Source organism: Micromonospora costi (assembly GCF_003626655.1).
Lineage (GTDB): Bacteria > Actinomycetota > Actinomycetes > Mycobacteriales > Micromonosporaceae > Micromonospora > Micromonospora costi.
Map to the genome: position 1 here is coordinate 1,030,696 of NZ_RBAN01000001.1, position 230,686 is coordinate 1,261,381.

203 protein-coding genes, 5 tRNA genes and 2 pseudogenes (1 of these 210 cut by a window edge) are annotated in these 230,686 nt (G+C 73.9%); 68 read left to right on the forward strand and 142 right to left on the reverse strand.

The window, feature by feature from the left end; translation table 11 throughout:
* Together D7193_RS04640 and map are read right to left on the reverse strand one after the other, a co-directional pair.
* On the reverse strand, nt 1-322 hold the 5' portion of the coding sequence (locus D7193_RS04640) for a VIT1/CCC1 transporter family protein (protein ID WP_120778080.1). Its footprint begins 395 nt before the window's first position; 322 of the gene's 717 nt are visible here — the first part of the coding sequence; it begins with the start codon at nt 320-322; its stop codon lies beyond the left edge, outside the window.
* Nucleotides 319-1,176 (reverse strand): type I methionyl aminopeptidase, encoded by an 858-nt coding sequence (gene map / locus D7193_RS04645; protein ID WP_120778081.1) that lies wholly within the window; start codon nt 1,174-1,176, stop codon nt 319-321. Before map ends, D7193_RS04640 begins: the two co-directional genes overlap by 4 nt.
* 92 nt (nt 1,177-1,268) lie before the next feature.
* Between map and D7193_RS04650 the strand changes: the two genes are divergently transcribed.
* Nucleotides 1,269-1,583, forward strand: a complete 315-nt coding sequence (locus D7193_RS04650; protein ID WP_174242546.1) for an STAS domain-containing protein — start codon at nt 1,269-1,271, stop codon at nt 1,581-1,583.
* A gap of 21 nt (nt 1,584-1,604) precedes the next feature.
* Here D7193_RS04650 and D7193_RS04655 read toward each other — a convergent pair whose 3' ends face one another.
* From D7193_RS04655 to pcaF, 11 genes are all read right to left on the reverse strand, one after another.
* A complete protein-coding gene (locus D7193_RS04655; protein WP_120778083.1) occupies nt 1,605-2,657 on the reverse strand; it encodes an FUSC family protein in 1,053 nt (350 codons plus the stop codon).
* Nucleotides 2,658-2,718: 61 nt separating this feature from the next.
* A complete protein-coding gene (locus tag D7193_RS04660; protein ID WP_120778084.1) occupies nt 2,719-6,363 on the reverse strand; it encodes a SpoIIE family protein phosphatase in 3,645 nt (1,214 codons plus the stop codon).
* Between the two features lie 180 nt (nt 6,364-6,543).
* The gene (locus tag D7193_RS04665) at nt 6,544-7,311 is read right to left on the reverse strand and encodes a 3-oxoacyl-ACP reductase (protein ID WP_120778085.1); all 768 of its coding nucleotides are present in this window, start codon (nt 7,309-7,311) and stop codon (nt 6,544-6,546) included.
* 4 nt (nt 7,312-7,315) lie between these two features.
* The gene (locus D7193_RS04670) at nt 7,316-8,662 is read right to left on the reverse strand and encodes an aldehyde dehydrogenase family protein (RefSeq protein ID WP_241562900.1); all 1,347 of its coding nucleotides are present in this window, start codon (nt 8,660-8,662) and stop codon (nt 7,316-7,318) included.
* Nucleotides 8,663-8,785: 123 nt separating this feature from the next.
* Complete coding sequence (locus tag D7193_RS04675; protein ID WP_120778087.1) at nt 8,786-10,150, reverse strand: glutamine synthetase family protein; 1,365 nt, start codon at nt 10,148-10,150, stop codon at nt 8,786-8,788.
* Nucleotides 10,151-10,238: 88 nt separating this feature from the next.
* Nucleotides 10,239-11,831 (reverse strand): amino acid permease, encoded by a 1,593-nt coding sequence (locus D7193_RS04680; protein ID WP_120778088.1) that lies wholly within the window; start codon nt 11,829-11,831, stop codon nt 10,239-10,241.
* Between the two features lie 324 nt (nt 11,832-12,155).
* Entirely contained in the window at nt 12,156-12,896 is a 741-nt protein-coding gene (locus D7193_RS04685) for an MBL fold metallo-hydrolase (RefSeq protein WP_120778089.1), read from the reverse strand.
* Nucleotides 12,897-12,938: 42 nt separating this feature from the next.
* Nucleotides 12,939-13,439 carry a DUF456 domain-containing protein gene (locus D7193_RS04690; protein WP_120778090.1) on the reverse strand — a complete coding sequence of 167 codons (501 nt, stop codon included), beginning with the start codon at nt 13,437-13,439 and terminating at the stop codon, nt 12,939-12,941.
* Complete coding sequence (locus tag D7193_RS04695) at nt 13,436-15,601, reverse strand: putative bifunctional diguanylate cyclase/phosphodiesterase (protein ID WP_120778091.1); 2,166 nt, start codon at nt 15,599-15,601, stop codon at nt 13,436-13,438. The genes D7193_RS04690 and D7193_RS04695 overlap by 4 nt, the downstream gene beginning before the upstream one ends.
* A gap of 5 nt (nt 15,602-15,606) precedes the next feature.
* Complete coding sequence (locus tag D7193_RS04700; protein WP_120778092.1) at nt 15,607-16,422, reverse strand: SAM-dependent methyltransferase; 816 nt, start codon at nt 16,420-16,422, stop codon at nt 15,607-15,609.
* Nucleotides 16,423-16,527: 105 nt separating this feature from the next.
* On the reverse strand, nt 16,528-17,733 hold the full coding sequence (gene pcaF, locus D7193_RS04705) for a 3-oxoadipyl-CoA thiolase (RefSeq protein ID WP_120778093.1): 1,206 nt from the start codon (nt 17,731-17,733) through the stop codon (nt 16,528-16,530).
* A gap of 106 nt (nt 17,734-17,839) precedes the next feature.
* On the opposite strand from pcaF, the pseudogene D7193_RS04710 reads away from it, so the two are divergent.
* From D7193_RS04710 to D7193_RS04725, 4 genes and pseudogenes are all read left to right on the forward strand, one after another.
* Nucleotides 17,840-18,894: pseudogene (locus D7193_RS04710) on the forward strand (glutathione S-transferase family protein).
* A complete protein-coding gene (locus tag D7193_RS04715; RefSeq protein WP_377456398.1) occupies nt 18,855-19,433 on the forward strand; it encodes a DUF998 domain-containing protein in 579 nt (192 codons plus the stop codon). Before D7193_RS04710 ends, D7193_RS04715 begins: the two are co-directional and overlap by 40 nt.
* A 235-nt stretch (nt 19,434-19,668) precedes the next feature.
* Complete coding sequence (locus D7193_RS04720) at nt 19,669-20,967, forward strand: dicarboxylate/amino acid:cation symporter (RefSeq protein WP_174242588.1); 1,299 nt, start codon at nt 19,669-19,671, stop codon at nt 20,965-20,967.
* An 86-nt stretch (nt 20,968-21,053) separates the two neighbouring features.
* Nucleotides 21,054-22,121: an NADH:flavin oxidoreductase/NADH oxidase gene (locus tag D7193_RS04725; RefSeq protein ID WP_120778097.1), complete on the forward strand. Its 1,068-nt coding sequence runs from the start codon at nt 21,054-21,056 to the stop codon at nt 22,119-22,121.
* Nucleotides 22,122-22,238: 117 nt separating this feature from the next.
* On the opposite strand, the gene D7193_RS04730 is transcribed toward D7193_RS04725, so the two are convergent.
* The 3 genes from D7193_RS04730 to D7193_RS04740 form a co-directional block, all read right to left on the reverse strand.
* Complete coding sequence (locus D7193_RS04730) at nt 22,239-25,733, reverse strand: ABC transporter ATP-binding protein (protein WP_120778098.1); 3,495 nt, start codon at nt 25,731-25,733, stop codon at nt 22,239-22,241.
* A 488-nt stretch (nt 25,734-26,221) separates the two neighbouring features.
* On the reverse strand, nt 26,222-27,061 hold the full coding sequence (locus D7193_RS04735) for a GNAT family N-acetyltransferase (protein ID WP_120778099.1): 840 nt from the start codon (nt 27,059-27,061) through the stop codon (nt 26,222-26,224).
* Nucleotides 27,062-27,118: 57 nt separating this feature from the next.
* Nucleotides 27,119-28,339: an MFS transporter gene (locus tag D7193_RS04740; protein ID WP_120778100.1), complete on the reverse strand. Its 1,221-nt coding sequence runs from the start codon at nt 28,337-28,339 to the stop codon at nt 27,119-27,121.
* Between the two features lie 122 nt (nt 28,340-28,461).
* Here D7193_RS04740 and D7193_RS04745 point away from each other — a divergent pair, with 122 nt between their 5' ends.
* Nucleotides 28,462-29,043 carry a PadR family transcriptional regulator gene (locus D7193_RS04745; RefSeq protein ID WP_120778101.1) on the forward strand — a complete coding sequence of 194 codons (582 nt, stop codon included), beginning with the start codon at nt 28,462-28,464 and terminating at the stop codon, nt 29,041-29,043.
* A gap of 100 nt (nt 29,044-29,143) precedes the next feature.
* Here the strand turns inward: D7193_RS04745 and ispG are convergent, their stop codons facing one another.
* From ispG to D7193_RS04775, 7 genes are all read right to left on the reverse strand, one after another.
* Entirely contained in the window at nt 29,144-30,316 is a 1,173-nt protein-coding gene (gene ispG, locus D7193_RS04750) for a flavodoxin-dependent (E)-4-hydroxy-3-methylbut-2-enyl-diphosphate synthase (RefSeq protein ID WP_120778102.1), read from the reverse strand.
* Nucleotides 30,317-30,321: 5 nt separating this feature from the next.
* The gene (locus D7193_RS04755; protein WP_120778103.1) at nt 30,322-31,572 is read right to left on the reverse strand and encodes a M50 family metallopeptidase; all 1,251 of its coding nucleotides are present in this window, start codon (nt 31,570-31,572) and stop codon (nt 30,322-30,324) included.
* Nucleotides 31,572-32,783: a 1-deoxy-D-xylulose-5-phosphate reductoisomerase gene (dxr, locus tag D7193_RS04760; protein ID WP_120778104.1), complete on the reverse strand. Its 1,212-nt coding sequence runs from the start codon at nt 32,781-32,783 to the stop codon at nt 31,572-31,574. Before dxr ends, D7193_RS04755 begins: the two co-directional genes overlap by 1 nt.
* Nucleotides 32,784-32,826: 43 nt before the next feature.
* Nucleotides 32,827-33,003, reverse strand: a complete 177-nt coding sequence (locus D7193_RS33360) for a hypothetical protein (protein WP_158674770.1) — start codon at nt 33,001-33,003, stop codon at nt 32,827-32,829.
* Between the two features lie 58 nt (nt 33,004-33,061).
* Nucleotides 33,062-33,565, reverse strand: a complete 504-nt coding sequence (locus tag D7193_RS04765; RefSeq protein ID WP_120778105.1) for a YcxB family protein — start codon at nt 33,563-33,565, stop codon at nt 33,062-33,064.
* A gap of 90 nt (nt 33,566-33,655) precedes the next feature.
* Nucleotides 33,656-34,201 (reverse strand): GNAT family N-acetyltransferase, encoded by a 546-nt coding sequence (locus tag D7193_RS04770; RefSeq protein ID WP_120778106.1) that lies wholly within the window; start codon nt 34,199-34,201, stop codon nt 33,656-33,658.
* A gap of 91 nt (nt 34,202-34,292) precedes the next feature.
* Nucleotides 34,293-36,503: an MMPL family transporter gene (locus tag D7193_RS04775; protein ID WP_120778107.1), complete on the reverse strand. Its 2,211-nt coding sequence runs from the start codon at nt 36,501-36,503 to the stop codon at nt 34,293-34,295.
* Nucleotides 36,504-36,701: 198 nt separating this feature from the next.
* Here D7193_RS04775 and D7193_RS04780 point away from each other — a divergent pair, with 198 nt between their 5' ends.
* The gene (locus D7193_RS04780) at nt 36,702-38,297 is read left to right on the forward strand and encodes a phytoene desaturase family protein (protein WP_120778108.1); all 1,596 of its coding nucleotides are present in this window, start codon (nt 36,702-36,704) and stop codon (nt 38,295-38,297) included.
* 118 nt (nt 38,298-38,415) lie between these two features.
* Here D7193_RS04780 and D7193_RS04785 read toward each other — a convergent pair whose 3' ends face one another.
* On the reverse strand, nt 38,416-39,996 hold the full coding sequence (locus tag D7193_RS04785) for a Rieske 2Fe-2S domain-containing protein (RefSeq protein ID WP_120778109.1): 1,581 nt from the start codon (nt 39,994-39,996) through the stop codon (nt 38,416-38,418).
* A gap of 251 nt (nt 39,997-40,247) precedes the next feature.
* Here D7193_RS04785 and D7193_RS04790 point away from each other — a divergent pair, with 251 nt between their 5' ends.
* Nucleotides 40,248-40,469 (forward strand): DUF2631 domain-containing protein, encoded by a 222-nt coding sequence (locus D7193_RS04790; RefSeq protein ID WP_120778110.1) that lies wholly within the window; start codon nt 40,248-40,250, stop codon nt 40,467-40,469.
* A 94-nt stretch (nt 40,470-40,563) separates the two neighbouring features.
* Here D7193_RS04790 and D7193_RS04795 read toward each other — a convergent pair whose 3' ends face one another.
* The 8 genes from D7193_RS04795 to D7193_RS04830 all read right to left on the reverse strand — a co-directional run bounded on the left by D7193_RS04795 (nt 40,564) and on the right by D7193_RS04830 (nt 49,646).
* Entirely contained in the window at nt 40,564-41,697 is a 1,134-nt protein-coding gene (locus D7193_RS04795) for a DivIVA domain-containing protein (RefSeq protein WP_120778111.1), read from the reverse strand.
* Between the two features lie 31 nt (nt 41,698-41,728).
* A complete protein-coding gene (rlmN, locus tag D7193_RS04800; RefSeq protein WP_120778112.1) occupies nt 41,729-42,880 on the reverse strand; it encodes a dual-specificity RNA methyltransferase RlmN in 1,152 nt (383 codons plus the stop codon).
* 100 nt (nt 42,881-42,980) lie between these two features.
* The gene (locus tag D7193_RS34045) at nt 42,981-44,513 is read right to left on the reverse strand and encodes a phosphatidate cytidylyltransferase (protein ID WP_241562814.1); all 1,533 of its coding nucleotides are present in this window, start codon (nt 44,511-44,513) and stop codon (nt 42,981-42,983) included.
* Between the two features lie 289 nt (nt 44,514-44,802).
* Nucleotides 44,803-45,360 (reverse strand): ribosome recycling factor, encoded by a 558-nt coding sequence (gene frr, locus D7193_RS04810; RefSeq protein ID WP_120778113.1) that lies wholly within the window; start codon nt 45,358-45,360, stop codon nt 44,803-44,805.
* Between the two features lie 79 nt (nt 45,361-45,439).
* Nucleotides 45,440-46,207, reverse strand: coding sequence for a UMP kinase (pyrH, locus tag D7193_RS04815; RefSeq protein WP_120778114.1), 768 nt, complete (start codon nt 46,205-46,207; stop codon nt 45,440-45,442).
* Nucleotides 46,208-46,368: 161 nt separating this feature from the next.
* Nucleotides 46,369-47,196 (reverse strand): translation elongation factor Ts, encoded by an 828-nt coding sequence (tsf, locus tag D7193_RS04820; RefSeq protein ID WP_120778115.1) that lies wholly within the window; start codon nt 47,194-47,196, stop codon nt 46,369-46,371.
* 135 nt (nt 47,197-47,331) lie between these two features.
* Nucleotides 47,332-48,162 (reverse strand): 30S ribosomal protein S2, encoded by an 831-nt coding sequence (gene rpsB / locus D7193_RS04825; RefSeq protein ID WP_120778116.1) that lies wholly within the window; start codon nt 48,160-48,162, stop codon nt 47,332-47,334.
* Nucleotides 48,163-48,494: 332 nt separating this feature from the next.
* Nucleotides 48,495-49,646, reverse strand: a complete 1,152-nt coding sequence (locus D7193_RS04830) for a hypothetical protein (RefSeq protein WP_241562815.1) — start codon at nt 49,644-49,646, stop codon at nt 48,495-48,497.
* A 233-nt stretch (nt 49,647-49,879) separates the two neighbouring features.
* Between D7193_RS04830 and D7193_RS04835 the strand changes: the two genes are divergently transcribed.
* The 5 genes from D7193_RS04835 to D7193_RS04855 all read left to right on the forward strand — a co-directional run bounded on the left by D7193_RS04835 (nt 49,880) and on the right by D7193_RS04855 (nt 55,418).
* The gene (locus D7193_RS04835) at nt 49,880-50,239 is read left to right on the forward strand and encodes a YraN family protein (protein WP_120778117.1); all 360 of its coding nucleotides are present in this window, start codon (nt 49,880-49,882) and stop codon (nt 50,237-50,239) included.
* 30 nt (nt 50,240-50,269) lie between these two features.
* The gene (locus D7193_RS04840; protein WP_120778118.1) at nt 50,270-51,790 is read left to right on the forward strand and encodes a YifB family Mg chelatase-like AAA ATPase; all 1,521 of its coding nucleotides are present in this window, start codon (nt 50,270-50,272) and stop codon (nt 51,788-51,790) included.
* Entirely contained in the window at nt 51,787-52,995 is a 1,209-nt protein-coding gene (locus D7193_RS04845) for a DNA-processing protein DprA (RefSeq protein ID WP_120778119.1), read from the forward strand. The genes D7193_RS04840 and D7193_RS04845 overlap by 4 nt, the downstream gene beginning before the upstream one ends.
* A gap of 171 nt (nt 52,996-53,166) precedes the next feature.
* Nucleotides 53,167-54,192 carry a tyrosine recombinase XerC gene (locus D7193_RS04850; RefSeq protein ID WP_120778120.1) on the forward strand — a complete coding sequence of 342 codons (1,026 nt, stop codon included), beginning with the start codon at nt 53,167-53,169 and terminating at the stop codon, nt 54,190-54,192.
* A 44-nt stretch (nt 54,193-54,236) separates the two neighbouring features.
* The gene (locus D7193_RS04855; RefSeq protein ID WP_120778121.1) at nt 54,237-55,418 is read left to right on the forward strand and encodes an aminotransferase class V-fold PLP-dependent enzyme; all 1,182 of its coding nucleotides are present in this window, start codon (nt 54,237-54,239) and stop codon (nt 55,416-55,418) included.
* Between the two features lie 33 nt (nt 55,419-55,451).
* Here the strand turns inward: D7193_RS04855 and D7193_RS04860 are convergent, their stop codons facing one another.
* A complete protein-coding gene (locus tag D7193_RS04860) occupies nt 55,452-56,120 on the reverse strand; it encodes a murein hydrolase activator EnvC family protein (protein WP_241562816.1) in 669 nt (222 codons plus the stop codon).
* 207 nt (nt 56,121-56,327) lie between these two features.
* Between D7193_RS04860 and D7193_RS04865 the strand changes: the two genes are divergently transcribed.
* Both D7193_RS04865 and D7193_RS04870 read left to right on the forward strand, forming a co-directional pair.
* A complete protein-coding gene (locus D7193_RS04865) occupies nt 56,328-56,990 on the forward strand; it encodes a class I SAM-dependent methyltransferase (protein ID WP_120778123.1) in 663 nt (220 codons plus the stop codon).
* A 186-nt stretch (nt 56,991-57,176) separates the two neighbouring features.
* Nucleotides 57,177-58,307 carry a sulfite oxidase gene (locus D7193_RS04870; protein ID WP_120778124.1) on the forward strand — a complete coding sequence of 377 codons (1,131 nt, stop codon included), beginning with the start codon at nt 57,177-57,179 and terminating at the stop codon, nt 58,305-58,307.
* Between the two features lie 190 nt (nt 58,308-58,497).
* On the opposite strand, the gene D7193_RS04875 is transcribed toward D7193_RS04870, so the two are convergent.
* The 24 genes from D7193_RS04875 to ftsY form a co-directional block, all read right to left on the reverse strand.
* Nucleotides 58,498-58,821 carry a DUF2469 domain-containing protein gene (locus D7193_RS04875; protein WP_007075222.1) on the reverse strand — a complete coding sequence of 108 codons (324 nt, stop codon included), beginning with the start codon at nt 58,819-58,821 and terminating at the stop codon, nt 58,498-58,500.
* Entirely contained in the window at nt 58,818-59,729 is a 912-nt protein-coding gene (locus D7193_RS04880; protein ID WP_120778125.1) for a ribonuclease HII, read from the reverse strand. The genes D7193_RS04875 and D7193_RS04880 overlap by 4 nt, the downstream gene beginning before the upstream one ends.
* Entirely contained in the window at nt 59,723-60,217 is a 495-nt protein-coding gene (locus D7193_RS04885; protein WP_120778126.1) for an NUDIX hydrolase, read from the reverse strand. The genes D7193_RS04880 and D7193_RS04885 overlap by 7 nt, the downstream gene beginning before the upstream one ends.
* Before the next feature lie 50 nt (nt 60,218-60,267).
* Nucleotides 60,268-60,903: a signal peptidase I gene (lepB, locus tag D7193_RS04890; protein WP_120778127.1), complete on the reverse strand. Its 636-nt coding sequence runs from the start codon at nt 60,901-60,903 to the stop codon at nt 60,268-60,270.
* Nucleotides 60,904-60,913: 10 nt separating this feature from the next.
* Nucleotides 60,914-61,786, reverse strand: coding sequence for a signal peptidase I (gene lepB / locus D7193_RS04895; protein WP_120778128.1), 873 nt, complete (start codon nt 61,784-61,786; stop codon nt 60,914-60,916).
* 184 nt (nt 61,787-61,970) lie between these two features.
* Nucleotides 61,971-62,330: a 50S ribosomal protein L19 gene (gene rplS / locus D7193_RS04900; protein WP_120778129.1), complete on the reverse strand. Its 360-nt coding sequence runs from the start codon at nt 62,328-62,330 to the stop codon at nt 61,971-61,973.
* Nucleotides 62,331-62,473: 143 nt separating this feature from the next.
* Nucleotides 62,474-63,247, reverse strand: coding sequence for a tRNA (guanosine(37)-N1)-methyltransferase TrmD (gene trmD / locus D7193_RS04905; RefSeq protein ID WP_120778130.1), 774 nt, complete (start codon nt 63,245-63,247; stop codon nt 62,474-62,476).
* 20 nt (nt 63,248-63,267) lie between these two features.
* On the reverse strand, nt 63,268-63,822 hold the full coding sequence (gene rimM, locus D7193_RS04910) for a ribosome maturation factor RimM (protein WP_174242590.1): 555 nt from the start codon (nt 63,820-63,822) through the stop codon (nt 63,268-63,270).
* Nucleotides 63,823-63,824: 2 nt separating this feature from the next.
* A complete protein-coding gene (locus tag D7193_RS04915; RefSeq protein WP_174242547.1) occupies nt 63,825-64,085 on the reverse strand; it encodes an RNA-binding protein in 261 nt (86 codons plus the stop codon).
* On the reverse strand, nt 64,060-64,509 hold the full coding sequence (rpsP, locus tag D7193_RS04920; RefSeq protein WP_120778132.1) for a 30S ribosomal protein S16: 450 nt from the start codon (nt 64,507-64,509) through the stop codon (nt 64,060-64,062). Before rpsP ends, D7193_RS04915 begins: the two co-directional genes overlap by 26 nt.
* A gap of 244 nt (nt 64,510-64,753) precedes the next feature.
* Complete coding sequence (locus tag D7193_RS04925; RefSeq protein ID WP_120778133.1) at nt 64,754-65,422, reverse strand: ribonuclease FAU-1 family protein; 669 nt, start codon at nt 65,420-65,422, stop codon at nt 64,754-64,756.
* Nucleotide 65,423: 1 nt separating this feature from the next.
* Nucleotides 65,424-66,830, reverse strand: coding sequence for a proline--tRNA ligase (gene proS, locus D7193_RS04930; protein ID WP_120778134.1), 1,407 nt, complete (start codon nt 66,828-66,830; stop codon nt 65,424-65,426).
* A gap of 157 nt (nt 66,831-66,987) precedes the next feature.
* Complete coding sequence (locus tag D7193_RS04935; RefSeq protein ID WP_120778135.1) at nt 66,988-68,067, reverse strand: amidohydrolase family protein; 1,080 nt, start codon at nt 68,065-68,067, stop codon at nt 66,988-66,990.
* 18 nt (nt 68,068-68,085) lie between these two features.
* Nucleotides 68,086-68,664 (reverse strand): Uma2 family endonuclease, encoded by a 579-nt coding sequence (locus D7193_RS04940; protein ID WP_120778136.1) that lies wholly within the window; start codon nt 68,662-68,664, stop codon nt 68,086-68,088.
* 68 nt (nt 68,665-68,732) lie between these two features.
* A complete protein-coding gene (gene ffh / locus D7193_RS04945) occupies nt 68,733-70,271 on the reverse strand; it encodes a signal recognition particle protein (RefSeq protein WP_120778137.1) in 1,539 nt (512 codons plus the stop codon).
* Between the two features lie 274 nt (nt 70,272-70,545).
* Nucleotides 70,546-71,202 (reverse strand): response regulator transcription factor, encoded by a 657-nt coding sequence (locus D7193_RS04950; protein ID WP_120778138.1) that lies wholly within the window; start codon nt 71,200-71,202, stop codon nt 70,546-70,548.
* A complete protein-coding gene (locus D7193_RS04955; protein ID WP_241562817.1) occupies nt 71,199-72,359 on the reverse strand; it encodes a sensor histidine kinase in 1,161 nt (386 codons plus the stop codon). Before D7193_RS04955 ends, D7193_RS04950 begins: the two co-directional genes overlap by 4 nt.
* Nucleotides 72,360-72,394: 35 nt before the next feature.
* Complete coding sequence (locus D7193_RS04960) at nt 72,395-73,216, reverse strand: ABC transporter permease (protein WP_120778139.1); 822 nt, start codon at nt 73,214-73,216, stop codon at nt 72,395-72,397.
* Entirely contained in the window at nt 73,206-74,108 is a 903-nt protein-coding gene (locus D7193_RS04965; protein ID WP_120779270.1) for an ABC transporter ATP-binding protein, read from the reverse strand. The genes D7193_RS04960 and D7193_RS04965 overlap by 11 nt, the downstream gene beginning before the upstream one ends.
* 132 nt (nt 74,109-74,240) lie before the next feature.
* Nucleotides 74,241-76,631, reverse strand: a complete 2,391-nt coding sequence (locus D7193_RS04970) for a [protein-PII] uridylyltransferase (protein ID WP_120778140.1) — start codon at nt 76,629-76,631, stop codon at nt 74,241-74,243.
* Between the two features lie 9 nt (nt 76,632-76,640).
* Nucleotides 76,641-76,979: a P-II family nitrogen regulator gene (locus tag D7193_RS04975; protein ID WP_174242592.1), complete on the reverse strand. Its 339-nt coding sequence runs from the start codon at nt 76,977-76,979 to the stop codon at nt 76,641-76,643.
* A 25-nt stretch (nt 76,980-77,004) separates the two neighbouring features.
* Nucleotides 77,005-78,414 carry an ammonium transporter gene (locus tag D7193_RS04980; protein ID WP_120778141.1) on the reverse strand — a complete coding sequence of 470 codons (1,410 nt, stop codon included), beginning with the start codon at nt 78,412-78,414 and terminating at the stop codon, nt 77,005-77,007.
* 241 nt (nt 78,415-78,655) lie between these two features.
* Nucleotides 78,656-79,519 (reverse strand): phosphotransferase, encoded by an 864-nt coding sequence (locus D7193_RS04985; protein WP_174242548.1) that lies wholly within the window; start codon nt 79,517-79,519, stop codon nt 78,656-78,658.
* Nucleotides 79,520-79,525: 6 nt separating this feature from the next.
* Nucleotides 79,526-80,716, reverse strand: a complete 1,191-nt coding sequence (ftsY, locus tag D7193_RS04990; protein ID WP_120778143.1) for a signal recognition particle-docking protein FtsY — start codon at nt 80,714-80,716, stop codon at nt 79,526-79,528.
* Between the two features lie 150 nt (nt 80,717-80,866).
* Between ftsY and D7193_RS04995 the strand changes: the two genes are divergently transcribed.
* From D7193_RS04995 to D7193_RS05015, 5 genes are all read left to right on the forward strand, one after another.
* Nucleotides 80,867-82,579, forward strand: coding sequence for an alkaline phosphatase D family protein (locus tag D7193_RS04995; protein WP_120778144.1), 1,713 nt, complete (start codon nt 80,867-80,869; stop codon nt 82,577-82,579).
* A 22-nt stretch (nt 82,580-82,601) separates the two neighbouring features.
* Nucleotides 82,602-83,039, forward strand: coding sequence for a MarR family winged helix-turn-helix transcriptional regulator (locus tag D7193_RS05000; RefSeq protein ID WP_120778145.1), 438 nt, complete (start codon nt 82,602-82,604; stop codon nt 83,037-83,039).
* A gap of 197 nt (nt 83,040-83,236) precedes the next feature.
* Nucleotides 83,237-84,838: an MDR family MFS transporter gene (locus D7193_RS05005; RefSeq protein ID WP_120778146.1), complete on the forward strand. Its 1,602-nt coding sequence runs from the start codon at nt 83,237-83,239 to the stop codon at nt 84,836-84,838.
* 11 nt (nt 84,839-84,849) lie between these two features.
* Nucleotides 84,850-85,344, forward strand: a complete 495-nt coding sequence (locus D7193_RS05010) for a universal stress protein (RefSeq protein WP_120778147.1) — start codon at nt 84,850-84,852, stop codon at nt 85,342-85,344.
* A 46-nt stretch (nt 85,345-85,390) separates the two neighbouring features.
* Nucleotides 85,391-85,912, forward strand: coding sequence for a DinB family protein (locus tag D7193_RS05015; RefSeq protein ID WP_120779271.1), 522 nt, complete (start codon nt 85,391-85,393; stop codon nt 85,910-85,912).
* Nucleotides 85,913-85,931: 19 nt separating this feature from the next.
* Here the strand turns inward: D7193_RS05015 and D7193_RS05020 are convergent, their stop codons facing one another.
* The 3 genes from D7193_RS05020 to D7193_RS05030 form a co-directional block, all read right to left on the reverse strand.
* Complete coding sequence (locus D7193_RS05020) at nt 85,932-86,552, reverse strand: HAD family hydrolase (protein WP_120778148.1); 621 nt, start codon at nt 86,550-86,552, stop codon at nt 85,932-85,934.
* Nucleotides 86,549-90,148 (reverse strand): chromosome segregation protein SMC, encoded by a 3,600-nt coding sequence (smc, locus tag D7193_RS05025; RefSeq protein ID WP_120779272.1) that lies wholly within the window; start codon nt 90,146-90,148, stop codon nt 86,549-86,551. The genes D7193_RS05020 and smc overlap by 4 nt, the downstream gene beginning before the upstream one ends.
* Before the next feature lie 357 nt (nt 90,149-90,505).
* Nucleotides 90,506-90,700, reverse strand: a complete 195-nt coding sequence (locus tag D7193_RS05030; protein WP_120778149.1) for a hypothetical protein — start codon at nt 90,698-90,700, stop codon at nt 90,506-90,508.
* Between the two features lie 371 nt (nt 90,701-91,071).
* Here D7193_RS05030 and D7193_RS05035 point away from each other — a divergent pair, with 371 nt between their 5' ends.
* Together D7193_RS05035 and D7193_RS05045 are read left to right on the forward strand one after the other, a co-directional pair.
* Nucleotides 91,072-92,607, forward strand: coding sequence for a CAP domain-containing protein (locus D7193_RS05035; RefSeq protein WP_120778150.1), 1,536 nt, complete (start codon nt 91,072-91,074; stop codon nt 92,605-92,607).
* A gap of 111 nt (nt 92,608-92,718) precedes the next feature.
* A complete protein-coding gene (locus D7193_RS05045) occupies nt 92,719-93,555 on the forward strand; it encodes an endo alpha-1,4 polygalactosaminidase (RefSeq protein ID WP_120778152.1) in 837 nt (278 codons plus the stop codon).
* A 449-nt stretch (nt 93,556-94,004) separates the two neighbouring features.
* Here D7193_RS05045 and D7193_RS05050 read toward each other — a convergent pair whose 3' ends face one another.
* The 9 genes from D7193_RS05050 to rsmD form a co-directional block, all read right to left on the reverse strand.
* The gene (locus D7193_RS05050) at nt 94,005-96,224 is read right to left on the reverse strand and encodes an MMPL family transporter (RefSeq protein WP_120778153.1); all 2,220 of its coding nucleotides are present in this window, start codon (nt 96,222-96,224) and stop codon (nt 94,005-94,007) included.
* Between the two features lie 223 nt (nt 96,225-96,447).
* A complete protein-coding gene (gene mutM, locus D7193_RS05055) occupies nt 96,448-97,305 on the reverse strand; it encodes a bifunctional DNA-formamidopyrimidine glycosylase/DNA-(apurinic or apyrimidinic site) lyase (protein WP_120778154.1) in 858 nt (285 codons plus the stop codon).
* On the reverse strand, nt 97,298-98,215 hold the full coding sequence (rnc, locus tag D7193_RS05060) for a ribonuclease III (RefSeq protein WP_120778155.1): 918 nt from the start codon (nt 98,213-98,215) through the stop codon (nt 97,298-97,300). Before rnc ends, mutM begins: the two co-directional genes overlap by 8 nt.
* The gene (locus tag D7193_RS05065) at nt 98,212-99,195 is read right to left on the reverse strand and encodes a phosphate acyltransferase (protein ID WP_120778156.1); all 984 of its coding nucleotides are present in this window, start codon (nt 99,193-99,195) and stop codon (nt 98,212-98,214) included. Before D7193_RS05065 ends, rnc begins: the two co-directional genes overlap by 4 nt.
* A 114-nt stretch (nt 99,196-99,309) precedes the next feature.
* On the reverse strand, nt 99,310-99,483 hold the full coding sequence (gene rpmF / locus D7193_RS05070; protein WP_076470490.1) for a 50S ribosomal protein L32: 174 nt from the start codon (nt 99,481-99,483) through the stop codon (nt 99,310-99,312).
* A gap of 5 nt (nt 99,484-99,488) precedes the next feature.
* The gene (locus tag D7193_RS05075) at nt 99,489-100,052 is read right to left on the reverse strand and encodes a YceD family protein (RefSeq protein WP_120778157.1); all 564 of its coding nucleotides are present in this window, start codon (nt 100,050-100,052) and stop codon (nt 99,489-99,491) included.
* 110 nt (nt 100,053-100,162) lie between these two features.
* A complete protein-coding gene (locus tag D7193_RS05080; RefSeq protein ID WP_120778158.1) occupies nt 100,163-100,660 on the reverse strand; it encodes an SPFH domain-containing protein in 498 nt (165 codons plus the stop codon).
* 266 nt (nt 100,661-100,926) lie between these two features.
* On the reverse strand, nt 100,927-101,415 hold the full coding sequence (coaD, locus tag D7193_RS05085) for a pantetheine-phosphate adenylyltransferase (protein WP_120778159.1): 489 nt from the start codon (nt 101,413-101,415) through the stop codon (nt 100,927-100,929).
* Nucleotides 101,412-101,975 carry a 16S rRNA (guanine(966)-N(2))-methyltransferase RsmD gene (rsmD, locus tag D7193_RS05090; RefSeq protein ID WP_120778160.1) on the reverse strand — a complete coding sequence of 188 codons (564 nt, stop codon included), beginning with the start codon at nt 101,973-101,975 and terminating at the stop codon, nt 101,412-101,414. Before rsmD ends, coaD begins: the two co-directional genes overlap by 4 nt.
* Nucleotides 101,976-102,288: 313 nt before the next feature.
* Here rsmD and D7193_RS05095 point away from each other — a divergent pair, with 313 nt between their 5' ends.
* Nucleotides 102,289-103,791 carry a cell wall anchor protein gene (locus D7193_RS05095; protein WP_120778161.1) on the forward strand — a complete coding sequence of 501 codons (1,503 nt, stop codon included), beginning with the start codon at nt 102,289-102,291 and terminating at the stop codon, nt 103,789-103,791.
* 119 nt (nt 103,792-103,910) lie between these two features.
* Here D7193_RS05095 and recG read toward each other — a convergent pair whose 3' ends face one another.
* Complete coding sequence (gene recG, locus D7193_RS05100) at nt 103,911-106,130, reverse strand: ATP-dependent DNA helicase RecG (RefSeq protein WP_120778162.1); 2,220 nt, start codon at nt 106,128-106,130, stop codon at nt 103,911-103,913.
* The gene (locus D7193_RS05105; RefSeq protein ID WP_120778163.1) at nt 106,127-107,728 is read right to left on the reverse strand and encodes a DAK2 domain-containing protein; all 1,602 of its coding nucleotides are present in this window, start codon (nt 107,726-107,728) and stop codon (nt 106,127-106,129) included. Before D7193_RS05105 ends, recG begins: the two co-directional genes overlap by 4 nt.
* A gap of 232 nt (nt 107,729-107,960) precedes the next feature.
* On the opposite strand from D7193_RS05105, the gene rpmB reads away from it, so the two are divergent.
* Nucleotides 107,961-108,152, forward strand: coding sequence for a 50S ribosomal protein L28 (gene rpmB, locus D7193_RS05110; RefSeq protein WP_013284551.1), 192 nt, complete (start codon nt 107,961-107,963; stop codon nt 108,150-108,152).
* A 184-nt stretch (nt 108,153-108,336) separates the two neighbouring features.
* Nucleotides 108,337-109,593: an ATP-grasp domain-containing protein gene (locus tag D7193_RS05115; RefSeq protein ID WP_120778164.1), complete on the forward strand. Its 1,257-nt coding sequence runs from the start codon at nt 108,337-108,339 to the stop codon at nt 109,591-109,593.
* Nucleotides 109,594-109,662: 69 nt separating this feature from the next.
* Here D7193_RS05115 and D7193_RS05120 read toward each other — a convergent pair whose 3' ends face one another.
* The gene (locus D7193_RS05120; protein WP_120778165.1) at nt 109,663-110,130 is read right to left on the reverse strand and encodes a GNAT family N-acetyltransferase; all 468 of its coding nucleotides are present in this window, start codon (nt 110,128-110,130) and stop codon (nt 109,663-109,665) included.
* Nucleotides 110,131-110,158: 28 nt separating this feature from the next.
* Complete coding sequence (locus D7193_RS05125) at nt 110,159-111,097, reverse strand: thiamine-phosphate kinase (protein ID WP_120779273.1); 939 nt, start codon at nt 111,095-111,097, stop codon at nt 110,159-110,161.
* A 145-nt stretch (nt 111,098-111,242) separates the two neighbouring features.
* On the opposite strand from D7193_RS05125, the gene D7193_RS05130 reads away from it, so the two are divergent.
* Nucleotides 111,243-111,476, forward strand: coding sequence for an Lrp/AsnC ligand binding domain-containing protein (locus tag D7193_RS05130; RefSeq protein WP_013284547.1), 234 nt, complete (start codon nt 111,243-111,245; stop codon nt 111,474-111,476).
* Nucleotides 111,477-112,109 carry a DUF3515 family protein gene (locus D7193_RS05135; RefSeq protein WP_120778166.1) on the forward strand — a complete coding sequence of 211 codons (633 nt, stop codon included), beginning with the start codon at nt 111,477-111,479 and terminating at the stop codon, nt 112,107-112,109.
* A gap of 130 nt (nt 112,110-112,239) precedes the next feature.
* On the opposite strand, the gene D7193_RS05140 is transcribed toward D7193_RS05135, so the two are convergent.
* Nucleotides 112,240-113,340, reverse strand: coding sequence for a D-alanine--D-alanine ligase family protein (locus D7193_RS05140; protein ID WP_120778167.1), 1,101 nt, complete (start codon nt 113,338-113,340; stop codon nt 112,240-112,242).
* 213 nt (nt 113,341-113,553) lie between these two features.
* On the opposite strand from D7193_RS05140, the gene D7193_RS05145 reads away from it, so the two are divergent.
* Nucleotides 113,554-114,816 carry an ATP-binding protein gene (locus D7193_RS05145; RefSeq protein WP_120778168.1) on the forward strand — a complete coding sequence of 421 codons (1,263 nt, stop codon included), beginning with the start codon at nt 113,554-113,556 and terminating at the stop codon, nt 114,814-114,816.
* Nucleotides 114,817-114,822: 6 nt separating this feature from the next.
* On the opposite strand, the gene D7193_RS05150 is transcribed toward D7193_RS05145, so the two are convergent.
* Nucleotides 114,823-115,041, reverse strand: coding sequence for a hypothetical protein (locus D7193_RS05150; RefSeq protein ID WP_120778169.1), 219 nt, complete (start codon nt 115,039-115,041; stop codon nt 114,823-114,825).
* 276 nt (nt 115,042-115,317) lie between these two features.
* Between D7193_RS05150 and D7193_RS05155 the strand changes: the two genes are divergently transcribed.
* Together D7193_RS05155 and D7193_RS05160 are read left to right on the forward strand one after the other, a co-directional pair.
* Nucleotides 115,318-116,163 (forward strand): helix-turn-helix domain-containing protein, encoded by an 846-nt coding sequence (locus D7193_RS05155; protein ID WP_120778170.1) that lies wholly within the window; start codon nt 115,318-115,320, stop codon nt 116,161-116,163.
* A 5-nt stretch (nt 116,164-116,168) separates the two neighbouring features.
* On the forward strand, nt 116,169-116,369 hold the full coding sequence (locus D7193_RS05160) for a DUF397 domain-containing protein (protein WP_120778171.1): 201 nt from the start codon (nt 116,169-116,171) through the stop codon (nt 116,367-116,369).
* Nucleotides 116,370-116,462: 93 nt separating this feature from the next.
* Here D7193_RS05160 and D7193_RS05165 read toward each other — a convergent pair whose 3' ends face one another.
* The 5 genes from D7193_RS05165 to D7193_RS05185 all read right to left on the reverse strand — a co-directional run bounded on the left by D7193_RS05165 (nt 116,463) and on the right by D7193_RS05185 (nt 121,506).
* Nucleotides 116,463-117,512, reverse strand: coding sequence for an ROK family protein (locus D7193_RS05165; protein WP_120778172.1), 1,050 nt, complete (start codon nt 117,510-117,512; stop codon nt 116,463-116,465).
* Between the two features lie 30 nt (nt 117,513-117,542).
* On the reverse strand, nt 117,543-118,376 hold the full coding sequence (locus D7193_RS05170; protein ID WP_120778173.1) for a putative protein N(5)-glutamine methyltransferase: 834 nt from the start codon (nt 118,374-118,376) through the stop codon (nt 117,543-117,545).
* Nucleotides 118,377-118,555: 179 nt separating this feature from the next.
* On the reverse strand, nt 118,556-119,677 hold the full coding sequence (locus tag D7193_RS05175) for a cystathionine gamma-lyase (RefSeq protein WP_120778174.1): 1,122 nt from the start codon (nt 119,675-119,677) through the stop codon (nt 118,556-118,558).
* 7 nt (nt 119,678-119,684) lie between these two features.
* Complete coding sequence (locus D7193_RS05180; RefSeq protein ID WP_120778175.1) at nt 119,685-120,701, reverse strand: NAD(P)H-dependent glycerol-3-phosphate dehydrogenase; 1,017 nt, start codon at nt 120,699-120,701, stop codon at nt 119,685-119,687.
* Between the two features lie 76 nt (nt 120,702-120,777).
* Nucleotides 120,778-121,506 (reverse strand): lysophospholipid acyltransferase family protein, encoded by a 729-nt coding sequence (locus D7193_RS05185; protein WP_120779274.1) that lies wholly within the window; start codon nt 121,504-121,506, stop codon nt 120,778-120,780.
* Between the two features lie 126 nt (nt 121,507-121,632).
* On the opposite strand from D7193_RS05185, the gene cofC reads away from it, so the two are divergent.
* From cofC to D7193_RS05210, 5 genes are read left to right on the forward strand one after another with little or no spacing between them, the layout of a single operon-like run.
* A complete protein-coding gene (cofC, locus tag D7193_RS05190) occupies nt 121,633-122,274 on the forward strand; it encodes a 2-phospho-L-lactate guanylyltransferase (RefSeq protein ID WP_120778176.1) in 642 nt (213 codons plus the stop codon).
* A 28-nt stretch (nt 122,275-122,302) separates the two neighbouring features.
* Entirely contained in the window at nt 122,303-122,500 is a 198-nt protein-coding gene (locus D7193_RS05195; protein WP_120778177.1) for a cold-shock protein, read from the forward strand.
* A 54-nt stretch (nt 122,501-122,554) separates the two neighbouring features.
* Entirely contained in the window at nt 122,555-124,885 is a 2,331-nt protein-coding gene (locus D7193_RS05200) for an RNA degradosome polyphosphate kinase (protein ID WP_120778178.1), read from the forward strand.
* Between the two features lie 24 nt (nt 124,886-124,909).
* The gene (locus tag D7193_RS05205; RefSeq protein WP_120778179.1) at nt 124,910-126,436 is read left to right on the forward strand and encodes a CYTH and CHAD domain-containing protein; all 1,527 of its coding nucleotides are present in this window, start codon (nt 124,910-124,912) and stop codon (nt 126,434-126,436) included.
* On the forward strand, nt 126,424-127,302 hold the full coding sequence (locus D7193_RS05210; protein ID WP_120778180.1) for an NUDIX hydrolase: 879 nt from the start codon (nt 126,424-126,426) through the stop codon (nt 127,300-127,302). Before D7193_RS05205 ends, D7193_RS05210 begins: the two co-directional genes overlap by 13 nt.
* A gap of 90 nt (nt 127,303-127,392) precedes the next feature.
* Here the strand turns inward: D7193_RS05210 and D7193_RS05215 are convergent, their stop codons facing one another.
* The 4 genes from D7193_RS05215 to leuC all read right to left on the reverse strand — a co-directional run bounded on the left by D7193_RS05215 (nt 127,393) and on the right by leuC (nt 132,416).
* Nucleotides 127,393-129,372 (reverse strand): endonuclease/exonuclease/phosphatase family protein, encoded by a 1,980-nt coding sequence (locus tag D7193_RS05215; RefSeq protein ID WP_120779275.1) that lies wholly within the window; start codon nt 129,370-129,372, stop codon nt 127,393-127,395.
* 193 nt (nt 129,373-129,565) lie between these two features.
* Entirely contained in the window at nt 129,566-130,195 is a 630-nt protein-coding gene (locus D7193_RS05220; protein ID WP_174242549.1) for an HU family DNA-binding protein, read from the reverse strand.
* Nucleotides 130,196-130,367: 172 nt separating this feature from the next.
* Nucleotides 130,368-130,955, reverse strand: coding sequence for a 3-isopropylmalate dehydratase small subunit (leuD, locus tag D7193_RS05225; RefSeq protein ID WP_120778182.1), 588 nt, complete (start codon nt 130,953-130,955; stop codon nt 130,368-130,370).
* 15 nt (nt 130,956-130,970) lie between these two features.
* Nucleotides 130,971-132,416: a 3-isopropylmalate dehydratase large subunit gene (gene leuC / locus D7193_RS05230; protein ID WP_120778183.1), complete on the reverse strand. Its 1,446-nt coding sequence runs from the start codon at nt 132,414-132,416 to the stop codon at nt 130,971-130,973.
* 49 nt (nt 132,417-132,465) lie between these two features.
* On the opposite strand from leuC, the gene D7193_RS05235 reads away from it, so the two are divergent.
* Nucleotides 132,466-133,152: an IclR family transcriptional regulator gene (locus D7193_RS05235; RefSeq protein ID WP_076470465.1), complete on the forward strand. Its 687-nt coding sequence runs from the start codon at nt 132,466-132,468 to the stop codon at nt 133,150-133,152.
* Nucleotides 133,153-133,336: 184 nt separating this feature from the next.
* Here D7193_RS05235 and D7193_RS05240 read toward each other — a convergent pair.
* The 4 genes from D7193_RS05240 to D7193_RS05255 all read right to left on the reverse strand — a co-directional run bounded on the left by D7193_RS05240 (nt 133,337) and on the right by D7193_RS05255 (nt 134,759).
* Nucleotides 133,337-133,412, reverse strand: a tRNA-Glu gene (locus D7193_RS05240).
* 155 nt (nt 133,413-133,567) lie between these two features.
* A tRNA-Glu gene (locus D7193_RS05245) sits at nt 133,568-133,640 on the reverse strand.
* Nucleotides 133,641-133,771: 131 nt separating this feature from the next.
* A tRNA-Gln gene (locus tag D7193_RS05250) sits at nt 133,772-133,843 on the reverse strand.
* Between the two features lie 112 nt (nt 133,844-133,955).
* Nucleotides 133,956-134,759, reverse strand: a complete 804-nt coding sequence (locus D7193_RS05255; protein ID WP_120778184.1) for a fumarylacetoacetate hydrolase family protein — start codon at nt 134,757-134,759, stop codon at nt 133,956-133,958.
* Nucleotides 134,760-134,982: 223 nt separating this feature from the next.
* On the opposite strand from D7193_RS05255, the gene D7193_RS05260 reads away from it, so the two are divergent.
* A complete protein-coding gene (locus D7193_RS05260) occupies nt 134,983-136,341 on the forward strand; it encodes a hypothetical protein (RefSeq protein WP_120778185.1) in 1,359 nt (452 codons plus the stop codon).
* Nucleotides 136,342-136,375: 34 nt separating this feature from the next.
* On the forward strand, nt 136,376-137,245 hold the full coding sequence (locus D7193_RS05265) for a 3-methyladenine DNA glycosylase (RefSeq protein ID WP_120778186.1): 870 nt from the start codon (nt 136,376-136,378) through the stop codon (nt 137,243-137,245).
* Nucleotides 137,246-137,259: 14 nt separating this feature from the next.
* Here the strand turns inward: D7193_RS05265 and arfB are convergent, their stop codons facing one another.
* From arfB to D7193_RS05300, 7 genes are all read right to left on the reverse strand, one after another.
* Nucleotides 137,260-137,685 carry an alternative ribosome rescue aminoacyl-tRNA hydrolase ArfB gene (arfB, locus tag D7193_RS05270; RefSeq protein WP_120778187.1) on the reverse strand — a complete coding sequence of 142 codons (426 nt, stop codon included), beginning with the start codon at nt 137,683-137,685 and terminating at the stop codon, nt 137,260-137,262.
* 9 nt (nt 137,686-137,694) lie between these two features.
* The gene (locus D7193_RS05275) at nt 137,695-137,997 is read right to left on the reverse strand and encodes a hypothetical protein (protein ID WP_120778188.1); all 303 of its coding nucleotides are present in this window, start codon (nt 137,995-137,997) and stop codon (nt 137,695-137,697) included.
* A 109-nt stretch (nt 137,998-138,106) separates the two neighbouring features.
* Nucleotides 138,107-138,976: a S1C family serine protease gene (locus tag D7193_RS05280; protein WP_120778189.1), complete on the reverse strand. Its 870-nt coding sequence runs from the start codon at nt 138,974-138,976 to the stop codon at nt 138,107-138,109.
* Between the two features lie 61 nt (nt 138,977-139,037).
* Entirely contained in the window at nt 139,038-139,997 is a 960-nt protein-coding gene (locus D7193_RS05285; protein WP_120778190.1) for a VWA domain-containing protein, read from the reverse strand.
* Complete coding sequence (locus tag D7193_RS05290; protein ID WP_174242593.1) at nt 139,994-140,980, reverse strand: DUF58 domain-containing protein; 987 nt, start codon at nt 140,978-140,980, stop codon at nt 139,994-139,996. Before D7193_RS05290 ends, D7193_RS05285 begins: the two co-directional genes overlap by 4 nt.
* A gap of 23 nt (nt 140,981-141,003) precedes the next feature.
* The gene (locus D7193_RS05295; protein WP_120778192.1) at nt 141,004-142,050 is read right to left on the reverse strand and encodes an AAA family ATPase; all 1,047 of its coding nucleotides are present in this window, start codon (nt 142,048-142,050) and stop codon (nt 141,004-141,006) included.
* A 298-nt stretch (nt 142,051-142,348) separates the two neighbouring features.
* Nucleotides 142,349-142,852, reverse strand: coding sequence for a hypothetical protein (locus D7193_RS05300; RefSeq protein WP_120778193.1), 504 nt, complete (start codon nt 142,850-142,852; stop codon nt 142,349-142,351).
* A 445-nt stretch (nt 142,853-143,297) separates the two neighbouring features.
* Here D7193_RS05300 and D7193_RS05305 point away from each other — a divergent pair, with 445 nt between their 5' ends.
* A complete protein-coding gene (locus tag D7193_RS05305) occupies nt 143,298-144,236 on the forward strand; it encodes an endonuclease/exonuclease/phosphatase family protein (RefSeq protein WP_120779276.1) in 939 nt (312 codons plus the stop codon).
* A gap of 109 nt (nt 144,237-144,345) precedes the next feature.
* Here the strand turns inward: D7193_RS05305 and cimA are convergent, their stop codons facing one another.
* The gene (cimA, locus tag D7193_RS05310; RefSeq protein ID WP_120778194.1) at nt 144,346-145,929 is read right to left on the reverse strand and encodes a citramalate synthase; all 1,584 of its coding nucleotides are present in this window, start codon (nt 145,927-145,929) and stop codon (nt 144,346-144,348) included.
* Between the two features lie 353 nt (nt 145,930-146,282).
* Here cimA and ahpD point away from each other — a divergent pair, with 353 nt between their 5' ends.
* The 3 genes from ahpD to D7193_RS05325 all read left to right on the forward strand — a co-directional run bounded on the left by ahpD (nt 146,283) and on the right by D7193_RS05325 (nt 148,163).
* Nucleotides 146,283-146,813 (forward strand): alkylhydroperoxidase, AhpD family, encoded by a 531-nt coding sequence (ahpD, locus tag D7193_RS05315; protein ID WP_120778195.1) that lies wholly within the window; start codon nt 146,283-146,285, stop codon nt 146,811-146,813.
* Nucleotides 146,814-146,908: 95 nt separating this feature from the next.
* A complete protein-coding gene (locus D7193_RS05320; RefSeq protein WP_120778196.1) occupies nt 146,909-147,367 on the forward strand; it encodes a PRC-barrel domain-containing protein in 459 nt (152 codons plus the stop codon).
* A 58-nt stretch (nt 147,368-147,425) separates the two neighbouring features.
* Nucleotides 147,426-148,163, forward strand: coding sequence for a tyrosine-protein phosphatase (locus tag D7193_RS05325; protein ID WP_377456397.1), 738 nt, complete (start codon nt 147,426-147,428; stop codon nt 148,161-148,163).
* 97 nt (nt 148,164-148,260) lie between these two features.
* Here D7193_RS05325 and D7193_RS05330 read toward each other — a convergent pair whose 3' ends face one another.
* Nucleotides 148,261-149,358 (reverse strand): branched-chain amino acid aminotransferase, encoded by a 1,098-nt coding sequence (locus D7193_RS05330; protein WP_120778197.1) that lies wholly within the window; start codon nt 149,356-149,358, stop codon nt 148,261-148,263.
* A gap of 294 nt (nt 149,359-149,652) precedes the next feature.
* Nucleotides 149,653-150,684: a 3-isopropylmalate dehydrogenase gene (locus D7193_RS05335; RefSeq protein WP_120778198.1), complete on the reverse strand. Its 1,032-nt coding sequence runs from the start codon at nt 150,682-150,684 to the stop codon at nt 149,653-149,655.
* 218 nt (nt 150,685-150,902) lie between these two features.
* On the opposite strand from D7193_RS05335, the gene D7193_RS05340 reads away from it, so the two are divergent.
* A complete protein-coding gene (locus D7193_RS05340) occupies nt 150,903-151,748 on the forward strand; it encodes an FAD:protein FMN transferase (RefSeq protein WP_120778199.1) in 846 nt (281 codons plus the stop codon).
* A 319-nt stretch (nt 151,749-152,067) separates the two neighbouring features.
* Nucleotides 152,068-152,424, forward strand: a complete 357-nt coding sequence (locus tag D7193_RS05345; protein ID WP_174242550.1) for a hypothetical protein — start codon at nt 152,068-152,070, stop codon at nt 152,422-152,424.
* Between the two features lie 108 nt (nt 152,425-152,532).
* On the opposite strand, the gene serA is transcribed toward D7193_RS05345, so the two are convergent.
* The 5 genes from serA to D7193_RS05370 form a co-directional block, all read right to left on the reverse strand.
* Complete coding sequence (serA, locus tag D7193_RS05350; protein WP_120778200.1) at nt 152,533-154,131, reverse strand: phosphoglycerate dehydrogenase; 1,599 nt, start codon at nt 154,129-154,131, stop codon at nt 152,533-152,535.
* Nucleotides 154,132-154,512: 381 nt separating this feature from the next.
* Nucleotides 154,513-155,526, reverse strand: coding sequence for a ketol-acid reductoisomerase (gene ilvC / locus D7193_RS05355; RefSeq protein ID WP_120778201.1), 1,014 nt, complete (start codon nt 155,524-155,526; stop codon nt 154,513-154,515).
* Between the two features lie 100 nt (nt 155,527-155,626).
* Nucleotides 155,627-156,142, reverse strand: a complete 516-nt coding sequence (gene ilvN, locus D7193_RS05360) for an acetolactate synthase small subunit (protein WP_120328573.1) — start codon at nt 156,140-156,142, stop codon at nt 155,627-155,629.
* On the reverse strand, nt 156,142-158,019 hold the full coding sequence (locus D7193_RS05365; protein ID WP_120778202.1) for an acetolactate synthase large subunit: 1,878 nt from the start codon (nt 158,017-158,019) through the stop codon (nt 156,142-156,144). Before D7193_RS05365 ends, ilvN begins: the two co-directional genes overlap by 1 nt.
* Nucleotides 158,020-158,207: 188 nt before the next feature.
* Nucleotides 158,208-160,649 (reverse strand): putative bifunctional diguanylate cyclase/phosphodiesterase, encoded by a 2,442-nt coding sequence (locus D7193_RS05370; RefSeq protein WP_120778203.1) that lies wholly within the window; start codon nt 160,647-160,649, stop codon nt 158,208-158,210.
* Between the two features lie 111 nt (nt 160,650-160,760).
* Between D7193_RS05370 and ilvD the strand changes: the two genes are divergently transcribed.
* Both ilvD and D7193_RS05380 read left to right on the forward strand, forming a co-directional pair.
* Complete coding sequence (gene ilvD / locus D7193_RS05375) at nt 160,761-162,608, forward strand: dihydroxy-acid dehydratase (protein WP_120778204.1); 1,848 nt, start codon at nt 160,761-160,763, stop codon at nt 162,606-162,608.
* Nucleotides 162,609-162,651: 43 nt separating this feature from the next.
* Nucleotides 162,652-163,374: a hypothetical protein gene (locus D7193_RS05380; RefSeq protein ID WP_241562818.1), complete on the forward strand. Its 723-nt coding sequence runs from the start codon at nt 162,652-162,654 to the stop codon at nt 163,372-163,374.
* Nucleotides 163,375-163,414: 40 nt separating this feature from the next.
* Here D7193_RS05380 and D7193_RS05385 read toward each other — a convergent pair whose 3' ends face one another.
* Together D7193_RS05385 and D7193_RS05390 are read right to left on the reverse strand one after the other, a co-directional pair.
* On the reverse strand, nt 163,415-165,871 hold the full coding sequence (locus D7193_RS05385; RefSeq protein ID WP_120779280.1) for a glycoside hydrolase family 2 protein: 2,457 nt from the start codon (nt 165,869-165,871) through the stop codon (nt 163,415-163,417).
* Between the two features lie 73 nt (nt 165,872-165,944).
* The gene (locus D7193_RS05390; protein ID WP_120778205.1) at nt 165,945-168,245 is read right to left on the reverse strand and encodes a bifunctional diguanylate cyclase/phosphodiesterase; all 2,301 of its coding nucleotides are present in this window, start codon (nt 168,243-168,245) and stop codon (nt 165,945-165,947) included.
* A 216-nt stretch (nt 168,246-168,461) separates the two neighbouring features.
* On the opposite strand from D7193_RS05390, the gene D7193_RS05395 reads away from it, so the two are divergent.
* Nucleotides 168,462-168,839: a PH domain-containing protein gene (locus D7193_RS05395; protein ID WP_120778206.1), complete on the forward strand. Its 378-nt coding sequence runs from the start codon at nt 168,462-168,464 to the stop codon at nt 168,837-168,839.
* On the opposite strand, the gene D7193_RS05400 is transcribed toward D7193_RS05395, so the two are convergent.
* The gene (locus tag D7193_RS05400; RefSeq protein ID WP_120778207.1) at nt 168,833-169,759 is read right to left on the reverse strand and encodes a 2-hydroxyacid dehydrogenase; all 927 of its coding nucleotides are present in this window, start codon (nt 169,757-169,759) and stop codon (nt 168,833-168,835) included. The two genes, D7193_RS05395 and D7193_RS05400, sit on opposite strands and share 7 nt — an antisense overlap.
* A gap of 84 nt (nt 169,760-169,843) precedes the next feature.
* Between D7193_RS05400 and D7193_RS05405 the strand changes: the two genes are divergently transcribed.
* Together D7193_RS05405 and D7193_RS05410 are read left to right on the forward strand one after the other, a co-directional pair.
* Nucleotides 169,844-171,022, forward strand: a complete 1,179-nt coding sequence (locus D7193_RS05405; protein ID WP_120778208.1) for a PQQ-dependent sugar dehydrogenase — start codon at nt 169,844-169,846, stop codon at nt 171,020-171,022.
* Nucleotides 171,023-171,047: 25 nt separating this feature from the next.
* Nucleotides 171,048-172,619: a metallophosphoesterase gene (locus D7193_RS05410; RefSeq protein WP_120778209.1), complete on the forward strand. Its 1,572-nt coding sequence runs from the start codon at nt 171,048-171,050 to the stop codon at nt 172,617-172,619.
* A gap of 195 nt (nt 172,620-172,814) precedes the next feature.
* Here the strand turns inward: D7193_RS05410 and D7193_RS05415 are convergent, their stop codons facing one another.
* The 15 genes from D7193_RS05415 to D7193_RS05485 form a co-directional block, all read right to left on the reverse strand.
* Entirely contained in the window at nt 172,815-175,175 is a 2,361-nt protein-coding gene (locus D7193_RS05415) for a transketolase-like TK C-terminal-containing protein (RefSeq protein ID WP_120779281.1), read from the reverse strand.
* Between the two features lie 127 nt (nt 175,176-175,302).
* Nucleotides 175,303-176,802, reverse strand: a complete 1,500-nt coding sequence (gatB, locus tag D7193_RS05420; RefSeq protein ID WP_120778210.1) for an Asp-tRNA(Asn)/Glu-tRNA(Gln) amidotransferase subunit GatB — start codon at nt 176,800-176,802, stop codon at nt 175,303-175,305.
* A gap of 13 nt (nt 176,803-176,815) precedes the next feature.
* Nucleotides 176,816-178,291 carry an Asp-tRNA(Asn)/Glu-tRNA(Gln) amidotransferase subunit GatA gene (gatA, locus tag D7193_RS05425; RefSeq protein ID WP_120778211.1) on the reverse strand — a complete coding sequence of 492 codons (1,476 nt, stop codon included), beginning with the start codon at nt 178,289-178,291 and terminating at the stop codon, nt 176,816-176,818.
* Nucleotides 178,292-178,358: 67 nt separating this feature from the next.
* The gene (gene gatC, locus D7193_RS05430) at nt 178,359-178,664 is read right to left on the reverse strand and encodes an Asp-tRNA(Asn)/Glu-tRNA(Gln) amidotransferase subunit GatC (RefSeq protein ID WP_120778212.1); all 306 of its coding nucleotides are present in this window, start codon (nt 178,662-178,664) and stop codon (nt 178,359-178,361) included.
* Nucleotides 178,665-178,907: 243 nt separating this feature from the next.
* Nucleotides 178,908-181,916, reverse strand: coding sequence for a bifunctional diguanylate cyclase/phosphodiesterase (locus D7193_RS05435; RefSeq protein ID WP_120778213.1), 3,009 nt, complete (start codon nt 181,914-181,916; stop codon nt 178,908-178,910).
* A gap of 202 nt (nt 181,917-182,118) precedes the next feature.
* Complete coding sequence (ligA, locus tag D7193_RS05440) at nt 182,119-184,254, reverse strand: NAD-dependent DNA ligase LigA (protein WP_120778214.1); 2,136 nt, start codon at nt 184,252-184,254, stop codon at nt 182,119-182,121.
* A gap of 262 nt (nt 184,255-184,516) precedes the next feature.
* On the reverse strand, nt 184,517-185,509 hold the full coding sequence (locus tag D7193_RS05445) for an ADP-ribosylglycohydrolase family protein (RefSeq protein ID WP_241562819.1): 993 nt from the start codon (nt 185,507-185,509) through the stop codon (nt 184,517-184,519).
* Nucleotides 185,510-185,551: 42 nt separating this feature from the next.
* Nucleotides 185,552-185,920, reverse strand: a complete 369-nt coding sequence (locus D7193_RS05450) for a VOC family protein (protein WP_174242551.1) — start codon at nt 185,918-185,920, stop codon at nt 185,552-185,554.
* 36 nt (nt 185,921-185,956) lie between these two features.
* The gene (locus D7193_RS05455; RefSeq protein WP_120778217.1) at nt 185,957-186,961 is read right to left on the reverse strand and encodes a uroporphyrinogen decarboxylase/cobalamine-independent methonine synthase family protein; all 1,005 of its coding nucleotides are present in this window, start codon (nt 186,959-186,961) and stop codon (nt 185,957-185,959) included.
* Between the two features lie 51 nt (nt 186,962-187,012).
* Complete coding sequence (gene mnmA, locus D7193_RS05460; protein WP_120778218.1) at nt 187,013-188,086, reverse strand: tRNA 2-thiouridine(34) synthase MnmA; 1,074 nt, start codon at nt 188,084-188,086, stop codon at nt 187,013-187,015.
* Nucleotides 188,087-188,274: 188 nt separating this feature from the next.
* A complete protein-coding gene (locus D7193_RS05465) occupies nt 188,275-189,450 on the reverse strand; it encodes a cysteine desulfurase family protein (RefSeq protein ID WP_120778219.1) in 1,176 nt (391 codons plus the stop codon).
* Between the two features lie 541 nt (nt 189,451-189,991).
* Complete coding sequence (locus D7193_RS05470) at nt 189,992-190,951, reverse strand: electron transfer flavoprotein subunit alpha/FixB family protein (protein WP_120778220.1); 960 nt, start codon at nt 190,949-190,951, stop codon at nt 189,992-189,994.
* An 11-nt stretch (nt 190,952-190,962) separates the two neighbouring features.
* Nucleotides 190,963-191,742 (reverse strand): electron transfer flavoprotein subunit beta/FixA family protein, encoded by a 780-nt coding sequence (locus tag D7193_RS05475; RefSeq protein WP_120778221.1) that lies wholly within the window; start codon nt 191,740-191,742, stop codon nt 190,963-190,965.
* Nucleotides 191,743-192,125: 383 nt separating this feature from the next.
* Nucleotides 192,126-192,539 carry a hypothetical protein gene (locus tag D7193_RS05480; protein ID WP_120778222.1) on the reverse strand — a complete coding sequence of 138 codons (414 nt, stop codon included), beginning with the start codon at nt 192,537-192,539 and terminating at the stop codon, nt 192,126-192,128.
* Entirely contained in the window at nt 192,536-193,333 is a 798-nt protein-coding gene (locus D7193_RS05485; RefSeq protein ID WP_120778223.1) for a GNAT family N-acetyltransferase, read from the reverse strand. Before D7193_RS05485 ends, D7193_RS05480 begins: the two co-directional genes overlap by 4 nt.
* A 41-nt stretch (nt 193,334-193,374) precedes the next feature.
* Between D7193_RS05485 and D7193_RS05490 the strand changes: the two genes are divergently transcribed.
* From D7193_RS05490 to D7193_RS05500, 3 genes are read left to right on the forward strand one after another with little or no spacing between them, the layout of a single operon-like run.
* A complete protein-coding gene (locus D7193_RS05490) occupies nt 193,375-193,767 on the forward strand; it encodes a YidH family protein (protein ID WP_120778224.1) in 393 nt (130 codons plus the stop codon).
* Nucleotides 193,764-194,102: a DUF202 domain-containing protein gene (locus tag D7193_RS05495; protein ID WP_120778225.1), complete on the forward strand. Its 339-nt coding sequence runs from the start codon at nt 193,764-193,766 to the stop codon at nt 194,100-194,102. The genes D7193_RS05490 and D7193_RS05495 overlap by 4 nt, the downstream gene beginning before the upstream one ends.
* Before the next feature lie 27 nt (nt 194,103-194,129).
* Entirely contained in the window at nt 194,130-194,585 is a 456-nt protein-coding gene (locus D7193_RS05500; RefSeq protein ID WP_120778226.1) for a PLD nuclease N-terminal domain-containing protein, read from the forward strand.
* A gap of 11 nt (nt 194,586-194,596) precedes the next feature.
* Here D7193_RS05500 and D7193_RS05505 read toward each other — a convergent pair whose 3' ends face one another.
* Both D7193_RS05505 and D7193_RS05510 read right to left on the reverse strand, forming a co-directional pair.
* Nucleotides 194,597-196,219 (reverse strand): acetolactate synthase, encoded by a 1,623-nt coding sequence (locus D7193_RS05505; protein ID WP_120778227.1) that lies wholly within the window; start codon nt 196,217-196,219, stop codon nt 194,597-194,599.
* 166 nt (nt 196,220-196,385) lie between these two features.
* Entirely contained in the window at nt 196,386-200,315 is a 3,930-nt protein-coding gene (locus tag D7193_RS05510) for a Kelch repeat-containing protein (RefSeq protein WP_120778228.1), read from the reverse strand.
* A 210-nt stretch (nt 200,316-200,525) separates the two neighbouring features.
* On the opposite strand from D7193_RS05510, the gene D7193_RS05515 reads away from it, so the two are divergent.
* Nucleotides 200,526-201,512, forward strand: coding sequence for a helix-turn-helix domain-containing protein (locus D7193_RS05515; protein WP_158674771.1), 987 nt, complete (start codon nt 200,526-200,528; stop codon nt 201,510-201,512).
* 39 nt (nt 201,513-201,551) lie between these two features.
* Here D7193_RS05515 and D7193_RS05520 read toward each other — a convergent pair whose 3' ends face one another.
* Complete coding sequence (locus D7193_RS05520; protein ID WP_120778230.1) at nt 201,552-202,325, reverse strand: enoyl-CoA hydratase/isomerase family protein; 774 nt, start codon at nt 202,323-202,325, stop codon at nt 201,552-201,554.
* Between the two features lie 97 nt (nt 202,326-202,422).
* Here D7193_RS05520 and D7193_RS05525 point away from each other — a divergent pair, with 97 nt between their 5' ends.
* The gene (locus tag D7193_RS05525; protein ID WP_120778231.1) at nt 202,423-202,896 is read left to right on the forward strand and encodes a DUF6232 family protein; all 474 of its coding nucleotides are present in this window, start codon (nt 202,423-202,425) and stop codon (nt 202,894-202,896) included.
* Here D7193_RS05525 and D7193_RS05530 read toward each other — a convergent pair.
* Entirely contained in the window at nt 202,893-203,294 is a 402-nt protein-coding gene (locus tag D7193_RS05530; protein WP_120778232.1) for a nuclear transport factor 2 family protein, read from the reverse strand. The two genes, D7193_RS05525 and D7193_RS05530, sit on opposite strands and share 4 nt — an antisense overlap.
* Nucleotides 203,295-203,361: 67 nt before the next feature.
* Between D7193_RS05530 and D7193_RS05535 the strand changes: the two genes are divergently transcribed.
* Entirely contained in the window at nt 203,362-203,844 is a 483-nt protein-coding gene (locus tag D7193_RS05535) for a DUF6232 family protein (RefSeq protein ID WP_120778233.1), read from the forward strand.
* A gap of 61 nt (nt 203,845-203,905) precedes the next feature.
* Nucleotides 203,906-204,535, forward strand: a complete 630-nt coding sequence (locus D7193_RS05540) for a hypothetical protein (protein WP_120778234.1) — start codon at nt 203,906-203,908, stop codon at nt 204,533-204,535.
* Here the strand turns inward: D7193_RS05540 and D7193_RS05545 are convergent.
* Complete coding sequence (locus tag D7193_RS05545) at nt 204,532-204,990, reverse strand: rhodanese-like domain-containing protein (RefSeq protein ID WP_120778235.1); 459 nt, start codon at nt 204,988-204,990, stop codon at nt 204,532-204,534. The two genes, D7193_RS05540 and D7193_RS05545, sit on opposite strands and share 4 nt — an antisense overlap.
* A 71-nt stretch (nt 204,991-205,061) precedes the next feature.
* On the opposite strand from D7193_RS05545, the gene ftrA reads away from it, so the two are divergent.
* Entirely contained in the window at nt 205,062-206,156 is a 1,095-nt protein-coding gene (ftrA, locus tag D7193_RS05550; RefSeq protein WP_174242552.1) for a transcriptional regulator FtrA, read from the forward strand.
* On the opposite strand, the gene D7193_RS05555 is transcribed toward ftrA, so the two are convergent.
* Complete coding sequence (locus D7193_RS05555) at nt 206,141-207,037, reverse strand: ribokinase (protein ID WP_120778236.1); 897 nt, start codon at nt 207,035-207,037, stop codon at nt 206,141-206,143. The two genes, ftrA and D7193_RS05555, sit on opposite strands and share 16 nt — an antisense overlap.
* Before the next feature lie 40 nt (nt 207,038-207,077).
* The gene (locus tag D7193_RS05560; protein ID WP_120778237.1) at nt 207,078-207,920 is read right to left on the reverse strand and encodes an ABC transporter ATP-binding protein; all 843 of its coding nucleotides are present in this window, start codon (nt 207,918-207,920) and stop codon (nt 207,078-207,080) included.
* A gap of 131 nt (nt 207,921-208,051) precedes the next feature.
* On the opposite strand from D7193_RS05560, the gene D7193_RS05565 reads away from it, so the two are divergent.
* Nucleotides 208,052-209,077 carry an ABC transporter ATP-binding protein gene (locus tag D7193_RS05565; RefSeq protein ID WP_120778238.1) on the forward strand — a complete coding sequence of 342 codons (1,026 nt, stop codon included), beginning with the start codon at nt 208,052-208,054 and terminating at the stop codon, nt 209,075-209,077.
* Nucleotides 209,074-210,087, forward strand: a complete 1,014-nt coding sequence (locus D7193_RS05570) for an ABC transporter permease subunit (RefSeq protein WP_120778239.1) — start codon at nt 209,074-209,076, stop codon at nt 210,085-210,087. The genes D7193_RS05565 and D7193_RS05570 overlap by 4 nt, the downstream gene beginning before the upstream one ends.
* Nucleotides 210,088-210,207: 120 nt before the next feature.
* Here the strand turns inward: D7193_RS05570 and D7193_RS05575 are convergent, their stop codons facing one another.
* A complete protein-coding gene (locus D7193_RS05575; protein ID WP_120778240.1) occupies nt 210,208-211,383 on the reverse strand; it encodes an ROK family transcriptional regulator in 1,176 nt (391 codons plus the stop codon).
* A 178-nt stretch (nt 211,384-211,561) separates the two neighbouring features.
* On the opposite strand from D7193_RS05575, the gene D7193_RS05580 reads away from it, so the two are divergent.
* Nucleotides 211,562-213,016 (forward strand): glycoside hydrolase family 3 N-terminal domain-containing protein, encoded by a 1,455-nt coding sequence (locus tag D7193_RS05580; protein WP_120778241.1) that lies wholly within the window; start codon nt 211,562-211,564, stop codon nt 213,014-213,016.
* A 105-nt stretch (nt 213,017-213,121) separates the two neighbouring features.
* On the forward strand, nt 213,122-214,324 hold the full coding sequence (locus tag D7193_RS05585) for a PP2C family protein-serine/threonine phosphatase (protein ID WP_120778242.1): 1,203 nt from the start codon (nt 213,122-213,124) through the stop codon (nt 214,322-214,324).
* A 13-nt stretch (nt 214,325-214,337) separates the two neighbouring features.
* Here D7193_RS05585 and D7193_RS05590 read toward each other — a convergent pair whose 3' ends face one another.
* Nucleotides 214,338-214,691 carry an STAS domain-containing protein gene (locus tag D7193_RS05590; protein ID WP_158674772.1) on the reverse strand — a complete coding sequence of 118 codons (354 nt, stop codon included), beginning with the start codon at nt 214,689-214,691 and terminating at the stop codon, nt 214,338-214,340.
* A 362-nt stretch (nt 214,692-215,053) separates the two neighbouring features.
* Complete coding sequence (locus D7193_RS05595; protein ID WP_120778244.1) at nt 215,054-215,716, reverse strand: GNAT family N-acetyltransferase; 663 nt, start codon at nt 215,714-215,716, stop codon at nt 215,054-215,056.
* Nucleotides 215,717-216,024: 308 nt separating this feature from the next.
* On the opposite strand from D7193_RS05595, the gene D7193_RS05600 reads away from it, so the two are divergent.
* Nucleotides 216,025-216,225 carry a DNA repair protein gene (locus D7193_RS05600; protein ID WP_120778245.1) on the forward strand — a complete coding sequence of 67 codons (201 nt, stop codon included), beginning with the start codon at nt 216,025-216,027 and terminating at the stop codon, nt 216,223-216,225.
* A gap of 112 nt (nt 216,226-216,337) precedes the next feature.
* Nucleotides 216,338-216,856: a hypothetical protein gene (locus D7193_RS05605; RefSeq protein ID WP_120778246.1), complete on the forward strand. Its 519-nt coding sequence runs from the start codon at nt 216,338-216,340 to the stop codon at nt 216,854-216,856.
* Between the two features lie 30 nt (nt 216,857-216,886).
* Here the strand turns inward: D7193_RS05605 and D7193_RS05610 are convergent, their stop codons facing one another.
* Nucleotides 216,887-217,612 (reverse strand): Clp protease N-terminal domain-containing protein, encoded by a 726-nt coding sequence (locus D7193_RS05610; RefSeq protein ID WP_120778247.1) that lies wholly within the window; start codon nt 217,610-217,612, stop codon nt 216,887-216,889.
* A gap of 201 nt (nt 217,613-217,813) precedes the next feature.
* Between D7193_RS05610 and D7193_RS05615 the strand changes: the two genes are divergently transcribed.
* Nucleotides 217,814-218,326 carry a hypothetical protein gene (locus D7193_RS05615; protein WP_120778248.1) on the forward strand — a complete coding sequence of 171 codons (513 nt, stop codon included), beginning with the start codon at nt 217,814-217,816 and terminating at the stop codon, nt 218,324-218,326.
* Between the two features lie 12 nt (nt 218,327-218,338).
* Here D7193_RS05615 and D7193_RS05620 read toward each other — a convergent pair whose 3' ends face one another.
* Nucleotides 218,339-218,728: a DUF2267 domain-containing protein gene (locus tag D7193_RS05620; protein WP_120778249.1), complete on the reverse strand. Its 390-nt coding sequence runs from the start codon at nt 218,726-218,728 to the stop codon at nt 218,339-218,341.
* A gap of 240 nt (nt 218,729-218,968) precedes the next feature.
* Here D7193_RS05620 and D7193_RS05625 point away from each other — a divergent pair, with 240 nt between their 5' ends.
* Nucleotides 218,969-219,796, forward strand: coding sequence for a DUF72 domain-containing protein (locus tag D7193_RS05625; RefSeq protein WP_206611872.1), 828 nt, complete (start codon nt 218,969-218,971; stop codon nt 219,794-219,796).
* Between the two features lie 23 nt (nt 219,797-219,819).
* On the opposite strand, the gene D7193_RS05630 is transcribed toward D7193_RS05625, so the two are convergent.
* From D7193_RS05630 to D7193_RS05655, 6 genes are all read right to left on the reverse strand, one after another.
* Nucleotides 219,820-220,224: a RidA family protein gene (locus D7193_RS05630; RefSeq protein ID WP_174242554.1), complete on the reverse strand. Its 405-nt coding sequence runs from the start codon at nt 220,222-220,224 to the stop codon at nt 219,820-219,822.
* Between the two features lie 94 nt (nt 220,225-220,318).
* Nucleotides 220,319-221,581, reverse strand: coding sequence for an MFS transporter (locus tag D7193_RS05635; RefSeq protein ID WP_120778251.1), 1,263 nt, complete (start codon nt 221,579-221,581; stop codon nt 220,319-220,321).
* Entirely contained in the window at nt 221,578-222,246 is a 669-nt protein-coding gene (locus D7193_RS05640) for a winged helix-turn-helix domain-containing protein (RefSeq protein ID WP_120778252.1), read from the reverse strand. The genes D7193_RS05635 and D7193_RS05640 overlap by 4 nt, the downstream gene beginning before the upstream one ends.
* A gap of 378 nt (nt 222,247-222,624) precedes the next feature.
* Nucleotides 222,625-223,287 carry a pentapeptide repeat-containing protein gene (locus D7193_RS05645; RefSeq protein ID WP_120778253.1) on the reverse strand — a complete coding sequence of 221 codons (663 nt, stop codon included), beginning with the start codon at nt 223,285-223,287 and terminating at the stop codon, nt 222,625-222,627.
* A 6-nt stretch (nt 223,288-223,293) separates the two neighbouring features.
* A complete protein-coding gene (locus D7193_RS05650; protein ID WP_241562820.1) occupies nt 223,294-223,932 on the reverse strand; it encodes a hypothetical protein in 639 nt (212 codons plus the stop codon).
* Nucleotides 223,933-224,218: 286 nt separating this feature from the next.
* Nucleotides 224,219-224,294 (reverse strand) — tRNA-Lys (locus tag D7193_RS05655).
* 186 nt (nt 224,295-224,480) lie between these two features.
* Here D7193_RS05655 and D7193_RS05660 point away from each other — a divergent pair.
* Nucleotides 224,481-225,743: a L,D-transpeptidase gene (locus D7193_RS05660; RefSeq protein ID WP_120778254.1), complete on the forward strand. Its 1,263-nt coding sequence runs from the start codon at nt 224,481-224,483 to the stop codon at nt 225,741-225,743.
* A gap of 218 nt (nt 225,744-225,961) precedes the next feature.
* Nucleotides 225,962-227,272, forward strand: coding sequence for a L,D-transpeptidase (locus D7193_RS05665; RefSeq protein WP_120778255.1), 1,311 nt, complete (start codon nt 225,962-225,964; stop codon nt 227,270-227,272).
* 57 nt (nt 227,273-227,329) lie between these two features.
* Here D7193_RS05665 and D7193_RS05670 read toward each other — a convergent pair.
* Nucleotides 227,330-227,402: transfer RNA gene (locus tag D7193_RS05670), tRNA-His, on the reverse strand.
* Between the two features lie 137 nt (nt 227,403-227,539).
* Nucleotides 227,540-228,136 carry an oligoribonuclease gene (gene orn, locus D7193_RS05675; protein ID WP_120778256.1) on the reverse strand — a complete coding sequence of 199 codons (597 nt, stop codon included), beginning with the start codon at nt 228,134-228,136 and terminating at the stop codon, nt 227,540-227,542.
* 67 nt (nt 228,137-228,203) lie between these two features.
* On the opposite strand from orn, the gene D7193_RS05680 reads away from it, so the two are divergent.
* Nucleotides 228,204-229,541: a glycosyltransferase 87 family protein gene (locus D7193_RS05680; RefSeq protein ID WP_120778257.1), complete on the forward strand. Its 1,338-nt coding sequence runs from the start codon at nt 228,204-228,206 to the stop codon at nt 229,539-229,541.
* Between the two features lie 123 nt (nt 229,542-229,664).
* On the opposite strand, the pseudogene D7193_RS34805 reads toward D7193_RS05680, so the two are convergent.
* A pseudogene (locus tag D7193_RS34805) lies at nt 229,665-230,198 on the reverse strand (hypothetical protein); the annotation flags it as partial.
* Nucleotides 230,199-230,686: the final 488 nt, after the last annotated feature.

Below are 230,686 nucleotides of genomic sequence, written 5' to 3' on the forward strand. Positions count from 1 at the left end.
AGGCGTCGGCCAGCTCACGGGCCTCCGCCTCGGGATGCCGCTCCAGCTCGCGGCGTTCCTTGGCCACCTCCGCAGCGACCTGCTCGTTGGCGGACCGGACGCTCGTGTACTCGCCCAGGCCCATCGAGATGGCGCCGGCCACCAGGCCCGCCGCGCCGGTGAGGACGATGCTGCGCGGCGACACCCCACCGCCGCCCACCCCGGCGATCAGGGCGATGTTGGTGACCAGACCGTCCATCGCCCCGAACACGGCCGGGCGGAGCCAGCCGCCGGAAACGTCCGCGTGGTGCGCCTCGCGCAGCGCGGCCGGGGTCTCCGTCACGGCAGGGTCAGGATCTCGTAGCCGTCGTCCGTCACCACGATGGTGTGCTCGAACTGCGCCGTCCACTTCCGGTCCTTCGTGACCACGGTCCAGCCGTCGTCCCACATGTCGTACTGGTAGGTGCCGAGGGTGATCATCGGCTCGATCGTGAACGTCATGCCCGGCTCCATGATGTCGGTGGGCCGGGGGCTGTCGTAGTGCGGCACGTAGAGGCCGCTGTGGAAGGACTCGCCGATGCCGTGGCCGGTGAAATCGCGGACCACCCCGTAGCCGAAGCGCTTGGCGTACGACTCGATGACCCGCCCGATCACGTTGATCTGCCGCCCCGGAGCGACGGCGCGGATGCCCCGCATCATCGCCTCGTGGGTCCGCTCGACCAGCAGCCGGGCCTCCTCGCTCACCTCGCCCACGCAGAACGTCGCGTCCGTGTCGCCGTGCACCCCGTCGAGGTACGCGGTCACGTCGACGTTGATGATGTCGCCGTCCTGGAGGACCGTGGAGTCCGGGATGCCGTGGCAGATCACCTCGTTGAGGCTGGTGCAGCAGGACTTCGGGAAGCCCCGGTAGCCCAGCGTCGACGGGTAGGCGCCGTGGTCGCAGAGGAACTCGTGGACCACCCGGTCGATCTCGTCGGTGGTCACGCCCGGCTTGCAGTGCTCCCCGGCGAGCTGGGTGGCCTGCGCGGCGAGCCGGCCGGCGACCCGCATCTTCTCGATGGTCTCCGGCGTCTGCACGTGCGACCCGCGCCACTCCTTGGGGCCCGCCTTACCCACGTACTCGGGACGGGGAATGTGGGCGGGCACGGCGCGCCACGGGGAGAGCGTGCCCGGGGTCAGGGGTGCACGGACGGTCATGGGTTCAGCCTATCGCCGCGACACGGACGCGCTCACCCACGGCCCGGCCCGGCGATGTTGCCCCACCTGTCCCGTTGTGCCATGGTGTCTCCGTGGATCAAGGGGCTGCCCCGCCCGTCTTCTCCGCCACCGCGGAGCTCGACGGTCACCACCTCCGCGTGGTGGTGGCCGGCGAGGTCGACATGGCCACGGCCGACACGATGTTCCAGACCGCTCTCCGGGAACCGGCGGAGCGGGTGACGCTCGACCTGCGCGCGGTCACGTTCTTCGACTCCGCGGCGATCCACGCGCTGGTCCAGCTGGCCCGGCGTCTCCCGGGCACCCTCACGGTGCTGCCGTCCCGGCAGGTCCGCCGCGTGCTGGACGTCTCCGGCCTGGGCGAGCAGCCCTGGTTGCGCCCCGCCTGACCCACCCCGGCGGCGCCCGGCCTAGGCCAAACCCCCCATAGAGGGCGGCAGGGGTGGGCCGGCTTCCGGCCGTCCATGATCCGGGGCGCGGTGCTGGTCCGCTGGTTCCCCCGCGGTGTCCGGGGCGAGGCTACAACGCAGCGCCTCGGCGTCGCGCTTGCTCACCCCGCCAGCCCGGATCGTGTTCACCGCGATGATGGTGACGTCGTTCGCCACGTTGATGCCGCTGACGCGCAGGCCGCGGCTCTGCAACAGGGACCGCATCATCAGCCTGACCCCACGCCGCCAACCCTGCAAGGAACTGCGGTTGTGCCACCTCAGCGGCGAGATACGCACGACCTCGACGGCGGCCGACAGCGCGGTCTCCACGTCCGACGTGTCGATATGGCGCAGCGCGTCGAGGACCTGCTTGGCCAGCTCTGCATCCCGCGTCCGGGCAGCGTGGGCGAGCCGTTCCAGCTCGGTGGCTGTCTGGTTGAGCAGGGGCCGGGCGGCCCGCCGGATGCGGTAGATCGGGTGCAGGGGCAGCACCACGACCGAGACCAGGATGCCCACCACCCCACCGACGACGCCGTCGAGGAAGCGGGGCAGCGCGACGCCGGTGCTGGCGGGGAAGAGCACGGCGATCACCATCGCACTGCCGCCCACCTGGGTGATGAACGAACCCTCGCCGCTGAGGAAGACGGCGAAGAGGATGGAGACGGCCACGATGGCGCCGATCTGCACGTATCCGCGTCCGAGCCAGGAGACCAGCAGGTCGCCCAGGGTGATGCCCACCGCCACGCCGGCGATCAGCAGCAGTGTGCGGCGGAAGCGCTGGCTCACCGAACTGGCGATGGTGCCGACCGCGACGGCAGGCGCGAACAGCGGCTGCGGGTTGTTGACCAGGTCCTTCGCGACCCACCAGGCGACGGCGGCGGCCACCCCGCACTGCACCGCCACGAGCACGCTCAGCCGCAGTCGCAGCAGCCGCTCTCGGACAGTGGCCCGGCCGGTGCGACGCATCGCCGCCCATGCCGCACCGACCGGGTCGTGGTCGCTGCGCCGAGAGCCGCGGAACGACTCACGGCCCATGAGACGATCCTAGTGGTTTCGCCCCATTCGGGCCGCTTTACCGCCGTCCTCCCAGGACCGGTCAGTCCCGGTTGGCCAGCCGGCGGCGCAGCGTCAGCTCGGTGCCGTTCGCGGTACGTGACACGTTCATCTCCCCGAGCGCCTGGATCAGTGCCAGCCCGCGCCCCCGGAAGCTCGACCCGCTGGACTCCCGCCAGCGCCCGCTGTCCCGGATAGTCGCGGTGACCGTACGGTCGGCGATGGTGACCTCGACCTCGATCGTCGGCTCGCTCGGGGCGATCGGGTGTTCGATGGCGTTGGCGGCGGCCTCGGAGATCGCGACCGTGAGGTCGAACAGGTCCGTCTCGCCGACCCCGTGCGCCACGAGGAAGTCCTCCAGACGCTTGCGCAGCACGCTGAGGCGGGTGGGGTCGGCCGGCAGCCGCAGGCTGAACCGGTGCGGCTCGGCAGCCTCCAGCGCGAGCACCGCCACGTCGTCGCGGCGGGGTCTGCCCGCCACCCGTCCCACCACCGTGTCGATGAGGTCGGCCACGTGCTCGCCGGGGGTCGCCGCGTCCGTACGCAGCCGCGCCAGCGCCTCGTCGATGCCGAGCTGCCGGTCCTCGATGAGCCCGTCGGTGTAGAGCAGCAGCCGGCTGCCTGTGGGCAGCGTCGCCTCGACCGTGCGGTACGAGGTGCCCGGCACGGCGCCGACCGGCGGCCCCTGGGCGCGGTCGTGCAGGAACGCCACGTCGCCGCCGCGGACCAGCAGCGGGGACGGGTGGCCGGCGCTGGCGTAGCGCAGCCGCCCGGTGCCGGGGTGGAAGATCAGGCAGACGACCGTCGCGAAGGAGCGGCGCTCGGTCAGGCCGACCAGCCGGTTCAGCCGGGTCAGCGACTCACCCGGGTCGAAACCCTCCAGCAGGTACGCCCGCAGCGCGTTGCGCAGCTGGCCCATGGCGGCGGCCGCCTGCACTCCCTTGCCGACCACGTCGCCGATGACCAGCACCAGCTCCCGCTCGTCGAGCACGATGGCGTCGTACCAGTCCCCGCCCACCTCGACGTCGGCGCTGCCCGGCAGGTAGCGGCTCGCGACGACGGCGCCGGGCAGCTGCGGCAGGGACCGGGGTAGCAGGCTGTGCTGCAACGTGGTGGCGATCCGGTGCTCGGCCTCGTAGAGCTGGGCGTTCTCCAGCCGCACCCCGACGAGCCGGGCCAGCTCGGTGAGCGCGGCGGCGTCGGTCTCCGCGCCGTCCCCTTCCGCCCGCCACACGCGCAGCTCGCCCAACTGCTCGCCGCCCGTGCCGGTGAGCGCGAGGACGTACGACGGGTCCGCCTTGCTGCTGCCCCCGGCGTCCGCCTCGGCACGCGCGCCGCTCGCGGTGACCACCACCCGGGCGGCCTCCACGAGGCTGAGCGCGTGCCGGGCGGCGACGCGGAGCACGTCTGAGGTCGCCCGGGCGGTGTTCACGGCCACCGCCGCGTCGGCGAGCGCGCGGAGCCGGCGGATGATCTGCCCGCGCAGCTGGCCCAGCTCGACGTTGGCCCGCACGCGGGCGATCAGCTCCTGGCCCGAGAAGGGCTTGGTGAGGTAGTCGTCGGCGCCGACCGACAGGCCGGCGACCGCCTCGGCCGAGCCGGCGCGGGCCGAGAGCAGCACGATCGGCACGTACCGGGTACGGGGATCGGCGCGCAGTGCGGCGACCAGCCCGAACCCGTCCAGCCGGGGCATCATCACGTCGGTGAGCACGAGGTCGAACGAGCCGGCCACCGCCAGCCGCAGCGCCTCCAGCCCGTCGGCGGCGGTGACCACCTCCCAAGTCGGGGAGAGCAGCCGGACGACGTGTTCACGCAGGTCGGCGTTGTCGTCCACGACCAGGATCCGGCCGGCCGGCGCGGCGGGTCGGACCGGGCCGCGGACGGCCTCCGCGCCGTCGGTCCAGAGCGCCGTCTCCGCCACGAAGAGCGGCGCCTGTGCCAGCTCGGCGACGGCCGGCCCGGCCTCGACCACCCGGTCCGCCGGCAGGTGGGCCGAGCCGAACGGCACGGTCACGGTGAAGGTGCTGCCCTCGTCGACCCGGCTGGTCACCCCGGCCTCGCCACCGTGCATCCCGGCCAGCTCGCGGACCAGCGCCAGGCCGATCCCGGTGCCCTCGTGGGTACGGGCGCGCGTGCCCGGCACCCGGTGGAACCGCTCGAAGACGTGCGGCAGCTCGTCCGCGGCGATGCCCACACCGGTGTCGGCGACCTCGAGCCGGGCCGTCCCGCCCGCTGTCCGGATCCGCACCCGGATCTCGCCGTCGAAGGTGAACTTCACCGCGTTCGACAGCAGGTTGAGGACGATCTTCTCCCACATGTCGCGGTCGACGAAGACCGGCGCGGGCAGTGGCGGGCAGTCGACCACCAGCCGCAGCCCGGCCCGCTCGATCGCCGAGCGGAACGTGCTCGCCAGCCGGGACGTGTAGTCGGCCAGGTCGGTGGGCTGGTAGCGGGCGGAAAGCCGGCCGGACTCGATGCGTGAGAAGTCGAGCACCGTGTTGACCAGCTTGAGCAGGCGCAGCGCGTTGCGGTGCATCACCGTGAGCCGGTCGGTGTACGGGGGCGGCAGCGCGGGGTCGGCGAGCAGCTCCTCCAGCGGACCGAGCACGAGGGTGAGCGGCGTACGGAACTCGTGGCTCACGTTGGCGAAGAAGGTCGTCTTGGCGCGGTCGAGCGCGGCCAGCGCGGCGGCCCGGTCGCGCTCCTGCTCGTACGCCCGCTGCTTGTCCACCGCCCGGGAGATCTGGGCCGCGACCAGGTCCAGGAAGTTCCGGTACTCGTCGGTGAACGGCAGCAGGCGCGCCCGGCCCACGACGAGCGCCCCGACGGTCCGGTTCGTCGCGGTGATCGGCAGGACCAGAGCCTCGTCGGCCAGCGTGGCCGGCACCGGGTCGAACAGGTCGGCGACGTCCACCGTGACGGGGCCGTCGGCCACCCGGTCGAGCATCCCCGGCGGCACGGCGGGGGGCGTCACCCCACTGGATCCCGCCAGGGTGAGGCGCTCCCCGTCGTCCCGCAGCCAGATCTGGGCGAACGGCACGTCCGCCCGGTGCCGGTCGAGCACCGCGGCGGCGGCCCGGCCCAGTTCGGTGGCGGTGCCCACGTCGGCCAGCTCGGAGCCGAGCTCGGCCAGCGCCCGCAGCCGGCGCTCGCCGAGCACCCGGCCGGTGGTCTCGTTCACGATGCAGAAGACGCCACGCACCGTGCCGTCGTCGCTCCGGATCGGGTCGTACGAGACGTCGAACCACGTCTGCTCCACGAAGCCGTGCCGGTCGAGCAGGAACGGGTGGTCCTCGGCCCGGTACGAGCGTCCCGTCCGCCGTACCCCCTCCAGCAGCGGCCCGAGCACGTCCCACGTCTCGGCCCAGTACGACCGGGCCGGCCGGCAGAGCGCGTCCGGATGCTTGCTGCCGATCGTCGGCCGGTAGGCGTCGTTGTAGAAGGCGAGCTGCTCGTCGTCCCAGAACATGACGATCTGCGCGCTGGAGGCGAGCATCATGCCGACGGCGCCCGTCAGCGCGGCAGGCCAGCGGTCCGGCGTGCCCACCGTCGTCCCGGACCAGTCGAAGGCGGCCAGGCGGCGACCCATCTCTCCTCCGGCGGAAAAAGCCGAGGCCAGCGGCGGGGAAAGCTCCCCGCCGCCGGCCCGGATTTCTCCCGCGTCCGCGCCCCCCAGCGCCGAACTCATGCAGCCTCCCGGTCCGGCCCGTTCCCGCGGCCGATGATCTCCACCTGCCGTGTCCCGACCTGTACCCAGGCGGAGCCGCAACGTAACGCATGGGGGCTGCGTGACGCTTCTTAGAGCCTCGACCTTCGACCCGCCCGGGCGTCCCGGGCCGCCCGTGATCGGGAGGGGAACGGGCCGGCGTCAGAGCGGGGTGACGTAGGCGGACGTGATCCCGCCGTCCACCACGAACTGGGCGGCGGTCACGAACGACGCGTCGTCGCTCGCCAGGAACGCCACCGCCGCCGCGATTTCCTCCGCCCGGCCGAACCGGCCCATCGGCACGTGCACAAGCCGCCGGGCGGCGCGTTCCGGGTCGGCGGCGAAGAGTTCGAGCAGCAACGGGGTGGCGACCGGCCCGGGACAGAGGGCGTTCACCCGGATCCCCTCCCGGGCGAACTGCACCCCCAGCTCGCGGGTCATGGCGAGCACGCCGCCCTTGCTCGCGGTGTACGCGATCTGCGAGGTGGCCGCGCCCATGAGCGCCACGAACGAGGCCGTGTTGATGATCGATCCGCGGCCCTGCCGGCGCATGTGCGGGATCACGTACTTGCAGCAGAGGTAGACGCTCGTCGTGTTGACCCGCAGCACCCGCTCCCACGCGTCCAGCCCGGTCTCCAGGATCGAGTCGTCGTCGGGCGGGGAGATACCGGCGTTGTTGAATGCCACGTCCACCCGGCCGTGCCGCTCGACCACCCCGTCGAACAGGTCCCGGACGGCCGTCTCGTCCGCCACGTCGGCGGCTACGAACTCGCCACCCACCTCCTTCGCGGCCCGTCCGCCCGTCTCCGCGTCGACGTCCACACAGACCACCCGGGCGCCCTCCGCGGCGAACCGCCGCGCCGTGGCCAGCCCGATCCCGCTGCCCGCACCGGTGACCACCGTCACCCGGTCCCGCAACCGACCCTCCACCTGATCACTCCTCCGTCGCGATGAACACGTTCTTGACGTCGGTGAAGGCGTGCAGCGCGTCGGGGCCCAGCTCGCGGCCGAGCCCCGAGCGCTTCATGCCACCGAACGGCGTCCAGTAGCGCACCGAGGAGTGCGAGTTGACGCTCAGGTTGCCGGACTCGACGGCTCGCGCGACCCGCAGCGCCCGGCCGACGTCCCGCGTCCAGATCGAGCCGGAGAGGCCGTAGTCGGTGTCGTTGGCGAGGCGGATCGCGTCCGCCTCGTCGTCGAACGGCAGCACCGAGACCACCGGGCCGAAGATCTCCTCACGCCAGTGCCGGTCGGCCGGGGAGCCGGCGAGCAGCACGGTCGGGGCGTACCAGAAGCCGGGGCCGTCCGGGCGGGCGCCGGTGAACGCCACCGCGGCGGCGTCGACGTAACCGGCCACCCGGTCGCGCTGGGCCGCCGAGATCAGCGGGCCCATCTCGGCCGTCTCCCGGGCCGGGTCCTCGACCCGGAACGCGCGCACCGCCGGTTCGAGCAGTTCCAGGAACCGGTCGTGGACGGAGCGCTGGACCAGGATCCGGGAGCGGGCGCAGCAGTCCTGGCCGGCGTTGTCGAAGACGGCGTACGGCGCGGTGGCCGCCGCCTTCGCGAGGTCGGCGTCGGCGAAGACCACGTTCGCGGACTTGCCGCCCAGCTCCAGCGTGACCCGTTTCACCTGCGCCGCGCAGCCGGCCATGATCCGGGTGCCGACCTCGGTGGAGCCGGTGAAGCAGATCTTGCGTACGGCCGGATGGTTCACGAGCCGCTCGCCCACCACGGCGCCCTCGCCGGGCAGCACGGTGAACACCCCGTCGGGCAGGCCCGCCTCCCGGCCCAGCTCGGCCAGGCGCAGCGCGGTGAGCGGCGTCAGCTCGGCCGGCTTGAGCACCACGGTGTTGCCGGCGGCCAGTGCCGGGGCGAAACCCCAGGCGGCGATCGGCATCGGGAAGTTCCACGGCACGATGACGCCCACCACGCCGAGCGGTTCGTGGACGGTGACGTCCAGGCCGCCGGGCACCGGGATCTGCCGGCCGGTGAGCCGTTCGGGCGCGCCGGCGTAGTAGTCGAGCACGTCCCGGACGTTGCCGGCCTCCCAGCGGGCGTTGCCGACGGTGTGCCCGCTGTTGCGCACCTCGAGCTGGGCCAGCTCCTCGACGTGCGCGTCGACCAGGGCCGCGAACCGGCGTAGCAGCCGCGCCCGCTCCCCCGGCGCCACCCACCGCCACCGCTCGTACGCCGCCGCGGCCCGCGCGACGGCCGCGTCGACCTCGCCGGGCGCGGTCTCGGGCACCTCGGCGAAGACCGCTCCGGTCGCCGGGTTCCGCACGTCCGTCACGCGCCCCGCCCCTCTCCGTCGATCATGCAGTTGTGGTGCCCCGCAGAAGCCGTGAACCACCGCAGTCCGGGCACCACACGTGCATGATCGACGGGGTGCGGCGGCGGGGGCGGGTCACAGGCGTTCGAAGCCACGGGTCAGCTCCCAGTCCGTCACGGCGGCGTCGAAGGCGGCGAGTTCGACGCGGGCCTGGTTGGCGTAGTGCGCGACCACCTCGTCGCCGAAGGCGTCCCGGGCGACCGCGGAGCCCTCCCACAGCGTCAGGGCGTCGCGGAGCGTGCCGGGCACCCGCTCGGCGGAGGGGTCGTCGTACGCGTTGCCGGTGCACTCCTCGTCGAGGTCCAGCTCCTGCTCGATGCCGTGCACCGCGCCTGCGACCAGGGCGGCGATGGCGAGGTACGGGTTGACGTCCGCGCCCGGCACCCGGTTCTCCACGCGCAGGCCGGGCCCGTGCCCGACCAGGCGCAGCGCGCAGGTGCGGTTGTCGGTGCCCCAGCGCAGCGCGGTCGGCGCGAACGACCCCGGCTGGTAGCGCTTGTACGAGTTGATGTTCGGGGCGAAGAGCAGGCTGAACTCCCGCATGGTGGCGAGCAGGCCGGCGAGCACCTGGCGCCCGGTCACGCTCAGCCGCGCGGGCCCGTCACCGAGCAGCGCCGGGTGTCCGTCCACGTCCCGCAGGGAGAAGTGGATGTGGCAGCTGTTGCCCTCGCGCGCGTTCGGCTTGGCCATGAAGGTGATCGACATGCCCTCCTGGGCGGCGATCTCCTTCGCGCCGTTCTTGTAGATGACGTGGTGGTCGGCGCAGGCCACCGCCTCGTCGTACCGGAAGGCGATCTCGTGCTGCCCGAGGTTGCACTCGCCCTTGGCGCTCTCCGGGGTGAGCCCCGCGCCGGCCATCTCGGTGCGGATCCGGCGCAGCAGCGGCTCGACCCGGGCGGTGCCGAGCAGCGAGTAGTCCACGTTGTACTGGTTGGCCGGCGTCAGCTCCCGGTAGCCGCGCCGCCAGGCGTCCTCGTACGAGTCGCGGTACAGCACGAACTCCAGTTCGGTGCCCGCGTACGCGGTGAGCCCGTGCCCGGCCAGCCGGTCGAGTTGGTGACGGAGGATCTGCCGGGGCGAGGCGACCACCGGGCCGGAGCCGTCGAGCCACTCCAGGTCGGCCAGGAGCATGGCGGTGCCCGGTTGCCAGGGCACGCGGCGCAGCGTGCCCAGGTCGGGCTTCATGGCGAAGTCGCCGTAGCCCCGCTCCCAGCTCGACATGGCGTACCCGTCGACGGTGTTCATGTCCACGTCCACGGCGAGCAGGTAGTTGCAGCCCTCGCTGCCGTGCGCCACCACCTCGTCGAGGAAGTAGGGCGCGTGGAACCGCTTGCCCTGCAGGCGGCCCTGCATGTCCACGAGCGCCAGCACCACGGTGTCGATCTCGTGCTCCGCGACGGCGACCCGGAGCTGTTCGAGCGTGAGCGGGGCTTTCCTCATGGGCGGGCCTCCATCACCAAGGTCTACTGGCTGAACCGGATCACCGTCAATGCCCCGGACGGGCCGGCCGGGAAACCGGCCGGCCCGCTCAGGCCCGTTCGTCGACCGGCGCGCCGTCGGACGCCGCCCGCTGCCCGGGCAGGTCGACGGTGCGGCGGGGGCCGGTGAACCACTTCCGGGCCGAGGCGTACCACCAGACGGCGACGCCGAGCAGCACCCCGCCCACCGCGATCGGCGCGTAGTTCACGGCCGACCAGCTGAAGTCGGCGTGGCCCGGCACACCGGCGGGCACGATCGGCAGCACGAAGTAGATCGAGATGACCGCGATCTCGATCACCGCGATCCAACCGAGAACCTTGTAACGGCGGCCGAGCGTCCACGGGCCCGGGGTGAACCGGTCGCCCATCCGCAGCCGCAGCGCGATGGGGATCACGAACGACAGGTAGAGCCCGATCACCGCGACCGAGACGACCGCGTAGAAGGCGACCGGGATGCCGGCCGGGCTCTCGTAGAGGGCGGGCAGGGTCAGCACGAGGCCGGCGAGCGTCGCGCCGACGATGGCGTTGGCCGGGGTGCCGTTGCGGTCGACCCGGGACCAGAGCCGCCAGCCCGGCACCGCCCGGTCCCGGCTGAACGCGTACGCCATGCGGCTCATCGAGGTCACGCAGCTCATCCCGCAGAAGAACTGCCCGATGGTGGAGATGATGATGACGGCCTTGAAGAAGAACGGCGTGAGCGCGGACTCGAAGATCGCGCCGGAGAAGCCGCCCGCCGCGTTGATCGCCTCCACGTCGGTGGCCGCGAACAGGAAGGCGAGCAGCAGCACCCAGCCGCCGATCGCCGAGTAGAAGATGGACTGCCACAGGCCCCGCGCGGCGGCCTGGGACGCGCCGCGGGTCTCCTCGGACACGTGCGCACAGGCGTCGAAGCCGGTGATCGTGTACTGGGTCAGCAGGAAGCCCAGGGGCAGCACGTACAGCCAGAACGTCACACCGCCGGTGTCGCCGTCGCCGAAGCCGGAGTTGTTGAACCGCTCGGTGAACACGAACTGGAAGCTCTGGTGGTCGTCCGGAACGAGGAGCAGGATGGCCACCACCGCGGTCGCGCCGGCCACATGCCACCAGACCGAGACGTTCTGGAGTACGTCGATGATCCGGTGCCCGAAGATGTTGATGAGCCCGTGCAGCACCAGGATGATCACGAAGAGCACGAAGACCTGCCGCAGCGTCCCGTCCCAGCCGTCGACGAGCGCCGACAGCGTGAGGTTCAGGAACGTGGCGCAGCCGTAGTCCACCGACGCGGTGACCGCGATCAGGCCGATCAGGTTGAGCCAGCCGGTGAACCACCCGTGCACCGGGCGGCCCATCGTGGCCGCCCACCAGTAGATGCCGCCGGCCGTCGGGTACGCCGACACGAGTTCGGCCAGGCAGAACCCGATGATGAGGATGAACAGCGAGATCAGCGGCCAGCCCCAGGAGATGGCGACCGGCCCGCCGTTGTTCCACGCCTGGCCGAACGTGGTGAAGCACCCGGCCAGGATCGAGATGATCGAGAACGAGATCGCGAAGTTGGAGAAGCCGCTCCACTTGCGGCGCAGCTCCTGCTTGTAGCCGAGTTCGGCGAGCCGTCGGGCGTCGTCGTCCATCGGTTGCTCGGCGGTCGGCGCGGGCGTCGTGGCCACTGCACACCTCCTCGAGGCGGAACCCCCGTACGAGTGGGCAAAGTGTCGTCCCGTCGATCAAGAGCGTCAATACGTCACGGGCGGGAATTCCACCGCCGTCCGGGCTAATTCCGTTGCCCGACCCGGGCCCCGCGACGCATCCTTGAGCCGGTGACCAGGCCCGATCGCGACGGGCCGACGCCGGGCGCTCGGCAGGAGCCCGGCCCGCGCCGGCGCGGGGTGCCCACCTCTCTCTCACCCGTACGGCGATCCGCCGTACCCACAGGGCACCCCACGCCGGCGCCCCACCGCGCGGCCGTCCCCCCGGCCCGGGTGGGGCCACCGTCAGACCGACAGCACCAGGCCCGGTTCGGCGACGTCGACCGGGCCGGCGTACACCTGCCGCGCCGCGTCGACCGCGGCGGCGGGATCCGTTCCCGGCCAGAGGTGCGTCAACAGCACCCGGCGCGCCCGCGCGGTCGAGGCGTACCGGCCGACCTCGACGGCGCTGGAGAGGTTCCCCTCGTGCCGCTCGGGGATGGTGTCGACGTAGGTCGCCTCGGCGACCAGCAGGTCGGCGTCCCTCGCCATCTCGACCAGGTCGGGGCTCGTCCCGGTGTCTCCGGTGTAGGCGAGCACTTCGGTGCCGCCGGTGAGGCGGGCGCCCGCGTTCGGCACCCAGTGCGGCAGTCGCCACGTGTCCACCCGGAACGGCCCGGCGTCGAACGACTCCCCGGGTGTGAAGGCGGACAGCCGGTACGCGTCGTCGACCAGACCCGCCTCGTCGATGGCGAGCAGGCGGTCCAGGCTGCCGGCGGGGGCGTACACGGGCAGCGGCGGGCCGGACCGGTCGGCCAGCACCCGGGCCCGCAGCAACGGTTGCAGGTCGGCGCAGTGGTCCGGGTGACCGTGGCTGACGTAGACCGCGTCGACCTGCGCGGCGGCGACGTGTGACAGCAATGGTTGCAGCGTGGCGTAGCCGGGGTCGATCAGCAGGCGGAAGTCGTCGTGCTCGACGAGGAACCCGGAGCAGGCCTGGGTCGCGGACGGCCACGCGCCGAGCCCACCGAGGACGGTGATGCGCACGTCCTGACCCTAGCCGCCGTGCGGCGCCGGCTCCGGTCGCCCTCAGGTCAGCAGCAGCCCGGCCACCCAGAGCGCGGCGATCACGAGGCCGGCCGCGAACTCCAGCAGCATCGACAGGCCGGCCGCCTTCAGCGCCTGGACGGTCGCGGGCCACGCGAGGCGGTTGTCGCCGAGCCGCAGCCGCTCGGCGGCCCACACCCCGCCGACGAAGCCGATCACCAGGCCGACCACCGGGATGACGAAGAAGCCGACCAGCCCCAGCACGCCCCCGGCCAGCAGCGAGGACGTGGGCACCCCGGTGCGTTTCAGGTTCCGCCCCGGCCACAGGTACTTGACCACGGTGCCGCCCACGGCGACCAGCGTCGCGGCGGCCAGCACGGCCCACCGGCCCCCGCCCGCGCCTCCGAACACCGCCCAGACCAGCACCCCGCCCCAGCACAGCGGCAGCGCCGGCAGGCCGGGCACCACCACGCCGGCCAGCCCGGCCAGGATCGCGAGGGCGGCCACCACCGTGACCAGCGCCCCGGTGTCGGTGACGCTCACGTCGCCTCCCCGGCGGACAGTCGGTCGGCGATCTCGCGGGCCGGGGCCGGCGCGCCGAAGAAGCGGCCCTGCCCGGTGTCGCAGCGCAGCGCCCGCAGCCGCTCGGCCTGCACGCCGGTCTCCACCGCCTCGGCCGTCACCCACAGCTCCAGCGCGTGCGCCAGCCGGACCAGCGCGTCCACGATCCGCTCGTCCCGGTGGTCGGCCACCGCCGCCGGATCGTCGCCGCGGATGCCCTCCACGAACGGGCCGGCGAGCTTCAGGCAGTGGATCGGCAGCCGCCGCAGGTAGGCGAGGTTCGAGTAGCCGGTGCCGAAATCGTCGATGGCCAACCGTACGCCGAGCGCCGCCAGCCGGTGCAGCGACCGCAGCGGCTCCCCGGCCGTGCCCATCACGGCGCTCTCGGTCAGTTCGAGCTGGAGCAGTCCCGCGGGAAGGCCGGTGCTGGTCAGCGCGTCCGAGACGGTCTCGACGATGCCCGGGTCGTCGGCCTGCCGGGCGGCCAGGTTGACGCTGACCACCAGTTGGGCGTCCGGGAACCGCCGTCGCCACTCCTCGGCGTCGCGGCAAGCCTGCCGGAGCACCCACTCCCCGAGCCGGACGATCAGCCCGGTCTCCTCGGCCAGCGCGATGAACCGGTCCGGCCCGAGCAGACCCAGCTCGGGATGCTGCCAGCGGACCAGCGCCTCGACGGCGACCATCCGCCCCTCCAGCAGCGACACGATCGGCTGGTAGCGCACCACGAACTCGCCCCGGTCCAGCGCGGACGGCAGCGTGGCGGCCAGCGACGAGCGGGCGATGTCGCGGGCGCCGCGCTCCGGGTCGTAGACGGCCCAGCGGCCGCGCCCCTCCCCCTTCGCCCAGTACAGCGTGGTGTCGGCGGCCTTCATCAGCTCGGACGCGCTGGTCTCGCCGGCCGGGCACTCGACGACGCCGACGCTCGCCGAGACGGTGAGCTGCTGGCCGCCGACCGGCACCGGCGTGGCGACCGCGGCCAGCGCCGCCTTCGCCACGGAAACCGCGTCGTCGAGCCCGTCCCCGCCGTCGACGAGGATGACGAACTCGTCACCGCCCATCCGGGCCACGAGGTGGCCGTGGTCGGCGACGGAGTCGGCGAGCCGCCGGGCGATCACGACGAGCAGCCGGTCGCCGAGGTCGTGCCCGAGGCTGTCGTTGATCGCCTTGAAGCCGTCCAGGTCGAGGAAGCAGACGCCCACCCGCTGGCCGGGGCCGGCCGTGTCGAGGACCCGGCCCAGCGTCTCGAAGAAGAGGGTCCGGTTGGGCAGCCCGGTGAGCGGGTCGTGCAGCGCCTGGAAACGCAGCCGCTGCTGCAGCTCGTACCGCTCGGTGATGTCCTCGATCATGGCGACCGTGAACCGTGGCCGGCCGTCGGCGTGCCGGATCAGGGAGACCGCGAGGTCGGTCCAGAGGCTCGTGCCGTCCTTGCGGTGGTAGCGCTTCTCCACGCGGACCGAGTCGTGCCTGCCCTCGATCAGCTCCTGGTACAGCTCCCACATCCCCGCGGCGTCGTCGGTGTGGAAGAGAGAACCGACGTTGACCCCGCGCAGTTCCTCGGCCGTGTACCCGAGCATGTCGGCGAACGACTGGTTCACCTCGATGATCTGCCCGTCGACGCCGGCGACGCCGATCCCGATCGCGGCTCCCGTGAAGACCGCCCGGAACCGGGCCTCGCTGTCGCGCAGCGCCTGCTCCACCTCGTCGCGCGCCTGCCACGCCGATCGGGCGATGCGTTCCTGCTGGGCGAACGTGCGGTCGCGCAGCGCGCGGGCGAAACCGGCCGCCAGCGCGCCCTGCGACGCGGCGACCCGCTCCGCCGCTTCCGCCGGGTGAGCCCCGCCGGGCAGCACCCGGTCGACGAAGCTCTCACCGAGGGCGCGCACCGACCACTCCAGCATCCCCGGCTCGGTCAGGTGCGCGTCCACCATGGCCCGGCCGACGTCGCCGGCCGGGCCGGCGGAGAAGGGCTCGGCGCGCAGCGCCCGCGCCAGCCGCTCGGTGTACGCCAGCAGCAGGCGCTCGGTCTCGGCCGCGCCGTGCGGCACGAAGCCGAGGCGGCGCAGCGCGCGGGCCCACTCGGCGGCGTACGCCTGCGCGCCGGCCCGGCTCACCTCGGCCCCGGCGGGGTCCGGGACGGCGGCCATGTCGGTCAGCCGGCGACGGGCCGGTCGTTCCGCGCCACCCCGCCGAAGGCGCCGAACCGCTCCGGGTGCTCGTCCACGTCGGACGCTGAGTCGGGGCGCCACAACGGCATGTGTACGACGCCCGGATCCAGGATCGTCCAGTCGCCGAAGAAGTCGGTGATCTCGGCGCGGGACCGCAGCGTGATCTCCGTGGCGGTACGCGCCGACAGCCGCTGCGCGTCGAGCATCTCCTGGGGCTGGTCCTCGAACGTGGAGTGGGAGATGACCAGGTGGCTGCCCGGCGCCGCGGCGGCGCGCAGGGTGGCCAGGATCTCGGCGGGCTTGTCGGCGTCCGGGACGAAGTGCACGACACCGGCGAGCAGGATGCCGACCGGCCGGTCGAGGTCGAGCAGGCCCCGCGCCTCGGCGAGGATCCGCTGCGGCTCACGCAGGTCGGCGTGGACCACGGCGGTCAGGTCGTTGCCGGCGAGCAGTTCGCGGCTGTGCGCCACCGCCACCGGGTCGATGTCCACGTAGACCACCCGGGCCCGCGGGTCGGCGGCCTGCGCCACCTCGTGCACGTTGCCCACGGTCGGGATGCCCGAGCCGATGTCGAGGAACTGGTCGACGCCGGCGTCCAGGAGCACCCGTACGGCCCGGCGCAGGAACTCCCGGCCGGCACGCATCGTCGCCGGCAGGTGGGGCGTCATGCTCGCGATCTGCTCGGCGAGCTGCCGGTCGATCTCGAAGTTGTGGGCACCGCCCAGGAAGTAGTCGTAGACCCGGGCGGCGCTCGGCCGGGTCAGGTCGATCTCGGTCGGAAGGCCGTCCGGCATCTGCAAGCTCCCCAGTTCGTCGCCGCGCGGCGGGACGGAGCCGGTGTCGGGGCGCGTGCGGGCACGCGGTGGCCCACCGGCCGACCCGCGGATCGTGTGGTGAAGAACACTCTAGGCCGCGGACTCCATCAGAAGGGAGATCCCCTGTCCCACTCCGATGCACATGGTGGCCAGCGCCCGCCGCCCGCCCCGGCGGCGCAGCTCCAGCGCGGCGGTCAGCGCCAGGCGGGCGCCGCTGGCGCCGAGCGGGTGGCCGAGCGCGATCGCCCCGCCGTTGGGGTTGACGTGCTCGGCGTCCTCCGGCAGGCCCAGCTCGCGCAGCACGGCGACGGACTGGGCCGCGAACGCCTCGTTCAGCTCGATCACGTCCACCGCGTCGAGGCCGACGCCGACGCGGTCGAGCAGCTTGCGGGTGGCCGGCACCGGGCCGATGCCCATGATCCGGGGCGGCACACCGGCCGCGGCGGCCCCACTGATCCGGGCCAGCGGGGTCAGGCCGTACCGGGCGACCGCGGCCTCGGACGCGACCAGCAGGGCGACCGCGCCGTCGTTGACCCCCGACGAGTTGCCGGCGGTCACCGTGCCGCCCTCGCGGAACGGGGTGGGCAGCGCCGCGAGCTTCTCCAGCGAGGTCTCCCGCGGGTGCTCGTCGACCTCGACCTGCCGCGTCTCCCGCTTGCCGGCCGGCACGGTCACGGCCACGATCTCCTCGGCGAGACGGCCGTCGGCCTGCGCCTTCGCGGCGCGCTGCTGGGAGCGGAGGGCGAACTCGTCCTGCGCCACCCGGTCCACGCCGAACTCCGCGGCGACGTTCTCCGCCGTCTCCGGCATCGAGTCGATACCCCAGTGCCGCTTCATCAGCGGGTTGACCAGCCGCCAGCCGATGGTGGTGTCGTGGACCTCCGCCGCCCGCGAGTACGCGGAGGTCGCCTTCGGCATGACGAACGGCGCCCGGCTCATGCTCTCCACGCCGCCGGCCACGACCAGCTCGGCCTCGCCGGCCACGATCGCGCGGGCCGCGGTGGCCAGCGCGTCCAGCCCCGAGCCGCAGAGCCGGTTGAGGGTGCTGCCGGGCACGTGCTCGGGCAGCCCGCCGAGCAGCGCGGCCATCCGGGCCACGTTGCGGTTGTCCTCGCCGGCCTGGTTGGCGCAGCCCAGGATCACGTCGTCCACCCGGGCCCAGTCCACCGACGGGTGTCGGGCGACCAGCTCGCGGATCACGTGCGCGGCCAGGTCGTCGGGACGGACGCCGGCCAGCGCGCCGGCGTACCGGCCGATCGGGGTGCGGACACCGGCCACCAGGTATGCCACGGTCATCGCGAGTCCTTCGGGGGTGGGAAGGGCGGGGCGGGAGCGCCCGCCGGGTCGCGAGGGACGCCCGGCAGCCAGGATATCGGCCGCCCGGAGCGGATAGGTTGACGGCATGGCCCGGGCCCAGTTCAGCGCAGAGACCAGCGGCGGCGGCGCGTTCGTCCGCCAGCCCAACCGCTTCACCGACCGGGTCACCCCGCACTCGACGTCCCCGCCCGGCGGCGGGCCGGACGAGGAGGGCCGCTGGCCGCTGGAGGCCGGCCGCTACCGGCTGATCTGGTGCCGGGCCTGCCCGTGGGCGCACCGGGCCCGGATCGTGCGGAGCCTGCTCGGCCTGGAGGACGTCATCTCCCTGGGCACGGTCGACCCGATCCGCGACGAGCGGGGCTGGCGGTTCGCGCTCGACCCGGACGGGTTCGACCCCGTGCTCGGCATCGGTTTCCTCTCCGAGGCCTATCTCGCCACCGACCCGGACTACACCGGCCGGGTGACCGTGCCGGCGCTCGTCGACACGCTGACCGGGCGGGTGGTGACCAACGACTACCCGCAGCTCACCCTGGACTTCTCCACCGAGTGGCGGCGGTTCCACGCCCCCGACGCGCCGGACCTCTACCCGGTCGAGCTGCGCCCGGAGATGGACGCGCTGATGGCCGAGATCCACCGGGACGTCAACAACGGCGTCTACCGGTGCGGGTTCGCCACCTCCCAGGAGGCGTACGACGAGGCGTACCGGGCGCTGTTCGCGCGGCTCGACGCGCTGTCGGAGCGGCTCGCCGGGCGCCGCTACCTGATGGGCGACGCGATCACCGAGGCGGACGTGCGGCTGTTCACCACCCTCGTGCGCTTCGACGTGGCCTACCACGGGCACTTCAAGTGCAACCGGCAGAAGCTCACCGAGATGCCGGTGCTGTGGGCGTACGCCCGGGACCTGTTCCAGACGCCCGGCTTCGGCGAGACGGTCGACTTCGACCACATCAAGCGCCACTACTACGCCACCCACCGGGAGATCAACCCGACGGGGATCGTCCCGCTCGGTCCCGACACCTCCGGCTGGACGACGCCGCACGGGCGTGGCTGAGCGGAACCGCCCCGGGTCACGGCTCACCCTCCGCGCCGCCGCCGCGGCGGTGGCCGCCGTCTGCACGCTCGCGGGAGCGGTCGCGGTGACGGCCGCCGTGCTCGCCGGGCCCGGCACGGGCTTCACGGGGTACGTGAGCGAGGCCGGCATCGCCGGAAGCGCCCACGCGCCGACGTACCGGGTGGGCGTGTACGCCCTGGCCGCCGGGCTGCTGCTGCTCGCCGCGGCGCTGCCGCCGGCGGCGCGGTTGGGCGCCGCGCTGCTCGCGGCCGGCGGCCTGAGCACGGCGTTGTCCGGCGCGGTCACGTGCAGCGCGGGCTGTCCGTTGCCGCCCTTCGAGCGCGCCACCGTGGCCGACCTGGTGCACGGCGGGGCCAGCATCGCGGGCACCGCGGCGGTGGTCCTCGCGATGGTCGCGATCTCGTGGTGCCGGGCCGCCGGTGGGCGGCTGCGCCTGCTGTCGGCCGTGGCCGCGGCCGTGGCGCTGCCGCTGTGCGCCGCCGTCGGGCTGGCCATGCTGCTGGTGGGACGGGGGACGCTGGTCGGCGTGCTGGAGCGGGTGGTGCTCGCGATCGCGGTGGTCTGGGGGCTGGCCGCGGCCGTCACGGTGGGTCTCGGCCGCCGCTAGGGCCGACTCCCGGTCATCGACGACCATGTTTGTAAGGATCGTCACGGCGACGACCCCTTCCGCCCCGGATGCCGCGCGCGTATCGTCGTGCGGCGATGACCAACATCTGGTGCCTGACCGTGCGCCTGTACGTCGATCTCCGACTGCAGGCCAGCGGCATCTGTCCGGCGCAGCCGCTCTCCTGACGCTGCCCTGACCCCACCAGACCCTTGGACACATCCTCATGCCTGCTGCCCTGCGCAAGGTCCCCTTTTCCGTACAGATCCTGCTCGGCCTCGTCCTCGGCGTGGCGCTCGGTTTCCTGGCCCGCGCCAACGACCTGAGCTGGCTGACCAGCACCCTCGACACCGTCGGCGGCCTCTTCGTCCAGCTGCTCAAGCTGGCCGTGCCCCCGCTGGTCTTCACCGCGATCGTGGTCAGCGTGGTCAGCCTGCGCGGCGTCGCCAACGCCGCCCGGCTGGCGCTGAAGACGCTGCTCTGGTTCGGCATCACCGCGCTCGTCGCGGTGAGCGTCGGCATCGGCCTGGGCCTGCTCACGAACCCCGGCCGGGGCGTCACCCTCGACGTCGCGGGCGCCGCCGCACCCAAGAAGACCGGTTCCTGGACGGACTTCCTCACCGGCATCGTGCCGACCAACCCGGTCGGCGCCTTCGTCGAGGGCAACGTGCTCCAGATCGTCTTCCTGGCGCTGGTCGTCGGCGCCGCCGCCCTGCTCGTCGGCGAGAAGGCCGAGCCGTTCGTGGCGCTCAACCGCTCCCTGCTGGAGATCGTCCAGAAGGCGCTCTGGTGGGTGATCCGGCTCGCCCCGATCGGCACGCTCGGCCTCATCGGCAACGCCATCGCCTCGTACGGCTGGGACCTGCTCGCCCCGCTCGCCAAGTTCACCACGGCCGTCTACGTCGGCTGCGCGATCGTGCTGCTGGTCGTCTACCCGGTGGTGCTCCTGGCCGCCGGGCGGCTCAACCCCGTGCGCTTCTACGCCGGCGCGTGGCCGGCCATCGAGCTGGCGTTCGTCTCCCGCTCCTCGGTGGGCACCATGCCGGTGACCCAGCGCGCCGTCGAGCGGCTCGGTGTCCCCCGCGAGTACGCCTCGTTCGCGGTGCCCTTCGGTGCCACCACGAAGATGGACGGCTGCGCCGCGATCTACCCGGCGCTCGCCGCGATCTTCGTGGCACAGGTGTTCGGCATTCACCTCGGGGTCACCGACTACCTGCTGATCGCGTTCGTCTCGGTGGTCGGCTCGGCCGCCACCGCCGGTCTGACCGGTGCGATCGTGATGCTCACCCTGACCCTGAGCACGCTGGGCCTGCCGCTGGCCGGCGCCGGCCTGCTGCTGGCCATCGACCCGATCCTGGACATGATCCGCACCGCCACCAACGTGGCCGGCCAGGCGCTGGTCCCCACCGTCGTGGCGGCCCGCGAGGGCACCCTCGACCGGACCGCGTACGACGCGGCCGGCCGGCGGGACCTGATCGACCCGGCGCAGGAGCCCGCCGCCACCCGCCAGGACGGGCTCACGCCGGTACCGGCCTGATCCGGCATCGTCGACGACGACGGAACCGCCAGCCGAAGGAGGGCCCGACCCCGGGCCCTCCTTCGCACGTCCCGGAGGATGACGCCATGAGCACGCTCTTCTCGCCGCTCGCCCTGCGCGCGGTCACCCTGCCCAACCGCATCGCCCTGGCGCCGATGTGCCAGTACACCGCAGGCCCCGACGGGCTGCCCACGGACTGGCACCTGGTGCACCTGGGCGCCCGGGCGGTCGGCGGGGTCGGCCTCGTGCTCTCGGAGGCGACCGCCGTGGTGCCCGAGGGGCGGATCAGCCCGCAGGACACCGGGATCTGGTCCGGAGCCCACGTGGACGCCTGGCGTCCGGTGACCGCCTTCCTCGCGGCGCACGGGGCGGTGCCGGCGATGCAGCTCGCGCACGCCGGGTTCAAGGCCTCGACGTACCGGCCGTGGGCCGACGCGCGGGGCGGGGTGCCGGACGCCGAGGGCGGCTGGACTCCCGTCGCGCCGGGCAGCGAGCCGTTCGCGCCGGCCTACCGCACTCCCACCGAGCTGGACGCCGCCGGCGTCGCGGCCGTGGTCGACGCGTTCGCGGCCGGGGCCACCCGGGCGCTGGACGCCGGCTTCGCCGCCGTGGAGATCCACGCGGCGCACGGCTACCTGCTGCACGAGTTCCTCTCCCCGCTGACCAACCACCGCACCGACGCGTACGGCGGGGACCGCGCGGGCCGGATGCGCCTCACCCTGGAGGTCGCCCGGGCGGTGCGGGCGGCCGTCGGCGAGGAGGTCCCGGTGCTCGCCCGGCTCTCGACCACCGACTGGGTCGACGGCGGCTGGACCGTGGAGGACAGTGTGGTGCTCGCCGCCGAGCTGGCCGGCGCCGGCGTGGACCTGGTCGACTGCTCGTCCGGCGGCATCAGCCCGTCGGCGCGGGTCCCGCTCGGGCCGGGCTACCAGGTGCCGGCGGCGGCACGGGTCCGCCGCGAGGCCGGGGTCCCGACCGGTGCGGTCGGCCTGATCGTGGAACCCGAGCACGCCGAGCAGATCGTCGCCGACGGCGAGGCCGACCTGGTCCTGCTCGGCCGGGAGCTGCTGCGTGACCCGTACTGGCCGCGGCGCGCGGCCGCGAAGCTCGGCGTCACCCCCGCCTGGCCCAGCCAGTACCTCCGGGCCGCCTGACCCCCACCCGACCCACCCGGTGATCAAGAGGTTTGCGTCGGATCCGGCGCGTCCGCCGACGCAAACCTCTTGATCACCCGTGCGGGGCGGGCGGCCGTCGGGGGCGGGCGGGCGGGGTCAGCCTGCCAGGTGGTTCCAGCGGTCCTCCAGGTCCCGCCAGGGACCCTGGGCCGCGACCGTGCCGCCGATGAGCACCACCACGTGGTCGGCGCGCACCAGCGCGGCCCGCTTCGAGGTCGAGCCGACCACGGTGACCCCGTGCTCGCGCAGCGCCGCCCACAGCGCCAGCTCCGTCGTGACGTCCAGCGCGGACGACACGTCGTCGGCGACCAGCAGCTCGGTACGCGGCGCGAGGGCACGGGCCAGCGCCAACCGCTGCAGCTGCCCGCCGGAGAGCCGGGTGCCCTTGTGCCCGATCAACAGCCCCAACCCGTCACCGGCGGCCGCCAGGTCGTGGTCGAGCTGGGCGGTGGACACGGCCACGCCCGCGTCGACGTCGTGGCCGAGAGCGATGTTCTCCGCCACCGTGCCGGAGAGCACCCGGGGCAGCTGGCCCACGTACCCCACCTGGTTCGGCCGCAGGAACAGCTCCGGCTCGGTGACCGGCTCCCCGTTCCAGCTGAGCCGGCCCGTGTGGTGCACGATCCCGGCCAGCGCCCGCAGCAGCGACGACTTGCCCGAGCCGACCGGCCCCACGACGAGCACCAGCTGGCCCCGCTCGACGGTCAGGTCGACGTCCCGGACGGCGAGCGTCCCGTCCGAGTGCAGCGCCCCGAAGCCGGTCAGCTCCAGCCGGCGCAACGGGTGGCGGGGCGGCGGTTCCGGCGCGGGCGCGGTCCCGGCGGCCAGATCGACCCCGGGCACGGCGGCCGAGTACGAGGCGACGCCGCTCATGGCCACCGTCCGTCGGGTCCACACCCGGGCCGAGGGGTAGTGCGAGACGAGCGAGGCCGTCGTCCAGGCGAACCAGCGGGCCGCTCCGAGGGTGGACACCGCCACCAGCGTGGCGCCGGCCGAGAGTCCGCCGCCGAGGAAGAGCGCCCACGCGCCGATCGGCAGCAGCCCGCTGACGACCGACGGCGTGGAGCGCGCCCACACCTGCATGGAGATCTCCCGGCGCTGCCGGTCGCTGCGGACCGTGTCCAGCGCCGCGAGATGGTGCAGCACCGGCCGGGTCGCGCCGGCGAGTTTCACCGTACGGGCGGAGGACAGCACGGACACCAGCGCGGTGGCGAACGCGGCGCGCGCCTTCACCGTGCCGCCGGCCGTGCGTTCCAGCCGTGGCCCGAACAGCGTGGCCGCCAGCCCCGAGATCACCATGGTGCCGAGGAAGAAGAGTCCCGGTACGACGCTGCCGGTCACCGCCGTCATGGCGACCACGATGGCCAGCGAGATGAACTGGTCCACCAGGTTGTCGGCGAGCTGCACCACCCGCTCGGTGTCGCCGCCCTGGGCCACCACCTCCGCGGGTGTGTGCCCGCTGACTCGGCGCGCCCCCGTCTGGCCGTGGACCAGGCGCAGGCTGATCCGCAGCATCTGCCGGATCCACCACTGCGGGAACCACAGGTTGGTGAGGTAGGGCAGTGGCAGCACCACGAGCAGCGCGGCGGCGATGCCGATCGCCGGCAGCCACGGGTCGCCCCCGTCGACCACGTCCGCCCAGAGCCACGGCAGCACCGAACCGTCCAGGCCGAGCAGCGTCATGACGACGAACAGGGCGACGGAGACCAGGCCGAAGCGCGGGTCGTTGACGGCCAGCCGCAGGATCTCCCGCATGGTGCGGGCGGGCGGCAGCGGGGGCAGCGGCGGCGGGTCGGTCCTCGGCACGGCCACCGGCCGGTCCGGCGCCGGCTCGACCGCCGCCGCCGGCTCGTCGAGGTCCCACTCCGCGCCGGGCGCGGGCAGCAGGTCGACCCCGCCGCGCGTGCCGCCCGCACCCGCGTACGCGCTCGCGTGGCTGGTCGCGAGCAGCTCGGCGAACCGGGTGGACTCGCGCAGCGGGCCGGCCTCCACGACCGCCCCGTCGGCGAGCACCACCACCTCGTCGCAGCGGCGCACCGAGGAGAGCCGGTGCGCGATGACGATGCCGATGCGGTCGGTGAGCAACCGCTCGGTGGCCTGCCGTACCCGGGTCTCGGTGACCGGGTCCAGCCGGGCCGTGGCCTCGTCGAGGATCACCACGCGGGGGTCCCGGACGAGGATCCGGGCGAATGCCACGAGCTGCTCCTGCCCGGCCGAGAGGACGTGCCCGCCCTCGCCCAGCCGGGTGCGTACACCGTCGGGCAGCTCGGCGATCCACCCCGCGAGCCCCAGTTCCTCCAGCGCCCGGGTGGCGTCGTCGAGCAGGTCGGGGTCGAAGAGCGCGACGTTCTCGGCGAGCGTGCCGGCCAGGATCTCGGTGCGCTGCGGCACCACGGCGACCCACCGGCGCAGCTCCTCGACGTCGAGGTCGACCAGGTCGGTGTCGCCCAGGAAGACGGTGCCGCGCGGCACGTCGACGGCGCGGGTGAGCACCTTGGCGAGCGTCGACTTGCCCGAGCCGGTCCGCCCGACCAGGGCGTACGAGCGGCCGCGGGCGAAGGTCAGCCGGATGTCCCGCAGCGCGGGGCCGCGGTCGTCGTCGACCGGGTAGCGGAAGGTCAGGCCGCGCACGGTGAGGTCGCCGTCGGCCGGGGCCACCCCGCCCGCCGGCTCCTGCGGCGCGGTGGCGAGCAGCTGCACCCGGGCCCAGGCGCCCAGCGCGTACTGGAGGTGCGGCACCCAGCGGGCCATGTGCTCGACCGTCGCGCCGAAGGCGATAGCGAGCAGCCAGATCGCGGTCAGCCGGGCACCGTCGACGCGACCGGTGGCCAGGGCCCACGCCCCGGCGAGCACGACGGCCGCGATCCCGGCGCGGATTCCGCCCGCGGCGATCGAGGTCACCTGTGCCGACATCCGGAACACGCGGCCGGCACGGGCGATCACCTCGGCCGCCCGCCGGGCGTAGAGGCGCAGCACGTACGGCCGGGCCAGGGTGGTCCGGACGTCGTCCTGGCCGTGCACCGCCTCCTCCATGACCGCCGCGAGGTCGGACCAGGCCTCCTCCTCGGCCATCCGGGCCGGGGCGATCCGTCCGGTCGGGCGGCGCAGGACCACGGCGAGCAACGCGGTGAGCAGGACCATCCCCACGCCCGCCGGCCACCAGACCAGCAACGCGCTCACGGTCGCGAGCACGCACACGGCGACGCCCTGGACGATCCGGACGCCGGTCTGCCGCAACTCCGCGGCGACCTGGTAGACGTCGTTGTCGATGCGGTCGAGCAGCTCGCCGACCGGGGTGGTCTCCAGGGTCGGCAGGTCCTGCCCGAGCGCGACCCGGCAGAGCCGCCGCCGCACGTCGGCCGACCAGTCGGCGGTCAGGCCGGCCATCAGCAGCCCCACCACGAGGTCGGTCACGACCGCGGCGACCAGCGCCACGGCCAGCGCGACGAACCAGCCCCCCGACCGCTGCACCAGCACCGGTCCGGCCAGCGCGGACGCGGCCGCCTGCCCGCCGGCGCCGAGCACGACGAGCACGAGGACGGCCGTCATGCGGCGTGGTGCGGTGGCCCAGAGGTCGCGGAGCAGGCGCATGGAAGGTCCTTCCAGGACTCGGGGCGGTGGCAGGCGGTGTTCCCAGCCTCGCCGTCCCGGCCCGGCCGCTCAACGCATTTACCGCCCGTTCACGCGGCCGGCCCGCCGGTCCGGGGAGAACACCAGCCAGTCGATGGCCAACCACGAGGCCGACGCCGAACAACGCGGAGGACGCGGTCCGCGCTGCCGGGCCACCCGAAGGCCCCGCCACCATCGGTGCCGGAGCACTCGATGATCGACTCCATTCCGCCGATCTGGCGGGGTCCGCGCGAGTCGGATACCGCGATATCGGCGATCTGGTGTCGATCACACCCGCGTCGTCAGTCATCCGGCCTCGACGCGCGCGTCGGGTCGGCGTGATCGACTCCGGTTTCGGGAAGTCGCTGTGTCCCGCCCGTCCCGACCGCGCGACTTCAAGGAAGCCGAGTCGATCACGCGAGGCCGGCGCGGCCGGGCCACCCGATGACCCCGATGGCGGGGCCGGCGGCTCAGAACAGGACGGTGGCGAGCGTGCCGACCGGGCGGAACCCGCACCGCTCGTAGACCCGGCGGGCCGGCAGGTTGAAGTCGTTCACGTAGAGGCTCACGGTGGGCGCGACCCGCAGCAGGGCGTCGCGGACGACGGCGGCCATGGCGGCCGTGGCGATCCCCCGCCCCCGCCACTCGGGGGCCACCCAGACTCCCTGGATCTGCGCCGTCCGGCGGGTCACCACCGCCAGCTCGGCCTTGAAGATCACGCGGCCGTCGGCGAAGCGGGCGTACGCCCGGCCGGAGCGCACCAGCTCGCTCACCCGCCGCCGGTAGCTGCGCCCGCCGTCCTCGGCCAGCGGCGAGACGCCGACCTCCTCGGTGTACATGGCCACGGCCGCCGGAAAGAGCCGGTCGATCTCGCCACCACGCACCCGCCGTACCTCCGGGTCGGCCGGCACCACGGGCAGCGCCTCGGTGGCCAGCAGCGGCTGGTTCGGGCGTACATCACGGGCCGGACCCCACACGTCGGAGAGCTGGTCCCAGAGGCCGAGCACGGCGTCGGCCCGGCCGACGATCGAGGAGCAGAGCCGTTCCTCGCCCGCAAGCAGGTCGGCGAACGCCGCCACGGCCGGTTCCGTGGCGAGGACGGGCGTGAGGTTGCCGCCGAGCCAGCAGATCGACTCCAGGTTGCGCCGGGTGCCGTAACCCAGGATCCGGCCCTCGGCACGCCACCAGGAGAGCCCGCGCGCGGCGACCCGCTCGGCGACCTGCGCGCCCGCGTACGGGTCGAGGTCGAGCAGCCGCTCGACCGCGCGTCGCTCCGATTCCCCCAGTTGCCGTACCGGCACCGTCAGCACTCGTCCAGCCTGCCAGATCCCGCCCCCGGCGCGCCGGCCGAGTGGCGGACCGGCGACTCAGGCGGCCACCGGCTCGGCGGACCGGTCCACGCGGGTGCCGGCGGCCCACCGCACGACGGGCGGCACCAGGGCACCGAGGAGCAGGAAGAGCCCACCGAGCAGCAACCAGCCCGGTACGCCCCAACCGACCGCGAGCGTGGTCACCACGACAGGTGCCACCATCGACCCGAGCTGCATGCCCATTCCGTACGCGCCCTGGTACTGGCCCTGCGCGCCCGCCGGGGCGAGACCGAACGAGATGCCCCATCCCGCCGCGGCGTGCCACAGTTCGCCCACGACGTGCACCAGTGCCCCGCCGAGCAGCAGCGGCACGGCGACCACCGTGGGTACGCCGCCGCTGGCGGCGAAGAGCGCGCAGGCCACCGCGATGACGGCACCGGCGCGGCGGGCGGCCCGTCCGGCACCGGTCAGATCCTCGGTGCCGCGGGAGGCCCGGACCTGGAAGAGCACCACCATCACGGTGTTGACAAGCATGCAGGCCGAGATCAGCCAGTGCGGCGCCGTGGTGTGGCCGGCGATCCACAGCGGCAGGGCGATGTTGAGCAGCCCGAAGTGCATCGACATGAGCCCGTCGAGCACCGTGAAGGCGAGGAACGGCCGGTCCCGCAGGGCGATCAACCGCGGCCCCTGCGTGGGCGCGGGGACCGGCGGGACGGCCGGCAGCCGTAGCAGGATGGCCGCGGCGACCAGGTACGTGACGGCGTCCAGCACGATGAGCGACACGTACCCGGCCCGGGTGTCGGCGGCGAGGCCGGCACCGGCGACGACCGCGCCCACGGAGATCCCCACGTTGGTGACGGCGCGCAGGTAGGCCCGGGTGTGCACGCGCTGCTCGGCCGGGACGGCGCCGGCGATCAGGGCGCCCCGGGAGCCCCGGCTGGCCGCATCGGCGACGGCCATGAGCATGCCGACCGCGACGAACGCGGCGAAGGACCGGACGGCCACCAGGGCGGCGGTGCAGGCGGCGGAGGCGAGCAGCGCGGCCATCTGGATGCCGCGCGGCCCGTACCGGTCGGCGAGGTAGCCGGTCGGAGCGCTGGCCACGAGACCGACCAGTGCCGTGACGGTGAGGCCGAGGCCGACCTGGGCGACGGTCAGCCCGACGGAGTGGGTCAGGAACAGGGCGCTGGCGGTCAACCAGGTCCCGCGGCCGATGGTGTTGACGAGGCTCGAGAGGGCGAGCGTCCGGGCCGGGCCCGGTTCGGGAAGCAGGCGCACGACCCGCAGCCTAACAAGACGTACGTACGGTTTGCATCCCGCCTTCGTCATCGTGTTGTCGACGATGCATTACCGATATATCGTTGATGCATCAGTGATAGGACGACCAGAAGGAGAGCCCGATGGGTTTCCACCGACGGATGCACGCGATGCACGAGATGCGCATGCGGGGCTTCGGCTTCCCGCCCGTACCGCCCGGCCCGCCGTTCCCGCCCGGCCCCCACGGCCACGGGCACGGCCGTGGACGCGGCCGCGGCCGGGGACGCCGCCCCAACGTGCGCGGCGCCGTGCTGGCCCTGCTCACCGAGCGGCCGATGCACGGCTACGAGATGATCCAGGAGATCGACTCCCGCACCGGCGGGGCCTGGCGGCCCAGCCCCGGGTCGATCTACCCGACCCTGCAGCTGCTCGAGGACGAGGGCGTCATCACGGCCGCCGCCGACTCCGACGGCGGGCGGAAGCGGTTCACGCTCACCGACCAGGGGCAGGAGGAGGCGGCCGCCGCGGCCCAGACCCCGCCGTGGGCGGAGTTCGCCGAGACGACCGTCAACAGCTGGCACGACATCCGCGACGCGGGCGCGCAGGCCATGCACGCGCTGCGCCAGGTGATGATGACCGGCACCGACGACCAGCGTGAGCGCGCCGCCCAGGTGCTCGACGAGACCCGGCGCAAGCTGTACGCCATCCTCGCCGAGACCGAGTGACGGCGGGGCACGCCGATGCGGCCCAGAAACCGGAAAGGGTGGTCATTCCCGCGGGAATGACCACCCTTTCCGTGACAGCACGCCCGTCCCGGGCGGCGGCTCAGTGGACGGTGACGGTCGGGCCGGTGACCAGGCCGCGCAGCTCCTCGGGGAGTTCCGCGCCCATCTCCTCGGCCAACCGCAGCGCCTCCTCGATCAGCGTCTCCACGATCTGCCCCTCGGGCACGGTCTTGATGACCTGCCCCTTCACGAAGATCTGACCCTTGCCGTTGCCGGAAGCGACGCCGAGGTCCGCCTCGCGGGCCTCGCCGGGCCCGTTCACGACGCAGCCCATGACGGCCACCCGCAGCGGCACCGGCAGCCCCTCCAGGCCCGCCGTGACCTCCTCGGCGAGCTTGTAGACGTCGACCTGGGCGCGGCCGCAGGACGGGCAGGAGACGATCTCCAGGCCGCGCTCGCGCAGGCCCAGCGACTCCAGGATCGCGGTGCCGACCTTGATCTCCTCGACCGGCGGCGCGGACAGCGAGACGCGGATGGTGTCGCCGATGCCCTCGGCGAGCAGCGCGCCGAACGCCACGGCCGACTTGATGGTGCCCTGGAACGCGGGGCCGGCCTCCGTGACACCCAGGTGCAGCGGGTAGTCGCACTGCTCGGCGAGCTGCCGGTACGCCCGGATCATCACCACCGGGTCGTTGTGCTTCACCGAGATCTTGATGTCGCGGAACCCGTGCTCCTCGAAGAGCGAGCACTCCCACAGCGCCGACTCGACCAGCGCCTCGGCGGTGGCCTTGCCGTACTTGCTGAGCAGCCGCTTGTCCAGCGAGCCCGCGTTGACGCCGATCCGGATCGGCACCCCGGCGTCGCCGGCCGCCTTGGCGATCTCCTTGACCTTGTCGTCGAACTGCCGGATGTTGCCCGGGTTGACGCGTACGGCGGCGCAGCCGGCGTCGATCGCGGCGAAGACGTACTTCGGCTGGAAGTGGATGTCGGCGATCACGGGGATCTGCGACTTCTTGGCGATCGCGGGCAACGCCTCGACGTCGTCCTGGGACGGCACGGCCACCCGGACGATCTGGCAGCCGCTCGCGGTGAGCTCGGCGATCTGCTGCAACGTGGCGTTGACGTCCGCGGTGAGGGTGGTGGTCATCGACTGGACCGACACCGGCGCGCCGCCGCCGACCGGGACCGAACCGACCATGATCTGGCGGCTGGCCCGGCGCGGGGCGAGCGGCGGAGGCGGTACGGGCGGCATACCGAGGCTGACTGCGGTCACTTCACTCACCTTGAGAAGAGCGTGATCGGGTTGACCACGTCCGCGGTGATGGTCAGCAGCGTGAACGCGCCACCGATCAGGATCACCGCGTACGTGAAGGGCATGAGCTTGAGGTAGTCGACGCGGCCCGGGTCCGGGCGGCGCAGCCGCGCGTAGACCCACGACCGGGCGCGTTCGAACCAGGCGATGGCGATGTGCCCGCCGTCGAGCGGGAGCAGCGGCAGCAGGTTGAACACGCCGATGAAGAAGTTCAGCGAGACGAAGAGCATGAAGAACACCAGCCAGGCGTTGTTCTCCACGGCCTCGCCGCCGAGCCGGCTGGCGCCGACCACGCTGATCGGGGTGTCCATGTCGCGCTCACCGCCGGTGATCGCGGTCCACAGCGCGGGGATCTTCTGCGGGATCCGCTGCAACGCGTGGAAGGTGCCGACCGCCATGTCCCCGGTGAAGTCGGCGGTGGCGCCGAACGCGTCGACCGGCCCGTACGTCACCCGGGTGGGTGTGCTCGGGATGAGCCCGACGCCCAGCGCGGCGACCGGGCCGACCGCGCCCTTCGGGTCGTCCAGCGGCGGCCGCTGGGTCTGCGCGAGCACCGTGCGGGTCTCGGCCGGCTGCCCGTCGCGGACGTAGCCGATCGTCGCGGTGCTGCCGGGCGGCAGGGTGCGCAGGCCGGTGAGCAGCTCACCGTAGTTGTTGATCGGCTGGCCGTTGAGCGAGGTGATCCGGTCGCCGTTGCGCAGCTGGGCCTGCGCGGCGGGGCTCGCCGGGTCGCCGGGCTGGCAGGCGCGGGCGGTGTTGTCCGGCACCACGCAGTCGCTGAGCGCCACGACCGCCGGCTCCTGGCGGATCTCCGCGTCGGTGCTCGGGAAGTTCGGGTTGGGCAGGCCGGCCGACACGGCGAGGATCCAGAGCGTGACCAGGGCGAGCGCGAAGTGGGTGATCGAGCCCGCGGACATCACGATCGTCCGCTTCCAGACCGGGTAACGCCACATGGCCCGCGGCTCGTCGGCCGGGTCCACGTCGTCGTCCTGCGGGGTCATTCCGACGATCTTGCAGAAGCCGCCGAGCGGGACGCCCTTGACGCCGTACTCGGTCTCGCCGCGGCGGAAGGACCACAGGGTGGGCCCGAAGCCGACGAAGTAGCGGGTGACCTTCATGCCGAACGCCTTGGCGGTGAGCATGTGCCCCGCCTCGTGCAGGCTCACCGAGACGAGGATGGCCAGCGCGAAGAGCGCCACCCCCAGCAGGTATGCCATCAAGCTCCTTCCACCGCCGCGGCGATGATCTCCTGCGCGTGACCTCGCGCCCACGACTCGGCCGCGAGCACGTCCTCGACGGTACCTGGTTCGCCGAAGTCCGGAGCGTCCTCCAGAACCCTCGCGACGGTGTCCACGATGCCGAGGAACGGCAGCCGGCCGGCCACGAACGCAGCCACGCACTCCTCGTTCGCCGCGTTGTAGACGGCCGGCCGGCAGCGCCCGGCCTCGCCGGCGGCCTTGGCCAGGGCGACCGCCGGGAACGCCGCGTCGTCCAGCGGCGCGAACTCCCAGGTGTGGCTGCTCGTCCAGTCGACCGCGGCGGCGGCGCCCGGCACCCGGTCCGGCCAGCCGAGGCCGAGGGCGATCGGCAGCCGCATGTCCGGTGGGCTCGCCTGGGCGAGGGTGGACCCGTCGGCGAACTCGACCATCGAATGGATCACCGACTGCGGGTGCACCATCACGGTGATGTCGGCGTACGGGATGTCGAAGAGCTCGTGCGCCTCGATCACCTCGAGGGCCTTGTTGACCATGGTGGCCGAGTTGATCGTGACGACCGGCCCCATGGTCCACGTGGGGTGCGCGAGGGCCTGCTCGGGTGTGACCTCGGTCAACTCCTCGCGGCGCCGGCCCCGGAACGGGCCGCCGCTGGCCGTGACGATCAGCCGGCGCACCTCACCCCGCGTTCCGCCGCGCAGGCACTGGGCGAGCGCCGAGTGCTCCGAGTCGACCGGGACGATCTGCCCGGCGCGGGTCACCGCGGCCCGCACGAGGGCGCCGCCGGCCACGAGCGACTCCTTGTTGGCGAGCGCGAGCGTACGACCGGCGCGCAGCGCGGCCAGGGTCGGCGCGAGCCCGAGCGAGCCGACCACACCGTTGAGCACCACGTCGCAGGGCCACTGGGCCAGCTCGGTCATCGCGTCCGGCCCGGCGATGATCTTCGGTAGCCGGAAGTCGCCGCTGGCCCAGCCGCGCCGGCTCGCCTCGGCGTAGAAGGCGAGCTGGAGGTCCTGGGCGGCGGACGCCTTCGCCACACCGACCGCCTCGACGCCGAGTTCTAGGGCCTGGGCCGCGAGCAGGTCGACGTTGCCGCCGCCCGCGCCGAGCGCCACCACCCGGAAGCGGTCCGGGTTCCGGCGGACGATGTCGATGGCCTGGGTGCCGATCGAGCCGGTCGACCCGAGCAGGACCAGTTCTCGCGGGGAAGTCACCCGCCCATTCTTCCCCAGACGGGCTGTACGTCCGCTGGGAGCCTCAATCTTCCCCGTCGACCTGCTCGGAAGCCTCCTCGTCGAGCAGGTCGGCCGGGTCGACGGAGAACTCGAAGGGCCGCCGCAGCGGGACATCCCTTCGCCAGACCAGCCTGGTCGCGCCGCCCCGGCCGAACCGGATCGCACACGCTGTCCGGTCCGGGCCCGGCGTGCGGGTCACCCGGCGCTCGCGGCCCCAGTGCGCTGGTCACCCGGCGCTCGCGGCAGGCGTGCGCGGGTCACCCGGCGATCGCGGCCCGCGTGCGCTGGTCGTCGCCGGTCAGCAGGCCGCGACCGCGGAGGAAGGCGAGCAGCGTGTCACGGTCGGACGGAGCCAGGCCGGCGACCGGCATCGGGATGGCCTGCTGACGATTGATCTTGAATAGCAGCTGGCCGGGGATCGGCTCGACCGCCTCCAGCGCCTCCCACCGGATGAGGCTGTCCATCAGCGGCGAGGCCATGGCGACGCCCTCGCCGGAGATCCGCCAGCCGATCTCCTGCCGGTACAGCTTCCAGCTCATCTCGACCGCGCTGCGCACCGTCAGCGGCGGCAGGACCAGGAAGAACACCGCCGCGGCGAGCCAGACCACGGCCATGACCCGGTCGTCGGACAGCACCGCGACCGCCGCCGGCACCAGCAGGATGACGCCGCAGAACGTGAGCAGGCGCAGGCTCCGGCGGAGCGTACGGCGCACGGCGGCGGTGAGCAGGGGCCGGTCCGGCTGCGTCCGGAACTCGATCATCACGGTCGGACACGATAGAACCTTCGACCGGCCGCCCGCTGCCCCGACCCCGGCGACCCCGATCACGGCGGTCCCGGCCCCGGGCCCGTCTCAGGCCGGAGCGGCCAGGACGAACGTCTCCAACTCCTCGCCGGCGTACCAGTCGGTGCGCCGTCCCACATGGGTCATGCCGAGGCGGCGGCACACCGCCATGGACGGCCCGTTGCCCGGCGAGACCACCGCGTAGACCCGCGGGGTGCCGGTCGCGAACTCCCGGGCGAGCACCGCCCGCGCGGCCTCCGTGGCGTAGCCGTGCCCCCACGCGTCCGGGTGCAGGTGCCAGCCGATCTCGATGTCGTCGGTGGGCGTCTCGCCGTCCGCCCCGGGCAGCGGCTTGAGGATCAGCGTGCCGGCCACCACCCCGCTGTCCCGCACCTCCATGGCCCAGGTGCCGTACCGCCCGCCGTGGTCGGCGTGCCGGTCCCGCCAGATCTGCAGGCGGTCGACCGCCTGGGCCGGGTCGGTGAGCGGCAGGCCCGACGCGGCCAGCCACCGGGTGATCTCCGTACGGGAGTAGATGTCGTACAGGCGGGCCAGGTCCGCCGGGTCGTCGGTCCAGTCACGCAGGACGAGGCGCTCGGTGCTCAGGACGGTCATGGCCGGCGATCTTAGTGAGTGGGCGCGCGACCCTCGCCCTGTCCCGCTGGCGTGCCGGCCGCTTGTCCCACCCGGCGAGAGAGGAGAGCCGCTATCCGGTGAACGCGGAGTGACGGGTCTCCCCGCCCGCCGGGGCGTCGGTCTCGCGCAGGCCGTAGCGGCGGTAGACCCGGCCCAGCGGGCCCGGGGCCCACCAGTTCCAGCGGCCGAGCAGGCGCATGGTGGCCGGCACCAGAAGCGCCCGGACCAGGGTCGCGTCGACCACGATCGCCACGATCATGCCGACGCCGATGAGCTTGATGTACGCCATGCTGCCGCTCGCGAAGCCGGCCACCACGATGATGAGCAGCAGCGCGGCGGCCGTGATGATCCGGCCGGTGCGCTGCAGGCCCGTGGCGACGGACGCGGTGTTGTCCCCGGTCCGGTCCCACTCCTCCCGGACCCGGGAGAGCAGGAACACCTCGTAGTCCGTGGCGAGCCCGAAGAGCACGGCCAGCATGAGGATGGGGTTGCTCGGCTCGATGAAGCCGGTCGGGGTGAAGCCGAGCAGGTCGGCGAGGTGCCCGTCCTGGAAGATCCAGACGACCACGCCGAACGAGGCGCCGATGGAGAGCAGGTTCATGAGGACCGCCTTGACCGGCAGCACCACCGAGCCGAACGCGAGGAACAGCAGCAGCAGCGTCGCGGCGGCCATCAGCAGCGCCATCCACGGCAGCCGGGCGCCGAGGCTGTCCAGCAGGTCCCGGTCCGCGCCGGGCCGGCCGCCGACGAGCACCTCGGCGCCGGCCGGCGTGGGCAGGTCGCGTAGCGCCCGGACCACGTCCTGGGCGACCTCGCCGGTCGGCTCCCCCGGGTACGTCACGCGGAGCAGCGTCGACTCGCCCCGGCTGGCCGCCACGTCCACCCCGGTCACCCCGGGCGCCGCGGCGATCCGGTCGGCGAAGGGACGGACCGCCTCGGCGGGCGCGCCGGAGACCAGCACCTCGACGGGGGCGATCGTGCCGCCCGGGAACTCCGCGGCGATCCGCTCGGAGACCACCCGCGGCTCGGCGCCCGCGGGGAGCACCCGCTCGTCGAAGCCGCCGAACGTGATCCGCAGGAACGGCGTGGCCAGCACCACCAGCAGCACGGCGACCCCGACCAGGTAGCGCACGGGGCGGCGCATCACGCTGCGCGCGATCCGGGCCCAGGCGCCGCCGTCCACGACCGCCGGTCCCGCGCTCGGACCGGCGCCACGCCGCGCCGTCGCGGTGAGGGCCGCCGTCCGACGCCGCCACCTCAGCGGTACGCGCACCGCGTCGATCCGCGGGCCGAGCACCGCGAGCAGGGCCGGCAGCACGGTGAGCGCCGCGAGCATGGCGACCAGCACGGCGGCCATCCCGCCGAGCCCCATCGAACGCAGGAACGACTGTGGGAAGATCAGCAGGCTGGCCATGGCGAGCGCGATCGTGAGGCCGGAGACCAGCACCGTGCGGCCCGCGGTCGTCATGGTGCGCCGGATGGCGTCGGCGGTGTCGTGCCCGGCCCCCAGTTCCTCGCGGAACCGACTCACCACGAAGAGCGCGTAGTCGACCGCCATGCCGAGGCCGATCAGGGTGATCACGTTGATCGCGAAGATCGACACGTCGGTGAAGAGGTTCACGACCCGGACGGCGATGAAGCCGCCGAGGATCGCCAGCCCGCCGATCAGCAGCGGCGTGCACGCGGCCACCAGCCCGCCGAAGATCAGCACCAGCAGCACGAGCAGCACCGGCATGGAGAACAGCTCGGCCCGCGTGATGTCCTCGGTCGTCCGGGTGTTCGCCTCCTCCAGGAACGGCACGTTCCCGCCGGTCTGCGTCCGCACGCCGGGGGTCTCCAGCACGGGCCGCAGCGCGCGGTACGCCGCGGTCTTGCCGTCCTCGTCGTCCGCCCGGAGCTGCACCAGGGCGTAGGTGGCCCGTCGATCGGTGGCCAGGAGCGCGGGGGCACCGGTGTCGTACCAGGTGGTCACGCTGGTCACCTCGGGCCGCTCGCGCAGCCGGGACACCGCGGCGGCGACCGGGTCACGGAACGCCGGCTGGTCGGCGGTCACGGTGTCGCTGGACCAGAGGACGATCACGTCCGCGCCCTGCGGCCCCAGCTCGTCGGCGATCCGCTCGTACGCCCGGCTGGACTCGCTCGCCGGGTCGTCGAAGCCGCCGCCGGTGAGCTGCCCGAACACGCCGGCGCCCCAGGTCGCGCCGACCGTCGCCAGCAGCACCGCCGCCGCGAGCACGGCCCACCGGAGCCGCACCACGGTCCGTCCCCACCACCCGAACACAAGGCCTCCCTCCCGCCCAAACATGCTCCCGCACCCCCTCGGCCGCCGGAGGCCCGCCCCGCGTTCGCCCCGGTGATCATGAAGTTATTGCCTCCGGGAGCGCTTCCATCGGGCAATAACTTCATGATCACCGGGGCGAGGGGTGGGGTGGGGCGGAGGGGCCCCGGGTGGGCGGCATCGGGGCTAGGCTGCGGCGGCATGAGCAGTGAACTTCCGGCCCGCGCCGACGTGGTGATCGTCGGGGCCGGGCACAACGGCCTGGTCTCCGCCATCCTCCTGGCCCGCGCCGGGCTCGACGTGCTGGTGCTGGAGGCGGCCGACGTGATCGGCGGCGCGACCCGCACCGAGAACCCGTTCCCGAAGGTGCCCGGGCTGCGCCACTCCACCGGCTCGTACCTGCTGGGCCTGATGCCGCCGGAACTGCTCGCCACCCTCGACGTGACAATCCCGGTGCTACGCCGCGACCCGCACTACTTCCTGCCCACCCCGGGCGGCCTCGGCTCGCCGTACCTGTTGTTCGGCAGTGACGCCGCGGCCAGCCGGGCCCAGCTCGCCGACTTCTTCTCCCCCGCCGACGCGGCCGCGGACGACGCCCTCCAGGCCGAGCTGGCCGCGCTGCGGGAGGACCTGGCCCCCGCCTGGCTCGCCGAGCCACTGCCCGTGGTGGAGACCGCCGACCGGTACGTCCGGCCGGCGCTGCGACAGGTCTTCGTCGACCTGGTACGCGGCTCGGTGGCCGACTACCTGGCCCGGTTCGAGTTCCGGTCCGAACTGCTGGTCAGCATGTACGCCGTCACCGACGGCCTCTCCGGCCTCAACGCCGGCCCCGACGACCCGGGCACCGGCCACAACTTCCTGGTGCACAACATGTGCCGCCTGCCCGGGTCCGGTGGCACCTGGATGATCGCCGAAGGGGGCATGGGGACGGTCTCGCGTACCTTCGCCGAGGCCGCCCGGGCCGCCGGGGGGCGCATCGTCACCGGCGCGGCGGTCAGCGCCGTCACCCTCGACGGGGGCGCCGCGAGCGGTGTGGTACTCGCCGACGGCCGGGAGGTGGCCGCCCGGGTGGTGCTCGGCGCCTGCGACCCGTACCGCCTCATGGACCTGCTGCCCGACGGGGCGCTCCCGGCGTCGCTCGGCGCGCGGATGGCGGCGGTCCGGCGACCCGGCACGACCCTCAAGCTGAACCTGGCGCTCACCGGCCTGCCACGCTTCTCCTGCCTGCCGGCGGACGCGCCGAGCCCGTTCGGCTCGACCATCCACCTGCTGCCCGGCTCGGCCTCCCTGGTCGGCGGGGGCGGCGAGTCACCGATGGCCGCGCTGCGCGCCATGTGGGCGGACGTGCAGGCGGGCCGCCTGCCGCAGGAGCCGACCATCGAGTGGTACCTGCACACCACCGTCGACCCGTCGCTCTCCGACGGCCAGGGGCACCACTCGTCGGCGCTGTTCGTGCAGTCGGTCCCCTACGAGCTGGCCGGCACCACGTGGGACGCGGCGCTGCCCGGGTACGTCGACCGGCTGGTCGAGATCTGCGAGCGGTACGCGCCGGGCACCGCCGACCTCATCGCGGACGCCGTGCCGCTGCCCCCGCCGGGCATCGAGGCGCACTTCGGCATCACCGGCGGGCACATCCACCACGTCGACAACACGGTCTCGTTCACCGACCGCATGCCGTACACCACGGGCGTGGACGGCGTGTACGCGGGCAGCGCCGGCTGCCACCCGGCCGGGAGCGTGATCGGCGCGGCCGGCCACAACGCCGCCCGCCGCATCCTGACCGACCTGAACCGCTGACCCCGCCTTTTCCCGTCGATCATGCAGTTGTGGTGCCCGTTTCCGCCCGGAAAGCGGCTTTTGTAGCCCACCACAACTGCATGATCGACCCCGACGGAGGGCGAGGGCAGGGCAGGGGTTAGCTTGCGGCTTCGGGGGTTGCGGTTGGGGTTGGCTCGTCGGCGCGGTGGGCGCGGATCTTGTGGCCCACGCTGGTCAGGCAGCGACCGCTGGCCAGGTCGAAGCGCCACCCGTGCAGCTGGCAGGTGAGCTGGTCGCCCTCCACGATGCCGAACCGGCTCAGGTCCGCCTTCAGGTGCGGGCAGCGCCGCTGCACCACCCAGTCGCCGATGGTGATGTCCTCCGCGTCGACGGCCCGCTCGTGCTCGTCGTACCAGCCCTCGGCGTACTGGAGCCGCTCCTCCGAGAGGCACTTGAAGAAGGCGTAGACGAACTCGTTGTACTGGCCGATCCGGGCCGCCGAGAAGCGGCAGGAGAGGAAGAGCGAGTTGACCCAGTCCACCTCGCCGCTGTGCAGCAGCTGCTCGATCAGCGCCCGGTCGGTGCGGAACCGGTAGCGGACCTTCTCGTCCGCGTACGGCCGCACCTCCTTGCCCGGAAAGTCCACCACGATCGACTCGACGCTCTCGCCGTCGTAGCCCACCAGGTCGAAGCGGACCGGGCCGCCGACACCCTTGGCCAGGTAGATCGACTCGTCGAGCAGCGGCTCGATGCGGCGCTTCATCTCGCCGAGCACGTCCACCTCGGGGTGCCGCCAGGACGCCTTCTCCGCCTCGATGATCGGGCGCTTGCGCTCCCGCATCTCCTCCAGGTGGGCGACCTTGTTCGCGAAGAACTCCTCCACCGGCACCGGGTGGGTGGTGGTCGCGCCCTCCGTGGTCACCTCGGCGACGCTGCCCGGCAGCAGCACGATGCCGTTGGTGCCGCCGACCTTCGCGTACTCGGCGAGGAACACCGACTGGTCGGGGAAGATGTTCCCCTCGTCGCCGAAGATGTCGTTGAACTGCCACAGCTCGTCGTCGAGGAAACACGGCGGGCCGGCGATCGGGAAGACGTGCGACGCCTTCAGGTCGGCGATGTAGCGCCACGTGCGGTCGAACTGCCGGTCGCGCTTCTGCTTGCCGAAGGCGGTCTTGGCGGCCTGCGGCAGCTCGTAGACCATCGGGTACCAGATCGCGCCGGAGAACTGGAGCATGTGCGCGTGCACGTGCCCCAGCTCCGCGAAGGCGCTCAGGTCGGTGGGGCGGGCGTCGTTCTGGTTCAGCAGGCGCACGCCGTCGTACTCCACCCAGAGCGACGAGTCACCGATCGGGCCGTCGGTCGGGCTGGTCAGCGCCTGGATCATGATCTTCAGGCCGCCGTCCAGCTCCACGACCTGCTCGTTGGGCGCCTTGAGGAACTTCGTGAAACCCAACGTCCGGAACTCGTCCTCCATCTCCGAGGTGGGGAACTCGGGGAGCAGCACCGTGGCGTCCTTCGACACGAAGTCCCGCAGGTGCTTGGCGTCGAAGTGGTCCCGGTGCAGGTGCGAGACGTAGAGGTAGTCGACCTGGCCGAGGGACTCCCAGTCGAGCTGGGAGTTGTCGGGAAACGGGAACCAGGAGGCGAAGTAGGCCGGATTGACCCACGGGTCGCACAGGATGCTGCCCGCGGCAGTGTCGATCCGCATGCTGGCGTGCCCGGTACCGGTCACTCGCACCGCAGTTTCCCCCTCAAACAGACAATCAAGGTGTACGACAAACGCTACCGGAGTGACTGTGGCCCCCGGTCCGCGACGCCGGTAGTGCCGTACCGCCCTGGTCCGACCGGGTCCTTCGGCCCGCTCACGCCCGCTCGCGCCGGCCGCGGCCACGCACATGAGCGGACCGCCATCAGGTCGGACCCTGCGCCGGACCCGGCACGGGGCGTGCCAGACTAACCGGAGATCCGATCGCGAGGGAAGGACCGACAGTGGCAGGAAGCGAGCCGGTAACCGCGCCAGACCAGCACAAGCCGGGGCACCGGAAGTCCGGGCGCATCGGGGCGGTGCTGACCGCGCTGGTGCTGGTGGCGATGATCTGCGGCAACCACGAGGGCAAGGTCGAGGACATCTGGCTGATCGGCCTGGCCGCGCTGCTGCTGATCATCGTCATCGGCGACGCCGTGCTGCGGCGCAACGGCCTGCGGTCCTGACCCGGGCGCCGACGCCGGCCGCCGGCGGGACGACGCGCGAGGGCCCGCCCTTCCGATCGGGAAGGGCGGGCCCTCGTCGTACGTACGGGCGACCTCAGCGGCCGAAGAGGATGTCCTGGACGTCCTTGAGCGCGGCGTCGACCTCGGCCTCGAAGTAGCCGCCGGGCACCAGCCCGAACCGCAGCGTGTCGAGGTCCTTCGGGTTGACCGGCATCGGGTTGCGGCCGGCCATCCCGCCGAGCAGCGTCTCGAAGAACCGGTCCACCTGGTCCGGGTCGTATCCGCTGCCGAAGCGGCGCACCTGGAACCTGCGGCGGATCTGGTCGACCCGGTACAGGTCGCTGCCGGGCGGGCCGGCCATCGGCGGGCCGCCGGCCGGCGGTCCCGGCACCGCGGGCGGACCGCCCATCGGCGCGCCGTAGCCCTGATCCATCGGGGCGCCGCCGTAACCCTGGTCCATCGGCGCGCCACCGTAACCCTGGTCTACCGGGGCGCCACCGAACCCCTGCGGCGGCATGGGCGGCGGGCCGGCCGGACCACGACGCATGTCGCGCGGGTCCCGGTCCGGCATCCGGATCTCGGCGGTCATGTCGGCGCGGCCGTGCCGGCCGGCCTCGAAGCCGTCGAAGCGCTGCTCGTCGGGGCCGTAGCCACCGGGGCCCGGCGGCAGACCGCGCAGCGGCCCGGCGGGGCCGCCCATCGGGGCGCCCGGACCCATGGGCATGCCGGGGCCGGGGCCGCCCGGAGGACGCGGCGGTTCGTAGCCGCCCCGGGGCGGCGGGCCGTCGTAGCCGCCCGCGAGGGCGCCGGTGGGCTCGTCGTAGCGGCCGTAGCGGTCGGCGGGCGGGCCGGCCTGCGCCGGCATGGGCCGCGGCGGCAGCGGCTGCGGCACCGGCGACATACCGCGCTCGTCGCGCATCGGCGGGCCCATCCGGTCCGGCGGACCCAGCCGGTCGCCCAGCCGCGGGTCCCCGCCGCGGGCGCCGCGCTCCTCCAACTCGGCCAGCTGGCGCTCGACCCGGTCGAGGTGCAGGTCCACCTGCCACTCGTCGTAGCCGTTGAACCGGACCCGGAAGACGACGTCGTGGACCTCCTGGGAGGCCACGGGCGCGCCGACCGGCTGGCCGGCGAGCGTCGCCTCCACCCGGTCGAGGAAGGCGTCCACCTCGTCGACCTTGTATCCCCGGCGAAGCGCCTTACGCCGGAAACGCTGACCCTGACTCGCCACTATGTCTCCTGGTCTCGTTCGCCACGCCCGGTCACGCCGATGCCGCTGTGGCGGGGTCGATGTCCCTGTCCTCGGCGGCGGCGAGCTGCCCACACGCGCCGTCGATCTCGCGCCCCCGGGTGTCCCGCACCGTGGTGGACACCCCGGCCTCGCGCAAGCGCCGGACGAACTCCCGCTCGACCGGCTTCGGACTCGCGTCCCAGCGGCTGCCCGGCGTCGGGTTGAGCGGAATGAGGTTCACGTGGGCCAACTTGCCCGCCAGCAGCCGGCCGAGCAGATCGGCTCGCCACGGCTGGTCGTTCACGTTCTTGATCATTGCGTATTCGATCGACACACGGCGTCCCGTCCGGGCCGCGTAGTCCCACGCTGCGTCCAGCACCTCGGCTACCTTCCAGCGCTGGTTGACCGGCACCAGTTCGTCGCGCAGATCATCATCGGGGGCGTGCAACGACAGCGCAAGGGTCACCGAGAGGTCTTCGCTGGCCAGTCGGCGGATAGCCGGCACCAGGCCCACCGTGGAAACGGTGATGTGCCGCTGGGACAGGCCGAGCCCCTCCGGAGCCGGTGCGACCAGCCGGCGGATCGCCGCGACCACCCGGGCGTAGTTCGCCAGGGGCTCACCCATGCCCATGAAGACCACGTGGGACAGGCGGGCCGGCGACCCGGCCACCGCACCGGACGCGGCGACGCCGGCCAGGTAGACCGCCTGGTCGACGATCTCGGCCGTGGAGAGGTTGCGGGTCAGCCCCGCCTGGCCGGTGGCGCAGAACGGGCACGCCATGCCGCAGCCCGCCTGGCTGGAGATGCAGACGGTGACCCGGTCGGGGTAGCCCATCAGCACGCTCTCCACCAGCGAGCCGTCGTGCAGCCGCCAGAGCGCCTTGCGGGTGGCGCCGTCGTCGCAGGCCAGCTCCCGTACCGGGGTGAGCAGCGACGGCAGCAGCCGGTCGGCCAGCCGCGCCCGGGTGGCGGCCGGCAGGTCGGTCATCAGCTGCGGGTCGCGGACCAGCCGGCCGAAGTAGTGGGTGGAGATCTGCTTCGCGCGGAACGCCGGCTCGCCCAGCTCGGCGACCAGCGCCTGGCGCCCGGCCAGGTCGAGGTCGGCGAGGTGCTGCGGCGGCATGGCGGCCCGACGCGCCGCGGGGGCGCCGGACGTGGCGGGGATCAGGGGCAGGGTCGTCATGGCGGGTCCAGTCTGTCACGCCGAACGGCGAACGCACCTGCCCGGAGGTGCCGAACCGACCCCGGCCCTCCGGACGAGGTGGCGGCGCCCACGCGGGACGTCACCCGGTCACCGGCACGAAGACCGCCAGCAGCAGGTACGCGGTCGGCACCGCGAACAGGATCGAGTCGAGCCGGTCCATGAGGCCGCCGTGCCCGGGCAGCAGGTTGCTCATGTCCTTCACGCCGAGATCCCGCTTGATCATCGACTCGGCGAGGTCGCCGAGGACCGCGGCGCAGGACACGGCCAGCCCGAACAGCGCCCCCCACCAGGGGGCCACGTCGAACACCAGCCAGATCATGAGGGCGCTGCCGAGCGCCGCCGCGGTGACCGAGCCGGCGAAACCCTCCCAGGACTTCTTCGGGCTCACCGACGGGGCCATGGGGTGCTTGCCGAACGCCACGCCGGCCGCGTACCCGCCGGTGTCGGAGAGCACCACGGCGACCAGGGTGCTCAGGATCCGCCACGGGCCGTCGTCCGGCGCCGCCGCGAGCAACGCGGCGAAGCCGCCCAGGAACGGCACGTAGACCGCGATCAGCGTGGCGGCGGTCAGGTCGCGTTGGTAGCCGCCGGGCCCGTCGCCCAGCCGCCAGATCATGGTGCCGAGCACGGTGACCAGCAGGCCGAGGCTCAGCGCGTCCGGGCCGGCGAACCAGGCCAGCCCCACGGTGAGGGCGCCACCCGCGACGAGCGGCACCAGCGGCGGGTGGGCCCCGCTGCGCCGGACCGCCCGGGCCAGTTCCCAGACCCCCACGCCCACCGCGGCGACGATGACCGCGAGGAACGCCGGGGTGTAGACGAAGAGCGTCAGCAGGATGACGGCACCCAGACCGAGCCCGACGCCGATGGCGGCCGGCAGGTTGCGCCCGGCGCGGCTCGGCTGCGTGGGCGGCCGGTCGGCGGTGGCCCGCCGCTTGCCCCGCGGCCGTCGGCCCGGGGGCCGCTCCGGCTCGGGCTCACCGGCGGGGTCGGGGCCGACCTCGACCCGCACGGGCTCCAGCTGCGCGGTCGGGTATCCGGAGTCGTCGTCGTACCGGCCCGGGCCGGTGGCCGGCGGGCCTTCGTACCGCGCCGGCGGGCGCTCGTCGGGGTGACGGTCCCGGCGCTCGTCCGGGTGGCGCTCGTACCGCTCCGGGTGGCGGTCCTCGTACCGCTCCGGGCGTTGCTCGTCGTACCGCTCCGGGTAGGCGGCCGGGCCGCGACGGTCGTCGCCGCGGCGGTCGGGGCGGTCGTGCTCGCGGTACGGGTCGGGCCGGCGCCCGCGGTGCGGGGCCTCGTCGTGGTACGGGTCGGGCCGGCGCCCGCGGTGCGGGCCCCGATCGGGAGGCGCGCCGCGGTCCGGGTAGGGGCCGGCCGGGTACCGCCCGCCCTCGTCGTAGCGGTCCGGCGGATAGGGCCCACCCCGGTCGGTGTACGGGTCGGCCTGCGGGTGGGAACGGGTGCGCGGCTCCGCGTACAGCTCGGGGCCGGGGTCCGGGTGTCGCGTCCACGGCCCCGGGTCGATCTCGGCCTCCGGCCACGGCAGCGACGCCGGCCGGTCCGGCCGGTCCCAGCCGCGCGGCTCAGCGCCGCCGTAGGGGTCGAGGTGGGACATCACGCACCGCGAAGCGGCACGAGTACCACCACATGACGCAGAACCACAAGCAACCCCTGTACGCGCGACTGTTCCTCCGGATTGACCGGCCTGACTGCCGGTCGATCCCCGACGTTCACCGCCCGGTGGCCGGGAATCCTGCCGAGCCTACTGCACCCTGCGCCCCGGCACGGCGGACGAGCCGCCCGCCGGGCGTCCGCGACCACCGGATTCCCGGCCGTACGCACGGCGTGAGGCCCGCCCCGGCCGGGACGGGCCTCACGTCACGGTGGCGGCCCGGGACGGGCGCTCAGACCTCGAGCAGCTCCGTCTCCTTGTGCTTGACCAGCTCGTCGACGTTCGCCACGAAGCGCTGGGTGAGGTCGTCCAGCTCCTTCTCGGCCCGGCGGACCTCGTCCTCCCCGGCCTCGCCGTCCTTGACGATCCGGTCCAGCTCCTCCTTGCCCCGGCGGCGGATGTTGCGGATGGCCACCTTGGCCTCCTCACCCTTGTGCCGGGCCACCTTGATCATGTCGCGGCGGCGCTCCTCGGTCATCTGGGGGAGCAGGATGCGCAGCTGGTTGCCCTCGTTGTTCGGGTTCACGCCGAGGTCCGAATCGCGGATCGCCTTCTCCATGGCGTTGATCTGCGAGTTGTCGTACGGCTTGATGATGGCCATCCGCGGCTCGGGGATCGCGACGGACGCCATCTGGGTCAGCGGGGTGGGCGTGCCGTAGTAGTCGATGATGACCTTGGAGAACATGGCCGGGTTGGCACGGCCGGTCCGGATCGCGCCGAACTCCTCCTTGGCGTGCTCGACCGCACGCTCCATCTTCTCCTCGGCCTCGAGGAGGGTGTCGTCGATCACCGGTCTCCTCGCCTCCTTCTGTGCTCGTCGTGGGCTCTGCTGTGTGTCGGAGGACCGCTGCCGTCGCCGTGGCGACCGCTCAGGCGGTGATCAGGGTGCCGATCTTGTCGCCACCGACGGCGCGGACGATCGTGTCCTCCCCCTGCGCGCCGAATACCAGCATCGGCAGGCCGTTCTCCATGCAGAGGCTGAACGCCGCCGCGTCCGCCACCCGCAGGTTGCGGCGCAGCACCTCGGAGAAGGTGATCGAGTCGAACTTGCTGGCGGTGGGGTCGATCCGCGGGTCGGCGCTGTAGACGCCGTCGACGCCGTTCTTGCTCATGAGCACCACGTCGGCGTGGATCTCCAGTGCCCGCTGCGCGGCCACCGTGTCCGTGGAGAAGTACGGCATGCCGGCGCCCGCGCCGAAGATGACCACGCGGCCCTTCTCCAGGTGCCGGATTGCGCGCAGCGGGATGTACGGCTCGGCGACCTGGGCCATGGTGATGGCGCTCTGCACCCGGGTCTCGATCCCCTCCTTCTCCAGGAAGTCCTGGAGGGCGAGGCAGTTCATGACGGTGCCGAGCATGCCCATGTAGTCGGCGCGGGCCCGGTCCATGCCGCGCTTCTGCAGCTCCGCGCCGCGGAAGAAGTTGCCGCCGCCGACGACCACCGACACCTGCACGCCGCGGCGGACCACGGTGGCGATCTGTCGGGCGATGGCCTGGACGACGTCCGGGTCGACACCGATCGCGCCGCCGCCGAAGACCTCGCCCGAGAGCTTGAGCACCACCCGGCGAGCCCGGCCGGGCGGCGGGGCGGTGGGGTCGTCCATCGCCAGCGTCCGGTCACTCACAACCTGCGTCATCCGCCCCGCCCTTTCCCACGTCGACGCCCCGTGCGCCGCGTACCGCCAACCTGCCGCTGCCGACCCTATGGGACGAGGAGGCCGCGGTGCCTGTCACGTACACCGGCGACCTCCTCGTCGACGTTCCTGCCTGACGGGCGCCGTGGGCGCCCGGTGGCGGCTCAGGCCTGGCCGACCTCGAACCGCACGAAGCGGGTGACCTCGATGCCGGCCTCGGCCAGCACCTGCTTCACCGACTTCTTGTTGTCGGTGACCGACGCCTGCTCCAGGAGGACGTAGTCCTTGAAGAAGGAGTTGACCCGACCCTCGACGATCTTCGGCAGGGCCGCCTCGGGCTTGTTCTCCTCGCGGGCGGTCTGCTCGGCGATGCGCCGCTCGGACTCGACGACGTCGGCCGGCACCTCGTCACGGGTCAGGTACTGCGGCCGCATCGCGGCGATCTGCATGGCGACACCACGGGCGTCGGCGTCGCCGGCCTCGTCGCTCTTGCCGGCGTACTGCACGAGCACGCCGACCGCCGGGGGCAGGTCCTGGGCCTTGCGGTGCAGGTAGACGGCGGTGGTGCCGTCGAGCTTGGCGAACCGGTTGAGGACCAGCTTCTCGCCGATCTTGGCGGACTGCTCCTGGATGAGGTCGGCCACGCTCTTGCCGTCCAGCTCGCTGGCGAGCAGTTCCTCGGCGTTGTTGACGCCGGTGCGCGCGCCGTGCTCGACGAGCTGCTGGGCCAGCGCGATGAACGACTCGGTCTTTGCCACGAAGTCGGTCTCGCAGTTGAGCTCGAGCAGCGCCTGGCCGGAGTGCGCGATCAGGCCGTTGGCCGCGGTGCGGCCGGCCCGCTTGCCGACGTCCTTCGCGCCCTTGACGCGCAGGATCTCGACGGCCTTGTCGAAGTCGCCCTCGGCCTCGGTCAGCGCCTTCTTGCTGTCCATCATGCCGGCGCCGGTGAGGTCGCGGAGCTTCTTGACGTCCGCGGCGGTGAATTGGGACATGGCTCTCTCTTCGATGTTGAGGCGGCGTGTGGATGGTCAGAGGTGCCGGTTACCCGGATCCGGGCCCGATGTGCCCGCCCGGGCCGCCGCTGTCCGCCGTCCGGCAAAACGGACGGCGGGGCAGCGACGGTACGGTCACTCGGCGGTGGCGGCCGCCGGCTGCTCCTGCTCGTCGGCCTTCTTCGGCTCCTCAAGCAGCTCGCGCTCCCACTCGGCCAGCGGCTCGTCGGAGGCGACACCCGCCTCGGGCTTCTCCTCGCCGCCACGGCGGCGGCCGGAGCGGGCGATCAGACCGTCCGCCACGGCGGCGGCGACGACCTTGGTCAGCAGCTCGGCGGACCGGATCGCGTCGTCGTTGCCCGGGATCGGGAAGTCGACCTCGTCCGGGTCGCAGTTGGTGTCGAGCACCGCGATCACCGGGATGCCCAGCTTGCGGGCCTCGTCGACGGCGATGTGCTCCTTCTTGGTGTCGACCACCCAGATCGCGGCCGGGAGCTTCTGCATGTCCCGCAGACCACCGAGGGTGCGGGACAGCTTGTCCTTCTCGCGGGAGAGCTGCAGGGTCTCCTTCTTGGTGTAGCCGGCGGCGGTGCCGCTCAGGTCACCGAGGGCCTCCAGCTCCTTCATCCGCTGCAGCCGCTTGTACACGGTCTGGAAGTTGGTCAGCATGCCACCGAGCCAGCGGTGGTTCACGTACGGCTGGCCGACCCGGGTCGCCTGCTCGGAGATCGCCTCCTGGGCCTGCTTCTTGGTGCCGACGAAGAGGATGCTGCCGCCCTCGGCCACGGTGTTGCGCACGAAGTCGTACGCCTTCTCGATGTAGTCGAGGGTCTGGCGCAGGTCGATGATGTAGATACCGTTGCGCTCGGTGAAGATGAAACGCTTCATCTTCGGGTTCCAGCGCCGGGTCTGGTGCCCGAAGTGGACACCGCTCTCCAGCAGCTGACGCATGGTCACGACGGCCATGGTGGGTACTCCCTACGATCCCTGGTTGTCACGCCCGGCCGGCGGCCGGGCGTCCTGGTGCCCGGTCGCCGGCCATGGTGGGCCCGAACAAGATCGGGACCAGGGAGGCCGTCGCCCCACGACCAACCGTGGAGAGGGCACGCGAGGTCGACCGCGCGAGGCGGTCGCCAGTCGACCAGTGTACGCCCCTCCCCCGCTGCGCAGCCCCCGGGGACGCGGCGGGCCGGTCCCCCTCGCGGCCCGCGTGATCGACTCGCCTTCCGTGACGTCGGGGCGTCCCCGAGGCGACAGCCCGACGTCAACGATCTCGAGTCGATCACCCCGAACCAGGCTCAGCCTGCCGCGAGCGCGGCGGCCAGGAAGAGCGCCAGGGCGACGGTCAGGTAGGCCGTCGGCGGGCGCAGCCAGCCGCGACTCCCCTCGGCCAGGGACAATCCACCGGTACGGAGCCCGTACAGCCCGATCGCGAAGATCGGCAGCCCGGCCACCAGGAACGTCCCGCTCACGACGTTTGTGGCGGAGACCGGGTCCCCGGTCACGCCCGCTGCGAGCAGCCGGAGCGCGGGGACCTCGAAGACCAGCACCAGCACCGCGAAGAAGACCGCGAGGACCGGCCGTCGCGTCCGGTACACGCCGTCCCCGCCGGCCCGGGCCGGATCGGGCGCGCCACCGTACGCCGGCAGGCCCGGTGGCGGCTCCGCACGGGGGCCGACCGGCGGCATCGGCCCGGTCGGCATCTCCAGCGGGTGCGGCGGTTCGGCCGGCCGGGTCGCCTCGACGACGGGGTATCCGGACAGCGGCGCGGGGCGGGCCGGATCCCCCACGCCGCCGGAGACGCCCGCGCCGGCGGACGGCTCCCGGTGCGCGGCCGCGCCCGGATGGGTGGGCGTGCCCGGATGCGCGGTCGTGCCCGGGGTGGTGGGCGCGCCCGACGCCGCTCCGGGGCCCGAGCTGCCTGCGGCGAGGGGATCTCCACCGATGACCGCGCCGCCCGGAGTCAGCGGGGTGCTCGAAGCCGGGACGGCGCTCGGAGCGAACGGGGCGCCCGGAGTCGGCGGGGCGGGGTCGACCGGGCCGGGTTCGCGGAGGGCGAGCGGGTCGGGGCCGGCGAGGTCGTCACGCGCGGCCCGGCGGCCGACCCGCTCGACGGTCAGTTCGCCGGAGTCCTCCAGCGGGTCCGCTTCCGCCCGACGTGCGCGCGTCGGGCGGTAACCGGTCGACTCGGACCGGTCGTCCGCGGGCGCGCCCAGCGCCCCGAACCGTCCCGGGTCGTCCTCCGCGCCGCCGAACCGTCCCGGCTCGCGGTGCGGGTGCGTGTCGTACCGGGTCTCCTCCGTGGCGCCGCGCTGCTCCGGGGCGCGGAACTCGTCGTCGCGGTAGCGCGCCTCGTCCGTGCCCCGCCACTCCGGCTCGTAGCCGCGTCCGCGCTCACCGGTGTACCAGCGCGGGTCCTGTTCGTCGGGGAAGCTCCGTCGTCCGTCCACGCCGGCACGGTATGCGACGGGCCCGTCCGACGTCATCTCGCCCGCCTCCAACCCGCTGACCTGCGGGTGGCCGGTGGTTCGCGGATCGCGTGACGGCGCTCGATGGCGTTTATCGGGCGGTCCGCATACCACGCGGGAAGCATGATCGTGCGGTCGTCCACAGACCGGGCGTTGTCCACAGCCGGGCCGCGACGGGGTCGCCCCGACCTGGCGGCCCGGGGCACCGTGCCGGCATGACGAACCGGAACCAGGCGGTCGGCGCGTACGGCGAGCGGTGCGCCGTCCGGCACCTCATCGAGACGGGACTGCGACCGGTCGCGCGCAACTGGCGCTGCGCGACCGGCGAGATCGACGTGATCGCCTGGGACGGGCCGGTGCTCGCCTTCTGCGAGGTGAAGACCCGTCGGGGTGGCGAGTTCGGCAGTCCCGCCGAGGCCGTCGTACCGGCCAAGGCGCGGCGGCTGCGCGTCCTCGCGGCCCGCTGGCTGGCGGAGACCGGCACCACGGCCGAGGAGATCCGGTTCGACGTGCTCTCCGTCCGGCTGCCCGCCGCCGGCCCGGCCCGGGTCGAGCACCTGAAGGGCGCGTTCTGACATGCGGGGCGCCCGCGCCGGCGGTGCCCGATGAGCTACGCGAAGGTGCTCTGCGTCGGGCTGGTGGGGATGACCGGGCACCTGGTGGAGGTGGAGGCCGACCTGGCCGCGGGGCTACCGGCCGTGGTGATCTCCGGCCTGCCCGACACGGCCCTGCACGAGGCCCGGGACCGGGTCCGGGCCGCCGTGGTCAACTCGGGCCAGCGCTGGCCGAACCGCCGGATCACCCTCAACCTGCTGCCGGCCACCCTGCCGAAGTTCGGCTCGGCGTTCGACCTGGCCATCGCGGTGGCCCTGCTGGGCGGCTCGGGCGAGCTGCCGCTTGTGCCGCTGGAACGGGTGGTGATCCTCGGCGAGCTCGGCCTCGACGGCACGGTCCGCCCGGTACGCGGCGTACTGCCGATGGTCGCCGCCGCCGCCCGGGCCGGGATCGAGCGGGTCATCGTGCCGGTCGGCAACGCCGCGGAGGCGGCCGTGATCCCCGGAATGCGGGTCCGGGCCGTCGACACGCTGCACCGGCTGGTCACCTTCGTCCGCGACGGGACGCCGCTGATCGAGCCGCCCGCGGCCGAGCCGCCACCACCGGCCGATGGGCCGGACCTCGCCGACGTGGCCGGTCAGCCCCTCGGCCGGCGCGCCCTGGAGGTCGCCGCCGCCGGCGGGCACCACCTCGCGCTGCTCGGGCCGCCGGGCGCCGGCAAGACCATGCTCGCCGAGCGTCTGCCGTCGATCCTGCCCGAGCTGGACGACGACGCCGCCCTGGAGGTCACGGCGCTGCACTCCATCGCGGGGCTGCTCCCGTCCGGAGGCCGGTTGCTGCGCCGCCCGCCCTTCCAGGCGCCGCACCACACCGCGACGGTGGCGTCCCTGGTGGGCGGGGGCTCCGGGCTGGCCCGGCCGGGCGCGGTGTCGTTGGCGCACCGCGGTGTGCTCTTCCTCGACGAGGCCCCGGAGTTCGGCAAGGGCGCCCTGGAGGCGCTGCGCCAGCCGCTGGAGCACGGGCGGGTCCAGCTGGCCCGCAGCCGGGGTGGCACCGAGTACCCGGCCCGGACCCAGCTGGTGCTCGCGGCCAATCCCTGCCCGTGCGCGAAACCAGCCGGCGACGCGTACTGCGAGTGCAGCCCGCTGGCCCGGCGGCGCTACCTCGGCCGGCTCTCCGGGCCGCTGCTGGACCGGATCGACGTACAGGTGAGGCTGCCGCCGGTCCGGGCCGCCGAGCTGATGGCCGGCGACGGCGGCGGCGAGTCGTCGGCGGTCGTGGCCCGGCGGGTGGCGGCGGCCCGTGAGGCGGCTGCGACGCGATGGGCGGGCCTGGGTCACCGGGTGAACGCCGAGGTCGCCGGGCCACACCTGCGGCGGCCGCCGTGGCGGCTGCCCGCGCGGGACACGACGGAGCTGCGGGGCCGCCTCGACTCCGGGTCGATCTCCGCGCGGGGCTTCGACCGGATCATCCGGCTGGCCTGGACCATCGCCGACCTGGACGGCCGGGCGCGGCCGAGCCGGGAGGACGTGCTGGAGGCCATCCAACTACGGACGGGGGACGCGGCATGAGCACCCAGGAGGAGCGGACGCTCGCACGGATCGCCCTGACGTGGCTCGCCGAGCCGGGCACCCGGTCGGTGTACCGGTTGGCGGCCCGACTCGGCCCCGTGGCGGCGCTGGAGCTGCTGCTCGACGGCGGGGCGCCGGACGAGAAGCTGCGGGCCACGGTCGCCGCGCGGGTCGCCGACGGCGACGCGCGGGCCGTCGCGGCCGAGGCGGTGGCGCGCACCGAGCGGCTCGGGGCGAGGATCGTGACCCCGGAGGACGAGGAGTGGCCCGCGCGCCTGGCGGACCTGAAGGGACTCCGCCTCCTCGACGCGTTCCGCCGGGTGGACACCGAGACCGATCCGCCGCTCTGCTTCTGGGTCCGGGGCGGGTGGCCACTGGGCGAGGCGCTGGAGCGGTCCGTGGCCGTCGTCGGCGCCCGGGCCGCGACCGGCTACGGCACGCACGTCGCCACCGAGATGGGGTACGCCCTGGCCGACCGGGACTGGACGGTCGTGTCGGGGGGCGCGTTCGGCATCGACGCCGCCGCGCACCGTGGCGCGCTCAACGCCGGCGGTCTCACCGTCGCCGTCCTCGCGTGTGGTGTGGACCGGCCCTACCCGATGGGCAACACCGCACTCTTCGACCGGATCGCCGACACCGGCCTGCTGGTCAGCGAGTGGCCTCCGGGCGCCGACCCGTTGCGTCCACGGTTCCTCATCCGCAACCGGGTCATCGCGGCCGGCACGCTCGGCACGGTCGTGGTCGAGGCGTCGGCCCGCAGCGGCGCCACGCAGACCGCGCACCGCGCCCTCGCCATCGGTCGCCCGGCCATGGCGGTGCCGGGGCCGGTCACCTCGGCGATGTCGGTCGGCACCCACGAGCTGCTGCGGGAGCACCCGAAGGCCCGCCTCGTGACCGGGGTGCCGCACGTGCTGGAGGAGGTCGGCCGCATCGGGGCGGACCTCGCGCCGCCGGCACGCGGCCCGGACCGGCCGACCGACGCGCTCGACGACGACGCGCGGTCGGTGCTGGAGGCGATGCCACGCCGCGGCACGGTGGGCGTGGAGCGGTTGGCGTCCCGCGCCGGCGTGGACATCCGGACGGCGCTGCGCAAGCTGTCGCTGCTGGAGGAGCTGGCGCTGGTGGCCCGCCGCGACGACGGCTACGCCCTGGCTCCTGCGCCCCGTCCGGCAGCGCGCCGGCCCGGCACGCCGGCGTCACCGTGAGCGGGCGTCACGCAAGCCCCGGCGACGACCGTCGGTCGTGGTCGCCGCCGGAGCCTCCGCGGATCGGGAGAACCCCGCCGCACGGCGGCGGCCCGTAGCCTGGACCCGTACCCGTGAGCCGTCCGACCACGACGGTCACCGGTACCGGTGGAGGCTGTCGATGGAGGTGGGATGACCGCGAAGGGCCGTGGCACCCGAGCCGCCCACGAGGCGCTGCCGGAGGCGATGCGGGAGGCCATCGACGCCTTCGCGGGGCACCTGTCCGGGGTACGGAACCGCTCCGCACACACCATCCGGGCGTACGTGGCCGACGTGGTCTCCCTGTTCACCCACGCGACCCGGATGGGATGCACCCGTCCGGCCGACCTGGACCTCACGGTGCTCCGGAGTTGGCTGGCGCGGCAGCGGACCACGGGTGCGGCGCGGGCCACCCTGACCCGCCGGGCCGCGTCGGCGCGCACCTTCAGCGCCTGGGCGCACCGCTCGGGGCTGCTCACCACCGACGTGGCCGCCCCGCTGACCAGTCCCCGAGCCCACCGCGAGCTGCCCACCGTCCTCCGCCCCGAGCAGGCCGCCACGCTGGTCGAGTTGGCCGGCGCTTCCAGTGGCCCAACCGCAACCGCCCGGACCGGCGCCGCAGCGTCGGACGCCCCGCCCGTCGAAGCTGCCGTGGTGTCGACGACCGAGGGTGACCCGGTCCGCCAGCGGGACCGGGCGCTGCTGGAACTGCTCTACGCCACGGGGGTGCGGGTCAGCGAGGCCTGCGGGCTGGACCTGTCGGACGTCGACCAGGCGCGCCGGGTGGTACGGGTGTTCGGCAAGGGCGGCCGGGAGCGGACGGTGCCGTACGGGGTGCCCGCGCAGCGCGCGCTGGACGACTGGCTGCGCCACGGTCGGCCCGCCCTGGCCACGCCGCGCTCCGGCGAGGCGCTGCTCGTCGGTGCCCGGGGCGGGCGGCTCAACCCGACCACCGCGCGGCAGATCGTCGGCGCCCACGCCGAGGCCGCGGGCCTGCCCCGGATCAGTCCGCACGGGCTGCGTCACTCGGCGGCCACCCATCTGCTGGAGGGTGGCGCGGACCTGCGCGCGGTGCAGGAGCTGCTGGGCCACTCCTCGCTGGCCAGCACACAGATCTACACGCACGTCTCGGTGGAGCGGCTGCGTGCCGCGTACCGGCAGGCCCATCCCCGCGCCTGACCCGAACCGGCCGATGATGATCGACGGACGGTTACGATCATCGGGTGAGCGTCCCGCAGCCACCGGAGCCGATTCCGGGCGCCCGCCTGCTCTTCTCGCTGGATCCGGCGGTCAGCCACCTCAACCACGGCTCGTTCGGGGCGGTGCCCATCGGTGTGCAGCGGGCCCAGCAGCGGCTGCGCGACGAGATGGAATCCAACCCGCTGCGCTTCTTCACGCAGGGGCTCGTCGACCGGATCGCCCACACCCGCCGGCACCTGGCGACCTTCCTCGGTGCGGACCCGGAGGGCACCGCGCTGGTCGGCAACACCACCACCGGTGTCGCGGTGGTGCTCCAGTCGCTGGGTCTACGTCCCGGTGACGAGATCCTGAGCACCGACCACGAGTACGGCGCCGTGACCCTGTCGATCCAGCGGGAGTGCCGCCGTACGGGGGCGGAGAGCCGGGTGGCGGCGATCCCGCTGGCGGCCACCGACGCGGAGATCGTCGACGCCGTACGGGCCGCTCTGCGCCCCGGCCGCACCCGGCTGCTCGTCGTCGACCAGCTCACCTCCGCCACCGCGCGGCTCTTCCCGGTCGCCGCCATCGTCGGGGTGGCGCGCGAACACGGTGTGCCCGTCCTGGTCGACGCCGCGCACGTGCCGGGGATGCTGTCGGCCACGGTGGCGAGCGTCGGCGCCGACTTCTGGGTGGGCAACCTGCACAAGTGGGGGTACGCGCCACGTGGCACCGCCGCGCTGGTGGTGGCACCGCAGTGGCGGGACCGGATCGAGCCGCTGGTGGTCTCCTGGGAACAGGAGGCCGGCTTCCCGGCACGCCTCGAATGGCAGGCGACCCTCGACTACACCTCCTGGCTGGCCGCACCGGCGGGGCTGTTCACCCTGCGCAGCCTCGGCGTCGACCGGGTACGCGCGCACAATGCGGCGCTGGCCGCGTACGCCCAGAGGGTGGTGGGAGACGCGCTCGGGGTGGCGCCGGCCCGCCTGCCGGACCCCGGCGGACCCGAGGTCGCCATGCGGATCATCCCGCTGCCGCGCGGCCTGGCCACGACGATCGAGGCGGCGCGGGAGTTGCAGCAACGGATCGCCGAGCGTCTGGCCGCCGAGGTGGCGGTGATGTCCTGGAACGGCGAGGGGTGGCTGCGGCTCTGCGGGCAGGTCTACAACTCGCCGGACGAGTACGAGCGGCTCGCCGTGCGGCTGCCTCCGCTGCTCGCCCAGCGCTGAGGACCGATCGCGGGAGACGATTCGCCGGCCTGCCTAGCTGACGGCGAGCGGACCGCGGCCCCCTGCGGCGCGCAGTCGAGCCGGCGGCACCGGCCCGGCCACCGGGAACAACCGGACCCGGCCGAGCCCGAGCAGCGTGAGCGGGTCGAGGTACTCCTCGCCGCGCCGCAGTCCCCAGTGCAGGCACGCCGTGTCCGGGCAGCCGGGGTGCGCGGGCAGCAGGGCACCCAGCGGCGCTCCGGCGGAGACCGACGCGCCTCCGGTGACCGACGGCTGGACCGGTTCGTACGTGGTCCGCATCCCGTCCGCGTGCCCGACGGTGACCACCGGCCGCCCGGCCACCATGCCGGCGAAGAGCACGGTGCCGGGCCCGGCGGCGCGCACCGGTGCTCCCGGGACGGCGGCCAGGTCGACGCCCCGGTGACCGGCGAGCCAGGGCTGGGGTGGCGGGTCGAAGCGGCGGACCAGCCGGGGCGGACCGTCGACCGGCCAGCGAAACACACCCGCGCCGACCGAGGGGTCGGCCGCCCGGGAGCGCGACTGTACGGGCGGCCCGGGACGGCCCTCGACCCGCCGGAACACACCCGCGAGGGCCACCGGGTCGGCTGCCCGGGAGCGCGCCTGGGCCGGCGTCGGCGGCGCCTCGCCTCTGGAGGCGGCTGGCGCCGGGTCGTGGCCGTCGACGGGCGGTGACGTGGCCACGAGTACCGCTACCACGAGCGGCGCGGCGACGCGGCGCGGGAGCCGACGTCGCCGAGGGGCAACGGGACGGGCGGGACCTGGTCGCATGGGTGCAGCCTGCCCCGGACAGGCGCCGCCGCGCGCTCCCCTGTGGACAACCAGGTGCGCTGTGGATGGTCACCCGCTTGCGCTGTCGATCTGCTATGCGCGGCCGCCTACGCTGGCCCGATGACGCCGGACTGGTACGCCTGGCACGACGACTACGACCGGGCCGGATCGTCGCTGGCCCGCCGGCTGGCCGAGGTACAGCGGCACGTCCGCGACGCCCTCGACCGGGCCCCGGCCGGCCCGCTGCGCGCCATCAGCCTCTGCGCGGGTCAGGGGCGGGACCTGATCCCGGTGCTCGCCAATCACCCGCGACGCGACGACGTGACGGCCCGCCTCGTCGAGCTGGATCCCCGCAACGCCGGGATCGCGACCGCGGCGGCCCGGGATGCCGGGCTGACCGGGGTGCACGTGGTGGTGGGCGACGCCGCCCGGACGGACACGTACGCCGACCTCGCCCCGGCCGACCTCGTGCTCGTGTGCGGTGTGTTCGGCAACGTGTCGGACGCGGACATCCACATGACGGTCCGGCACTGTGCCGCGCTGTGCGCGACCGGCGGCACCGTCGTCTGGACCCGGCACCGGCGAGCGCCCGACCTGGTCCCCACGATCTGCCGCTGGTTCGAGGAGGAGGGGTTTACCGCGGTGGCGGTGACAGCTCCCGCCGATCGGGTCGGCGTGGGCGTGCACCGGTTCCTCGGCCCATCCCGTCCGCTCGCCGCCGGGGTGCGGATGTTCGAGTTCGTCGTTCCGGACGGGGAAGATCGCGCTCGATCCCGGATGTAGTGGCATCCGGCGTGCGGGAAGGCCACTACATCCTGGAACGAGCGCGATCATGCCGGGCCCGCACCGCACCCGAGCCCAGCCGCACCCGAGGCCCCCACCCGAGCCGGACCGGGGGCGGCCGGGCGGGCGGCCCTAAGCTGACGTCGGGCACGGTGGAGCCGCCGCCGTGGGGACGGGGAGACCAGCATGACGACCGTCGACGACCTGAACGTGCCGGCCGTGACCGAGGTCAGCGGGCCCTCGCGGCTCGCCGAGCCGGACGAGGGCATCACCACCGAGGAGTTGCAGCTCGCCGCGCGCAACCACGGCATCCCGCTGGAGGCGCTGCGTTACGACGTGACTCCGGCCGGCCTGCACTACCTGCTGATCCACTACGACATCCCGGACCTGGACGCGCAGACGCACACGCTGACCATCGACGGCGCGGTGGAGCGGTCGCTGACGGTGAGCCTGGCGGAGCTTCGCGAGCGCCCCCGGGTGACCCGGCGGGTGACCCTCGAATGCGCCGGCAACGGTCGCGCCCTGCTGCACCCGCGTGCCGTGAGTCAGCCCTGGCTCGTGGAGGCGGTGGGCAACGCGGAGTGGACGGGAACGCCGCTGGCGCCGCTGCTGCGCGAAGCGGGCATCGCCCCGGAGGCGGTCGACGTGGTCTTCACCGGCGCCGACCACGGTGTCGAGCGCGGCGTCGAGCAGGACTTCCAGCGGGCGCTGCCGGTGGCGGACGCGCTGCGTGAGGAGGTGCTGCTGGCGTACGAGATGAACGGCGCTCCCCTGCTGCCGCAGCACGGCGCCCCGCTGCGGCTGATCGTGCCCGGCTGGTACGGCATGGCCCACGTCAAGTGGCTCCGCTCGATCAGCGTGCTCACCGAGACGTTCCAGGGGTACCAGAACGCGTCGGCGTACCGGCTGCGGCAGAACGCCGACGACCCGGGCGTACCGGTGACCCGGATCGAGCCGCGCGCCCTGGTGCGGCCGCCGGGCTTCCCCGACTTCATGTCCCGCACCCGGGTGGTCCGGCCCGGGCCGTGCACCGTGGACGGTCGCGCCTGGTCCGGTCACGCCCCGATCGTGGCGGTCGAGGTGACCACCGACGGCGGTGCGACGTGGGCACCGGCCACTCTGGACGAGCCGACGGGCGGCGACTTCGCCTGGCGGCGCTGGCACTACGAGTGGACGGCGCAGCCGGGCCGCCACGTCCTCGGCGCCCGGGCGACCGACGCCTCGGGGCGCACCCAGCCGGTCGAGCAGCCCTGGAACCGGGGCGGCTTCGCCAACAACCTGGTCCAGCGCGTCGAGGTGGCGGTCATCCCGGAGTAACCGCCGGGCCGCGACCAGACCCGCCCGTTGATCATGAAGTTATTGCCCCGACACGCCGTGTCGGCCGGCAATAACTTCATGATCAACGGCGCCGAGGGAGACCGAGGCCCGGGGGACCGAGGGGGCGCGCGGCGGTGGTGGGGGCGCCGGCGCGCGCGATGGGCCGGCGGCGGACCGGTACGCGGACCGGTCAGCCGCCGAAGCCGGAGTCGGCCGGCAGGGAGATGTCCGGCTTCTCGAGTTCCTCGACGTTGACGTCCTTGAAGGTCATCACCCGGACGTTCTTGACGAACCGGGCAGGACGGTACATGTCCCACACCCAGGCGTCGTGCATCTCGACCTCGAAGTAGACCTCGCCGTCGGAGTTGCGCACGTGCAGGTCGACCTGGTTCGCCAGGTAGAACCGGCGCTCGGTCTCCACCACGTAGGAGAACTGGCGGACAATGTCGCGGTACTCCCGGTAGAGCTGCAGCTCCATCTCGGTCTCGTACTTCTCGAGATCTTCCGCGCTCATCGCTCTCCGCCTTCCATGACCACATCTTCCCCCACCGGCGCCGGCGGCCGAGGCCGCTCGCTCAACGCCACGCCGACGGTACTCCCTGGGGCGCAAGAGCGCTCCATCGGCTCGTCCGGCCCCGCCTCGAACAGCGCCTCGGCGGCCGGCTCGAACATTGCCTCGGACCCCGCTTCGAACAGCGCCTCGGGGCCTGGCTCGGCGGCGGCCGTGTGCCGGCCGGCCAGGACCGGCCGGCGGGACCGTGGCGGCTGGTCGTCCCGGCCCGACACGCTCGCGACGTTCACGTACGAGAAGCGGTGCTCCCGGCACGGCCCGTGCTCCCGCAGCGCGGCCGTGTGCTCGGGCGTGATGTAGCCCTTGTGCTCCGCGAAGCCGTACGCGGGGAACGTCCCGTCCAGCTCCACCATGATCCGGTCCCGGGTCACCTTGGCGAGCACGCTGGCCGCCGCCACGCAGGCGGCCACCCGGTCGCCCTTCCAGACCGCGAGACCGGGCACGTCGAGGCCGTCCACGCCGAATCCGTCGGTCAGCACGTACTCGGGACGGGTGGCGAGCGAGGCCAGCGCCCGGCGCATCGCGGCCAGGTTGCACACGTGCAGCCCGCGGGCGTCGACCTCCTCCGCCGGGATGACCACCACGGCGTACGCCAGGGCCCGCGCGACGACCTCGTCGTAGATCCGCTCGCGGCTGGCCGGGGTCAGCAGTTTGGAGTCCGCGAGACCGTCGATCTCACCGCGGCGACCCTCGGGCAGGATCGCGGCGGCCGCGACCAGGGGCCCGGCGCAGGCGCCCCGGCCCGCCTCGTCGGCGCCGGCCACGTGCCGGAAGCCGCGTCGCTGCAACGCGCGCTCCAGCGCGTACAGCCCGGCCTCCCGGCGCACGACGGTGCGCGGCGGGGTCAGCACGAAGCACCACCCTCCCCCGCGTCGGATTCGTCGGCCGCCCGCAGGACCCGGGACAGCAGCCCCGGTAGGTCGGCCGGGTAGTAGCGCTCGGCGCTGGCCGCCAGGTCGGCCGGCGACCACCAGCGGTGTCCGGTCGTGGTGGCCTGCTCGATGGCGTTGAAGCCCGCCGTGTCCACCTCCCAGGACGGCACCCGGACCAGGAAGAACTCCTGTTCCTGGCGGTACCACACGCCGTCGAACGGGAACTCGATCGTGTCGCGCCAGACCGGCTCGCCCAGCTCAACGGGGGACAGCCGCAGCCCCGTCTCCTCGGCCAGTTCGCGGGCCGCGCCCTCGGCCGGGGACTCGCCCGGGTCGAGGCCGCCGCCGGGCGTGAACCAGTACCGGTGCTCGGGGCGTGCCGGGTCGAACCCGGCGAAGAGCAGCACCCGGCCGTCCGCGTCGACCAGCAGCACGCGCGCCGCACGCCGAGGGGTGTAGACGGTCACCGCACCAGCCTGCCAGACGGGCCGCCGATCGCCCACGCCCGCCCGGGTAGCTACGAGTTCGGGATGCCGTCGTACTGCTTCGGGACGCTCAACCAGGTGGCCCGGCTCACCGGCCAGAAGATGGTGAACGCGCGGCCCACGACCTCGTCCTCGGCGATGGTCGCGGACGTGATGTCCTGCCCGGACTGCTGCCAGTGCTCCAGCGAGTCGCCCGACGCCGAACGGTGGTCACCCATCACCCACAGCCGACCCTCCGGCACGGTGATGTCGAACTCCTGGTCGGCCGGGCGGTCCCGCTCCCCGTCGAGCGAGAAGATGTACGGCTCGTCCAGCGACTTACCGTTGATCACGAGACGGTCCTGCGCGTCGCAGCAGACCACGTGGTCGCCGCCGACACCGATCACTCGCTTGATGAAGTCCTCGCCGTCAGGGTTGCCGCTCCACTCGGTCGGCGCCTTGAAGACGATGATCTCGCCGCGGTGGGGTGACCGGAAGTCGTAGACCAGTTTGTTGACCAGCACCCGATCGTCGATCTTGAGGGTGTTTTCCATGGACGGGGAGGGGATGAAGAACGTCTGCAGGACGAAGGCGCGCACCAGCACCGCGACCAGGATCGCCACACCCAGCAGGATCGGCAACTCCTTCCAGAAGGAGCTACGCGGTTTGTCGGTCTGCTCGTCAATCACGCCAAGGAGCCTACGTTGCCCGGCTGGACGCCACCGTCCGGAACGCGCGAGAACGGGTCAGCGCGGCCGCGAGCGGGAGGACGAGCAGCGCGCCACCCTCCGGAGTGGGCCGTGGCGGCGCCGGCCCGGCCGGTGCCGCGGCGACCGGCCCGGCCACGCTGTCGAACGTCTTCGGCACGGGAAGCGAACTCCACCGTGAGGACGGCCAGACCACGAGGAACGCCCGGCCGACCACGTTGTCGATGGGCACCGGCCCCTGGCAGCGGGCGTCCTGGGAGACCAGTCGGTGGTCGCCCATCACGAAGATCTGGCCGGGCGGGACCACCACCTCGTCGAAGCGGCGCGACCGGCACTCGTTGGGGCTGGGCGGGATGTCCACCGGGGAGTCCCGGATGACGTACGTCTCGTCGAGCGGCGTGCCGTTCACGGTGACGCGGCCCTGCGCGTCGCAGCACCTCACCCGGTCACCGGGAACGCCGATCACCCGCTTGATGAAGTCCTTCTCGCCGGGGCGGCTCACCCCGACCAGGTCACCCACGGTGCGGCCGAGCTTGCCGAGGAACCCGGGCGCCGGTTCGTCGGCCACCTGCGGCGCCCACCGGTCGGTGCCCCGGAACACCACCACCTCGCCGCGTGCCGGGTCGCGTACGTCGTAGACGACCTTGTTGACCAGCACGCGGTCGCCGACGAGGAGCGTGTCCTCCATCGAGCCGGACGGGATGAAGAAGGCCTGGAGCAGGAAGGTGCGGATCAGCACCGCGAGGCAGAAGGCGACGACCAGCAGCAGCGGGAGTTCCTGCCAGAGCGGCATCTGCCGGCGGGTGCGGCGGACGCGCCGGCGCCACGGGTCGACGGTGCCGTCCTCGTCAAGCGACTGCGCCACGCCACTCCCCGATCCCCAGAAACGACACCACCGCCCGGGAGCCTCGGCGAGGCCCCACGGGCGGCAGTGGACGGCTGTTCTCCGCGACGACGCGGAACCGACACCTCGCTGCGCCCGCGCCGACCAGCGTAGTGCGGTGCGGCCGACGCGACACGGGTGCAGCTCAGGCGTGGCGGGCGGGACGTCAGCTCGCGGGCTGCTTCTCCCGCTTCTCCTTGATCTTGGCCTTCTTGCCGCGCAGCTCGCGCAGGTAGTAGAGCTTGGCCCGGCGGACGTCACCGCGGGTCACGACCTCGATCCGGTCGATCGCGGGGCTGTTGAGCGGGTAGGTCCGCTCGACACCGACACCGAAGCTGATCTTGCGGACCGAGAAGGTCTCGCGCAGCCCGTCACCCTGGCGGCGGATGACCACGCCCTGGAAGATCTGGACACGGGACCGGTTACCCTCGACGACCCGCGCGTGCACCTTCACGGTGTCACCGGCACGGAAGTCGGGGAGGTCGACCCGCTTCGACTGGGCGTCAAGGGCGTCCAGGATGTTCATCGCTGCGTCCTCGTGAGGCTCACGGCGCACCGTCAGTCGGTGCGCGAATGGGTGATTCTGATCCCCGGGTGGTGGTCGGTCGACCCGACCCCGGTCGAGGATCCTCGCAGCCGCCCGCGGCGCGGCCGACTGCGGCAACCCCCCTACTTTGCCACATCCCCCGGTGGCATCTGAAATCCGGCCCGGTCGAGCGCGGTGATGTCCCGTTTGTCCAGGCTTCCCGGGTCGAGCGCCTCCAGCAGGTCCGGGCGGCGTACGGCGGTGCGCACCAGCCCCTCCTCCCGCCGCCAGCGGGCGATCCGCCCGTGGTCGCCGGAGCGCAGCACCTCGGGCACCTCGTGCCCCCGCCAGCTCGGCGGCTTGGTGTAGACCGGCGCCTCCAGCAGCCCGTGGGCGTGCGACTCCTCGTCCAGGGAGCCGGCGTTGCCGAGCACCCCGGGCAGCAGCCGGGTGACCGCCTCCAGGATCACCAGCACCGCGACCTCGCCGCCGAAGAGCACGTAGTCGCCGAGGGAGACCTCGGTGACCGGCATCCGGGTCGCGGCGTGGTCGAGCACCCGCTGGTCGATGCCCTCGTACCGGCCGCAGGCGAAGAGGAGGTGCGGCTCGGCGGCCAGCTCGTACGCCATGGCCTGGGTGAACGGCGCGCCGGCCGGCGAGGGGACGAGCAGGCGGGGCGGCGTCAGCTCCGCCGGCGAGAGGGCGTCCAGCGCCTCACCCCACGGCTCGGGCCGCATCACCATGCCGGGGCCGCCGCCGTACGGGGTGTCGTCCACGGTGCGGTGCACGTCGTGCGTCCAGGTCCGCAGATCGTGTACGGCCAGCCGCAGCGTGCCGTTGGCCCGGGCCTTGCCGATGAGCGACAGGTCCAGCGGGGCGAAGTACTCCGGGAAGATCGAAACGATGTCGACGCGCATGACGGGGGCGCTCCGGGTGGCTACAGGTCGAGCAGGCCGCCGGGCGGGTCGACGACGACGCGACCGCCGGCGAGGTCGACCTCGGGGACGATCGCCCGGACGAACGGGATGAGCGCCGTCTTCCCCTCGGGGCGGCGCAGGACCAGCAGGTCGGAGGCGGGGGCATGGTCGATCCGGGCCACCTCGCCCAGCCGCTCGCCGGTCGGCGTGACCACGCTGAGCCCCACGAGCTGGTGGTCGTGAAACTCCTCCGGGTCCTCCGGCGGCGCGACGTCGGCGCTGTCCACGCCGAGGAGCGTGCCGCGCAGCGCCTCGGCGACGTCGCGGTCCAGGACGCCCTCGAACGCGACGAGCAGCCGGCCCTGGTGCCAGCGGGCCGACTCGACGGTCAACGCCTCGGGCACCCGGTAGACGGCACCGGGCGCGACCGCGGGCTGCGGCGGCGGAACCGCCCCCGGCTCGGTGCGCAGCACCGACCCGGGGGCGAACCGCGCTTCCGGTTCGTCGGTCCGCACCTCCACGGTGACCTCACCGCGGATGCCGTGCGGCTTGCCGATCCTGCCGACGATGAGCAGCATCAGTACGAGTCGACGATGTCGACGCGCACGCCACGCCCGCCGATGGAACCGATCACCTGGCGCAGCGCCTTGGCCGTGCGGCCGGACCGCCCGATCACGGTGCCGAGGTCCTCGGGGTGCACGCGGACCTCGAGCCGCTTGCCCCGGCGGGAGTCGACCAGCCGGACGCGTACGTCATCCGGGTGGTCGACGATGCCCTTGACCAGGTGTTCCAGGGCGGGACGCAGTGCCACGTCAGGCCTGCTCGCCGGAGTCCGCACCGGCCTGCTCCTCGGTCTGGGCCGGCGCCTCGGCGGCCTTGGCCGCCTTCTTCGCCGGCTTCGCCTCGGCCTCGCCGCCCAGCCCGGCCGCGGCCTTCGCCTCGGCCTCGTAGGCCGCCGTGCGGTCGGCCCGCTCTGGGGCGACCTTCAGCGGCGGCGGGGCCGGCAGGCCCTTGAACTTCTGCCAGTCACCGGTCAGCTCCAGCAGCCGCTGCACCGCCTCGCTCGGCTGGGCGCCGACGGACAGCCAGTACTGGACCCGGTCCGACTTGACCTCGATCACCGAAGGGTCTTCCTTCGGCTGGTAGATCCCGACGAACTCGATCGCCCGGCCGTCGCGCTTGGTGCGCGAGTCGGCGACGACGATGCGGTACTGCGGGTTGCGGATCTTGCCCATCCGCAGAAGCCGGATCTTTACGGCCACAGTTGTTTCGCTCCTGTTGCGATCTCACCAGCCCGTACGGGCGGTGTGCACGGGTGAGCGCCGACCGGCACAGTGGGGATGGGCCGGAGACTGCTCGGTGGACTGGCGACGCGCCCGGGTTAGAGGGCGCCGGACGCGCGCCGGATACCAGCGACCCATTCTGCCAGATCCGGCCGCGAACCCTCACACCGGACGGCGCAGCTCACCCACCGACCGGAAAAGTGATCCGCGACACACCTTCCGGTCAGCGTACGGGCGGCCGGTCCCAGCCCGGCGGCAGCGCCTCGGGGACGTCCCAACCGGCCGGCGGCACGAAGTCGCGCCACGTGCCGTCGAACGGGAACTCGCCCGCCTCGGCCTGGGCGATCACCCGCTTGCCCTCGGCGCGTACGGCCGCCTCGTCGGTCACCCAGTAGTGGTCGGGGTACGCGAGCCGCTCGACGAACTCCCCCTCGTCCTTCCACTCCCAGGTCCGGTCCGGCCACACGACCACGTCGAGGTCCTGGTCGACCACGTCGACGCCGGCGAGGTCACCGTCGTCCCAGCGCACGCCCGGCTCCTCGAGGTTCACGTACCAGTTCGCGAACCGGCCGTCCGCGTCCCGGAACCACCAGACCGAGTGGGCCGCCCCGGTGGGCAGGAACTTCAGCACCGGCGGCCCGTTCCAGCGTCCGAACGCCAGCCGGTAGGACGAGGAGATCCACTCGGCGAAGGTGACGGCCCGCATGCCCAGCCCGGCCTCGGTCACCTCGCTGGCGACCGGCGAGTTCCGGGCGACCCACAGCAGCAGGCCCCGGTCGTCGTCGCTCACCACCCGGGCGGTGCGGACCCAGCCGATCCGGCCCCGGCGGACGTTGCGATGGACGACCAGCCGCCCCGGCTCGAACCGCCGAGCGGGAGAGCTCGGCCGCACCTCAGTAGGCGCGCGCGAGGACGGCGACCAGGTCCGGCTCGTCCTCGGAGTCCGGCACCGAGCCGTCGGCCCGGAGCAGGCAGCGTACGGTGACGCCCTGCCCGTTCGCCTCGGCCTCGCCCTCGACGCCCACCGCCGACCAGGGCACCCGGGCCCAGCCGGTCGCGGTCGCCTCGATCGCCTCGGCGAGGGTGGACACCTCGGTGGTGCGCGACTCCCGGAACGCCAACGCCTGGTCGTGCAGCGCCTTCTGGTCGGCCTCCAGCGCGGTCAGCACCGCGGACACCACGTCGGCCACCGGCGTGGGCGCCTTCGACCCGTCGGTGCGCCGCACCACGACCGCGTTGCCGGCGGCCAGGTCCCGCGGGCCGACCTCGACGCGTACCGGATAACCGCGCAGCTCGGCGTCGACGGCCCGGCGGCCGAACGGGGTGTCGGTGCGGTCGTCGAGCGCCACCCGGACACCGGCGTCGCGCAGCGCGTCCCGCAGCTTGGCCGCCGCCTCGCCGACGCCCTCGCCGTCCTTGACCACCATGACGTACGCCTGCACGGGCGCCAGCTTCGGCGGCACCCGCAGGCCGTTGTCGTCGCCGTGGCACATGATCAGGCCACCGAGCATCCGGGTCGACGTGCCCCAGGAGGTGGTCCAGGCGTGCTCCCGGCCGCCCTCGGCGGAGGAGTAGCTGATGTCGAACGCCTTGGCGAAGTTCTGGCCCAGCTCGTGGCTCGTGCCCATCTGCAGCGCCTTGCCGTCGCCCATCATGCCTTCGCACGTGTAGGTGGCCGTCGCGCCCGCGAAGCGCTCCCGGGCGGTCTTGAGGCCCACCACGACCGGGATGCCCAGCACGCTGACCATCAAGTCCTCGTACGCCTCGTGCAGGATGCGCCGCGCGTACGCCCGGGCGTCCTCACGGGTGGCGTGCGCGGTGTGCCCCTCCTGCCAGAGGAACTCGCTGGTCCGCAGGAAGATCCGGGGGCGCAGCTCCCAGCGGACCACGTTGGCCCACTGGTTGAGCAGCAGCGGCAGGTCCCGGTACGAGTCGATCCACTTGGCCATGAACTCGCCGATCACCGTCTCGCTGGTGGGGCGCACCACCACCGGCTCGGCGAGCTGCTTGCCGCCACCGTGGGTGACCACCGCCAGCTCCGGCGAGAAGCCCTCGACGTGCTCGGCCTCGCGCTTGAGGTAGTTCTCCGGGATGAAGAGCGGGAAGTACGCGTTCTCCGCGCCGGCCGCCTTGATCCGGTCGTCCATCTCGGCCTGCATCCGCTCCCAGATGGCGTAGCCGGCCGGTCGGATCACCATGGTCCCCCGGACCGGGCCGTTGTCGGCCAGCTTCGCCTTGGCGATCAGGTCCTGGTACCAGCGGGGGAAGTCCTCCGCACGGGGAGTGAGCACGCGTGCCATGACCGCACATCCTATGCGCCACCGGCCGCGCCACCGCCCCCGGGAGCCCCACCACCGCCCCGCGTCGCCCCCTCACCCGTTGATCATGAAGTTATTGCCCCGACACGCCGAGGTCGAGGGCAATAACTTCATGATCACCGAGGTGAGCCTGGTGGGGTCAGCGGACTACGTGGCCGCGTAGGACGATGCGGGTCGGCGTGCGGACCACGCGCAGGTCGGCCCGCGGGTCCTCCGGGTAGACGACCAGGTCGGCGAGGCCGCCCTCGACCAGGCCGGGGAAGCCGAGCCACTCCCGGGCCCGCCAGGACGCGGCCGCCAGCACGTCCACCGGGGCCATGCCCGCCTCCTCGTGCAGGAGCAGCATCTCCTCGGCGGCCAGCCCGTGGTCGATGCCGCCACCCGCGTCGGTGCCCACGAAGATCGGCACACCGGCCTCGTGGGCGGCCCGGACCACGGTCGGGAAGCGGTCGCGCAGGGCCAGCATGTGGTCGGCGTACCCGGGGAACTTGCCACGCGCCTGGTCGGCGATCCCGCCGAACGTCCGTATATTGATCATCGTGGGCACCAGGGCGGTGCCCTGCCGGGCCATCAGGTCGATCAGGTCGAGGCTCAGGCCGGTGCCGTGCTCGACCGAGTCCACCCCCGCGCGCACCATGATCTCCACGGCGGACTCGGAGAAGGTGTGCACGGCGGCGCGTACGCCCGCGGCGTGCGCGGCCTCGACGGCCGCGGTCATGGTGTCGGCGTCCCAGGCCGGGGCGAGGTCGCCCACCCCCCGGTCGATCCAGTCGCCGACCAGCTTGACCCAGCCGTTCCCCGCCCACGCCTGCGCGGCCACCGTCTCGGCCACCTCGGCGGCGCCGACCTCCACACCGATGTCGCGCAGGTAGCGCTTCGGCGGGGCGACGTGCCGGCCGGCGCGGGCCAGCCGGGGCAGGTCGTCGGCGTCGTCCAGTTCCGGGTACGGGTACGGCGACCCGGCGTCGCGGATGGCGAGCACCCCCGCGTCGCGGTCGACGCGGGCCAGCTCGCGGGCCTCGTCGATCGACGTGATCGGCGCCCCACCCCGGGCGATGCCGATGTGGCAGTGCGCGTCGGTCAGACCGGGCAGCACGTAACCGCCGTGGACGACCGTCTCGGCGCCGGGCACCGGTTCGAAGGTCACCCGGTCGCCGACCAGCCACAGATCGCGGACCTCGTCGTCGGGAAGCAGCACACCGCGCACATGCAGAGCCATGTGCACAGTCCTACCCGATCACCGCGCGTCCGTGTCCACCAGGCCGTTGCGTCGCGCGGCCAGCGCGGGGAGGTCGACCGAGACCTTCCACGGCCGCTCGGTGACGAACAGATCCTCGCTGTGGGCCACCTGCTCGTACTGGCGGTCCGCGCCGAGGGCGTACTCGGTCAGCGCGATCCGTTCCTGCAGCGGGTCCACCACCCAGTACGACCCGATTCCCGCATGGGCGTAGACCTTCGCCTTCTCGTACATGTCGCGGAAGGTGCTGGTCGGGGAGACGACCTCGACGGCGAGCAGCGCGTCCTCGACGGGGACCGGGCTGCGGTTGGCGTGCTCCCGGCGGATCGCCACGACGTCTGGCCGGGGCTCGTTGCGGCGGTCGACCCGCATCGACAGGTCGATGCTGACCAGGAATTCAGCGGGACAGTTGACGCGAAGAGCGAGTAGCAGCCCGACACACAGCTCTTGGTGCACAGCGGTGGGCAACGGCACGATCAACCTTCCGTCGATCAGTTCGTACGGAAGGTCCGTCGGCAGGTCACCGAGGTTGTCGACCGTCCACTCGTGCCGCTCGGGCAGGATCGGTGCCGCGGTCATGACAACCCTTCCAGGGGGCGACATCACCCTAGGTGCGGATGATGTCGCCCGCCGTCACCGACACACGCTCAGGGACGCTTGTCCTTGCCGAGCTTGTTGAAGTCGATCTTCGGCAGCTTGAAGCCCGGCGGGAGGCCCTGGCCGGCGAGGTCGTTCGGGTCCATTCCGGCGGGCAGCTGCGGCATGCCGCCCGGGAAGCCGCCGGGCATCCCCGCCCCGGTACGCGGCCGCCCACCGCCCTTGGTGCCCTTGCGCTTGTTCTTCGGCGACTTGGTGGCCTTGCGGCGGCCACCGGGCAGGCCCATCATGCCGCCCATCTGCTTCATCATCTTCTGCGCGTCGGCGAAGCGGTTGAGCAGCTGATTGACGTCCATGACGGTGACGCCGGAACCGTTGGCGATGCGCGCCCGCCGGGAGCCGTTGATGATCTTCGGGTTGGTGCGCTCGGCCGGAGTCATCGACCGGATGATCGCGGTGACCCGGTCGAAGTGCTTGTCGTCCAGCTCGGCGAGCTGGTCCTTCATCTGCCCCATGCCGGGCATCATCGACAGCACGTTGGCGATCGGGCCCATCCGCCGGACGGCGATGAGCTGGTCGAGGAAGTCCTCCAGGGTGAACTGCTCGCCGCCCATCAGCTTGGCGGTCATCTTCTCCTTCTGATCGGCGTCGAAGGCCTGCTCGGCCTGCTCGATCAGAGTGAGGACGTCGCCCATGCCGAGGATGCGGCTGGCCATCCGGTCGGGGTGGAAGACGTCGAAGTCCTCCAGCTTCTCGCCGGTGGAGGCGAACAGGATCGGCTGCCCGGTGACCTCCCGGACCGACAGCGCGGCGCCACCGCGGGCGTCACCGTCGAGCTTCGAGAGGACCACACCGGTGATGCCGACGCCGTCCCGGAAGGCCTCGGCCGTGCGGACCGCGTCCTGACCGACCATCGCGTCGATGACGAAGATGACCTCGTCCGGGTCGACGGCGTCGCGGATGTCGGCGGCCTGCTGCATCATCTCGGCGTCGATGCCCAGCCGGCCGGCGGTGTCGACGATGACGATGTCCCGGGCGGCCCGGCGGGCGTGCTCGATCGAGTCCCGCGCCACCTGCACCGGGTCGCCGACGCCGTTGCCGGGCTCCGGCGCGTACACCTCGACGCCGGCCCGACCGCCGAGCACCTGGAGCTGCCCGACGGCGTTCGGGCGCTGGAGGTCGGCGGCGACCAGCATGGGCTGGTGCCCCTGGGCCTTGAGCCAGCGGGCCAGCTTGCCGGCGAGGGTGGTCTTACCGGAACCCTGGAGACCGGCCAGCATGATGACGGTGGGGGGCTGCTTGGCGAACTGGAGCCGCCGCCCCTCGCCACCGAGGACGTTGATCAGCTCCTCGTTGACGATCTTGATGATCTGCTGGGCCGGGTTGAGGGCCTGCGAGACCTCCGCCCCGCGCGCCCGCTCCTTGACGTTGGCGATGAAGCCCTTGACCACCGGCAGCGCGACGTCCGCCTCCAGCAGCGCGAGGCGGATCTCGCGCGCGGTGGCGTCGATGTCGGCGTCGGTGAGCCGGCCCTTGCCGCGGAGCTTGGTGAAGATCCCGGAGAGGCGGTCACTCAAGGTGTCAAACACGCGAACATCCCGTTTGTCAGTGTTTCGGCGGGCACGAGGCGGCCGGATCCCTGGAGTCCGGCCACCGCTAGGGTAGCCCGCCGCCGACACCCACGCTCCGCGCCGGCCAGCCCGCGCCGCGGCGACGCCGCAGACGCCGCACCCCCCATGATCGTGCTACTTCGAGGAAGTAGTGGCATCCGGGGCACGGCGAGGCCCCTACATCCTGGAACGAGCGCGATCTTGCGCGCCGGCAGTCAGGGCAGCCGAAGGCGGGCGCCGTTGAGCCAGACGATCACGACTGGACGAGCCCCGACTGGTACGCGAACACGACCAACTGCGCCCGGTCCCGCGCGGCGAGCTTGACCATGGCCCGGCTGACGTGGGTACGCGCCGTGGCCGGGCTGACCACCAGCCGCTCGGCGATCTCCTCGTTGCTCAACCCCTCGCCCACCAGCCCGACCACCTCGCGTTCCCGCTCGGTGAGCGTGCCGAGCCGGGGGTGCGGGCGGGGCACCCGAGCCGGCCGGGTGGCGAACTCGCGGACCACCCGCCGGGTCACGGAGGGCGAGAGCAGCGCCTCGCCCTCGGCCACCAGCCGGATCGCGCGGAGCAGGTCGGCGGGTCGAGTGTCCTTGGTGAGGAAACCGCTGGCACCGTGGCGCAGGGCGTCGAAGACGTACTCGTCCAGCTCGAACGTGGTCAGCACGACCACCCGGGTGCCGGTCAGCTCCGGATCGGCCACGATCCGGCGGGTCGCCTCGATGCCGTCGACGCCGGGCATCCGGACGTCCATCAGAATCACGTCGGGGCGCTCCCGGCGGGCCAGCTCCACGGCGGCCAGCCCGTCCGCGGCCTCCCCGGCGAGGGTCAGGTCGTCCTCGCTCTCCACGAGGGCGCGCAGCCCGATCCGCACCAGGTCCTGGTCGTCGGCGATCAACACCTTGATCATGGGCGCTCCTCCACGGGCAGCCTCGCGTACACCCGAAAACCGCCGCCCTCGGCGGGTCCGGCGTCGAACGACCCGCCCAGGGCGGAGATCCGCTCCCGCATCCCGGCCAACCCGGAGCCGCCGCCGGCACGGCCCTGCGCGGCCGTGCCTCGGCCGGTGTCGGTCACCTCCACGTCCACCTCCGTCGGGGTGTAGCGGATCCGTACCGCGGCGGTCGCCGGGCCGGCGTGCCGCAGCACGTTGGTCAACGACTCCTGGACGACCCGGTACGCGGCCAGGTCCACGGCCACGGGCAGCGTCACCGGCTCGCCGTCGACGTCCACGGTCACCGGCAGCCCGGTGCCGGCCAGCCGGTCGCGCAGCACCGGGACCTGGGCGAGCCCCGGCGCGGGCGCCCGCTCGGCCGTGCCGTCGCCCCGGCGGACCACCGCCAGCGTGACGCGCAGCTCGTCGAGCGCCTCCTTGCTCGTCCGGCTGATGGCGGCGAGCGCCGTCTCCGCCTGCTCGGGTCGCTTCTCAAGCAGGTGCAGCGCGATCTCGGCCTGCATGTGGATGGCGGCGAGACCGTGGCCGACCACGTCGTGGACCTCCTGGGCCACCCGCAGCCGTTCCCCGTCGGCCAGCTGCCGCGCCTCCTCGGCCCGGTTGCGGGCGGTCGCCTCCCGGGTGAGCCGCACGGTGGTCCCGACCGCGAAGGGCACCACCACCCACGCGGCGGCGGGCATCAGCCCGAGCAGCCCTGGCGGGCGGGCACCGGCGAAGACGTGGACCGTGAGCAGCGCGAGCGCGGCGGCGCCACCGACGGCCGCCGGGCGCAGGGGGCGGTGCACGGCGACCGTGTAGACCGCCACCAGGAACGACACGAGGATCGGCCCGTACGGGTAGAGCAGCAGGTACGCGGTGGTGGTCACGGCGGCCACGGCCAGCGTGGCGAACGGCCAGCGGCGCCGCACCGCGAGCGCCAGCGCGGCGGCCACCACCAGCGCGTACGCCCGCGCGTCGGCGGTGACGCCCCGTTCGGCGGCTGACGGTGCGGTGCCCGCCAGCCCGAAAGCGAGCAGGACGAGGGCCAGGGCGGCGTCGCCGACGCTGTCCCGCCACCCGGGCCGTCGCCGGCGCAACGGCGCCGCACCGTCGGGGAGCCGTAACCGGTCCACGCCACCCCTCCCTCCGCTCGTCACGCGTCCGCCCGTCAGTCGATGTCCCGGCGGCGCAGCAGCGCCGCGCCCACCACCGCGAACGCGACCAGGTATCCGGCCACGACCGTCGCCGCCTGACCGCCACCGACCGTCGCCAGCACCCCGGGGGTGTCCGAGGAGGCGCCGAGCGCGGCGGCCAGCGAGCCGGCGTTGGGGCCTGGCAGGCCCTTCTGGACCTGCGCCACCCAGTCCAGCAGGGGCGCGGCGATGGCGGTGAGCAGATTCTGCACGGCCAGCATCCACACCAGGCCCAACCCGACCGGGAGGGCCACGGCACGCAGCGCGACGGCCAGCACGACACCGAGCATCGCCCACATCGTGGCGATGAGCCACCCCGCGCCGATCCCGGTGAGCAGGTCGCCGAGCCCGGGCCAGTGCACCGGTTGCGCCTCGGCGGCCGCGACGAGAACACTGCTCACCGCTCCGACGCCGAACACGGCCAGCACGACGACCAGGGTCGCCACGGCCAGCGCCAGCAGCTTGCCGGCGTAGACCGCGAGCCGGGACGGCCCCTGCGACAGCACGGTCTTCCAGGTGCCCCATCCGTACTCGCCGCCGACCACGAGCACGCCGAGGATCAGCACGATCGCGCCGAGGAAGACCGGCAGGCCGCCCAGCGAGTTGCCCACCAGCTGGTCGGGCAGCAGCGCCGGCAGCCCGCGCGCCGCGTTCGGGCCGGCCGTGCCGGCCGCGTAGCCGGCGTACGGGAAGACGTACGTGAACAGCACGGCGAGCGCCAGCGCGATGACGAGCAGCAGCCAGGCCGCCGGCCGCCGTACCAGTTTGACCAGTTCCGCTTGGAAGCTACCGGACATCGGCCGTCTCCTTTCCGATCAGTTCGAAGAACACCTGCTCCAGGTCGCGCTCGTGGGGGCGCAGCTCCCGTACGGCCACACCGGCCCGGACGAGTTCGGTGTTCAGCCAGGCCGCCCGGTCCGGCTCGACGGTTAGTTCCAGCGCCCCGTCGACCACCCGCACCCGGTCCGCGCCGAGCAGGTCCCGGGCCCGTTCGGCCGCGCCGTCCAGCGGCTCGGCCAGCACCCGCAGGACGGCCGTGCCGCGCAGGTCGGCCACGCTGCCCTCGGCGATCAGCCGGCCCCGGGACACCACCCCGACGCGGTCGCAGACCTGCTCCACCTCGCCGAGCAGATGGCTGGAGAGGAGCACCGTGCAGCCGGCCGCGCCCAGCCGGCGGATCAGCTGGCGCATGTCGGCCGTACCGGCCGGGTCCAGGCCGTTGGTGGGTTCGTCGAGGATGAGCAGGCGGGGGTCCTTGAGCAGGGCGGCGGCCACCCCGAGCCGCTGCTTCATGCCGAGCGAGTAGCCGGCGTACCGGTCACCGGCCCGGTCGGCGAGGTCGACCAGGTCGAGCACGAGCGGCACCCGCCCGGCCGGGGCGCCGGCGTAGCGGGCGAGCACCCGCAGGTTCTCCCGCCCCGACAGGTAGGGGTAGAAGGCGGGGCCCTCGATCAGCGCGCCGACCTGGGCCAGCTGCCCGGCGCCGGGTGGCCGGCCCAGCAGCCGGACGGTGCCGGCCGTGGGGCGGACGAGGCCGAGCAGCATCCGCAGGGTGGTGGTCTTGCCGGCGCCGTTGGGGCCGAGGAAGCCGTACACCTCGCCGGCCCGCACGGTCAGGTCGAGGTCCCGTACGGCGGTCAGGTCGCCGTACCGCTTGGTGAGTCCTTCGGTCTGCACTGGCAGGTTCATGCCGTCGAGCGTTCCGCGGTACGGGTGCCGGCACGTCGGCCGGCGCGCGGCTTCGCGCGTACGTCCCCGGGCGTAGCCGACGTCCGGGAGGGCCGCCGGGCGGCGCACCCGGGCCGCGCCGGGGACGACCGGTCAGACGGCGCCGAGGACGGCGGCTTCCAGGCGCGCCCGGGTGGCGTCGTCGGGCCAGCGCCCGACCAGGTAGAAGGCGTCGACCACGTCGCCGCCGAGGGTGGCGATGCGGGCGGCGCGGACCTGCGCGCCGGCCTCGTCGAGCGCGCAGGTGACCCGGTAGAGCAGCCCGGCGGCGTCGGCGGCGCGCAGTTCGAGCACGACCGCGTCGGTGGCGGCCTCCCGGTGCCACACGACGCGCGGGGCGGCGGCCTCCCGGCGACCGGCGAGGGCCCGCCCGCGCAGGCGCTGGGTGACGGAGACGTCACCTGCGACGGCCCGTCGCAGGTCGCCGCCGAGCGCGATCGGGTCGGGCGCGAGGCCGTAGCGGGGTTGCACCCGGCACTCCACGAGGGCCCGCCCGTCGACCGTCGAGGCGTCCGCCGAGACCACGTCGAGCCGGTGCAGGGACAGGCAGCCGGCCACCGTGGCGAGCAGCCCCCGGCGGTCCGCGGCGGCGACGGCGACCCGGTCCCCGGTCAGCCGGACGACCGGCAGCGGCTCGGCGAGCAACGCCGGGTCCGGCGTGGGCGGGGCGGGCAGGGCGCCGGTGTGCAGCGCCGTGCGGACCCGCCCGACCAGCTCGGCGACGAGGCGTCCCTTCCAGGACGACCAGGCCGCCGGGCCGGTGGCCGCGGCGTCCGCCCGGACCAGGGCGTGCAGCAGGTCGAGGGTGGCGGGGTCGCCGACCGCCTCGGCGACCCGGGAGATGGTGACCGGGTCGGCGAGGTCGCGGCGGGTGGCCACGTCGGGCAGCAGCAGGTGCAGGCGGACCAACGTGCCGATGAGGGCCACCTCCGGCGCGGGCAGGCCGATCCGGGTCGCCACGGCCTCGGCGACGGGGACGCCCGCCGTGCTGTGGTCGGCCGCACCGTCGCCCGGGTCCCGTCCCCCGGGCGCGCCGTCGCCCGCTTCCCGTCCCCCGGGCAGGGCCTCGGCGTTCGCGGCCGGCAGTCCCTTGCCGATGTCGTGCAGCAGGGCGCCGAGCAGCAGCAGGTCGGGGCGGTCCACCTCGCGGGCGTACCGGCTGGCCTCGCATGCGGTCTGCACGAGGTGCCGGTCGAGGGTGAACCGGTGCACCGGGTTGTGCTGCGGCAGGCTGCGCATCCGGGGCCACTCCGGCAGCCAGCCGTCCACCAGGCCGTACCGGTCGCACGTCTCCCAGGCGGCGACCAGGCCGGGGCCGGCGCCGAGCAGGGTGACGAGCGCGGCCCGGGCCTCGGCCGGCCAGGGCGTGGGCAGCGGTGGGCAGTACGCGGCCAGCCACTCGCAGGTGGCACGGGCGATCGGCAGGCCGGTGGTGGCCGCCGCGGCGGCGACCCGCAGCGACAGAGTCGGGTCGGGCCGGGCGCCGATGGCGGTCCGGGCCAGCACCAGCTCGCCGTCGTGCGCGACCACGTCGCGTGCCACGGGACGGCGTGCGGGGCGGGCGCTGCCGGTCCGGGACCGGCCGGCTCGCAGCCGCTCGGCGGCGCGGAACGCGTCGTCCAGCGCGTGGCTGACCGTGCGGGCGTCGCCGGCCACCCGGCGCAGCAGGACGTCCCCGTCGTGCCCGTTGCCCGGCGCGCCGGTGGGCTGGGGTTGCCGCAGCCCGAGCCGCGCGGCCACGGCGTCGCGCTCCTGGGCGAGCAGCCGGTCGACCCGGCGGCCGGCCTGCTCGTGCAGGGCGTCCCGGACGTCGAGCAGCCGTACGTGGGCGGCGCGCACGGCGGGACGCAGCGCGTCGGTGACGCCGGCGGTCGCCACGGCCCGGAGGATGCCCACGTCGCGCAGGCCGCCGGCGGCCTCCTTGACGTCCCCTTCCAGCAGGAAGGCCAGTTCGCCGTGGGCCTGCCAGCGGGCGGCGGTGATCTCGCGCAGGTGCGGGAGCCGGCGTACGGCGGTGCGCCGCCAGTGGTCGACGGCGGTGCGGATCAGCGTGTCGGCGAGCGCCGCGTCGCCGGCCACCAGCCGGGCGTCGAGCAGCCCGAGGGCCACCTTGACGTCGTCCTGGGCAACCGAGAGGGCCTCGGCCACGGTACGGACGGAGTGGTCCAGCCGCAGGCCGGCGTCCCAGACCGGGTACCAGAGCGAGGCGGCCAGGTCGTCGATGCCGGGCACCCCGGCGTGCAGCAGCACCAGGTCGAGGTCGCCGTGCGGAGCGCACTGCCGGCGGCCGAGCCCGCCGACGGCGACGAGCGCCACGCCCGGACGGCTCGGCAGCAGCGGGGCGAGGAACGCGTCGTACGCGTCGGCCCGCCGCCGCCGCGGCGCCTCGCCGATGCCGGGCGGGGCGACGACCCCGCCGACCGGGCGGTCCACGTCAGCGGGAGCGGGGGTTCCCGACGCGGCCCGCGCGGTCGACGAGGTCATCGCGGCTTCCTACAGGGCGTCGAGGCCGCGCTCGCCGGTGCGGACGCGGACGACCTCGTCGACGGAGGTCACCCAGACCTTCCCGTCACCGATCTTGCCGGTGCGGGCCGCGCCCACGATCGCGTCGACGATCTTCTCGACGTCGATCTCGTCGGTGAGCACCTCGACCCGGATCTTCGGCAGGAACTCGACCGTGTACTCGGCACCCCGGTAGACCTCGGTGTGCCCCTTCTGCCGCCCGTACCCCTGGACCTCGCTGACGGTCAACCCGGCCACGCCGAGGGCGTGCAGGGCTTCCTTCACGGCGTCCAGCTGGTAGGGCTTGATGACAGCGGTCACCAGCTTCATGTCCAACCCCTCCATCGGAGAAACGTTAACCGGCGACCTTCTCGCCGACCGGCTCGGCGGGCTCGCCGGCCGGCTTGGTGCCACCCGCCGGGGCCCCCGCGGCCGACCCGATGCCGGCCATCGCGAACGCGCCACCGCTGCCGCCGGCCGGGGAGAGGTCGTAGCCGCTCTCGGCGTGCTCGGCGATGTCGATGCCACCGACCTCGGCCTCGGAGCGGACCCGGAAGCCCATCGTCTTCTCGATGGCGAAGGCGATCAGCCAGGCCACGCCGAAGGACCAGACGCTCACGATGAGACCGGCGAGCGCCTGCCGGCCGAGCTGGGTCAGCCCACCGCCGTAGAAGAGGCCGTCGGAGGCGCCGACCACGTCGGTGATCGCGGAGTTCACCGAGTTGGTGGCGAACAGGCCCAGCCAGAGCGAGCCGATCCAGCCGCCCACGAAGTGCACGCCGACCACGTCGAGGGAGTCGTCGTACCCCAGCCGGTACTTGAGGCCGACCGCGAACGCGCAGACCGCCCCGGCGACCAGGCCCAGCAGCACCGACGCCCAGGGCGCGATGAAGCCGCAGGCGGGCGTGATGGCGACCAGGCCGGCGACGGCGCCGGACGAGGCGCCGACCATGGTCGGCTTCCGGTCCTTGATCCACTCGACCACGATCCAGCCGAGCACCGCGGCAGCGGTGGCCAGCTGGGTGTTGATGAAGGCGAGCGCGGCGACCGAGTCGACGGTGAGTTCGGAGCCGGCGTTGAACCCGAACCAGCCGAACCAGAGCAGGCCGGCGCCGAGCGCGACGAGCGGGATGTTGTGCGGCTTCATGCCCTCGCGGGGCCAGCCCAGCCGCTTGCCGAGCACCAGGGCGACGGCCAGGGCCGCGGCGCCGGCGTTGATGTGCACGGCGGTGCCGCCGGCGAAGTCCAGCGCGTGGATGTCGCCGCCGATGATGCCGCCGCCCCAGACCCAGTGGGCGACCGGGAAGTACACCAGGGTGGCCCAGCCGAAGGCGAACAGCAGCCAGCCGGCGATCCGGGCCCGGTCGGCGACGGCGCCGCTGATCAGCGCGACGGTGATCACCGCGAAGACCATCTGGAACGCCATGAACACGTACAGCGGGACGCCGATCCCGCTCGGGTTGTCGGCGGTCGCGCCCCACAGGTCGGTCTCGGCGAGGAACGTCTTGGTGCCGAGATACGCGGCTGGGTCGCCCCAGAACCCGTTCACATCGCTGCCGAAGGCGATGCTGAAGCCGTAGAACCACCACAGTACGGAGATGAGCCCGATCGCGGTGAAGCTCATCATCATCATGTTGAGCACGCCCTTGGCCCGGTTGAGGCCGCCGTAGAACAGCGCCAGTCCGGGCGTCATGAGCAACACGAGCGCAGTCGACACCAGCAGCCAGACGGTGTTGCCGGAGTCGATCGTCGGTGCATCAGGCACGCTGGCCTCCTCTAGGTGAAGTTCCCTCCTTCGCGGCTTCCGGGGCAGCGTCGCCCGTACGCCGGCTGCGGGAAGCCTCGTCGCCGGCTGTTTCACCCAGAGACCCCGGCCGGTTTCCGTTCCGTGACGGGTTGTTTCGGACGTGTGAAGGACGACACGCGGACAGGCGTATGGACGGCGGTGGATCAGCCGGACGGCGGCCGTCGATGGACGACCGGCCGGCATGATCCACCGCCGTGGGTCAGCGGAGCGCGTTCTCCAGGGCGTGCCGCTCGTAGTCGAGCAGGCGCAGGTCCCGCATGGGCCGGCGCAGGTGGCCCTTGTGCACGATCCGGACGAACGCCGGGTCGCCGGCGGCGGCCATCCGGCGGATCCCCTCCACGTGGTCCACGATCCGCTTGCGGATGGTGCGGATCAGCCGGTGCCGGTCCCGCGGGATCAGCCCGTACGCGTCGGCGAAGAGGCGCAGCCGGCGCGGCCGGTCGGGGTGCTTCCAGCCGAGGGTGATCGAGTCCCGGTCGGAGAAGATCGGCACCCACGTCCACGCCGCGTACGCCACGTCGTAGATCCGCGCGCCGGGCGAGGCGAGGTCGAAGTCGATCAGCCCGAGGGTGCCGTCCGGCCGCCAGATGACGTTGTGGGGCGCCGCGTCGTGGTGGCAGATCACCTCGGTGTCCGGCGGCGGCGGCCCGAACGACCGCCACACGGCGTTCGGCGGCGGGACGAAGCCGTACTGCGCGTCGTGGAACATGCGCAGCATCGTGGCGACGGTCACCAGCGCCTCGTCGGTCACCCAGTGCGGGGCCAGCGGGTACTCCCCGCACTCCCCCTCCAGGTACGACAGGACCTCCCGGTTGCGCTCGTCCATCCCCAACGCGCGGGGGGCGCCGGTGAACCCGACGTACTCCAGGTGGCGCAGCAGGGCGTGCACCGAGGGGGTCCACGGGCCGGCGTTGCGCCGGACCGTGTCACCGACCCGGACGACGGTGCTCACGTTGCCGCCGTGCAGCGGGATCTCCTGCGAGGTCACGTACGGTCTCCCCAGGCGCTGCGAGGGGTGGCTCGGGTCGCGCCAGCCCGCGTACGCGCGATCGTCAGTGCTCACCCGAGACTACGCGTCCCGTGCCGCGGTCTCGGTACCCAGAAGCGCGTCGACGAACTGGGCCGGGTCGAACGGCGCCAGGTCGTCCGGCCCCTCGCCGAGGCCGACGAGCTTCACCGGGATGCCGAGCTTGCGCTGTACCGCGATCACGATGCCGCCCTTGGCGGTGCCGTCGAGCTTGGTGAGCACCACGCCGGTGACGTTGACGACCTCGGTGAACACCCGGGCCTGCTCCAGCCCGTTCTGGCCGGTGGTGGCGTCCAGGATCAGGATGGTCTCGTCGATCGGGCCGTGCTTCTCCACCACCCGCTTGACCTTGCCGAGCTCGTCCATGAGGCCGACCTTGTTCTGGAGGCGGCCGGCGGTGTCGATCAGCACGGTGTCCACGCCGGTGTCGATGCCCCGCCGCACGGCGTCGAAGGCGACGCTCGCCGGGTCGGCGCCCTCCGGGCCGCGCACCGTCTCGGCGCCCACGCGGCTCCCCCAGGTCTCCAGCTGGTCGGCCGCCGCGGCGCGGAACGTGTCGGCCGCGCCCAGGAGCACGCTGCGCCCGTCGGCGACCAGCACCCGGGCGATCTTGCCGCAGGTGGTGGTCTTGCCGGCGCCGTTCACCCCGACCACCAGCAGCACGGCCGGGACGCCCTCCGCGCCGGCGGTCTTCAGCGAGCGGTCCATGGTCGGGTCGAGCGCGTTGACCAGCTCGGCCGCGAGCAGCGCCTGCAGCTCACCGGCGGTGCGGGTGCCCAGCACGCGGGTGCGCTCGCGCAACCGGTCGACGATCTCCCGGGTGGCGTCGACGCCCACGTCGGCGGTGATCAGGCTGTCCTCGATCTCCTCCCAGGTGTCCTCGTCGAGGCGGTCCCGGCTGAGCAGCCCGAGCAGGCCCTTGCCGAAGACGTTCTGGGAGCGGGACAGCCGAGTGCGCAGCCGCACCAGCCGGCCGGCGGTCGGCTCCGGCACCTCCAGCACCGGCGCCGGGGCCTCCACCACGGGCGGCGGCTCGACGAGCACGCCCGTCGAGAGTTCCGCCTCGGGCGCCTCGACCGGCGGGCCGGCCAGGTCCTCCTCCGCCCGTGTCTCGACCTCCGTCGTCGGTAGCGGTGGCTCCGGGCGGCGGCGCAGGCGCGGCACGACCAGCCCGAGCGTGCCGAGGATCAGCACGCCGAGCAGGGCGAGTGCGATGAGGAGGTAATCCGTCATGCCGAAATCCTGTCAGATGCCGGCGCGAACGTCCCAGCCACGGCACCCCGGAACACGTCCGGAGACGACGGTAGGCTCGGTCACAGCCAGCAGTGGTGCGACCGCCGGCCGGGTAGTAAAGATGAAGTCCGCTCATCCCGGAGGTTCGCCATGCCCGCCGCACACCTGCTCATCGGCCCGCTGTTGCGCCGGGTCGTCGGGACGCGGGCCACCGTCTGGGTCGAAACGGCCGCGCCCGCCGTGGTCACCGTCCGTACCGCCGTCGGCGCCACCGGCACCGCGCCCACCTTCACGGCGTACGACCACCACTACGCCCTCGTGGTCGTGGAGGGCCTGGAGCCGGACAGCGCCACGACGTACGAGGTGCTCGTCGACGGCGAGGTGGTGTGGCCGGTGCCCCGCTCCGGCTTCCCCCCGAGCGTGATCCGCACCCGCGCCGCCGACGACCGCGACCAGCCCGTACGGCTGATCTTCGGCTCCTGCCGGGAGACCACCCAGCACGCCACGGCCCGCAAGCTGCCCCCGGACGCGCTCGACGCGTACGCCCGGCGGCTCATCGCCGACCCCGACCCGGCCGCGCTGCCCGACCTGCTGGTGCTGCTCGGTGACCAGGTCTACGCGGACGTCACCTCCCCCACGGTCCGCCGGCTGCTGCGCCGGCGCCGGCGCCGGCCGCGTGGCGCGCCGGCCGACCAGGTGGTGAGCTTCGACGAGTACACGAAGCTCTACCTCGAGTCGTGGCGCGACCCGGAGATCCGCTGGCTGCTCTCCACCGTGCCGAGCGTGATGATCTTCGACGACCACGAGATCATCGACGACTGGAACACCTCCGCCTCGTGGCGCGACGACGCCCGCCGCCAGCCCTGGTGGGCCGAGCGGATCGGCAGCGGCCTCGCCTCGTACTGGGTCTACCAGCACCTGGGCAACCTCACCCCGGACGAGATCGCCACCGACCCGGTCTTCGCGAAGGTCAGCGCCGCCGAGGACGCCACCGGCGTGCTGCGGGAGTTCGGGCAGCGGGTCGACCAGGAGTCCGACCTCGCCCACGACACCGAGCGCTGGCGGGCCGTGCAGTACCAGTGGAGCTACGCGCTGGATCTCGGCCGGACCCGGCTCGTCATGCTGGACAACCGGTGCAGCCGGGTGCTCGAGCCCGGCAACCGGGCCATGCTGCCCCCGGGCGAGTGGTCCTGGTTCCTCGACCAGGTGCACGGCGTCTACGACCACCTGGTGGTCGGCGCCTCGCTGCCCTGGCTGCTGCCGCCCGGCATCCACCACGTGGAGGCGTGGAACGAGAAGCTGGCGGACTCCCCGCGCCCGTGGGTCGGCCGGATCTCCGAGAAGCTGCGCCGGGCGCTCGACCTGGAGCACTGGGCGGCGTTCCGCCGCTCGTTCGAGGGGCTCGGCGCCACGTTCGCCCGCATCGGCAGCGGCACGCCGGGGACGCCGGGCGACCGGGTGGGCGCCGGTCCGGCGTACGCCCCGCCCGCGTCGATCAGCGTGCTCTCCGGTGACGTGCACCACTCGTACGTGGCCCGGGCGCGCTTCGACGACCCCGCGGTGACCACGCCGGTGCACCAGCTCACCTGCTCGCCGATCCACAACCAGGTTCCGGCCGGGATGCGCCCGCTGATGCGGCTCGGCTGGTCACCCGGCCCGGCGGGCGCCACCTGGGCGCTGGCGCGCTCGGCCGGGGTGCGCCGCCCCGGCGTGCGCTGGCGCAAGCTGGCCGGCCCGTACTTCGGCAACGCGGTGGCCACGCTCGTGCACCGGGGCCGGAAGGCGGAGGTGACCGTCGAGGGCACCACGGGGGACGGGCACCTCCGGCCGGTGATGCGGCAGCGGCTGACCGACGGTTCCTGACGCGGACCGTACCCTCTACGGCGTGGACGAGCAGGCGGAGACGCTGCGCGAGGTCGAGCACGAGTTGACCGCGCTGTTGCGGCGCGGGCGGGCGGTTTCCTGGGAGGTCGCCCGTGAGGTGCACCCGAACCTGGAGCCGAACGCGTACGGGCTGCTGCTCTGGCTGCGCCGCTACGAGTCGGTCCGGCTGACCGACCTGGCCGCCCGGCTGGGCATCGGCAAGGGCACCCTGAGCCGGCAGATCCGCGCGCTGGAGGCGCTCGGCCTGGTGCGCCGGGCGCCGGACCCGAGCGACCGGCGCGCCTCCCAGCTGAGTCTCACCGAGGAGGGGCAGCAGCGGTTCGACGCGGCGCGGGCGGCCCGGCTGGGGCACATCCGGCGGGTGCTGGAGAGCTGGCCGGCCCACGACGTCGCCGAGTTCGGCCGGTTGCTGGCCCGGTTCAACGACGCCTGGTCCTGACGGCTGGTCCGGGCGCCAGGCGGCGGGCGGCGGCGCCCGCCGGGGGCGCTGACGGGGCGGAATATCCGGGACGTCCGGTTAGTTGTTGCTTCAGGCAACCAACCCGTACGGTTGCCTCGGGCAACTTGCGGACGTGGCCCGGACGTCACACCCGCCGTCCGACGTTTCCCTTCGTCTTCTCCCCGGAGGCTGCCACGATGACCCAGGCGACAGCGCCCTCCCGCGCGACCGCCCTGACCATGACCCACCGGCAGGTGCTGGAGGCCCTCTCCGGCCTGCTCCTGGGCATGTTCGTCGCGATCCTCTCCTCGACGGTCGTCTCGAACGCGCTGCCGCGGATCATCACCGAGCTCGGCGGCGGCCAGTCCGCGTACACCTGGGTGGTCACGTCGGCGCTGCTGGCGACCACCGCGACCACCCCCATCTGGGGCAAGCTCGCCGACCTGACCAGCAAGAAGGTCCTGGTCCAGGTGGCGTTGCTGATCTACGTGCTCGGCTCGGTGCTGGCCGGCGCCGCCCAGGGCACCGGCGAGCTGATCGCCTGCCGGGTGCTGCAGGGCGTCGGCGCCGGGGGTCTCACCGCGCTGGCGCAGGTGATCATGGCGACGATGATCGCGCCGCGCGAGCGCGGCCGGTACAGCGGCTACCTCGGCGCCGTGATGGCCGTCGGCACGATCGGCGGCCCGCTGGTCGGCGGCGTCATCGTCGACACCTCCTGGCTCGGCTGGCGCTGGTGCTTCTACGTCGGCGTGCCGTTCGCCGTGGCCGCCCTCGTGGTGCTCCAGAAGACGCTGAACCTGCCGGTGGTCCGGCGCAAGGCACAGATCGACTGGTGGGGCGCCACCCTCATCACCGCCGCCGTGTCGGTGCTGCTGATCTGGGTCTCCCTCGCCGGCGACCAGTTCGCCTGGCTGTCCCTGCCGACGGTGGCCATGGTGGGCGGCGCGCTGCTGCTCGGCGCCCTCGCGATCCGCGTCGAGACCCGGGCCGCCGAGCCGATGATCCCGCCGCGCCTGTTCCGTTCCCGGACCATCGCCCTCGCCACCGTCGCCAGCGTGGCGGTCGGTGTCGGCATGTTCGGCGCCTCGGTCTTCCTCGGCCAGTACTTCCAGATCAGCCGCGGGCAGAGCCCCACGATGTCCGGCCTCATGACGCTGCCGATGATCCTCGGCCTGCTGGTCTCGTCGACCCTGACCGGGCGCGTGATCACCCGGACCGGCCGCTGGAAGCGGTACCTGGTCACCGGTTCGGCGCTGCTCACCGCCGGCTTCGCGCTGATGGGCACGCTGCGCGCCGACACCAGCTTCACGCTCCTGAGCGTGTACATGGCCCTCATCGGGGTCGGCCTCGGCATGACCATGCAGAACCTGGTGCTGGCGGTGCAGAACACCGTGGGCGCGCACGAACTGGGCGTGGCCAGCTCGGTGGTGGCGTTCTTCCGCAGCCTGGGCGGCGCGATCGGCGTGTCCGCGCTCGGCGCGGTGCTCGCGCACAAGGTCACGAACTACCTGGCCGAGGGCATGGGACGGCTCGGCGTACCGGCCTCCGGCTCCGGCGGCGGAGGCGCGCTGCCCGACGTCCACACGCTGCCCGCCCCGGTCCGCGCCGTCGTGGAGAGCGCGTACGGGCACGGCGCCGGCGACATCTTCCTCGCCGCGGCACCGCTCGCGCTGATCGCGCTCATCGCCGTGAGCTTCATCAAGGAGGTGCCGCTGCGCCGGCACAACGCCGACGCCCCCGGCGTTGCACCTGAACGGGAGTCGACCGTCACCGTCGCCGCCGGGCGTACGGCCGAGTGAGGGAGAGGATCATGAGCGTCGGAGCGCCCGACCGCGAGGAGTACGGCCCGCAGGCCCGGCCGCTGCCGTTCGAGCGCGGCACGGACGGCCCCCGGGTGGTCCTCGTCGGTGTGGACGGCACCCGCACGTCGGAGCGGGCCGGCTCGTACGCGGCCGGCCTGGCCCGCCGGCAGGGTGCGGCACTCGTGGTCGTCTTCGTGAACTCGCCGAACGGCCTCACCGCCCTGCTGCCCGGCGTGGACGCCGGTGCGGTGCAGCGCACCCAGGACGAGCTGACCGCTGAGATCCGCAAGGAGATCCAGCGCGGCGCCCGGGAACTGGGCCTGCCGATCACGTTCGTGTGCCGCCGGGGCGACCCGTACGTCGAGCTGCGCGACGCCGCCGACGAGTTCCAGGCGGACATGGTGGTCGTGGGCGCGTCGGAGCAGGCCGGTCACCGCCTGGTCGGCTCCGTCGCCACCCGGCTGGTGCGCACCGGCCGGTGGCCCGTCGTCGTGGTGCCCTGACAAACCCCGTCGCGGATTGTCGGGGCGACCGGCCAGTATGTCCGGCATGACGTGGACCGCACCGAGCATCACCCGCACCCCTGAGATCAGCGTCGGCGACGAGCGCGCCATGCTCGAGAGCTGGCTCGACTACCACCGGCAGACCCTGCTGCTCAAATGCGCGGGCCTGACCGCCGAGCAGTTGCGCACGGCCAGCGTCGAGCCGTCCGGGCTGACCCTGCTGGGGCTGGTCCGCCACCTGGCCGAGGTGGAGGCCTGGTGGTTCCGGGAGAACTTCGCCGGGCAGGACGTGGACTACCCCTACTACACGCCCGAGCACCCGGACGCCGACCACGACGTCAGCCAGGCCGACGCCGAGGCCGACTTCGCGACCTTCCACCGGGAGGTCGAGCTGGCGCGGGCGGCCGCGGCCGGCCGCTCGCTCGACGAGACCTTCACCGAGATCGGCCCGAAGAAGCGCACGTTCAACCTGCGCTGGGTATTCGTGCACATGATCGAGGAGTACGCCCGGCACAACGGCCACGCCGACCTCATCCGGGAACGCATCGACGGGGTCACCGGGGAGTGACCGGCGCAGCCCGCCCGGCTCAGTACGCCAGCGCCGCCCGCAGGTAGCGCAGGTCCCCGGCGCCGGTCCAGCGGTGGGCGGAGAGCCCCGCGGCCCGGGCCCCGCGCACCGACCAGTCCTCGTCGTCGGTGAAGAGCACCCGGTCCGGCGGGGTGGCCACCGCCACGCAGGCGGCCTGGAAGTACTCCTTGGCGGGCTTGTTCACGCCGAGCCGGTACGAGTTGACCACCGCGTCGAACTCGTCGGTGAGGCCGAGCGCCGCGAGGTCGTCGTCGAGCCGGTCGGTGGCGTTCGTGGCCAGACCGACCCGGATGCCAGCGGCCCGCGCCTCCCGGACGAACGCGAGCACGTCGGCGTCCACCTCGCCCCGGTACCGCTGCCACTCCTCGACGGCGGCCCGGGCCCGCTCGGCGCCGCCGGCGGGGTCGGCCAGCGCGTCGACCACGCTGGTCATCCAGTCGGCGTGGCTCACCTGGCCGGTGAGCACGGGCTGGAGCCGCCCCCACTGCATCGCGATCTCGGTGAGCACGCCCTCGGCGAGGCCGTAGCGCCGCTCGACGCCGGCGGCCACCGCCGGGTCCCACCGGCGCAGCACACCGTCGAAGTCCACCAGCAGCGCCGTCGCCCGTTCCCGACTCACTCGTCCCTCTCCTGCCCGTCCTCCGCGGCCCGGTTGAGCCGCTGGCTGATCACCTGGGTGACCCCGCCCCGCATGGTCACCCCGTACAGCGCGTCGGCGACCTCCATGGTCCGCTTCTGGTGCGTGATGACGATCAGCTGGCTCTTCTCCCGCAGTTGCGCCAGGAGCGTGATGAGCCGGCCCAGGTTCACGTCGTCGAGCGCCGCCTCCACCTCGTCCATGATGTAGAACGGGCTGGGCCGCGCGCGGAAGATCGCCACGAGCATGGCCACCGCGGTGAGCGACCGCTCGCCGCCGGAGAGCAGCGACAGACGCTTGATCTTCTTGCCCGGGGGCCGGGCCTCGACCTCCACGCCGGTGGTGAGCAGGTCGTCCGGGTCGGTGAGCACCAGCCGCCCCTCGCCGCCCGGGAAGAGGACTTCGAAGACCTGCTCGAACTCGCGCGCGGTGTCGGCGAACGCGCTCGCGAAGACCTCCAGGATCCGGTCGTTGACGTCCTTGACGACGGTCAGCAGGTCCCGGCGGGTGGCCTTCAGGTCCTCCAGCTGCTCGGAGAGGAACTTGTAGCGCTCCTCCAGGGCCGCGAACTCCTCCAGCGCGAGGGGGTTCACCTTGCCGAGCAGGGCCAGCTCGCGTTCGGCCTTGGCGGCCCGCTTCTCCTGCACGGGACGCTCGTAGCGCACCGGCTCCGGCACCGGCAGGCCGTCCCGCTCGGCGGCCGCGACGTCGGCCTGGGTGGGCGGGACGGGTTGGGTCGGGCCGTACTCGGCGACCAGCGTCTCCACGTCCAGGCCGAAGTCCTCGGCCGCCTTCGCCTCCAGCTGCTCGATACGCAGCCGCTGCTCGGCGCGGGCCACCTCGTCGCGGTGCACCTGGCTGGTCAACCGCTCCAGCTCGGCACCGAGCCGCTTGGCCGCGCCGCGTACCTCCTGGAGCTCGGCCTCCCGCGCGGCGCGCTCCCGCGCCACCTCGTCCCGCTGCTCCTCGGCGGTGGCGATGGACGTGGTCAGCCGGGTGAGGGCCTCCCGCGCGCCGCCCGCGACGGCCCGCGCGATGGCCGCGCCCCGCGTCCGCGCGGCACGCCGGGCCGCGGCACGCTCCCGCGCCGCCCGCTCCGCGGACGCCTGCCGGCGCAGCGAGTCGGCCCGGCCGGCGATCGACGAGACCCGCTCCTCGGCGGTACGCACCGCCAGCCGGACCTCCATCTCGTTCTGCCGGGCCTGCGGCACCATCGCGGCGAGCTGGTCGCGTTCCTCGGTGGACGGCTCGGCGTCGACGGGCGTCTCCTCGGCCAGTCGCAGCCGCTCCTCCAGCTCGGCCAGGGTCGCGAGGTCCCGTTCCCGGGCGGCCTCCGCGCGCGCCCGGGATTCCCCGAGCCGCTCGGTCTCGGCCTTCGCCGACCGGGCCGCCGCACCCAGCTCGGCCAGCCGCCGCGCGGCCGCGTTGCGGTGGCTCTCCGCCTCCCGCTTGGCGGCGGCCGCATGCTGCACCGCGTCCTTGGCGGCGGCCACCTCGGCCCGCGCCTCCACCAACTGCTCGCGCAGCTCCGCGGCCGTCCGCTCGGCCGTGATCCGGTTGGCCCGCGCCTCCTCGACGGCGGCCTGCACCTCGATGAAGCTGGGCGCCTTCGCCGAACCGCCGGCCGCCGCGTACGCCCCCACCACGTCGCCGTCCGGCGTGACCGCCCGCAGCTCCGGGTTGTCGCCCACCAACTCGGCGGCGGCCGCGAGATCGTCGACGAGCACCACGTCGCGCAGTGCCCGGTGCACGGCCGGCCGCAGCTGCTCGGCGCACTCCACCAGGTCCGGTGCCCAGCGCGCGCCGTCGGGCAGCTTCGGGCGCAGCGCGTCCGCCGGGCCGTCCATGCCGGGGCCGGCGGGGCTGCCGACGAGCAGGCCGGCCCGCCCGGCGTCGGAGATCTTCAGCAGCCGCATCGCCTCGACCGCCTCGTCGACGCCGGTCACCGCGACCGCGTCGGCCAGGCCGCCGAGCGCCGCGGCGAGCGCGGCCTCGTGCCCCGGCGCGACCGTGAGCAGCCCGGAGAGGCTGCCGAGCAGGCCGGGCACGTCGCCGGCACGGACCAGCAGGGCGCCGGCCCCGTCCTTGCGGCGCAGGCCGAGGGCGAGCGCCTCCTCGCGGGCCTTCCAGGTGGCGGCGTCCTTCTCCGCGGCCCGCTCGGCGTCGGAGAGGGAGCGTACGGCCGCCTGGGCCCGCTCGTGCACGGCTACCGCCTCGGCGTGCCGCTCGTCCAGGTCGGCGTTGTCCCGGTCCGCCTCGGTGGACTGGGCGGCCACCGCGTCGAGGTCGGCCTGGGCCTTCTCGGCCCGGCCCAGCGCGTCGGTGTGCGCGGCCGCGAGCCGCTCGATCTCCTCGCCGGCGCTCGTGGTGCGGGCCCGCGCCGAGTTCACCTGGCCGGTGAGCCGGGCCAGCCCCTCCCGCCGGTCCGCGATGGCCTTCGCGGCGGCGACCAGTTCACGCTCGGCGGCGGCGAGCTGGCGTTCCAGCTCCTGGCGGTGCTCGACGGCCTCGGCGAGGCGGATCTGGTCGTCGGTGAGCGCGGCGCGCAGTTCCTCCTCCTGCTCGCGCACCCGCTCGGCCTCGGCCTCCAACTGGTCCGGGTCGCGCCCGGGCCGCTCGTCGTCGGGCGTCGCGCTGAGGTGGCGCAGCCGCTCCCGGGCGAGCTGTTCGATCGAGCGGAACCGCTCCTGGAGGGCGGAGAGCCGGTACCAGGTGTCCTGCGCGGCGGCGAGCAGCGGGGCGTCCTCGGCGAGGGCGGCCTCCAGCTCACCGAGGCGGCGCTGCACCTCGCCGTACTCGGCCTCGACCTGCTCGCGCCGCTCCCGCACCGCGGTCTCGTCGGCGATCTCCTTGTCGAGGGTGGCGCGCAGGGTGGCCAGGTCGTCGGCGAGCAGCCGCAGGCGGGCGTCGCGCAGGTTGGCCTGGATGGCCGCGGCCCGGCGGGCCACCTCGGCCTGCCGGCCGAGCGGCTTGAGCTGGCGGCGCAGTTCCGTGGTGAGGTCGGTGAGCCGGTCGAGGTTCGTCTGCATCGCGTCGAGCTTCCGCAGCGCCTTCTCCTTGCGCTTGCGGTGCTTGAGGACGCCGGCCGCCTCCTCGATGAAGGCGCGCCGGTCCTCCGGCTTGGCGTGCAGCATGCCGTCGAGCCGGCCCTGGCCGACGATGATGTGCATCTCCCGGCCGATGCCGGAGTCCGACAGCAGCTCCTGGATGTCGAGCAGCCGGCACGAGTTGCCGTTGATCTCGTACTCGCTCTCGCCGGAACGGAACATCCGGCGGGTGATCGACACCTCGGTGTACTCGATGGGCAGCGCGCCGTCGGTGTTGTCGATGGTCAGCGTGACCTCGGCGCGGCCCAGCGGCGCCCGGCCCGCGGTGCCCGCGAAGATGACGTCCTCCATCTTGCCGCCGCGCAGGGCCTTGGCGCCCTGCTCGCCGAGCACCCAGGCGATGGCGTCGACGACGTTGGACTTGCCGGAGCCGTTCGGGCCGACCACGCAGGTGATCCCGGGCTCCAGCTTGAGCGTCGTCGCGGAGGCGAAGGACTTGAAGCCCTTCACCGTCAGGCTCTTGAGATGCACCTTCTCGATCCTCGTCCGGTGGCCGCCGTGCCGTCGCCGGCTGCGCACCTGCTGATCCCGCAGACTAACCCGGGTTGCCCCGGGGGCCGGTACGCGACCCGCCCCGTACGTCGCCGGCGGGGGCCGAGGGTCGGTTTCCGGAACGGCTGGTCACTACGCCCCGGCAAAGGCGCGTGCCGTTCACGACCGGGTTCGCGGCGACGATTTCGGCGATAGCGCCGGCGCACTTCCGGTCCGGATCACGACAAGATCAAAGAATGGCTGCCGGAAAGGCGCGTGAAGACAAAGCTGCGCGCCGGCACACAGGTGTCGGCGCGCGTTTTCTGCGTGGTGCGATTCAGTTTTCCGACGCGGAGATCAGGTCAGCGCGGGCTCGGCGAGCCGGAGCAGATCGTCCGCCTCCGCCGCGGCGGCCGCGAGCCGATCGTTCTCGGCACGCACCCGCGTGAGCTCGAACTCCAGTGCCTGAACCCTGGCACGCAGTCGGGTGACCTCGTCGAGCAGACGCCGGTCGGGCGCTGCACCTACGTGGCCGTAGAGGGCCTTCGCCATGTTGACTCCTTGATATGCGCTGCCGGAAAGGCCGGCCAACGCGCGCCCACGTGTTCGCGACTGCCATTCCAGCTGTATCTGGGCATGGCCGGGCGCGACTGGCGACACCTATATATTGAGCCGCAAACCCCCCTTCGTCAAGTTCCCGCAGGCCGTAGATCATCTCCACGTCTACCTGCCCACTCGCCGGGGGGCTGCCAGGAGGCACGGACACGCTCTGTCCGGACCCCCTAACTCTACGCCCGCGTTGACGGGAAGTCCGCACCCGAGCGTCCGACTTCCCCTTAACTCTTTCTTAGCCACGTTGCCGCAGGTCGCGGCGCGCCCGTAGCGTCTTGCCGGCCCGCAACCGACCCCCTGGAGGCTGAGGCGTGTACGGCTGGACCGACCCGAACGACCCGGACGGCGCGACCCGGCGCCCGGAGCAACCGACCGGCGAACCGGCCTGGCTGACCGACCGTCCGGCACCGCGGTCGGCCTACCTGTTCGGCGACGACCCCGACGAGCCCGCCGACACGTGGCGCGACCAGCCGACCGGCGTGTGGCGTCACGACGCGGACGAACGGCACGCCGACCGGTCGACCGACACGGGGCGGCCCGACCCGGCGGCGGAGGCGTGGCACGACGACCTGACCGGCCGGCATGACGAGCCGGCACCACGCGACGGGCAGCCGACCGGCGGCCACCACCGGGACCTCCCCACCGGTGGCTGGGCCGACGAGGAGGCCCGTCCCCGGTCCGCCGGCCACCCGTATGGTTCCGGCGGGTGGCCGGCGGACCGGCCCACGGCACGTCCCGACGACGGTGCGGGCACGTCCTGGCCGTCCGAGGGCGGCCGGGCCGGCGAGGCCGGCGGCGGCTGGGCCGGCGAGTCGACCGGCGGCGGCTGGGCCGGCGAGTCGACCGGCGGCGGCTGGGCCGGCGAGGCCGGCAGTTCGGCCGGCGGCTGGGCCGGCCCGTACACCGGGGGGAGCCCGGCGTACGGGCCGCGGCACGGCGGGTGGGACGACGAGGCGGCCACGGGCGCGCTGCACGCCGTCGACGCCACCGCGCCGATGTACCCGGTGCCCTCCCGTGACGCCGGACGGCCGGGTGAGCCGTACGGGCAGCGCGCCGAGGCCGCCGGGCAGGGCGGCGCCGAGGGACGGCACCGGTCCCGGCGCCGGATCCCCCGGCCGCTGGTCATCGGGGGCGCTGCCGCGGCGGCCACCCTCGTGGTGAGCCTCGGCGTCGGGGCGCTCGCCATGCCCGGCGACGACGGTGCGCCCGGCGACCCGAGCGCGGTCGACGACACCGTCGCGGCCGCGCCGGCGGTTCCCACCGACGAGTCGCCGGCCGAGGCGCTGACCGCCCCCTCCCCCACCGCCTCTCCGAGCACTGTCCGGCCCAGCCCGTCCGCGACCCGGACGACCCGGCCCACCCCGGCGCCGTCGCGAACCACCGCGCCGTCGCGGCGCACCGAGCGCAGCGCCGCGCCGACCACCGGCGGCACGACCAAGGCGCCCAGCGCAACCACCTCCGGCGTGAGCGCACAGGCGCGCGAGGTGGTCGACCTGGTCAACGCCGAGCGGGCCAAGGCCGGCTGCAACCCGGTGAGCATTGACGACAAGCTGATGACCGCGGCCCAGCGGCACAGCCAGGACCAGGCCGATCACCAGAACATGTCGCACGACGGCAGTGACGGCAGCGACCCCGGCGACCGGATCGAGCGGGTCGGGTACGAGTGGCGTACCTACGGCGAGAACGTGGCCTGGAACCAGAAGACCCCGGCCGCCGTCATGGACGCCTGGATGAACAGCTCCGGGCACCGCGCCAACATCCTGAACTGCGCGTTCACCGAGATCGGTGTGGGGATCGCGAGCAGCAACGGGCCGTACTGGACCCAGGACTTCGCCACGCCGCGCTGACCCGGCGAGTCGTCGGCCGGTCCGCGCTCGTTTCACGGGTGAGGCACGCCGGCGTGGGGGCGGCGTGCCGGTGCGGGCGGCGGGGCGCCGTCCGGGACCCGGGAGCTGCCGATGCGGATCCGGCTGCGGCCACGCGCCGTCCGGCTGCGCCGCGCGCTGGCCGCCGGCGCCGTGCTGGTCCTGCTCGTCCCGGCGTACGGCTGCCGGGTGGACGTGACCGCGCCCGGGGCCCCGACCCCGTGGCCGCCCGCGTCGGCCCGCCACTGGCAGTGGCAGTGGCAGGTCACCGGGCGACTCGACACCGACGTGGACGCGGACGTGTTCCTGCTCGACCCGGTGCGCACCACCACGGCGGAGACCTCGGTCCTGCGTGCCCGGGACCGGCGCCTGGTCTGCCAGGTGTACGTCGGATCGGTGGTGCCGGACGACCCCGACGCGAGCCGTTTCCCGGCCGGCGTCCTCGGCGCGGCGGGTCGGCGTCCGCAGAGCCGCTGGCTGGACGTACGGCGCTGGGACGCGCTGGAGCCGGCGCTGGCCGACCGGTTCCGGCTCTGCCGCGGCAAGGGTTTCGGCGCGGTGGCGCTGGCCGACGCGGACGCGTACCTGCACCGGTCGGGCTTCCCCGTGAGCTTCGACGACCAGCTGCTCTTCAACCGGCGGCTGGCCCGGCTCGCCCGGTCGCTGAGCCTCTCACCGGGGCTGATGAACGACGTGCCGCAGGTCGCCGCGCTCGCGCCCGACTTCGACTTCGCGGTCAACGAGGAGTGCGTCCGGCTGGGCCAGTGCGCGAAGCTGCTGCCGTTCGTGGACGCCGGCAAGCCGGTCTTCCACGTCGAGTACACGGGCTCGACCGCCGACTTCTGCGTCACCACGGTCGGTTACGGCTTCGCGTCCGCCCGCAAGCAGCGCACCCTCGACGCCTGGCGGGAGACCTGCCCGCTGCTCTGAGCCGGCGCCCGCGTACCCCGGACAGGGCGCCGCCCCCGCCGGAGGTCGGGGCGGGGGCGGCGCGCTGGACGCCGGGCGGTCAGCCGGCGGCCACTCCCGGGGCGGGCGCCGCGGTGTTGGGGCCGCGCGGTGCCGGAACCCCGGCCGCCTCGGCGCTGAGCGGCGTGGCGAGATCCTCCAGCAAGCGGCCCTCGGCCCGGGCCTCCGGGTGCGCTGCTCGTCCATGGTCGGGCACATGCCCCGCCGCGCGTCCCGTCAATCCTCGCCGGCACGCCGGACGCCGGCCGCGTCGGTCGGGACCGCCCCCGACGCGGCCCGACCGGCGGCTGCCGGCTGCCGGCTGCCGGCTGCCGGCTGCCGGCGGATTACCGCACCCCGGCGGGCCCGGCGTCGTGAGCGCGGGTCGGGCCGGCCCGCACGCGGCGTGCGGACCGGCCCGGACCGACGGCTCAGCGGACGCCGACCAGCTCCCGCTCGGGCTCCGGCGGGTCGATCCGCGTCGCGGCGGGACGGCCGCGCAGGAAGCGGGGCGCCCACCAGTTCGCGTCGCCGAGCAGGGTCATGAGAGACGGCAGGACCACGGCCCGGATGATGGTGGCGTCGAGCAGGATCGCCGCCGCGAGGCCGATACCGAGCTGCTTCATGTCGATGGTGCTCAGCGTCGCGAAGATCGAGAAGACGCCGACCATGACGAGCGCCGCGCTGCTCACCACGCCGGCCGAGGACGTGATGCCGTACGCGACCGCCTCGCGGTTCGACATCCCGGCACGGATGCCCTCGCGGATCCGGCTGACCACGAACACGTGGTAGTCCATCGACAGGCCGAACAGCACCACGAACAGGAAGAGCGGCAGCCAGGACACGATCGCGTCCATCGAGGTGAAGTTCAGCAGGTCGTCCGCCCAGCCACCCTGGAAGACGAGCACCAGGAGGCCGTACGAGGCGCCGGCGGAGAGCAGGTTCAGCACGATCGAGCTGACCGCCACCACCACCGAGCGGAACGTGAACGCCATCACCAGGAAGGTGAGCAGGAGCACGAAGCCCATCACGATCGGCAGCTTCTCCCAGACGTGCTTCGCGTAGTCCTCGCTGGCCGCGACGCCGCCGCCCACCGCGTACTCGACGCCGGGTATCCCGCGCAGCTCCGCCGGCACCAGCTCGTCGCGCAGCTTGTGCAGGGAGTCGACGGCCCTGTCGTCCCGGCTGGCGTACGGCGTGGCGACGTCCAGCACGGTCACCCGCCGGTCGTCCGACACCCGGATCTTCGGGCCGTCCGCCTCCACCGGGGCGAAGAGCGGGTCGCCACCGGCGCGGCCGGCAAGGTCGGTCAGCGCGGCGCGGACCCGCTCCGCCTCGGCGGCCGGCGCCTGCACCGCCACCAGGTGGCTCGTGCCGTTGCTCGGGAAGGCCGCGGTCAGCCGGTCGTACGCCTGCATGGCCGGGGTGCTGCGGGGCAGATCCTCCATGCCGGGGAACTTCAGCTTCATGCCGAGCGCGGGCGCGGCGAGGGCCAGCAGCAGGCCGACCGCGATCACCAGCGTGGGCACCGGTGCCCGCAGCGCGGGGCGCAGCAGCGCGGGCCACAGCCGCGGTGACGCCGGCTGGCCGTGCCGGCCGGTACGCGGCGCGGTCAACCGCCACAGCACCGGCACGCGGGGCCGGTCGACCCAGCGACCGAGCTTGGCCAGCACGGCGGGCAGGACGGTCAGCGAGCCGGTCACGGCGACCGCCACCACGAGGATCGAGCCCACGGCGAGGGACGAGAAGACGGCGTCGTTGGCGAGGAGCAGCCCGGCCATCGAGATGATCACGGCGAACCCGGAGACCACCACGGCGTGGCCGGACGTCTCCGCGGCGATCTCCACGGCGTCCAGCCCGGAGCGGCCCTTCGCCCGTTCCTCCCGTTCCCGGCGCACGTAGAACAGCGAGTAGTCCACGCCGACGGCCATGCCGATGAGCAGGATGACGCTGGCCGTGACGTCGGTGGCCGGCACCAGGTGGGACGCGAGGGTCGAGAGCCCCATGGCGGCGGCCACCGAGGAGAGCGCGAGCAGCACCGGCACGCCGGCTGCGATCAGGGCGCCGAAGGCGATGATCAGGATGGCGAGGGTGACGGGCAGGCTCAGCAGCTCGGCGCGCTTGAAGTCCCCGCCGAGGGTGTCGTCCAGCGCCTTGTTGATCGACGGTCCGCCGACCTGCTCCACCCGTAGCTGCGGGTGGGCGTCCTGCACGCCGGCGGTGGCGTCGCGCAGCGGCTGCACGCGGTCCGCCGCCGTCTCCGGGTCACCGGACATGGTGATGGGCAGCAGCAGCGCCGACCCGTCCCGCGCCGGCACCGGCTGCCCTACCGCGGCGACCCCCGTCACGCCGCGCAGCCGGTCCGCGGCGTCGTCGGCCGCCGCCTTCGCGGCGGCCTGGTCCAGGCTGCCGGACCGCGCGGTGATGAGGACGTTCTCGACCGCCGGGTCGTGGAAGTCGCCGGCGTCCGCGATCAGCCCGGCCCGACCGGACTCACCGATCGCCTGGTCAGAGTCGGTGGCCTCGTTGAGGCCGGCGGCGGTGCCCCCCACGAAGCACACCGCCACGAACACCACCCACAGCGCGATGGCGCGCCACGGATGCTCGGCGCTCCAGCGCGCCAACCGCACCGTCACCGGTCTGGCCCCCATTGCCGGTTCCCCCGTCTCCGTCAAGCCCGTGTCAACGGTGCTGACGTTAGGGACGCGACGTGGCGGCGACATCGGGGAGCCTCCCCGGACCGCCCCGGAACCGCGCCGTCCGACCCGGACGGCCGGACGGGCACCGGCACTCCGCCGAACGGATGGCTCACCCGGGTCCGTACCGGAGCGTCCGGGCCCGACGCGCCGGGTCCACCCCCGACGCGGCTCGGGGTCATCCCCGAAGCGACCCCCGGGGCCGGGGCTGGCAGCGCGGGCAGCTGTACGACGACCGGTTCATGAACGGCTCGCGACGGATCGGCGCGCCGCACCGCCGGCACGGCTCGCCCTCGCGGCCGTAGACGTTGAGGGACCGTTCGAAGTACCCGCTCTCCCCGTTCACGTTGACGTAGAGGGCGTCGAAGCTCGTGCCGCCGGACCGGATGGCCTCCGAGAGCACGTCCCGGACGTGCCCGAGCAGCCGCTGCGCCGCCGGTCTGGTGAGCGTGTCGGTGGGCCGTGCGCCGTGCAGCCGGGCCCGCCAGAGCGCCTCGTCGGCGTAGATGTTGCCGACCCCGGAGATCAGCGTCTGGTCGAGCAGAGCCCGCTTGACCTCGGTACGCCGGCGGCGCAGCGCGGCCACGAACGCCACGTCGGAGAACTCGGGGTCCATCGGGTCCCGGGCGATGTGGGCGATCTCCGCGGGCAACTCCGCGCCGCCCTCGCTCACCGCGAGACCGCCGAACGTGCGCTGGTCGACGAAGCGCAGCTGCGGGCCGTCGTCGGCGAACCGGAACCGCACCCGCAGGTGCGTCTCGTCGGGCGCGTCGGCCGGTTGCATCAGCAGCTGGCCGGACATGCCGAGGTGCCCGACCACCGCGTCGCCGCTGTCCAGCGGCAGCCACAGGTACTTGCCCCGGCGGCGCACGTCGAGCACCGTCCGGCCGGCCAGCACGTCGGCGAAGTGCGCGTCACCGGGGGCGTGCCGGCGCACCGCACGCGGGTGCCGTACCTCGACCGAGTCGATCCGCCGGCCGACCACCCACTGGGCGAGCCCCTGCCGGATGGTCTCGACCTCGGGCAGCTCAGGCACGGGCCGAGCCCACGTCGCTGGCGCCGGCGTCGCCCGCCACGGCGCCGCCGGCCGGGTCGGTGGCGGTCGTGCCAGCCGGGTTCGCGGTCGGCGCGCCGGCCGGGTTCGCGGTCGCGGCGTGCTTCGCGCCGGTGCCGTTGCCGGTGGCGCCCGCGGCCTGGGCCGGGGTGACGCCGCCGTCGCCCTGCGCGCTCTGCTCCGCCTGCTCGGTGAGGGTCCGCCAGGCCGCCTCCGCGGCCCGCTGCTCGGCCTCCTTCTTGCTCCGCCCCTCGGCGCCGCCGTACCGGTTGCCGGCGACCACCACCCAGGCCGTGAAGGTCTTCAGGTGGTCCGGGCCGGTGCCCTCGATCCGGTACTCGGGCACACCGAGCCCGAGGGCCGCCGTCAGCTCCTGGAGGCTGGTCTTCCAGTCCAGCGCGGCACCCCGGCCGGCCGACTCGGCCATCAGCGGGTCGAAGAGCCGGTGGATCACGATGGAGGCGGTGTCCAGGCCGTACTGGAGGTAGATCGCTCCGAGCAGTGCCTCGAGCGTGTCGGCGAGGATGCTCGCCTTGTCCCGGCCACCGGTGGTCTCCTCGCCCTTGCCGAGCAGCAGGTACGCGCCGAGCCCCTCGGGGCCGAGCCCGCGCGCCACGTCGGCCAGGGCGCGCATGTTGACCACGCTGGCCCGCAACTTGGCGAGCTGCCCCTCGGGCAGGTCCGGGTGGTTGTGGAAGAGCGCCGTGGTGATCACCACGCCGAGGACCGAGTCACCCAGGAACTCGAGCCGCTCGTTCGTGGGCAGGCCACCGTTCTCGTACGCGTACGAGCGGTGTGTCAGCGCGCGCTCCAGCAGCGCGGGGTCGAGCGACACGCCGAACGCGGCCTCGAGGTGACCGACGGAGGCCCGCCGCCGCTTGTCGTTGCTCATGGTGTGGTTACCTCGGTGTCGATGGTGTGGTCGTGACCCGCCGGCGTGTGACCGGCGAGCAGCGCGACGACCTGGTCGATGGCGCGGCGCCGCCACAGGTGGGCGGCGAGGGCGATGCCGGAGGCGACGTCGTCGGCACCGGCGGCGCCGTGGCAGACCACCACGGTGCCGCCGACGCCCAGCAGGGCCGCGCCGCGGGGGGCGCCGCCGCTGGCGGGGGGACCGCCGGCCATCGCGTACGCACCCTCGACGGCCTTGAGCAGCACGTTACCGGTGAACCCGTCGGTGACCACGACGTCGGCGCGCGCGCCGAGCGAGACGTCGTAGCCCTCGACGAGACCGACGTAGCGGGCGCCGCAGGGCAGGGGTTCGGCGGCGAGCACCGGATCGGCGGCCCGGCGGACCCGGTCGCCCTTGCCCGCCTCGACGCCCACCGAGAGCAGTCCCACCCGGGGCGCGGCGACGGCGTGCGCCACGGACGCGTAGGCGGCGCCGAGCACGGCGTGACGGGCGAGGGTGGCTGGACGGGGTTCCAGGGAGCCGCCGACGTCGAGCAGCACCACAGGGCCGGCGACCGCCGGCAGGGTGGCCACGAGGGCCGGTCGCCGGACGTGCGGCCAGCGGCCGAGACCGAGCGCGGCGGCGGTGACCGTGGCGCCGGTCGAACCGGCGGAGAGCAGGGCGTCGGCGGTGCCGTCGCGTACGGCGGCCACGGCGGCGCGGACCGTGCTCTCCGCACGCGCGGCGCTCGGGTGGTCGGCCATGCCGACCGCGTCGCGCACGGGCCGCACCGTGATCCGGGCCCGGTGGACCGGGTCGAGGGCACCGATCAGCGCGTCGGCGAACTCAGGGGGGCCGACGAGCAGCAGGTGCAGGTCCGGATCGGCGCGCAGGGCCCGCAGAGCGCCGTCAACCACGACGGCGGGAGCGTCGTCCCCGCCGAGGAGGTCAACGGCGATCCGCGCGGTGCCCGGCTCCACCGGGACGGCGGCCGGATCGGGCCGGCCGGCGTCGGAGGGAGCCGGGGCACCGGGCGAATGCCAGGGTGCGCGCGCCGCCCGACCAGGGGTCGGGAGCGTCACTCGGCGTCCAGGTCAGACCTCGAGGACCTGACGGCCGTTGTACGTGCCGCAGACGGAGCAGGCGGCGTGCGGCAGCTTCGGGGACTTGCACTGCGGGCACGCCACGGTCGCGACCGCCGCGGTCTTCCACTGCGCCCGGCGGGACCGGGTGTTGCTGCGCGACATCTTGCGCTTGGGGACGGCCACGGTTCTTACTCCTCTTTACGGGTCAGTTGCGACAGGCTCGCCCATCGCGGGTCGATCTGCTGGTGGCTGTGGTCGGCCGGCAGATCGTCCCAGTGCACCCCACACTCGGGGCACAGGCCTGGGCAGTCCTCCCGGCAGAGCGGGTTGGTCGGCAGCGTGAGCACCACCGCGTCCCGCAGTGCCGGCTCCAGGTCGATCAGATCGCCCTGCATCCGGCCCACCTCGTCCTCGTCGGTCGTGGTGTCCGTGGTGCTGTTCTCGTACGCGTACAGCTCCTGGATCCGCACGGCCACCGAGTCGTTGATCTCGCGCAGGCAGCGGCTGCACTCGCCCCGGACGGGACCGCTGACGGTCCCGGAGACGAGTACGCCCTCGGACACCGACTCCAGCCTCAGGTCGAGGTCGAGGTCCGCACCCTCCGGCACGCCGATCAACTCCACGCCGAGGTCCGCCGGTGCCGGCACGACCCGCTTGACCGTACGCAACGCGCCAGGCCGACGCGGCAGGTCTCTCGTGTCGAGGACCAGCGGCGACCTGGGATTGAGTGGGCTTGGCGAGTGTTTGGGCATAGTCAGACTCCGGCCGGTGAGAGGCCGACAAACGAGGTTACCTGGACGACCGCCCGACCGTCGAACCGGGGGCGCGCGCCCCGCCTCCGCGCGTCGGCTGCTGGTGCCGCTCAGAAGGGTAGCGGGCGTTCCGCCTCGTCACCGGCGAAGGTCCCGATCTCGCGCAGCGCGTGCATCTTGTCGCGGCCGCGCTCTATCGAGGCGAGCGCCCGGGTGAGGAACTGCTCGAAGTTGGCCAGGGCGGTGTCGACGTAGTCGTCGACCTCCTCCCGCAGCCGCTGGGCCTCGGCCCGCGCCTCGGCGATGATCCGGGCGCCCTCGTGCTCGGCGGAGACCGTGATCTCGTTCACCGAGACGAGGCGGGCGTGTTCCGCCTCACCCTCGCTGATGATCCGGTCGGCCTCGCGCTTGCCGGCCTCCATGATCTTGTCGCGCTCCTCGAGCAGGGCGGCGGCCCGGCGCAGGTCGGCGGGGAGTTCGGCGCGCAACTCGTCCAGGGCCGCGATCACCTCGCCCCGGTCGAGCATGCAGTTGTTACGCGACATCGGGACGGACCGCGCCGTCTCCACCATGGCGATCAGTTCGTCGATGCGATCGAGCGGGTCCACCGGTACCTCACTCCTGTCGTTCGTCGGCCGACCTACATGATGCGGGCTCCGGCCGGTTTCCCGCTCCGTCCATCATCGCGTGCACCCGGCCACGGGTCCCTCCCCCGGTCCCCCCGGCGCGTCGCACAGCCCCCTCTCCCCCGCGATCTTGCACTTTCCGCCCCGACATATCGCCCGTACCAGGACAACCCAGGGGCCAAAACTGCAAGATCGCGGGAGGGAGAGGGGAGGGAGCGCGCGAGGGGGGTGGGAGTGGGGGTGGGGGTTTAGGAGCGGGGGGGTGGGGACAGGCGGGCCTGGAGTTCGGTGCGCACCCGGTCGGGTACGTGCGGCGAGACGTCGCCGCCCCACTTCGCCACGTCCTTCACCAGGCTGGAGGAGAGGAACGAGTAGAGCGGGTTGGTGGGCATGAACAGCGTCTCGACCCCGGCGAGCCCGATGTTCATCTGCGCCATCTGGAGTTCGTAGTCGAAGTCGCTGACCGCCCGCAGACCCTTGATCAGGACGCTCGCGTGCTGCGCGCGGCAGAAGTCCACGAGCAGCCCGCGGAACGACTCCACCCGGACGTTGTCGTACGAGGCGGTCACCTCACGGAGCATGTCGATCCGCTCCTCGACCGTGAACAGGCCGCTCTTCGACTGGTTCACCAGCACGCCGACGATCACCTCGTCGAACAGCCGGCTGGCCCGGCCGATGATGTCGAGGTGTCCGTTGGTGACCGGATCGAAGGAACCGGGACACACCGCACGTCTCATGATCGGCGACCGTACCAAAGGGTGGTCTCCCCGTAACGGCGACTGCGCTCCCCGGTGACCCCTGGCACCCAGGCGAGCGGGTCACCCCGGCTGGACCGTTCCACCACCACGAGCGCGTCCGGCGCCAGCCAGTCGTGCTCTACGAGCGCGGTCAGCAGGCCGGTGATCTCCTCGTCCGGCAGCGCGTACGGGGGGTCGGCGAAGACCACGTCGTACGGCCCGCCGTCCGGCCCACCGGCCAGCACCGTGGCGACCCTGCCGGTGACCAGGCGGGCGGCGGGGGCGACGCGGAGCGCCGCCATGTTCTCCCGGATGACCCGGGCCGCCCGCGGATCGGACTCGACCAGCAGCACGTGGTCGGCGCCGCGGGAGAGCGCCTCCAGCCCGACCGCGCCGGAACCGGCGTACAGGTCGGCGAACCGGGCGCCGGACAACTCGACCTCGGCCTGCACGGCGCTGAACAACGCCTCCCGCACGCGGTCGGAGGTGGGCCGGGTGCCCGCGCCCGGTGGCGCGGCGATCCGGCGCCCGCCGAGCGTCCCGGCCACGATCCGGGTCACCGTGTCCTCCTGCTCATGCCCCGACGCTACGCGACCGGCCGGTGCCCGCGTCCGCCCCGGTCGATGCCGCGACCGCGACTAGTCGATCACCGAACGTATATCAATGATCTCACATTCATAACATCAGTCTTAGCGGATCCTGAGCGCTGTAACGACGACAACTATCTCGCTAGGGTCTGCCGGTGCCGGTGAACGCAAGACCGGCCGCGGCGACGGGGAGGCTCGCAACGGACGCGCGGCGCTCGTGAGCGACCGTCCGACCATCCTCCCGACGCCGACACCCCCGAACGCTTCTTTCACCCCGGGAGTACGCGTGATCCGTACCAAGCTGTCGCTGCGGCGGCCGCTGGCAGTCCTGGGGGCCGCCCTGCTCGGCCTCACCGGGGCCGTCGCGGTGGCCGGCCCCGCCAGCGCGCACCACACCACCATCACCGCCAAGGTCTCGTGCGACCAGCTCGCCGGCGAGCGGGTCATCACCTGGACGGTCGAGAACAGCGAGACCGACAAGGCCGCGACCCTGCAGACCGTGACGGCCGAGCCGAACACCCCGGTGAACCTGCGGTCGGACTCGACGAAGCCGCTCCAGGGCGCCGTCATCCCCAAGGGCGGCAAGATCCGTGCCGTGCAGCGCGTGCCCAGCGACACGGCGAGCGCCAAGCTCATCGTGCACGCCCTCTGGAAGAAGAACGGCCAGGAGGCCACCAACGACGGGAGCATCACGCTGCCCGTCGACCGGCCGTGCGCGCCGGCCCCGAAGTGCGTGGACGCCAGCAAGGCGAGCTACAGCCACACCTTCGACGGGCCGAAGGGCACCGCGACCGTCAAGCTCGACGGTGACCTGCCGCTCTGCGAGGGCAGCGAGCAGCCGTTCACGCTGGTCTCGTACTTCGCGCCGCGGCCGCAGTTCGCCACCCCGCAGTACGTCTACGGCACGCCGGACACCGACACGATCAGCGGTGACAAGAAGGAAATCGAGCTGAACGTCGAGATCCCGAACTGCCACACCCAGGTGGACCTGATCTGGGGCGGCAAGGACGAGGTCATCGAGGAGATCACCGAGGGCGGCCCGCGCTACGGCGACAAGAAGCTCGGCTCCCCCGGCGCCCCGGGCAACCGGTCGAACGGCCCGCAGGGCTGGTACAACGGCGGCGACAAGAGCTGCACCACCCCGGCGTCGACCTTCGCGTCCAACTGCGACGGCACGGTCACGGTGTCGCTGAGCAACGACGGCAAGGACGGCAAGTACCCCGTCGAGTTCGAGGTCAAGGGCGAGAACGGCTGGTCCAAGAAGGTCACCGTCGAGGCCGGCAAGGCCGACAACAGCACGGTGGTGCCCGCCGAGAACGCCGGCAAGGTCGAGGTGCTGGTCGACGGCAAGGTGATCGAGGGCGGCACGTACTCGTGGGAGCGCCCCGAGGACTGCCCGCTGCCGGAGATCACCACCAAGGCCGACTGCAAGAACTTCAGCCTGACGGCGAGCAACCCCGAGGGTGGCCTGCCGGTCAAGGTGGAGTTCACCTACGGCGACAAGACCGAGAGCCGTACGGTCCAGCCGGGCAAGTCCGAGACCGTGACCTTCACGGCCGGTAAGGACGACACCGCGCTCGTGACGCTGCCCGACCTGGACATGGAGATGGAGGCCGTCTACGCCCCCGAGGGCACCTGCGGCGGCGGTGGCGCCGGTGGCGAGGAGCCCGGCCTGCCGGTGACCGGTGTGGCGGCCGGCGGCATCGCCGCGGGCGCGCTGGCCCTGCTGGCCCTGGGCGCGGTGCTCTTCTTCGTGGCCCGCCGGCGTCGGGTGCGGTTCACCGCCTGATCCGGCAGTAGCGACCCGCGAGGGCGCGTCGACCGAACGGTCGGCGCGCCCTCGTCGTCTTTCCGGCCGGACGCCGGGAACGCTCACCACGACGGAACGCGAACGGCGGAACGCCGGCCTCAGCCCTTCTCCAGGTACTCCGCGCGTTCCTCGTCGACCAGCGCGGCCACCGAGGCGGCCAGGGCGGGGTGACCGGTGAGGTCCGGATCCTCCTCGACGAGCGCGATCGCCTCGGCACGGGCGTCGCGGATCAGGTCCGCGTCGCGCAGCAGGGACAGCAGGCGCAGGTGGGAGCGGCGCCCGGACTGGGTGGCCCCGAGCACGTCGCCCTCGCGGCGCTGCTCCAGGTCGAGTTCGGCGAGCTTGAAACCGTCCGTCGTGGACGCCACCGCGTCGAGCCGCTCCCGAGCGGGGCTGCCCTCCGGGGCCTCGGTGACGAGCAGGCAGAGCCCGGCCGCGGCACCCCGGCCCACCCGGCCGCGCAACTGGTGCAGCTGGGAGACGCCGAACCGGTCCGCGTCCAGCACGATCATCACGGTGGCGTTGGGTACGTCCACACCGACCTCGACGACCGTGGTGGCGACCAGCACGTCGAGCTGCCCTCCCGCGAACGAGCGCATCACCGCGTCCTTCTCGTCGGCCGGCAACCGGCCGTGCAGCACGCCGATCCGCAGCCCGTGCAGCGGCCCCTCGGCGAGCAGCGGCGCCACTTCGGTCACCGCGAGCGGGGGCCGCCGGCCGGAGTCGTCCTCCCGCGGGGCCTCCTCCTCGCTGGCCGGGCCGTCGCCGATCCGGGGGCACACCACGTACGCCTGGTGCCCGGCTGCCACCTCCTCCCGCAGCCGCCGCCAGGCCCGGTCCAGGAAGGCGGGCTTCTCGGCGGCCGGCACCACGTGCGAGGCGATCGGCGACCGCCCCCGGGGCAGCTGGGAGAGGGTGGAGGTCTCCAGGTCGCCGTAGACGGTCATGGCCACCGTGCGCGGGATGGGGGTGGCCGTCATCACCAGCACGTGCGGCGGCTGGTCGGCCTTGGCCCGCAACGCGTCCCGCTGCTCCACCCCGAAACGGTGCTGCTCGTCGACCACCACGAGACCCAGGTCGGCGAAGTCGACTCCCTCGTAGAGCAGGGCGTGGGTGCCGACCACGATGCCGGCGCGGCCCTGCGCCACCTCGGCGAGCGCCCGGCGCCGGGCGGCCGCGCCGAGCGAGCCGGTGACCAGCTCCACCCGGGTGGCGTCCGCGGCCGAGTCCAGCTCACCGGCCCGCCCGAGCGGGCCGAGCAGGTCGAGGATGCCCCGATGGTGCTGCGCGGCGAGCACCTCCGTCGGCGCGAGCAGCGCCGCCTGCCCGCCCGCGTCCACCACCTGGAGCATGGCGCGCAACGCGACCACCGTCTTGCCGGAGCCGACCTCGCCCTGAAGCAGCCGGTGCATCGGGTGCGCGGTGGCGAGGTCCGCGGCGATCTCCCGGCCCACGTCGCGTTGGCCGGACGTCAGCTCGTACGGCAGCCGCGCGTCGAAGGCGTCCAGCAGCCCCGCGGACCGGCCCGGACGGGGGCGCGCCGGCCAGTCGGCCGCCCGGTGCTTGCGCTGCACCAGCGTCAGCTGCACCGCGAACGCCTCGTCCCACTTGAGCCGGCGCCGGGCGCGGTAGAGCTCCTCCTTGCTCGACGGCCGGTGGATCTCCCGCAGGGCGGTGCCCAGCCCCACCAGGTTCCGGCTGGCGCGTACGGTCGCCGGCAGCGGATCCTCCGGCGGGGTGAGCGTGTCCAGCACCACCCGGACGCACCGGGCGATCACCCAGGTCGGCACGGCCGCCGCGGCCGGGTAGACGGGGATGAGGGCCCCCGCGAACTCCTCGATCTCCTCGTTGGCCGCCGCCTCGCCGTCGCCGCCCTCGCCGAGCAGGACGTACTCCGGGCCGTTGAGCTGGCGCTTGCCCCGGAACTCGGTGACCTTGCCGGCGAACAGACCCCACCGCCCCGGCCGGAGCTCCCGCTCGCGCCAGGCCTGGTTGCCGAAGAAGGTGAGCGTGAGCACCCCGCCGGAGCCGTCGCCCACCGTCACCTCGAGCAGGTTGCCCCGGCGCTGCCGCATCGGCCGCACCGCGGTGCGCTGCACCTGGGCCAGCACTGTCACCTGCTCGCCGACGTCGAGCGAGCGGATGTCGGTGTGCTCGCCGCGCTCGTCGTAGCGGCGGGGGAAGTGGTAGACGAGGTCACCCGCGGTGTGCAGGTCGAGGTGCGTGGCCAGCGCCTTGGCGGTCCGCTCCCCGACCAGCTTCTTCAGGGGAGTGTCCACCGTGGCCCGCTCACCCGTGCCGGCGCTCCGCTCGCTCATTCCACCCCCACCAGGAGCGGGTAGTGCGGCTGCCCACCCGCGTACGCGTGCACCTCGACGAAGGGCCAGCGCCGCCCGACGTGGGTGCGGACCGCGTCGACGAGGCCGGCCGGGGCGTCCGCCCCGGAGATCAGGGTGACCAGCTCGCCGCCGCCGCCGAGCATCCGGTCGACCACCGCGACGCAGGTGTCGACCAGATCGGCGCCGATGAGGTGCACCTCCCCCTCCACGAGGGCGAGCACGTCGCCACGCCGGCACGGCCCGGCGACGGTGAGCGCCTCCCGGCTGGCGTGGCAGACCTCGGCGTAGCGGCAGGCGCCGGCCGCCTCGGCCATCGCGATGACGTCGTCCTCGAAGCGGCGGCCCGGGTCGCGCACCGCCAGGGCGGCGAGCGCCTGCACCGGGGAGCGGGTGGGCACCACGCTGACCTTGACGCCCAACCGGTGCGCCTCCTTGGCGGCGGCGCTCGCGACGGCCTGCGTGTTCGGGTCGTTGGGCAGCACCACCACCCGGGCCGCGCCGGTCGCGCGGATGGCGTCCAGCAGCTCGCCCGTGGACGGGTTGCCCGGCACCACCGTGGCGCCCTCGCCGCCGAACAGCTCGGCGATCCCGGCGCCGGGCGCCACCACGACGGCTGCCCGGCCGTCCACGGCCGGCGCCGGGACCTGGTCGGCGAAGCGGGTCACCGTGATGCGGTGCGGACGGCCGGCGTCCACCCCCGCCTCGATGGCCGCGCCCACGTCGTTGACGTGCACGTGCACGTTCCAGGTGCCCTCGGCGGCGCCGTCGCCGACGATCACCAGGGAGTCACCCAGGTCGGCGAGCACCCCACGCATCCGGTCGACCGCGTCACGCCCGGCGTCGAGGAGGAACTGCACCTCGTACGCGTACCGCTCGGAGCCGGTCTCGCGGACGGCGGTGGCCGGCGGGGCCACGGCCCGTGCGACGGGCGCCGCCCGCACCGGGCGCTCCCCGGTGAGCACCTCGACCAGGGCGTCCAGCAGCAGGCACAGCCCCCGGCCGCCGGCGTCGACCACGCCGGCCCGGGCCAGCGCCGGGAGCTGCTCGGGCGTGCGGGTCAGGGCCGCCGCGGCCTCCCCGGCGGCCGCGCCCGCCACGGCGCACAGGTCGTCGCTGTCCGCCCGTTCGGCGCCGGCGGCCGCCGCGGCGACGACCGTGAGCAGCGTGCCCTCGACCGGTCGGGCGACCGCCGTGTAGGCGGCGGCGGTCGCGTCGCGCAGGGCGGCGGCCAGCGCCCGCCCCCGCACCACGGGGACCGCGCCCGCCGCGTCGGCGAAGCCGCGCAGGATCTGCGAGAGGATCACCCCGGAGTTGCCCCGGGCGCCGAGCAGCGCCCCCCGGGCCATGAGCCGCAGCGCGTGCCCGTGCGGCGTGGCCTCGCCGTCGGGGAGGGTGTCCAGGTCCATCCCGAGCGCCTGCTGGGCCGAGGTCAGGGTGAGCACCAGGTTGGTGCCGGTGTCGCCGTCGGGCACCGGGTAGACGTTGAGCTGGTCGATCTCGGACTGGTGCCGCTTGAGCGCGGCCAGCCCGTCCGCGCACCAGCGGCGGACCGCGGCGGCGTCGAGGGTGTCCAGCACGGCGAGAAGCCTACTGGCGTACGCCGACAGCCGCCGGTGTCGCCGGGCGTGTCCCCGCCGGCCGCTATCCTCGGCCCGCGGCTCCGCCTCCGGCGCGGGGCCGGGTGTCCGGCGGGCGCCGGCACGTGGCCCGGTTGGGCGGGGTGGCCGGTCATCGGGTAACCTGACCAGGTTGCCCGGGCAGCGCCTGCCGCCGGCGACCTCATGAACGTTTCAATCTCAGGAGTATCCCGTGGCTAGCGTGTGCGACGTCTGTGGCAAGGGGCCGGGCTTCGGCCACAACGTGTCCCACTCGCACCGGCGGACCAACCGCCGCTGGAACCCGAACATCCAGTCGGTGCGTACCCCGGCCGGTGGCGGCACCACCAAGAAGTTGCAGGTCTGCACCTCGTGCATCAAGGCCGGCAAGGTCACCCGCGCCTGACCGGGTAGCCGACCACACTGATCAGCGGCACAGCCGGCGGACCGATGGTCCGCCGGCTCTTGTCGTCTCCGTGGCACCGGCCCTGACGGGTACGCGACGCCCTGTGGACCATGCCCGTACGTCCGGTTAGGGTCTCCCTGCGCCGACTGGCGGGCGCGGCTCGGCGAGCGTGGGGAGGGCGATCGTGCGGCTGGACCTGGGCCGGGAGCACCTGATCATCATGGGGACCTCGCACGGCATGCTGCGTTGGTTCGTCGACGACCTGCCGCCGGACAGCGTGGTGCTCGTCGAGGAACCCGACGTGATCCGCCGCCGCGACGTCGAGCGCCTCGTCGAGCAGCTCCCCTTCCTGTCCCGCGTCGTGCCGGCGGAGTACCAGACCGGCCTGGACGCCGAGGCGTTGCTGGCCCGCGAGCCCGGGCTCAGGGCCGCCCGGCTGGTGATGCCCGGCATGGAGTACGCGGTCGCCGGCGCCGCCCGGCTGGCCGACGCGCTCGGCCTGCCCGGCGCCGGGATCGCCGCCGCCGACGTCTTCTCCGACAAGCACCGGATGCGGCTGCTGGCGGCCGAGGCCGGCCTCGCCAACCCGGCCTTCGAGCTGGTGGACGACCCGGCGCGGGCGGCGGCGTTCGCCCGCGAGCACGGCGGCCGGTGCGTGCTGAAGCCCACCCGCCGCTCCGGCAGCCTGGGCGTGCAGGTCCTCACCGATCCGGAGCAGGTCGTCGCCTACTGGGCCGAGACGGCCACCCCGGCGGACACCCCGGAGACGAGCGATCGCGGCCTGCCCACCGCCGTGCTCGTGGAGCAGGTGCTCGACGGCCGGGAGCACAGCGTCGAGCTGCTGGTCGCCGACGGCGAGGTCATCTTCGGCAACGTGACCGACAAGCGGGTCCAGCCCGGCCGCCGCCCGGTGGAGACCGGGCACACCGTCCCGTCCCTGCTGCCCGACGAGGTCCGGCGGGCGCTGCTGGACGCGGCCACCCGGCTGGCGCGGGCGGCCGGCTTCGGCACCGGGGTGCTGCACAGTGAGTGGATGGTGGCCGACGGGCGGCCGACGCTGATCGAGTGCGCCGCCCGGCTCCCCGGCGACATGATCACCGCGCTGATCTCGATCGCGTACGAGTGCGGTTTCCTCCACGCGTACCTGCGGACGCTGCGCGGCGAGCGGCCGGTGCTGCCGACCCGGGCGCCGGGCGGGGCGGCGGTGGAGTTCCTCCTGGCCCCGCCGGGCACCGTCACGGGCATCGACGGCGTGCGGGCGGCGAGCCGCGTCTCCGGTGTGCTGCACGTGCAGCTCGACGTCGCGCCGGGCGCCACGGTCGGTGAGGTCACCAACTCGCTGGCCCGCAGCGGGTACGTGCTGGTCTGGGGCCCCGACGCGACCGAGGCGACCGCCGCGGCCGGCAAGGCCGCCGAGCAGATAAAGATCATCACCGCCTGAGCGGGCCCGCCAGGCCGGGCCGGCCGACCGGGGGCCCGCCCATCGGGGCCCGCCGGGCCGCCGGCCGGATCAGAGGGTACGGCCGAACGAGATGCAGCCCGGTTCGTCCTTGTAGTAGCCGAAGTTCGGGATCCGCTCGTACCCGGCCGAGCCGTACATGGCGATCGCCTCGGGCTGCCGGTCGCCGCACTCCAGGATCATCCGCTTGCGTCCGTGGTCGCGGGCGGACTCCTCCACGGCCGCCAGCACGGCACGGGCCACGCCGCGGCCCCGGGCCTCCGGCGCGGTGTACATCCGCTTCAGCTCGGCCGTGTCGCCTCCCTCGCCGTGGGAGCGCCAGCCGCCGCAGCCGACCGGCACACCGTCGAGGTGGGCGACGAGGAACGCGCCGGCGGGCGGGACGAACTCGGCGGGGTCGACCGGCGTCTCGTCGCCGCTGCCGCCGTACCGGGCGCCCAGGTCGGCGAGCGCCGCCCGGATCAGCCGCTGCGCCACCGGCGCGTCGAACGGCACGGCGTGAATCTCGATCTCACTCACCGGTAAAGGGTACGACCGACGACGACCCTTACCGGAAGTGGTCCCAGCCCGCCGACCCGGTGTACGGCTTCCCGTCCACGGTCACACCGGACCCGGCCGCCACAAGGCCGATCGGACGCCACGGCGGCGGCAGGTCGACCCCGGGCGGGAACGTGGCGGCCAGCGCGTGGTCCTCGCCGCCGCCGAGCATCCAGGCGTACGGGTCGGCGCCGAGCGCCTGCGCGGCGTCGCGCATCTGCGGGGGCACCTCGAAGGCGTCCCGCCGCACGTCGATCGCGACGCCGCTGGCCCGCGCCACGTGGCCCAGGTCGGCCACGAGCCCGTCCGACACGTCGATCATCGAGGTGGCCCCGAGGCCGGCGGCCTGCGGCCCCGCCGCGTACGGCACCTCCGGGCGGCGGTACGCCTCGACCAGCAGGCGGGGCGTGCGGAACCCGCGGGAGAGCACGGTCAGCCCGGCGGCCGCGTACCCGGTTCGGCCGGCGAGGGCGAGCACGTCCCCGGGGCGCGCCCCGGACCGCGTCACGGGCGGCCGGCCACCGAGGTCGCCGAGCGCGGTCACCGCGATCGTGAGCGTGGGACTGGACGACATGTCACCGCCGACCACGCTCGCGCCCACCGTGGCCGCCTCGGCCGCCAGCCCGTCGGCCAGTTCCTCCGCCCAGCTCTGCTCCAGCTCCGGCGGCATGCAGAGGGCGACCAGCAGGGCCGTCGGGGTGCCGCCCATGGCCGCGATGTCGGCCAGGTTGGCCGCCGCCGCCCGGTGACCGATGTCCCGCGCGCTCCCCCAGTCACGGCGGAAGTGCCGCCCCTCGACCAGCACGTCGGTCGACGCCGCGACCCGGGCGTCCGGTGCGGCGATCACCGCCGCGTCGTCACCGGGACCCAGCAGGGTGGCCGGCCCGTACGTGAGCCGGGACGTCACCCGCTCGATCAGGCCGAACTCGCCGACGTCCGCGACGCGCACCCCGCCACCCTCGTTCCGTTCCGGCCGCCCGGGCCCGCCGTGCTCGCTCACCGCTTCTCCTCGACCACCGATAGGGATCGGACCTGCACCGTACGGTAGTTTCACCCTTCAGGCCGCTCATGCGGCGACGGAGGGAGGCCGAGTCGTGGTACAGGCGTACATCCTCATCCAGACCGAGGTCGGCCGCGCGCGCGACGTGGCCGGTCTCATCGCGGACCTCGCCGGCGTGGTGCGCGTCGACGCCGTCACCGGCCCGTACGACGTGGTCGTCCTCACCGAGGCGAACACCGTCGACGAGCTGGGCAAACTCATCGTCAGCAAGGTGCAGATGGTGCCCGGCATCACCCGCACCCTCACGTGTTCGGTGGTGCGCCTGTAAGTGGACAAGATCACTACTACCGAGGTCGACGAGCGTCCGGACGACGCGGCCCCCGACGCCCGCCAGGGCGCCGACCCGTCCAACCGGCGGGCCGCCCTGATCGCGACGCTGGTCGCGCTGCCCATCACGCTCGTGGTGGCCGGGATCACCTTCGCCCAGCTCTCCCCGGACGACCCGGCGCCCACGCCGAGCCCGTCGGCCAGCACCACCCGGGCGCAGTCCACCGCGCCCGTGGAGATGGCCGCTCCGGCGCTGGCCACCCGCCCGGCCACGCTCTGCCGCGCCCTGCTGTCCCAGATGCCCGACAGCATCCGTGACCTGCGGCAGCGGCCGGTGACCGCGGGCGCCGAGCAGAACGCCGCGTACGGGGACCCGGCGCTCACCGTGGCGTGCGGCGGCGCCGAGCCGGCCCTCCCGGCCACCTCGGACGTCTGGACGGTCAACAAGGTCTGCTGGTACGCCGTCGAGCAGGACGACGCCACCGTGCTCACCACCGTCGACCGGGAGACCGCGGTGACGGTGCGGGTGCCGCGCACGTACGACCAGCCGTTGCAGTGGGTGTCACCGATCTCCGACACCATCGTGGCCTCGGTGCCCTCCGGCGGCGACATCCCCGCCGGCTGCCGGGCCTGACCGCGACCGCCGCTGCGGGCGGTGGCTACGTGAGGCGACGGGTGGCCCTTCCCGGGCCGCCCGTCCCCCGCCGGGGTCCGCGCCCGGCGCATCGAGCCACGGCAGCCGTCCGGCGCCGGGCCGGCGCCCGTCAGTGCAGGCCGACGCCCCGTCCGAGGGCGGTTTGGATCAGGCGGTCGACCAGCTTCGGGTACTCCAGGCCCGAGGCCGCCCACATGCGCGGGAACATCGACGACGGGGTGAAGCCCGGCATGGTGTTGACCTCGTTGAGGTAGACGTCCAGCTCCGGGGTGACGAAGAAGTCGGCCCGTGCCAGCCCGGCGCAGTCCAGTGCCATGAAGGCGCGCACCGCGTACTCCTGGACCTGCCGGGTGACCCGGTCGGGCAGGTTCGCCGGGATGTCGTACTCGCACGAGTCGTCTAGGTACTTCGCCTCGAAGTCGTAGAACTCGTGGTCGGCGACGACCCGGACCTCGGCGAGCACCGAGGCCTCCGGCGTGCCACCGGCCTCGCCCTCCAGCACGCCGCACTCGATCTCGCGGCCGATGATCGCGCCCTCGACGAGCACCTTCGGGTCGATCTGGCGGGCGGCGGCGACCGCCGCGTCCAGCTGTGACCAGTCGCTGACCTTGGTGACGCCGAAGGACGAGCCGGCCCGGGACGGCTTCACGAACACGGGCAGGCCGAGCCGTTCCTTGTCCGCCTCGCTCAGGGTCACGCCGTTGCGCAGCACCGCGTACGGGCCCACGGGGATGCCCTCGGCCGCGCAGAGCTTCTTCGTGAACTCCTTGTCCATGGCGGCCGCCGAGGCGAAGACGTTCGCGCCGACGTACGGGATGCCGGCCATCTCCAGCATCCCCTGGATCGTGCCGTCCTCGCCGTACGCGCCGTGCAGCACCGGGAAGACCACGTCCACGTCGGCGAGCGCCCGCGGGCCCTCGGCCGGGTCGAGCACCATCAGGCCGTTGCCGGTCGGGTCGGCGCGCAGCACCAGGTCGACGCCGGACTCCGCGGTGACCTCCGGGAGCTGCCGGGACTGGATGGCGAGCCGCTCGGGGTCGCCGCTGGTGAGCACCCACTGCCCGGCACGGGTGATGCCGACGGGCACCACCTCGTACTCGTCCGGGTCGAGCGCGCCGATCACGCTGCCGGCGCTGACGGCGGAGATGCCGTGCTCCGGGCTGCGGCCGCCGAAGACGACGGCCACGCGGGTCTTGCCTGGGGTGGTCACTCCGGTCACCTCTCCGGTCGGGGCGCACGCTGATCGCTCACCGGTTGACCTTACTGTGCGTGGCGGCGGGTCGAGGGCGATACCCGGTGAGAGGCGGCACGACACCGCAAACGGTCAACGATCACATACGGTGCGTAACCACGCGTCGGGACTCGCGCGCCAGGTCAGAGCGGGTCCCGCCCCGCGTGCCGCGTCACACTACGCTGCTGCGCTGTGAGCTTCGACGCCCTCATCGACAGCCTGTCCGCCGCGGTCGACGCGCGCCCGGAGGACCTGCCGCTGCGGCTGCACCTCGCCACCCTCCTGCTGGACGCCGGGCGCGGCGGCGAGGCGATCGCCCACATCGGACGGGCGCTCGCCCACGACCCGGGCAACGACCAGGCGCAGGCGTTGATGCAGCGGGCGCTAGGCGCCCCCGTACCCCCGCCCCGGCCCGCGCCGGACGCGACGCCCGCGGCCGGTTCCAGCCCGGCGACCGCGGCACCGGCCGGCGACGACCCGCTCGCCGCCTACGAGCAGGAGCTGGCCGGCGTGGTGCCGCCGCGCTTCGCCCCGGCGGGCGACGAGCCGGAGCCGGTGGCCGGTGACCACGACCGGGCGTACGACGTGGAGACCTCCACGGTCCGGCTGGCCGACGTGGGCGGAATGTCGGCGGTGAAGGAGCGGCTGGAGCTGGCCTTCCTCGGGCCGCTGCGCAATCCGCAGTTGCGCAAGATGTACGGCAAGAGCCTGCGTGGCGGCCTGATGCTCTACGGGCCGCCCGGCTGCGGCAAGACGTTCCTCGCCCGGGCGGTGGCCGGCGAGATGGGCGCGAAGTTCGTGTCGCTGTCCATCGTGGACGTGTTGGACATGTGGATGGGCAACTCCGAGCGGAACCTGCACGAGCTGTTCCAGGCGGCGCGCCGCAACGCGCCGTGCGTGTTCTTCCTCGACGAGATCGACGCGCTGGGGCACAAGCGTTCCCAGGTCAGCTCCAGTTCGATGCGGACGCTCGGCAACCAGCTGCTGGCCGAGCTGGACGGCATGGAGGGCAGCAACGAGGGCGTCTTCGTGCTGGCCGCCACCAACACGCCGTGGGACGTCGACCCGGCGCTGCGCCGCCCCGGCCGGCTCGACCGGGTGGTGCTGGTGCTGCCCCCGGACGCCGAGGCCCGCGCGGCCATCCTCGAGTACCACCTGCGGGAACGGCCCATCGCCGGCATCGACCTGCGCCGGGTGGTGGCCGCCACCGAGGACTACTCGGGGGCGGACCTGGCCCACCTCTGCGAGACCGCCGCCGAGTTCGCGATGGCCGACTCGGTGCGCACCGGCGAGATCCGCATGATCGAGCAGCGCGACCTGGACCGGGCGCTGACGGAGGTCCGCCCGTCGACGCGACCGTGGCTGGCCACCGCCCGCAACGTCGCGATGTTCGCCAACGAGGGCGGCGTCTACGACGACCTGGTCGCCTACCTCAAGCGCCGCAAGCTGCTCTGACGGCGGTCACTCCCGCGCGTGCCGCCGCCCGACGGCGATCACCTTCACCCGTTGCCGGCCGGCCCGCACCATGCCGAGCGCCATGAAGGCGCCGGCGATCCGGTCGGCCGCCTCCCGGCTGCTGGCGCCGACCACCTGCCGCCGCCGTTCCGGGCTGGTCCGCTCGTTGCGGCCACCCCCCTCGAACGGGCGCACGTCGGTGAGCACCACCAGGAAGCGGGTCATCGCCGGCTCCCGGGGTGGTCGGCGTGGGCTTGCGGACCGGTACGCACGCTGACTCCCTTCCGACGGGTGGAAACGGTGCGGCACGCGACGATCGGGTATGGGGGAGAAACCCGATCGCCGCGCGCCCCATCCCCTCCGGTCGCTCACCGCCACCGTCGCCACGACAACCGGCGGTGAGGACGCGGTAACAGATTGACAGGTGTGCAGCCGTGAATGCAACTCTCATCGGCGTTCTCTCATGTACCGATTCCCAGAAATGTGTGCGACCATCGATGCATGGCCCCGAAGACCGCCCGCGCCCGCCGCCTCGGTCTCGCGCTGCGCACCCACCGGGAGGCCGCCGGCCTGACCCTGGAGGCCGCGGCGGACGAGATCAACAGCACCCGGAGCACGCTCTCCCGCTACGAGAACGCCCAGTCGCCGGTGAAGCCGGCCACCGTGCGCGCCCTGCTCACCCTCTACGGGGTCGCGCCCGACGACGTCGCCGCCGCCGTACAGCTGGCCAAGGACGCCCGCAAGCCCGGCTGGTGGGTCTCCTACTCGTACCTGCTGGACCGCCGGACCATCGACTTCATCGCGCTGGAGGCCGAGGCGACCGGCATCGCCAACTTCGAACCTTCGGTGGTGCCCGGCCTGCTCCAGACCGCCGACTACATCCGCGGGGTCATGCGCGGCGGCCCGCACACGCTCACCGACGAGCAGGTGGAGCAGCGGGTGAAGGTGCGGCTGGACCGGCAGCAACGGCTCACCGCCGACGAGCCGCCGATCCTCGACGCCATCATCGACGAGGGCGCGCTGCTGCGCCCGGTCGGCGACCGGTCGGTGATGGAGGGCCAGCTGCGGCACCTCGTCAAGATGGCCGAGCTGCCCAACATCACGGTCCAGGTGATCCCGCTGGCCGCCGGCTACCACCGGGGCACCCGGGGCTCGCTGCACATCCTGGAGTTCGCCGACCCGGAGGACCCGATCATCGCCTCCGTGGAGACGGTGGCCGGCCAGATGATCCTCGACCGGCCCGGCGACCTGCGCACCTGCAGCAAGATCATGGAACACCTGCGGACGGTCGCGCTCAGCCCGGCGGCGAGCCGCGACCAGCTCCTCCAACTCCTGAAGGGACGGTAGCTCCGATGACACCGACGATCAGCGCGGCGCTGGCCGCGGCCGGCTGGCGCAAGAGCAGCCGCAGCGGCGACGAGGGCGCCTGCGTCGAGGTGGCGCTGGTCCCCGAGCTGGTGGCCGTCCGCGACTCGAAGGACCCGGCCGGCCCCACGCTGCTGTTCGCGCCGGCCGCCTGGGCCGCGTTCGCCCAGGCGCCACCACGCCGCTGACCGCCCCTGGCGCCCGGCCGCCGGTGGGCGGTGGCTGGGCACCGGGTCCCGGCCGGCCACCGGTGGGCGGTGGCCGGCCGGACGGGGAACCGCTCAGGCCACCACCGGCCGGGGCGCGGGCCCGGCGCGCAGGGCCTCCAACGCCGCGATGGCCACGCCGCGGGCACCGGCCATGTCCCGGTCGGGGACGAGGGCGAAGGTGGCCACCGCGGCCTGCTCCTCCCGCAGCGTGGTGTTCTCCCGGACGGTGGCGAGGAACCAGTCACGGAACTCCGGCGCCGCCTCCACCACGCCCCCGCCCACGAAGTACGCGTGCGGGTCGGTGAAGTTCGCGGCGATCGTGAAGAGCCGCCCGATCGCCGCCGCCTGCTGGGCGAACACGGCGCGGGCCAGCGCGTCGCCCCGCTCCCCGTACCCGCGGACCAGCCGGGCCGCCCGCGCCGGGGTCTCGCCGGCCAGCGGATGCCCCGGATAGCGGGTGAGCCAGTAGGGCAGCAGGCTCCGCTCGATGGCGGTCAGCGAGGCGACGCTCTCCGCGTCACCGGCGAACCCGCACCCGCAGACCGGCGCGGGCTGATCGGGCGCGAGCACCCCGTCCAGCGGGATGTGCACGTGGCCCAGCTCGCCCGCCATGCCGGCCGCCCCGGCCACCACCCGGCCGCTCTCCACCACGCCACCGCCGAGACCCGTGCCGACGATCGCCGCGACCGACGACCGGGCCATGGCCTCGGATCCGAAGTGGACGTGGTGGGCGTAGAGCGCCGCCGCGTTGCCGTCGTTGTGGTAGACCACCGGCAGGCCGAGCCGCCGTTCGAGCGCTCCCCGGACGTCGAACCCCCGCCAGGCCGGCTGGGAGAAGTTGGTCGACCCGCGCGAGGAGATGACGCCGGTGGCGCTGGCCGGGCCCGGCGTGTCCAGCCCGACCGCCCGCACCCGCTCGCGCCGCACCCCGGTGCGGGCGAGCACCCCGTCGAGAGCGCGGGCCAGCGCCTCGATGGCGGCCTCCGGCCCGCGCTGCACCTCGCTCGGGATCTCCACGAGCCCGTCGACCAGGAACCGGCCGTGCAGCGTCAGGACGGTGGCGTTGTTGCTGGTGCCGCCGTTGTCCAGCCCCACGACCACCGGCACGTCCGCAGCGTCCACGGCACTCCTCCCCCCGAGCCTGGTCCGAGGCTAGTGCGGCGCCCGACCGCCCGCCACGTCCGGCGACCCGCCCTCAGGGACCGGGAGCCGGGCGACCACCGCCGTCGCCTCCAGGTCCTCGTCGTGCCGTACCGCCGGCACCAGCCCCACCTCGGCGAACGCCGCGCAGAGCGCGTCGGTCTGGGCCTCCGCGGCCTCCACCACGACATGCCCGCCGGGGGCCAGCCAGCGGACCGCGCCGGCCGCGACCCGGCGCAGCACGGCCAGCCCGTCCGGGCCGCCGTCGAGGGCCACCGGCGCCTCGTGCAACCGCGCCTCAGGGGGCAGCAGCTCCACCGCGGACGTCGGGACGTACGGAGCATTGGCGACGACCAGGTCCAACCGGCCCCGCCACCGCGGCGGCAGTGGGTCGAACAGGTCGCCGGAGAACACGGGAACGCCCAGCCGGGCGAGGTTGCGCCGGGCGCAGGCCACCGCCGCGGAATCGATGTCGGCGGCCGCGAGCCAGCGCGGCGCGAGCCGCCGGGCCAGCGCGAGCGTCGTGGCGCCGGAGCCGCAGCAGAGGTCCACGACGGCGGGCGCCGGGCCGGTGACCGCCGCGGCGACGTCGACCACCAGGGCCGTACGCCCGCGGGGCACGAAGACGCCCGGGTCGACGGCGACCCGCAACCCGCAGAACTCGGCCCAGCCGAGCACGTACTCCAGCGGCTCGCCGGCGATCCGTCGCGCCACGAGGTCGGCCAGTAGGGCCGGCGAGTCGGCGGCGTCGAGGAGCAGGTCGGCCTCGTCCTCGGCGTACACGCAGCCGGCGGCGCGCAGCCGGCTCACGAGGGCGGAATGGTCGGTCGTGAAGGGCACGGTCATGGGAAACCTCCGGAAACGCCGTGGGCGCTCCCGGCGGCCGCTACGGGCGCGGCGGAGAAGCGGGAGGGAGCGCCGGTCCTGCTGTCGGGTGGATCGGACTCACCTCCTCCGGTCGGGACCCCTGCGGGTCACCGGAACCATACTCCGCCGACCCGTCGGTCAGGCCGGCGCCCCGGCCGTCAGGCCGGCGCCCCGGCGGCGTCGAGCGCGGCCGCCATGTCGGCCACCAGGTCAGCGGTGTCCTCCACCCCGCAGGACAGCCGGACGAAGCCCGGTGGAGTGTCGTCGCCCCACTGGGCGCGCCGGTCCGCCGTCGTGTGCAGGCCGCCGAAGGAGGTGGCCGCCACGACCAGCCGGGCGGCGTCGACGAACCGGGCGACCCGGTCGGCGTCCCCGAGGTCGAACGAGACCACACCGGGCACCCGGCGCATCTGCGCCGACGCCACCGCGTACGCCGGGTCCTCGGGCCGGCCCGGCCACCGCAGGCCGGTCACGTCCGCGCGGCCGGCGAGCAGCGCGGCGACCGCCTCGGCGTTCGCGCTCTGCCGCCCCAGCCGCAGGTCCAGGGTCGCCAGCGACCGGTGCGCCAGCCACGCGTCGAAGGCGCCCGGGATGGCACCCGTGGTGTTCCGCCAGCCCGTCACCGCCTCGATCAGCTCCGTGGACCGGCTCGCCACGTAGCCGAGCAGCAGGTCCGAATGGCCGGTGAGCGCCTTGGTGCCGGACGCGACGACCACGTCCGCGCCGAGGTCCAGCGGTCGCTGCCCGAGCGGCGTGGCGGTGGTGTTGTCCACGGCGAGCAGCGCGCCGGCCGCGTGGGCCCGGTCGGCGAGGGCAGCCACGTCCACCACGTCCAGCCCCGGGTTGGCCGGGGTCTCCACCAGCACGAGCCGGACGCCGGCCAGGTCCGGGTACGGCCCGGCGGTGGGCACGAACACCACGCGTACGCCCATCGCCTCCAGCGTCCCGGTGGCGAACGCGCGGACCGTGTAGTACCCGTCGGACGGCAGCAGCACCGTGTCCCCGGGACGGAGCAGGGTGAGCAGCAGCCCGGTGATGGCGGCCTGCCCGCTCGCGAAGACCCGGCAGTCACCGCCCTCCAGCTCGCCGACGGCGTCCTCGAGCAGCCGCCGGGTCGGGTTGTCCGGGCGGCCGTAGCCGTTCGGCCCGCCCGCGGGCCCCTGCCACGGGTCGAGGTGGTACGGCGCCGCGAACACCGGCCCCGGCAGGAAGGGTTGTCCGGGCACCGGCTCCGGCAGCCCGGCGTGCACGCAACGGGTGCCGTCTCCCCACTCGTTCATCTCGTCCTCACTCGTACGACTCGGGCTTGGCGGTCCGGCTCATCAGGGTGTCCACGGCGATGCGGGGGTCCATCCCCTCGTGGCAGATCCGCTCGACCTGCTCGGTGATCGGCATCTCCACGCCATGCGCGCGGGCCAGGTCGCGCACCGACAGGCAGCTCTTGACACCCTCGGCGGTCTGCCGCGTCGCCGCCTGCGCCTGCTCCATCGTCTCGCCCCGGCCCAGGTGCTCCCCGAAGGTGCGGTTGCGGGCCAGCGGCGACGAGCAGGAGGCCACCAGGTCGCCCATCCCGGCCAGGCCGGCGAAGGTGATCGGGTCGGCGCCGAGGGCCACACCCAGGCGTGCCGTCTCGGCCAGCCCCCGGGTCATCAGCATGGCCCGGGTGTTGTCGCCGAAGCCCATGGCCGTGGCGATGCCGTACGCCAGGGCGATCACGTTCTTCACGGCCCCGCCCAGCTCGCAGCCGACCACGTCGTCGTTGGTGTACGGGCGGAAGTACGGCGTCCTGATCGACGACTGCACGAGGGCCGTCCGCCGGCTGTCCGTCCCCGCGACGACGGTCGCGGCGGGCTGCTCGGCGGCGATCTCCGGGGCCAGGTTCGGGCCGGACACCACGACCACCCGGTCCGCCGCCACCCCGGCGGTCTCGACGATCACCTCGCTCATCCGCTTGGTGGTGCCGAGCTCGATGCCCTTCATGAGCGACACCAGCGTGGCGTCGGGGTGCACGTACCCGGCCCACTCGGCGAGGTTGCCGCGCAGCGTCTGCGACGGCACGGCCAGCACCACCACCTCGGCGTCGGTGATCGCCTCGGCGGCGTCCGCGGTGGCCGTCACCCGCTCGGGCAGGACCAGGTGCGGCAGGTACTCCGGATTGCGCCGCTCCGTCCGCAGGATGTCGGCGACCGGCGCCCGCCGCGCCCAGATCGTCACCTCCCGGCCGGCGTCGGCGAGGATCTTGGCGAACGCGGTGCCCCACGAGCCGGCACCGAGCACCGCCACATGCCCACCCCGCTCGCTCACGCCGCCGCTCCGCTTCGCTCCCCGGCGGCGCGAGGCGCCACGCTGCTGTGCCGAATGGTTCGCTCGCTACGCTCGCTCACGCCGCCCCGCCCTGCTGCTGGCGCTGCGTACGGGGTCGCTCCCACAGCGGCGGCGGTGTGCCACCGCGGATCTCGGCGACCATGTCCCGCAACCGCAGCATGATCGTGTCGGTCATCTCCTCCAGCGTGGCCCGGGTGGGCGACGCGCCGGCCCAGGCGCTCAGGTCGATCGGCGGGCCGGCCACCACGCTCACCGGGATCCGCGGCCGCAGGCTGAACTTGGCGGTCCGGGGGTCGAACATCTTCTCCGGCCCCCACATGGCGATCGGGATGACCGGGGCGCCCGTGGTCAGGGCCAGCCGGGCGGCCCCCGTCTTCCCCTTCATGGGCCACAGGTCCGGCTCGCGGGTGGTCGTGCCCTCCGGATAGATCACCACGCTGCCGCCGGCCTTCAACGCGGCGACCAGCGCGTCGAGCGACCGGGCCGCGTCCACGGTGCCCCGCTCGACCGGGATCTGCCGGCAGCGGTGCAGGATCCACCCGAGCACCGGCACCCGGAACACACTCGCCTTGGCGAGGAACTGCGGCCAGCGCCCGGCGTCGTAGATGAAGTGCGCGGAAACCAGCGGGTCGGCGTGCGACAGGTGGTTCGCCACGATGATCACCCCGCCGTCGCGGCCCAGGTGTTCCATGCCCTGCCACGTCCGCCGCGTCCACACGGTCAGGACCGGCTTCACCAGCACCGCGGCCAACCGTGGCCAGAATCCCAGTCTCCGCCGTGCCACCACGCCTCCTCGTGCCGCCGGGCTCCGCGCACCGGCCCCGCCGGTGCCACCCGCAGCGGAAATCATGCCTGCTCCCCTGAGGTACGGGCCAGCGAGGGTACGCCGGCCGGCTGGCAGGATTGCGGTGTGACTCAGCCGAGGTGGGCGATCGTGGTGCCCGTGAAGCGCCTGGCGGCGGCGAAGAGCCGGCTGCGTGGGGCGCTGCCCGGCGTACCGCACGAGGAGCTGGCGCTCGCCCTGGCGGCCGACACGGTCCGCGCGGTGCGGGCGTGCCCGGCGGTGGCCGAGGTGCTGGTGGTGACCGACGACACCCGGGTCGGCGCGGAGGCACGCGCCGCCGGCGCGCGGGTGGTGCCGGACCGGCCGGGCGCCGGGCTGAACGCCGCCTTCCGTCACGGCGCCGCCGCGGCGCGGGCCGGATGGGTGGCCGCTCTCACCGCCGACCTGCCCGCGCTGCGTCCGGCCGAGCTCGCGGCCGCGCTCGCCGCGGCACGGGAGGACCCGGCAGCGCGGACGTTCGTGGCGGACGCGCCCGGCACCGGCACCGTGCTGCTCACCGCGCCGCCCGGGGTTCCACTGGACCCGCGCTTCGGGGTGGACTCGGCGGCGGCGCACGCGGCGAGCGGGGCGCGACCGCTGGCCGGTGAGTGGCGGAGCCTGCGCCGGGACGTGGACACCGCCGGGGACCTGGCGGCCGCCGCGGCGCTCGGGCTCGGGCCGCGCACCGCGGCGCTCACCGCCGCCTGCGCGGCCGGCACGCCCGGCTGAGCCCGCCACCCCGGTGTACGGTGCTGGCATGCAGGGCACGGTGGCCACCTACGACGCGGCGACCCGCAGCGGTCTGCTGCTCCTCGACGACGGCACCGAGCTGCCCTTCCCGGCCCGCGCCTTCGACGCCTCCGGGCTGCGCCTGCTCCGCCTCGGCCAGCGGGTCCGCGTGGAGACCGACGCGACCGGCGAGGTGGTACGGGTGACGTTGCCGACGATGAGCTGACCCGTCGCCGCCAAGTTCATTTTGCGTTCACCGGATCCGGGTGATTATGAGCGGGTGAGCACCCCTCGCGAGCACCCCGCCAACCCCGCCACCGACCCGTCCGGCGCCCGCAACGGCACCCGAATGCGCGGCAGCGACGGCCGTTTCCGCACCGACCGTCCCGCCGACGGAGACACGGCCGAGCACACCAGGGCCGCGCGTACCGACGTTCCCGCCGCCGACGCGGCGGCCGCCTCCGACGGCCTGGAGGAGGTGCTGGACCCGGTCGCCACGGCCGGCGCGGCGACCCTCCGACCCGACGACGAGCCTCCGGCCGTCCCGCCGCTGCCCGAGGACCGGTTCCTCAACCGGGAACTCTCCTGGCTCGACTTCAACGCCCGCGTGCTGGCACTCGCCGAGGACCCGCGCACCCCCCTGCTGGAGCGCGCCAAGTTCCTCGCCATCTTCGCGAGCAACCTCGACGAGTTCTACATGGTCCGGGTGGCCGGGTTGAAGCGCCGGCTCCAGGCCGGCCTGCCGGTCCGCGGCGGCGACCGGACGCCGCTGCGTACGCAGTTGGAGCTGATCGCCGAGAAGACCGCGGCGCTGGTCGCCCGGCACGCGGCGTGCTTCGTCGACGACGTGCTGCCGGGGCTCGCCGCCGAGGACATCCGCATCATGCGCTGGGCCGAGTTGGACGACGCCGAACGCGAGCGGCTACGCACGTACTTCCGAGAACAGATCTTCCCGGTGCTCACGCCGCTGGCCGTCGACCCCGCGCACCCGTTCCCGTACATCTCCGGCCGGTCGCTCAACCTGGCCGTCGCGGTCCGCGACCCGGACGGCGGTTCGGAGCTGTTCGCCCGGGTGAAGGTCCCCAACAACGTCCCCCGGTTCGTCCGGGTGAGCCGCGACCAGCCGGGCGTGCGGATGCTGCCGGTGGAGGACCTGATCTCGGTGCACCTGGGCCAGCTGTTCTCCGGCATGCAGGTGGTCGAGTGCCACCTGTTCCGGGTGACGCGCAACGCCGAGGTGGAGGTCGACGAGGACCGCGACGAGGACCTGCTCCAGGCCCTCGAACGGGAGCTGGCCCGCCGCCGGTTCGGCCCGCCCGTACGCCTGGAGGTGGCCGCCTCGATCAGCGACCACATGCTCGACCTGCTGGTCCGCGAGCTGGACATGGACGACCAGGACGTGCTGCGCGTGCCCGGCCTGCTCGACCTCTCCGCGCTCTGGCAGGTCTACAACGAGGCGGACCGGCCCGACCTGAAGGACAAGCCGTTCGTGCCGGCCACCCAGCCGCGGCTCACCGAGGGCGAGGTGCCGCGCAGCGTCTTCGCCACCCTCCGCGACGGGGACATCCTCGTGCACCACCCGTACCACTCGTTCGCGACGAGCGTGCAGCGGTTCATCGAGCAGGCCGCCGCCGACCCGAACGTGCTGGCCATCAAGCAGACCCTCTACCGCACCAGCGGCGACTCCCCCATCGTCGACGCCCTCGTGGACGCCGCGGCCGCCGGCAAGCAGGTCGTCGTGCTGGTGGAGGTGAAGGCGCGCTTCGACGAGGTGGCGAACATCGGCTGGGCCCGGACGCTGGAACGCGCCGGCTGCCATGTGGTGTACGGGCTCGTGGGGCTCAAGACGCACTGCAAGACGGCGTTGGTGGTCCGCCAGGAGGGCAACCAGATCCGCCGGTACTGCCACATCGGCACCGGCAACTACCACCCGAAGACGGCCCGGCTCTACGAGGACTTCGGGATGCTCACCGCCGACCCGGAGATCGGCGCCGACCTCACCGACCTGTTCAACGTCCTCACCGGCTACAGCCGGCAGACCGCGTACCGGCGGCTGCTGGTGGCGCCGCAGGGCATCCGCAGCGGCCTCATCGAGCGGATCGAACGGGAGATCGCCCACGTCCGGCTGGGCATGCCCGGCCTCGTCCAGTTCAAGGTGAACGCGCTGGTCGACGAGGCCATCTCCGACGCGCTCTACCGCGCCTCCCAGGCCGGCGTCCACGTCGACCTGCTGATCCGGGGGATGTGCGCGCTGCGGCCCGGCGTGCCGGGGCTGTCGGAGAACATCCGGGTCCGCTCGATCCTCGGCCGGTTCCTCGAACACTCACGGATCTTCCGTTTCGGCAACAACGGGGACGGGGAGTTCTGGATCGGCTCGGCGGACCTCATGCACCGGAACCTGGACCGGCGGGTGGAGGCGCTCGTGCAGGTCACCGACCCGGTCGCCCGGGCCGAACTGGACCACGTGCTGACGGCCGCCATGAGCCCCGAGATCGAAGCGTTCGAGCTGGCCGGCGACGGCACCTGGACCCGGCGGACCGGCACGCCGGAGGAGCCGCTCGCGCACCTGCAGGACCTGCTGCTGCGGCGGGTCGGTGACACCGCCAGCTGACGTGGCGGGGCATAGGCTGACGGGATGGAGGAGGAGCGGAAGTACGAGGTGGACGACACCTTCGTGCTGCCCGACCTGTCCGGCACGGCGCCCGCGGGAGGCCGGGTGCGCGCCCGGCCCCCCGCGATCCTGGTCGCCACCTACGTCGACACCCCCGACCTGCGGCTGGCCCGGGCCGGTGTCTCGCTGCGCCACCGCGAGGGCGACGAGCTGCCCTGGACGGTGAAGCTGCCCACCGACGCCCCGGGCGTACGGCAGGAGATCTCCCGTCCCGGGCCGTTGGGTGACCCGCCCGCGGCGCTGGCCGCGCTGGTCACCGTCCACAGCCGGGGCGCCCCGCTCGCGCCCGCCGTCGTGGTGCGGACCGAGCGGCACGCGTACGAGGTCGTCGGGCCGGACGGCGACGTGCTCGCCGAGGTCGTCGACGACCGGGTGACCACGCGGACACCCGACGGCGCGGTGACCGGCGGGTTCCGCGAGCTGGAGGTGGAGCGCAAGGCCGGCGACCGGGCCCTGCTGGACCGGATCGGGTCGGTGCTGGGCGACGCCGGGGCCCGGGGCGGATCGTTCGTCCCGAAGCACGTCCGGGCGCTCGGCCCGGCGGCCGGCGGCGAACCGGACCTGGTGCCGCCCACCGGCCTGCCGTCCCGACCCACCGCGGGAGACGTGGTCACCGAGGCGGTCCGGCGGGGCGTACGGCGGCTGGTCGAGCACGACCCGCTGGTGCGGCTGCGCGCCCCGCTCGACGGCGACACCGCCGTGCACCGGATGCGGGTGGCGTGCCGGCGTCTCCGCAGCGACCTGCGGACGTTCGGCCCCCTCGTCCGTCCCGGCTGGGCCCGGCCGCTGCGGGACGAGCTGCGCTGGCTCGCCGGTGTGCTCGGCGCGGCCCGCGACGCCGAGGTGCTGCGCGCCCGGCTGCGGCGCACCGCCGCGGCCGACCCGATCAGCCCCCTCGACTCCGCCGCCGTGGACCGGCTGGACGCCCGGCTCGGCGAGCGGGAACGCCAGGCCCTCGTCGCGGTGGACGAAGCGCTCGCCTCGGCCCGCTACCTGGCCCTCGTGGACGCGCTGGTGCTGGCCGCAAGGGCGCCCCGGCTCACTCCGCTGGCGGCGGACCCGGCGGCCCGCGTGCTGCCCCGCCTGGTGGCCCGGCCGTGGCGGCGGCTCGCCGGCGGGAAGGGCCGGCCGGGCGCGGTGGCGGAACTCGACCCGCTGGGCCCGGACGAGCGGTGGCACGCCGTCCGCAAGCGGGGCAAGCAGGCCCGGTACGCGGCGTCCGCCGTCGCTCCCGCGCTGGGCGGCCGCGCCGGCAAGCTGGCCTCGGCGCTGACCCGCGTCCAGGACCTGCTCGGGGAGCACCAGGACGCGGCGGTCGCCGCCCGGACGTGGCTGGAACTCGCCGCCGAGCGCCCGGACGACCACGCTCTCGCGGTCACCGCCGGCCGGCTCGCCGAGCGCGAACGCGCCACCGTGCACCGCGCGCGGGCGGCGTTCCCCGCTGCCTGGCACCGCGCCACCCGCCGCAAACGGACCGGATGGCTGCCGTGACCGACATCCGCGCGGCCGGCGGTGTCGCGTGGCGGCCGGCGGCCGGCGCCGTGGAGGTCTGCCTCGTGCACCGGCCCCGCTACGGGGACTGGTCGCTGCCGAAGGGGAAGCTCGAACCGGACGAGCATCCGCTGGTGGCCGCGGTCCGCGAGGTGGCCGAGGAATCCGACGTACGGGCGGTGCCGCAGGTCCGGTTGCCGTCCGCGCGCTACCGCAGCGAGGGACGGCCCAAGGTGGTCGACTACTGGTCGATGCGGGCGGTGGCGAACGGTGGCTTCCAGCCGGGCACCGAGGTCGACGAGGTGCGCTGGCTTGCCGTGGACGACGCGATCCGGCTGGTCAGCTACCCGCACGACGCGGAGGTGCTGGCCGCGTTCGCCGCGCTGGCGCCGGTGACCGCGACCGTCGCGCTGGTCCGGCACGCCCACGCCGGGATGCGGGCCACCTGGTCCGGGCCGGACACGGCCCGCCCGCTCGACGACGAGGGCTGGGCGCAGGCGCGGGCGTTGGCCGACCTGGTGGAGCTGGTGCGGCCGGCCCGGCTGCTCTCGGCGTCGGCCCGGCGGTGCGTACAGACGCTCGATCCCGCCGCGGATCGGCTCGACCTGCCCATCGAGATCTGCGGCGACCTGGACGAGCCGCGCCCCGGCCAGCAGCGCGACGAGCGGGCCCTCGCCCTCGCGGCCCGCCTGCTGGAACTGGCCGGCGCCGGAGGCCAGGCGGCAGTGTGCAGCCAGGGCAAGGTGATCCCGGGGGCGCTGGAACGCCTCACGGGCCGCGTGGGCGAGGACTTCAACACCCCGAAGGGCGGCGGCTGGCTGCTCGCCTTCGCCGGTGACGGGCTCCTCGCCGCCGAGCGCCTCTGACGCGCTGCGCCCGGCCCGGTGTGACCTCTCGGAACGCGTGGCTGCGGGTCCCCTCGCCGAACCCATAGGGACCGACGTGCGGTGGCAGGGTCAGGTCGGCGGCAGGGTGAGGGTGACCGCCACCGGCAGGTGATCGCTCGCCGTGCCGCCCGGCGCTACCGCATGGGAGGCGGTGACGCCGGGCGTGACGAACACGTGGTCGATCTGTTCCCGCGGACGGTCCGCGGGGCTCGTGGGCAGCGGCCGGGCCGTGGCCAGCGCGTCCACCAGCCCGGCGCGGGTGAACTCCGCGAACGCGGCGTCGCCCGGTTCGGTGTTCATGTCACCGGCCACCACGAGTGGACGGCCGGCCGCGTACCGCCGGGCGAAGTCGGCGACCGCGCGGGCCTGCACCACCGGCTGCCGTCCGGGCGGCGGTTGCAGGTGGGTGCTCACCACCACCGGACGCACCCCGTCGCCGAGGTCGAGCGTGACCGCGAGGGCCTGCGCCCCGGTGGGCGCGCCGACCGCGGGCAGCGGCAGGGTCCGCGGCGCGGTGACCGGCCACCGGCTCAGCACCGCGTCGCCCCAGAGCGGGTCGGCGGCGGGCGCGAAGACGTACGCCATGTGCAGCCGGTCGGCAAGCAGGTCGAGGGTGTCGTGGCCGCCGTTGAGCAGCCATCCCCGGTCCACCTCGCTGAGCAGCACGACGTCCGGCGTCCGGCGCGACACGAGATCGGCGAGGGCGTCCGGGTCGAGCCGGCCGTCCAGGCCGAAGCCCATCCGGATGTTGTAGGCCACCACGGTCAGGTGGGACGGCGGCCCCTCCCGGTTGCTGGTGACCGGCACGTCGTCGGCCACCACCGGCGCGAGCAGGGCCAGCACGGTGACCGCCGCGGTCGTCCGTACCGGCGGCAGCGGCACGCGGACCTCCGGGTGCGCCGGGCCGGCGGCGCGGGCCGGAGGAACGTCCGCCCGGCCGGCGGCCAGGGCCACGGCGGCGACGAGCGCGGCCACCGCGACGGGCACCCAGCCGTTGGGATAGCCGAGGTCGTAGGCCGAGTAGTAGGCGACCGCGGCTACCGCGAAGACCAGCATGCCGGCGGTGGCCGCGTACGCGCGGCGCGACGCCGCCCGACGGTCCGCCGGCGCGGCTGCCGGGTCGATGCCCGACGGCCCGGCGGCGGACAGATCGGCGCCGGGTGGCTCGGCGGCGGTCAGCGCCAGGCAGGCGCCGAGGCCCAGCGCGCTGAGCAGCAGCGCCGGCAACAGCAGGCTGCCGCGGTCGAGGGCGAGGAGGACGGCGCCGGCCAGCAGGGCCAGGGGCCCGCCCAGCCACCGGACGCGCGCCACGGCCGCGGGGAACCGGCGGGGTGCCACCGCGAGCGCGACCGCGAGGAAACCGGCGACCGCCACCGGCAACGGGAGCGACCCGAGCACCGGGGACACGGCGACGCCCGCCTCACCCTGCAGGTACGAGGTCGCGGTGCGGGCCAGCGCCGGGGAGAGCGCCACCATGCCGGCCAGCAGCAACGCCGGGCCGGCCAGGAACCAGGCCCGTACGCCCGCGGCGCCCGGTGGCGCGGGCCGTGGCGCGTGACCGACCAGGAAGAGGCCCGCCAGCACACCGCCGGCCACCCACGCCTCCCAGCGGCCCCACCACACGAGGTCGTACGTGTCGAGGACGGCGTGCCCGGCCGCGCCGACGGCCAGGCCCAACGCCAGGCCCGGCACGGGCCGGTCGTTGGTGGCGGCGGTGCCGGCGAACCAGACCAACCCGGCCAGCAGACCGGTGGTGGCGAGCCAGAGCTGGGGCCGGCCACCGGGCGTGGCGGTCAACGCGAACCGGGCGGCGGCCAGCAGCACGGCCGCGCCGATGGTCACCGGGCGGGCGCCCACCCGGCGGATGAGCGGGGGCGCGGCGAGGGCCAGGACGAACCAGCCGAGCGCGAAGGCGCCCATCAGCTCGGCGGGTGTGGACGCGGCCTGCCCGAAGATGGTGATGATGCCGGGCAGCCACACGCGGAGCACGTCGGTGACGAGGACGACCCCCAGGGCGAGGACACCCGCGGCGAACACGCGCTGACGCATCGGCGTCCTCTTCCCGTCGGCGCCGGCGGGGGTGGCCGGCACGGCGATTCTCCGTGCGGCGACCGGCGCGGTCAACGGCCCGCGGCACGGCCCCGGCGCCGGCTCGACCGGACGGGGAGTGGCGACACCGGCCACCGTCCCCGGACACGCCGAAGGGCGCCCACCACGCGGTGGACGCCCTTCGGGCCGGCAGTCAGCGCCGGGTGGTCGCCTTCTTGGCGGGTGCCTTCTTCGCCGGCGCCTTCTTCGCCGCCGTGCTCTTGCTGGCCGCCGACGTCGTCTTCTTCGCCGCGGCCGTACGACCCGCCGCCGCGGTCTTCCGCGCCGGAGCCGCCTTCTTGCTGGCGGCGGCCTTGGTCGCCGCGGTCGTCTTCGTGGCGGTGGTCTTCTTCGCCGCGGTCTTCTTCGCCGCGGTCTTCTTCGCCGCGGTCGTGGCCTTGGCGCCAGTCGCCTTCGCGCCGGTCGCCTTGGCGCCGGTGGTCTTGGCGGCACCGGTGGTCTTGGCGGCGGCCGCGGTCTTCTTCGCCGCCGCCGTGGCCTTCGGCACCTTGCCGCTGGCCACCATCTCCTTGAAACCGGCGCCGGGGCGGAAGGTCGGGACGGACGTCTTCTTGACCTTCACCGCCTCGCCGGTCCTCGGGTTCCGGGCTGTTCGCGCGCCCCGTACGCGCTTTTCGAACGCTCCGAAACCGGTGATCGCCACCTTCTCGCCCTTGGTGACCGCCGCCTGGACCTCAGCGAGGACCGCGTCGAGCGCGGCCGTCGCCATCTTCCGGTCCCCCAGGCGAACGGCGAGCGCCTCGATGAGCTCGGCCTTGTTCACGACTTCCTCCCGATTGTGCAACTGACTCGACGCGAGCCATTCTGCGCGCACGGTATGCCCTGTGCTGCCGGGACACAAACATTCGGTGGAAAAAAGCCCTTGTGTCGTAACGGATTCGCCCCCACCGGCCGGGCCGGTGGGGGCGAATCCGTTGTGTGCCTCAGGCGTACGGCTATGCCACGGACGGCAGGAACGGCGGACGGGACGCCTCGTAGGCGCCGATCTCGGCCTCGTGGCGGAGGGTGAGTCCAATGTCATCCAAGCCCTCCATGAGCCGCCAGCGGCTGAAGTCGTCCAGCGGGAACGACCAGGTGGCGTCGCCGACCCGGACCTGGCGGGCGGTCAGGTCGACGGTCACCGGCGTGGCCGGCTCCGACTCGACGAGATCCCAGATCTCCTCGACCGCTTTCAATTCCAACTCGACCGGCAGCAGACCCTCCTTGAGCGCGTTGCCCCGGAAGATGTCGCCGAAGCGGGGCGCGATCACCGCGCGGAACCCCCAGTCGCGCAGGGCCCAGACCGCGTGCTCGCGGGATGACCCGGTACCGAACTCGGGACCGGCCACCAGAATCGACGCTCCCGAATACGCGGGATCGTTGAGCACGAATTCCGGGTCTTCCCGCCAGGCACTGAAGAGGCCGTCGGCGAAACCCGTTCGGGTGACGCGCTTGAGGTAGACGGCCGGGATGATCTGATCGGTGTCCACGTTGGACCGGCGCAGCGGCACGGCGGTGCCGGTGTGGGTGGTGAAGCTGTCCATCAGCGGTGTCCCCTCTTACAGGTCGGCGGGAGCGGCCAACCGGCCGGCCACGGCGGTGGCGGCGGCGACCGGCGGGGAGACCAGGTGGGTACGTCCGCCCCGGCCCTGGCGGCCCTCGAAGTTGCGGTTGGAGGTGGAGGCCGAGCGCTCACCGGCCCGCAGCGTGTCCGGGTTCATGCCCAGACACATGGAGCAGCCGGCGAAGCGCCACTCGGCACCGGCGTCGGTGAAGACCTTGTCGAGTCCCTCCGCCTCGGCGGCCTCGCGAACCGCGGCGGAACCGGGGACGACGAGCATCCGCACGCCCTCGGCCACGGTGTGGCCGCGGAGCACGTCGGCCGCGGCGCGCAGGTCCTCCAGCCGGCCGTTCGTGCAGGAGCCCACGAAGACCACGTCGACGGGCACGTCCCGCAGCGCGGTTCCGGGTCGCAGGTCCATGTACTCCAGCGCGCGCCGCGCGGCGGCCCGCTCGGGCTCGGTGACGAACTCCTCCGGATCCGGCACCCGGCCGCCCAGCGGGGCGCCCTGACCGGGGTTGGTGCCCCAGGTGACGAACGGGGTCACCTGGCTCGCGTCCAGGGTCACCTCGGCGTCGAAGGTGGCGCCCGCGTCGGTGGCCAGCGTCCGCCAGTAGGCGACCGCCGCGTCCCAGTCGGCGCCCTGCGGCGCGTGGGACCGCCCCTTGAGGTACGCGAACGTCGTCTCGTCCGGCGCGATCATGCCGGCCTTGGCGCCCCACTCGATGGACATGTTGGCGATGGTCATCCGGCCCTCCATGGAGAGCGAGCGGATCGCCTCGCCGCGGTACTCGACGATGTGCCCGCGACCGCCGCCGGTGCCCACCTGCGCGATCAGCGCGAGCACCAGGTCCTTGGCGGTGACGCCGGGGGCGAGCCGGCCCGTGACGTTCACCGCCATCGTCTTCGGGCGGCTCTGCGGCAGCGTCTGGGTGGCGAGCACGTGCTCGACCTCGCTGGTGCCGATGCCGAACGCGAGCGCACCGAACGCGCCGTGGGTGGCGGTGTGCGAGTCGCCGCAGACGATGGTCATGCCGGGTTGGGTGAGCCCGAGCTGGGGGCCGATGACGTGCACGATGCCCTGGTTCTCGTCGCCGAGCGGGTGCAGCCGCACGCCGAACTCGGCGCAGTTGCGGCGCAACGTCTCCAACTGCGTACGCGAGGTCGGGTCGGCGACGGTGAGCAGGTCACCGCGGCGTGCCCGGAACGCCGGGTCGGCGTACCCGGTCGGGGTGTTGTGGTCCTCGGTCGCGATCGTCAGGTCGGTACGGCGCACCCGGCGGCCGGCGAGCCGCAGCCCGTCGAACGCCTGCGGGCTGGTCACCTCGTGCAGCAGGTGCAGGTCGATGTAGAGCAGGTCCGGCTCGCCGGCGGCGGACCGTACGACGTGCGCGTCCCAGACCTTCTCGGCCAGGGTCCTCGGCTCAGGAGTGACTCCCACCATCTGGACATCCTAAATTCTGGGAGGTAAGTTTCGGCTTGTGGGACACAGTATGAGCGGTGTCGGCGTTCTCGACAAGGCGGTGGTCATCCTGGCCGCCTGCGTCGACGGCGCCAGCCTGGCCGAACTCGTCGAGCGCACCAAGCTGCCCCGGGCCACCGCGCACCGGCTCGCGCAGGCGCTGGAGATCCACCGGATGCTCGTGCGGGACACCCAGGGCCGGTGGCGCCCCGGGCCACGGCTGGGAGAGCTCGCGAACGCCGCGCCGGACGTCCTGCTGACGGCCGCCGAGCCCCTGCTGTCCGCGCTGCGCGACGCCACCGGCGAGAGCGCGCAGCTCTACCTGCGCCGCGCGGACGAGCGGATCTGCGTGGCCGCGGCCGAGCGGGCGAGCGGCCTGCGGGACACCGTCCCGGTCGGTTCCGTGCTGCCCATGACGGCCGGCTCCGCGGCGCAGATCCTGCTCGCCTGGGAGCCGCCGGAGGCGGTGATGCCGCTGCTCCCCCGCGCCAAGTTCACCGGCCGCACCCTCGCCGAGGTACGCCGGCGTGGTTGGGCGCAGAGCGTCGCCGAGCGGGAGGCCGGTGTGGCGAGCGTCTCGGCGCCGATCCGGGACCGGACCGGCCGGGTGATCGCGGCCATCAGCATCTCGGGCCCCATCGAGCGCCTCGGCCGCCGCCCGGGCGAGCGCCACGCCATGGCCGTCGTCCGCGCCGGCCAACGCCTCTCCGGCCTCTAACCCCCGAGCCCCTCCCCCCTCCCCTCCCCCCTTCCCCCTCTCTCCGCGTTGATCATGAAGTTATTGCCCCGACACGCCGGCGGCGGAGGCAATAACTTCATGATCAACGGGGCGAGGTGACCCCGGGGCCCGGAGAGGGCGGAACGGGAAACGGCCCGTCTCGCGTCGCGAGACGGGCCGTTGCTGGTAGCCCCGACCGGATTCGAACCGGCGCTACCGCCTTGAGAGGGCGGCGTCCTGGGCCGCTAGACGACGGGGCCAGGCACTTTCCGTGCTCACCGCCCCTGCGGGGCGGGTGCCGCTGTAGTCTAGCGGCGTCCCCTCACCGGGTGTGGACCGGGTCGGGGTGGGTAGACCGGGCAGAAGAAGCGTCACGGCCCGCCCCACCGAAGCGGGACGGGCCGTGCCCGAACTGTAGCCCCGACCGGATTCGAACCGGCGCTACCGCCTTGAGAGGGCGGCGTCCTGGGCCGCTAGACGACGGGGCCAGGCACTTTCCGTGCTCACCGCCCCTGCGGGGCGGGTGCCGCTGAACCCTACCAGAGACCGCCGGAGCCCTCTCGGGACCGGCGTGGACTCGACAGAATCCAGCGACCGACATTCTCACGAACACCGGTTGCTGGGGTACCAGGACTCGAACCTAGACTAACTGAACCAGAATCAGTCGGGCTGCCAATTACCCCATACCCCATTGGCCCCTTGCGGCGCCGGGAATGAACTTTACCCTCCCGCTGCCAGCAGGCCAAATCCAACCCCTCGAACCCCACCTGACCAGGGGGTCCGCCGGTGCTGGAGCCGCCGGATCAGGCGACCGGCACCACCGGGTTGGTGAGTTCGCCGATCCCCTCGATCCGCACGCTGACCGTATCCCCGTCGGTGAGCGGGCTAACCCCCGCCGGCGTACCGGTGAGCACGACGTCGCCGGGGAGCAACGTCATCACGTGCGAGATGTACGACACGAGCGCCGGCGCGTCGAAGACCATGTCCCGGGTACGGCCGAGCTGGCGTACCTCCAGGGCGTCCGGATCCGGCCCCACCTCGCACCGGATCTCCAGGTCGCTGACGTCCAGCCCGGTCGTGATCCACGGCCCGAGCGGGCAGAACGAGTCGAAGCCCTTCGCCCGGGTCCACTGGCCGTCGGAGCGCTGGAGGTCCCGGGCGGTCACGTCGTTGGCGCAGGTGTAGCCGAAGATGGCCCGCTCGGCGGCGGCCCGGTCGGCGCGGCGCGCCCCCGGCGCCCCGATCACCACCGCCAGCTCCGCCTCGTGCTCCACCTGCTTCGAGAAGATCGGCAGTCGGATGGCGTCCCGCGGCCCGATCACCGAGGTGGACGGCTTGAGGAACAGCAGCGGCTCCTTCGGCACCTCGCTGCCGTGCTCCGCGGCGTGCTCCGCGTAGTTGCGGCCGACGCAGACCACCTTGCTCGGCAGGATCGGCGAGAGCAGGCGCACGTCGGACACGGCCCAACGGGCACCGGTGAACGTGATCTGGCCGAACGGGTGCCCCTCGATCTCGGCGATGGTCAGGCCCTGCGACCCGGCCTCCGACTCCCCCTCGACGACACCGAACGACATTCCCTTGGCATGAGCGAAACGAGCGATACGCACCAGGCAAATCTAGCCCGGTCGCGGCGAGGGCCGGGCCCGGCGGTGCGCGCGGCGCGCGGGAAGCCGGTGCGTGGGGCCCGCGGGACGGGAGGGGCGGGACGGACGCGGGTGCCGGCGGGGCGGCGCAGCCTACGTGAGCCGTCGGCACCCGGGGCGGGTTTCGCGACTTCATACCCGCACGACGTGCCCGCGCCCATAGCGTCGGCTCCGGAGGTTCGTTCGTATGCCTGCATCGACACGACACCACAGAGCCCTCGCGGTGTTCGTACACTGCCTCGGCATCCTCGCCGCCGTGCCGGCCCTGCCCGCGGTGGCGCCCGACCCGGCGGCCGCGCGTGCGCGACCGGCGGTGGCGGCTCCGGAGCCCTCGCCCTCGGAGCCATCACCGTCGGGGTCGTCACCGGCCGGCCTGCCGGCGGCGCCGCCGGCGGTCCCGACGCCCACCCAGGCGCTGCCGCCACCGCCCAAGCCACCGATCACCGTGGCGGTGGCCCCGGCGCCCACGCCCGCACCGGCCTACCGGATCCACGTGCGCAACACCGGGAACGCCCCGGTGGAGACCACGATCCGGCAGGAGCTACCTGCGGGCAGCGCGCCGTCGGTCATCACCGCCGGCGGTCAGGCCAGCCGCATCGCGGGGCACTCGACGAGCGAGGTCACCTGGCGGCTCAAGCTGCCAGCGCGGAGCGTGACGACCCTGAACACATCCCTCGCCCCGACCCCGGCGGGCCAGCCCATGACCGCGCCCGCGTGCGCGTTCACCAGCGACGGGAGCCGGCCGTACGACTGCGCGACCGCGACCTGGAACGCGGCGCCCGCGGCGGCGCCCCGGCACGCGGCGACACCGCCGTGGCAGCGGCTGCCGGTGCAGCTGGGCGCGCTGGCCGCGCTGCTGCTCCTCGGCGGCGCGGGCTGGTGGCTGTGGCGGCGACGCGCCCGGCGACGCCGGGTGGTGGCGGCCGCCCTCGCGTCCGGCGCCGGCCCGGCCGGCGACCCGCGGCAGGGGCGCGGCACCATCTACCCGCGCCCGTCGAGCCCGTCGGTGGTGACACGGCGACGCCGGCCGCCGGTCTGGCTGATGGTCGGGCTGGCCCTGGTGCTGCTCGCCGGCGTGGCGGGCCTGGCCGGCTGGACGGCCACCCGCCGGGTGGCCGAGATCGACACCGACAAGCAGCCCACGAGCGGCGCCTGGCGTGGGACCGGGGTCACCGGCGCGGTGGGGGTACCGCTGCGCGAGACGGCGTTCGAGTTCACCGTGTACAGGGTGGCCTGCTCGGGGGCCGCGACCGCCTCTCGCCGGCAGTGCCAGGCCACGGTGGGCGTGCGCAACCTCACCCCCGAGCACCAGGCGTGGCACGGCGAGCTGCAACGGGCGTACCTGCCGGGCGGCCGGTGGGTGACGGTCGACGAGCCGGCCACCCGGTCGGCCAACCTGGGCCGGGACGTCTTCGCCCAGCCGGTGGCCGCCGGCAGCCGGGTCGTGCTGCCGCTGGTCTTCAGCACGGACGGACGGGAGCCGCCGAAGCAGCTGGAGCTGCGCAGCGGGGTGTTCTCGGCCGGCGTGCGGGTGGACGTGCCCTGACCGGCGGGCGGGGCGGCGGTCGTACGCTGGGTCGGTGACCGCCGCCCTCGCCCCCGCCACCGTGCTCGACACGGCGGAGTGGCAGGCGCGTCGGCGCGACCACGAGGAACGGGTCGACGCCTGGCTCACCCCGCACCTGGCGCGACGCCGCCGCGGCGAGAAGCACCCGGTGGAGGACTTCCTCTTCACCTACTACTCGCACCGCCCCGCCCAGTTGCGCCGCTGGCATCCCGGGGCCGGAGTCGAGCTGCTCGGGGCGGATCGGGCGGAGTTCGGCCGCGACTACCGGGCGACCGCCGCCGGGGTGACGCTCGACACGGACGCGGTACGGGCCCGCCGCGCGGAGTCGATCCGGTGGATCCGCTCCCTGCTCGCGGCCACCGCCGGGCGGCAGCCGCACTTCGGCTGCTTCGGCATGCACGAGTGGGCCATGGTCTACCGGCAGACCCAGGCGGAGGTACGCCACAACGCGTGGCCGCTGCGGCTCAGCCCGGAGCAGACGGCACAGGCGGTCGAGGCGAGCCGGATCCGGTGCAGCCACTTCGACGCGTACCGGTTCTTCACCGCCCCGGCGCGGCCTCTGAACCTGCTCACCCCGACCCGGGAGACGCAGCACGCGCTCGAGCAGCCCGGCTGCCTGCACGCCAACATGGATCTCTACAAGTGGGCGTACAAGCTGTCCCCGCTGGTCCCCGGCGAGCTGGTGGCCGACGCCTTCGCGCTGGCCCGGGAGATTCGTACGCTGGACATGCGGGCGTCCCCCTACGACCTGGCGGCGCTCGGATATCCGCCGGTGCGGGTGGAGACCCCGGAGGGGCGCGCCGAGTACGCCGTGGCCCAGCGGGACTTCGCGGCGCGTGCGGCGGCCCTGCGCGATCGGCTCCTCGCCGCCGTCCCGGCGTGACCGTCCACCCCCGGCTAGTCGCCGTCGACGCGGCGCTCGCGCTTGCGCTGGGACTGGCGCTTCTTCTCGGCCAGCCGGCGCTCCTTGGCGCCCCGCGACGGGCGGGTCGGCCGCCGTGGTGGGGGTGGTGGGGCCACCGCCTCGCGGAGCAGCGCGGCCAGCCGCTCCCGGGCCGCCTCACGGTTGGCCAGCTGGGCCCGGTGTTCGCTCGCGGTGATCGTCAGCACGCCGTCGACCAGCCGGCCGGCGAGCCGGTCCAGGGCGCGGGCCCGCAGGGCCTCGGGCACGCTGGGTGAGCCGCCGAGGTCGAAGCTCAGCTCGACGCGGCTGTCGGCCGTGTTGACGCCCTGCCCGCCCGGCCCGGACGACCGGGAGAAGCGTTCCCGCAGCTCGGCGGCGGGAACGGCCCAGCGGTCGGTCACCCGCAGTTCGCCATCCACACCCTGAGGCTAGCGCCCGGGGCGACCACTCGTGGTCACGGACGGACTCGGGGTCCCGGACGGGCCCGCCGTCTCGTCGTCGGGGCCGGCGGCGGCGTACGCGACGGCGCCGATCAGGAGCAGGGCGATGACACCGATCTTCGTGGTGACCGCGCGGATCAGCAGCCAGGCCGTCTTACGGGCGCCCGGGACGCTCTTCTTGACCGTCTGGTAGTCGGTCCAGCCACGCCGCGCGCGCGTGTACGCCGACCCCACACCACTTCCGATGAGCAGGCCCACCAGCAGGAGGACCGCGATGAGAGGACCTTCCACCCACGCCAGTATCCATACTCAGCGTAATATTTCCATGGTCCGATGGTCCCGGGCCGGATATCCGACACTCGGTGCCTTCCCATTCGCGAGATCCACCGGTACCCGCAGCTCAGCCGCCCTTGCCGATGATCGTGTCGGCGGTGCTCTGCACCTGTTCGATCGGGATGGCGAAGCCGATGCCGATCGAGCCGTTGCCGTCGATGGTGGCGATCGCCGTGTTCACGCCCACCACCTCGCCGCGGGCGTTGACCAGCGGCCCGCCCGAGTTGCCCGGGTTGATCGAGGCGTCGGTCTGCACCGCCGTGTGCCGGTTCGACCCCAGCCGCACCTGGCGGTTCAGGGCGCTCACGATGCCGGCGGTCACCGTGCCGGAGAGGCCCAGCGGTGATCCGACGGCGAGGACCGGCTCACCGACCCGGGTCGAACCCGGTTTGGCCAGCGGCAACGGCGAGAGCCCCGCGGACGGCGGCACCTTGAGCACCGCCAGGTCGCTGCCCGGCTCCCGGCCGACAACCTCCGCGGTGTAGCGGCGACCGTCGGGCAGCTCCACGGTGACCGAGCCACCGCCGCCCTTGGCCAGGATGTGGTCGTTGGTGATGATGTGCTGCACGTCGTCGATCGCGAAGCCTGATCCGCTGGCCGCCGCGCCGCCGGAGCCGCCACCACCGACCATCACGGACACCACGCCGGGCACGGTCCGCTCCGCGGCGGTGACCAGCTCCGCCGGCACCGGCGCGGCGGAGGCCGCCGACTCACCCGGGGCGCCGCCGCGGCTGGCCACCCAGCCCCCGGCCGCCGCGCCGGACACGGTGGACAGGGCCACCACCGCGAGCGCGGCCCACAGCCGCCCCCGCCAGCGCCGGCCCGCGCTGTCCCGTCCCGACCCGGGGCCGTCCCATCGCCCGCGGCCGTCCGGATCCAGGTCCGGCGAGACGAACCAGGGACCGCGGGGCTCACCCAGTCCGGTCTGCACTGCCATGCGTACTCCTCACGTCGGTGTCCTGCGGCGCCGGCCGGGCGCGGCCCCGGCCGGAGGTGCGTCAGGGCAGGCGGGAGAACCAGCGCATCGAGCCGGCCGCCGCTCCCATGGCGAGCACCAGGCCGAGGCCGATGAAACGGGCCGAGACGTCCTGCCGTTCGGTGCGGTAGCCGACCGAGGTGCCGATGTCGTCGTAGACCGCGCGTAGTTCTTCGCTGGTGGTGGCCTCGTGGAACATCCCGCCGGTCTCGTCGGCGACCGCCTGCAGGGTCTGCCCGTCCACCGGGACCTGTATCGGGCGGCCGCCACGGTCCACGAACCCACCGGGTGTGCCGAACGAGATGGTGTGGACGGGCACCTTGGCGGCGACCGCCTCCGCGGCGGCCTCCATGGGATCCATGCCGGACGTGTTCGCCCCGTCGGAGAGCAGCACGACCCGGGCCGGTGGCGGCTCCTTCGCGGCCTGGCTGTCCAGGCCCTTCACCGCGCCGAGCGAGGTGTTGATGGCCTCACCGATGGCGGTGCCCTGCACTCCGGTGATCCCCTCGGCCAGGCGCTCGATCCCCTCGTGCAGCGCCTCCCGGTCCGTACCGGGCGGCACCAGCACCGCCGCGCTGCCGGCGAACGCGACCAACCCGACGTTGAACTCGTCCGGGAGCCCGTCGACGAAACGCTTCGCGGCGCCCTTGGCCGCGGCGAGCCGGTCCGGGTCCACGTCGGTGGCGAGCATCGAGGTGGAGACGTCCACCGCCACCATGACGGTGGCCCGTTCCCGGGGCACCCGTACCTCGGCGGTCGGCCGGGCGAAGCCCACCACGAGCAGGGCCAGCATGGCCAGGAACAGCCCGGCGGGCACGTGACGGCGCCACGCGGGTCGCTGCGGCGCGATCCGGTCGAGCAGGCGCAGGTTGGTGAAACGGACGGCGTACCGGCTGCGCCGCCGCTGCATCACGAGGTAGCCCACCGCCAGGGCGAGCACCGCGAGCAGCAACCAGAGCCGGCCTGGCGACAGCCAGGTCACGCGCCACCTCCTCGGACCGGTCCGGCGGGCGCGGCCGCGAGCCGCCGCTGGGCCTGCACGTGACGCACGATGTCGGCGCACCAGTCCCGGTCGGTGCGCAGGGGAAGGTGGGTGGCGCCGCTGCGGCGCAGCGCGTGTCGTACCTGGTCACGCTGGGCGGCCGCCGCGGCCGCGTACCGTTCCCGCAGCCGCCGGTCGGAGGTGCAGACCTCGCGGCGGCGGCCCGACTCCGGGTCCACGAGCGTGACGGTGCCGACGTCGGGCAGTTCCAGCTCGCGCGGGTCGGTCACCTCCACGGCGAGCACCTGGTGGCGGACGGCCAGGCGCCGCAGGGTCCGTTCCCAGGGTGGCGGCTCGTCGGGGTCGTCGGGCAGGCCGTCGAGGAAGTCGGAGACCACCACGACCAGGCCGCGCCGGTTCGCCACGCGGTGTACGGCGGCCAGCGCGTCGGCCAGGTCCGGCGGCGCGAGCGGGGCCGTCTCCTCGTCGTACCCGCCGGTGCGCGGCTCGGCCAGCAGGGCACGCAGCAGCCCGAGCAGGTGCGTACGCCCGCTGCGGGCCGGGAAGCGGCGTAGCCCCGCCGGTACGAGCAGGTGGGCGCCGAGCCGGTTGCCGACTCCCGCGGTGAGGAAGCCGACGGCGGCGACCGCCGCCACCGACAGTTCCCGTTTGTCCAGGTCGGCGGTGCCGAACTCCATGCTGGGGCTCGCGTCCACCAGCAGCCACGTGGTCAGCTCCCGGTCGGCGTCGACCTCGCGGACGTGCGGCACCGTGGTCCGCGCGGTCACCGCCCAGTCCATCCGGCGCACCTCGTCCTCGCCCGGCCGGTACTCGCGGCTGCCGGCGGGTTCGCTGCCCGGCCCGGGCAGCAGGCCCCGGTACTGGCCGTGCAGCAGCCCGTCGAGCCGCCGGGTGACGGTCAGTTCCAGCCGCCGGAGCCGCCGGTCGGGGGCGAGTTCGGCGAGCCCCGGGTCGGCCGGCACGGCGGCGGGCGTCCTGCCCCGCCTCATGCCGCCGCCAGGTCCGACGCCTGCTCGGGCTGGGCGGCCAGCCGTGGCGGGGGCACCGCCTCGATCAGCCGGTGCACCACCGACTCGGCCGTGACGCCGTCGGCGACCGCGTCGAAGGAGAGCACCAGGCGGTGGGCCAGCACGTCGCCGGCCAGTCCCCGGATGTCCTCGGGCAGCACGTACTCGCGGCCGTGCAGCAGTGCCTGCGCCCGGGCGGCGGCGACCAGGCCGAGGGTGGCCCTTGGGCTCGCCCCGTACGCCAGCAGCGGCTCGATCTCCGGCAGCCCGAACCGTCCCGGGTCCCGGGTGGCGAGGATGAGCCGGACGACGTACTCGGCCAGCGCGTGGTGGACGAAGACACGTTCAGCGCGGGACTGGAGGTGCCGGAGCCGCTCGGGGTCGAGCACCTGCCGGGGTGTGGGCCGGTCGGTGCTCATCCGGTAGAGGATGGCCAGCTCGTCGGCGTCGCTCGGGTAGTCGACCACGACCTTCAGCAGGAAGCGGTCCCGCTGCGCCTCCGGCAGCTGGTAGACCCCCTCCGACTCGATGGGGTTCTGGGTGGCCAGCACCAGGAACGGCGAGGGGACCGGATAGCTGCGCCCGCCGATGGAGACCTGGCGCTCGGCCATGGCCTCCAGCAGCGCGGACTGCACCTTCGCGGGCGCCCGGTTGATCTCGTCGGCGAGCACCAGGTTGGCCATGATGGGGCCCAGCTCGGTGTCGAAGTTCTCGCGGGAGGCCCGGTAGATGCGGGTGCCCACGATGTCCGACGGGACCAGGTCCGGGGTGAACTGGATACGGGAGAAGGTGCCGCCGACCACGGTGGCGAGGGTCTGCGCGGCCAGCGTCTTGGCCACGCCGGGTACGCCTTCGAGCAGGCAGTGCCCGTCGGCGATGAGGGCCACGAGCAGGCGTTCGACGAGCCGATCCTGCCCCACGATCACGCGTTTGACCTCGGAGAGGGTCTCCTCCAGCTCGGCTGGTGTCGGTTCGGCTTCGACCGGGCTGGGCACGCTGGCCAGGGTGTCCGAGATGTCCGTCACGGTGCTTGCTTCCCGTGCCGGGTGGCGGCAAACGTCGGATTATCGGCGCCGGCCGGGCGGATCCGGTACGGGAGCGGCACAACCTGCCCGGCCGGGGGACGGAGGGCCCGGGGCGGTACGGGCGGCGCGGTCGGCCCCAGACCGGACTCCACGGACAGGGCCGGTCGCCTCCCGGCCGCACGACGGCGTTGTGGCCGAGCACCGGGCGCGCCCTCGACACCCCCGGAGGTACGACGCCGCCGCGACAAACGGCGCGGCCCCCGCGCGTGGATCGCACGGGGGCCGACGCAGGGTGCGGTCAGGAGGTGTGGACGACGAGGTGGAACGGCAGGTCGGCCGGGGTGCCGGCGGAGTTGCGGGTCTGCACGAACACACCGTTGGGCGTGCTGAGCCGCGGAGCCACGGACACCTCCCCGGCGGGCGGGACGCAGCAGGCGTCGCCCCGGCCGATGGTCGCCACGTAGACGCCGGAGGTGACGATGAAGCCGAACTGGACCTCGTACTGGCCCGTGCCGTACTTGATGACGGTGCCGGTGCCACGCGCCTTGGTGCCGTTGGCGTTGACGACGACGATGGTGGCGGTGGCCGCCAGGGTGCTCACGTTCGACTTGAGGGCGGCCCGCGAGAGGCGGGCCGATTCCGCCGAGACCGGCGGCTGGGAGTTGGTGCCGCGCGCCGCCGGCTGGACGGCTTCGGGCGCCTTCGCCGCCGGCTGGGCGACGGCGATCCCGCCCCCGGCCAGGGTGAGGCCCAGGACCGCGAACGCGACCGCGGCCGCCTTGCGTCGGAAGGATGTGGTCATGACAGGTCCCCCTTGTGTGACCATGCGAATTCGGCCGACCCGCGGGGCGGGACGGATGATGCCATTTACCGATCGTCGAGCGACCCCGGCGATAAATCGTCGAAGAATAGGATCAAGCGCACCTTCGCTACTGAACTCCTCGACGATCTAGACCCCGGCTGACCAGCTATTACTACTGACAGTTGTGAGGCTTCGACCAGGTGGAACGTAGCACCGCAAAAAGCTGGGCGTCAATAGTCGTGACCGCGCTCGACAGTGTCGAAAATCCGCGTCCGGAATTGTGAAATGTGAGCCGGAGGCCATTCACAAAATTGTCGCCCGGCGGGACGCGGCGGGTCGCCCGACATCACGTCGGGGCCCGGATCCCGGGGCCCTGGGATAGGTTGCTCGCGTGATCGTCGATCTCCGGGAACGGCCGCCGCGCAACCGAGCCCGGGTTATCGGCATCCTCTGCTGGCTCGCGGTGGCACCCGGCGCGGCGTGGGCCGTGCTCCGGCTCGCCGGCCTGGACCGTGGCCCGCTGGTGCAGGCGCTCGCCTTCACGCCGTACGTCGCGGCCTGGAGCCCGATCCCGCTGGTGCTGGCGCTCGCCCTACGGCGCCGCTGGCCGGCGCTGGTCGCGGCGGTGGCCGCCGTGGCGCTGGTGGCGGTGGTCGCGCCCCGGGGGCTCGCCTCGTCCCCACCGCGGGCGGCCGGACCGACCGTACGGCTGCTCACCGCCAACCTGCTCGCCGGCGGCGCCGCACCCGACACCCTCGTCGACCTGGTCCGCCGGCACCGGGTCGACGTGCTGGTGGTGCAGGAGTTCACCCCGCGGGCGCAGGCCGACCTCGACCGCCTGGGGCTGGACCGGCTGCTGCCGTACCGGCAGCTCAACCCCCTCGACGGCACGCCCGGTTCCGGCCTCTACGCGCGCTTCCCGATCGGCGACGTGGGCGTGCGGCGGCACCGCGGCGCCTGGGGCTTCACGCAGGCGTACGGCACGGTCGCGGTGCCGGGCGGCCCGCCGGTACGGGTGGAGTCCGCGCACCCGGCCGCGCCGTACGCGCCCGACCAGGTCGGGTTCTGGCGCGCCGACCTCGCGGCGCAGCCACCGGCCACTCCGGACGGAGAACTGCGGATCCTGGCCGGCGACTTCAACGCGACCCTCGACCACAGCCCGCTGCGCGCCCTGCTCCGCACCGGTTACGTCGACGCGGCCGACGCCACGGGTCGGGGGTTGGTGGGCACCTGGGGCCCGTACGACGGCGACCCGATCCCCCCGGTCACCATCGACCACGTCCTGGTCGACCGCCGCATCGCCGCCCGCACGGTCGAGGTGCTGACCCTCCCCGGCACCGACCACCGCCCCGTCCTGGCCACCCTCCAGCTCCCCGCCCCCTGACAGACCTTCCTCGACTCGTCGATCATGCAGCTGTGGTGGTGGATGAAACAGGCAAAGCGTCATCCTTCGCCCACCACAACTCCATGATCGACGGGGGTGGGTGGGTCGGTCAGACCTTCGTCCGGGCCAGGCCGTACGTGAGGGCGTCGACGAGAGCGTGCCAGCTGGCCTCCACCACGTTCGGGTGGACACCCACGGTCGTCCAGTCCCGGCCCGCGTCGTCGGCGGTCTCCAGCAGCACCCGGGTCACCGCGCCGGTGCCGCTGCTGCCCTCCAGGATGCGCACCTTGAAGTCCGCCAGCTCGAAGCCGCGCAGCTCCGGATAGTGCCGGGCCAGCGCCACGCGCAGCGCCTCGTCCAGGGCGTTGACCGGGCCGTTCCCCTCGGCCGTGGCGATCACGCGCTCGCCGCGTACCCGGATCTTGACGGTGGCCTCGGAGACCACGGCGCCGTCCTCCCGGTGCTCGACCAGCACCCGGTACGACTCCAGGGCGAACGGCCGCGCCGGGGCGCCCTCCGGCAGTTCCGAGCGGACCAGCAGCTCGAACGAGGCGTCGGCGGCCTCGAAGGACCAGCCCCCGGCCTCCAACTCCTTCACGCGCTTCGTCACCCGGGCCAGGGTGTCCGGATGGCCGGCCAGGTCCAGCCCGAGCTCGCGGCTCTTGAGCTCGACACTGGCCCGACCGGCCATCTCGGTCACCAGGATCCGCATGTCGTTGCCCACCACCGACGGGTCCACGTGGTTGTAGAGCAACGGGTCGACCTTGATCGCGCTCGCGTGCAGCCCCGCCTTGTGGGCGAAGGCGGCGGCCCCGACGTACGCCTGATGGGTGTCGGGTGCGATGTTGGCGATCTCGGCGATGGCGTGCGAGACCCGCACCATCTGTTCCAGGCAGCCCTCTGGTAGGACGGGCAGCCCGAGCTTGAGTTGGAGATTGGCGACCACCGCGAAGATGTCGGCGTTGCCCGGCCGTTCGCCGTAGCCGTTCGCGGTGCCCTGGACGTGCCGGACCCCGGCCTCCACGGCGGCGATGGTGTTGGCCACCGCGCAGGCCGTGTCGTTCTGGCAGTGGATGCCGAGCCGCTCCGGCGCGATGCCGAGCCGGTCGGTCAGGTCGCCGATGGCCGCCGTGATCCGGGACGGGAGCATGCCGCCGTTGGTGTCGCAGAGCACCATGACCTCGGCGCCCGCGGCGAGGGCCGTCTCGACGACCGCCGCGCCGTACGCCGGGTCGTGGTGGTAGCCGTCGAAGAAGTGCTCGCCGTCGACGAAGACCCGGCGCCCCTCCGCCACGAGGTACGCCACGGTGTCGTGGATCATCGCGAGGTTCTCCCCCGCCGTGGTGCGCAGCGCGCGTTCGACGTGTCGCAGGTCGGCCTTCGCGACGAGCGCCACGGCCGGCGTCTCGGCGTCGAGCAGGGCGCGGACCTGCGGATCGGCCGTCACGGGGACGCCGGCGCGGCGGGTCGCGCCGAACGCGACCAGCAGCGCGTGCCGCAGGTCGAGTTCGGTACGCGCCCGGGAGAAGAACTCTGTGTCCTTCGGCACCGCCCCCGGCCAGCCGCCCTCGATGAACCCGACGCCGAACTCGTCGAGCAGCCGGGCCACGGCCAGCTTGTCCACCACCGAGTACGTGAGCCCCTCGCGCTGCGCGCCGTCGCGCAGCGTCGTGTCGTACACCTGGAATGTCATGGCGTGCCTCTCTCTGGACGGGGTGCGGGTAGCGGGGCGGTGGCCGCGGTCGGACCGGGCCGCCGGGAGCAACAAAAAGACCCCCCGCGGATGCGGGAGGTCTGCGCGCTCGGCGGAGAGGGAGCCGGCGCGCTAGTTGCTAATAAGGAGGGCGGTCCTGGTCACGATGGGTACTCTGCCACCCGTCCGCTGATTTTGGGAAGCAAAATCCACATCCCGGGACGGCGTGGGCGTTCCCGTGACCGGCCTCACCGGCGGACCCGGGCACCGACGGGCGAGAATCGGGCTACGCAGCACACCCGCGCGGCCGTCAAGGAGGACACCAGTGCTCACCGTCGGTGCCGGAGCCTGACATGGGCCTGGACGCGATCACGGCCGGCCTGCCCGCCTACGCCCGCGACGTCGGGCTCACCCTCGACTCGACCATCGGCGCCTCCCCGCTGGAACCGCAGCAGCTCTGGGGCACCGCCCTGGCCTGCGCGGTCGCGGCGCGCAACCCGGTGGTGCTCCGGGAGATCGCCGCCGAGGCGGCCACACACCTCCCCCCGGAGGCCGTCGAGGCGGCCAAGGCAGCGGCCACGATCATGGCGATGACCAACGTCTACTACCGGGCCACCCACCTCCTGGGTGACGAGGCGTACCGATCGCTGCCGGCGCGGCTGCGGATGCGGATCGTCGCGCGGCCCGGGGTGCCGAAGGTGGACTTCGAGTTCTGGTGCCTCGCCGTCTCGGCGATCAACGGCTGCGCCGTCTGCCTGGAATCGCACGAGGGGAAGCTGCGCGCGGCGGGCCTCGGCCCGGAGCAGATCCAGGAGGGGCTGCGGATCGCCGCCGCGGTCCAGGCCGCCGCCGTGGCGTACGACGCGGAGGCGGCGCTGGCCTGAGCCGGCCGGGCGGGTGTAGCGATCTCCGCGACCGGGTAGGAAGCATCCAGACAGGGCACCAACCCCCGATCAGTCGAGTAGAGGAGTGAAACGCCATGGAGCGGCTCGACCCTCGAACGACCCACGGGACGCCGGATCCGCTCGTGCACGGAGGCCAGGGCGCCTTCCCGGGTGACACGCCCGGTGGCACCTTCGACCCGTGGAGCTACCGGGACGAGGCCGGGGTGACCGGCATCGACCTGGTGGGCTACAAGGTGGAAGCGACGGACGGCGGCATCGGCAAGGTGGATCGGTCCAGCCACGAGGTCAACTCGAGCTACCTCGTGGTCGACACCGGCCCGTGGATCTTCGGCAAGAAGGTCATGATCCCTGCCGGCACCGTCAACCACGTCGACCACGACGAGCGGAAGGTCTACGTCGACCGGAGCAAGGACCAGGTCAAGGCCGCGCCCGAGTTCGACGAGACCGCCGACACCGACCCGGCCTACCGGGACAAGCTCGGTGGTTACTACGGCGACACGTACTCGGCCATCCCGCCGGGTACCGCCAGGTGACGGTGGCTCCTGTTGCCGGCCGGTGGGGCACCGCCCCGCCGGCCGGTACCGTGTCGGGGTGGACGCAACCGAGCTGAACCCGGTCAACCCCTTCGCCACACTGTTCAACTTCCGCGACGTCGGCGGTCTCCGCGGTCGCGACGGGCGCACCGTACGCCCTGGCCGCCTCTACCGCTCCGACTCCCTGCACCGCATCGACGACACCGACCGGGAGGCGTTCGCCGCCCTCGGCATCCGGACCGTCGTCGACCTGCGCCGCCCCCACGAGGTGGAGCGCGACGGCCGGGTCCCGGACTTCGACGGCCTGACCTGGCACAACATCCACCCGGAGCACGCGGAGTGGGGCGAGAACCCGTACCGCCCCGGCAGTGACCTGGCCCGCTACCTCGCCGACCGGTACGCCGATCTCGCCCAGACCGGCACCGCGGGGCTGGGCAAGGCCGTCGGGTTGCTCGCGGACTCGGCGAACGCCCCGGTCGTGGTGCACTGCGTCGCCGGCAAGGACCGCACCGGCATCGTCTGCGGGCTCACCCTCGCGGTGCTGGGCGTCGATGACGGCGACATCGCCGCGGACTACGCGCTGAGCACGGCCGCGGCGGAACGGTTCCGTGCCTGGTTCGACAGCACCGGTCAATACCTCGACCCGGGCCTGCCGCCGCTCACCTGCCCGGCCGAGGCCATGACGCTCTTCCTCGCGGAGCTGCGGCAGGGGTACGGCTCGGTCGAGGGGTACCTGCGCCACGCCGGCGTGACCGACGCCCAGCTCGACGCGCTCCGCGACCACCTGCTCGACTGACGGGCGCCGCGCCCCGACCCGGGGCCGGCCATGATCTGCACCGATCGCCGATGTGGCGGTGTCCCGCGCCCGGGGATACCGCCACTTCGGCGAAACCTCAGAGCACCCGGGTGACCCATCCGTGGGGGTCGGGGGCGTTGCCACGCTGGATGTCGGCGAGCTGCTGGCGCAGGGCCATGGTCAGCCGCCCCGGCTCGCCGCCGCCGATCAGGAACTCCCCGTCGGGGAACTTCACCTGCCCGATCGGCGTGATGACCGCGGCGGTGCCGCAGGCGAAGACCTCGCGCAGCCGGCCGCTGGCCGCGTCCTCCTGCCAGTCGGCGAAGCTCACCGGGCGTTCCTCCACCCGCTTGCCGGCCTCGGCGGCCAGCATGAGCACCGACTCGCGCGTGATGCCGGGCAGGATCGTGCCGGTCAGCGGCGGCGTCACCACCGTGCCGTCGTCGTAGACGAAGAAGACGTTCATGCCGCCCAGCTCGTCGACGAAGCGGCGCTCCACCGCGTCGAGGAAGACCACCTGGTCGCAGCCATGCTCGATCGCCTCCGCCTGGGCGACCAGCGAGGCGGCGTAGTTGCCGCCGCACTTCGCGGCCCCGGTGCCGCCCGGGGCGGCGCGGGTGTAGTCCGGGGAGACCCAGACCGACACCGGCTTGACCCCGCCGCTGAAGTACGACCCGACCGGCGAGGCGATCGCCACGTAGAGGTACTCGTTGGCCGGCCGGACGCCGAGGAAGACCTCGCTCGCGAACATGAAGGGCCGCAGGTAGAGACTGCCGTCCGGGTCGGTGGGGATCCACTCCCGGTCGATCTCGATGAGCCGGTGCAGCGAGTCGACGAACGCCTCCGGCGGCAGAGCGGGCATCGCCATCCGCTGCGCGGAGGCGGCGAACCGGGCGGCGTTGGCCTCCGGGCGGAACATCGTCACCCCGCCGTCGGCGGTGCGGTACGCCTTGAGCCCCTCGAAGATCTCCTGCGCGTAGTGCAGGACGGCGGCGGCCGGGTCCATCGGGATCGGCGCGCGCGCCTCGACCCGGGCGTCGTACCAGCCCTTGCCGTCGGCGTACCGGATGGTCACCATGTGGTCGGTGAAGATGCGGCCGAACCCGGGATTTGCCAGCAGGGCGGCCCGGTCCGCGGCGGATACCGGCGCGGGATTCGGACGGATCTCGAAGTCGAGCTTGTCACCACCGCTCATCGCGCTGACCTCCCTGCCGGACAACGGCGCGCGGGACCGCACGCCGGTTAACTGGTGCTCAGAAACTTACCCCGAACGCTCGTTCAGCGGGTAGCGCCGCCCGGGCGGACGCTCGACCCCGAACGGGCGGTGCCGCGGTGCCGGGGTGCGCTCGCACGGCCACCACAGCAGAACGACGGCGACGCGTGGGGCCGTGAATCGCCCGCGCCGACCGCGCCGGCCGGTCGCCGTGCGCGGCGACGGCGCCGCGGCCCGCGGGCGGCGCTCAGCCGGCCCGCGTACCTCCGACCGGGCTCAGCCCGCCGCGTAGCCGGCGAGGCGGTCGCCCACCTCGGCCGTGCGCAGCGGTACGTCGGGCGCACGGTTGGCGAGCTCGGTGGCTACGGCGTTGGTCACCCGGGCTGCGGCCTCCGGGTGACCGAGCTGGTCAAGCAGCAGCGCGGCGGAGAGCACGGCGGCGACCGGGTCGGCCACGCCCTGGCCGGCGATGTCCGGCGCCGAGCCGTGCACCGGCTCGAACATCGAGGGGTACGCGCCCTCCGGGTTGATGCAGCCGCTCGCGGCCAGACCGATCCCGCCGGTCACGGCAGCGGCGATGTCGGTGAGGATGTCGCCGAAGAGGTTGTCGGTGACCACGACGTCGTAGCGCTGCGGCTGGGTGACCAGGAACATCGCGGCGGCGTCGACGTGCTGGTATTCCGTGGCCACGTCGGGGTGCTCGGCGGCGACCGCCTCGAACGCGCGCGACCAGAGCGAACCGGCGTGGGTGAGCACGTTGGTCTTGTGCACGAGGGTCACCTTGCGCCGCTCGCGGCGGCTCGCCCGCGCGAACGCGTCGCGGATCACCCGCTCCACGCCGTGGCGCGTGTTCAGGCTCTCCTCCGTGGCGACCTCGGCGGGGGTGTCGCGGTGCAGCGTCCCGCCGGCGCCCGCGTAGAGCCCTTCGGTGCCCTCCCGCACCACGACGAGGTCGACCTCGCCGGGCTTGACGGTGGCGAGCGGGCCGGCCACGCCGGGCCAGAGCCGCGACGGGCGGAGGTTGACGTACTGGTCGAAGGCGAACCGCAGCTTGAGCAGCAGGCCCCGCTCCAGCACACCCGGCGGCACGCTCGGGTCGCCGACCGCGCCGAGCAGGATGGCGTCGTGCCCGGCCAGCTCGGTCAGGACGGAATCCGGCAGCACCTCGCCGGTGCGGTGCCAGCGGGCGGCGCCCAGGTCGTACTCGGTGGCCTGCACGCCGGGGAGCACCGCGTCGAGGACCTTGCGGGCCTGCGCGACCACCTCGGGACCGATACCGTCCCCGGCCACCACCGCGATCCGTGCCACGCCTGCGCTCCTCTGCTCGCCGTTCGCCCCACCGTACGCCGCCGTCCCGCCTCCCGGTACGCGTGGTCCACATTCTGGGAGAGGCGGATACACAGCACCCTCCCAGGTGGGTTTCATGGTGCGGTCATCTTGGCTGCCTAACCTGTGTCCGTACGGGTCACGGGGGCCTGTGCCGGTGGTCGCGACGGCGCGGCCGCCAGTCGCGAGGGGGCGATCCCATGCGCATCGACGAGCAGCCGCGGACCCGGTGGCCCGACCCGTCCGCCTTCCGGCACCGCCGCCCGGACCTGCGGCTCGGCAGCCGCACCCACCGCCTCGACCGGGCCGGCGCCACGAACGGGGACCGGATCTCCGTGCAGCACACCGTCCGGACCGCCACGGCGGAGTACACCGTGCTGATCAACGCGCCCGTCTGGCTGGGCCGGCGGGGTGTCGTCGAGGCACTGCGGGACGCGGTGGCCGAGCTGCGCGCCATCGACCTCACCTACGGCCCGACGCGACCGGAGAGCCTCGTCTCCCGGCTGCGCCGCGGCGAGATCGCCCCCGACTCGTACGCGCCGCTGGCCGACCTCGTGGACCGGTGCACCGCCATGCGCGCCGCCACCGACGGCTGGTTCGACGCCTGGGCGGTGCCCGGCGGCTTCGACCCGGGCGGGCTGCTCGGCGGCTGGGCCGTGGAGCGGGCCGCCGCCCGACTGCGCGCCAACGGCGTCCACGACTACGCCGTGGTCACCGGCGCCGACCTGGTCGTCCGCGGCGTCGCCCCGCACGGTGGGCCCTGGCGGGTGGCCGTGCACCACCCCGTCGAGCCGGACCGGACGCCGCTGGTGCTGGAGATGACCGCGGGAGCGGTGGGCACGTCCGGGGTGAGCGGCCGGCACGGGCATGTGATCGACCCGCACACCGGGGAGCCGGCCGACCAGCTGGTCGCGGCGACCGTGGTGGGCCCGGACCTCGCGGTGGCCGACGCGTACGCCACCGCGCTCTACGCCGCCGGACCGGCCGGGCTGGAGTGGTTCCGGGGCGGCTCGGACTACCGGGCGCTCTTCGCCGACCGCCGCTGACGGCGCCGAATGGCGGCCGGGGACGGCGATCGGCCCCCACGCCCGCGGCAACGGCCGTGGGGGCCGGTCAGCGACGAATGCGCGTGGCTCGCGCAATCGAGGGGTGCGGGCCGGTCGGGCCGGAAGTCGACCGCGCCACCCGAAGACGGGCCGACAACGCGGCCTAGGCCGGTGACCGCACCGGTACGCTAGCGAATCGACGCAACTCGACGCAAGAGTCTCCACAGCGGACCGTCCCGGCAGGATTGCGGCATCTCCACGGCTGGCCTGCGGCGGGGCAGTTTCGACATGGTGAACGTTGGATGGCACGCTGTCCGCCGTGAGTTTCGATCTGAGCGTGTGGGCCCTGGCGGACGGGGCGACGCCCGAGGACGTGCGAACCGCGGTACAGCGGTGCCGGGAGGGGCAGCACCTCGACCGCCATCCCGACCCCCGCGTGGTCGCCTTCTATCGTGCGATCACCGCCGCCTACCCGGACCGACCGGTCGGGCCCGACACCCCGTGGGAGGTCGCGCCGCTGCACGCGGCCAGCGACCACGTCGAGATGAACCTGAATCCGGCCTGCGAGGACCAGGTGCTGCTCGACATCGAGCGGCTCGCCGGGGAGAACGGGCTGATGCTCTTCGACGCCCAGGACGGCTCGGTCTACCCGCCGCCGGCCCGGCTGCCCGGCTGACGGGGCCGCCCCGGCCCGGCCCCGTCAGGGACCGGGCGGCGGACAGCGGCCCCGGTACGCCAAGGGGCCCGGCGAACGCGCCGGGCCCCCCGTCGTGCTGCCGTCAGCTCACTCGTCGCGCAGGTCCGCGGCGCTGGCCGCGGTCGCGCCGATCGAGTCGGCCGCCGAGGTGAGCAGGTCGGCGCCGAGCGCCTGATCGACGGTGAGCGTCATGAGGGTCTCGCCGCCGGCCTCGCGACGGGCCACCTGCATGGCGGCGATGTTGATGCCGGCCTCGCCCAGCAGCGTGCCGACGGTGCCGACCACGCCGGGACGGTCGACGTAGCGGAGGAAGAGCAGGATGCCCTCCGCGCCGATCTCCACGTCGAAACCGTCCACCTCGGTCAGCTTGATGATGTCGCGGGTGCCCGCGCTGGTCACCGTGCCGGAGACGCTCACCGTACGGCCGTCGGGCAGCGCGCCGCGGACGGTGACGAGGTTGGGGTGCTCGACGGTCTCGGCCGCCGTGGTGAGGGTGACCCCGACGCCCCGCTCGGCGGCGAGGTGCGGCGCGTTGACGTAGGTGACCTGCTCCTCCACCACCGAGCTGAACAGGCCCTTGGTGGCGGCCAGCTTGAGCACCGACACGTCGTGCGCGACGATCTCGCCCCGCACCTCGACGGTCACGCTCGCGGCGACCCCGCCGGCGACCGCCGTGAACGCCCGGCCGAGCTTCTCGGCCAGCGGCAGCAGCGGCCGGACGTCCTCGGCGACCACGCCACCGGCCTGCACGTTGACGGCGTCCGGCACGAACTCGCCCTGCAGCGCGAGCTTCACGCTCTTCGCCACGGCCAGACCCGCCTTGTCCTGCGCCTCGTGGGTCGAGGCGCCCAGGTGCGGGGTGGCCACCACGTTGTCGAACGCGAACAACGGCGAGGACGTGCACGGCTCCTTGGCGTAGACGTCCACACCGGCGCCCGCCACGCGCCCCTCGGCGATCGCGTCCGCGAGCGCCTGCTCGTCGACGAGGCCGCCGCGCGCCGCGTTGACGATCCGGACGCCCGGCTTGACGATGGCCAGCTCCTTCTCGCCGATCAGGCCGACCGTCTCCGGGGTCTTGGGCAGGTGGATCGAGATGAAGTCGCTCTCCCGCAGCAGCTCCTCCAGACCGACCAGGCGCACGCCGAGCTGGGCGGCGCGGGCCGGCTGGATGTACGGGTCGTACGCGATCAGCCGGGTGCCGAACGCGGCGATCCGCTGCGCGAAGAGCACGCCGATGCGACCGAGACCGACCACGCCCACGGTCTTGCCCTGGATCTCCACACCCGTGTACTTGGACCGCTTCCACTCCCCGGCCTTCAACGCGGCGCTGGCGCTCGCCGTGTTCCGGGCCACGGCGAGCAGCAGCGCGACGGCCTGCTCGGCGGCGGAGACGATGTTGGAGGTGGGGGCGTTGACGACCATGACGCCCCGCGCGGTGGCGGCCGGCACCTCGACGTTGTCCAGACCCACGCCGGCGCGGGCGACGACCTTGAGCCGCGGCGCGGCGGCGACGGCCTCGGCGTCGATCTGGGTGGCGCTGCGGACGATGACGGCGTCGGCCTCGGCGAGCGCGGAGAGCAGCGCGGGACGGTCGGTGCCGTCGACGTGGCGGACGTCGAAGTCGTGCGCGAGCACCTCGATGGCGGCGGGGGCGAGTTCTTCGGCGATCAGTACGACAGGATTCATCGGTCCTCGTAGCTGTAGTCGAGAGCGGTCGGCCGGGCCTGCCGGACGCCGCGCTGCGCCCGCGCCGAGCCGGGTCATGGCCGTCAGGTGCCGGCTACGCACCTATCGCGATCGTAGGGGTCGGGCTGGCCGGCGTGGCCCGGACCGCGGGGTGAGCGCCCTCACACAGCGTGTCGGGCGCCGGCCATCCTGCGTTCACCGCGCGCTCACGTCGGGCCGGCGTCCGTGCCACGCCGGTGCGGCCGGGGAGGCGTCCGTCACGTGGTCCCACCAGATGAACACGACCGGAACGGCCGACGGCCCCGATCCGGCGCCGGGGAGAGCGTCGGGTCGGGGCCGTCGCCGGGCTGCCCGTGGCGTACGGGCGGCCCGTGCCGTGCCTCAGGCGGTCTCGGTGATCGGGCGGTCGACCCAGCTCATCATGCGGCGCAGCTTCCGGCCGGTCTCCTCGATCGGGTGCGCCGCACCCTCGGCGCGCCACTTGGCGAAGTTCGGCCGGCCCGCGTCGTCCTCGGCGATCCACTCGCGGGCGAACTCGCCGGACTGGATCTCCGAGAGGATCTTGCGCATCTCCTCCTTGACCCGGCCGTCGATGACGCGCGGGCCGCGGGAGTAGTCGCCGTACTCGGCGGTGTCCGACACGCTGTAGCGCATCCGGGCGATGCCGCCCTCGTACATGAGGTCGACGATGAGCTTCAGCTCGTGCAGGCACTCGAAGTACGCGATCTCGGGCGCGTAGCCGGCCTCGGTGAGCACCTCGAACCCGGTCTGCACCAGCGCCGACGCGCCGCCGCACAGCACCGCCTGCTCGCCGAAGAGGTCGGTCTCGGTCTCCTCGGTGAACGTCGTGCGGATGGCGCCGGCCCGGGTGCCGCCGATGCCCTTGGCGTACGACAGGGCCAGCGCGAAGGCGTTGCCGGACGCGTCCTGCTCGACGGCGACCAGGCACGGCACGCCCTTGCCGTCGACGTACTGCCGGCGGACCAGGTGGCCCGGCCCCTTCGGCGCGACCATCGCCACGTCGACGTCGGCCGGCGGCTTGATGAGGTCGTAGCGGATGTTGAAGCCGTGGCCGAAGAAGAGCGCCTTGCCCGGGGCCAGGTTGGGCGCGATGGCCTCGGCGTAGAGCGTGCGCTGGACGGTGTCCGGCGCGAGCAGCATGATCACGTCGGCCTCGGCGGCGGCCTCTGCGGGGCTGACCACCCGCAGGCCCTGCTCCTCGGCCTTCGGCCGGCTCTTCGAGCCCACCGGCAGGCCGACCACCACGTCGACACCCGAGTCGCGCAGCGACAGCGCGTGGGCGTGGCCCTGGCTGCCGTAGCCGATGACGGCGACCTTCCGGCCCTGGATCACGCCCAGGTCGGCGTCGTCGTCGTAGTACACCTCAACGGTCATGGACTTCCCTTTCAAGTACGGCGGCCCGGGCGGCCCGTCGTGGTTGTGCGGATGGGTCAGGGGCCCGCGGAGCCGGCCCCCGGGCCGGCCCGCGGGTGGCTCAGGCGGCTCGCAGGGCCGGCCCGGCGGTGATCGACCGCGAGCCGCGCCCGATCGCCACCAGTCCGGACTGGACCATCTCCTTGATGCCGAAGGGTTCGAGGTCGCGCAGCAGCGCGTCCAGCTTGTCCGGCGTGCCGGTGGCCTCAATGGTCAGCGTGTCCGGCGCCACGTCGACCACCCGGGCGCGGAACAGGTTCACGGTGTCCAGGACCTGGCTGCGGGCCGACCGGTCGGCGCGGACCTTGACCAGCAGCAGTTCCCGGGCCACCGAGACCTGCGGATCCAGCTCGACGATCTTGAGCACGTTGACGAGCTTGTTGAGCTGCTTCGTGACCTGCTCCAGCGGGGACGACTCCGCGTTGACCACGATGGTGATCCGGGAGACGTCCGGGTTCTCGGTCTCGCCGACGGCGAGGCTGTCGATGTTGAACCCGCGGCGGGAGAACAGCCCGGACACCCGGGCCAGGACACCCGGCTTGTTCTCCACGAGCACGGACAAGGTGTGCATCGTCATCAGAGTTCGTCCTCATCGAACGCGGGGCGGACGCCCCGGGCGAACATGATCTCGTCGTTGCTGGTGCCGGCGGCGACCATCGGCCACACCATGGCGTCCTTGCCGACCACGAAGTCGATGACCACCGGCGCGTCGTTGATCTCCATGGCGGCCGCGATGGTCTTGTCGACGTCCGCGGCGTTCTCGCAGCGCAGGCCGACGCACCCGAGCGCCTCGGCCAGCTTCACGAAGTCCGGGATCCGGTGCTTGTGCGTGCCGAGGTCGGTGTTGGAGTAGCGCTCACCGTAGAAGAGCGTCTGCCACTGCCGGACCATCCCGAGGTTGCCGTTGTTGATCACGGCGATCTTGACCGGGATGCCCTCCAGCGCGCAGGTGGCCAGCTCCTGGTTGGTCATCTGGAAGCAGCCGTCGCCGTCGATCCCCCAGACCACCGTGTCCGGCTTGCCGACCTTCGCGCCCATCGCGGCCGGCACCGCGTAGCCCATCGTGCCGAGGCCACCCGAGTTCAGCCAGGTGTACGGCTTCTCGTACGAGATGAACTGCGAGGCCCACATCTGGTGCTGGCCGACGCCCGCCACGTAGATCGCGTCCGGCCCGGCGATCTCGCCCAGCCGCTTGATCACGTACTGCGGGGAGAGCGTGCCGTCGGCCGGCTCCTCGTACCCGAGCGGGTAGCGCTTGCGCAGGTCGTCGAGCTGGGTCCACCAGTCGGCGAGGTCCGCGGTGCGCCCGGCCGCCCGCTCGGCCTCGACGGCGGCGATCAGCTCGTCGATGACGTGCTGGGCGTCCCCCACGACCGGCACATCGGCGCGCCGGTTCTTGCCGATCTCCGCCGGGTCGATGTCGGCGTGCACGACGGCGGCGTCCGGCGCGAAGGAGTCCAGCCGGCCGGTGACCCGGTCGTCGAAGCGCGCGCCCAGCGCCACGATGAGGTCGGCCTTCTGCAGCCCGTAGACCGCGGCGACCGTGCCGTGCATGCCCGGCATGCCCAAATGCTGCGGGTGCGAGTCCGGGAACGCGCCGAGCGCCATCAGCGTGGTGACCACCGGGATACCGGTCAGCTCGGCGAGCCGGCGCAGCCCCTCGGTGGCGCCGGCCTTGAGCACGCCGCCGCCGACGTACAGCACCGGACGGCGGGAGCTGGTCATGAGCCGGGCGGCCTCCCGGATCTGCTTGCCGTGCGGGTGCAGGGTCGGGCGATAACCGGGCAGGTCGAGGGTGGGCGGCCAGGTGAAGGTGGTCGGCGCCTGGAGCACGTCCTTGGGGATGTCCACCAGCACCGGCCCCGGACGCCCGGTGCTCGCCAGGTGGAACGCCTCGGCCAGCACCTGCGGGATCTCCTCGGCGTTCTGCACGAGGAAGTTGTGCTTGGTGATCGGCAGGGTGATGCCCTGGATGTCCGCCTCCTGGAAGGCGTCCGTGCCGATCGCGGGCCGGGCGACCTGGCCGGTGATCGCGACCACCGGCACCGAGTCCATGTACGCGTCCGCGATAGGGGTGACCAGGTTCGTCGCGCCCGGGCCGGAGGTGGCCATGCAGACGCCGACCCGGCCGGTGGCCTGCGCGTAGCCGGTGGCCGCGTGCCCGGCGCCCTGCTCGTGGCGGACCAGGATGTGGCGGACCGTGGAGTCGTAGAGCGGGTCGTACGCGGGCAGGATCGCGCCGCCGGGGATGCCGAAGACGACGTCGACGCCGAGCGCCTCGAGGGACCGCACGAGCGAGCCGGCCCCGGAGACCTGGGCCGGCGCGGGCGGCCGTACCGCCGGCGCGGCCGGGGTGGCGGCGACGCGGGCGGCGTCGGTGTCGGGCGCCGGCCCGGCGGCCGCGCGGGCCCGCCGGGCGGAGTGGGCGAGTGTCTCTGGCGTGGGTCTCGTCATGGCGGTTCAGGCCTTCGGCTGGAGTGGGTGCGGCAGGTGTGCGGGTGGGGCGCGGCCGGGGCCCGCCCCGAATGAGGTCCGACGGCAATAAAAACGGCCCACGTGCAGATGCACGGGGCCAGCGCACTCTCGGTGAGGGAGAGTGCGCTCAGGTAAGTACTCGCAGCGACCGGTACGACGACATGGGCTCAAGCCTGACGCATCTCACGCGATGAGTCAACTGATCCCACATGTTGGTTAACGGGCGTCGGCGCGTCGTCCCGCGACGCGCCCTCGGCACCCGGGTCGACCTGCCCGGACGCGCCCTGCTGGCGGCGTGGGACGGGCAGCGCGGTGGGTCGCACGCCGGTGGCCGGTGGCCGGACGTCGGCGCCCGCGGAGCGGGCGGCCGGCGGCGCCGAGGCGGGCCGCGCGCCGGGCGAGGTGGCCGCCTCCAGCATCGCCTCCAGGTGCTCCGCCGGTACGCCCCACCCGAACGCCGCCCCCTGGCCGAACCGGCAGCCGGCGGCGACCACCGCGGCCAGCTCGGTGGGGGTGGTGACCCCCTCGGCGATGACCTCCAGCCCGAGCTGGTGACCGAGTCGCATCACGATGTCGACCATCGGCGCGAAGGCGGGCCCGTCCCGGTCGACCGGCCGGACCGGCTCGTGCTCGGCGACCAGGCTGTGGTCGATCTTCAGGATGTCGATCGGCAGCCGGCGCAGCTGACCCAGGGAGGAGTAGCCGGCGCCGAAGTCGTCCAGCGCGATCCGCACCCCGGTCAGCCGCAACGCGGTCAACCGGCGGATCAGCTCGTCGAGGTCGGTGGCGACGGCGTGCTCGGTCACCTCCAGCACCAGCCGCTGCGGTGGGACCCGGTGGGCGCGCAGCGCCTCGGCGACCAGCACCACGTACTCCGGGGCGTGCAGTTCCCGGGGCGAGACGTTCACCGAGACCCAGACGTCGTGGCCGTCGGCGAGCCAGCGGGAGAGCTGCTGGCAGGCCTGGTTGAGCACCCAGGCGCCGAGCTTGGCGATCATCCCGCACTCCTCGGCCAGCGGGATGAACTCGTCCGGCCGGACGTTGCCCAGCTCGGGATGGTGCCAGCGGAGCAGCGCCTCGGCGCCGACCGGACGCACCGAGGGCAGCGAGGCGACCGGCTGGAACGCCAGCCGCAGCTCGTCGCGCTCGATGGCGCCGCGCAGCTCGTGCTCCAGGGTGGTCCGCCGGCGCAGCAGCTGCTCGTACGCGGCGTCGTAGCGCTCGATCCGGTTCTTGCCGCGCTGCTTGGCGTAGCGCAGCGCCAGGTCGGCGTGGCGCAGCAGCAGCTCCGCGTCGGGAACACCCCCGCAGCCGGCCACACCGATGCTCACCGAGAGGAAGACCGGGCCGTCGACCTGGTCGTACGCCTGGCCCAGCACCCCGAGCAGCCGCTCCGCCACCCGGTCGGCCTCGACCGGGGTGGCGGGCATCAGCACCGCGAACTCGTCACCGCCGAGCCGCGCCGCCACGTCGCCGGGCCGCAGGCAGGCGCGCAGCCGCCGGCCCACCTCGGCCAGCACCGCGTCGCCCGCCTCGTGACCGCGCACGTCGTTGACGTGCTTGAAGCCGTCGAGGTCGAGGGTGAGCAGGACGCACGCGGCGCCCGTCTCGGCACAGCCGTGCAGCGCGCGCAACAGACCGCGCCGGTTGGCCAGCCCCGTCAAGGCGTCGGTGTGCGCCAGCTCGCGGAAGTGCGCCTCACGCTCGGCGAGCCGGCCCGCGTAGCCGCGCATGTCGCGCAGGGTGAGGGACTGCCGGGCCACGAGGGCGAAGCCCTCGACGGCGCTGCCGAGGATGCTCAGCGCGGTGAACCGGCCGCCCTCCAGCAGGTGGTACATCGCCGCGGCCGTCATGGCCACGACCGCCAGGACGGTGTAGTCGCCGTCCCGGTCGATCCGGTCCGGCTCGGCCCGGCGCGGCCGACCGACCCTCGGTATCGAGAGCGCAACGCCGAGCAGGCCTGCGGCGAGCAGACCCGCCCCGGTCAGGACGGCGCCCGGCCCGGCCTGGCAGAGCCCGCCAGCGAGGACGAGCCCGCCGCAGGTCACCGCCGTGATCCCGGCGGCGAGCGCGGCCAGTGGCGGGCGCGGCGCGGCGGCCCGGCAGACGGCGATCGGGCCGAGCCCGACGGCCAGGGCGGCGCTCACCGTGGCGAGCAGGATCGGCGTGCAGGCCACGGGGGTGGCGTCGCCGAGCAGCCGCGTCGGCTCGGAGACGAGCACCCAGCCGACCGACCAGAGGGCCGCCGCCATGATCAACCCGTCGAGGACGAGCCGGACGGTCGCCGCGGGCGAGGCCACCACCCCGGGCACCCGCAGCAGGCCGGCGAGGAAGGTCAGCCCGCTCGCGGCCGCGCCGACCGCGACCGCCGTCGCCCAGCCCGTCCGCATCCCCTGCTCGTGACCCCAGTGCCCGGCCGCGTCGAGCGCGGCGCCGAGCCCCGCGAGGAGGCTCACCAGGGCGAGCCCCGCGGCCACCGCCACGAGCACGAGCGCCGGCCGGTGCACGCCGGGCCGCCGCCGGGCGCCGACCGTCAGCAGCACGGTGGCCGAGGCGGCGACCAGCCAGCTCAGCGCCGCGCCGACGGCCAGACCCGGGGGGAGATGCACGTCTCAACTTTGCCGGATGAGCGCCGGGTGTGGGGGCCCGGGTGTGCATCTGTTGGGACACGGTGACCGCGCCCGATCCGCCGGCCCCGCGGCGGTGCCAGACTGGTACGCATGCCTGAGCTGCGGTCGAAGACCTCCACGCACGGTCGGACGATGGCCGGCGCCCGGGCCCTCTGGCGGGCCACCGGGATGACCGACGACGACTTCGGCAAGCCGATCGTCGCCATCGCCAACAGTTTCACCCAGTTCGTACCGGGCCACGTCCACCTCAAGGACCTCGGCGGCCTGGTCGCCGACGCGGTCGCCGAGGCCGGCGGGGTGGGGCGGGAGTTCAACACCATCGCGGTCGACGACGGCATCGCGATGGGGCACGGCGGCATGCTCTACTCGCTGCCCAGCCGTGAGTTGATCGCCGACGCCGTGGAGTACATGGTCAACGCGCACTGCGCGGACGCGCTCGTCTGCATCTCCAACTGCGACAAGATCACCCCGGGGATGCTGCTCGCCGCGCTCCGGCTCAACATCCCCACCGTCTTCGTCTCCGGCGGGCCCATGGAGGCCGGCAAGACCGTGGCGATCGAGGGCATCGTGCACAGCAAGATCGACCTGATCGACGCGATGATCGCGTCCTCGAACGAGGCGGTCACCGACGACCAGCTGGGCGCCATCGAGCGTTCGGCCTGCCCGACCTGCGGCTCGTGCTCCGGCATGTTCACCGCCAACTCGATGAACTGCCTCACCGAGGCGATCGGGCTCGCGCTGCCGGGCAACGGCTCGACGCTGGCCACCCACGCCGCGCGCCGGTCGCTCTTCGTCGACGCCGGGCGCACCGTCGTGGAGATCGCCAAGCGGTGGTACGAGCAGGACGACGCCTCGGTGCTGCCCCGCTCGATCGCGTCCCGGCCGGCGTTCGAGAACGCGGTGGCCCTGGACGTGGCGATGGGCGGCTCCACGAACACGGTGCTGCACCTGCTCGCCGCCGCCCGCGAGGCGGAGCTGGACTTCGGCGTCGCCGACATCGACGCCATCTCGCGCCGGGTGCCCTGCCTGGCCAAGGTCGCCCCGAACTCGCCGCAGTACCACATGGAGGACGTGCACCGGGCCGGCGGCATCCCCGCCATCCTCGGTGAGCTGGACCGCGGCGGTCTGCTCAACCGGGACGTGCACGCCGTGCACTCCCCCAGCCTGTCGCGCTGGCTCGCCGACTGGGACGTCCGGGGCGGCGACGCCACCGCCGAGGCGCTCGAGCTGTTCCACGCCGCCCCCGGCGGGGTGCGTACCACCGAGCCGTTCTCCACCGCCAACCGCTGGTCGTCGCTGGACACCGACGCGGCCGGCGGCTGCGTCCGGGACGTGGCGCACGCGTACAGCGCCGATGGCGGTCTCGCCATCCTGCACGGCAACCTGGCGCCGGACGGCTGCGTGGTCAAGACGGCCGGGGTGCCCGAGGAGTGCCTGACCTTCCGGGGCCCGGCGAAGGTCTTCGAGTCGCAGGACGACGCGGTCGAGGCCATCCTCAACAAGCGAATCGTGGCCGGCGACGTGGTGGTGATCCGGTACGAGGGGCCGAAGGGCGGGCCCGGCATGCAGGAGATGCTCTACCCCACCTCGTTCCTCAAGGGCCGCGGTCTGGGCCGTGCCTGCGCGCTGCTCACCGACGGGCGGTTCTCCGGCGGCACCTCGGGCCTCTCCATCGGGCACGTGTCGCCGGAGGCGGCCTCCGGCGGGCTCATCGCCCTGGTGCGTGAGGGCGACGAGATCGTCATCGACATCCCGGGCCGGTCCATCGAGCTGAACGTGCCCGAGGACGTGCTCCAGGCCCGCCGGGTCGCCGAGGAGAAGCGCGACCGCCCGTACACCCCGGCCGACCGGCAGCGCCCGGTCTCCGCGGCGCTGCGGGCGTACGCCTCGATGGCCACCTCGGCCAGCGACGGCGCCTACCGGCGGGTGCCGGAGTAGCCGTTCCCCACCGCGCTCCACGCCGTCGGTAGGGTCCGGCGGCGTGGAGACGACGGTGAGCTACGCGCGACTGATCCGACCGGTCATCGACCGGGTGTACGCCGGCGCCCGCTTCGCGGCCCGGCCCCGGATGGTGGAGTTCTACGCCGCGCGCGGTGTGGACCTGGGATACGAGAACAGCTTCTTCTCCGGTGTGCTGGCCCGGCCGATGCCGGCCGACGCGCTCGCCGACGCGCTGGTCTACACCTCCGGCAGCATGGACGCCGAGCTGGCCCAGGGAGTGACCACCGTGGACGCCCGGGACACCTGGCACCTCACCGAGCTGGGGCGGGAGTTGGCGCTGTTCGCGCAGCGGGCGACCGCCGAGGCGGCCGAGGAGCTGTGGTCCGGCAGGCCGGGCCTGTTGCCCGGCCCGGCCTCGGTTCCGCGCCTGGCCGAGTTGGTCGGCCGGGTGCTGGAGCACGGGCTGGCCACCGGCGGGCCCGCGTTCCGGGCGATGACACCGCCGTACGAGCCGGCCGACGCCTCCCCGGCCATGCGGCTGGTGACCCGGCTCGGGTCGCTGCGCCACCACCGGGCCGACGCGCACCGGGCCGCGTGGCGGGCCGCCGGCCTGACCGTCGACGGGATCCGGGCGCTGCCCGACGGGCCACAGCGGGCCGCCGTCGAGGCCGAGACGGACCGCCTCGACGAGCCCGCGTACGCGGTGCTGGGCGAGGCGGAGCGCTGGGAGCTGTTGGCCGGCCTGGGTGCCCTTCCGGGCTAGAGCCGCACCGAGCCGAGCCGAGCCGGGCCAGCCCTCGGCGTCACCGGCCGGCGGGCGGCAGGTCGTTGACGCAGCGCAGCACGGGTCGGCTCGTGAGCGCCGCCGGGTCCAGCGGCGCGTCCGCGCTGACCGTGAACGTGGCCGACTCGCCCGGCAGCAGGGTGACCAGGGCCTCGTCGACCGTCGCCGCCGGGTCGAGGCGGTCCGGGAAGAGGGTCAGGTCCCGCAGCACCGTCCCAGCCGTCACCCGGACCCGCTGGCCGCCGTCGACCGGCGCGACCGTCGCGTCCAGCTCCGCCGCCGGCCACTCGACGTCCCGGTCCTCGGCGAAGAACCACAGTGCCCGCTCGGCGGTGTCGCCGGCCTCCGCGACCAACAGCTCGCGCCGGGCCTCGTCCGGCCGGGCCAACTCCGGGGGCAGCTCCAGCTCCACCGAGGCGTACGCCGGTACGTCGAGGTCGACCGAGGTCTTCGCCCTCGGCTCCCCGGCCAGGGTCAGCCGGGCGACCGACGCGCTGGCCCGCCACGCCGTCCCGCCGTCGTTGACCGCCACCACGACCAGCCCTCCGTCACGGGGCTGGACGGTGAGAAGCCGGTCCGCGTACGCGCGGCGCAGCGCGTACCAGAGCGGCTTGCGCCGTCCGTCGCCGTCCACAGCGGACCAGGAGGTCACCGGCCAGCAGTCGTTGAGCTGCCAGACGATGGTGCCCATGCAGATCGGCCGCAACGACCGGAAGTGCTCCACCCCGAGGCGGATGGCCCGCGCCTGGTTGAGCTGGGTCAGCCAGTGCCAGTCGTCGAAGTCGCGGGGCGCCGGCAGGTGCGCGTCGAGGCCCCGCCGGAGTTTGGCGTCACCGTCGGCGGCCTTCTGGTGGTGCGCCATGCCGGGCGAGTCGTGGGCGAGCGGGTCGTCGGAGAGAGCCCGGCGCAGCGTGGCGTACGCCGGGGGCGCCTGGTAGCCGAACTCGGCCACGAACCGTGGCGTGTACGCGCGGTACCGCGCGTAGTCGTCGGTGTTCCAGACGTCCCAGATGTGGGTGGTGCCGTGCGCCGGGTCGTTGGGGTGCACGTCCTCGCTGCCCGACCAGGGGCTCCCCGGCCAGTACGGGCGGGTCGGGTCGAGGTCGGCCACCACCCGGGGCAGCAGGTCGAAGTAGTAGCCGTGCCCCCAGGTGCGCCCCGCGAGGGGCTCCTGCCAGCCCCAGTCGTGCCAGCCCCAGATGTTCTCGTTGTTGCCGGTCCAGAGCACCAGCGACGGGTGCGCGGCGAGCCGCGTCACCTGCTCCCGCGCCTCCGCCTCGACCTCGCCGCGGAACGGCTCTTCCTCCGGGTACGCGGCGCACGCGAAGAGGAAGTCCTGCTGCACGAGCAGCCCCCACTCGTCGGCGAGGTCGTAGAAGTCGTCCGACTCGTACCGGCCGCCGCCCCAGACCCGCAGCAGGTTGACGTTGGCCTCGGCGGCCTGCGTGAGCCGCTCGGCGAGCCGGGCACGGGTGACCCGGGTGGGGAACACGTCGTCCGGGATCCAGTTCACCCCGCGCACCACCACCGGCACGTCGTTGACGTGCAGCGTGAACGCCGAACCGTGGGCGTCCGGCGCCGTGTCCAGACGCACCGAGCGGAAGCCGATCCGCCGGGACCAGACGTCGAGCGTCCCGCCGTCCGGGGTGGACAGCGTGACGTCCAGCAGGTGGCGGGCCGGCTCGCCGTACCCCCGGGGCCACCAGCGTGCCGGCTCGCGGACGGTGAGGGTGAGCACGGCGTCGCGCTCCCCCGGCGGGATCGTCACCTCGCCGCTCGCGCCGGCCACCGCGGCGCGGACCGTGAGCGGCGCGTCGCCGGCCCGTTCGACCTCGACGTGCAGCTCCACCCGGCCGTCCGCGCCGTCGAGGGTCACCAGCGGGCGCACGTGCGCCAGCCGTGCCGTCGACCAGGCGTGCAGCCCGATCGGCTGCCAGATGCCGGCCGTGACGAGGGTCGGCCCCCAGTCCCAGCCGAAGTTGCAGGCCATCTTCCGGATGAACCCGAACGGCTCCGGGTAGGCGTTGGGCCGGTCACCGAGCCGGTCGCGGTGCGCCTCGGCGTACCGGTAGGCGGAGTCGAAGCGTACGGCCAGGGTGTTGTCGCCGGCCCGCAGCAGCGACCGGACGTCGAAGCGGTAGCCGCGGTGCATGTTCTCCGTACGCCCGACCTCGACGCCGTTGACGCTGACCGTGGCCATCGTGTCCAGACCCGCGCAGACCAGTTCGACCCGGTCCTCGTCGCCCGGCTCGTGCCGGAAGGTGGTCTCGTAGACCCAGTCCGTGCGCCCGATCCACGCCACCGCGTGCTCGTTGTCGTCGAGGTACGGGTCGGGGATCAGTCCCGCGGCGAGCAGGTCGGTGTGCACGCAGCCGGGAACCGTGGCCGGCACGGCCCGACCGGCGACTTCCGCCGGCACCTGCGGCCCCGGTACGGCCCGCAGCACCCACCCCTCGTGCAACGCCTGCCGGCTCACGACGTCACCGCGCCTTTCCTGGGCCGTCCTCGGTCCGGCGGCCACCGGGCTCGGCGCCCACCGGCACCCGACGCTAGGCCAGATCGCCGCCGCCGGCCAGATCCGGCCGGGGAGCGGGATCACCGGGACGCCGGCCGAACTCCTCGAAGTACGCCTCGACGCGTTCCGCGGTCACCGGCCGGGCGAGGGCGAAACCCTGCCCGTACCGGCAGCCGGCCCGGTACGCACCGTCGAGCTGGGCCGCCGACTCCACGTCCTCGACCACCACCTCGACGCCGAGCCGGTCGCCCAGGTTCACCACCACGTCGATGAGCGGGCGCGGCGCCTCCGGGGTCGGGTCGACCAGGGTGGCGCCGACCTTCAGCAGGTCGATGGGCAGCCGGCGAAGCTGCGCGAGCGAGGCGTGTTCGGCGCGGAAGTCGTCCAGGGCGGTACGGACACCGAGCGAGCGTAGCCCGGCCAGCCGGGCGACCACGGTGGACAGTTCCGGGCCGACCCGCGGTTCGGCGACCTCGACCACCAGCCGGTCCGGCGGCACGTCGTACGCGGCCAGGATCGCGGCCGTGCGCGCCACGAAGTCCGGGGTGGTGAGTTCCCGGGTGGTGACGTTCACGGCCATCCAGAGGTCACGGTTGCCCGCGGACCACTCGGCGAGCTGCCGGCACGCCCGGTCCAGCACCCACCACTCCAGCTCGCCGACGATGCCCAGGTCCTCGGCGACCGGAAGCAGCTCGGCGGGCAGCACCGTACCGAGCACCGGGCTGCGCCAGCGCAGCAACGCCTCGGTGCCGACGGGCAGCCGGTCGGCCAACCCGACGACCGGTTGGTAGACGAGGTCCAGCTCGCCCCGGGCGACCGCGCCGGGCAGCTCGCGCTCCAGGTCGAGCCGGCGGACCAGCTGCTCCTCCAGGAACGCGTCGTACCACTCGACCCGGTCCCGGCCGAGCTGCACGGCGCGCCGGCGGGCCAGGTCGGCCTGGCGGAGGACGTCGTCGGGCCCGTGGGCGGTGACCTCGGCGAGGCCGATGCTCGCCTGCACCCGCAGCACCGCCCGGCCGAACCGGTACGGCTCGGTGAGCGCGGCGAGCAGGCGGGTGCCCAGCGCGTACGCCAGCACCGGTCCCGCCGCGGTGACCACCGCGAACCCGGCGCCTCCCGCCGCCGCGACCAGGTCCCGGGGACCGATGACCGCACGGGCGCGGTGGACGGCCTCGGCCAGCACGTCGTCGCGGAGCGTCGCGGGGACGACCTCGGCTCCGGGCGTGTGCAGGTCCACCACCAGCAGGGCGCCGGCCGGCGGCGGGGCGTCGGCCAGCTCGGCGAGGGCGCGCAGCAACGCCGGGCGGTCGGCGGGCCCGGCGGCGGGCGGTTCCGGCACGGCGGGCACCGCTTCCGCTCGGTGGTCCGGGTCCCGGTCGGGGCGGTGCGCCCGGGGCTGCTCCGCGGCGGGGCTGGCGGAGCGGGCGGTCCGGTCGGCGGCGCGGAACAGCTCGCGGACCACGAGCGACGGCACCACGGCGAGGGCGAGCAGCACGGTGGTGCGGTCCGGCTGCCGGCCGGACCCGACGTGCGGGGCCGTGGCCAGGAGCAACGCCGCCGCGGGAACCACCGCGCGGAGCCAGACGGGCGCCGACCGGACGGGCCCCGGCGCGGCCGCGACCGCGCGACCCGCGCCCACGGCGACCAGCAGCATCCCGAGCGTCAGCGGCGGTACGGCGAGCAGGGCCGCCCGGCCGCCCAGCCCGGCGGGTGCGAGCGCGGCCAGCAGCACCAGCCCGAGCAGCGTGAGCAGCACGCCGCCGCGGCAGGTGGCGGCACCCGGCCGGCGGTGCGCCCCGGTCAGCGCGCTGAGCGCGGCCATGCCGAACGCGCCGAGCGCCACCGCCGCCACCAGGCTGATCGGTGTCGCGGCCGTCGACCGGGGCATCAGCAGCCAGCTGGCCAGGATCAGGCCGACCGCCGGGGTGCCCGCCTCGGCGAACCGGCGCAGCCGCACGCGGGCCGGCGGTTGCGCCCGGCCGGGCAGCCGGAGCAGACCGACACCGGCGAGACCCGCGACCGCGACGGGGCCGGCGGCGGACGCGATCCGGTGCCACGGGCTCAGCAGCGGCGGCACGGCGGCGGTCAGCCCGGCCGCCACGACGGCGGCGCCGAGCAGGAGGACGGCCGGACGGGACGGGGAGCGGGCGGCGAGCCGGGAGAGGCGTACGCCGGCGAGCGTGGCACCCACACCGCCGGCGAGGGCGACCACGGCCGCGGCCGGGAGCAGGCCGACGGCACCGGCGAGGACGAGGGGCGCGAGCAGCGCCAGGGCGGTGGCCTCCGGCGTCGGCCGGCGGCGGACGAGGGTGTGGAGGGGCGGGGCGAGGAGCACGGCGGTCGCCTTCGCGAGGGGGCACGGGGGCGGTGCGGCGGTGCCGGGCGCCGGACGCTCGCGTCCGGTGCCCTAGGTCGGGGAACGATCGGGGGCCGGCGCTGGTTACGCAGCCACGCCCACCGGGAGCGGTGATCCGCGTCACGGTACGGGCCGTCGCCCGCTCCGGCACCGCCCGACGCACGGCACCGCGGGCGGGGGTGGGATCATCGCAGGGTGAGTAGGCCCGACACCGTCCGTTTCCGGCACAACCAGGCCATCCTGGCCGCGTCGATCATCGCGTTCATCGGCGCGCTGCCGTTGGCCAACGCCCGGGCGTACCTGTCGCTGGTGCTGCTCGTCCCGCTCGCCGTCGGCGTCTGGGCCTGGCGGTCCGGCACCGACGCGGACGCGCGCGAGCTGCGGGTGCGGGCGCTCGTCGGCCAGCGCCGGATCCCCTGGGAGCGGGTGGCCGAGCTGGCCACCGACCCGCGCGGGCGGGCGGTCGCTCGCCTCGACGACGGCCAGGAGATCCTGCTGCCGGCCGTGAGCGGCAGCGACCTGCCCCAGCTCGTCTCGGCCACCGGCCAGGCGCTGCCCGACACGACTCAGTAGCCGTCGACCACCGTGTTGATCAGCGGCTGACCGGCCGCGAACCGCCGCACCTGGTCGCCCACCAGCCGGTACGCGCGGGGCAGCAGGCCCCGCACCGACCCCGCGACGTGCGGGGTGAGCAGCACGTTGGGCATCTCCCACAGCGGGTGGTCGGCGGGCAGCGGCTCCGGGTCGGTGACGTCCAGCGCCGCGGAGATACGCCCCGTGGCGAGCTCGGCCACCAGCGCCTCGGTACGGGCCACCGGGCCCCGGGCGGCGTTGACCAGCAGCGCCCCGTCCCGCATCGCGGCCAGGAACGCCGCGTCGACCAGGCCGCGGGTCTGCTCGGTGAGCGGCACCAGCACCACGACCACGTCGGCGTCCGGCAGCAGCCGGGGCAGCTCCTCCACGCCGTACACGCCCTGTTCGGGCCGGGCCGTCCGGGCCACCAGCGTGAAGTCGACGTCGAACGGGGCGAGCCGGTCCCGCACGGCGGTGCCGATCGAACCGGCGCCGACGATGAGCACCCGCTTGCCGGTCAGCTCGTCGGTGGGCGCCACCGCGTCGAACGCCCACTCCCGGCGAGCCTGCGCCCGCGCGAAGACGGGGAAGGCCCGCAACTGGGCGAGGATCGCCGTGACGACCCACTCGGCGGTGGACGGGTCGTGCACGCCACGGGCGTCGCAGAGCGTCACCCCGTCCGGAGTCCGGCCCACCCAGGCGTCCGCACCGGCGGAGAGCAGTTGCACCACCTCGAGATCGGGCAGCTGGTGCAGGAGCGCGGTCGCGTCCGAACCGGAGAGGAACGGCGGCACCCAGAAGCGGACGCCGGCCGTGTCGGACGGCAGCTTGTCGGGGTGGCCGGCGACTTCGACGGTGACCTCCGGCGGCAGCTCACCGAGGAGCTTCAGCCCGGCCTCGTGCGGAATCCATACCTTCACGCCCGCCGACGATAGCCCCCGTCCAGAGGGGCGACGCCGGCGCACACCCGGTGCGGAGCCGCCCGGCGGGTTACCCTGGGCCGGGTGAGCGTCCGTCCCCCGACGTACCCGCGCATCCGCCGCGCCCGCGCGGCACTCGCGGCGTCCTGCGCGGCACTGCTGCTGGCGGCCACCGGGTGCAGTTTCGGTGAGCCGGATCCCGACCCGGCGGGTGAACCGCCGACGTTCCCCACCCCGTCGGCGTCCGCGAGCCCGGGCGGCGCCGGCCAGCAGGTGGTGGCCACGGTGCTGGCCAAGGGCCTGCGGGTGCCGTGGGCGATCGGCTTCCTGCCCGACGGCGGCGCGCTCGTGACCGAACGCGACAGCGGCCGGATCCTCAAGGTCGGCCCGGAGTCGGGCCCGGACGGGCTGCGGGTGAGCGTGGCGCAGACCATCGCCGACGTGGCCGCCGCCGGCGAGGGCGGGCTGCTCGGCATCGCGATCTCCCCGGACTACCAGCGGGACCGGACGCTCTTCGTCTACTACACGACGGAGCGCGACAACCGGATCGCCCGGCTGCGGCTCGGCGAGGAGCCGACGCCCATCGTCACCGGCATCCCGAAGGCGGGGGTCCACAACGGCGGCGGCCTGGGCTTCGGCCCGGACGGGCAGCTCTACGCGAGCACCGGGGACGCGGGCGAGCGCCCCAACTCGCAGAACGTGAAGAGCCTCGGCGGGAAGATCCTGCGGATCACCCGGGACGGCAAGCCGGCGACCGGCAACCCGTTCCCCGACTCGCCGGTCTGGTCCCTGGGCCACCGCAACGTGCAGGGCTTCGCCTGGGACAGCGCCAAGCGCATGTACGCCGTGGAGTTCGGCCAGAACACCTGGGACGAGATCAACCAGATCGAGAAGGGCAAGAACTACGGCTGGCCGGAGGTGGAGGGGCGCAGCGACGACAAGCGCTTCGTGAACCCCATCACGCAGTGGTCGACCGCCGACGCCTCCTGCTCCGGCCTGGCCGCCGTGGAACGGCTCCTGGTCACCGCATGCCTGCGCGGCAAGCGGCTCTGGGTGGTCGAGCTGACCGACACCGGCACGGTGCTCGGCCAGCCGCGGGAGTTGCTCACCAACCGCTACGGGCGCCTGCGGGCGGTGGCCGCCGCACCCGACGGGTCGATCTGGGTGACCACGTCCAACCATGACGGGCGCGGCGAGCCGGCCCCCGAGGACGACCGCATCCTGCGGTTGGTCTTCGCCGACGGCGGCGCCGGACGAAGCTGACCGGCGACGGGCCAGAATCGTCGACATGGACGGGAACACCAACGAGCAGCCGCCCGCCGGGGAGGAGACCCCGGCGGGCGTACGCCGGCGCCCGTGGCCGCTGCGTCGCGGCGCCGCACCGACCGGCGTACGCCGCTCGCTGCGCATGGCCGGGGTGACGCTCGCCGTGGTGCTGGTGAGCCTGGCCGGCGTGGTGCTCGGCGTGTTCGCGGGCGGCCGCGTCGACACCGACATCGGCCCGTTCCAGGCGACCCTCACGCTCACCCCGGACACGTCCGGGGGCACCACGGTCGACATCCCGCCGCTCGGCGCGCTCCTGCTCGACAGCCACGACGGGCCCACCCACCTGACCGTCCGGCTCGGGGCGCTCGACCAGATGCGCACCGAGGCGCTCATCGACGACCCGGCGAGCATCCAGCGGGCGAGCGTCTCCGCCGTCGAGGACGTCCGCACCGGCGTGATGCGGCTCGGCCTGCGTACCGTGGCCTCCGCGGTGCTCGCCACGCTGCTGCTGGCCGCACTGGTCTTCCGCAACGTGCGCCGCACCGCCCTGTCCGGCGTCCTGGCGCTGGTGGTCAGCCTCGGCAGCCTGGGCGCGGCCGCCGGGACCCTACGCCCGCAGGCGATCGAGGAGCCCCGGTACGAGGGCCTGCTCGTCAACGCGCCCGCGATCGTCGGTGACGCGCGGCGGATCGCCAACGACTACACCCGGTACGCCGAGCAGCTCCAGCGGCTCGTGGGCAACGTCAGCCAGCTGTACACGACAGTGTCCGGGCTGCCGGTGTTCGAGCCGGCGCCCGACACGACCCGGGTGCTGCACGTGTCGGACATGCACCTCAACCCGACGGGCTGGTCGCTGATCCGGACGGTGGTGGAGCAGTTCGACATCGACGTGGTGATCGACACCGGCGACATCACCGACTGGGGCAGCGAGCCCGAGGCCTCGTTCGTCGGCTCGATCGGGGTGCTGAAGCGCCCGTACGTCTACATCCGGGGCAACCACGACTCGGGCCGTACGGCGGCGGCGGTGGCGCGGCAACCGAACGCGATCGTGCTGAACAACTCGACCACCACGGTCGCGGGGCTGACCATCGCCGGCATCGGCGACCCTCGCTTCACCCCGGACAAGAACACCTCACCCGCCGGGAGCGGGCTCACCAAGCCGGTGGCCGAGCAGGTGATCGGGGCCGGCGAACAGCTCGCGGCGACCGTCCGCAACTCGCCGCGGCCGGTGAACATCGCGCTGGTGCACGATCCGGCGTCCGCCGGGCCGCTCTCCGGCACCTGCCCGCTCGTGCTGGCCGGGCACACCCACGCCCGGCAGGTGTCCATGCTGCCCCAGCAGCCGGGTCTCGGGCCGACTCAGCTCATGGTGGAGGGCTCCACGGGCGGCGCCGGGCTGCGCGGCCTGGAGGGCGAGAAGCCCACCCCGCTGTCGATGAGCGTCCTCTACTTCGACAAGGACAAGCTGCTCCAGGCGTACGACGACATCACCGTGGGCGGCACCGGCCAGGCCCAGGTGAACCTGGAGCGCCACGTCATCAAGGACCCCCAGGCCGGCGAACCCGTCCCCGTAACCCCCACCCCGACACGCTAACCCGCCCCGCCCCTTAGCCCCGCCCCTTAGCCCCGTCGATCATGCAGTTGTGGTGGGGGGTGAACGGGACATATCCCCGCGCAACAGGCACCACAACTGCATGATCGCCGGGGGCGGGGGCGGGGGCGGGGGCGCGGGGCGCGGGGAGCGGGGGCGGGGGCGGGAGCGGGAGCGGGAGCGGCGGGGCAGGGCGGGTTAGCGGCGCAGGGTTAGGGCGGCCAGGGCGGCGTTCACGATGCTGCCGGGGAGCAGGTCGTGCAGCTCGTACAGTTCGGCGACGCTTCCGGACTGGCCGAACTCGTCCACCCCGAGCGGCACCGCCGGCACGCCGAGCGCCGACCCGAGCCACGCCATCGCGTGCGACGCGGCGTCGTGCACGGTCACCACCGGCGCCCGGTCGTCGAAGGCCGACCGGAGCGCGCCCGGCACACTCGGCACGGTCGCCGTACGCACACCCTGCCGCAGCGTGCGCTGCCACGCCCGGTAGAGCCGGTCCAGCGAGGTGATGTCCACGACGTGCGCGGCGATGCCCTCCTCGGCCAGTTCCGCAGCGGCGGTCAGCACCTCGGGCAGCACCGCGCCGGACGCGGCGAGCTGCACCACGGGCGCGTCGGCGAGGTGCGGGTACGCCTGGTGGGCGTCCACGAGCCGGTACGCCCCGGCGACCACCTGCCGGCGCAGCACCGCGTCGCCGAGCCGCGCCCGGGCCGCCTCGAACGGCGCCTGGTCGAGGGGGCGGGTGCTGAGCCGGAAGTAGTACGCGCCGTCCTCGGTGGGGGCGGCGGTCGCCGGCGGCGGGGAACCGGCGGCGATCTGGCCCAGGGCGTCGCAGAGCAGCCAGTCGAGGGTGACGGCGTACGCGGGCTCGACGAAGGTGACCCCGGGCAGCTCCAGGCCGACCGAGGCGGTGATGGTCGACTGGTGGGCGCCGCCCTCGGGGGCCAGCGTGATGCCGGACGGGGTGCCGGCGACCACGAACCGGGACCCGGAGTACGTGCCGTAGAGGAAGGCGTCCAGGCCGCGCAGCACGAACGGGTCGTAGACCGTGCCGACCGGCAGCAGCGGCTGCCCGGAGAGGTCCCAGGCGAGGCCGAGCTGACCCAGCAGCAGGAACAGGTTCATCTCCGAGATGCCCAGCTCGATGTGCTGACCGGCCGGGCTCTCGGTCCAGCGCAGCATCCGGTCCTCGTTCCAGGAGCGCTGCGCGGTGGGGGCGAACACCCCGGTCTTGTTGATGAACCCGGCGAGGTTCGTGGACGTGGCCACGTCCGGGGCGGTGGTCACGAGGTAGCGGCCGACCTGCGGGTCGCGCGCCAGGTCGACGAGCACCCGGCCGAAGACCTCCTGCGTGGAGATCGGCTTGTTGGCGCGTACGCGGGTGGTCTCCGGAACGGCGACGCCCAGCGCACGCTCGCGCGGCACGCGGGACAGCGCCTCCCGACGCTCGCCGGCCCGGATTCCGGCCGCGGTGGCCGGGTCGAGCCGGTCCCACTCGGTCTGCGCGGTCAGGCCGTGCGCGGCGCGCAGCGCGTCGACCTGCTCGGTGGTGAGCAGCGCCGAGTGGTTGCGCGGGTTGCCGGCGATGGGCAGCCCCCAGCCCTTCACGGTGTACGCGAACACGACGCTGGGCCGGTCGGTGACCGCGTCGCACTGGGCGTACGCGTCGAGCAGAGCCGCGAGGTCGTGCCCGCCGAGGTCGGTGACGAGCGGGCCCAGCTCGTCGTCGGGGATGTCCGCGATGAACGCGGCGACCGCCTCCGGCGCGCCGTCGAGGAACTGCTTGCGCAGCGCCGGACCGGCCAGCCCGAACAGCGACTGGTACTGCTCGTTCGGCATCGCGTCGATCCAGTCGCGCAGCGCGTCGCCACCCGGACGCGCGTACGCCGCGGCGAGCCGGCGGCCGTACTTGACCTCGACCACGTGCCAGCCGGCCGCCTCGAACTGGCCCCGCCACTGGTTGATCCGCACACCGGGGACCACCCGGTCCAGCGACTGGCGGTTGAAGTCGACGAGCCACATCACGTCGCCCAGCCCCGTGGTGGCCGGGTCGGCGACCGCCTCCCAGATGTTGCCCTCGTCCAACTCGGCATCGCCGATGAGCGCGATGAACCGGGACCGGGGCCGCGGGCCGAAGTGCGCGTCCACGTAGCGCCGGGTGGCCGCGGCGAACAGCGGCGCGGCGGCGCCGAGCCCCACCGAGCCGGTGGAGAAGTCGACCTCGTCCGGGTCCTTGGTGCGGGACGGGTACGACTGGAGGCCGCCCCGGGCGCGCAGCCGGGTGAGGTAGGAGCGGTCCAGGTTGCCCAGCAGGTACTGGATGGCGTGGAAGACCGGGGAGGCGTGCGGCTTCACGGCGACCCGGTCGGCGGCGTCCAGGTGCGCGATCCAGAGGGCCGTCATGGCGGTGACGAGCGACGCGCTGGACGCCTGGTGCCCGCCGACCTTCACCCCGTCGCCGGTGTCCCGGTCGTGGTTGGCCGCGTCCACGATCCGGGTGGCGAGCCAGAGCACCCGCCGCTGGATCTCGTCGAGGACATCGAGGTCGTGCTGGTTCACGATGGCTCCATCCCGGGCGTCGCCGTTGACGCCCTGGGTCGAGGGGTGCGGCACGGGTCGCGCGCCAACTCCGGGGGTACGGCGGGGGCCGCCGCCGGGTTCCGACGGCGGCCCTCCGAGGTGGTGCTCAGCCTTCGACGCCCAGGCGGGCCAGGATCAGCTCGCGGACCGTCTTCGCGTCGGCCTGGCCCTGCGTGCTCTTCATGACCGCGCCGACCAGCGCGCCGGCCGCCGCGACCTTGCCGCTGCGGACCTTGTCGGCGATGGCCGCGTTGGCGGCGATCGCCTCGTCCACGGCGGCGGTGAGCGCGCCGGTGTCCGACACGACCTCCAGGTTGCGGTTGGTCATGATCTCGGTCGGCGAGCCCTCGCCGGCCACCACGCCCTCCAGCACGACCCGGGCCAGCTTGTCGTTGAGCTTGCCGGCGTCGACGAGGCCCTGCAGCTCGGCGACCTGCGCCGGGGTGGCCCCGATGTCGGCCAGCTCCCGCCCGGTCTCGTTGGCCCGCCGGGACAGCTCGCCCAGCCACCACTTGCGGGCCGCCGCCGGGGTGGCGCCCGCGGCCACGGTCTGCTCGATCAGCTCGACGGCGCCAGCGTTGAGCACGGACTGCATGTCCAGGTCGGACAGCCCCCACTGCTCCTGGAGCCGCCGGCGGTGCACCCGGGGCAGCTCCGGCAGGGCCGCCTTCAGCTCGGCCACCCACGCCGGATCCGGCGCGAGCGGCACCAGGTCGGGCTCCGGGAAGTACCGGTAGTCGGTGGCGGTCTCCTTCGAGCGACCGGGGGTGGTGTCCCCCGTGTCCTCGTGGAAGTGGCGGGTCTCCTGCGTGATCCGGCCGCCCGCGTCGAGCACCGACGCCTGCCGCAGCATCTCCGAGCGGACGGCCCGCTCCACCGACCGCAGCGAGTTGACGTTCTTGGTCTCGGTGCGCGTGCCCCACTCCTCGCCGGGCAGGTTCAGCGACGTGTTCACGTCGCAGCGCAGCGAACCCTCCTCCATCCGCACGTCGGAGACGCCCAGCGAGCGGATCACGTCGCGCAGCTCCGTCACGTACGCCCGCGCCACCTCCGGTGCGAGCGCCCCGGTGCCGGGGATCGGCTTCGTGACGATCTCGACGAGCGGGATGCCGGCCCGGTTGTAGTCGACCAGCGACTCGGTGGCGCCGTGGATCCGGCCGGTGGCGCCGCCCACGTGCAGCGTCTTGCCGGTGTCCTCCTCGAGGTGCACCCGCTCGATGCCGATGCGGACGGTCTCGCCGTTCACCTCGACGTCCAGGTAGCCGTCGACGCACAGCGGCTCGTCGTACTGGCTGATCTGGAAGTTCTTCGGCATGTCCGGGTAGAAGTAGTTCTTCCGGGCAAACCGGCACCACTCGGCGATCGAGCAGTTCAGCGCCAGGCCGATGCGGATGGTCGCCTCGATGGCCGCCTTGTTGGCCACCGGCAGCGAGCCGGGCAGGCCCAGGCAGACCGGGCACACGCGGGTGTTCGGCTCGCCACCGAAGTCGGTCGGGCAGCCGCAGAACATCTTCGTCCGGGTGCCCAGCTCGACGTGGGTCTCCAGGCCGATCACCGGTTCGTAGCGCGCGACGACCTCGTCGTACGCGGGCAGTGTCGTCGTCATCGGTTCTCCTGCCTCACAGTGCCGGTGGGGTGAACGTGCCGACCGCGCTCTCCAGCGCGGCGGCGACCCGGTACATCCGGTCGTCGGCCATCGTCGGGGCCATGACCTGCAGACCGACCGGCAGCCCGTCGGACAGACCGCACGGCACCGAGATGCCGGGGCCGCCGTACAGGTTCGTCGGGATGGTGAACAGGTCGGCGAGGTACATCTGGTACGGGTCGGAGGTGCGCGCGCCGATCGGGAACGCCACGAACGGGGTGGTCGGCGAGATCAACGCGTCCACCTGCTCGAACGCCGCCGTGAAGTCGCGGGTGATCAGCGTACGGACCTTCTGCGCCTGCCCGTAGTACGCGTCGTAGTAACCCGACGAGAGCGCGTACGTCCCGATCATGATGCGGCGCTTGACCTCCGGACCGAAGCCGGCCTCCCGGGTCAGCGACATGACCTCCTCCAGCGACCGGTTGCCGTCGTCGCCGACCCGCAGGCCGAACCGGACGCCGTCGAACCGGGCCAGGTTGGAGGAGCACTCGCTGGGCGCGATCAGGTAGTACGCCGGCAGCGCGTAGGTGAAGTGCGGGCAGGAGATCTCGACGATCTCCGCGCCCAGCTTGGTGAGCGTGTCGACCGTGTCCCGGAAGACCGCCATCACGCCGGGCTCGGCACCCTCGCCGGAGAACTCGGTCACGATGCCGAGCTTCACACCGGTCAGGTCACCACTCGCGCCCCGCTTCGCGGCGGCCACCACGTCCGGCACGGGCTGCGGGATGGACGTCGAGTCGCGGGGGTCGTGCCCGCCGATCGCCTCGTGCAGCAGCGCGGCGTCCAGCACCGTACGCGCGCACGGGCCGGGCGTGTCCAGCGACGAGGAGAACGCGACCAGCCCGTACCGGGAGGTGCCCCCGTACGTCGGCTTCGCGCCCACGGTGCCGGTGACCGCGCCCGGCTGGCGGATCGACCCGCCGGTGTCCGAGCCGATCGCGAGCGGCGCCTCGTACGCGGCCAGCGCCGCCGAGCTGCCGCCGCCCGAGCCGCCCGGGATCCGGCTGAGGTCCCACGGGTTGCGCGACGGGCCGTACGCCGAGTACTCGGTGGAGGAGCCCATGGCGAACTCGTCCATGTTCGTCTTGCCGAGCATCACGGTGCCGGCCGCGCGCAGCCGCTCGACGATCGTCGCGTCGTACGGCGGGCGCCAGCCCTCCAGGATCTTCGACCCGACGGTGGTCGGCACGCCCTTCGTGGCGAGCACGTCCTTCACGGCCACCGGCACGCCGGCCAGCGGACCGAGCGGCTCACCGGCGGCGCGGCGCTCGTCGACCGCGCGGGCCGCGGCCAGCGCACCCTCGGCGTCCACGTGCAGGAACGCGTGCACCCGGTCGTCGACCGCGGCGATGCGGTCGAGGTGGGCCTGGGTGACCTCCACGGCGGAGGTCTCCCCGCCGGCCACCAGGGCGGCGATCTCCACCGCGGTCTTCGTGGTCAGGTCGCTCATGCCGCCGCCTCACTTCGCTCGCCGGCGCCTCGCGGCGACCGCGCGCTGATCCGCTCGCTGTGCCCGCTCATGACGCCAGGTCCTCGTTCAGGATCCGGGGGACGCGGAACCGCTGCTCCTCGACGTCGGGCGCGCCCGACAGCGCCTCCTCGGGGGTCAGGCACGGCGTCTCGACGTCCTCGCGGAGGACGTTCGTGAGCGGCACCGAGTGCGAGGTCGGCGGGATGTCCGCGGCGGCGACCGTGCCGACCTGGGCCACCGCCTGGAGGATCACGTCGAGCTGGCCGGCGAACGTGTCCAGCTCCTCCTCGGTGACGGCGAGCCGCGACAGGCGCGCGAGATGCGCGACCTCCTCGCGGGAGATGGCGGCCATCGGTGCCCCCTTCGTGACGGTCCTGTGTCCGGCCGGTGTGCCGACCACGCGGCAATACTGAGTGACGCGCGGTGACCGGAGCGAGTCTATTGTTCCGCGCCGGCCGGCCGCCCCCGACTCCCCCTCGCCCCGCCGGTCGGCGTGCGTGCCGGCGCGTCCCGGTCCGGCGCGTCGCCGTCGCCGCGGCGGGCCGGTCAGCGCGTGCCGGTCAGCGTGCGGGCCGGCGGCGGGCGCGCGGGCCGGTCAGCGTGCGGGCCGGCGACGCGTGTCCGGGTCGGGGCCGCCCGTGGGACGCACCGGGCGGTACCGGGCCAGCCAGGCGACCAGCTCCTCGGCCGGCATCGGCCGGGCGTAGAACCAGCCCTGGGCGGCGTCGCAGCCGGCCGCGTGCAGCATCCGCCAGGTGCGCTCGTCCTCGACGCCCTCGGCGACCACCCGCAGGCCGAGCGCGCCGGCCAGCTCGATCATCGACCGGACGATCGCGGCGTCGTCGGCGTCCTCGGCCATCCCGAGGACGAAGCTGCGGTCCACCTTGACCTCGGACAGCGGCAGGCGGCGCAGGTGTTGCAGCGACGAGTACCCGGTGCCGAAGTCGTCCAGGGAGATGGCCACCCCGATCCGGTGCAGGCGGGAGATGGTGGCCAGCACCCGCCGCGGGTCGGCCATCAACGCCCCCTCGGTGATCTCCAGCTGCAACCGCTCGGGCGGTACGCCGTACCGGGCCAGCCGGTCGGCGATCTGGTCGGCGATCTCACCCGTGTGCAGGTCGCGCACGCTCACGTTGAGCGCGGCCCGCAGCCCGACGCCGGCGGCCGACCACTTGGCCAGCTGTTCCACCACGTCGTCGACCACCCGCCGGGTGAGCAGCCGCATCACGGCACTCTGTTCGGCGACCCGGATCAGCTCCTCCGGGTCGACCATCCCGCGCCGCGGGTGCCGCCAGCGCAGCAGCGCCTCCACGCCCACCACCTCACCGGTCGCGATGGCGATCTGCGGCTGGTAGTACATGGTGATCTCGCCGACGTCGGGGTCCGCGTCGGCCCCCCGCTCGCCCGACCGTCTCCGGGGCTGGCGGACCGCCCGGAGCGGGTCCGCCCCGGGCACCGGGACGCCGACGCCCGCGACCGGCCCGGACACGGCACCGGGCACCGCGGCCTCGCCCGGCTCGACCGGTCCGAGCGGTGATCCGCCCTCGGCCGCGCGCGCAGCGTCGCTCCGGTCGGGCGCGTCGGTCGTCGGGCCGGCCGCCGCCGCGGGCGGGCCGGTCACCGGGCCGGCTGACGCCTCCGGCGGGCCGGTCACCGGGTCGGCTGGCGCCGCAGGCGGGTCGGTCACCGGGTCGGCTGGCGCCGCAGGCGGGTCGGTCACCGGGTCGGTCGCCGCCGCGGGCCGGTCAGTCGCCGGGCCGGCGTTCGGGCCGCGGGTGCCCGCGCCGGCCGCCCGATGCGCGGGGCCGGCGGTAGCGCCGCCGGCCGGACCGGGCGCCGCGCCCCCCGTGGCGCCGGCGGCCGGGCCACGGCCGTTGACGGGCCGCCGGTCGATGACCGAGCCCCGGTCGACCACCGCCGCCCCGGGACGCCCGGCCCGGCGGCGGACCGGGTCGGCGCCGGCCACGATCCGGCTGATCAGCTCGTCGTCGGGCACCTGCGCCGGACGCCGGCCCCGGCGGCGGGTCCACCACCGGCCGGTCCGGCTGCGCGTTCCGGCGGGTACCGCGAGCCCCGGACCGTCCCCGGCGGCCTCGCCGGGGACGCCGAGAGTCGCGCCGTCCCCGCCGCGCGTGCCGCCGTCGAGGAGGCCGGGCTCCCCCGCGTCGGGACCCGGCCGGCCGTTCGCCGCACCGGCGCTCACCGCCGGGCCGCTCGCCGCCGATCCGCTTGCCGCCGCGCCGGCTACCGCCGCGCCGCTCGCCGGCCGGTCGTAGTCGGCCGGGTCGTCGGCGGTGCCGCCCGTCTCGAGGACGCGGCGCAGGTCGGCCAGCAGGCCGAGCCGCTCGGCGGAGTTGTGGTCGGACTCGGCGGCGTACACGGCCACGGTGTCGTTGCGGTGCTTCGCGTCGTACATGGCGACGTCGGCGTGGCGCATGAGGGTGGCGAAGTCCTCGCCGTGCTCGGGGAACAGCGCGATGCCGATCGACCCGCCGACGTCCAGCGGCAGCCCGTCCAGCGGCACGGGCTCGGCGAGCGTACCGACCACCCGGTCGGCCAGCTCGCGGGCCTCGGCGACGTCCGTGAGCCCGGTCATCACGATCGCGAACTCGTCACCACCGAGCCGCGCCACCATCTCCCGGCCGGCGACCAACGCGGTCAGGCGCTGGCTGACCTCCACCAGCAGCCGGTCCCCCACCGCGTGCCCGAGGGCGTCGTTGACGTTCTTGAACCGGTCCAGGTCGATCAGCAGCAGCGCCAGGTGACCGTCGGGCTCGCCCCGAGCCGCGCGTTCGGCGTGCAGGTGCACCTGCTCCGCGACCTCGGCGAGCAGCGCCTTGCGGTTCGGCAGGCCGGTGAGCGGGTCCAGGGAGGCCAACTGCTGCTGCTCGACGGTGAGCCGGGCCATCCGGTAGACGGCGAAGAGGGGCACCAGCACCAGCGGGATCAGCGCCGCGCTCGTCCGGGCCGCGGCCACGAGCACCGGTGCGAGCAGCAGCAGCGACCCGGTGGAGAGCAACTCGAAGCCGAGACCCTGCCGGAAGCTCGGCCACCACCGGTCCCCGAAGCGCAGCCGCACGGCCATGCTCACCAGCAGGTAGTTGACCAGGAACCAGGCCACCGTGGCGCCGCCGACCGCCGCCACGTCCGAGCCGTGGAGCGCGCCGTCGGGAAAGACGGTGCCGGGCCCGAGCCGGGTGATGCCGTACGCGGCGGCGAGGGCGCAGGCGTACTGGCCGACGTTGAACGCCGTCCGCCAGGCGGCGTGCCGCAGCCGCCAACCGGAGACCACCACGGCGATCGCCTGCACCGCCACCGCCGGACCGAGCCCCCAGCCGAGGAGGATCGCGAAGGTGAAGCAGGTGGACGGGAAGACCGCCGAGGACTGCCGCCGGCCCGGTGGCACGAAGGGGCGGGCGTCGCACACCACCGCGAGCGCGGCCATCGTCCAGAACGCCACCGGAAGCCGGGGCACCTGCTCGGGCAGCGTCGCCAGTGGACCGGCGGCCACGAGCACCGCCAGGGCCAGGACGGCCGCGATGAAGGCGCTGAACGGCGCCACCCGCCCGGGCGGGACGACGTTGCGCGGGTCGGCGACCTCCATCACACCTCCCGGACAACGGTCGGCGTGCCCGTTCACACGCCGTGCACCAATGAAACGCCCTCGGTGCCGTCGTTCCCGGTATGACAGTCACGAATCGGTCGTAGTCGTAATTAACTTGGTATACGCCCCAGCGGGCGCGGACCTCCGCGATCGGCCGGCGTGGACCCGCGCCGGGATCGACACCGGATCGGCGGGACGGTGGTCAGCCCTCGACGGTGGCCACCTCGCGGGCGGCGTCCGGACCCGCGTCGAGCAGCCGCCGGAAGCCGTCCTCGTCGAGGACGGGCACCTTGAGGCTGGCCGCCTTGTCCGCCTTCGAGCCCGGGTTCTCACCCACCACCACGAAGCTGGTCTTCTTCGAGACCGAGCCGCTGACCTTGCCGCCCCGGCTCTGCACCGCCTCGGCCGCCTGGTCGCGCGAGAACCCGGCGAGCGTGCCGGTGACCACCACGGTGACACCCTCCAGCGGGCGGGGGCCCTCGTCGACCGCCTCCTCCGCCATGCGTACGCCCGCCTCGGCCCACTTCCGGACGACCTCGCGGTGCCAGTCGACGGCGAACCACTCGCGGATGCTCGCGGCGATCGTGGGGCCGACCCCGTCGACCGAGGACAGCTCCTCCTCGCTGGCCTCGTCGATCGCCTCGATCGAGCGGAAGTGCCGGGCGAGCGCCTGCGCGGCGGTCGGGCCGACGTGCCGGATGGAGAGCGCCACCAGCACACGCCAGAGCTCCCGCTCCTTCGCGACGGCCAGGTTGTCGAGCAGCTTGACGGCGTTGCTGCCGAGGCTGCCGTCCTTGTTGACGAAGAACGGCGACCGGGACAGCTGGTCGGCGTCGAGCTGGAAGAGGTCGCCCTCGTCGCGGATGATCTCCGCGTCGAGCAGGGCCGCGGCCCCCTTGTAGCCGAGGACCTCGATGTCGAACGCGCCGCGCCCGGCGAGGTGGAAGACCCGCTCGCGCAACTGCGCCGGGCAGCTGCGGGTGTTGGGGCAGCGGATGTCGACGTCGCCCTCCTTGGCCGGCGCGAGCGGCGTGCCGCAGGCCGGGCAGGTGGTGGGCATGACGAAGGCCCGGGCGTCGGCCGGGCGCAGGTCGACCACCGGCCCGAGCACCTCGGGGATCACGTCGCCGGCCTTGCGGATCACCACCGTGTCGCCGATCAGCACGCCCTTGCGTTCGACCTCGCGGGCGTTGTGCAGGGTGGCCAGCGCGACCGTGGAGCCGGCCACCCGGACCGGTTCGAGGACGGCGAACGGGGTGACCCGGCCGGTGCGCCCGACGTTCACGTCGATGTCGAGCAGCTTGGTGGTCACCTCCTCCGGCGGGTACTTGAAGGCGATCGCCCAGCGGGGCGCGCGGCTCGTGGAGCCGAGCCGGCCCTGGATGGAGACGGGGTCCACCTTGACCACCACGCCGTCGATCTCGTGCTCGACGTCGTGCCGGTGCTCGGCGTAGTAGGCGATGTACTCGGCGACACCGCCCAGGTCGGGCACCACCCGCCACCGGTCGCTGGTCGGCAGGCCCCACGCCTTCAGCGCCGCGTACGACTCGGACTGCGCCGCCGGGCGGAAGCCCCGGCGGGCGCCGATGCCGTGCACCACGAGGCGCAGCGGCCGTGACGCGGTGATCCGAGGGTCCTTCTGCCGCAGGCTGCCGGCGGCCGCGTTGCGGGGGTTGGCGAAGGGCGCCTTGCCCTGCTCCACGAGGCCCGCGTTGAGGTCGGCGAAGGCGGCCACCGGGAAGTAGATCTCGCCCCGCACCTCGAGGAACTCGGGCACGTCGGGGAACTCGGGCGACGGGGTGAGCTGGCCGGGCACGTCGCGGATGCTGCGCACGTTGGCGGTGACGTCCTCACCGTTGCGGCCGTCGCCGCGGGTGGCCGCCCGGACCAGCCGGCCGCGCTCGTAGGTGAGGTTGATGGCCAGGCCGTCGACCTTGAGCTCGCACAGGTAGGGCACGGGCCCACCCGCGTCGCGCTCGACCCGCTCGGCCCAGGCGGCGAGCTCCTCGTCGGCGAAGGCGTTGTCGAGCGAGAGCATGCGCTCGGCGTGCTGGACGGGGGTGAAGTCGGTGGAGAAGGTGCCGCCCACCCGCTGCGTGGGAGAGTCGGGGGTGCGCAGCGCCGGGTACTGCTCCTCCAGCGCCTCCAGCTCGCGCAGTTGCCGGTCGAACTCGGCGTCGGTGATCTTGGGCGAGTCGAGCACGTAGTAGCGGTACTGGTGCTCGGTCAGCTCGCGGCTGAGCGTGGTGTGCCGGTCCCGCGCCTCCGGGGTCGGCTCGCCGCCCGCCGCCGCCTCCTGCTCCGGGCTCACCTGCTGGCCGATCTGCTCCTCGGACACGCCGCCACCCTCAGACACTGGATCCGACCTCCCTGATCACGCTACCTGGGCGACCGTATCCGGCAGGTGCGACAAGCCGCCTCCCCACCCGCACCGCCCCCGCCCGCACACGCCGCCCCCGCCGCCCGGCCGCCACCGGCTCCCGGTGATCAAGAGGTTTGCGTCACCAAGTGCCCCGTCCGTGACGCAAAACTCTTGATCACGAGCGAAAAGGCCGGTGAAAGGCCGGCGGAACGCGGGCGCCCGCGGGCGGGAGGCCGGGTCAGGTGGTCAGGGCGGTCAGCTGGTCGGCGTACTCGATGCGGGTGGCCCAGTCGGCGGGCCAGGCGGCCAGGCCGGCGGCCGCGCCCACGAAGGCGCCGGCCAGCGCGGCGATCGAGTCGGAGTCGCCCGCCGTGGTGGCGCCCCGGGCCAGCGCGCCGACCGGGTCGTCGGCGTGCCGCACCGCGCAGTAGAGGGCGGTGACCAGCGCCTCCTCGGCCACCCAGCCCTCACCGGTGAGCCGGCACGGGTCGCCGCCGTCGTCGGGCCGGGCCAGCGCGTCGGCCAGCCGGCCCAGCGCGTCGAGGCACTCGTCCCAGCCCTGGGCCATGAACTCCCCCGGCGTCATCCCGCCGGGGCGTTGCCACAGGTCGCCGAGCCAGTCCGCCCGGTACACCCGCCGCTGCTCACGGGCCCGGTCGGCGAGCAGGCCGGGCAGCTCACCGAGCGCGGCGCCGTCGCGGAGCAGCCGCACCGCGTACGCGGTCAGCTCGCTGGCGGCGAGCCCGGTCGGGTGGCCGTGGGTCAGGCCGGCCTGGAGCTGGGCCAGCCCCGCGAGAGTGTCCAGGTCGACGTCGAGCAGCCCGACGGGGGTGACGCGCATGTTCGCCCCGCAGCCCTTCGAGCCGGCCACGGTGGCCTCCTGCCAGCGCAGCCCGCGGGCGAGGCCCGCGCAGGCCCGCAGGCAGGTCACGCCCGGCGCCCGGTCGTTGTCGGGGCTCGACGCCCAGTCGAGGAAGCGCCGGCGCAGGCGCGGCTCCACGGCCTCCGGCGCCAGGGCCGGGGCCTCGCGCAGCGCCCAGGCGACCGCCAGGGCCATCTGCGTGTCGTCGGTGACCAGCGCCGGATCGCCGACGAGGTCACGGGGGCCGGCCGGCCCGTACCGGCGCACGATCTCGGCGACCGGCAGGAACTCGGTCTCCTTGCCGAGGGCGTCGCCATAGGCGAGACCGAACAGCGAACCGGCGGCACGGTGGGGCGGGGCGTCGATCACTCGTGTGATCATGCCGGCCGGCCGCCGCCGGCACCACCGCCGTCAGTCCCAGCAGAGGCAGAACGGGTGGCCGGCCGGGTCGGCGTACACCCGGAAGCCCTCACCCTCGCCGGGCAGCCGCCGGGCGCCGAGGGCGAGCGCCGCCTTCTCGGCGGACTCGATGTCGTCGACCGTGACGTCCAGGTGGAACTGCTGGGGTCGCTCCGGGTCGGGCCAGGACGGCGGCCGGAGGTTGAGCGCCTTCTGGAACGCGATGCGCGGCTGGTGCCCGGGCGGCCCGCCGAGGACCACCCACTCGTCGCCGTCGGAGTTGGACTCGATCACGTCGAGGCCGAGCAGCTCCGCGTAGAACGCGGCCAGAGCCCGCGGATCCGGGCAGTCGATCACCGTCGAACGCAGCTGTCCAATCATGCCCGTCATCCTGCCCCCGCCGTACGACGGAAAACCTCACTCCTCGGCGAGCCGCCGCCCGGCGTCGCGGCACGCCGTGAGCACGGCCCGGGCGTAGTCGACGGTGGCGCCGGCCAGCCCGCAGGCCGGGGTGACCACGACCTGCCGCGGCAGGCGGGCACGGGGAAAGCCCAGGCGGTCCCAGAGCGTGCGTACCTGATCGGCCACCTGGGCCGAGGTCGGCGCGCGACCGGTCGACGGAGGTCGCGTGGGCGCGGCGCCGGCCAGCAGCCCGAGCCCCGCGTCGATCACCTCGCCGAGCGGGTCGAGGTCGGTCACCAGCGACAGGTCGAGGGCGACCCCGACGGCCCCCGTGGTGCGGATCAGCTCCAGCGGCACGTCCGGCGCGCAGCAGTGCACGACCGTCGGCACCCCGACCGTCTCGATGAGCGCGCGCAGCACGGTCGCGACGATGCCGGACTCCGCGGCCGGGTACGTGCCGAGCCCGCTCTCGGTGGGCACCCGCCCGGCGAGCACGGCCGGCAACGACGGCTCGTCGAGCTGGAGCAGCACGGACGCGCGGGGCAGCCGCCGGGTCACCGCCGCCACGTGGTCCCGGAGCCCTTCGGCGAGGGAACCGGCCAGGTCGCGGACCGCGCCCGGATCCCGCAGGAGCCGGCCGCCGATCGGCAGTTCCACGGCGGCGGCCAGCGTGAACGGCCCCCCGGCCTGCACCTTGACCGGCCCCGCATACCCCTCGGCCTGCTCGGCGAGCTGGTCGAGATCGCGTTCCATGAGGTCCCGGGCTCGGCGCAGGTCACGCCCGGGCCGTGGGGCGATCCGCCAGCGGGCCGCGTACAGCTCCACGGGCAGCTCGACCAGCAGGCCGGCCGTGCGGCCGATCAGGTCGGCGCCCGGGCCCCGGGCCGGCAGCTCCGGCAGGTGGGGCAGGGCGGGAAGCTCACCGAGGACGATCCGCTGCGCCTCGGCGATGTCGGTGCCGGGCAGGGATCCGATGCCGGTCGCCGCGCCGGCCGGCCACGGCCACGCCTGATCTGTCACGGCCGAAGGGTATCCGGTGCGGAAGCGACCCTGCCGGGGCGTTCGCCGCGTTCAGCCGGCGATGGTGGCAGAACCGAGGACCACGTCACCGGCCGGGTCCGGCCGGTACGCCACCACGGCCTGCCCGGCCGCGACGCCCCGGACCGGACGGCGCAGCTCGGCGTGCAGCGTGTCGCCGTCGAGCGCGACGGTGGCGGGCACCACGTCGCCGTGCGCGCGCAACTGGACCTCGCACTCGACCGGCGCCTCGGGGCGCGGGCCGCCCGTCCACACCGGCCGCTCGCCCCGGACGCGGGACACCTCCAGCGCCTCGGCGGGGCCCACGGTCACGGTGTTGGTCTTCGGCGTGATGGAGAGCACGTAGCGCGGCCGGCCGTCCGGCGCGGGCCGGTCCAGGTGCAGGCCGCGGCGCTGGCCGACGGTGTAGGCGTACGCACCGGCGTGGGTGCCGACCACGGCGCCGGTCGACGCGTCGACGACCTCGCCCGGCTGCTCGCCCAGCCGCTGGGCGAGGAACCGCCGCGTGTCCCCGTCGGCGATGAAGCAGATGTCGTGCGAGTCGGGCTTGTCGGCGACCGCCAGGCCGCGGCGGGCCGCCTCGGCCCGCACCTCCGCCTTGGTCGAGTCGCCGAGCGGGAAGATCGACCGGCTCAGCTGCTCGCGGGTGAGCACCGCGAGGACGTACGACTGGTCCTTGGCCACGTCGACGCTGCGCCGCAGCAGGCCGTCGGCACCGAGCCGGGCATGGTGGCCGGTGACCACCGCGTCGAAGCCCAGGGCCACGGCCCGGTCCAGCACCGCGGCGAACTTGATCTTCTCGTTGCAGCGGAGGCAGGGATTCGGCGTACGCCCCGCCGCGTACTCGGCCACGAAGTCGTCGACCACGTCCTCGTGGAAGCGGTCGGCCATGTCCCAGACGTAGAAGGGGATGCCGATCACGTCGGCGGCGCGGCGGGCGTCCCGGGAGTCTTCCAGGGTGCAGCAGCCGCGGGCGCCGGTGCGGTACGTCTGCGGGTTGCGGGCCAGCGCCAGGTGCACCCCGGTCACGTCGTGCCCGGCCTCCACCGCGCGCGCCGCCGCCACGGCGGAGTCCACCCCGCCGGACATTGCCGCCAGAACCCTCACCAGCCCGCTCCCTTCGCCCCCTCAACCCTAACCACCCCACCCAGGCTGCCCCGAGCTCCCCGCGGCCTCACCACCGACCCCCGCGATCTTGCAGTTTCTGCCCCGGCAAAGGCCACAAAAGCCGCGAATGAGGGGCACAAAGTGCAAGATCGCGGGAGATCCCCCGCGGGCCCGGGGGGCGGGGCGGGTTAGCGGGGGGTTCGGTAGGCGGCGGCGCGGCGGGCGCGGTCCACTGCTCCGGGGAGCGCGGCGATCAGCGCGTCGACCTCCTGGCGGGTGGAGGTGTGGCCGAGGGTGAAGCGCAGCGACGAGCGGGCCCGGTCGTCGTCGGCCCCCATGGCCAGCAGGACGTGCGAGGGCTGCGCCACCCCGGCCGAGCAGGCCGACCCCGTGGAGCAGGCGATGCCCTGGGCGTCGAGCAGCAGCAACAGCGCGTCGCCCTCGCAACCCGGGAAGGAGAAGTGTGCGTTGCCGGGGAGCCGGTCGGTCGGGTCGCCGTTGTAGACCACCTCGGGCACCGCGTGGCGGACGCGCTCCACCAGCTCGTCGCGGAGCGCCGCGACCCGGGCCGCGTACTCCTGCTGGCCCTTGACCGCCGCCTCGACGGCGACCGCGAAGGCCACGATGCCCGCGGTGTCGAGCGTGCCGGAGCGTACGTCGCGTTCCTGGCCGCCGCCGTGCAACAGCGGCGTGGCGGCGACGTCCCGGCCGAGCAGCAGCGCGCCGACCCCGACCGGGCCGCCGAGCTTGTGCCCGGTCACGGTGAGGGCGGACGCCCCGCTGGCGGCGAAGTCGACCGGCACCTGGCCGACCGCCTGGATCGCGTCGGTGTGGAAGGGCACGCCGTACTCGGCGGCGACCGCGGCCAGCTCGCCGACGGGCTGGACGGTGCCGACCTCGTTGTTGGCCCACATCGCCGTGACGAGCGCCACCCGGTCGCCGTACGCCTCCAGCTCAGCGCGGAGCGCGGCCGGGTCGAGCCGACCGCTGGCGTCGACCGGCAGCAAGCCCACCTCGGCGCCCTCGTGCGCCCCCAACCAGTCGACGGCATCGAGTACGGCGTGGTGCTCCACGGCGCTGGAGACCACCCGGCGACGCTCGCCCGCGGCGGCCCGCCGGGCCCAGAAGATGCCCTTGACCGCGAGGTTGTCGCTCTCCGTGCCACCACCCGTGAAGATCACCTCGGAGGGCCGGGCGCCCAGCACCGCCGCCACCCGCTCCCGCGACTCCTCCACCCGGCGGCGGGCACGACGACCGGCCGCGTGCAACGACGACGCGTTGCCGACCTCACGAGCGGTGGCGACGTACGCCTCCAGTGCCTCGTCGAGCATCGGAGTGGTCGCCGCGTGATCCAGGTAAGCCATCACCGTTCAGCCTACGGCCGAACGCGGGACGACCGACGGCCGGAGGCACCGCCGCCGGGTGGGGGCGATCTCCCGTCCCGGCCCGGGCGGGCGGCGCCCGGTACGAATCTCCTGGCCGTTCGCGGGTACGAGGGATCCGTGCCGACGATCGGGAATCAGCCACCTCGCGCCCCACGAGCGGGCGCGCGTCAGGCATACTCGGTTGTCGACGTCTCCGCCCAGCGGTGACCTCAGCCTGTCCCCAGCGGCGACCGCACGCCGCGGGGCGCAAGACGGGCTGATCGGCGGGCCGGCTCAGCTCCCCGGCCCGCCGATCAGCTCCCTGCCGGCCCACCGACGCGAGCCGGCCCACCGACACAGGCCGCACCACGGCCGGGCTGGCCCGTCGACACGAGACGCCCCGGTCGCAGCACGAGCCCACGATCGGCGAGGCCGGCCACCTCCACGAGACGCCACGAACGGCGAGTGGCCACCCGGCGTACCGGATGGCCACTCCCACTGTCCGCGCCCGACGGCGGCGCGCCGCCCCCGGGACCCGGTGTCACTTGCGCTTGCGGATCTCCTCGGCGGCCTGCGGTACGACCTTGAACAGGTCGCCCACCACGCCGTAGTCGGCCAGCTCGAAGATCGGCGCCTCGGCGTCCTTGTTCACGGCGACGATCGTCTTGGAGGTCTGCATGCCGGCCCGGTGCTGGATGGCACCGGAGATGCCGAGCGCGATGTAGAGCTGCGGGGAGACCGTCTTGCCGGTCTGGCCCACCTGGAACTGGTGCGGGTAGAAGCCGGAGTCGACGGCCGCCCGGGACGCGCCGACCGCACCGCCGAGCAGGTCGGCCAGCTCCTCGACCAGCTTGAAGTTGTCGGCGTTGCCGACGCCGCGACCGCCGGAGACGACCACGGACGCCTCGGTCAGCTCCGGGCGGGAGCCCTTCTGCTCGGCGACCCGGTCCACCACCCTGGCGAGCTTGTCGGCGTCGCCGACGGTGACGGTGAGCTGCTCGACGGCCGGGGTGGCCGCGGCCGGCACCGGGTTCACCGAGTTCGGCCGGAGGGTGACCAGCGGCAGACCGCGGGTGACCTTGGACTTCACGATGGTGGAGCCGGCGAAGGCGACCTGCGTGGCCGTGCCGTCGGCCTCGAGGCCGACCACGTCGGTCAGGATGCCGTTGTCGAGCTTGACCGCCAGGCGCGCCGCGATCTCCTTGCCCTCCTGCGAGGACGCGAGCAGCACGGCGGCGGGCTCGACACGCCGGACCAGCTCGGCCAGCACGGTCGCCTTGGGGGCGACCAGGTAGCCGTCGATCTCCTCGCCCTCCGCGGCGTAGATCTTCTCCGCGCCGTACTCGCCCAGCTTGGCGCTCAGCGCCTCGGCGGCGCCGGCGCCGCCGAGCACGACCGCGCTCGGGGTGCCCAGCTCGCGGGCGAGGGTGAGCATCTCCAGGGTGACCTTCTTGACGCCGAACTCGCGGGTGGCTTCGACGACGACGAGAACCTCAGACATGTCAGGACCTCTCACACGAACTTCTCGGTGGCGAGGAACTCGACCAGCTTGACGCCGCCGTCGCCCTCGTCGGTGACCTTCGCGCCGCCGGAGCGCGGCGGACGCTTGCTGTGCTCCAGCACGGTGCTGGTGGCGCCGTCGAAGCCCACCTCGGCCGGTGCGACGCCGAGGTCGCCCAGGGAGAGGGTCTGCACGGGCTTCTTCTTGGCCGCCATGATGCCCTTGAAGGACGGGTAGCGCGGCTCGTTGATGGTGTCCCAGACGGAGACCACGGCCGGGGTCGAGGCGGTGACCACCTCGTAGCCCTCCTCGGTCTGCCGCTCGACGGTGAGCGTGCCGCCGTCGACGGTGAGCTTGCGGGCGCCGGTCAGCGCCGCCACGCCCAGCCGCTCGGCGATCATGTGCGGCAGCACCTGCACCCGACCGTCGGTCGACTCGGCGCCGCAGATGACCAGGTCTGCGTTGAGGGTGCCCAGCGCGGCGGCGAGCACCTTCGAGGTCGCCACGGCGCACGAGCCGTGCAGGGCGTCGTCCACGACGTGGACGGCCTTGTCCGGCCCCATGGAGAGCGCCTTGCGGATCGACTCGGTCGCCCGGTCCGGACCCATGGTCAGGACGGTGACCTCGCCGCCATGCGCCTCCTTGATCTTCAACGCCTCTTCGATGGCGTACTCGTCCATCTCGTTGATGACGTTGTTCGCCGAACCGCGGTCGACGGTGTTGTCGTCACTGCGCAGGTTGCGGTCCGCGCCCGAGTCGGGCACCTGCTTGACGAGTACGACGATGTTCATCGCGCTTCGACGACCCTCCTGTGTGTGTTGCGATCGCTCGCCCGGTCTGGGGCGCAGCCTCCCGCGTGACTTAACGCTCGGTCAACCGCGGGCTGCTGTGCAGTTGCCCACGAGCGCCATGTTACCTGCCAGTAGCATTCGCCTCCGGATGGCCCGGAGTGACACAGCTCACCGCACCCGCTCGGCCCGGTAGACTCCGCCGGTGGCCGAAATGCACCAATTATCCCGAATGTGCGAGTCGTCCGGACGGCTGGCGGCGTGCCGCCGCCCGCTGCCCGACACGTACCGCTGCGCCTGCGGTCGGATACGCGACGGCTGCGTCCGGGCCGCCGTCCGGGCGCTCTGGACTCCGTCGCACCACACGGACGCGCGGCCGGCCGTTCTCAGGCCGGCCCGGCCAGCGCGGCCCTGATCCGCTCGATCACCGCCGCCTCGGCCGGGTCGACCCCCGCGTGCGCCCGGGCCACCCGGTCGGCGGCCGAGAGCACCACCTCGCGGTAGGCCGCCACGTCCGCCGGCGACTTCTCGCTCAGGATCCGCACCGCCCGGCCGAGCGCCGGCAGCACCGTGGCCTCGATCTCCAACGCCGAGTCGCGGGGAAGCCGCGGCAGCGGGCCGGTGGTCAGCGCCTCCTTGACCACGCCGGAGCTGTCGGCGAAGGCTCCGGACGCGGCCATGCTCTCCTTGAGCACCGCCAGCATGCCCGGATCCACGTTCGAGACCAGGAAGACCGCGCCGAACGCGCCGGTCTTGAGCGTGAGCCGTTCCTCGTCCGTCAACCCCTGCGCCATGATCACGGAGTGTAGACGTACGGGGTCGTCGTGGTGACCGGGACGAAGCCGAGCCGTTCGAGGATGGGACGGCTGTCGTCGGAGGCGTCCACCTGGAGCAGCGTGCGGTCCCGCTGCGCGGCGAGTCGGGCCCGGTGGACCACGAGCGCCCGGTAGATTCCCCGCCGCCGCCACTCGGCCAGCGTGGAGCCGCCCCAGAGGGACGCGAAGCCGGTGCCCGGCAGGTAGCGGATCCATCCGGCGCTCACCACGGTCTCCCCCGCCTCGGCCACCACCACGGTGATCGACTGTGGATCGGTGGCGATCTGGAGTTCCAGGGCGTCCGCGAGATGACTCCGGTCGGCCTGCCAGACCGCCTCCTCCATCGCCACGATCCGGTCCAGGTCCGCGCGGGCGGTCACCTCGCGCAGGCGTACGCCCTCGGGCAGCACCGGCATCGTGGCCGCCAGTGGCGCCACGGGGCCGATCACGACGGTCTCCCGCGGCTCGGGCACGAACCCCGCCGCCCGCAGCCGGTCGCCGAGGTCCGCCGGCTCGTCGTGACCGGCGAGCTTCCACTCCACCGGCTCGCCCCGCCGCCGGAACAGCTCGACCTGCCGCGCGATCAGCTCGTCCAGCGCCGCGCCGGTCAGCCCGCCCAGATCCCGGTACGTGAGGAAGCCGCCACGGTCGAGGCCGAGCACCTGGTACAGCGGGCCGTCCCGTTCGACGGTCACCCCGGCCGGCATCGGGTCGGGCAACTCCGGCCGCACCTGGTTGTCGTACACGGCGCGCAGCGTGTTCGCATCAAGATCGGTCATCGCTTCAGGCTACGGCCGGCCGCCAGCGGATAATCGGCGTCGTGTGGGAGTCGATCAGGCGCTGGTTCGACCCGCGGGAGCTGCGCTCGGTCGGCAGCACCCCCGACTACCGGTTCTCCCTGGCCAACGAGCGGACCTTCCTGGCCTGGCTGCGGACCGGGCTGGCCCTGGTGGCGGGCGGGCTGGCCGCCGCCCAGTTCCTGCCACCGCTGCCGCTGCGGCACCTCCGCGAGGCCATCGCCATCGCGCTGCTCCTGCTCGGCGGCACCGTCGCGGTCCGCGCCGTCGACCACTGGGCCCGCACCGAACGGGCGATCCGGCTCGGCGAGGAACTGCCCGCCTCCCGGTTCCCCGCGATCCTCGCCCTGGCCGTCGGCGCCGGTGCGCTGCTCCTCGTGGTGGCGGTCGTCGTCCGGACCGTCGGTGGCCCGTGAGCGGCACCCCGGCAGCCGGGGCGGACGGTGGCCCGCCGCCGCGCGATCCCGGCCTCCAGCCGGAGCGCACCCGGTTGGCGTGGCGACGCACGGCACTCGCCGTGACCGTGGTGACCGTGCTGGCCGTACGCCTCGCGGTGAGCGGCGGCCCGTTCGGCGCACTGGTCGCGGGGCTGGCCGTGCTCGCCTGGGGCGCGGTGCTCGCGATCTGCTGGCGGCGGGGCACCGGGAGCGGGCCCGCGCCGAGTGGCGGTCGGTCCCTGCCGTTGGCGGCACTGGGTGGCGCGTCGCTCGCCCTGCTCGGCGTGTTGCTGGTGCTGGGCGGGCTGTGGTGAACGGGCCGGGTGCGCCATGATGGGCGCATGGTCCGGCTCTACGCCCTCCTCTTCGTCGCGCAGATCGTCCTCGCCGTCTGCGCCCTCATCAGCTGTCTCTCCGCCGAGGAGAGCGAGATCCGTGCCCTGCCCCGGGTCGCCTGGGTGCTGATCATCCTGTTCTTCCCGCTGGTCGGCTCGATCGCATGGTTCGTGGCCGGGCGGGAGCCCCGCGGCGGGCGTGCCCGCACACCGTGGCCGGTGGGCAACGGGTTCTCGGAACGGGAGCGCCGCCCGACGGTGGCGCCGGACGACGACCCCGAGTTCCTCAACTCCCTCGCCGAACGGTCCCGCCCGGACGACCAGGAACTCTTCCGCCGCTGGGAGGAGGACCTGCGCCGCCGCGAGGACGACCTGCGCCGCCGCGAGGCCGCGCCACCGGACGGGCCGCGCGGGGCACGTGACGGCGAGCCGCCGCGCGAGGAGGACCGCCCGGAGGTGTAGGTGATCGACGGTCAGGCCAGGTTGGACGAGCGGGGGTACGCGTCGGCCGGGTCGGTGATCACGTTCACCAGGTACGGCACACCGGAGTCGAAGGCCCGCTGCAACGCCGGCCCCAGGTCGGCGGCCTTCGCCACCGTCTCGCCGGCGCCGCCGAGCGCGCTCACCACGTTGTCGTAGCGCAGCTCGGGTTGCAGGTCGGCGGCGACGTCGTAGCCGTACATGGCGCGCATCGGGTGCTTCTCCAGGCCCCAGATGCCGTTGTTGCCCACCACGATCACGACCGGCAGCTTCTGTCGGACCAGCGACTCCACGTCCATGAGCGAGAAGCCGGCCGCACCGTCACCCATCAGCACGCAGATCTGCCGGTCCGGGTGGCTCACCCGGGCGCCCATGGCGTAGCCCATGCCGGTGCCGAGGCAGCCGTACGGGCCCGGGTCGAGCCACGTCCCGGGCTGCGCCGGCTCCAGGTAGCGCCCGGCGTACGACACGAAGTCACCGCCGTCGCCGATGGTGATGGCGTCGCGGGCCAGCACCCGGCGCAGCTCCCCGTAGATCCGCGCGGGACGGATCGGGTCGGTCTCGGCGGCCATCTCGGCGGCGTCGCGCGCCTTGGCGGCGTCCTCGGCGGCGCGCAGGTCGGCGATCCAGCCGGCGTGGTCGGTGCGATCGCCCGGGTGGTCGGCCAGGGCGGAGAGGATCAGCCGCAGGTCGCCCGCGGGGGCGGCGGTCGGCTGGACGTGCCCGGCCCGCTGGCTGGGAGCGTCGACGATGTGCACCACCTTGGCGTCGCCGAAGTCGCCGAAGTTGAGCCGGAAGTCCAGCGGGGTGCCGACGACCACGACCACGTCGGCGCCGGAGAGGGCGGCGCGGCGGGCCTTCGCGAAGGCGAGGGGGTGCTCCGGCGGGAGCGAGCCGCGGCCCATGCCGTTGGTGAAGACCGGCACCTGCAACGCCTCGGCCGCCTCGCGCAGGGCGGCGGTCGCGTCGGCGGCGTAGACGTCCGAGCCGGCGATGATGACGGGCCGTTCGGCGGCGGCGACGAGGCTGGCCGCCCGGCCGACCTCCTCCGGGTCGGGCTCGACGGGCGCGATCCCGGGCGGTGCGGGCAGCTCGGCGTCGGAGACCGAGAAGACGGTCTCCAGCGGGAAGTCGAGGAAGACCGGCCCGCGGTGCGGGGTGAGCGCGGCGGTGAGCGCGTTCGTCACCGCCCGCGGGATGTCGTCGGTGCTGAAGACCGTCTCGGCGTGCTTCGTGACCGGGGCGACCAGCGGCAGGTGGTCCATCTCCTGGAGGCTGCCCGAGCCCCAGCGGAACGCGGGCGCGCGCCCGCCGAGCACCAGCACCGGCGAGGCGTTGAAGAACGCGCTCGTCAGGCCGGAGATGCCGTTGGTCACGCCGGGACCGGCGGTGAGCACGGCCAGGCCCGGGCGGCGCTGGAGCTTCGCGACCGCCTCGGCGGCGAAGACCGCGGACTGCTCGTGGCGGACGTCGTAGATCGGGAAGTCGGTCTTGTGGGCGGCGTCGTAGAGCGGGAAGACGTGCCCGCCGGAGAGGGTGAACATCTCCCGTACGCCGTGGGCGCGTAGCGCCGCGAGTGCCAGTTCCCCACCGTGGCCCTCGATCCGATCCGTCATGGTCGCTCCCCTCGTCCGTGGCCGGGGTCACAGGTTACCCATCGGTCACCTGGCGCTGGCGACCGCGCCCCCGCCCGACGGCCTCCGCCCGCGTCCGCTGCCGGAACGGCCCGCGCCCGCCCGGGGAGAGGGGTGGTCCACCGGGCGGGCGCGGTCAGCGGAGGTGTCAGCGGAGCGTCATCACCACCGCGAGCGGCTCGGTCCGGTACGGCGTGTCCGTATCGAACGCCAGCCGCGCCTGGTACTCGCCGTGCCCGGCCACGGCCGGAGCCGCCGCCGTCACCGTGACCGTCACCGACCGCCCGGCCGGGATGGTCAGCTCGGTACGGCCCGTCGACAGCCACGACACGTCGCTGCCCCGGACGCAGGCGTCGTGACCCGGCAACTGCTGGGCGAACGGGGTGATCGCGAACGACCCGAGTGAGCCGCCCACCTGGTACAGCCCGCACGCCGCCCCGCCCCGGTACAGGGCGTTGTTGGCGTTGGGCAGCGCGGACCACACTCCCGTGGCCGGGTCGAACTCCAGCGCCTGGTTGGTGACCGACCCCGCCGAGATGCCGCCCACGACCTGGAGCCTGCCGCCGGCGCCGGCGTACGCCATGCCCCAGACCCCGATCGGCAGCCCGGTCGTCCGTACCCACGTGTCCGAGTCGGCGAAGTAGCGGAAGGCGTCGTTCATCGGGACCCGCTCGGCCGGATCGATTCCACCCGCGCAGACCACCCCGTCGCCGGCCGGCGCGCAGGCGAGGAACGCGACGGCCAGCGGGTAGTCGGCCAGCCGGGTCCAGGTGTCGGTGCTGGGGTCGTACCGGTAGGTCCGGTTCGACGCGGGCTCGCACTCGCCGGTCGTGCAGCCGGCCACGACGTACAGCCGGCCGCCGACCGAGGCCGCCGCGGCGGCGGTCACCCCGGTGGGCAGGTCGGCCCGCCGCGACCACCGGTCGGTGGTGGGGTCGTAGGCGTACGTGGTGGTGGCCGCGTTGCTCGCCTCGTCCCAGCCGCCGACCGCGTACAGCCGGCCGTTGACGAACCCGCCGACGGCGGCCGCCCGGGGCTCGGGCAGGTCGGCGATGCGGTGCCACGTCCGGGCCTGCGGGTCGAAGACGTACCCCTCGACCAGGGAACCCGCGTCGCCGCTGCCGCCGACCGAGTACACGGTGCCGTCGTTGTCCGCGACCAGGTTGTCCATCACGAGCGTCGGGTAGTCCGGCAGGTCCGTCCACGCCGTGCCGTCCGCCGCCTGCTGCGGTGGCCGCGGGCTGTGCCCGCCCTGGTGGGCCGCGACCGACGCCTCGGTGCGGATCTGCACCAGGGGTGCGCCCGTCCCGCCGGCCTCGCGGGCGCCGGCGGCCGGGGTACGGCCGCGGTCCTGCTCGACGACGCGGACGCGCAGCGGCCGGTCACCGTCGTTGGTGAGCCGCACATCCCGGGTGACGCTGCGGCCGGGCCGGACGGAGAGGGAGAGGTCGGTCGTGCGCACGGTCAGCCGGCCGGCCTCGAGGCGCCAGTCCCGACGGACCACGCCGTCGCGGTCGATCGGCACCGACGCCGTGCTGTCGCCGTAGTGCAGGCCGCTCACGGTCGTCGGGACCGAGCCGCCGCCCGGGGCGAAGAACCAGTAGAAGCCGTCGGCCAGGTTCGTGTCCTCCTCGGTGGTCTGGCTGGTGGTACGCGTCGCCGTGCCGTCCCCGGCCTGGACGGTCGCGCCGACGAGCGCCGCGCCGGTGTTGTCGTCCCGGATGTGTCCCGCGACGAGCCCACCGGGCACGGTGCCGCACGACCGGCGGCCCACGAACACGTTGTCCAGCTGCCACCAGTTGTCGTACTCACCCTGGTAGCGGAACCGGACCTGCACCCCGGACCGCCCCGCGGCCTGCGGGACCGGGATCTCGACGTGCCCGTTGACGGCGTCGGTGGCGTAGTGCCGGACACCCGTCCAGGTCGCGCCGTTGTCCAGGCTGAGTTCGACGTCGCCGGTCTGCTCGTCCCAGCTGGAGTAGTCGGTGTCGAAACCGATCACCGGGTCGGTGATCCCGGTCAGGTCCACGGGCGGGCTGGTGAGGCTGGTGTCGATCCGGCCCGACTGGCTCCAGCCGTCCACGGTGGCGAAGCCCCCGGTACCGCCGGTCAGGTTGCCCTTGGACCCGGGGTCGTCGAACCGCCAGGTCTGGCCGCCGCCGGCCGCGTCGGTGACCCGCCAGCCGCCCTGCGGGGCGGCCCAGCCGGTGAAGTCGGCGCTGGCGCCGTCGTAGCGGGGGGCGTAGCCCGGGGCGGTGCAGGCCATCGCGTCGACGGCGAGGCGGACGTCCTGCCGTACGTCGCTCGGCCGGCCCTTCGGCTGCGCGTCCACGCGGGCGGTCACCGTGCTGGTGACGTACCCGGGCAGGTAGACCGGCGCGACGTGCAGGGTCCAGCTGTTGTCGACGGGAAGGTCGACGGCGTACCGGCCGGTGTACGGGTCGGTGAAGACCGCGCCGCCCGGGTAGCCGTCGATCGCGATCCGGGCGTAGACGGGCCAGCCGTGGCCGGAGGCGTCGGTCACCGTGCCCGTCACGGTACGGCTCGAAAGCGCCGTCAGGGTGACGTCGTGCGTCAGGTCGGCGCCGGCGGCGACGGTGACCCGGGCGGCCGCGGGCGCCCGGTAGCCGAACTCGGCGGCCACCACGTCGTAGCCGCCGGCCGGGAGGGGCAGGGTGTAGCGGCCGTTCGCGTCGGTCACCGCGCGGTAGGTGGCGCCGGTGCCGTCGGTCGCGGTGATCGTCGCGCCGGCGACCGGGCGGTTCGCGCTGCCGTCGGTGACGGTGCCGGTGATCCGGCCGGTCTCGCCGAGGGTCAGGGCCGAGACGCCGTTGGGTGAACCGACTCCGGTCGGCCCGTCCCAGCCGGGTCCGGCGGTGCACAGCAGGTCGCCGCACCAGCCGTTCGACCCCTCGGTGATGTCGAAGAGGCCGGCGCTCCTGTCCGTGCGGTACGGGTAGGTCACCGGGTACGAACCGGGCAGCGGCGTGCCGGCGAGGGCGTACATCCCGGCGACGAGCGGGGCGGCCAGCGACGTGCCGCCCCACTGCGCCCAGCCGTCCTGGCCGAGCGTGTTGTAGACGGCCAGCCCGGACTCCGGGTCGGCGACCGCGGAGATGTCGGCGGTGGCCCGCTTGTCGCCGCAGCGGGTGTCCACGTCGGCCTGGTACGCGGGGCGGGGCTCGTAGAGCGAGCATCCGCTGCCGGCGTTCACCCAGGCGGACTCGGACCAGCCACGCGGCGAGGAGTCGCGGGTGAGCCGGGTGCCGCCGACCGCGATCACGTTGGGGTTGGTCGCCGGGTAGCTCTGGAGGTTGCCGATGTCACCGCTGGCGACCACGACGGCGACACCGGGGTGGTCGTAGTGGGTGTTGTACAGCTCCTGGAAGGGGGTCTCGCCGGCGATGCCGTACGAGTTGGAGATGACCTCCGCACCGAGCTTCGCGGCCGTGTCGACGGCGGCGGCCAGGCTGGCCGGCGAGTTGTCGTCGGCCTGGACGAGGAGCAGGTCGCACTTCGGGCAGGCGGACGAGACGGCGTCCAGGTCCAGGGCGGCCTCGATCGACCAGTCCGCGTCCTCCGCCGGATAGTCGGTGCCGCCACGCTGGTCCACCTTCCGGAAGCAGCCGTTGGCGGTGGTGCACGGCGGCAGCCCGTAGTGGGCGCGGAAGACGGCCAGGTCGGCCTCCGCCGCCTCGTACCCGAAGGCGAGCACGACGGCCACGGTCCGGCCCTCACCGCCGTCCGGCAGCCGGTACGCCGACCGGATGTCGGCCGGGCCCAACGCCCCCTCGGGCGGTGCGGCGTCCTGCTGGACGAGGCGGCCGTCCTCGCTGGCGAGGCCGAGCGCGTAGCAGCGGGCCCGCGAGGCGTCCTCGGACGCGGTGTTGCAGCCCGCCGGCTTGTAGTGCATCGCCTCCCAGCTCGGCGACGACGCGGCCGGTCCGGTCGGCGCCGGGGCCGCCTGCGCCGCGCTGGCGGGCAGGGGGCCGGTGGCCAGCAGGGACAGTGTGAGGACTGCGATCAGCCCGCCGAGACGACCCTTGCGGACCCGTCCCGGCCGTAAGGGCACGGCCATCCAATAACTCCTTACGAAGGATGCCACGGGAACGCCTCGTCGTTGAGGCTCCGACGCACCTGCCGCCAGCTTCTCGACACGAAAATCGGCACGCGTTCGACGGGTGATCTTGGCACGGGCGTGAATGCGCGGACAATGTTCCGGGACGTTCATGTTCCGGACAGCTGACCGGTTCCCGACGGGGGGCGTCGTATGTGGAATGTCGTGGGAGTGTCCGAGCCCGAGGAGCGGGTCTACGAGGCCCTGACCCGCCGGCGCCAGGCGACCCAGGTCGACCTCCTGGGTGACGTGGCGCTGTCACGGGCGCAGCTGACGCGTACGCTCGCCCGCCTCGTCGACCGCGGCCTCGCGACGCGGCTGCCCGGTCGCCCCACACGCTACGCGGCGACACCACCGGACCAGGTGGCCACCTTCCTCATCGCCGAGCGGGAACGCGACCTGCTCCGCCTGCGTACGCACGCCGACCAGCTGGCCAAGGAGATCCGGCTGCGCGACGGGGGCGGCCGCCACCCCGCCGAGCTGGTCGAGGTGATCGAGGGCGCGGCCAACCTGCGGGCGACGCTCGTCCGGCTGCAACGCGAGGCGCGGGTGCAGATCCGGGGCCTCGACCGGGCGCCCTACCTCGACAACCCGGTGAGCGGCAACTCCGAGGAGACCCACCAGCTCGCCGACCGGGGCCTCGTCTACCGGGTCATCTACGACCAGTCGGCGCTCGCCATCCCGGGCCGGATGGCCGAGATCTGGCGCGGCATCCAGAGCGGCGAACGGGCCCGCGTGGCCAGCAACGTGCCGATGAAGATGATGCTCTGCGACGACCGCCTCGCGCTCATCCCCGCGATGACCGGCGGGCAGCTCGCCGACGCGGCGTACCTGGTGCACCCCTCGTCGCTGCTCGACGCCGTGGGCGAGCTGTTCGAGGCGCTCTGGGAACGGGCCGTGGCGATCAACCGCTCGATCGTGGTCGACCAGCCCGCCGGGCCGGACCCGGCCGGTGAGGGCCGCGCCGACCGGCTGTCCGACCGGGACATCGAACTGATCGGCCTGCTGGCCGGCGGCGCCACCGACGAGCGGATCGCCCGCACCCTGGGGTGGAGCGTGCGCACGGTGCACCGGCACGTGCACCGCATCATGGCGATGGTCGGCGCCGAGACCCGCTTCCAGGCGGGCATGGAGGCGGTGCGCCGCGGCTGGGTGTGAGCGGTTGCCGGAGGCCGGGCCGGCCTCCGGCGGGGCCGCTCAGCGGCCGGTGAAGCCCGGCTTGCGCTTCTCGACGAAGGCGGCCATGCCCTCACGCCGGTCGTCGGTCGCGAAGAGCGCCGCGAACAGCTGGCTCTCCCAGGCCAGGCCCGAGTTCAGGTCCATGTCCAGGCCGCCGTCCACGGCGAGCTTCGCCGCGCGCAGCGCCTGCGTCGGCCCCGAGAGGTACGGGCGGACCAGCTCGACGGCGGTCGCGTAGACCTCGGCGGCCGGGGCCACCCGGTCGGCCAGCCCGATCCGCAGCGCCTCCTCGGCGTCGACCATCCGGCCGGACATGATGAGGTCCTTCGCGCGGGCCGGGCCGACGAGCCGGGCCAGCCGCTGCGTGCCGCCGGCGCCCGGGATGATGCCGAGCTTGATCTCCGGCTGGCCGAGCTTCGCGTCCTCGGCCACCACCCGCCAGTCGCACGCGAGGGCCAGCTCGCAGCCGCCGCCCAGGGCGTACCCGGTGATGGCGGCGACGACCGGCTTGGGGATCCGGGCGATGGCGCCGAGCGCGCTCGACAGGTCGGCCGCGCGCGCCGCCATGTCCACGTAGGACATGTCGGCCATCTCCTTGATGTCGGCGCCGGCGGCGAAGACCTTCTCCCCGCCGTACACGATCACGGCGCGGACGTCAGGGTCGGCGGTGGCCGCCGTGGCGGCGGCGCGCAACTCCTCCTGGACCTGGGTGTTGAGCGCGTTCATCGGCGGCCGCTCCAGCCGGATGGTGCCGATACCGTCCTTGGTCTCCAGCCGCACGAACTCGCCCACGCTGCCCTCACTTCCTCGTCGAAGTCGCGTGCCAACCATACGGCCCGCCTCGTTGGGGAACGTAGTCTGGTAGCAGTCCCGGGCCGGGAGGCCAGCGATGGTCACGTACTACGACGACAGGTCGGTGCAGGTCACCTCCACCGCCATCCGGGTGGACGGCCGCACGTTCCCCCTCGCCGAGATCAGCATGGTCTGGCACCGGCGGGGCAGCCGCTCGTGGCGGGTGCTCGCCGGCCGGGGCGCGATCGGCGCGGCGATGGCCGGTCCGCTGGTGGCGGCCGTCCTCGGTGTCGGGCTGGCGATCTGGCTGGACCGCTCCGCCACGGTCACGACCGCGATCGTCGGCGCCTCGGTGCTGGTCGGGCTCGCCGTCGGGCCGGTGGCCGACTTCCTCTTCGAGCGGCTGGACCGCTCCTACGCCCGGGGCAGCCGGCAGCTGGAGATCTGGGCGCGCTGGCGCGGCCGGCCCGTCCAGTTGCTGCGCACCGGTGACGCGCTGCGGTTCGGCCAGATCTACCGGGCGGTGCAGCGGGCCGTCGAGCAGGCGCACCCGGCCCGCCCGCGCGGTTAGAACTCGATCGGTCTGTCCGGGAGCATGTCGAGGCCGCGCAGCAGGCCGTAGAGGTCCTGCTCGCCCCAGAACTGCACGATCCGTCCCTCGGCCAGCCGGTAGATCTTGCAGGCGCTCTGCACGGCCGTGGCGCCCGTGGCGTCCCGCCGGTAGGTCTGCGCCATGACGACCGTGACCCGGTCCCCGGCCGGCACCACCTCGTGGACCTCCTGGTCGAGCACCGTGAGCCCGGGCGACGAGACGGCCTGCTCGACGAAGTGCCGGCCACACACCGACCTGCCGGACCCGTAGATCAGCACGTCCTCCGCGACGACGGCACGCAGCTCCGCCAGGTCCTTCGTCACGAAGGTACGCAGGTACCGGCGTACCACCTCGACGTTGCGTTCCTCCTCGGTCATGCGGCGACGCTACCCGCACCCGTTCACCGGCTGGGCGGAGCTTGCCGGGGCGTGGTTAGGCTGAACGATGACGGTCTATTACCGGGACGACGCGGTGCAGGTGACCTCCGAGTCGATCCGGGCCGGCGGACGGGTGGTGGCGCTCGCCGACGTGACATACGTCTGGCACACGCGCGGGCGCCAGACGCTCGCCGTACGGGGGCGGGTGCTCGGACGCGGAGTCCTCGTCCTGCTGCTGTCCCTGCCGCCGCTGGTGGCGCTGATCTGCGTCGTCTCGCTCGTCTGGTCGGCGCAGGACCGCGGCGAGTGGACGCTCGCCCTGGTCATCCTCGCCGGTTTCGTGGTGGGCGCTCTCTTCCTCACGCCATTCCTGGAGCTGCCGCTCGGCTGGCTGGACCGCTCCTACGAGCGGGGCAGCCAGGTACACGAGCTGTGGGTGCAGCACCACGGCCGGGAGGAGCTGCTGCTGCGCACCCCCGACGCCCTGCGGTTCGGCCAGATCTACCGGGCCGTGCAGCGCGCCGTGGAACAGCACACGGATCGCCGCTGACGGACCGGACGCGACGATCGCCGGCGGGCGGCACGGGCGTGGGCGACGCACACTGGTTCCCATGGCGATCCCCCTCCCCCGGCCGTCCGCGGTCGTCGGCCTCACCCGCTCCGCCCTCGACCAGGCTTTCGGCTCGGCCGCCTCGCTGGCGGCCGTGCCCGCCCGCGCGTTCGCGGTGCTCGACGACGTCGAGGCGCTCCTGTCGCGCATCAACGGCGTGGTGGACCGGATCGAGCGGACCCTGGACCGCACCGACCGGGTGCTCACCGACGCCGAGAAGGTCGCCCATTCGGCCGTCGCCGTGGTGGCCGAGGCGGACGCGGTCGCGGGGCGGGCGGCCGGCACGGTGGGCACCGCCGCGGAGGCGGCGGCCACCGCGGCCGAGCTGCTGACGGCGTACGAACCGGCGCTGCGCCGGGCCGCGCCGATGACGACACGGTTCGTCGAACAGCTCAGCCACGAGGAGGTGACCGCCGCCATCCGGCTCGTCGACGAGCTGCCGAAGCTGCGCGAGCACCTGACCGCGGACATCCTGCCGATCCTCGCCACGCTCGACCGCGTCGGCCCCGACCTGCACGACCTGCTCGACGTCACCCGCGACCTCAAGCTCGCCGTCGCCGGCATCCCCGGCCTGAACATGCTGCGCCGGCGCGGCGAGAAGCTCACCGACGAGGCCGGCGAGCAGGGCTAGCAGTCGCAGCTGATCGCGGTGCGGGGTGCGGTCAGCTCGTCGGCGGGCCGCCGGGTCAGGCCCGTGGCGGTGACCACCGGCAACCCCTCGCGCACCCAGTACTCGTAGCCACCGAGCATCTCCTTGACCCGGTAGCCGAGCCGGGCGAACGCCAGGGCGGCCCGCGTGGCGCCGTTGCATCCGGGCCCCCAGCAGTACGTGACCACCGTCGAGCCCGCCGGCACCAGCTCCGCGGCCCGGGCGGGGATCTCGGCCGTCGGCAGGTGCACGGCGTCGGGCAGGTGCCCCTGGGCCCAGGCTTCGGGGCCCCGGGAGTCGACCACCACGAGACCCGACACCCCGGCCGTGAGGTCGGCGTACACGTCACTGACGTCGGTCTCGAAGCCGAGTCGGGCGAGGAAGTGGGCGGCAGCGGCGGCGGGCTCGGCCGCCGGAACGGCGAAGGCGTACGTCATGACGATGATCCTGTGCCGGGCGGGCCACCGCGACGAGTGGCGGTGACGCCGTCCTGCGCTAACATCCCGCCATGCCCCGGCCGCTCGCCCCGCCCGCTCCGCTCGCGCCTGCCGCCCGCCGCGCCGCGTCCGGGCCGGTGGACCGCAGCGTCGCCGTGCTGGCGTACCCGGGGATGTCCGTCTTCGAGACCGGCATCGTCACCGAGGTGTTCGGGCTGCCCCGACCCGAGTTCGACGTCGACTGGTACGACCTGCGGGTCTGCGCCGAGCGGCCCGGCCCGGTGCCGGTGGTCGGCGGCGCCGCCCTGCACACCCCGTACGGTCTCGACGCGCTGGCCGCGGCCCGGACCGTGATCGTGCCCGGCGTCCCGGACGTCGCGGCGGAACCGTCGCCGGAACTCGTGACCGCGCTGCGCCGCGCGCACCGCCAGGGCGCCCGGATCATGTCCATCTGCTCCGGTGCGTTCGCGCTGGCCGGCGCCGGCCTGCTCGACGGCCGGCGGGCCACCACCCACTGGCAGTACGCGGACCTGCTGGCCCGCCGGTACCCGCGTGTCCGGGTGGACCCGGACGTGCTCTACCTCGACGAGGGCGACCTGCTCACCAGCGCCGGCAGCGCGGCGGGCCTGGACCTCTGCGTCCACCTGGTCCGGCGCGACCACGGCGCCGCGATCGCCAACGCCGTGGCCCGCCGCCTCGTGATCCCGCCGCACCGCGACGGCGGGCAGGCCCAGTTCATCGAGGCGCCGGTGCCGGCCGACCCGGACGACGACCGGATCGCGGGCAGCATCACCTGGGCCCTGGCCCACCTCGGGGAGCCGCTGACCGTGGCCCGGCTCGCCGCCCAGGCCCACATGTCCGACCGCACGTACCTGCGGCACTTCGCCCGGGCCACCGGCACGAGCCCGATCCGCTGGCTCGTCGACCAGCGGGTGCGGGCCAGCCTGGCGCTGCTGGAGACGACCGACGTGCCGGTCGAGCGGATCGCCGCCACGGTCGGCTTCGACTCCCCCGTCACCTACCGCCACCATTTCGGCCGGGCCATGCGCACGTCGCCGTCGGCGTACCGGCGGGCCTTCCGCGCGACCGCGACGCCGCGGGACGACGCGATGCCGGGCGACGGCGCGACGCCGCGGGACGGCGCGACGGATCAGGCCGGGGCGTAGAGGCCGTCGATCTCGGGCCGGTGGGGCAGCGCCACCGACGCCCCGAGCCGCCGGGCGCACGCCGCACCGGCCGCGGCCGCCCAGCGCACGGCGTCGACCAGGTCCCGCCCCTCGCCCCAGCCCACGGCGAGGGCGGCGGTGAACGCGTCACCGGCCGCCGTCGAGTCGACCACGTCCACCTTGACCGCCGGCACGTGCACGGCCGTCCCCTCCCGGTCGCCGTACCAGGCGCCCTCGCCGCCGAGGGTCAGCACCGCGCGGGGCACGAGGTCGAGCAGCGCCTCGGGCGCCTCACGGCCGCGGCCGGTGAGCGCCTGCGCCTCGCGCTCGTTCACCACGAGCAGGTCCACGGCCGCGAGCAGCTCGTCGGGCAGGGGTCGGGCCGGTGCCGCGTTGAGCACCACGCGGGTGCCGGCCGCGCGGGCGGCGACCGCCGCCTGGGTCACCGTCTCCACGGGAATCTCCAGCTGGGCCACCAGCACGTCGGCCGCGCGTACGGTGGCCAACTCGTCCTCGGTGAGGCCGGTCAGTGCGGCGTTCGCGCCCGGGGTGACCAGGATCGCGTTCTCACCCTCGGCGTTGACCATCACGAGGGCGACGCCGGAGGTGCCGTACACCACGCGCAGGTGCCCGGTGTCCACATCGGCCGCGCTGATCCGCGCCTTGAGGGTGACCCCGAACGAGTCCGAGCCGATCGCGCCGAGAAAGGCGCACGCCGCGCCCGCCCGGGCGGCGGCGATGGCCTGGTTGGCGCCCTTGCCGCCGGGCACCATCACGAAGTCGGTGCCGAGCATGGTCTCCCCCGGCCGGGGCAGGGTGGGCGCCATGGCGACCAGGTCCATGTTCGCGCTGCCCACGACAGTCACCCGGGTCTGCGGCACCCGGCACCTCCTGTTCGTCGGCGGGGACCCCGGCGCGCCGTCAGGCGGCGCGGGCGGTGTAGCGGTCGGCCCGGCGCTCCACGACCAGCGGCAGCCCGAAGGTCTTGGAGAGGTTGTCGCCGGTAAGCGTCTCCCCGATCAGCCCCTGCGCCACCACGCCACCCTCGCGCAGCAGCAGCGCGTGGGTGAAGCCGGGCGGGATCTCCTCGACGTGGTGGGTGACCAGCACCATGGCGGGCGCGTCCGGGTCGTACGCCAGCTCGGAGAGCCGGGCGACCAGGTCCTCGCGCCCACCCAGGTCGAGCCCGGCGGCCGGCTCGTCGAGCAGCAGCAGTTCCGGGTCGGTCATGAGGGCGCGGGCGATCTGCACCCGCTTGCGCTCGCCCTCCGAGAGGGTGCCGTACTTGCGGTCGGTGAGCCCGCCGACGCCGAGCTGCCCGAGCAGCGCGCGGGCGCGGGCCTCGTCGGTGCGGTCGTAGCTCTCCCGCCAGCGGCCGACCACCGACCAGGCCGCGGTGACGACCACGTCGCTGACCCGCTCTTCGGCGGGCAGCCGCTCGGCGAGGGCGGCGGTGGTCAGGCCGATGCGGGTGCGCAACTCGTTGACGTCGGTCCGGCCGATGCGCTCGCCGAGCACGTGCGCGGTGCCGACGGTCGGGTGCAGCCGGCCGGAGGCGAGGTTGAGCAGAGTGGTCTTGCCCGCGCCGTTGGGCCCGAGCACCACCCAGCGTTCGTCCAACTCGACCCGCCAGTGAACGTCGTGCAGCAGTGCCGTGCCGGAGCGGCGCACACCGCCGCCGTCGAGGCTGACCACCAGATCCGGGTCCACGGGTGCGGCGGCGGGTGCGGCGCCGGTGGCGCCGGGGATCAGGTCACCAGTCACCCGCCCATCCAACCACGCAGCGCCGTGGTGCCCCCCACGGGCGGCCCGCCGGCCATAGGGTGGTGCGCCGTGTCGTTGGTCACCACAGCCGAAGGACGGTCCATGCCGGCTCGGAGCAGGAAACCGCGCGGATGAGCGCGGTCATCGAGATCGAGGGTCTGCGCAAGACCTTCCACAGCGTGCGGCACGGCCGGCGCATCGCCGTCGACGGATTCGACCTGGTGGTCGGCGCCGGGCAGGTCCACGGCTTCCTCGGCCCGAACGGGTCGGGCAAGACCACCACGCTGCGCGCCCTGCTCGGGCTGGTACGGGCCGACGGCGGGCGGATGAGCGTGCTGGGCGCCCCGTCGCCCACGCACCTGCCCCAGGTGGCCGGCCGGGTCGGGGCCATCGTGGAGAGCCCCCAGTTCTTCGGCAACTTCACCGCGGAGCGGACGCTGCGCCTGCTCGCCCGCGCCGGCGGCGTGCCGGCGGTCCGGGTGGACGAGGTGCTGGAGCAGGTGGGTCTGCGCGACCGTGGCCACGAGCGGGTGAAGGGCTACTCGCTGGGCATGAAGCAGCGGCTGGCCGTCGCGTCGGCGCTGCTCAAGCAGCCCGAGCTGCTCATCCTCGACGAGCCGGCCAACGGGCTCGACCCGGCCGGCATCCGGGAGATGCGGGACCTCATGCGGTCGCTGTCCGCGGCCGGGGTGACCGTGCTGGTGTCCAGCCACATCCTCGCCGAGATCCAGCTGATCTGCGACCACGTCACGATCATCTCGCGCGGCCGGCGGGTGGCCGCGGGTCGCGTGGACGAGGTGCTCGCCGGCTTCGACCAGCACGAGTTCCGGGTACGGGTCGACGAGCCGGAGCGGGCCGCGGAGCTGCTGCGCGACGCCGGCCTGCCGGTGGACGCGCACCCCGATCACCTGGTGGTCGGCGAGGTGGCCGACGCGACGGTGGTGAGCCGGCTCCTCGGCGAGCAGGGGCTCTGGGTACGCGAGCTGACCCCGCTGCGGCCCGACCTGGAGAGTGTCTTCCTCGAACTGACCGGTGAGGGCGTCCACCCGAGCCTGCCCCGGCAGGTCGACGGCTCGCGGCCGCCCGGCGGCGCGCCGCCGCACGGCGGGGAGATCGACCTGGGCACCGTGGGCAGCGACAGAGGAGGGAACGCGTGAACCTGGTCCGCGCCGAGTTGGAGCGGCTGACCGCGCGCCGTTTCGTCCAGCTCATGGTCGTCCTGCTGGCGCTGGCGTTCGGCGTCACCGCGGCGACCACCCTCGCCGGCTCGCACCAGCCCAGCCCTGTCGAGTTGGCCGAGGCACGCGCCCAGGCCGCCGACGCCCGCCGCCAGATGGACGAGATCTACCAGCAGTGCGTGGATCGGGTGAACGGGAACCTGCCGCCCGAGGTGGAGGAGCAGTACTACCCGGCGGACTGCAGCGAGGTGGACCCGGTACGCCAGGAGCGGCTGCCCGTGGCCACGGACTACCTCACGGGTGTCTTCACGTTCGGCTCGCAGGCCCGCCCGCTGCTCTTCTTCCTCATCGCGTTCCTGGTGCTGTTCGGGTTCCTGGTCGGCGCGTCGTACATCGGCGCCGACCTGAACTCGGGCGGGGTGGTCAACCTGCTGCTCTGGCGGCCGCGGCGGATGACCGTGCTCGGCACGAAGCTGGGCACGCTGCTCGGCGCGACGCTCGTGCTGTCGCTGCTCGCCTCGGTCGCGTACCTCGCCACGTTCTGGGTCATCGGGCAGACCGCCGGTCTGGCGGGCCAGCTGGACGCGGACTTCTGGCGCGAGCTGGGCGCGCTCCACGCCCGCGGGATGGTGCTGGTGCTGCTCGCCACTGCGCTCGGGTTCGCGCTCGCCACGCTGGGCCGGCACACGTCGGCCGCCCTCGGCACGGCGGCCGCGTACGCGGTGGTCTGGGAGTTGGGCGCGCGGCTGGTCCTGGAGATCGTGGACGCGCCGCGCCCGGACCGGTTCATGCTCTCCAGCCACGTCGGGGCCTGGCTCGCGGGTGAGGCCCGGTTCTGGGACGCGAGCGGGTGCGCGAGCAGCGGCGGCGGCTTCTGCGACGCGTCCTACACGCTGACCGGGGGTACGGCCCTGACCGTGCTGCTCGTCCTGACCGGGGTGCTGGCGGTGGCGGCGTTCGCCGCGTTCCGCCGCCGGGACCTGATCTGAGCCGCGCGCCCGCCGCCCTGGGCAACACCTTGCAGCACCTGAGAGGATCGTGAAGAATTCCTTCACATGACCGACCGTGGCCCCGCCCCGCCCGAGCGGGTGGGGCCGGCCCGGACGGGGTCAGCCCACGGTGGAGCCGAAGACCTCGTCGCGGACGGCGTCCAGGGCGGTACGCAACGCACCCTGAAGGATCGGTTCCTCGGTCAGCCCGGTGGGCACCACGCGGGGGCGCACCAGCGTGATGGCGGCGACCTCGTGCTGCACCCGCTCGGCGAGCGCCGTCCCGCCGGCCTGCCCCACCTCGCCCGCGAGCACCACGAGCGGCGGGTCCAGCACCACGCAGGTGCTCGCCACGCCGAGCGCGAGCCGGCGGGCCAGCTCGTCGAGCACCGGGCCGCCGCTCTCTCCGGCCTCGAGTGCGGCGCGTACCGCCTCGGCCGCGTTGCCCGCCGTGAAACCGTGCTCGCGGGCCACCCCGCGCACCGCGTCCGCTCCCACGAGCTGCTGGAACGCCGGCTTGGCCCGCCGCGCGACGTCCCGCGGGATGGGCACGCCGGGCACTGGGAGGTAACCGATCTCGCCGGCCGCGCCGCTGCTGCCGTGGTGCAGCCGCCCGCCCAGCATGATCGCCAGGCCGACGCCGGCGCCGATCCAGACCAGGACGAAGTCCGCGAGCCCCGCGGCGGCACCGGACTGCGCCTCGGCCACCGCGGCGAGGTTCACGTCGTTCTCGAAGACCACCGGGGTGTGCAGGTCCTCGCGCAGGGCGGCGAGCAGGCCGCGGTGCCAGCGGGGCAGGTTGAACGCGAAGGTGATGTCGCCGGTGGCCGGGTCGACCAGGCCGGGCGTGCCGAGCACCACCCGCCGTACGCTCGACAGCTGCGCCTGGGCGCTGCTGGCCGCCTGGACCACGGCGTTGTGCACCACGCCCACCGGGTCGTCCGTGTCCCGCGTGGACTGCTCCACCCGCCCGATCACCGCGCCCGTGATGTCCGCGCAGGCGGCCACCACCCGGTCCGGGCCGACATCCACGCCGACCACGTGCGCGCTGCCCGGCCGTACGGCGTAGAGCTGGGCGTTCGGCCCCCGCCCGCCGGCCTGCTCGCCGACCCGGGTGACCAGCCCGCGCTCCTCCAGGCGCTCGACCAGCTGCGAGGCCGTCACCTTCGACAGCCCGGTCAGTTCGCCGAGCCGGGCCCGGGTCAACGGCCCCCGCTCGAGCAGGAGTTCCAGTGCCGCACGGTCGTTGAGCGCCCGCAACAGGCGGGGGGTACCGGGCAGCCGGCTCGCACTCATTCCACGTCCTCTAGATTTAGTAAACCTTGCTAACTGTAAACCGACCTGCGAACGGGTAGCCGTAGCGTATCGGCCGCCCGGACCGGGAGTACTCGGTCGACCCGGCACCGCTGTGCGGCCGGGACGGCCGGGGCCCGGTACGACACTCGTGCCGCCCGGCACCGAAGGGGGAGATCACGTGGGGCTGGATCCAGGACTGCGGCGCCTCGCGCTGGGCACGTTGCTGGCCGCGTACGAGGGCCCCGTCCCGCCGGACTGGGCGGTCGAGCTGGTCGCCGACGGCCTGGCCGGGCACACCCTGTTCGGCACCAACGTGCACGACCCGGCCCAGGTGGCGGCGACCACGGCCGCCCTGCGGGAGGGGCGGGCCGACGTGCTCGTCGCGATCGACGAGGAGGGCGGCGACGTCACCCGCCTCGCCCACGCCACGGGCAGCCCGTACCCCGGCAACGCGGCGCTCGGCGCGATCGGCGACGTGGCCCTCACGCGGCGCGTCTACGAGGCGATCGGCATGGAGCTGGCCGCGCTCGGCATCACCGTGGACCTCGCCCCGACGGTCGACGTGAACACGGCCGACGAGAACCCGGTCATCGGCACCCGTTCCTTCGGCGCGGACCCGGTGCGGGTGGCCGCGCACTCCGCGGCCGCCGTGACCGGTCTCCAGACGGTGGGCGTGGCGGCCTGCGCCAAGCACTTCCCGGGGCACGGCGCAACGGTCGCCGACTCGCACCACGAACTGCCCACCGTGGACGTGCCACTCGACGTGCTGCGCAGCCGGGACCTGCCCCCGTTCGCCGCCGTGGTCGCCGCGAACGCCCAGGCCGTCATGACCGCCCACATCCGCGTGCCGGCGCTGACCGGCGCCGGGCCGGCCACGTTCAGCCGGTCGGTGCTCGTCGACCTGCTCCGCACCGAGTACGGCTTCACCGGCGCCGTGATCACCGACGCGCTGGAGATGAAGGGCGCCTCGCTGGCCGCCGGTGGCATCGGGCCGGCCGCCGTCCGGGCCCTCGCCGCCGGAGCGGACCTGCTGTGCATCGGCGCGAAGGTCGACGCGGAGCTGGTCGAGCACGTCGCCGCCGAGATCGTCGCCGCGCTCGACGACGGCCGGTTGGACCGGGCCCGGGTCGAGGAGGCGGCCGGCCGGGCCGCCACGCTCGCCGCCTGGACCCGGGCCGCCACGCGCGCCCCGTCCGGCGGCGGCACCGACCTGGGGTACGCGGCGGCGCGCCGCGCCGTACGGATCGACGGGGTGCTCAGCGGTCTCGAACGGCCGCTGGTGGTGCAGCTTCACGCCGCCTCGACCATGGCCGAGGGGCGGGTGCCCTGGGGTCTCGGGCCGCACCTCGCCGACGCCGAGGAGATCCGGGTGGTCGCCGCCGAGACCGACCCGGCGACCCTGCGCCGGCTCGCCGGGGACCGGCCGATCGTCCTGGTCGGTCGGCACCTGCACCGGCTGACCGGTGCCCCCGAACTGGTCACCGCGCTGGCCGCGGAGCACCCCGTGACCGTCGTCGAGATGGGCTGGCCGGCGCAGTGGCGGCCCGCCGGGGTCCGCGCCTTCGTCACCACGTACGGCGCGAGCCACGCCAACGGCCGCGCCGCCGCCGAGGCGCTCGGGCTGGCCGGCTGAGGGCGGCCGGTCCGGTCCGCCCCGAGGTCGCTCGGGGCTGGCCGGCAGGGCGCGGCCGCCCGCCGCCGAGGCATTGCCCGGCCGCAGGACGGGTAACCAGGCAGGATGACCGCCACCGACCCCTGGCACCGGGCCCTGGCCGACCTGCTGTCCCGGTCGCACCGGCTGCCGCCGGACGAGCTGCCGGGCGCGCTCGACGCGGCGCTCCGGCCCCTGGGGGCCACGGCGACGATCTACCTGGTCGACGTCGAGCAGTGCGACCTGCGTCCGCTGGCCGTGCCCGGCCGGCCGCCGCCGGACCCGCTGTCGATCGACGCGAGCCTCGCCGGCCGTGCGTTCACCCAGGTCGAGGTGCACGCCACCCAGGGGCCGCCACCTCGGTTGTGGGTTCCGGTGATCGACGGCACGGACCGCCTCGGGCTGCTGGAGGTCGCCCCGCCGCCGGGCGCGGATCTCGCCGATGCCGCGCTGCGCGACGGCTGCCGGCTGATCGCCGGGTCCATCGGGCACCTGGTGGCCAGCAAGAGCGCGTACGGCGACGCTCTGCTCCAGTCGCGCCGCAGCCGTCCCATGGAGGTCTCGGCCGAACTGCTCTGGCAGATCCTGCCACCGCTCACGTTCGCCACACCCGACACGGCGGTCAGCGCGGTCCTCGAGCCCGCGTACGCCGTGGGCGGCGACGCCTTCGACTACGCGTTCGGCGCGGGTCGCGTGGCGTTCTCGATCCTCGACGGTGTCGGTCGCGGCCTGCCGGCGGTGCTCACCACCTCGGTCGCGCTCGCCGCCCTGCGCGCCACCCGGCGGGCCGGCGGGGATCTGCGGGACGCGGCCGAGGCCGTCGACGCCGCCATCACAGGGCAGTGGCAGGACGCCCGCTTCGTGACCGCGGTACTCGGCGAGTTCGACACCCGCACCGGAGAACTCCGCTACCTCAACGCGGGCCACCCGGCACCGCTGCTCTTGCGCGGGGGCCGGGCCGTAGGGACGCTCGACGGCGGCCGGCGGCTCCCGCTCGGCCTGCCCGCCGACGGGGTCGAGGTGGGCAGGACGCGGTTGGAACCCGACGACCGGCTGCTGCTGCACACCGACGGCATGACGGAGGCCCGGAACGCCGCCGGCGAGCTGTTCGGGTTGGCGCGCCTGGCCGACCTCGCCGAGCGGCACATCGCGGCCGGTCTTCCGTCGCCCGAGACACTGCGCCGCCTCAGCCACGCGGTGGCCGAGCACCAGGCCGGCCCGCTGCGCGACGACGCGACCCTGGTGCTGCTCGAATGGTCCCGGCAGGCGAGCGCCCGGATGGAGCCGTGACGCCCCGGAACCGCTAGTCGATACCGCGGAAGCCGGCCGCGCGGGGCGACGGGTCGTCCGCGGGCAGACCGAGCAGCGGGCCGACCGCCGTGATCCGGAGCACTCGGGCCACCACCGGCTGCGGGTCGACCACGCGCAGCGCCACCCCGTCACGCCGGGCGGTCATGGCGGCGCTCACCAGGACGCGTACGCCGCTGGAGTCGAGAAAGCCCACCTCGGCCAGGTCGACGACGACCGACCGCGTCCCCGGCCTTTCGAGCGCTCCGCCCAGGGCGGCGTGCAGCGTGTCGGCGGTGGCCATGTCGACCTCGCCGACCGGGCACAGGACGACCTCGCCCGCACCCGCGTCCCGCAGATGCACGTCCATGCGCCGCCCCGCTCCGGAATTCCTCGGATCACCCGGCCCAGGGGCCGACGCAGCGACCATACCGGCCGGCCGGATCTTCCGCACATTCCGCACGCTGTGTCACTGAGCTGCTCGTCGGTCCGGCGGCTTCCGTTCCAGGTCAAGTCCACTATTCGACACGCCAAACCGGCGCGAGGCATCTTGCCCCGGGCGAGTTCGATACGTAGCGTGATCGACGGAACACGCGATCGGCGCCTCGCCGCCGGTCGCCACACGGGGACCTGGGGGGAAGGCTGCGGACCGTGGATCCGGCCCGGGATCCACGGTCCGCGCCCTGTGCCGTCGCCGGCCCATCGGTCGCCGGCGCCGCGCCGGAGGCGCGCTCAGGCCGGGTAGACCCCGAACGAACGCCAGCCCCGATCGGGGAACCCGGCGGCCTCCGCCACCCGCGCCGAGGCGTGGTTGTCGTCGTTGTGCAGGTAGGTCGGCACCGCGCCCTCGTCGAGCACCCGCCGCGCCGCCTGGGCGACCAGCCGCCGCGCGAGCCCCCGACCCCGGGCGGCCGGGGTCGTGCCGACGGCGAGTTCGTGGCCGTACTGGTCGTGCCGCTTGATGCCCGCGCCGGCCAGGTAGCGCCCGTCGGGCGCGCGGACCACCAGCACGTCCCGGTCGAACAGCCGCAGCCAGTCGGGCAGCCCGGGCGAGGTCGGCGGGATCCACTCCCCCACGTCCGGCAGCGGCGCCGGCGCGAGGCTCCATCGGAAGAGGCCGTCGTGCGTGGCCCAGTCGGGCCGGCCCACGGCAGCGGGCAAGGCCGGGATCAGCCGCTCCCGCGGGCCGTCGACGAGCGCTTGGACGGCCGCCGCCCGGTCCGGCGGCACGGACAGGACGGTGCTACGGCCGGTGCTCACGGCGATCGCCGGCCGCAGCCGGCCGTCCCAGGCCGGTTGGGCGCGCCGGTGTGACCGGACCACGTGCAGCCCCGGACGGGCCGGCCACTGGCCGAGCCAGGTCGCCAGGTGCAGCTGGAGCCGCCGGTCGAGCAACCGCCACCTCCCGTGATCCCCGTCTGGCACGCCGGCCGGCCCGGGGTCGGGCTTCCGTCGTGATCACCGTACGCCGGGCGCGGCGGCCGGGTCGCGCGGACCGGCCAGCGTCCGCCACGCCGGGCCGGGGCAGCGACCGCGGTCGCTCTTTTCCGGGCCGCCAGGGTTAGCCGCGGCTCTCACGGGGTAGCGCCTCCCCCGTGCGTGACATCAGGCCGGATTCCTTACCGGAAACGGGAACCGTCCGCCGGACCGCCGCGTCACATCCATTTCCATACATGGACACCTTTCTTTGGGACGGTATCGTCATGCCGAATCAGCCGAATGACCGGTACCAGCAGGACACCGACCGGATCTGGCGTACGCCGGAGGCCGGCGGGCGCTTCCCGGCGCAGCCGCCGTACCGGGGCAACCGCGGGGTCGACGCCGACGGGAAGGCGCTGGGCTGGGGTGCGCTGAACGCCCTGCCCGCCGGCGTGTCGGCCCGGCACGGCCTCAACAGCCGCTGACCGGCGGCGGCGCGGCGCGACACACCCGGATCGTCCACCACGGGCTTTCGCACACCTGTCGGGTAACGTCTCCTGGTCCGGATTCCGGCCGACGACAGGAGTAGCTGCGCGCATGGGCAAGAAGACGATCCGCGTCTCCGACTTCAGCGGCACGGTGTTGCAGCCCGACGACGAGGTGGTCCGCGTCGTGGTGCTGGAGCACCCTGACCTGGTGGCCGGGCCCGTGCAACTGGAGGCCACCCCGGTCGAGGTGGAGAGCATCGACGACGCCGCGCTGGACGTGGCAGTGGTCGAGATCCACGACCGGCACGCGGGCGGGGAGCCGCGGCGCGTGGTGCTCACCGCGAGCGAGTTCGACGCGATGGCCACGGACACGCCCATGGCGCAGCTGCTCAGGACCGCCGAGCGGGTGCGCCCGCCGAAGGCGCGCCGGGGCGCGGAGCGGCTCGACTACGGCACCATCGAGCACGCAGGAAAGCCGCACCGGGGCCGGGTCACCGACGAGGAGGCCCAGCTGGTGCGGGAGCGGCTCGACGAGGTCAACAAGCGCCTCGCCGACGCCGGGATCCGCCAGATCGACCCGGCCGACCCGGAGCACGCCGCCCGGTACGGCTTCCCCACCGCCTCCTGACCTCTCGGCCGGGGCTTCGCCCCGGCCCGGTCAGGCCTGCTTGTGCCGCACGGCCTCGATGGCCGCCACGAGGTTGGCTTCGGTGGCGTCCTTCTCGACGCCGAGACCGGTGAGCACGCCGTTTCCGTTCTCCAGCTCGAGCAGGGCGAGCAGGACGTGCTCGGTGCCGATGTAGTTGTGCCCGAGCCGCAGCGCCTCGCGGAAGGTCAGCTCCATCACCTTCCTGCTCTGTCCGTCGTACGGGATGAGAGCCGGCACCTCCTCGCCCGACGGCGCGGGCAGCGCGGCGGTCGCCGCCTCGCGGACCCGGTCCGGGGTCACGCCCTGCGCCACGAGGGCCTTCGCGGCCAGCGCCTCGGGCTCGCTGAGCAGCCCCAGCACCACGTGCTCGGGGCGGATCTCCGTGTGGCCGGTGGCGCGCGCCTCGTTCTGCGCGGCCATCACCACATTGCGGGCGCGGGGGGTGAACCGGTTGAAGCCCTCCTGCGGGTCCAGCGGCGTGTCCCGGGGGACGAAGCGCTTCTGCGCGGCCTGCTTGGTGACGCCCATGCTGCGACCGATGTCGGTCCACGAGGCGCCCGCGCGCCGGGCCTGGTCCACGAAGTGCCCGATCAGGTGGTCGGCCACCTCGCCCAGGTGGTCGGCCGCCAGAACCGCGTCGGAGAGTTGCTCGAGCGGTTCGCTGTGCGCCTTCTTGATGGCCTGGATGAGATCGTCCAGGCGTACCGGGTTGTTCATGGGGACGGGATTCGTCATGCCGTCAACCATAGGTTGACGCTATCGCAGCGTCAACCACTGGTTGACGATTGACGGCATCGTTTCATCCACGAGGGTTGGAAGGCTAGGGAAACACCCGATTCCTCCGCCACGGCGCGTCCGTAGCGTCGAGGTCGTGACCGGCCGTCGGCCGGTCATGGCGGCCGGTCGGCCGTCCCTCAGGGAGAACGGAGGCGAACCGTGCGCCGATTGATCGTGCCCGCGTTCTGCGTGGCCGCCCTCGTCCTGGCCGGCTGCGGCGGCGCCGACCCGGCCGACCCGGCCCCGGCGGCGGGCGTCGACGCCCCGGTCGACGCCGGCGGCGACACCGGCGACGCCGCTCCCCCACCGGGCTGCCCGTTCAACGCCGCCCAGGCCAGTGAGTTGCTGGGCCAGCCGATGGTCGACCAGGGCAACTGCCTGTTCGGGGACGGCAAGGGCGTCGCCTCGCTCACCATCACGACCTCGTCGCGCCTGGCCGGCGAGACGACGTACGACTACGAGCGGCAGCAGGCCGGGCAGATCTACCAGAAGGTGACGGACCTCGACCGGGGTGGCAAGGGCTACGTGGCCGTCAAGGACATCGAGGGTCAGGCCGTCGTCATCGACGACCGGGGCGCCTTCACGATCACGCTGAGCAGCTTCGAGCGGTTCGGTAACCCGGACGGGTACGAGCAGGCGCTGCGCCGGGTGATCGACGCGCTGCCCGCGTAACCCGTACGCCGGTCAGGGGCCGTGCGGGACGGGCTCGGCCAGGGCCTGGATCTCGGTGGGCAGCTGTGCCAGCGCCTGCCGGAACTCCCGGTGCCCGACCACGCGGTGCAGGGTCTGCAGCACGGCGCCCGCGCCCTGCTCGGCCAGGCGCGGGCCCACCTGCGCGCGCTCCGCGACGCGCCGGACGAACTCGTCGTACGCGAAGACCTGCGGCTCCTCGGCGTCGGCGCGGGCCAGCAGCGGACGGAGCTCGTGCGCCACGTGGTCGGCCAGCTCGGCCGCCTCACCGCCGCTGATCCGCTCGGCGAGCGTACGCAGGGTGGCCTCGGTCAGAGCGCGCGCGGTCTCCTCCGGCACCCCCGCCCGGTCGGCCACCTTGTCGAAGAAACTCAGCTCGGCCATGCCCCGTCCTTCCCGATCCGGAGAAGCGTGGCTACCCGCAGCATTCGGCGGCAAACGGGCCGGCGGGTGGGCCTGTTCGCCGCACGAGCCTGATGCCTCGGAGGCATTTTCACGACTCTGAGGCATCAGGCTCGGTCCGGTCGCCCCCGCCGGCTCGCCGAGCCGCGCCCGTATACGGTCTGACGGCAGGGGTCGGCGGCGGGAGGAGTCGGGGTGATGCGCCTGCACGTGGGGTGTGCGATGTGGACCCACCGGGCCTGGCAGGGCCGCTTCCTCGCCCATCCGTTGCCGGCGCACGAGCGCCTGCGCCACTACGCCGGCTGGTGCAACGCGGTCGAGGGGAACACGACGTTCTACGCGACGCCGGCTCGGGAGACCGTCGCCACGTGGGCGGAGCAGACCGACCCGGACTTCCGGTTCGTGGTCAAGCTGCCGAAGGTGGTCACGCACGAGCGCCGCCTCACCGACACCGACGAGCCGCTGCGCGCCTTCCTCGCCGCCGTCGAGCCGCTCGGCCCGCGGGCCGACGCCGTCTGGATCCAGCTGCCCGGGTCGTTCGCCCCCGCCGACGTCCCCGTGCTGGCCCGCTTCCTGCGCCGGCTACCGGAGTCGCACCGGTACGCCGTGGAGGTCCGCCACCCCGCGTTCTTCACCGACCCCGGCTCGGCGCGGCTCCTCGAAGCGGCCCTCGCCGAGACCGCCGCCGAGTGGATCCCCTTCGACACCACGGCGTTCTTCGCGAGCCCGCCGACCAGCGACGCGGAACGGGACGCCTGGACGAAGAAGCCGCGGATGCCGCGCCGGTCGGTCGCGCTGACCGACCGGCCGATCGTCCGGTATCTCGGCCGCGACGACACCGCACGCACGGTCGAGGGCTGGCGGCACTGGGTCGACGTCGTCACCGGATGGCTCCGGGAGGGCCGCTCGCCCACCGTGTTCGTGCACACCCCGGACAACGCCGACGCGCCGCAGCTCGCCCGCCGGTTCCACGACGAGGTACGGGCCCGCGTGCCCGAGGTCGAGCCCCTGCCCCAGCCGATCCCGGCCGAACCCCTGACCCTGTTCTGACCCGTCGGCCAGGGGTGGCCGTGTCAGGAGGCGATGTCCAGGCGGACGACGGCCCCGATCTCCACGAGTTGGGCGGGCAGCGCGAGTTCCACCACGCCACTGATCGTGCTGGTCGGGCGGTGGTCCCCGAAGTAGCGGGCGTGTGCCGCGGCCGCCGCGTCGAAGTGCTCGCGCAGGCCCACCACGAGGACGCTGGTCTCCACGACCTGACGCCGGGAAGCGCCGAAGTGCGCGAGCACCTTGTCCAGGTTCTCCAGCGTCGCCCTCACCTGGGCGTCGAAGTCACCCTCCCCCACGAAGTTGCCCTCGGCGTCGTGCGCGAGCTGTCCGGAGATGTAGACCGTGTCTCCGACCTGCATCGCCTGGCTGAACCCGTACAGGCCCTCCCAGGGAACGTTGTGATTGAACGACTTCACCGTGGCGCTCAAGGGTTCCTCCGTAGGCGTGCTGGCGACATCGATCCGTCGTCAGGATCCCAGGTTTCCGCTTCGCTGACAGCCGATCCCGCTCGCCGGCGAGGCGTCAGGTGGACACCGAGACCAGCGGGGTGGTGGCTGGCGCGGGCCGGTCCATCATCCGCCAGGTGCGCCGGCGGATCAGCGGGTCCAGGGTGACCAACAGGTACGCCGTTCCCACGACGAGGATTCCGCCGGTGGCGCCGAGCGTGGACGCGAGCACGCCGCCGACGAGCCCACCGAGCGGGATACCCGCCCACGCCAGGCCCCCGACCGCGCCGAGGACACGCGCCCGCAGGTCGGCCGGGATGCGTTCGAACTCCGCGGCGGACAGCAACGGGTTGATGGCCCCGATCAGCACCCCGCCAGCGAGCGCGACGCCCGCGATGACGGGCAGTCCGACCGGCAGCGCCAGGACGAAGATCCGCGGGACGGCACCGAGCAGGAAGGCCAGGGCGTACGTGCGCCAGCGAGGCAGTCGCGCGCCGTACACCGACACGAGCAGCGACCCGACGAAGGCGCCGGCGCTCAGCGAACCGAACACGAGCCCGACGGGTGCGGCGTCGTCGAAGCGCTCGGCCGCCCACACCGGGATCAGCACCGCCGTCATCGCCTGGTCGAGCAGGTTCGTCAGCAGCACCATCGCGACGATCGCCCGGAGCAGCGGATCATGCCGGACGAAGCGCAGCCCGGCCCCGAGGTCAGCGAGGTAGCCGCGGACGCCGGTGCGGTGGCCCGCCCCCGCCGGGTCGGGTTCGGCGCGCCGGACCCGGACCAGTGTCGCCACCAGCACGGCGCCGAGCAGGAAGCTGGCCGCGTCCAGCGCGATGACCATGGGAGCGCCGACCAGGACGATCAGCATCGCACCCAACGGCGCCCCGACCAGCGACCCGAGGCGTTGCACGCTGTCGGCCAGCCCGGCGGCACGCTCGTTGCTCCAGCCGGCGGCGGCCGCGACGTCGGGCACCATCGCGTACTTCGCGTTGTCCGACGGTCCACGGAACAGCCCCACCAAGCCGACCAGTACGAGCAGGACCGGGTAGGCGAGCAGGCCGGCGGCGTACAGCAGGGGCACCACCGCGAGCACGAGCCCGGCGATCAGGTCACCGCCGACGCTGGCCATCCGCGGCCCGATGCGGTCGACCAGCGGTCCGCCGAGTACGCGCGTCGCGACGAGGGCGGCCATCTCCACGAACGCGGTGACACCGGTCAGGAGAGCGTCGCCAGTGGTGTGCAGCACGAACCAGGGCACCGCCACGACCGACATCCGGGTGCCGGTGACCGAGACCGCCTGGGCGACGAGCAACCCGTACGCGGACCGCTGACTCATGGCCGGTCCCCTTCCGCGGCACCGGAGGGTTCGTCGGCCGCGGCTCTCGCCGCCAGCAGCGCGTCCAGCTGGCCGCGCCGCGGGAAGATCTGGAACTGCGTGGTCATCGCGACGCGTTCCGAGCCGTCCCCGGCCCGTTCCGCCGCCCGGTCCCGATACCGCACCAGCAGGGCCATCATCTCGTCGGCGAGTTCCTGCGCCTCGGCAGCGCTCAGGCTGACCGTGAGGTCGCTCATGCTGGTCGCCCGCACCCACTCCTGCGGCCAGTCGGCCAGCTCGGTGATGGACCGCTCGGTGTTCTCCGCGTACACCCGCGCGACCGTGCGCAGGTACGCCTCGCCGAGTTCACGCTCCGGCGACTCCGGGTCGGGAGTGTCGAACCAGGTCGAGCGGTGCACGGCACGCCAGAAGCGTTCCCGGCCGCGGCCCAGCTCGGGCGCGTCGGCGACGAAACCGTAAGCGGCCAGCGTGCGGAGGTGGTAGCTGGTCGCCGCGCTGGACTCACCGAGCCGGGAGGCCAGCTGGGTGGCGGTCTGCGGTCCCTCCTGGCGCAGTGAGCCGAGCAGCCGCAGGCGCAGTGGATGGGCCACGCCCCGGAGCGTCCGTGCGTCGAGAACGACGTCCTGCGCGGCGTCGTACCCAGGCTTGTGAGGATCCTCGGTCATGATGCCAAGATAGCTTTGCAAAGAAGGCTTTGCAACGACTCGTTGGCATGGCCTCCGGTCATGGGGCACGCGACGCCACGGGAACGCTGATTCCGGGTGTCCGCCAGCAAGCGGCCGATGATCGACACGGGTTGCGTGCATGTCGCGGTGTCCGAGTGCGGTGGACACCGCGACTTCAAGGATGTCGAGGTGGCGAGCACCATCCGGCCCGGCCGTGGGCCTGAAACGCCACGGAGGCCCGCGAGCACCAGGGGTCCCGAGAGGGCGGGCGTCAGGCGTGATCGACTCCGTTTCGCCGATCTGGTGCGTTCGCCCTGGGCGGGATGCCGCCATATCGGCTATCTGGTGTGGATCACCCGCTGCGATGCCTCCTCGGCTTTACTCGTTGCGAACGGTGAGGTCGAGGGCAGCGACGGTCAGTTGCGTGAGGTCAGGAAGTTGGTCTTCGCCGAGGGTGACGCCACGCAGGTTGTCCAGCGGCGTCTTGAGGCCGTGGAGCCGGCTGCCCCGCAGGTCGGTGCCATCGAGGTGGCAGGAGCAAAGTTCCAGACCGGCGAGATCACATGACCGCAGTGCGATGCGCGGTAGTCGACAGGAAGACCACGCACCGTCGGTGAGGGAGCAGTCGGCGAAGGCGACCGATCCTGCGGCGGTGACGCGTTGGAAGGTGGCGTAGTCGAAGCGGCAGCCGTCGAACAGGACGTCCTCGAGGCGTACGTCGGAGAGTCTCGTGCCGGTGAACCGTGAGCCGGTGATGGTGCAGCGTTCGATGGTGATGCCGGTGAGGGTCGCGCCGGAGAAGTCGGTGCGGGTGATCTCGCAGCCGTAGAGGCTGCCGGCCTCCCAGGTGCTCTCGCTGAGGTCCACACCGGTGAGCAGGCTGCTGCGGATGCTCACGTCCTCAAGGTGCGAGCCGTGCCACGCGGCGCCCTCGACGAGGGCCTCGGTGAGGCCGTCGGCGAGGTCCGTGGCGGTGTCGAGGTCGTCCGGGTCGAGGTCCGGCAGCAGGACCTTCACGTCGCCGATCGTGGTGGTGCGCATGTGTCCTCAACCTGTGCCAGTAACGACAGGATCCGCCACCGCCGCGGCGACAGCCGCCGCCTCGTCCAACGGGAGCGCCGACTCGACGATGGTCGCGGTCCCGGCCACCGGCCTCTGTTCGTGCATCGTGATCACATGGCCGGGCACCAGACGTCGCCACCGTTGTGGACTCAGCGGAGCCAGGCGGACCACCGCTCTCCCGCCGGGCTGAAGATCCGGCTGTGACTCGACCCAGAGCCGTGCGACGTACAGGTCCGGGTCGCCCGCCGCCGTCACATCGCCGATGTCCCACAGCGGACGGAGGCGCCCGTCGCCGGGAATGGGAATCCGCCTGCCGCCGGCGACGCCCGGATCCACGAGCTGAAGGTCGGCGCGAACCACCCCGTGAACAACTTCGAAGCGACGCCAGTGGCACCACCGCTCGGTCCGGGAAAGCCACATCATCCGGGCAGCCTCCGCGAGCAGATCCCAGAAGGCGATCTGGGATCTATACGCGTCGCCAAGTTCCACGAGGATGTCCAGAGCGATCTCCCACTCATCATGATCGAGATACTCGTTCGCATCGGCCACCGTCGTGCCGGCCTCATCCGACGCGGCCGCAGGCACGTGACAGGCAGCTCGACGAAGAAGCTCGGGGACATCCACAGCACGGATCCTCCCGCATGATCCACAGGACGCCGCGTCCCGAAGAGTGCCAGAGCCAGGATCGGCCATGAGGAACCCCTGAGGACGGAGCCACGTCTCGGCCGGCACCCCGGCTGCCGGCCGCGCGCCACCCAAGGGGTTGGGTGGCTGGTGTCCACCGGCGTCACGTCCGCAGCTTGCCGGAACCGTCCAACCGCCCCCGAGCACCCGGGGAGCACCTGGCCCACCGAAATGGACACAAAAGGCCCTGACCCGGCGTGAAACGCCAGGTCAGGGCCTTGATTGCTGGTGCGCCGCCAGGGACTCGAACCCCGAACCCGCGGATTAAGAGTCCGCTGCTCTGCCAGTTGAGCTAGCGGCGCTCGCTGGCAACGGGGAGAACCTTAGCACGGCCCCGGATCGGGGTTCCAATCCGATACCGGGCTCCCCCCTTCGGACGAGCTTAACGGACAAAACGGTCAAACACCCCAGCCCTCGACGTCCGGGGTCCTGCCCACGGGCCTCCATGCGGCACGATGTCGCCCAGGCACGCGAGAACAGAGGTGGGGATGGGCAGGTTCACGCGGGCCGGGGCGGTGGTGGGTGCCCTGGCCCTGGCGGCGTCGCTGGCACTGACCGGGTGCGGTGACGACCAGCAGAAACCATCGTTCGTCGATGGTGCGACACCGGGCAGCAGCGTCGCTGCGGCCTCGGGCGGGCCGATCGACCCGTCCACGCCCGCCGGCCCGCCACTAGCGCTCAGCCCGGCGAACGGCGCCAAGAACCGGCCGGTCAGCACCGAGATCAGCGCCGAGCTGCCGGACGGCGGCAAGGTGTCCCAGGTCACCCTGGCCAGCGCCGACGGCGCCAAGGTCCAGGGCAAGCTGCGCACCGACGGCTCGTCGTGGGTGCCGAACAGCCCGCTGAAGTACGGCACCACGTACACGGCCACCGTCACCTCGACGGGCAAGGACGGCGAGACCCGCGAGGGTACGAGCACCTTCACCACCATGAAGAAGCCGAAGTCCACGATCGGCTCCGGCCTCTACCTCTTCGACGACAAGACGTACGGCGTCGCCATGCCGGTGGTCGTCGAGTTCCACCCGGGCATCCCGAAGAAGGACCGGGCCGCCCTGCAGAAGCGGATGTTCGTCCGGACCGACCCGCCGCAGCCGGGCGCCTGGCACTGGGTCGGCAACGGCAGCCAGGCGTACTACCGGGCGCCCGAGTACTGGAAGCCGGGCACGACGCTCACCGTCCGGATCGCGCTCGCCGGCGTCCCGCTGAGCAACGGCCGGTACGGCGACGTGGACCGCAAGGCCACCGCCAAGATCGGCGGGTCCTTCGTGATGAAGGTCGACAACGCCACCAAGCAGATGACGGTGTACGAGAACGGCAAGGTCATCCGGACCCTCCCGGTGAGCCTCGGCAAGCGGAGCACCCCCTCCTCCAGCGGCACCATGGTGGTGATGGAGAAGAAGGAGAAGACCGTCTTCGACACCCGGGACGACCCCGATCCCGCCAACCGCTACGTGACGGACATCGAGTTCGCCCAGCGCCTGACGTGGGGTGGCGAGTACATCCACGCCGCGCCCTGGTCGGAGCACGTGCAGGGCCGGCAGAACGTCTCGCACGGGTGCGTGAACGTCTCGATGGCGAACGCGCGGTGGCTGTTCTCGAAGACGAAGATCGGTGACCCGATCACCATCAAGGGCACCGAGCGCCGGCTGACCGCCGGCAACGGCTGGACGGCGTGGAGCCTGAGCTGGTCGGACTTCATCAAGGGCAGCGCCCTGCCGGTACCCAAGGGCGGGGCCGGTCCGTTGCTCTGAACTCGCGGTCCCGTGACGCCGGCCGCTCGGCCGGCCGGCGTCGCGGCGGGCGCTTTTCCGTGCCGCGGAAGCGAGTCGGCCTCACAAAGCGTCAAATTCTAGCAACATTCGGGCGCGATGTCGCGGAGTGTTTCGTTTCACCCCTTGCAACGGGTACGTGTTCTGGTGCGTCTGTGAGAGACGATGGCCGTGTGCGGGGACCACACTGTGAGGGAATCATGCGAGCTGACCAGGACAAACTGAACCGGCCTCGCGGCGCCGGGCCCACCGGGCGACGCCGCGTCCTTGCCGCGGGGGTGCTCGCCGTCGCGCTGGCGTTCACCGCCGCGTGCACCGACGGGGGCGGCGGGAAGCCGTCGTCCTGGCAGGGCGGCAACGAGACCCCCGCCCCGAAGGCGGCGGCGACCATCAGCGAGCCGCAGGCCGACGCCAAGGACGTCCCCGCCTCCACCGGCATCGCCTTCACCACGAAGGACGCCGTGGAGACCACGGTCGAGCTGAAGGACTCGGCCGGCGAGGCCGTCGAGGGCAAGCTCGCGGCGGACGGCAAGAGCTGGCTGCCGGCCGGCGCGCTGAAGTACGGCGAGACGTACACGGCGACTGTGACGGCGACCGGTGACGACGGCCGGCCCGCCACGGCGACCAGCACGTTCACCACGATGGCCAAGCCCGGCAAGCAGATCCGCATCAGCAGCTTCCTCGGCGACGGCCAAGTGGTCGGCGTGGGCATGCCGCTGATCGTCAAGTTCAGCCGGGCGGTCCCCGAGGACTACCGCGACGACGTGCAGCGCCGCATGACGGTCACCTCGACGCCGGCTCAGGAAGGCATCTGGCACTGGGTGAGCCCCACCGAGATCCGCTACCGGCCGAAGACGTTCTGGAAGGCCAACAGCAAGGTCTCGTACCGCGTCCAGGCCGGCGGCCTGCCCATGGGCGACGGCTGGTACGGCCGGGCCGACCTCACGGTGGACATCAAGATCGGCCCGTCGCTGGTCATGACGGTCGACAACAAGACCAAGCGGATGACGGTCACCAAGGACGGCAAGGCGATCAAGACCATCCTGGTGAGCCTCGGCAAGAAGAGCACTCCCTCGTCGAGCGGCACCATGGTGGTGATCGAGAAGCTGCGCAAGACGGTCTTCGACACGTTCGAGGAGCTGGGCCCCGAGGAGGGCTACCGCACGAAGATCGACTACGCCCAGCGGCTCACCTGGGGCGGGGAGTTCATCCACGCCGCGCCCTGGTCGGAGGGACAGCAGGGCAGCGTCAATGTCTCGCACGGCTGCGTGAACGTCTCGATGGCCGACGGCGCGTGGCTCTTCGCCAACACCCGGATCGGTGACCCGATCACGGTGAAGGGCACCGAGCGCAAGCTCCAGAACGGCAACGGCTGGACCGACTGGAACATGAGCTGGGACGAGTACGTCGAGGGCAGCGCCCTGCCGTACGAGCCGCCCGCGGAGCCCGGCGCCGAGTCGACCGCGGACCCGGACACCACCGCCAGCGCCACGGCCGGCCCGACGGGCTGACCGGCTCCCCGCGAACGACGAAAGCCCCCTCCGGAAGGAGGGGGCTTTCGTGTGCCGGGTGACTGATGGGAATTGAACCCACGACAACCGGGACCACAACCCGGTGCTCTGCCAACTGAGCTACAGCCACCATGCCGCCGCGCCCGGTTGATCGCCCCGGGCGGGGTGCGGACCAATAATAGCCCCCGACGGGGCGACCACGTCCAGCGGGTTCCACCGCCGTGGCGGGCGCGGGTCAGCGACCGCCGGATCCCGCTCCGACGCCGGTCAGAGTTCGGCCGCGATGGCCTTGGCGCTCTCCACGTCCGGGCCGGGCAGCGGCACGAAGACCGTGCGCCGGTAGTACTCCAGTTCGCGGATGCTCTCCCGGATGTCCGCGAGCGCCCGGTGCGCCAGCCCCTTGGCCGGCTGGCCGAAGTACACCCGCGGGTACCACCGCCGGCACAGCTCCTTGATCGACGAGACGTCGATCATCCGGTAGTGCAGGTGGTTGTCGAGCCGGGGCATGTCCCGGGCGATGAAGCCACGGTCGGTGGCGATCGAGTTGCCGCACAGCGGGGCCGTACGCGGATCCTTCACGAACGTGCTGACGTAGTCGAGGACCCTGTCCTCCGCCTCGGCCAGGCTGACCGTGGATCGGCGGACCTCCTCGGTGAGCCCCGACTTCGCGTGCATGGTGCGGACGATCTCCGGCATGGCGTCCAGCGCCGCCCCGTCCGCGTGGATCACCACGTCGACACCGTCACCGAGCACGTTGAGATCGGGATCGGTGACCAGTGCGGCGACCTCGATCAGCTTGTCCCTGCCGAGGTCCAACCCGGTCATCTCACAGTCGATCCAGACGAGGAGATCAGCCACCGGCACAGACTACGCGCAGCCCACGTGCCGCGGCTGCGGGCTCTACGGGGACCGGCCCGCTAGGGTTTCCTCCGTGCCACCCGAACCCGTCGCACCGCCCGCCGTCACCGACGACGACCCCGGTGGCCGCACGGTCCGCCGGCTCGTCACGGTGGTGGCGCTGGCTGCCGTGCTTCCGGCGCTCTACCTGCCCGGCCGGGTACACGACTTCTTCGACCTGAAGATCTACATGCGGGCGATGCGGTGGTGGGCGGACGGCAACCCGCTCTACGACTACGTCCAGCCGGACCGGGTCCAGGGCGAGCTCTACTTCACCTACCCGCCGTTCAGCGCGCTGCTGCTGCGCCCGTTCGCGCTGATCCCGCTCGGCGCCACCGTGACGATCTTCACGGTGCTCACCGTCCTGGGTGTCGTGGTGACCACGCGCTGGCTGGTCGCCCCGATGATCGCCCGGCACGGCCTGCCGCGGGTGTTCACCGTGACGGTGGCGGTGCTGCTCGTGCTGGCCGTGGAGAGCACCCGGGAGACGATCACCTTCGGTCAGATCAACATGCTGCTCGTCGTGCTGATCCTCGCCGACCTGCTGTTCGCCGTACCCCAGGGGCGGCGCTGGGCGGGGGTCGGCGTGGGCCTCGCGACGGCGCTCAAGATCTTTCCGGGGATCTTCATCGTCTACCTGCTCGCCTGCCGGCGCTGGTGGGCCGCCGCGGTGGCCAGCGCGACCGCCGCGGCGGCGACGCTCCTGGCGGCGGCGGTCGCGCCGGACGACTCGTGGCGGTTCTGGACCCACGAGCTGTGGGCCACTGACCGGGTCGGGCGCACCGACTACACGGGTAACCAGTCGCTCTTCGGTCTGCTGAGCCGGTTCACGGCGCCCGACAAGCCGGACCGGCTGCCGTGGCTGCTGTTGGTCGCCGTGGTGGCCGCGTACGGGCTGTGGCGGGCGGCGCGGGCCGCCCGCGCCGGCGACCATCTCGCCGGCCTGACCCTGACCGGGCTGATCGGCGGTCTCGTCAGCCCGATCACCTGGACCCACCACCTCTACTGGTTCATCCCGGCGGTGGTGGTGCTCGCCGACGCGGCGCTGCGCCCCGGGCGGCCGGGAGCCGACCTCGCCACCACCGCCGCCGGTCCGCCGGGAGCGGGTGTGGCGCGCCGGCGCTGGCTGGGCGTCCTGGCCATCGGTACGGCCCTCGTGATCATCTACGGCGTCGTCTCGTTCCAGGACTGGGGTGTCGCGCCGGCACGCACCGACTCGCCCTGGGAGTTCCTGGTCCGCAACACGTACGTGCTGCTCAGCCTCCTGCTGCTGGCCACCCTGCCGACCCGGCCGCCGGTCGGTCCCGCCGGGCAGCGCGACCGCGCGGAGGCACCCCAGAAGTTGCACCAAATGGACAGAGGCCCCGAGTAGCGACGATCGGCGCTAATCTGGCCTCACCTACCTCAGGGGCAACTTGGGTAGCGGCACCGATCCCCCGGTGTGGGCGGCCCTCCGCGTCGGCAGCGCGGAGGGCCGCTCGTCGTCCGGGCACCGTCAGGCGGGCCGCCCGTCGACGGGATCCGCGTCACCGTTCAGCGGTACGGGCCGGACGGTGCGCTCCGGCTGCGCCGGCGGCCAGGCCAGCGTGAGCGACACACCGGGCGGGCTCGCGGCGGCCGGCGCCGCCGACCCGACCGCGCCGTGACCGGCCTCCGCGCCGGCCCGCTCGTCTCCGACGAGGTCCGCGAGACTGGCCGGCCGACCGGCGGGCACCGCGCCGATGGCGGACCGCTCGGGCGGGCCGGAGCCGACGGCGGCCAGCTGCCGCTGCGTCATCACCGCCCGGTCGTCGGCACTGCGCGGCTGCGCACCCAGCCCGCTGAGCGAGGAGACCCCGAGCCGGCCGGCGAGCACCGGCACCTGGTCCGGCTCCACCACGAAGATCACCTCGCGCGGGCGTACGGGGCGGAACAGCAGCAGCACGGCGAACGTCACCAGCAGCACGCCACCGGCGAGCAGGCCCCACATGGCCGGCGCCATCCAGCCGGCGCGAAACTCGGCCCGCAGGTCCAGCGTGAGATTCGGCCCGCCGTCCGGACGCGTCACCACGAGGCTCAGCGGGCGGCCGGCCAGCTCGTCCGGCGTCCACTCGATCGCGCCGACGCCCTCGCGTACCCATCGTGGACGGTCGGTCGGCGCGAGCCCGGCGGCCGGGGTCCCGGCCGACGGCGCGGTGCCGGCCGGGTCGAGGCGGACCGGCAGCGGCCCGCGGGCCAGCGCCACGCGCCGCACCGTGGCGTGCGGTACGGGCTCGAGCCAGCGCCGCGCCTCGTCCGCGGGAGCCAGACCGAGGAACGCGGGGCCGTCCGGCGTGCGGGCCTCGATCCGCAGCCGGGTCTGCCCGAGCCGGGTGAACGGCGCCTCCCGCCGCAGCAGGCGGTCGAGGTCCGTGACCACCATCGCGTGACCGGTCGTCTGCACGGTCTCGAAGCGGGCCGTGAACGCGCCACTCGGGTCCGCGTGCCGGATGACCAGCCAGAGCGTGCCGCCGGCGAGCAGCGCCGGCAGACCGATGA

Coding starts and splice junctions, on each gene's coding strand:
- map (WP_120778081.1), bottom strand. CDS start 1,176: ATGACCGTCCGTGCACCCCTGACCCCGGGCACGCTCTCCCCGTGGCGC.
- D7193_RS04655 (WP_120778083.1), bottom strand. CDS start 2,657: ATGGGCCGTGAGTCGTTCCGCGGCTCTCGGCGCAGCGACCACGACCCG.
- D7193_RS04660 (WP_120778084.1), bottom strand. CDS start 6,363: ATGAGTTCGGCGCTGGGGGGCGCGGACGCGGGAGAAATCCGGGCCGGC.
- D7193_RS04675 (WP_120778087.1), bottom strand. CDS start 10,150: ATGAGGAAAGCCCCGCTCACGCTCGAACAGCTCCGGGTCGCCGTCGCG.
- D7193_RS04695 (WP_120778091.1), bottom strand. CDS start 15,601: ATGGCCGCCGTCCCGGACCCCGCCGGGGCCGAGGTGAGCCGGGCCGGC.
- pcaF (WP_120778093.1), bottom strand. CDS start 17,733: ATGACCGTGGCATACCTGGTGGCCGGTGTCCGCACCCCGATCGGCCGG.
- D7193_RS04725 (WP_120778097.1), top strand. CDS start 21,054: ATGAGCACGCTCTTCTCGCCGCTCGCCCTGCGCGCGGTCACCCTGCCC.
- D7193_RS04730 (WP_120778098.1), bottom strand. CDS start 25,733: ATGCGCCTGCTCCGCGACCTCTGGGCCACCGCACCACGCCGCATGACG.
- D7193_RS04745 (WP_120778101.1), top strand. CDS start 28,462: ATGGGTTTCCACCGACGGATGCACGCGATGCACGAGATGCGCATGCGG.
- D7193_RS04755 (WP_120778103.1), bottom strand. CDS start 31,572: ATGGCATACCTGCTGGGGGTGGCGCTCTTCGCGCTGGCCATCCTCGTC.
- D7193_RS04765 (WP_120778105.1), bottom strand. CDS start 33,565: ATGATCGAGTTCCGGACGCAGCCGGACCGGCCCCTGCTCACCGCCGCC.
- D7193_RS04770 (WP_120778106.1), bottom strand. CDS start 34,201: ATGACCGTCCTGAGCACCGAGCGCCTCGTCCTGCGTGACTGGACCGAC.
- D7193_RS04780 (WP_120778108.1), top strand. CDS start 36,702: ATGAGCAGTGAACTTCCGGCCCGCGCCGACGTGGTGATCGTCGGGGCC.
- rlmN (WP_120778112.1), bottom strand. CDS start 42,880: ATGACGACCCTGCCCCTGATCCCCGCCACGTCCGGCGCCCCCGCGGCG.
- D7193_RS34045 (WP_241562814.1), bottom strand. CDS start 44,513: ATGTCCCACCTCGACCCCTACGGCGGCGCTGAGCCGCGCGGCTGGGAC.
- pyrH (WP_120778114.1), bottom strand. CDS start 46,207: ATGACGCAGGTTGTGAGTGACCGGACGCTGGCGATGGACGACCCCACC.
- tsf (WP_120778115.1), bottom strand. CDS start 47,196: ATGTCCCAATTCACCGCCGCGGACGTCAAGAAGCTCCGCGACCTCACC.
- rpsB (WP_120778116.1), bottom strand. CDS start 48,162: ATGGCCGTCGTGACCATGCGTCAGCTGCTGGAGAGCGGTGTCCACTTC.
- D7193_RS04835 (WP_120778117.1), top strand. CDS start 49,880: ATGACGAACCGGAACCAGGCGGTCGGCGCGTACGGCGAGCGGTGCGCC.
- D7193_RS04840 (WP_120778118.1), top strand. CDS start 50,270: ATGAGCTACGCGAAGGTGCTCTGCGTCGGGCTGGTGGGGATGACCGGG.
- D7193_RS04845 (WP_120778119.1), top strand. CDS start 51,787: ATGAGCACCCAGGAGGAGCGGACGCTCGCACGGATCGCCCTGACGTGG.
- D7193_RS04850 (WP_120778120.1), top strand. CDS start 53,167: ATGACCGCGAAGGGCCGTGGCACCCGAGCCGCCCACGAGGCGCTGCCG.
- D7193_RS04865 (WP_120778123.1), top strand. CDS start 56,328: ATGACGCCGGACTGGTACGCCTGGCACGACGACTACGACCGGGCCGGA.
- D7193_RS04870 (WP_120778124.1), top strand. CDS start 57,177: ATGACGACCGTCGACGACCTGAACGTGCCGGCCGTGACCGAGGTCAGC.
- D7193_RS04875 (WP_007075222.1), bottom strand. CDS start 58,821: ATGAGCGCGGAAGATCTCGAGAAGTACGAGACCGAGATGGAGCTGCAG.
- rplS (WP_120778129.1), bottom strand. CDS start 62,330: ATGAACATCCTGGACGCCCTTGACGCCCAGTCGAAGCGGGTCGACCTC.
- trmD (WP_120778130.1), bottom strand. CDS start 63,247: ATGCGCGTCGACATCGTTTCGATCTTCCCGGAGTACTTCGCCCCGCTG.
- proS (WP_120778134.1), bottom strand. CDS start 66,830: ATGGCACGCGTGCTCACTCCCCGTGCGGAGGACTTCCCCCGCTGGTAC.
- D7193_RS04935 (WP_120778135.1), bottom strand. CDS start 68,067: ATGGCTCTGCATGTGCGCGGTGTGCTGCTTCCCGACGACGAGGTCCGC.
- D7193_RS04940 (WP_120778136.1), bottom strand. CDS start 68,664: ATGACCGCGGCACCGATCCTGCCCGAGCGGCACGAGTGGACGGTCGAC.
- D7193_RS04950 (WP_120778138.1), bottom strand. CDS start 71,202: ATGATCAAGGTGTTGATCGCCGACGACCAGGACCTGGTGCGGATCGGG.
- D7193_RS04960 (WP_120778139.1), bottom strand. CDS start 73,216: ATGTCCGGTAGCTTCCAAGCGGAACTGGTCAAACTGGTACGGCGGCCG.
- D7193_RS04965 (WP_120779270.1), bottom strand. CDS start 74,108: ATGAACCTGCCAGTGCAGACCGAAGGACTCACCAAGCGGTACGGCGAC.
- D7193_RS04970 (WP_120778140.1), bottom strand. CDS start 76,631: ATGACCTCGTCGACCGCGCGGGCCGCGTCGGGAACCCCCGCTCCCGCT.
- D7193_RS04975 (WP_174242592.1), bottom strand. CDS start 76,979: ATGAAGCTGGTGACCGCTGTCATCAAGCCCTACCAGCTGGACGCCGTG.
- ftsY (WP_120778143.1), bottom strand. CDS start 80,716: ATGACGGATTACCTCCTCATCGCACTCGCCCTGCTCGGCGTGCTGATC.
- D7193_RS04995 (WP_120778144.1), top strand. CDS start 80,867: ATGCCCGCCGCACACCTGCTCATCGGCCCGCTGTTGCGCCGGGTCGTC.
- D7193_RS05005 (WP_120778146.1), top strand. CDS start 83,237: ATGACCCAGGCGACAGCGCCCTCCCGCGCGACCGCCCTGACCATGACC.
- D7193_RS05010 (WP_120778147.1), top strand. CDS start 84,850: ATGAGCGTCGGAGCGCCCGACCGCGAGGAGTACGGCCCGCAGGCCCGG.
- D7193_RS05015 (WP_120779271.1), top strand. CDS start 85,391: ATGACGTGGACCGCACCGAGCATCACCCGCACCCCTGAGATCAGCGTC.
- D7193_RS05030 (WP_120778149.1), bottom strand. CDS start 90,700: ATGGCGAAGGCCCTCTACGGCCACGTAGGTGCAGCGCCCGACCGGCGT.
- D7193_RS05045 (WP_120778152.1), top strand. CDS start 92,719: ATGCGGATCCGGCTGCGGCCACGCGCCGTCCGGCTGCGCCGCGCGCTG.
- D7193_RS05050 (WP_120778153.1), bottom strand. CDS start 96,224: ATGGGGGCCAGACCGGTGACGGTGCGGTTGGCGCGCTGGAGCGCCGAG.
- rnc (WP_120778155.1), bottom strand. CDS start 98,215: ATGAGCAACGACAAGCGGCGGCGGGCCTCCGTCGGTCACCTCGAGGCC.
- D7193_RS05075 (WP_120778157.1), bottom strand. CDS start 100,052: ATGCCCAAACACTCGCCAAGCCCACTCAATCCCAGGTCGCCGCTGGTC.
- coaD (WP_120778159.1), bottom strand. CDS start 101,415: ATGAGACGTGCGGTGTGTCCCGGTTCCTTCGATCCGGTCACCAACGGA.
- recG (WP_120778162.1), bottom strand. CDS start 106,130: ATGAGCGAGCGGAGCGCCGGCACGGGTGAGCGGGCCACGGTGGACACT.
- D7193_RS05150 (WP_120778169.1), bottom strand. CDS start 115,041: ATGACCCGCTTCCTGGTGGTGCTCACCGACGTGCGCCCGTTCGAGGGG.
- D7193_RS05155 (WP_120778170.1), top strand. CDS start 115,318: ATGGCCCCGAAGACCGCCCGCGCCCGCCGCCTCGGTCTCGCGCTGCGC.
- D7193_RS05160 (WP_120778171.1), top strand. CDS start 116,169: ATGACACCGACGATCAGCGCGGCGCTGGCCGCGGCCGGCTGGCGCAAG.
- D7193_RS05170 (WP_120778173.1), bottom strand. CDS start 118,376: ATGACCGTGCCCTTCACGACCGACCATTCCGCCCTCGTGAGCCGGCTG.
- D7193_RS05175 (WP_120778174.1), bottom strand. CDS start 119,677: ATGAACGAGTGGGGAGACGGCACCCGTTGCGTGCACGCCGGGCTGCCG.
- D7193_RS05195 (WP_120778177.1), top strand. CDS start 122,303: ATGCAGGGCACGGTGGCCACCTACGACGCGGCGACCCGCAGCGGTCTG.
- D7193_RS05205 (WP_120778179.1), top strand. CDS start 124,910: ATGGAGGAGGAGCGGAAGTACGAGGTGGACGACACCTTCGTGCTGCCC.
- D7193_RS05210 (WP_120778180.1), top strand. CDS start 126,424: ATGGCTGCCGTGACCGACATCCGCGCGGCCGGCGGTGTCGCGTGGCGG.
- D7193_RS05215 (WP_120779275.1), bottom strand. CDS start 129,372: ATGCGTCAGCGCGTGTTCGCCGCGGGTGTCCTCGCCCTGGGGGTCGTC.
- leuD (WP_120778182.1), bottom strand. CDS start 130,955: ATGGACAGCTTCACCACCCACACCGGCACCGCCGTGCCGCTGCGCCGG.
- leuC (WP_120778183.1), bottom strand. CDS start 132,416: ATGGTGGGAGTCACTCCTGAGCCGAGGACCCTGGCCGAGAAGGTCTGG.
- D7193_RS05235 (WP_076470465.1), top strand. CDS start 132,466: ATGAGCGGTGTCGGCGTTCTCGACAAGGCGGTGGTCATCCTGGCCGCC.
- D7193_RS05260 (WP_120778185.1), top strand. CDS start 134,983: ATGCCTGCATCGACACGACACCACAGAGCCCTCGCGGTGTTCGTACAC.
- D7193_RS05280 (WP_120778189.1), bottom strand. CDS start 138,976: ATGGCAGTGCAGACCGGACTGGGTGAGCCCCGCGGTCCCTGGTTCGTC.
- D7193_RS05300 (WP_120778193.1), bottom strand. CDS start 142,852: ATGACCACATCCTTCCGACGCAAGGCGGCCGCGGTCGCGTTCGCGGTC.
- cimA (WP_120778194.1), bottom strand. CDS start 145,929: ATGACATTCCAGGTGTACGACACGACGCTGCGCGACGGCGCGCAGCGC.
- ahpD (WP_120778195.1), top strand. CDS start 146,283: ATGGGCCTGGACGCGATCACGGCCGGCCTGCCCGCCTACGCCCGCGAC.
- D7193_RS05320 (WP_120778196.1), top strand. CDS start 146,909: ATGGAGCGGCTCGACCCTCGAACGACCCACGGGACGCCGGATCCGCTC.
- D7193_RS05330 (WP_120778197.1), bottom strand. CDS start 149,358: ATGAGCGGTGGTGACAAGCTCGACTTCGAGATCCGTCCGAATCCCGCG.
- D7193_RS05340 (WP_120778199.1), top strand. CDS start 150,903: ATGCGCATCGACGAGCAGCCGCGGACCCGGTGGCCCGACCCGTCCGCC.
- serA (WP_120778200.1), bottom strand. CDS start 154,131: ATGAATCCTGTCGTACTGATCGCCGAAGAACTCGCCCCCGCCGCCATC.
- ilvC (WP_120778201.1), bottom strand. CDS start 155,526: ATGACCGTTGAGGTGTACTACGACGACGACGCCGACCTGGGCGTGATC.
- ilvN (WP_120328573.1), bottom strand. CDS start 156,142: ATGACGATGCACACCTTGTCCGTGCTCGTGGAGAACAAGCCGGGTGTC.
- D7193_RS05365 (WP_120778202.1), bottom strand. CDS start 158,019: ATGACGAGACCCACGCCAGAGACACTCGCCCACTCCGCCCGGCGGGCC.
- ilvD (WP_120778204.1), top strand. CDS start 160,761: ATGCCTGAGCTGCGGTCGAAGACCTCCACGCACGGTCGGACGATGGCC.
- D7193_RS05410 (WP_120778209.1), top strand. CDS start 171,048: ATGGACGGGAACACCAACGAGCAGCCGCCCGCCGGGGAGGAGACCCCG.
- gatB (WP_120778210.1), bottom strand. CDS start 176,802: ATGACGACGACACTGCCCGCGTACGACGAGGTCGTCGCGCGCTACGAA.
- gatA (WP_120778211.1), bottom strand. CDS start 178,291: ATGAGCGACCTGACCACGAAGACCGCGGTGGAGATCGCCGCCCTGGTG.
- gatC (WP_120778212.1), bottom strand. CDS start 178,664: ATGGCCGCCATCTCCCGCGAGGAGGTCGCGCATCTCGCGCGCCTGTCG.
- D7193_RS05435 (WP_120778213.1), bottom strand. CDS start 181,916: ATGGAGGTCGCCGACCCGCGCAACGTCGTCCCGCCCGGGCGGGTGGCG.
- D7193_RS05450 (WP_174242551.1), bottom strand. CDS start 185,920: ATGATTGGACAGCTGCGTTCGACGGTGATCGACTGCCCGGATCCGCGG.
- D7193_RS05465 (WP_120778219.1), bottom strand. CDS start 189,450: ATGGCTTACCTGGATCACGCGGCGACCACTCCGATGCTCGACGAGGCA.
- D7193_RS05470 (WP_120778220.1), bottom strand. CDS start 190,951: ATGTCTGAGGTTCTCGTCGTCGTCGAAGCCACCCGCGAGTTCGGCGTC.
- D7193_RS05475 (WP_120778221.1), bottom strand. CDS start 191,742: ATGAACATCGTCGTACTCGTCAAGCAGGTGCCCGACTCGGGCGCGGAC.
- D7193_RS05485 (WP_120778223.1), bottom strand. CDS start 193,333: ATGACCGATCTTGATGCGAACACGCTGCGCGCCGTGTACGACAACCAG.
- D7193_RS05500 (WP_120778226.1), top strand. CDS start 194,130: ATGGTCCGGCTCTACGCCCTCCTCTTCGTCGCGCAGATCGTCCTCGCC.
- D7193_RS05505 (WP_120778227.1), bottom strand. CDS start 196,219: ATGACGGATCGGATCGAGGGCCACGGTGGGGAACTGGCACTCGCGGCG.
- D7193_RS05510 (WP_120778228.1), bottom strand. CDS start 200,315: ATGGCCGTGCCCTTACGGCCGGGACGGGTCCGCAAGGGTCGTCTCGGC.
- D7193_RS05525 (WP_120778231.1), top strand. CDS start 202,423: ATGGTCACGTACTACGACGACAGGTCGGTGCAGGTCACCTCCACCGCC.
- D7193_RS05530 (WP_120778232.1), bottom strand. CDS start 203,294: ATGACCGAGGAGGAACGCAACGTCGAGGTGGTACGCCGGTACCTGCGT.
- D7193_RS05535 (WP_120778233.1), top strand. CDS start 203,362: ATGACGGTCTATTACCGGGACGACGCGGTGCAGGTGACCTCCGAGTCG.
- D7193_RS05540 (WP_120778234.1), top strand. CDS start 203,906: ATGGCGATCCCCCTCCCCCGGCCGTCCGCGGTCGTCGGCCTCACCCGC.
- D7193_RS05545 (WP_120778235.1), bottom strand. CDS start 204,990: ATGACGTACGCCTTCGCCGTTCCGGCGGCCGAGCCCGCCGCCGCTGCC.
- ftrA (WP_174242552.1), top strand. CDS start 205,062: ATGCCCCGGCCGCTCGCCCCGCCCGCTCCGCTCGCGCCTGCCGCCCGC.
- D7193_RS05565 (WP_120778238.1), top strand. CDS start 208,052: ATGAGCGCGGTCATCGAGATCGAGGGTCTGCGCAAGACCTTCCACAGC.
- D7193_RS05575 (WP_120778240.1), bottom strand. CDS start 211,383: ATGAGTGCGAGCCGGCTGCCCGGTACCCCCCGCCTGTTGCGGGCGCTC.
- D7193_RS05585 (WP_120778242.1), top strand. CDS start 213,122: ATGACCGCCACCGACCCCTGGCACCGGGCCCTGGCCGACCTGCTGTCC.
- D7193_RS05590 (WP_158674772.1), bottom strand. CDS start 214,691: ATGGACGTGCATCTGCGGGACGCGGGTGCGGGCGAGGTCGTCCTGTGC.
- D7193_RS05600 (WP_120778245.1), top strand. CDS start 216,025: ATGCCGAATCAGCCGAATGACCGGTACCAGCAGGACACCGACCGGATC.
- D7193_RS05605 (WP_120778246.1), top strand. CDS start 216,338: ATGGGCAAGAAGACGATCCGCGTCTCCGACTTCAGCGGCACGGTGTTG.
- D7193_RS05610 (WP_120778247.1), bottom strand. CDS start 217,612: ATGACGAATCCCGTCCCCATGAACAACCCGGTACGCCTGGACGATCTC.
- D7193_RS05620 (WP_120778249.1), bottom strand. CDS start 218,728: ATGGCCGAGCTGAGTTTCTTCGACAAGGTGGCCGACCGGGCGGGGGTG.
- D7193_RS05625 (WP_206611872.1), top strand. CDS start 218,969: ATGTGGACCCACCGGGCCTGGCAGGGCCGCTTCCTCGCCCATCCGTTG.
- D7193_RS05635 (WP_120778251.1), bottom strand. CDS start 221,581: ATGAGTCAGCGGTCCGCGTACGGGTTGCTCGTCGCCCAGGCGGTCTCG.
- D7193_RS05640 (WP_120778252.1), bottom strand. CDS start 222,246: ATGACCGAGGATCCTCACAAGCCTGGGTACGACGCCGCGCAGGACGTC.
- D7193_RS05645 (WP_120778253.1), bottom strand. CDS start 223,287: ATGCGCACCACCACGATCGGCGACGTGAAGGTCCTGCTGCCGGACCTC.
- D7193_RS05660 (WP_120778254.1), top strand. CDS start 224,481: ATGGGCAGGTTCACGCGGGCCGGGGCGGTGGTGGGTGCCCTGGCCCTG.
- D7193_RS05665 (WP_120778255.1), top strand. CDS start 225,962: ATGCGAGCTGACCAGGACAAACTGAACCGGCCTCGCGGCGCCGGGCCC.